Raw genomic sequence first — 230,686 nt, forward strand, 5'->3', positions numbered from 1 at the left:
GTCCGCCGCTCGTCAGCAAAGTAGCAAGCTACTTTCTGTTACCGCTCGACTTGCATGTGTTAGGCCTGCCGCCAGCGTTCAATCTGAGCCATGATCAAACTCTTCAATTAAAAAGTTTTATGTCTTTCGACAGCTCAATGAATTCTTAATTTATTTAATATCTTTCGATATTGAATTGACTGTGCTGAATAACTACCTAAGTAATTATTCTGTTGGTCACTCAGTTTCAATTGAGACTCTAATTTGTTTGCCTCGCTACCGAAGTAGGTTGGCTGTTAGAACTCAATCTGCACGAGTGCCCACACAGATGATTGCTTTATATTGTTAAAGAACGTTGCGATTAAAGCGTTAAACTTTATCTCGCTAGGGCTGCGCATATTACGCTTTCCTATTTTTTTGTCAACACTTAATTTTGTTAAACTTGAAAGTTTTCAGAACTAAGTTTTACTCGACTCACTAAGTGGTTTGCTTGCCTCGCTAAGCGTTGCCTGCTCTGCCGTCTCAGTGGGGTCGCATTATAGGGAGAACAGATTTTTACGCAAGCGTTTTATTGATATAACTTTAAATAAAACACTGTTCGCTCAATATGCAATCAAGACCCCCCGAAATAGTACGATAAACATACTAAAAACATGTCTACAGCTAACATTAATATTTATAAATGCCCTTAAAACGTATAAAGCACCTATATAGGTGCTTTATAATTTCCTGCGGCACTTAGGTATTAATATAAAATACTATAGAGCTTTCTGCGGTATTTAGCTGCTAATGCGTCGCCATCAGGAAGAGAAGCTATAATTGCTAAAAAATTTGGTTTTGCATCATTAAAGTTCAAATCCTTTTTAAGGACAGTAAATAATGTTTCGAGTGCTTCTTCTTTACGACCTGCGTCATTAAGTAAGTTACTCAATTCTATTTTCAGCTCTAAGTCGTTGGGGTATTTCTCAACCTGAGATTGCTTTTCTTTAATCTCTGGTGAGTCGGTTGCCTCTAAAGCAGCTTCGCATTTGGCTTTTATGTTATGAAAGTATGCATCTTGCTCCTGTGCATCAATTGTATCAACCAATGCTTTGGCATCATCTAATTTATGAATTTGAATACATATATCAGCAAGCACCAATTTTATGCGTGCATTCTTATTATCAATTTCATACGCCTGCTTTGCGTAATTAAATGCAGCATTTAGATCTGACTTTAATAAAGCTTGCTTAGCTTGCTCTAATAATAAATCCTGCTGAGCGGGTAGATGCTTACCTAGTGATTCTCTTACTTGGTTTTCGGTTTGCGCTCCCGCTAACAAATCAACAGGTGCAGAGTCTTTTAATAGCACAAGTGTAGGTAATGTTTGTAACCCTACTTGTTGCGCTAACTGAGAGGCCAGTGCTTGCTCTGCATCACAATCAAGGTTTGCTACTACAATATAGTCAGTATATTCACCCGCTAATTTATCCAGTATTGATAATTGGCTAATGCATTCTGGACTCTGCGGAGAGTAGAAGTTTAATAACACCAGCTTTTGCTGTGATGTTTCACCAAGTACTTGCTGTAAGTTTTGTGCGTTGATACTAACTATGTTGCTCATTGAATTTATTGCCATATTCATTTATTTAGGTTTTTATATGGTGGTGAACATAATAATTACAAGTCATATACCTATAAATCACTTGGTATAGATATTAAACAACGAGGGAAACTATGAAATTTACCTATTTAAGTGCAGCACTTTTATTAGCTAGTCCACTGCTATACGCACAACCACTTGATTTAAACTTAACGAAAACGATGCCAGCCATAGAAAAGTTTTACCTCGATTTACATCAATCTCCTGAGCTTTCTTACCATGAAGAAGAAACAGGAAAAAAAATAGCTTCTCAGTTATCTAAGCTTGGTTTTGATGTAACCGATAACGTAGGTGGCTTTGGTGTAGTTGGAATTTATAAAAATGGTAACGGACCTACCATTATGATCCGCACTGATACAGATGGCTTACCTATTGTTGAGCAAACTGGCAAAGCGTATGCGTCTAAAGTAAAAGTTATAGATGAGCACGGTGCTAATGTAGGTGTAATGCATGGCTGTGGTCACGATATACATATGAGCTCATTTATTGGCACTGCCGAGCAACTTATTGCACATAAAAATAAATGGCAGGGCACGCTAATGATGGTTGCTCAACCTGCAGAAGAAGTAGGCGGTGGCGCAAAAGCAATGCTAAATGAAGGCTTATTTAGTAAATACGCGAAACCCGACCACGTTATTGCATTACATGTAAGTGCCAGCGTACCTGCTGGTAAGGTATCAATGAAAAATGAATATACTATGGCAAGTGTTGATTCGGTAGATATTGCTATAAAAGGAAAAGGAGGCCACGGCGCTTACCCGCATACCACTGTTGATCCTGTTGTTATTGCTGCACGCACTGTATTAGCACTTCAAACAATCACGAGCCGTGAGCTTTCTCCACTTGAACCTTCGGTTATAACTGTGGGCTCTATTCATGGTGGCTCAAAACATAATGTAATTTCAGATGAAGTAAAACTACAACTTACTTTAAGAAGTTACAATCCTGACGTACGTACAGCTCAAATAGCAGCAATTAAACGTATAACAGCAGGTATTGCACAAAGCGCAGGGCTTGAAGAGCCACTATATCCTGTTGTTTATGTTCACGAAGATGAGTCAATTCCATCCACTTACAATAACCCAGAGCAAACAAATATAGTTAGAAGTGCTATTGCTGATGCAATTGGCGCAACTAATGTACTTGAAACAAAAGCGGTTATGGCGGGTGAAGATTTTGGATTATACGGCAGAACGGATGAAAGCGTCCCTATTACTCTATTTTGGTTAGGCGGAGTTAACCAACAACAATATGCAAAAGCGATGAAAAATAACGAAACACTCCCTTCATTACATTCAAGTAAATTTGCACCTGATTATAAAGTAGCACTACCTACAGGTATAAAAGCTATGAGTAACGCTGCAGTCGCTTTATTTAATAATTAATAAGCAGTACTAAAGAGCTCAGTTATTAAGTAGTTGCGGAGCTCTTTTTATAATTTGATTTTTTATATGGCGCTTTTTTGCCTTGCTTAGCAAAGCGTTTTTTAGGAGATGTTTTAGGTAGCTTTGAAAATACATGGTTATCGCAATTAGCCGCCTGTTGTACAAAGCTTTCAAGCTCTGCCAGTAATGGCTGTAAAAACTGCTGATAACTCATTGCTTGTTGCGCTATATCCCCTAAGCTCGACTCCCATTTAGCCGTTAAATCGGGACTTGCTAAGCCTTGTGGTAAAACACTAATAAGTGCCAAACCGGTTTCGGTTGCTTTAATTGCTTTACCTTCACGCTTTAAAAAGCGACGTCTAAATAACAATTCAATAATACCTGCGCGAGTAGCCTCAGTACCTAAACCATCGGTCTCTTTTAATACTTTTTTAATTTGTGGATCTTTAACGTAACGGCTAATGCCCGTCATCGCAGCCAACAATGTTGCATCAGTAAAATATAATGGAGGTGTAGTATGCTTTTCAACAACCTCACCTTTAGTGCAATTAAGCGCCATCCCTTTAGCTAAATGAGGTAAAGTTGCTTCATCTTTTAGCTCGCCTTTACCCATTAGTACCTTAAAACCCAAATTTACGTCTTGCTTGGCATTGGCTTTAAATAAACCACCAGCAATTGTTATCTCAGTTTTAGTTTCGTTGTAAATGTAGTCTGGGTAGAACTGAACCAAATAATGCCTACAAATGAGCTGATACACTTTTGCTTCATTAGTGGCTAAGTTTGCAGTTTTTAATTGCTTTGCTGTGGGCACAATTGCATGGTGTGCAGCAACTTTTGAATCATTAAAGCATTTACTGCATTTTTTAGCATCAGCCCCATTCACAAACTCAGTTTTTTGACCGCCATTTGCTGCAATTGCTTTTAAAATGGAAGGCGCATCTAAATGATGTTCTTTAGGTAAATAACGATTATCTGAACGAGGGTAGGTGATTAATTTATGGCGCTCATAAAGTGTTTGGCAAATATCAAGCACCTGCTGAGCAGCCATACCAAATGCCTTTGCAGCATCTATTTGAAGTGAAGATAAATTATAAGGTAAAGGTGCACTTTGTTTTTTTTGTTTTTGTTCAAGTGCTGTTACCTCTCCTTTTTGATTAGTTATACGCGAAGCTACATTTTCGGCGAGTGCTTTATTTAATACCCGCCCTTCTTCATCTTGATAAGGCTCGCAAGCTTTACTCGGCACCCACTTAGCTGTAAATAACTGCTGCTTTGGAGTAACTAAATGCGCCAACACTTCATAAAATGGTTTTGATACAAAATTAGCTATTTCGTTATCGCGGTTAACCACTAAACCTAAAATAGGAGTTTGAACGCGCCCAACTGATAGCACATTACCAAAACCAGCTTTTTGCCCTGCTAAAGTATAGGCCCGAGTAAGGTTCATACCAAAAAGCCAATCCGCTCGTGAACGTGCAAGCGCTGATACACTAAGTGGGATAAATTCGCGATTAGAGCGCATACTACTAAGTGCTTTTTTAACAGCTGCTAAGTTTAAATCGCTTATTAGTAAACGCTGAATACTTTGCTTTTTAGTTTTGCTTATTTTGGCTTGCTCTATTACCTCATCGACCAAAAGTTGACCCTCGCGGTCGGGATCACCAGCATGAACTAACAATGATGCTTGTTTAATTAACTTTTTTAAAATAGTTAATTGCTTGCGAGTTTTCGTTTTAGCCTTTAACTGCCACTGCTCAGGCACAATAGGAAGGTGTTCAAATTGCCATTTTTTGAAGCGCTCATCGTAGTCATCGGGCTCTGCTTGCTCAAGTAAGTGCCCTATACACCACGAGACACAATCACCATTAGCTACTTCTATATACCCATCGTGTTTTTTATGTGGTTTTGGTAAGGCATCAGCAATTGCTCTGCCTAGTGATGGTTTTTCTGCAATGTAGAGTTTCATGGGAGCCGCTCACTAACTGTTTATATAAACAGTAGTTTAGCACAACTATTTTAAGGTGAGGAGTTTTCTCTTTTTGACCTTACACTGCCTTGCTTAGTGAAAAGGATAATTAAAGGTAAATAGCATACAACCACCGTGGCAATATTGATAAATGGCATTAGGGTCTGATAAATAACGGTACTGTAAGCTAAATCCCACAAGTGGCGATCAACTAATCGGAATAGTTGTAATATAGGTGCGCCAATAACAACTAGTTGTCCAATAACACATTGCCATAAATAAACTTTATCCTTTATACCCCAGTAGGCTATAAGTGCCATCCAAATAATATCTGTGAGCGCCCAAACTAAATAACGATAAATATAAATGTCATCAAACGCTCTTAGGCTTGAAGCAGTTAGGTTACCAAAGAGGAAAAAAGCTGCGGTAAGTAGTACAAATCGAAAGGCTAGTCGATCTTTAAATACAAAAAATATAAAAATAGCCGGGCTTAGCATTAAAACCCAGCTTTTACTTAAAATACTGACAATATACAAAAACCATTCAGGCAAAATACTCTGCCCTATTTTGTTTTTGTATCGTCATCAGTACCATCACCATTACCCGGCATGTCGCAATATTTATTGATTATTTTCACAGGCACTCCATTACATATGTTAAGGAAATGTACTGTAAGCTAAAATGATGAAATTGCCAAGATACTTAGGCAATTAAGTACCTTAAATTAAAACAAACATAATGAGATATAACACAAAGCAATAACTTATCGCACATCAATAGGATCAGACTCTTTAGCCTTACCTTGCAAGATTGATATTTCTACTCGACGGTTTCTTCGGCGATCTTCATTTGAATCGTTTGGAACAAGTGGGCGAGTATCGGCACGCCCTACTACCATCATCCGGTTTTTATCAAACCCTTGCACTGTTTGCAGCTCGCTTGCGACTGCTACAGCACGCTTTGACGATAAGTCCCAATTATTAATATATAACTCATTTGAAACCTGAAAATCGTCGGTATGTCCCGAAACAGTAATTTCGCCAGGTACATCTTTTAACAGCACACCAATATCTTGAATGATAGGTTTAAACTTAGGTTGTAAAAATGCACTCCCTGAGGGAAATGAGCCATTTTCACGAATACGAATAATAATTTGCTGCCCTAAAGATTCAAGCTCTATTGCACCATCTATAATTTGCTTTTCGAGTTGTTGCGCTATTTTCTTAACTAACTCATTTGTTTGCTCTTGATCGGCCGCTGAAGTTGCTTGCTCTGACGATTGTTCTTGCGAAGTGCTACGCGACTCCCCTCCGCGTTTATCTCCTCGCTGCTCTTGCCTACCACCGGCTGAGCTTTCATCACCTGCTTGAAACTCAAGCATTTGCTGGGTCATTTCTACAGTTTGTTGTTGAATGGTTTCTATAGGGGTTGGCTCTGGTTTACCTGGGGTAAATTCCATGGCAATAACAGACGTGCCTTTGGGGATATCTTTTACTTCTATTTTATTTTGCACACCAAATGCAAACTTCATCGAGCCTGCTATTTGTTTAAATTTAAGTACATCCATTTCTGAAAACGCAAGCAAGAGTACAAAGAAGCACATTAATAATGACATTAAATCGGCAAAAGTTCCCATCCAAGCAGGTAAACCTGGTGGTGGGCATTTGCACTCTTGATCAGACATGATTACTCCTCGGTATCTACTTTACGTTTAGATTCAGCTAAGTAGTTTTTCAAAATACCTTCAATTACTTTTGGGTTTTGACCATCTTGGATACCTAAAATTGCATCCAAAATTAAACGTTGGTTCATTGCTTCTTCGTCTTTACGTAGTTCGAGTTTTACCTGAATTGGAATTGCTACAACGTTTGCTAAAAACGCACCATATAAAGTAGTTAATAGTGCTACAGCCATTGCGGGTCCAATTGCTTTAGGGTCGTCCATGTTAGATAACATTGCAACCAAGCCAATGAGTGTACCAATCATGCCCATAGCAGGTGCTATATCAGCAAGTGACTTAAATAAACCCGCGCCCATTTCATGACGGGTAGTGGTTAAAGAAATATCTTTTTGAAGTGTTGCACGCACAACATCAGCATCATGCCCATCAACAAGCATATCTACGCCTTTGCGCATAAATGGATTGGGAATTTCGGCTTCTTCAAGGGCTAAAAAACCACCTTTACGTGCTGAATCAGCAAGTTCTACTGCTTTTTCTATTAGCTCTTCAGGGGATTCTATTTTAAACATGAATGCCTTACCAACTACTTTACCTATGCCTAAAAATTGTGACATGGTGAAGTTTGATAAAACAATAAACAGTGAGCCGCCAAAAACAATGACACTTGAAGGAGCATCGGCAAACATAGCCATTTCACCGCTACTACTCATAAACATAGACATGACAATTAAGCCAATTGCGCCTAGGATCCCGATTATGGTTGCTAAATCCACATTTCCTCCAGAGGTTTCATGTTCAGTGCCTTATTATAAACTTTTATTATTATCTGCTTATCGGCAACATACTGAATTGCTTAAGCCATTTTTATAAATAAACATAAAAAGCAGCCTTTAGCACTATTTTAGATCAAGTTATATGTGCAACCTAATTTATTAACCATTAAGAGTGCTATTAAGCCTTTATCAATGCAATTAAATATAATTTAACGCCATAAAGGTAAAAAACCAATATCATCCTTTGACCTAGTTTAGCATTCCCCCTAAAATTGACCCCTAAATTTATTATGTAAGCTGAAATAAAGATGGCGACTAAAAAACCTGAAAACTTAAGTTTCGAACAAGCACTAGAAGAATTATCGACAATTGTTAGTGATATGGAACAAGGTGATTTGTCGCTTGAGCAATCGCTTAAACAATTTGAACGTGGAATTGCATTAGCGAGTGCTTCATCAGGAAAATTACAGCAAGCAGAGCAAAAAGTATCAATTTTGATGGGTAACAGCGAAAAGTCAGCACTTACAAACTTTGATAACGATATGGAATAGTTGTGAGCATTAAAGATTATATTGAATGTGCTCAAAAAGATGTAGTAGCTACTTTACAACAACATTTTGACCAACCTCTCGATACAGAGCAAACAATAAAAAGTGCCACAGAGTATGGGTTATTTAATGGTGGCAAAAGACTACGCCCATTTTTAGTGTACGCCACAGGCGAAATGCTCGGTGCTAAAAAGCAAGATTTGGACATATTGGCAGGCGCTATTGAATGTATTCATAGCTACTCACTTGTTCATGATGATTTACCTGCGATGGATGATGACGATTTACGTCGTGGTCGCCCTACTTGCCATATTGAGTTTGGCGAAGCGCACGCAATTTTAGCTGGTGATGCACTACAAACCCTCGCCTTTGAGTTAATAGCAAGCCATGAATTTACATGCTCTTCGCAAACACAGATAAAAATGATTGCTCAACTAGCTAAAGCATCTGGCCTTGAGGGCATGGTGGGCGGACAATCTTTAGATATTGCAGCAACAGATAAAGCAGTTACCGTTCAAGAGCTTGAACGTATACATAAACTAAAAACGGGTGCGCTCATTAATTGTGCGATTACACTTGGTGCATTGTGTAGCGAAAATGCAGACAAACAAACTTTAGAAAACTTAAGCATTTTTGGGTATGCTATAGGGCTGGCATTTCAAGTACACGACGATATTTTAGATGTTGAAGGCGATACTATTATTTTAGGTAAGCCACAAGGGTCAGATATCGCCGCGAATAAAGCGACATATCCGGCGTTATTAGGTATGCTAGGCGCTAAAGAAAAGGCGCAAAACTTAATACAACAAGCACATGAAGCGCTTGCAAAAATAGATGCCGACACAACACATCTTGCGTCGCTAGCAAATTACCTTATTGAGCGTGACCACTAATAACCGCTTTAGCGTATTGCAATTAGCACTGACATTATTACTCAACATTAATTACTCATAAACGCTTTGTGTTAATTAATGTTAGCGAAGGATATATATAAAACCATGACACTTGATAGTAGCAAGTATCCATTACTTAATTTGGTTGACGAACCAGCACAGCTGCGTGATTTAGCGCAAGATAAACTTCCTGCTTTTAGCAACGAGCTGCGCGATTACTTACTCAACTCAGTATCGCAAAGTAGCGGTCATTTAGCGTCTGGTTTAGGAACAGTTGAGCTAACTGTTGCACTACATTATGTTTATAACACACCAGAAGATCGCGTTGTATGGGATGTAGGACATCAAGCTTACCCACATAAAATATTAACTGGTCGTCGTGATTTAATGCACACCATTCGTCAAAAAGATGGCCTGCACCCTTTCCCGTTTAGAGATGAAAGCGAATACGATACTTTTAGTGTGGGCCATTCAAGTACCTCTATTTCAGCGGCATTAGGTATGTCTATTGCAGCTAAAAAAGAAGGCGCAGGACGTAAAACAGTTGCAGTTATTGGCGATGGTGCTATTACTGCGGGCATGGCCTTTGAAGCTATGAACCACTTAGGTGACGTAAAGTCAGACATGCTTATTATTTTAAATGATAACGAAATGTCGATTTCTGAAAACGTAGGTGCACTTACTAATCACTTTGCACGTATTTTATCAGGTAGCTTTTATACTAATATTCGTGAAGGTAGTAAAAAGTTACTCTCTGGTGTACCGCCAGTCAAAGAGCTTGCCAGCAGAATGGAAGAGCACCTTAAAGGTATGGTTATACCTGGTACTTTTTTTGAAGAATTAGGCCTTAATTACATTGGCCCAATTGATGGGCACGATGTAAACATGCTCGTAGATACGCTTCGTAATATGCGTAATTTAAAAGGCCCGCAATTACTGCATATAAAAACACAAAAAGGTAAAGGTTATAAGCCAGCAGAAGCGGATCCTATTGGCTATCATGGCGTACCAAAGTTCGACCCAAGCACATCATGTTTACCTAAATCTAAACCTGGCGCAGCAACCTTTTCAAAAGTGTTTGGTGATTGGCTGTGCGATATGGCAGAGCAAGACAGTAAGCTGATGGCAATAACACCTGCTATGCGCGAAGGCTCGGGCATGGTGCGCTTTTCAAAAGAGCACCCAGAGCAATACTTTGACGTAGCTATAGCCGAGCAACACGCAGTAACACTTGCCGCCGGCTTAGCCTGTGAAGGTTTAAAGCCTGTTGTTGCTATTTACTCAAGTTTTTTACAGCGTGCATACGATCAGCTCATTCACGATGTAGCCCTACAAAACTTACCGGTGCTATTTGCAATTGACCGTGCAGGCATCGTTGGTGCTGACGGTGAAACCCACCAAGGTGCTTACGACTTAAGCTTTATGCGCTGTATACCTAATATGGTTATTATGGCCCCTAGCGATACTAACGAATGCCGCCAAATGTTGTACACCGGTTATAAAGCAAATTGCCCTGTAGCTGTACGCTACCCTCGCGGAAGTGCCGGTACTGCAGATATTCAAAGCGATATGCAGCTTATCGAAATAGGTAAAGCAGACACAATTAAGCAAGGTGCTAAAATTGCTATTTTGTCATTTGGCACATTGCTTGATAACGCACAACTTGCAGCGAATGAATTAAACGCAACGCTTGTTAACATGCGTTTTATTAAACCGCTTGATACAACGCTTTTAAATGAGCTTGCTCAAAGCCACGATGTAATAGTTACCCTAGAGGATAATGCTATTTATGGTGGTGCAGGCTCCGCAGTTAATGAATACTTGGCAAGTATTAAAGCCCGCATTCACGTACTTAATTTAGGTATTCCTGATGAATTTATTAAGCACGGTACACAAGCGCAAATGCATGATGAAATGGGCTTAGGTGAGCAAGGTATTTTAAGTTCAATTAAGTCGTTTATTGCTTAAGCTATTTACTTAGTTTATTAAAAAGGAGCCTCAAGGCTCCTTTTTTTGTTTTTAATTTTAACTTTTTTGCATCCAGTTTCATTTTATAGCCGTTATTGATATGAGGTTAACATGTAAATAATCGGTTCCGCTTAGTCTATGCCTTATGAGCAAGCGCGTTATTTACCTACATTTGATGGAATATTTAAAAGGTAGAAATGATGAATAAAGCTAATTTAACAACTCATTCAGCACAAAAAAACACACTTAAACACACGCTTAGTTTTTCAGCTTTAACACTTGCAGTATTAATCGGCATTACAGGCTGTAGCTCAGACGATGGTGAAAACGGTGTAGATGGTATTGCAGGCACCGATGGACAAAACGGGTCCGACGGTACAAATGGCAACCCTGGCTTTGCATCAGCCACATTTATTTTGGCAAACAATGGCGAGAGCAATACAGGCACTATCGATGTAATTAACCAAAGCGCCTCTAAACTAAAAACCTTTAATACAACAGCTAACGAAGGCGTTGCATTTGATAGCTTAGGTAATTTATTGCAAGCAAGCGACAGCGAAAATGGCAGTATTAAAACTATATGTCAGCTTGCAAACCGTAGTGACGGCGCAACCTATACAGCTAATACAGATCGCGAAATAACAGGTACTAACACAACATTGGTAAATCCTAAAGGAATAGCTGTAGCACAAAAGAGTGGGCTTGTTTTTATTGCTGACTTTGGCGCTATGCAAGTAACGACTTTTGGCGCTACAGCCGCGGGCGATACAGCCCCTTTAGGCACAACCATTACAGAAGCGGCACCGTGGGATGTTGATTATGATGAATCTAACGACCGCCTTTATGTAGCACTAACAAATGGTGATGTAGCCGTTTACGATAATTTTGTTGGTGGTGAATTTGCCGCAATGCCAAGCCGCACAATTACCCCTAGTAATAATGATGGCACGCAAATTTCTGTAAATATTCACGGCATTGTTTATGACTCAAATACTAATAAACTTGTTTTGTCTGATGTAGGGAGTGCCTCAGACGCAACCGATGGTTCGTTATTTGTAATTAATAATGCTTCAACTGCTGAGGGCTTAGTAAGCGTTGCACGAAGTATTGCCGGTCCAGCAACAATGCTTGGTAACCCAGTTGATATTAGCCTTGAAGGTAGTGACTTACGTGTAGCTGAAAAATCAAATGATGCTGTTCTTGTGTTCAGCAATATATTTTCAGGTGAAAGCGGCGATATCACTCCTGATTTAGTTACCTCAACAATTAAACCTGAGTCAATTACTAAACTGGGTATACAAAATGAGATGGCTGACATTTCAGATAGTGATACCGCTAATATGGCGCTGCTAGGTGTTGCTGTAAGTAGTAATCCGGGCACTGCAGGTGAAACAACTGGGCAAATTAGTCGATTAAGCTCACAACTTAACACAGAAATTGGCAACTATAATGCGAGTCAAACCATCGAGAGTGTAACTTTTGATAAAGCGGGTAATAGTTATACAACGTTCGATAACAGTACAACCTCAATTGGCGGTATTGTTATTTCAAATAAAGTGGCAATAAACAGAGATGGGCAAACTTATAATACGAGCCAAGACAGCATTATTACTGGTTCGAATACAGGCCTTGTATCTCCTAAAGGTCTTGATGTGGCTTCTGATAGCGGTATGATTTTAGTTGCAGAAAATAATGCAGATACTCCAAGTATTTCAATATTTTCAACTTGCACCACAGGGGATGCAAGCCCATTAATGACGCTTACGTTTGCAAATGATGCTCGCCCTTGGGATGTTGATTACGATGTAAACACTGATCGAGTTTTTGTAGCACTAACAAATGGAACCGTTGCTGTATTTGACGAAGTTAAAAGCAAACTAATGGCTGGTAGTACTAATATTGCAGTTGAGGATAGGCTTATAACGCCAGCAAATGCAGGCACAGCACTAGCAGCACCAAGCAACATACACGGCATCGACTACGACTCGCTAAGTAGCTCGCTAATACTCTCTGATGTTGGTAGCGCAGCAGTTGCTGACGATGGCAAAATATACGTATTGAATAACGTAGCAACGGCATCGGGCTTGGTAAACATAAGTACCACTATTAGCGGTCCAAATACCCTACTGGGTAACCCTGTTGATATTATGTATACCGGAACAGATTTATACGTAGCTGAGAAGTCAAATAACGTGGTTATGCGATTTAATAATATTTTAAGCAGTTCAGGCGGTGATATAAGCGCCGATACCAGTACGGCATTTACAGCCCCAGAGTCGGTTGCAATATTACCAGCTTGGCTTAACAAATAGAGTTAACCTTACCATGCCTGACCAATAACCTTGGTCGGGCATTATCGCATCCACACTTTTATATCTGCCAAGCCATTACTTTGTAAAATACCTAATTGCTGATCAACATTAGAGTTTTGTTCAAATTCAAATGCATCTAGTTGCTCATCAAAAGTAATATTAGCCACGCCATCACCACCGCGTTTTTTAACTTGATGAAGCGCTATATCTGCCAAGTTAATAGAGGTTTCCCAGCTAATTACCTGCCCGCCTAATAACGGTAATGGATAAAATGACCAACCAATCGACGCCGTAATGCTCGTTGTTTTACCATTAGGTAATTGAAACGAATTACTGGCTATAAATTTACATAAGTCAGATGCGTAACTGTCTATTTTATTACACTTAAAATCACGTAGTAATAATAAAAACTCATCACCACTCCAACGCGCTACATAATCAGAGCCCTGAGTACGGGCGTTTAACAATGCCGCCATTTGCTGTAAACAACTGTCTCCCGCAATGGGACCATAAGCATCGTTTATACGGCTAAAGTTATCAAAGTTAATAATCACTAACACCAGCGATTTCCCCTGAGCTTGTAGCGATTGCGAGTTGCGCTGAAAGTGCTCTATATCTTTAGGGAGCTGATCGAACAAAAAGCGACGACTACGAAGCCCTGTAAGCTCATCTGAGTGACTAACTAATTTGAGCTGTGAGTTTACTTGCCCAAGTTTATCGTTAGCTTGACGAAGCTCCAATGTACGCTCTGTAATAAGCCCCTCGAGAACTTCTTGCTTTCTGCGCTCTTGCGCTCTAAACACACAAAATACTAAGTAAATTAATAAAACAAAGCCACTGGTAATTAACAGCCTAAAGTAAATGGTTTCATCAAAGCGCTCTGGCACTGTAAAGCCATATTCAGCTTCTTGTGCTTTAGTCCAATCCTCACCTTGGCGTTTAGCTTCTAACTGAAACAAAAACGAGCCAGCCGGTAAGTTTGTATAGATAGCTTCTCGGCGAGTATTTGCATAACGCCAATCACTGTCTAAGCCTGTTAGCTTATATCTAAATTCAATACTATTAGGAGCATAGTAATCAATGGCGGTATAAGTAAGGGTTATATCACGCTCATCTGTTTCAAGTGATGGCTTTTTACCAAGCGCAGCCGTAGTTAAATTACGAAGCGGCGTTGTGATAGTTTCTATTTTGGGTTTTATTGCAAGCAGGCCAAAAAGCTCTACATTTTTAGGTATTTCTACTACACCTTGCAAGCTAGGATACCAAATAGAGCTTCCTGTATCGGCCACCGCATCGTGACCAAGTCCACTACAACACTGATTAGCCTTGCCATCTAATTGGCGATCAAAAGATGAAATAACCTCTTCAACTTTTAAATTTTTAATATCTGTTTTAAATTGATCAACAGGCATTCTATAAACGCCCTTCATTGTACTAACCCAAACATGCTTTAGGGTTTCGTCGTACTCTAAACTAAATATAGACCCATACGGTAAACCATTGGCAGCATCAAGTTGTCTCCATTGGCCCTGCGTACTTCTATAAAAAAGGCCATCGTTTAGCGAGCCAATTAAAATACCTACACCATCAATATGCAGCACGCTGGTTACGTATGCGCTTTCGAGTGTGGTTTGGTCGCCTATTTTTTCGATACCGCGGTCAGTAAAGTAATATGCTCCTTTACTTGTACCAATTACACCAAAATTTGTTTTATCTAATACATAGGTAATAAACTTACTACCTAAGAATGCGTTATAAGCAAAAGGAGTTAAGCCAGCATAATTTAAGCGATACAAACCACGCCCTGTGCCTATCCAAAATCCGCCCTTACTCGAGCGACTAATTGCAAACACCGGATTATCACGAAGCGCACGCCCAGGTACGGTATAAAGAGTATTGTTTTCAAAAACAAATAACCCACGCCCTGTCGCTATGTATAAACGGTCTCCATCAAATTGTAAGTCATGAACGGAAGCGCGCCCGTACTTACTACTTGGTAATAAATTAATAAAACTTTTATCTAAATCAAAATAACCAATGCCACTTTTATTAGCCACCCATAGTTTTCCATCTGGTGCTTGGCTTATAGCCATAACCGATTCGGTCATTTGCGATACCGCAGAATGCCTTTCTACACGCCCTTCATGAGCAAGCCATAAACCTTCACTAAAGCTTGCAAGCCACACGTTATTTTTGTCATCTCTAAATATGTCTGCAAACCATATACTTTGATCAAGCTGACTTGGCTCTACCCATTGCCACTCACCCGTTTTGTCTCTAAATAATAAGCGCCCATAAGTCGAAATCCATAAGCCACCATCGGTATCACTCATAAATTTATAAACGGCAGAGTTATTCGTATTAGGTAATGGAAATGGTCGTAACTCGTCATCTAAATCTAAAAAGTAAGCCCCTAGCTCAGAAGCTAAGTATAAATTTCCATTTAAAAAAGAAAGGTCGTGAACAATCGTTTGTGCTAACCGCTCTGGTAGCGATATTTTCGCAGTAAGTTCTAAGCGTAGTTTAGAAAAATCAGAGGAGCTTTTAGTTAGGCGTAATAAGTGGCGATCATTAACCAGCCAAATACCTTCAGGAGAAAGCGCCATTTTGCTTACAGAGCCAACTATTTGAGTAATTACGGTTGCATTAACAATAGGCAAAGGCCCATTTACTTGAGTACGTAAATCAACTTGCCCTCTATCAACGTAATACAAGCCATTGGCGGCTATCCATATGCTGCCTTTAGAGTCTTCAAGTATGTCTCTTACAGGGCCTTTAATATTAAATTCTTGTGCTGCAAATGTAGCCGGGTTAATAACAACCAAACCACTTTTTGTGCCAATCCACAATAAACCATTCGAATCGACTAAAAGCTTATTAATACCATTGCTAGGTAAAAAAGGACTATTTTGCGTATTGTAGTTTGTAAATGTAGTGCCATCAAATCGACTTAAACCAAACTGAGTGCCTAGCCACATATAGCCTTGTTGATCTTGCACTACACTTTTTAGTGATTGCGAGGGCAACCCATCTTTTATATTCCATTGCTTAACTACATAATCAGTAATTGAGGCCCAACTTGGCATAGCGCACAACATCAGTACACAAACCAGTAAAAATCGCATCATATTGCTGCCACCTAGTTAAACAAATTGAAGATAAAAATTAAAAGGGTAGTAAACCTGCTTTTATTAATGCTTGCAAACATACCAGCGAAAATATACCCGCTAATATATCATCAGCCATAATACCAACACCACCGTGAACGCGTTTGTCTAGCATACGAATTGGGCCCGGTTTGGCTATATCAAAAAAGCGAAACAATAAAAAACCAACTAATAATGTTTGCCAGCTTAACGCGGCCCCAATCATAGTAATGTAATAGCCTGCAACTTCATCCCACACTATTGCAGGGTGGTCGTGTACACCTAAATCATCAACGGTTTTTCCACATGCCCATATACCAAAAATACTAATTACTACTGCAAATACAATTTGTAGCCATAGCGGGAAGTACATGGTTGTAAAAATAAATGGTAATGCTGCAAAAGTACCAAATGTACCAGGTGCAACTGGCGCAAGGCCAGTACCAAAACCCAAACCAAATAATTGATGTGGGCGCTTTAAATTAAACTGTCTTTTGGAAGTCAAACTGGCTCCTTGGCAAAATGCTCAAAGCCTTGTTGCTCAAAATCAAACTTTTCACCATTATGTAAAAGCTCTATTTGGCCATCGCCACTTTTAATTTGCCCAATGCATGTTGCGTCTACACCATATTGGCGTAGCTTCATTTCTAGCATACTTTTATTACTATCGGGTACAGTAAACAATAGTTCGTAATCATCACCGTAATTAAGAATAAACGGTAATTGATGTTTAAACTCAAGACTTGACCGCATTGCATCTGATGTAGGAATGCTTTGTATATTAACCGACGCATTAACTTGAGACATATCGAGAATGTGGCTTAAGTCAGCTAGTAAGCCATCTGACACATCAATAGCTGATGAAGCAAGGCCTCGTAATACTTGTCCAGCTGCAACGCGTGGTGTTGGAAAGTCAAAGCGTTTATTTAAGTACTTTAAATGCTCTGGCTCAATACTTATGCCTTGCTTACGTGATTCAATCGCAAGCCCAGCATCCCCTAATGGGCCAGTTACATAAATCCAATCACCTACTTTTGCGCCACTACGGCGAAGTGCAGTGCCTTCAGGTACTGTCCCTTTTGCACAAATAGTAATAGTTAGCGGCCCTTGCGTGGTGTCGCCTCCTATAATTTGTACATTAAAGTATTCTGCAATTTCGTGCATACCTTCAGTAAACTCTTCAATCCACTTTTGGTCAATACTTGGTAATGTTAACCCAACTGATACCCATGTAGGCTCAGCACCCATTGCTGCTAAATCACTTAAATTAACAGCAAGTGCTCTGTGGCCTAATGCGCGAGGGGAAATATCATCAAAAAAATGTACACCTGCAACGAGGGTGTCTGTTGTAACAGCGAGTTGGCAGTTTTGCGGCACGGTTACTAAAGCGCAGTCGTCGCCAATACCAAGGTTTACGTCACGACGGGTGATCCCGCGACCTTTAAAGTAGCGGTTTATTAATTCAAATTCCTTCATACACAAAAAAGCCGACCTATGCCGGCTCTCCTTTTTAACGTGTACTAACGTACAAAGCGCTACTCATTAAATTGGCGCGCTTTAAGTGCGTTAGTATTACTTGCGTAAATGCTTAACAGCTTTATCAAGTACACCGTTTACAAATTTATGGCTATCTTCTGCGCCAAGCATTTTAGCAAGTTCAATGCCTTCATTGATTGCTACTTTGTAAGGTACATCTTCACGGAATTTAAGCTCATACGCGCTTAAACGTAAGATTGCACGCTCAACCATATCTAAATCATCAAACGGACGTGTTAAATGTGGAGATACAGCTTCGTCTAATTGCTTGTAGTTAACAGCAACGCCGGTAGCTAAATCTTTAAAGTATTCAACATCAATTTTAGTCACGTCGTTTTCGATCAACATTTGTTGTTCGATATCGGCAATTAGATTGCCACTTAATTGCCAAGAATAAACGGCCTGAAGTGCTAAGATACGTGCTTTACGTCTTGCTGCTGGTTTCACAAAAATTCCTTAAACTTAAATTTTATCTAACACATTAACCATTTCAAGCGCGCCTAATGCCGCTTCGCCGCCTTTGTTACCCATTTTGGTACCAGCGCGTTCAATTGCTTGTTCAATGCTTTCTGTAGTTAATACGCCAAATGCAACCGGGATATCATACTCAAGCGATACATTTGCAAGGCCTTTGTTTGATTCGCCAGCAACTAGGTCAAAGTGTGGTGTACCACCTCTGATCACTACGCCTAATGCGATGATTGCATCATACTCTTTTTTTGCTGCAACGCGTTTTGCCGCTAAAGGTAGTTCAACTGCACCAGGTACATAAACAACAGTAATGTCGTCATCAGATACACCACCGGTACGTTTTAACTCATCAACAGCGCCTTCAAGTAGGCTGCTACCAATAAAGTCGTTAAAACGAGAAATAACGATAGCGAATTTTTTGCCTGGAGCGTACTTATTACCTTCAATAATTTTCATTTGATAACCCTAAAAATATGTTCAAGCGGTTGCGATTGCGCAAAAATTGCTGCGCATCATACCATAAAAATAAAAAAATAGACTAGTTTAAAGCAAACCGCTTATTGCGGCTCAACGTAATCAACCACTTCTAAATGAAAGCCCGAAAGTGCATGATACTTTTTAGGGCGGCTCATAAGGCGCATTTGTTTAATACCTAGGTCAGCCAGTATTTGCGAGCCAACACCGACAGTACGCGATGTACCTTTAAATTTACGAGGTGTTACATTTTCACCGGCATCAGCAGCGGCAAATGCTTTTACTGTTGCTTCTAGCTCTTCAGTGCTTTCTTGCTTGCCTAAAATAACCAGAGCACCGTCATTTTTCGCTATGTAAGCCATCGCATCAGAAAGACCCCAACTACGGTCCGCACTTCTGTCTGAAAGTAAAATGTCGTTAAAGGTACTTTGTAAATGCACGCGAACAAGCGTTGGTTCTTGCTCTTTAATTTCGCCTTTTAACAATACGTAATGTAATTGTCCGTCGATAGTGTCTTTGTACGTTACTAAATCAAACTCGCCGTGTTCAGTCGGTAACTTACACTTAGCAACTTGTTCAATTGTGGTTTCGTTTAAATTACGGTATTCGATTAAATCAGCAATAGTGCCAATTTTAATACCGTGCTCTTTAGCAAATATTTCTAAATCTGGGCGGCGCGCCATCGTGCCATCGGCATTAAGTATTTCAACAATAACTGATGATGCTTCAAGCCCTGCTAAACGAGCTAAATCACAGCCAGCTTCGGTATGCCCTGCACGTGTTAAAACGCCACCAGGTTGCGCCATAATAGGAAAAATATGTCCAGGTTGTACGATATCGCTTGGTACAGCCCCCTTTGCAATAGCAGCTTGAACTGTACGCGCTCTATCTGCTGCAGATATGCCCGTTGTTACACCTTTAGATGCTTCAATCGACATAGTAAAGTTAGTAGAAAACGCTGCGCCATTGTTTTTAACCATTAATGGTAAATCAAGTTGCTCACAACGCTCTTGAGTCATGGTTAAACAAATTAGACCACGGCCATGAGTAGCCATGAAGTTAATCGCCTCTGCGCTAATATGCTCAGCAGCTATTATTAAATCGCCTTCGTTTTCTCTATCTTCATCGTCCATTAAAATAACCATTTTTCCGTCTTTAATGTCGTCGATGATTTCTTGTGCGCTGTGTAAATTCATAAATTTGCTCGTGTAAGTTATCAGTGTCGTTATTTAATAAAACCAGCTTTAGCTAGTAAACTCATTGAAATGTCTGAGCCTGTAGGTTGCTCAGCGCCTTTAATTAGACGTTCTAAATAACGTGCAATTTGGTCGACTTCTAAATTAACCTGCGTCCCCACTTTAAAATCAGCGATGGTCGTTTGCTCGCTAGTATGCGGTACTATTGTTAGTTTAAATTTATTACCTTCAACAGCGTTTACTGTCAGACTTATGCCATCAATACATACAGACCCTTTATAAGGGATGTATTTCATTAAATTTTCATTGGTGCTCAACCAGTACTCTGTTGCGCGGGCATTAGGTGTAATGGCAGTAATTGTTGCTATACCATCTACGTGCCCTGACACTAAATGACCACCTAAGCGAGATACTGGCTGCATCGCTTTTTCAAGATTTACAGTTTGCCCTAAAGCATAATGAGCAAAGCCTGTAAGGCTAATTGTTTCGTTGGATAAATCAGCGCTAAAACCATCTATATGTTTATCTACGACAGTTAAACATACACCGTTGGTTGCAATGCTATCGCCAAGTTTTACATCTTTCATATCAAGATCAGCACTTTGAATGCGAATAGCTAAGTCGCCTTGTTTTTTTTGTAGTAAGGCAATTTTGCCTGTGGCTTCAATTATTCCAGTAAACATAGTGCTACTCTTTTTATTAAGTGGTTTTAATGAGTTTTTTTACTGCAGTTATACGTAAGTCGTCGCCAATACGTACACACTCATTAAATGTTAAATCAACTGTATTTTGCATACTCGTCAATTCAGGAAAATTTACTAAACTTTTTGCATCACACCCCATTAATTTTGGTGCTAAGTAAAATACAAATTCATCAATTAAATTAAGTTCAGACATTTTACCAGCAAGTGTAGCACCTGCTTCTAGCCATACATTATTAATCTGTAATTGAGCTAACTGCTGTAAAACCTCAGTTAAATTAACCTTTGCGTTAATCCCACTTACTTCTATATGTCTTACAAAATGCGGCCACTGCTTTGATTTATCAACCTTGGTGGTAAAAATTATTACGTCATTTTCAATACTAAATAAGGCAAGTTCAGGTGTTAATCTATTTTGCGAGTCAATTATAACACGCACAGGTTGGCGAAGCGGTAAATCTGTAGGTAAAGATTGTGGCAATTCGTTTTGGCGTACATTAAGTTTTGCATCATCAACAAGTACGGTATCTGCACCGGTTAAAATTGCGCAGCTTTGAGCGCGATACAGCTGCACATCTTGGCGTGCTACAGAACCTGTGATCCACTTACTTTGGCCATTTTTAAGTGCGGTTTTACCATCAATACTTGCGGCCATTTTACATGTTACGTAAGGCAAGCCTTGCTCCATACGCTTAAAAAAACCTAAATTAAGTGCACGAGCTTGTTGCTCTAACAATCCAAATGCAACTTCAACACCAGCATCGCTAAGTATTTTAAGCCCTTTACCAGCTACTTGCGGGTTGGTATCAACCATTGCAGCTATAACTTTTACTACACCTGCGGCTTTTAAACCTTCAGCGCACGGGGGAGTGCGTCCGTAATGGCTGCACGGTTCAAGCGTGACATAAGCCGTAGCGCCTTTTGCCTTCTCACCAGCCACTGCAAGCGCATTAACCTCAGCGTGTCCCTGCCCTGCAAGCTGATGAAAACCTTCACCAATGATTTGGTTGTTTTTAACTAACACACATCCCACATTAGGATTTGGTGTTGTTGTAAACCGACCTTTTTTGGCAAGTTCTATGGCGCGCGCCATATACATTTCATCTTGTTCGGTAAATGGTATTTGGCTTTGCATTATTACTCCCCTAAACGGGCAATTTCTTCACCAAACTCGCGTATATCTTCGAACGAGCGATACACAGAGGCAAATCTTACATACGCTACTTTATCGAGCTTTTTAAGCGCTTCCATAATGCACTCACCGACTAAGTGGCTTGATATCTCGCGCTCACCAGTAGCACGCAATTGAGATTTAATAATATTAACAACTTCATCGACTTGTTCGGTACTCACTGGGCGCTTTTCAAGGGCGCGGTTAAGGCCATTTAGAAGCTTATCTTCGTTAAATGGTTCTCGGCTGCCGTCTTGTTTTATTACGCGCGGCATAACGAGCTCTGCCCCTTCAAATGTAGTAAAGCGCTCGTGACAATCGTTGCACTCACGACGACGGCGAACTTGGTGGCCTCCACCGACTAGGCGAGAATCAATAACTTTAGTATCTTTTGCGGTACAAAATGGGCAATGCATAACTCGGTACTTCCGTTTTAAAACAAAAAAGGCCGCTATATAGCGGCCTTTTATCTTAGCAAAAAACTAAACAGTTGTGATCTAAATTACTACTGCTTATGCAATTAAGCGTATACAGGTAATTTTGCACAAATTGCTTTTACTTTTTCTTTAACTTGCGCTTGTACAGACTCATCGTTAATGTTGTCTAATACATCACAAATCCAGCCAGCAAGTTCTTTCGACTCAGCTTCTTTAAAGCCACGACGTGTAATTGCAGGTGAACCAATACGCAAACCAGAAGTAACAAACGGTGAGCGAGGATCGTTTGGTACAGAGTTTTTGTTAACTGTAATGTTTGCATTACCAAGCGCTGCGTCGGCATCTTTACCTGTGATATCTTTATCGATTAAATCAAGTAAGAATAAGTGGTTTTCTGTTTTGTCAGATACGATTTTGTAACCACGTTCTTGCATTACAGCAACCATAGCTTGTGCATTTTTAACTACTTGAGCTTGGTATGTTTTAAACTCTGGTTGTAGTGCTTCTTTAAATGCCACTGCTTTTGCAGCAATAATGTGACATAAAGGACCACCTTGGCCACCAGGGAATACAGCGCTATTAAGCTTTTTGTAAATAGCTTCATCACCACATGCAGAAATAATTAAACCACCACGAGGGCCAGCAAGTGTTTTGTGTGTTGTCGTTGTTACAACGTGTGCATGAGGTACTGGGCTTGGGTAAACACCCGCAGCAATTAAGCCTGCAACGTGAGCCATATCAACAAATAAGTAAGCGCCTACTTTATCTGCAATTTCACGGAACTTAGCCCAATCAACAATACCTGAGTACGCTGAGAAACCACCAATAATCATTTTTGGTTTGTGCTCAAGTGCTAGCGCTTCAACTTGTGCGTAATCAATTTCGCCCGTTGCTTCATCTAGACCGTATTGAATTGCATTGTAAAGCTTACCAGAGAAGCTTACGTGTGAACCGTGCGTTAAGTGACCACCATGAGCTAAGCTCATACCTAGTACTGTGTCGCCAGCATCTAATAATGCTAAGAAAACAGCTGCGTTTGCTTGAGAACCAGCATGTGGCTGAACGTTCGCATAGTCAGAACCAAATAACTCGTTTGCACGGTCAATTGCTAGTTGTTCAACAACATCAACGTGCTCACAACCGCCATAGTAACGTTTGCCTGGGTAACCTTCAGCGTATTTGTTTGTAAGCTGTGAACCCTGTGCTTCTAGTACACGTGGGCTACAGTAGTTTTCTGAAGCGATTAATTCGATGTGCTCTTCTTGGCGAGCAGTTTCTTTGTTTATCGCGTCAAATAACTCTGAATCAAAATCCGAAATATTCATGCTACGTTCTAACATTGGGGTCTCCTAGGGCAACGTGTATGGTGTTTTTTTAGAGGCTTTATTGTACGCTTTAAACGACTCTTTGCCTACGCTCTTAAGTTGAGGATATTTAAACAGGGATTGAAACTATTTCACAGGGTTTTTAAGATGATATTTTTTTATAAATGCATTAATAATTTAAATGAATTTTATTTTTTACATTTAATTAGTTAATGATAGCAGCGTGCTAATACCTATTTTAAATAATAAAAAAGCGGCCTAAGCCGCTTAATTTTTCGCTACTGGGTTAACCTAACTTTGCCAGTATTTCAGTGCGTAACGCATCATAATCGGCGTTAATATCGCTTGCTAAGCACGGTTTAGCTAATGCATCGCTTAATGGTTTTGGCATATCAAGTTCAATATTTAAAATCTCTTCTACGCTTTCTTTAAATTTAGCAGGATGTGCTGTTGCTAAAAAGATACCCGCGGCACCAGGTGCTCTATTTTCAACAAGACCTTGGTAAGCAATCGCCGTATGTGGTTCTGCTACATAGCCTGTTTGTTGAATATTTTTCATCACAGTTTGTGTATCTTGCTCGCTTACGCTGCTTGAATAAAAGTTATCGTAGCTAAACCAGTTATTATCTAACATTGTTTGCACGCGCGGCCAGTTATTAGGTTTACTTACATCCATCGCGTTTGAAAGCGACTCAAGCGTTGCGTTTGGCGCCCAGTTTTTATCAAGCATAAAGCGCGGAACTGTATCATTTTGATTAGTTGTAGCACTTAGTTTACCTACTGGCATACCGATTACCGCGCCAATCATGGCGGCACATACATTACCAAAGTTACCGCTAGGTACTGAAATATGCGCTGTTGCACGTTTTTCTTTAGGTAATTGAGCAATGGCTTCAAAGTAATAACACACTTGCGCCACTAGGCGGCTAATGTTGATTGAGTTAGCTGAATTAAGGCCAAGTGTTGATTTAACTTCATCATCTAAAAACGATTTTTTAACGAGTTCTTGGCAGTCATCAAAACTACCTTCCACTGCGTAACAATGAATATTATTACCAAGCGTTGTAAAAAGCTTTTGCTGAGCAAGTGAAATTTTGCCTTTAGGGTATAAAATTACCACATCTATATTTGGCTTATTATAGAAAGCATGTGCTACAGCAGCGCCTGTATCCCCTGATGTTGCGGTCAAAATGGTAACATTTTCACCTTGATTAAACTGCGCTAAACACTCAGCCATGAAGCGTCCGCCAAAGTCTTTAAACGCAAGCGTAGGACCATGAAACAACTCTAAGCAGTATGTATTTTCTTCAACTTCTACTAGCTTAACAGGAAAGTTAAATGCATTTTTAACCATTTGAGCAACCGTATCACTTGGTAACTCGTCACCAATAAGGTGCGATAAAATTTTACCACTGCGAGTAACAAAGTCCATATCAAGTAAGGCGTCTACGTCAGCTATTGGAGCAAGAGATTCAGGAAAAAAAACACCTTGGTTGCGCCCTAAACCTGCTTTTACCGCTTCAACAAACGACACTTTTTGAGAACCATCTTTTAAATTATGTAATTGCATAACTGCCTATCCTATAAAACGTTTAATTGACGCGTGCCGTCGTTATCTAATTTACAAATGTGGCAGAACCCCTGCTCATTTATATAATGTTGCTCTAGCCACTGTGCACATTTCTCAGCAGCTTCTAATGTTTTACACACTGTAAATAGCGTAGGGCCTGCACCTGAAATACTCACAATTTCTGCACCAAGCGCTGGCAAACTTGCTTTAGCTTCGTTAAACCCTGTTATTAATGGTGCACGATACGGCTCAGCTATATCGTCTTGCATAATGCTAAGTGCATCATCAAAACGTTGCGTTAATAATAAACTACTAAAAGCAGATAAACGCTGTGCAAACTCAACACCTGCGTGCATGCTTAGCTCTTTTGGTAATACCGAGCGAGCTTTTGCGGTATTAAGCGAAAAGCCAGGAAACGCAGCAACGTAGTACCAGTTTTCATCAACTGGTAACGCAATTGATTTATCAGGGATTAAATCGCCTGTAAGCTGCAGCCCACCTAAATAACATGGCGTAATATTATCGTAATGACGACCACCACTTACTATTGCTTCAAAGTCAGCCATTAGCTCAATGAGCTCAACTTGGCTTAAATTAGTGTGTGCAAATTTATCTAATGCGGCAAACGTTGCTACTACTGAACACGCGCTAGAGCCTAACCCTGAACCAATTGGTAGGTTCTTTTTAAGCTCTAATTTTACGCTTGGCATATTTGGCGCTACATGCGCTCTAAAATGTACCAAGCATTGATACGCTAAGTTTTCGTTAGGATCACTTGGTAACTTATGAGCATATTCGCCAGAACAAACAAACTCATCACTTGGTGCAGCACTAACAACAGCTACATCACCTAATAAGCTGCCATCAATTGGCGCAAGGGCTGCGCCTAACGCATCAAAGCCTACTGCAAAGTTACCTATAGATGCCGGAGCATATACTTCAATCATAATGAACTCCTAGCGAGATAACGTTTTTAAGATATCAGCAAATACGCCTGCGGCTGTTACTTCAGAGCCTGCGCCGTAACCACGAATCACAAACGGACGTGGTTGGTAATATTGACTTAAAATTGCTAAGGCGTTTTCACCATCACGAATTACATTTAATGCATGTGATGAATCAACAGCTTCAATACCCACTTTACAGTGACCTTCTTTAATTGTGCCTACATAACGAAGAACTTTTCCTTCTGCGGCAGCACTTTGAATACGGTCATTAAATGGCGCATCTAGGCTTGGCAGTTTTGCCATAAATTCATCAACACTGTCGCCTTGTGCAAAACCTTGTGGTAATACCGACTCAACTTCTATATCACTAAGCTCTAGCTTCATACCCGCTTCGCGAGCAATGATCAGTAATTTACGTGCTACATCGGTACCAGATAAATCATCACGAGGATCAGGCTCTGTAAAACCACTTTCTTTAGCTTTAACTGTGGCTTCAGAGAGTGATAAACCATCTTGCAGTGCACCAAACATGTATGAAAGTGAGCCCGATAAAATTCCACTAAACTCAAGCAGCTCATCACCTGCACCAAATAACGATTGTAAGTTATCGATTACCGGTAAGCCTGCGCCTACATTAGTTTCGTATAAAAATTTACGATTATTTTTTTGTGTTGCTGCAATTAAGTCTTGGTAGTACGTGTACGAGCTAGTTGTTGCTTTTTTATTAGCTGCAACTACGTGAAAGCCTGCATTTAAAAAGTCGACGTATTGTGCAGCAAGTGCATCAGACGACGTGCAATCAACTAAAACAGGATTAACTAAATGGTTTTGTTTAACAAATTGCTCTACTAAATTTAAATCAAACGCCTGATCAGATGCTGCTAACTTTTGCTGCCAATCAGCAAACGCTATGCCTTCACTATCTAAATGTAATTGACGAGAATTAGCTACACCATAAAGGTTTAACTTAATATTACGCTTTTCAAGCCATGCTTGTTGGCGCTCTAACTGAGAAATAAGCTCTTGTCCTACTAAGCCGCAACCTAATAAAAACACATCAATTGAAGGCACATGCGTGAAGAAGTTCTCATGACATATTTTCACTGCATCGTTACATAGCTCACCATCGATAACCGCTGAAATAGCACTCTCGGTAGAGTCTTGTGCAATGGCAACAATGTTTACCTGTGCTTGTGAAAGCGAGGCAAAAAACTTAGCAGCTAAGCCACGGTGTGCGCGCATGTTATCACCCACAAGTGTAACAATCGCTAAGTTACGCTGTACTTGTACTGGCTCAATAAGCCCTGCTTGCAACTCAAGTTCAAATGCTGTTTGTAACGCATCAAGTGCCAACGCTAAATCACTTTCGTGAACACAAAAGCTAATGCTAAATTCACATGAAGATTGCGTGATTAATACAATTGATACGTTGTCGTGTGCCAGTGCGTTAAACACTTTAGACGCCATACCCACTTTACCTTTCATACCTGGGCCTGAAACGGTAAGCATGGCTAAGTCTTGTAAACTTGAAAGCGCTTTTACTGGCTCGTCAGATTTATAATCGTTACCAATTAATGAGCCTTGGGCATCTGGGTTATGAGTATTTTTAATTTCACACGGCACACCCGCTTTAGCACACGGCAAAATCGTTTTAGGGTGAAGTACTTTAGCGCCAAAGTAAGAAAGCTCCATCGCTTCTTTATAAGATAAGAAATCTACTTTAGTCGCCTTTTTGATATAACGAGGGTCGGCGCTGTAAACACCGTCTACATCCGTCCAAATTTGACAAATTTCAGCTTCTAAACAGGCAGCTGCAATTGCTGCAGAATAATCAGAACCATTACGACCAAGCGTTGTAAGCTCACCTTGTTCATTACTTGCTGTAAAACCAGGCATAATATAAATAGTGGCTGGGTTTTCTTTAAGTACAGCTTGAAAACGCGCTTTGCTTGTTACTAAATCAGCTTCAGCATCAATGTAGCCACCTGTTGAGGCTATACAGCTTGTTGCTTCTAAATATTTAGCATCGTGCGAGCTTAATAAACTTTGCATAAGCGACACACTCACACGCTCACCAAAACTAATTACAAATGCACGAACCTGATCTGGGCAACACTTTATAAGCGCTACGCCATCTAATTTATTTTTAAGCTCACCTAAGTTTGGCCAATTAGAAACAACCACACCTGTTTTTTCCACATCAGCTTTTAAACCTTCACATCGGCTTACAAGTGCTTGCCATTGCTGTGAAAAATCTAAACCTTGCTCTGCTGCCGCAGCTAACGCAACCAGTGAATCGGTCATCCCGCCTGGCGCTGAAAGTACCAGTAACATTTCATCTTTTAATTGTGCTTTAGCTAACTGAGCTACCTGTTCTAAGCATGCAAAGTCGGCAAGCGAAGAGCCGCCAAATTTTAAAACGCGCATTGTTTATGTTCCTCATCCCATAAAACGAAAAAAGGCCTGTGTTCTAAGTGAACACAGGCCTTTAAATTTGTTGCACCGACCTATGCCACTATCCAGTAAGAATGGTGGTTGTAATAATAATGGTCAGTACGCGATTAATTGTTTTCATAGGCTTAAGACTGCCTTAACAGAGGCTATGCTGTCAACCCTAATTGAAAAGATAAAACAGCCTTTTTTAATATAAAATAACCTAATGAATGCCAAATTTATGCAATATTTCTTTTAATTTAGATTTATTAATGGGTTTTTCAATAAAGTCGATTGCGCCTAGCTGGGCTACTCTTACTTTCATTTTCTCTTGAATATCTGCTGAAATAATCAATACAAAGCACTCTATTTTTTCTGCTTTTATTGTTTCGAGTACCTGCACTCCGTCTAGTTCTGGCATTGTTAAATCTAAACAAATCAAGTCAAAATGTTGCTCTCGCAATAATGCTAAAGCCTGCACACCATTTACTGCTTGTTGAATCTCTGCACTTAGACTGTCATTTAAACAGCGCACAACTTGCCTACGGGCAACTGTTGAATCATCACATACAAGTATTGAAAATTTCATCATGTTTACTACTACACAGCCATCTAAAAGTAATTAAAACCTGCCCTCCATTGCAACAAACGCAGTTTACCACGTTCCTATATACTCAACACATTAATAATTTAATATGGTGATAATTATCGAATAAATCTATTTTCATTAATTACCAGCGTTTAACACTAGGGCGTGTTGAACTTTGTGGATTGAAATTTGTTCAATCTAGGGGCGTTCAAATCGCGGCGCGAGGTTTGTAACCTAGTGGGCTAAGTAAAAACCGAGCAAAGCTTCCGCGTCCTGCTCACGCCCCTTACCTACATCCATGTAGGCAACAAAGAGTTAATCGTCCCTAGAAAGAACCCAAAGGGCAGCGCATGTTTGGTCTTTATGCTGCGTTATCGCCTATTTATGGGGAATAACCACACTGCATAGACTCTGCCTTGCCTAAAAACCAAACATACTGCTGCAAATTCACCCACGAAAGGTCAACACGCCCTAGTAATAAGTTACTGCATAAGCTTAGCTTAAATACATTAATACTTCACTAGAGCCTGTTTATCTTATTAAATTTTAACTTTTTTATTTATTTTTAGGCGTTTATTGACTAACTTTTAAATTACTCTAAAAACGTTATAAAAATAACAAAGGATGAACACGTCACTCATGTTACAAAAAAGCCTTTCTAAGAAGTTGCTGACTAATGTTTTATCAGTCTATTTTTTGCTTACCTTTGTGGTGACTTGTGGCCAAGTACTTGCTGAATACGTCAATACTAAAGACTACATTCGAGATGAACTTAGCACCTTACAAAAAACCTTTAGTCGCAGCTTAACACGTGCCATTTGGGAGCTTAATACAAAGCAAACAATTACTACGGCAGAGGGCTTACTCGCAATTCCAATGATCGAAGGAATTATAGTGCGTGACGACAGTGGCGAAATAATTTCTCAACTGGGTCGCTCTTTAGATATACATAAATTGTATAACCAGCAATTAGTGCAAGAAGAAGTTATTTTAGAAGATACTAAATCTGGCTTATTTGGTTATACCTTCCCGCTTATTTTTGAATTTTCAGGGCGTGCCACTCAAGTTGGCGATGTTACTTTGTTTTCCAGCCGAGAAGTTGTTTTTAGCCGGATTATGGTTTCGATCTACTTTTTGATTGGTAATGCGATGATCAAAACTACATTTTTGATTATTTTATTTTTAATGGCATTTAGAAAACTGTTAACCGATCCTTTAGCTGAACTCACTGAGCAATTAGAAAACATCGAGCTTGATGAATTAGAAGGTCAACACATAGAAATTGAAACAGAAGAGCATAACGAACTTAAAGTTATGGAGCACTCATTCAATAACCTGATAGACAAAGTGGTGCAATACCGAAAAGAGCTAGAGCATACCCAAAAAGAACTTATTATTAGTAACGAAAAGCTCGATCAGCACAATATACAACTAGAACAAGACGTAGCGCGTAAAACATCTAACTTGAGCCAAGCAATGATGGACTTACAGCAGCAAAAATATGAGCTTGAAAAACAAAAAATAGTTCTCACCGAAGAAATTGATTTACGCCGAAGCACAGAGCAAGAACTAATTAGCAAACAAAGCGAATCACAACGTTATATAGATGAGCTAAGCCTAGCTCAAGAGCGTTTAGTTGGCACTGAAAAAATGGCAGCCTTAGGTGGTTTAGTAGCTGGTATAACGCACGATATAAATACGCCCATTGGTATTGGCGTTACTGCAATATCATTTTTACAAGAACGTTTAAATAAACTCGAAAGTGCCTATACCGATAAGAAACTCTCACCAAAAGCGCTTGAGGAGTTTATTAATGAAGCTAAACAAAGTACTAGCCTACTCACTACAAACCTTGATAGAGCATCTGAGCTAATTGCGAGCTTTAAACAAATTGCGGTTGATCAAGCCAGTGAGGCAATAAGAACCATCAACTTTAAAGATTACGTTAACGAAGTAATTCGCTCGCTGCATCCTAAACTTAAAAAAACATCCCACACAATTAACTTACAATGCCCAGATGATTTAGTGCTTAACTTACCTGCAGGTGCTATAAGTCAAATTTTTACCAACCTAATAATGAATTCACTGATTCATGGCTTTGAAGGCAAAGAAAATGGCCTTATGGATATAAAAATAACAAGTGATGAAACTAACTTAACCATTGATTACAAAGATAATGGTAACGGTGTTACTAGCGAGCAATTAACTAAGTTATTTGACCCATTTTTTACGACTAAGCGCGATCAAGGTGGTAGCGGCTTAGGTACGCACATAATGTTTAATTTAGTAAAACAAACATTAAGTGGCTCTATTGATGCCACAAGCGAGCCAGGTAAAGGTCTTCGCTATTACATTCAGTTCCCTAAAAACATGGCTAAACCCCTCTCTATGTTTAACCAAGAGTAACTATGTGCGTTAAATTTAGCCATATTTGCCAGTAACAAATCAGCCATTTCGAGATGTTGTTTTTATTGCTATGATTGAACAAATTTTTCAAATGGATCAATCCCCCTATGTGGTTTAGTAACCTTATTTGTTACCGCTTTAAGCAAGACGTTTCATATACTCAAGAAGATTTTGACAAAGCATTAGAGCAAGACTTATTTCGTCCGTGTACAGGCCAAGAGCTTGCTACATTTGGCTGGACAAAAGCGTTTGGAAAGCATGGCGAAACGTTATCGCATTTTTCTCAAAAAAGTATTTTAGTGTGTGCAAAACGTGAAGAAAAAGTGTTACCTGCGTCGGTTATAAACGAGCTCGTTGCTGAAAAAATTGATCAAATTGAAGCAGAAGAAAATCGTCCTGTTAAAAAGAAAGAAAAAGACGAATTAAAAGAAAACATCCTTCATACACTGCTTCCTCAGGCATTCAAAAAATCGAGCCTACAATTTGCATTCATTGACCAAGAAAATGGTTGGGTTGTAGTAAATAGTGGCAGCTTTAACAAAGCAGAAGAGCTACTCGCCCTACTTCGTAAGTCACTTGGTACATTACCTGTAGTACCTGCATTTGCTAATTATGACCTTGATGTATTTTTAACAGACTGGCTAACTAACTTTAGTACTCCAGAAGGCTTTGCAATAGGCTCAGACGCTGAACTTGAAGAAGCCGATGACAGCGGCGCACAAGTAAAACTTAAAGGTCATGATCTAGCTTGTGATGAAGTTAAGTCACATTTAGAAAGCGGTAAACGTGTAACTAAGCTTGCCCTTGATTGGCAAGAGCGCCTGAAGTTTATGCTACAAAACGATGGCTCTATTAAACGTTTAAGCTACTCAGAAACTTTAAAAGAAGAAAACGCTGATATTCCTAAAGAAGATATGGCCGTTAAACTCGATGCCGACTTTATTTTAGCGTCAGAAGAAATTAAACAATTGCTTGAAGAGCTAACCGCTGGTTTAGGTGATGCAGACGATTTAGGTAAAGCATAACTAAAACGTAAAAAAGCACGATAAAATCGTGCTTTTTTAATACCAATAAAAGATATGTTTAACTAAACATATCTTTTACATCAGCTAGCATATCGTTGTACTCGTCACTTGAAAATAACTGCATCGATGGAATTACGCCCTTATCTATATAAGTTTGTAATGCGGCTGATTTATCAGAAACCTGTAACGTCCCCTCTAAAATAGCGCCTACACGAATAAAATCTACATAACTTACTTGAGACGGTTTATAAGTGGGATCGGCCCAGCTTTGTGCAACATCAACAAACTCCTTCGGAAACTCCCAAGCAGTCATTATAGAAGAGCCAATTTTACCACTCAACTTTTGAATTGCATGAGCTAAAAAGCTTGGGTTAGCAAAAACCTCGGGGTGGCGCTCTGCTTCAGTTAAAATAGGTAACACGCCAATATTATAGACGAGTGCGGCGAGTGTAATTGAATCGCGATTTAACGACGTGTGCTTTTGATTTTGTAAGTAAAATTCCATAAGTGAAATAGAGTGGCTCGCAACCGTTAATGTTTTTTGCCACGCTTTACCCATGTAACCTTTAATTAGCTCATTGTTTGATACAAACAGTTGCTCCATTGCCATTGCGGTTGCAATATTTTTAATTTGGCGCAAGCCAATACGTGTAACTGCTTGCTGTAAATTAGACACTTTTACCGCACGTCCCATAATTGCACTGTTAGCAACTTTTATCATACGGGCTGAAAGCGCAGGGTCTTGAGCAATAACATCCGACATTTGCATCAAGTTTACATCAGGGTTATCCGCCGCTTGGCGAACCTTAATTGCAACCTCAGGTAGCGTTGGCAGCACGAGCGTATCGTTATTTATTCTATCAACTAGAATCGTTAATAAAGCATTTTCTGTAGACATATAGCTTGCCATCCTTTTTGTTTAGCCTGCAAGCAACTGCAAATTCAGACCGTTAATTTTTGTATTAGTAATATAAATTAGTATTGTCTAACTTACCGATAAAGTTAAGGAAATTATAGAAGTTTATTTTAATTTATGACGCTTTAGCGCATGTGCCTGCCTTACAACGCCAAATACTTGCTATTTACCATTTAGTTTTGCTTTAATGCAATCACAATAAGGAAGCATTTGTATACCTTTGACTATTAAGCATAGCTATACAAATTATTAAACTTACTTTTTAATAGGCAAGATAATGATCTTAAATAAAATTAGCCAAGCAATTTTGCTCTCAGGTGTTGTTTTTCTTAGTGCATGCTCTGAGCAAGCGCCGTCTTCTACCGACAACACAGCCGTAGACCTAGCCCAAGAAAGTGGTGCTCAATCAGGTCCTAAGCTTATTAATACCGATAAACAACGTTTAGATATTTACACTGACTTTAGCCTAAAGGCTGATCTTTCGCATTTGAGTGATAACCAAAAAGCGATGGTGTCTAAGCTTATTGATGCATCTAAAATTATGGATGAATTATTTTGGAAACAATCTTTTGGTGAAAATAAAGATGCGTTTTTAGCAAAACTGAGTGATGAAAAAGTACGTAAATTTGCTGATATTAACTACGGTCCTTGGGATCGTTTAAATGGTGACGAAGCATTTTTATCAGGCTATAAAGAAAAAGCCCTCGGAGCACAGTTTTACCCTGCAGATATAACTAAAGAAGAGTTAAACAAAGCTGACGTTGAGGATAAAAAAGGCCTTTACTCAGTAATTAAACGTGACGAGCAAGGCAAGCTTTACAGCGTGCCTTATTCAAAAGAATACGCTGATGAGCTTGCAAAAGCAGCAAACCTATTACGTGAAGCAAGTAAACTTGCAGATGATAAAGAATTTGCTAATTACTTAAATCTACGCGCTGACGCACTGCAAAAAGATGATTTCCAGGTGTCTGACTTTGCGTGGATGGATATGAAAAATAATCCAGTAGATGTGGTTATTGGCCCAATAGAAACATACGAAGATCAATTGTTTGGCTACCGCGCAGCTTATGAGTCTTACGTATTAATTAAAGATTTAAAATGGAGCGAGCGCCTTGCTAAGTTTGCAGCCTTTTTACCTGAGCTTCAAAAAGGCTTACCAGTAGATGCGAAGTACAAACAAGAAGTACCTGGTTCGGATGCCGATTTAAATGCTTACGATGTTGTTTACTACGCAGGCCACTCTAATGCAGGCAGTAAAACCATTGCGATCAATTTACCAAACGATGAGCAAGTTCAGCTTGAAAAAGGCACTCGTCGCCTGCAACTTAAAAACGCAATGCGCGCTAAGTTTGATAAAATTTTAGTGCCAATCTCTGAGCAGCTAATTGTGCCAGAGCAACGCAAACACATTACCTTTAACGCATTTTTTGCCAATACTATGTTCCATGAAGTGGCACATGGTTTAGGTATTAAAAACACGCTTACAGGTAAAGGAACCGTTCGCCAATCATTACAAGAACACGCAAGTGCACTTGAAGAAGGTAAAGCCGATATTTTAGGTTTATACATGGTTGAGCAGTTACTCAAAAAAGGCGAAATTACCGAAGGTACACTAGAGGATTACTACACTACGTTTATGGCTGGTATTTTCCGCTCTGTACGTTTTGGCGCATCAAGTGCACATGGTAAAGCCAATATGATCCGCTTTAATTTCTTTGCACAAGAAGGCGCATTTTCTAAAAATGACGAAGGTTTATACCGCGTAAACATGGAAAAAATGGGCGTAGCAATGGCTAAATTATCTCGCCTAATTTTAACTTTACAAGGTGATGGCGATTACGAAAAAGTAGATCAACTAATCGCAACACATGGCGATATTAAAGAAGAGCTTGCTAAAGACCTAGAAAAGCTAAGCCAAGCTAATATCCCTGTAGATGTAACCTTTAAACAAGGTAAAGACGTGTTAGGCCTTAACTAACCCAACACGTAATACGTTACTAGCGCTGTGGTTTATAACTGCAGCGCTTTTTTTAGCTCTGCAATTTGTGGTTCTGTATATGGCACTGCCGGGTGCTTACCCCAAATTGGCGCAGGCCAAGCAGCATCAGTCGTAAAACGTGCAATATGATGAATATGTAATTGCGGTACCACATTACCTAAAGCTGCTACGTTTAGTTTATCAGGGCTAAACACATCCATTAATAACTTACTTAACTTGGCTGACTCTTTTAAATACACAATTTGATCATCCTCAGATAAATCAATAATTTCTTTTAAGTTTGCTTGCCTAGGTACAAGTACAAACCAAGGGTATTGGCTATCGTTCAGCAGTAGCACCTTACATAACGGCCAGTCGGTAAGTTCTATACAATCGCGCTTAAGCTCAGGGGCAAGTTCAAATTTAGGGTTAGTCATTGTAATGTCCTACTTTATCTTCAATAAATGACACTTTATAGCATTTAGTTGCAGTTGCACACGCTTGGCTTTACCATTCAAAGCAATATTTATAATAAGCTAAGGCAACCTTGTGCTAAAAAAAATAAAACACCTCTCACTGGCACTGCCATTAATGGTTGGCGCCGTTAGTGTTCAAGCAAAACCATTATCTCTAGAACGTATTTTTGACGATCCGAGCCTTTCGGGTAAGTCACCGGTACAACTTAAATTTTCACCTGACGGCAGCCGCGTAACTTACTTACAAGGTAAAAACGATGACTACAACCGTTATGATTTGTGGGAATACAACTTAAAAGACAACACCAATCGTGTACTTGTTGATTCTGCTAAGTTATTTTCAGGCCCAGAAAACCTTTCAGATGAAGAAAAAGCACGCCGCGAACGCCAGCGTATTTTTGGTAAAGGTATTTTAGAATATAAATGGTCTAAAGACGGCAAAGCACTTTTATTTCCACTCAATGGTGACTTGTATTATTACGAGCTCGCTTCAGGTAAAAGTAAAAAACTAACAAACACAGAAACGTTTGAAACCGATGCGCGTTTTTCACCTAAAGGTAATTATGTATCGTTTATTCGTGAGCAAAACCTTTACGCTTTAGAGCTTGATTCTGGAAAAGAAATACAGCTAAGTAAAGACGGTGGCGGCGTTATTAAAAACGGCATGGCCGAGTTTGTAGCGCAAGAAGAAATGAGCCGTATGACGGGTTATTGGTGGTCAGGCGATGAGTCTAAAATAGCTTATACACGTGTTGACGAAACCCCTGTAAAAGAAGCAATTCGTAACGAAATTTACGCAGATGAAGTAAAACTATTTAATCAGCGCTACCCGTTTACAGGAACAGATAACGTTAAGATTCAGCTAGGCGTAGTTAAACTTAACGACCAAAAAGTTGATTGGATTGATTTAGGCGAAGATGAAGACATTTACATTGCCCGCGCTAAATGGCTAAAAGACAGCACTACGCTTTCTTATCAGTGGCAAAACCGCTCTCAGCATAATTTAGAGCTTCGCTTTTATAACAGCGAAACTAGAACACAAAAAGTAGCGCTTAGCGAAAATAGCGACACATGGATAAACCTACACTTTGACCTTGAGTTTTTAAAAGACAAAAAGCATTTTGTATGGGCATCTGAGCGCGATGGTTTTAAACATCTTTACTTATACCGTACTAACGGCCAACTTGTTCGCCAAATTACCTCTGGCGATTGGGCTGTTGATAGCTTAAAAGGTATTGATGAGAAAAAAGGTATTGTGTACTTTGCAGGACGTAAAGATACACCGCTTGAAAGCCATTTATACAGCGCCCCTTTATTTAAAAAAGGCAATGCAAAGCGTATTACCGAAAAAGGTAAGTACCACAGTGTTGTAATGGCAAAAGATAGTAAAACTTTTATCGATAATAGTTCATCTGATAATACGCCAAACTCAGCCGCTCTTCGTAATGTAAACGGCGACTTTATTACCTGGCTTGAAGAAAACAAGCTCGATAGTAACCACCCGCTTACGCCTTACTTAAGTGATTTAACAACACCAGAATACGGCACAATTAAAGCACAAGATGGCCAAGTAATGCATTACCGTTTATTTAAGCCAAGTAATGTAAGTGATGGCAAAAAACACCCTGTTATTGTTAATGTTTACGGTGGGCCGCACGCACAAAGAGTTACCAATAGCTGGCGCAGTAAAAATTTGTATTTTCAATATATGGCGCAACAAGGCTACGTTATTTTTCAGCTTGATAACCGAGGTTCTTACAATCGCGGCAAAAAGTTTGAAGATGCTATTTATAGAAACTTAGGCGTAGTAGAAGTCGCCGACCAAATTAAGGGCGTAGAATTTTTACGCTCCCTTGATTACGTAGATCCACAGCGTATTGGTATTTATGGCCACAGCTACGGCGGCTACATGGCATTAATGACAATGTTTAAAGCGGGCGATTACTTTCAAGCAGGCGTATCGGGAGCACCAGTAACAGATTGGGCATTGTACGATACTCACTACACTGAACGTTATTTAGGTAATCCAAACACGAACGCAAAAGGCTACGAAGATAGCGCTGTATTCCCGTACGCAGATGGCTTAAAAGGCCCATTAATGATTTACCATGGTATGGCCGATGACAACGTGTTATTTACCCACGCCACTAAGTTATTTAAACAACTTCAAGATAACGAAAAACAGTTTGAGATGATGACTTACCCGGGCTCTAAACACAGTCTTCGTGGTAAACAAGTGCAAACGCATTTGCATCAAACCATTACTAATTTCTTTAATCGTCATTTTGATGTTAAATAATTAAACCATTTAAAAATAGACCAAAGGCTGATTGAAATATCAGCCTTTTTTTTGTCTTAATAGGTTATTAAGCCTAGATTAAACGCCCTTTTTAGCTACGCTTATTCTATGCGCTAATGCGCACACTTATTGAGGATAAAAGTATGCCTAATTTACGTAGTTTTAGTATATTCCAGCGTTTTTCACTGTTAATAGCCATTGTTGTATTTGGCCTAATAGTACTGAGTATATCTAGCCTAACTCATCAATATAGCTCACTCAAAAACGAGCAATACCTAAAAACACAAAATGTAGTAGAAACCGCATACAGTGTTATTGAACATTACTATGCACTTGAGAAAAACAACACCCTCACGCAAGAGCAAGCTCAAACCCAAGCTCTTGAGGCTGTAAGAGCCCTACGCTACGACAAAACTAATTATTTTTGGATAAACAACTACCAACCTGCAATGGTAATGCACCCTATAAAACCGGCGCTTGAAGGTAAAGACTTAACCAATAACAAAGACCCCGACGGCAAAGCGCTATTTGTAGAAATGGTTAATATTGTAAAACAAAACCGCGAAGGTTTTATTCCTTACAAATGGCCAAAGCCTGGTAAAGAACAACCTGTAGATAAAATAGCGTTTGTAAAAGGGTTTAATCAGTGGCAGTGGATTATTGGTTCAGGTGTTTACCTTGATTCAATTGACGAAGCATTTAGCGAGCAGCGTAACCTTATACTTTTTAGCGCATTAATAATGATTATTGCAGTTATAATCCTCAGCTACTTTATAGGTAAGAGCATCTTAACCCCTACTCGCCTAGCTGCCGATATGATGAAAGATATTTCCCAAGGCGAAGGTGATTTAACCCGTACGCTAAACGAATCGGGTAATGATGAAATTTCAGAGCTGTCGCGTTCATTTAATTTATTTGTGTTAAAAATAAGAGAGTCGTTGGTTCAAGTATCGCAAAGTGCCGATGATGTAAATAAGCATGCCTATACCGTTGACGACTCTAGCAAAACAAGCCATTCGTTTATCGAGCTACAAAACGACAGCTCCACACAAGTTGCTGCTGCAATGGAGCAAATGACTCACCAAATCCACGACGTAAGTCGTAATGCTGAGGCAGCAGAACAAGCTGCCAATGATGCCGCGTGCAATGCATCAACAGGTAAAAGCGTGGTTGAAAACACCATTACCGCCATAGAAACACTTTCTAGCAATATAGAAACGGTAAGCCAAGTTACTGAAGACTTGGCCAACGAGAGCAATAATATAGGCTCAGTACTTGATGTGATTAGAAGTATATCGGAGCAAACTAATTTACTAGCGCTTAACGCTGCAATAGAAGCAGCTCGAGCCGGTGAGCACGGCAGAGGCTTTGCTGTTGTAGCCGATGAAGTACGCACACTAGCGAGTCGTACAGGGCAAAGTACTGACGAAATTCAAGCTATGATCACTAAATTGCAAGAAGGGGCAAAAGCCGCTGTTGAGGCTGTTAAGTCAAGCCAAGCGCTTTCGGTTTCTACCGTTGAACAGGCTTCATCTGCTAATACATCACTTAGTGAAATTGAAAGGCTTGTGTCAATTATTACTGAAATGAACAGCCAAATAGCGCGAGCCACAGAGCAGCAAACACAAGCTGCCGACGAGGTTAATTTACGTATTAACGAGTTATCTCAATCAACCGAGCAATCACTCAATAATACCAAGCAGCTTACCGATGCTAGCGACAATCTTAAACAAAGTAGCCAAGGGCTTTCGAGTGTGGTTAATCGCTTTAAATTAAAATAACTTAAAAAACAAAAGCCCTGAATTATCAGGGCTTTTTTATTGCACGTAAGTTTTTAGCTCACATACAGTAGCGTGCAAATAAGCTTGTTACTGATGCAGCGGTTGGCTTACCGTGCTGCCAATCGCCACCTTCAACACCGCTACCTGCAATATCCATATGTACATAAGGCAGTGGCTGAGCAGAGTCGTTACCGTGTTTATCAAGCCCGCCAACAACAGCTAAAAATGCCATAGGGAACTGATGGCCACGCGCAGTAACTGCAGAAGCCGCATTATTACTTGATAAAACATCATCAGCTAAAGTGCGCGGTTTTATAAAGTCGTAGTCTTCACGACGAGAACGAGAAACCTCTGCGCCATCAGCCCATAAATCACCCAGTTCAGCAATTTGACGAGATGTATTAGCGCTGCGTGCAGGTCCGTTTTCTACATAGGCTCCGTAAGGGCCCATTGCACGCGCCGCATGCCCCGTTAATGTTGCCACCGTAAATAAGGTTGGGTTAACTTCTGTCTTAGCTAAATCTTTCATTTCGCTAAGTAGGTCACCCATTGCTAAGCGCCCTTCTGCATCGGTGTTACCAATGCGAACACGCACGCCTTCACGGCTAGTAATTATTTCATCTGGTACAAAACAATCTGAGCCAATAGAGTTACGCACAACGGCTAAGTAAGAAATAACTTTAACACCTTTAGGCTGATAATCAGCAACCGCTTTCATAAAGCCTGCAACTGATGCTGCACCGCCTTTATCACGGCTCATACCTGCCATGTAACCGCCTACTTTTAGATCCGCACCGCCTGTGTCGTATACTAAACCTTTACCTACAAACATAAGCGTGCGGGTAACTTCGCCCTCAGGCACGTATTCAAGCTTAACAACGCGAGGGTGGTGGCGCTCTACTGCATACGATGCACGTGCAACCGTACTTAGCATTGGATAGTTTTTATCAATTAAGTCTATGTCGTCAACAACATCAACACTTACGTTTGAGCCTTTAAAAAGCTCCACGCAGTAATCTGCAAAACGAGGAGGCGCCATACGCTCTGGTTCAGTACCACATAAATCACGTGCGGCATATTGCCCTGCTGCAATTGCATTTACAGCCTTAACAGTTTCCTCACTTACGTCAATTAAACCAATTTGAGTAATTGGCTCAATGCCTTCGCCGTGATATTCACGGGCTTCAAGTGGTTGCCATAAAGCTTGGCATGCACCTAAATAAGCAACTTCTAGCGCATTTTGGTAACGTTCATCAATATGCAAGTTTGGTAAGTAAATAGCAGGGCTGACACTCCCCGACGCTTTCGCTTCATTTATAGCTAGTTTAGCTGCATCAAAATAGCGGCGAACATCGTCGTAATCTCGGTTTAGTGGGCCTGTTGGCGCAAGAATAACGCGTGTATTTTCAATAACTAAAAAGGTAACTTGCTTGCCAATACGAGAGTCTACTTTAGCTTGCGCGTTTATAGCATCGCTTAGTGAATTATTGGCTAACTGAGAAAAGTCATCACTAATAATAATAAGTGCATCGTGAGAAGAAGAATCAAGGCTAGCACTTAGTGTAGGTGCAGCGATTGCTTGAGGATATGCCATAAGTAAAGCTCCTGTTATTAAACATAAGGAGGGTATTATCGTCGATATAAAAATACAAAACCAGCCAGCTGCGATAAGCAAATTTTGCTCTGGCAACTTGGTGTTACAGTAAAAAGTACACGCTAATCGAGAATACTCAATTGTAGATTTAAATTAGGCTCATTTTTTACGCCAACTCCAATTCCTAAAAGGCGTACAGGTTGTTGCATGCCTCGTTGATACGCTTTACTAAACAGCTCAGTAAAAATATCTGTATTTAGTTGATGATGTGCCTGATCGGCACTGGTCACCACAAAATTTGCAAACTTAACTTTTACACTAAGCTTATTAATTTTGTTTTGTAGCTGCTGCTTATTAAGACGAGTAGTCAGCTCCTCTAATAGTTTAGGCAGTTGTTCTAAACATTCCTGTAAACTATTTTTATTGTATTCATAAGTGTGCTCCACACTTAATGATTTACGTATTCTCTGTGTAGATACAGTTCCAACATACTCACCTGCGCATTTTTGATAAAGCGATACACCAAAATTACCTACATGTTGCTGCATCCAATTTACGCCTTTTTCGCGTACGTCATTACCTGTATACAGCCCTTTCAAATTAAGCTTTTCTAGAGTCACTTTCCCTACTCCAGGGATTTTACCAAGCGGTAGGTTATTTAAAAACCCATCCACTTCATCAGGTAAAACCACAAATTGGCCATTGGGTTTATTTTCATCACTGGCTATTTTGGCAATAAATTTAATGGGCGCCACACCTGCAGAGGCTGTAAGGCCGGTATCGTTATAAATATCGGCTCTAATTTGCTGGGCAATTAACGTTGCACTGCCTTTACATGCTGTGCTGTTTGTTACATCTAGGTAGGCTTCATCAAGCGAAAGAGGTTCTATTAAATCGGTATAGCGTTTAAATACAGCGCGAATTTGACAAGAAATATCTTTGTAAACAGACATACGCCCAGGCACTATTACTAGGTCTGGACATAACTGTTTAGCGTGGTAGTTAGACATAGCAGAGCGTACGCCGTACTCTCTGGCTATATAGTTTGCTGTAGAAAGCACGCCTCGTCGACTATTGCCGCCAATGGCTAAAGGCACATTGGCAAGCTTTGGGTTATCGCGCATTTCGACCGCTGCGTAAAAGCAGTCCATATCGATATGAATAAACTTTTTCATCACCGCAAACAACTGTTTATTTATACAGCCATTATTATGGAATCACTTTTAATTAGCAAGTCCCATTAATTAAAATGGCTGCTTAAAACGCTTAGGTTTTTTAAAACAATGTAGCCAAAAAACAAACTCAAATAAAAACCCTGCTGCCAGTAGTATAATACCACCAGAAGCATTGCCCATTGCGTAGCAAGCAAAAGACGCTATAAAAACTAAACTGGCTAATGCCCAATTAATTATATTTTGCATGTGTGTTCTCGTGTGTGTTGTGTCTGTGTAATTAAACTGTAGACCTAAAATTTAAATAGGTACAATCATCTTATAAAAAACATAAAATTAATTACCTTGAGCTAAATACACCATATTGATAACCTAACTCATTTAAAACTAAGAGTATAAGTACATGCAAAGGTTCAAAGATAAACACCCTATCCATACTGACATTACAGTAGCTTGGGCTGACATGGATGCACTGCAGCACGTTAACAACGTAGTGTACTTACGTTATTTTGAAATTGCTCGCATCGACTTTTTAAATAAAATAAACCTGTTTGATACAATAAAACCGGGCGGTATTGGTCCGGTAATAAGCGAGAACAATATTCGCTACAAACGCCCTGTTACTTTTCCAGATACTTTAACCGTTGGTATTACTATTTCAGATATAAAAACGGATCGTTTTTTAATGAATTATTCAGTATTTAGTCATGCTCAACAAGCCGTTACAACTACAGGGTCTTCTTTAGTTGTAATGTTCGACTTTAAAACAGGGCAAAAAGCCGCTATTTCAGAGCCATTATTATCGGCCTTAATTAGCCACTCTCAAGATCTTACTTAACCTGAACTTTGGTTAAGAGATTTACTAACGTATTAAATCATAGTGATATTTGAATTATTTCTCTAGCCAGAGATTTTCTGTAAAAATAAGGCGAATTTACGCGTCAATAGCTAGCCTATTGCAAGTAAATTCAACGTAGTTAGCACTGAAAATAGCAGCTAGAGATAGATTTATTATCCAGATTTCAGGTTACTTAATTTAAGGATTTTAAATGCAATACAGTCCGTTAGGCAGCAGCGGCGTTGATGTTTCAAGAGTATGCTTAGGCAGCATGACATGGGGTAAACAAAATACCCAAAGTGATGCTGATGAGCAAATAGCTTACGCACTCGAGCAAGGCGTTAACTTTATTGATACCGCCGAAATGTATGCCGTGCCACCTTCTCCTGAAACTTACGGAAAAACCGAAGAAATTATTGGTGATTGGCCTAGCCGAAATACACAAAAACGTGGCGATATTGTACTTGCGACAAAAATAGCGGGTAATGGGTTATCGTGGGTGCGTGATGGCAGCGATATAACCCGCAGCGCAGTAATAGAAGCCGTTGATAACTCACTTAAACGCCTACAAACCGATTATATAGATTTATACCAATTACATTGGCCTAATCGCTCTACTCCACATTTTGGTAGGCAGTGGCCTGGCAAACTAACCTTTAGCGATGTAAATACTGAGCAACACCAAGCCAGTATGTTGGATATTTTAGAAGGCCTTAACGAGTGTATTAAAGCAGGTAAAATTAAGCATTGTGGTTTGTCAGACGACACACCATGGGGTATTAGCCAGTTTATAAATTTAGCTAAAGAGCATAATTTACCGCGCATGGTGTCTATTCAAAACGAATTTAGCTTAGCGCATGCCAAAGATTGGCCTTATTTAATTGAGCAATGTATACACGAAGATATTGCTTATTTGCCTTGGTCGCCACTTGCGGCAGGCATGTTAACAGGTAAATACTTAAACGGCGCTCGCCCAGAAGGCTCGCGTTGGACTTTCATGCAACGTAATGGCATTTTTAGAGACACAGCCAATGCTCAAAAAGCGACGCAGCAATATGTTGATTTAGCTCATGCTAACAATATAACGCCCGCACAGCTTGCTCTTGCATGGTGTAACCAAGTGGATGGCGTTACCTCATCTATTATTGGCGCTACAAGCATGGCTCAGCTCAAAGAAGATATAGATTCATTTAACATTACACTTAGTAGTGAATTACTTGATGATATAGCGACTATATTTAAAAACTACCCAATGCCTTACTAAAGCACGCTGTTATAAAATAGAAGCGTATTAAAGCAGTATTTTTATACTGCTTTTTTTATAAGAAAATTTGCTGAAAAACTCTCTCTAACTATACTTAGTTCACCGTTAACAAATTAATACTTAATGAGTTATGCTGAAAAAATCGTTTTTATTTATTAGCGTATTTAGCTGTTTGAGTACGTCTACTTGGGCTGAAGAAAATACCCCAATAAAAGAAATTATCTGGCTGCAAAGTTACACGCCACCTTTTCACATAGCTAAAAACGAAGACGCACCTCAAGGCGGAATTTGTGATAATTTAACCGAGCAATTAATTAATGAGATTGATGATGTAAAACACACTCGATTAATTGTTCCTCAGGAGCGAATTAATAAGTACTTAAACGAGGGGCAAAATATTTGTTTTCCGTGTGTTATCCATAAAAAAGTAAATAATCACTTATTTAACTACTCTACACCTACAACGGTTTACCCGCCGTTTAATATTATTACCACTAAGGAGTTAGCACCAGAGCTTAGTAATAAACACGGCTCGCCTATAAAGTTAATAAATCTACTTGCAGATCCGTCTTATGTTTATGGACAGGCAGCCGCAAGAAAGTACACAGATAAAATAAATACTATTATTGAAAATACCACAGCCCATCATAAAGCATCTTTAAGTTGGAGTAGCGAGAACGAAAGCCAAGCGGTTATATCACGCTTGAGCCATGGTTTTTTAGATTACTCTATCGACTACCCATTTATGAGTGATTACTTTGTTAAGCACAGTAAATTTAAAAACATAGTGAGTTTAGCAATAGAAGAAGATAACCGGGAGTATGTATTAGGTGCAGTGGGATGTGCAGCTAACGCACCTAATAATTTTGCAAAACAAGCAATTAGCAAAATAAATAAGGCACTAAAAAACAAAGTCCTCAATAGTGAAAAGTACCAGCAAAGCCAACAGTTTTGGCTTAAACAGAGCTTTCCTGAGTTTAACTCTCACTTTAAGCAACAAGTGCTTCCTATTACTGAGCAACCCACTGCTGAGTTAGCAAGCACTTCTCATTTGAGTAAAGACTAACCGTAAATGTATTACCACGCTTAACCTCCCCTACTCCCGATGGCGTACCGGTCATAATAATATCGCCATCTTCTAGGCTCATAAATTCGCTTATCTCTGTAAGTATTTGCTCTGGCTTGTGCAACATAAAGTGAGTATCACCTTGCTGAGTTACTTTATCGTTAATTTTAAGCTCAAAAGTAAAGTGCTGCGCTGCATCACTAAGATCAACAAAGTCAGTTAAAATTACAGAGCTATCAAATGCTTTTGCACGCTCCCATGGCAGCCCTTTATTTTTTAACTTACTTTGTACTGTACGCTTAGTTAAATCAAGACCTAGCCCTACGCCTGCAATTTTCTTATTTTTAATAACAAAGCAAAGCTCGGTTTCATAATGAAGAGTATCGTTATTATGAGTAGATAAAAGAGTGCCTGTAATTGCACTATTTGGTTTGTTAAACAACACCATTTGATCAGGTGTTTCGTTGTTTAATTCTGCAATGTGTGCGGTATAGTTACGCCCAACACATACCACTTTTGAAGGAGTTAATTGTTCAGATACTAACTTTACTGACTGCATATAATAACATCTCAATTATGAGCTGATTAGTGTTTCTAACAAGCTCAAGTTAATAGGTTTTAGTAAAACGCGATCTATATTTAAATCTTTGATCTGTTTAGGATCTGGCTCTGCACCACTTACAATAACAAGCCTTAACTCAGGATAACGATCATTAATTTGCTGCCCTAAATCAACACCTCGACCATCGGGTAAGTGCATATCAAGCAATACTTTGTTGAATTGTTGGTCATGATTGAGAATTTGCAAACATTGTGCGCAACTTGAGGCAATTACGGTTTCAACCCCTAAGCTTTCTAGTAATAGCTGTGTGATTTGTGCAGCATCATGGTCATCTTCAACAAGTAAAAAGCGCTGTTTTTTTACTGTTAGCACTTTATCTGATGCAATATTTTTAGCCTGTGGCGCACACTCAGGAGCAATTAAATAATCCTGTAAGCATTGATATAACGCGCTGCTATCTACGGGTTTTGGTATTACATCGTTAAAACCAAGCGCCGCAAGTTCTTCATGAATGCCCTTCATAGTAGCCGCTGTAAGCGCAATAATAGGCCCTTTGTAGCCCATTTTTCTAAGTTCGATTGTGGCTTCTTTACCACCCATTATTGGCATATGAATATCAATAAAAATAATATCGTATGGGGCTTTATAGGCCTCAGCTATACGTACTTTTTCAAGCGCTTGCTGGCCATGCTCTGCGTAATCTACACGTGCACCACAGGTGCTTATCATATGACCCACAAGCATGCGTAAATCACGTAAATCATCAACAACTAACACACGGCCTTGTACTTTACAGGGCGCAGATTTACTTTGTAATTGCGGCGCACTAGTAAAGTTAAGTGTTTGGCGCTCTACCTCACTAATATCCCCCGGATAAACCGAAATAGTAAAAGTAGAGCCTTTGCCTATTTCTGAATGTAAATCTATTCGCCCGTGCATTCTGTTTAGTAGTTCAGCACAAATAGCTAAACCTAAACCTGCGCCCCCAACAGAGCGAGATTCAACATCGGCTATTTGTTCAAAAGGTTTAAAAATAAGTTCTTGTTTTTCTGGTGCTATGCCCATGCCTGAGTCTTTAATGCTAAAAAATAGCATTTCAGTATCATCAACCCATTGAGTCCAAGCTTTTACAACAATTTCGCCTTTATCGGTAAATTTAACCGCGTTATTAATTAAGTTAATGAGTATTTGGCGCACACGCGTTGCATCAAGCTTGGCAACTAACGGGAGAGGCTCTTGGGATTCAAAGCGTAAAGTAAGGCCTTTATCAAGCACCGATACCCGCATTAGTGTGTACACATCTGCAAGCATGCTGTCTAAATTTACTTCGCTTAAAGTAAGCTCTAGCTTGTCGGCAGCTATTTTTGATAAATCGAGTACGTCGTTTAATAAACTTAATAAGTGTTTACCATTTCGATAAATAACACCTAATTCGTTTTCGGCTTGGTGGCTAAAGTCACTTTGAAGTAATAGTTCGGTGTAACCTAAAATTGAAGAAAGCGGAGTACGTAATTCATGGCTCAAATGTGCTAAAAATCTATCTTTTGAGCGGTTTTCAGCTTCCGCTTTTAAACGCTCAACTCGCTCACCTTCTACATCTTTACGCGCTAAAGCATAACGTATAGCACGCGCAAATCGACTCGAGCTCATTTCTGTTTTTATTAAGTAGTCAACGGCGCCCGCATCAAGCGCAGCTGAGTCTAACTCATCGTTAGATTGCCCCGTTAACATAATAATAGGGCCGCTAAAGCCGTTGGCTATCGCTTTTTTTAAAACGCTTAGGCCGTTAGATGCACCTAAGCGATAGTCGAGCAAACAAATATCGTGCTCATTTTTACTTAGCTTTTCAATTGCTTGCTCTGGAGAGCTTATCCATTCTACATTAAACGTATGTGAATCTAATTGTTGTAAATAGTCGCAGGTGAGTATGTAATCATCTTCATCGTCTTCTACTAGCAGCAGCTTAGTCACTTTATCTAACATAGAATCTCCCTTTAATCGTTAAATGTTGATGGTAGCTCTACAAACTCTACCCAGTACTTTCCTAATGTTTTCATCAAATCAACTAAGCCATCAAACGTTACAGGCTTAGTAATATAAGATGCAGCACCTAAGTTGTAACCTTTAACCATGTCTTCTTCTTGCTTAGACGTCGTTAAAATTACAACAGGAATGCCTTTTAAGTTAGGGTTAGCTTTGATAGCTTCAAGCGCTTCTCTGCCGTCCATTCTTGGCATATTTAAATCAAGTAAAATTAGCCCCGGACGTGGAGACAATAACTTATCTTCAAACTTACCACGGCGCTCTAAGTACTCTAATAGCTCTACGCCGTCTTCTACAAAATGAAGTTCGTTTAAAACGCGGCTCTCTGCAAGCGCATCTTGTGTTAACAAGCGATCATCTTCATCATCGTCTGCCATTAATATGGTGATTGGTTTTACTTTTGAATACGGCATTTACGCCTCTCCTTGCAAAGTGAAAAGCGATGCTTCCACTGGTAATTTTATAGTAAAGGTTGCACCTTCACCCTCTATGCTTTGAGCGTGTATAACACCACCATGACGCTCAACTATACGCCTACATACCGAAAGCCCTATCCCTGTGCCTTTATACTCAGAGCGCCCATGGAGACGCTGAAATGGTACAAATATTTTATCTGCATATTCTTGCGAGAAGCCTATGCCATTATCTTTAATTGTTACTACCTGCCATTGAGCATCGACATTTAGCTCTTCACTAAACTCATTTACATCTTCATATGTAATATCTATACGAGGTGTTGTGCCTGCCTTTCTAAATTTAACTGCGTTAGAAAGTAAGTTTAAAAACAACTGTTGCATCTGGCTTTTATCGGCCTGAATTACAGGTAGTTTATCAACATTTACTTGCGCGTTACTTTCATTAATCGCAATTTCTAAATCACTTAAAATATCTGCAACCACATCGTTTAAGTCAGTATCGATAAAGTCTTTGCCGCGTGTTGTTACACGAGAAAACTCAAGCAAATCGTTAATAAGGTTAGACATACGCTGTGCTGCATTTTTCATTCGCCCAATGTAGTCTATACCTTTTTCACCTAGCTCATCTTTAAACATAGTTTCTAGGCGGTCACTAAATGCCTGAATTTTACGAAGCGGCTCTTGCAGGTCGTGACTCGCTACAAACGCAAACTCTTCAAGCTCTCGGTTAGAGCGACTTAGCTCGTCAGAATACAAAGTAAGCTCTTGAGTACGCTCTGAGACTTTACTCGCTAAAGTTTCGTTTTGTTTTTCAAGATCGGCGCGATATTGCGCAGCATTTCTTAAATTAAGTCGGGTCATTACAAACATACCAATGATAAGTAAAGCACTGGTAATAGCGGTAATAGCAAACGTAATTTTTGCCTCGTTTTTAATTTTAGCAAGCTTAGAAAAATGGCTAACTTTAAAAAGTAATTCGCGGTCTTGAATATCATTTACTTTAGCGCGAATTTGCTTATACAGTTTACGCCCTTTATGAGTATTTAATACATAAAGTGCACGTCTTTCTTTATCGTTAGTTGCAAGCTTTACGGTTTGTTTTAACTCAGCAATTTTAGCTTCGGTGAGTAATAATAGCTCAGCTATACGCTCAGCTTGACCGTCAATTTCAGAGTGTAATGATTTAACATGATCAGTTTGCGCTTGGAGCTGGTTAACCGCATCATAATAAGGTGCTAAATAATCATCTTCTTCTGTTAATAAGTACCCTCGCTGGCCTGACTCAGCTTGTACAATAGACAAATGCAATTGCTCAATAGCAGTTGTAAGCATATTAGTATTATCTAAGCTTTTTTGCGTTAGAGTTAAACCTTGTATGGTATTAAGTGCTAAAAATGCATTACCAACAATAATACTTAGCACTACAACAATAAACGCTGCCCAGGTTACATTAGCCTTGCCTTGCTGTTTTTGCTTGATCATTTAACGTTAGCTTCCCACATTATAAAACTGGTTAATATTATCATTATTGAGAGTCAGAAATTTTTTGTAAACTGTTACTGCAGTCTTGGCAGTTAGCAATAATTTTATCAAGTGCTTCAAGCGCTTTTTGCTTTGGCATATCGTTTTCAAGCACGAGTTTAATAAGCTCTGCGTTCATTGATATACGGTTAAGCGGTGCTCTTGCATCGTGCACTAATTTGTTTAATGGCTCTGTTTGCTTTTCTGATGTCATGCTTTTCCTTAAACCTACTAACTAAAATTTAGGGTTATTTATATTCTCCAATACCGCCATAGGCGTTTAAACGGTTATAAAGTGTTTTAGTACTTATTCCTAGCATTTGCGCAGCAAGGGTTTTATTACCTTGTACCTTATCAAGCGTTGCATGAATCAGTTCTTTTTCAACCTCTTCAATAGTTTGCCCTGCCGATACTTGCTTATCTTCTGTTTGCGTATTCACGCGTGAAAAAGGCGACTCTAAATTAGCCGGCAAAGTAATCTCGCTTGTTTGCGGATCGCTCATTATAAAAGCGCGGTGTATGGCATGGCGAAGCTCGCGCACATTACCAGGCCACTCATAACTTTGCAGCTCTTTTAACTGCGCAGCAGTCCAGCTAAATGAAGTGCCATTTTCATCATTTAATTGCTCTAAAAAGGCTTTAGCTAAAAGAGGAACGTCTTCTTTGCGCTCTCGCAGTGGCGGAATATCTATAGGGAATACAGCAAGCCTAAAGTAAATATCTTCGCGTATTACATTATTTTGCGCCAAATCAGTAAGTGTACGGTTGGTCGCTGATATAACACGACAATTTGTAGGTATTTCTCGGTTACCGCCTACACGTGTTACTTTTTTAGCCTCAAGTACGCGTAATAAATTAGGCTGCATATCAATAGGCATTTCGGTCACTTCATCTAAAAATAAAGTACCATTGTTTGATTGCTCAAATACGCCTTCTTTGCGTGCAATTGCACCCGTAAATGCGCCTTTTTCATGGCCAAACAGTTCACTACCAATTAGCTCTTTAGAAAGTGCACCACAGTTACTTGCAACTAATGGGCCTTCGCATTGGCTAGCATTATGAATAGCCTGTGCAACCACTTCTTTACCTGCGCCACTTTCGCCCATAAGCATAACGTTAGCATTAGTTTTAGCTACACGTTCAATCATGTTGTAAAGCTGTTGCATTGGCTCAGACTCGCCAATTAAGCCACCAAAGTGACGTGTAATACCACTTTGCTTTGCTTTTTTAGGTGCTTTTTTAGGACCATTTAATACAAGTTCTAAGTCTTCGCGTTGTAATGGTTTTAATAAATGGCCAATATTGGGCTCACACATATCAGCTAAAATACCTTTTACTGATGGGTGCCCAGATATAAGTGTAATTTTTGGATCTTGGCCAATCATTTTTAAATGATCTAGTAAGTGCAAGCCACTGCCATCAGGCAGCATAAAATCAAGTAGTACATGATCAAAGGTATTATTTTCAAACCACTGATGTGCTTCTTTTAAACTCGTTGCAGTATTAATATTGTGGCCGAGGAATTCGACTATGTGGCAAACGACGTCACTAAATTCTATATCGTCATCAACTAAAAGTATGTTCAACATGATAAATCCCTATGCTTTTTTATTATTCTACGCACCCTAACCATTAATTTAAAGGGTAACGCGAATTTGCTTTCATCAAATTTTTAACTTAGTAATTCAACGATTTATTATACCAACTTAACATTTACGCTGGCTGAAAAAAAACGATCACATTTAATTTAAAAAAAACAATTAAAATCGTTTGTATTTATATAATTATAGCAACTGTTATCATTAAGCTCTAAAAAAAGGAGACGAAATGCAGCAATTAAAAACCTTGGTTCATTCTGGTATTAACATTAACCAAGGTACCTCATTTACCCGTTTAACAGCACGTGCCATTGTTATTAAAAATAATAAAATATTACTTATGTATACAGCACGCTATGAAGATTACAGCTTGCCCGGGGGTGGCGTTGATGAAGGTGAAAGTATTGAACAAGGCTTGATAAGAGAGCTTAATGAAGAAACCGGAGCACAAAACATACAGGTTATTAAACCTTTTGGCTTATACGAAGAATATCGCCCTTGGTATAAAGACGACTTTGATATTATTCATATAAAATCGTACTGCTATGTATGCAGTATTGCCGACGAACTTGGTAAAGCCCAACTAGAGCATTATGAGCAACAAAATGGCATGAGCACTAAATGGGTTGATATTAACGAAGCCATTGCCCATAACGAGCGCACACTTGCTAATAGCGAAAAACAAGGACTTTCTATATTAAGAGAAACTTTTTTACTTAAGCGTATAGCTTGCGATCTACTCTAGCTTTTAATCATTATCACCTTGGGTGTTGTAAATTTTGCAGCCCCCAGAATATTTTACTGCATTTATTTTTTTATTTTTGTAGTTAAAGCTTAAGTTAGCACTTAATATTAAAAATAATATCAATATAATCAAATATATATACACTTAACTTTAAAAATATAAAAACTGGCTTTGCCCTTGCACCCTTACAAATAACTAATTTGTAAGGAGATAGAAATGAGTAACACAGTTAAGACGATCAATCCCGCAACTGAGCAAACCATTGAAACCTACACACTGCTTTCTCAAGAAGAGGCAGAGCAGGCAATTGAAAAATCTCACGAAACATATTTAAAATGGCGTTTAACCTCATTTACCGAACGTGCTAAGCATTTAAATAAATTAGCATCACTTTTTGAAGAACAAAAAGAAGCCATTGCTAAACTAATGACCGAAGAAATGGGTAAAGTTTACGAGCAAGGCTTCCAAGAGGTTGAACTGTGTGCTGGCATTTGTCGTTATACAGCAGAGCATGGCCCTCAAGTACTTGCCGACGAAGAGCGTAATATGGACGGCGGCCGTGCAATTATTAGTTATCAACCAACGGGCGTATTATTAGGTATTCAACCTTGGAACTTCCCGCTTTATCAAGTTATTCGTTATAGCGCAGCTAACATTATGGCCGGCAACACGACCGTACTTAAGCATGCGGGTAACGTTTTTGGCATGGCCGAAAAAATCGAAACACTATTTAAACAAGCCGGTTTTCCTGAGCATTGTTTTAGCAATTTACTTATTGATGGTAAAACAGCCAGCTCACTTATTTCGCACAAAGCAATTAGCGGTGTAACCTTTACTGGTAGTGATGGCACCGGTAAAAAAGTAGCCGAAGAAGCCGGTAAACACGTTAAAAAAACAGTACTGGAGCTAGGTAGTAACGATGCTTACTTAGTACTGGATGATGCCGACTTAGAGCTTGCCGTTAAAACCTGTGTAACAGGGCGTATGATCAACAACGGTGAAACCTGTGTATCAGCAAAACGTTTTGTTGTAGTTGAATCACTTTATGATGACTTTAAAGCCCAAATTAAAGAGCAATTTGAAGCGTTAAAAATGGGCGACCCAATGGCTGATGATACAGACCTAGGCCCAATGGCACGTGAAGATTTACGTGACAAAATTCATGACCAAGTAATGCAATCGGTTAAGGCCGGTGCAAATGTAATTACTGGTGGCGAAGTACCTTCGCAAACGGGTTATTACTACCCACCTACTCTGCTAGATAACTTAGCACCAGGCATGCCAGCATACGATGATGAGCTATTTGGCCCAGTTGCCTCGCTTATTAAAGCAAAAGACAACGACGATGCCATGCGTATCGCCAACGACTCTCGCTATGGTTTAGGCGGCGGTATTTTCTCTAAAGATGAGAAAAAAGCCATTGAACTGGCTAAAAAGCACTTTGATACCGGTATGATCAACATTAACGGTTATGGTCTTGCACAGCCAAACCTACCGTTTGGTGGTGTTAAAGAAAGTGGCTACGGCCGAGAACATGGCGGCTTTGGTATGCGCGAGTTTGTAAATATCAAATGTATTATGATTAATAGCTAATATAGCTTTAAATACCAATATATAAAAAACCTAAAAGTGGGTAACCTCTTTTAGGTTTTTTTTGATTAAAATTAGATTACAGCAGAGCTCATCCTTTACTGACCAAACCCCACGAAACTAAATACTAATAGCTGAAAATGTACATTTTTCTTCTTAATCATTATCAACATTAAAAAATAATATAATAAATTCTGAGGCACTAATTGCAGTTAGCTGCATCACCAGCAAAAACATGATACCTATTCCGGCCTGAGGGTCAGGTTCAATGCCAAAAATGAGAACTGGCGCTAAAATAATAGTAAATAATGCAGCTATAATTCTGATAAGAAAGAGTCGTTTATTTTGGTAGTTGTTAGCACTCGCTAAAAAATACAAAACTAAATAAGGCAATAGCATAAACGCAAAGCCAATCTCCGTTGGCATCCAGTACTTAATTGCAACTGCAACTAAAGATAAGGCAGCAAGCGCCTTAACTGGGTAGTACATTTTTTTATAATTCACATGCTTTCCTTTGCACGCAGTGCTTTATTAGCACCAAGTAAAATATTGCCGAACAATATAAAAACTTTAACTATGCAATGCAATCTATTTCACTAGACTTAACCTGACGGGCAATAATGAGCGAGAAACAGACGGTCGATCAAACTCATTTTTGGACATAAATGAGTTAGAGCCGAAGGACGGCTCTGTGCCAGAAGCGGACTGTCGTAACCTTAGACTCTTGTTAGGCATTTAATCAGCTAATGCAATATCAAGTTTCTTTCTCATTTCTGCTAATTGAATACCAGATGCTTCAATCTCTTCATCAGTCCAATTAGTTGGATTTAGCCAATAAACACCTTTAATTTGGCATAGCCTCTGCATTTTTTCATAGCCCGCATCGGCGCATGCAATCGACGCATTATTCCAGAGCTCACTTAATTCATGTTTCGCTTCATCTAAGTTTCTATTCATAACGTCCCGAGAAAAATACCCTTCAGTCCTAGATACAGCTTTATTAAGCTCTTTTAGAGCATTACTCTCAACTTGACTAGCTATATTCCCTTCGTTTTGTAAAACTGATAAAAAAGCGGATAAAGCTCCAATTGCACCTATTATTTCCAAGCCTGTCATGTACATCTCCGATAGTTGTATAAAATAATGCCTAACGCCGCATTAAGCGGACTAAAATCGTGGGTTAAAATGTGTAGCGAAGCGAAACGTAACCCACTGTTTTAGTTGAGTTTAAATTTTTTGTTAGCTCTCTAGCTTACAGTTTACTAATTCATTTGCTTCAATCAGAGTATCTGTAGCAGTTTCGTAATTGAAATCAGGAATTAATATCTCGTCATCACCATGAACGATACCATTTTTCATTTGATTAGCTTCACGTAGCCTATTAAGTAGATCTGGAGTAAAACCTAGCTCACCTCCAAATTCACGAATGTGCATAAATGCACCCCGTTTCGCTTTTTCTGGACCTTTACGCTTTACTACATACTTTCTTAAACTTTTTTCAAATTCAATAAATGTTCGAAGATATTCCATTTCAATATTTTGAGAAACAAATGGCATATCTTGCTCTTTAGCCTCTTTAGTAACTCCAAGCATTTCAAATGCATCGACACTAAATAGGCAACTATAAACAGCTAAACAATTATCTCTCGCCCCCTCTAATACATGGAGTTCAGGAACCATACCATTGCCAGAATGATAAAGTTCATTCCGTAATGTGTGATACCAAAGAAGTTCATTAATAGAAAGGTCTGTTTCTATAGCTTTTTCATTAATATAATCTTCTACAAAACCAATTTTGCTATTAAAACTACGTAGGTGTTTAGTTACATCTTCTCGTTTAATTTCATAATTGTTACGAAGCTTAGGCGGTAATCGAATAAATACATCCACGCACACTTCTGTTGCATTATCAAAGCCAATCAAAGCAATACGACGATCTGTGTCTCCACCGTCATTTAAATGTTCCAACGCATGCTTTATTAGTTCTAATGGACCTTTTGCCCACGGAGATAAACTCATCGAGATTACCTGTGTAAATACAATAGAGAGCTAACAGCTTATTAAACACCATTGTGGTGGTTTATAACACACCAAAACGGCCTATATTACGTATCATGACAATTTCACCAATAATTACCTTTGTAAACAAGTAATTAAAGCAGCTAGAAATTAAGCATGTTATTTTGCCCCAAAACGGCGTTTAATAATATTATTGGACAAAATTAGATTTTTACTTAAAACACAGGAATAAATTTAACTTTTTCAGTGTCCGCTGATCGCTCTTTTGAGGCATTCGCCTCAACACGTTTTGGGGCAAAGAAATGTTTCAGTCCGAACAGGCTGACATAGCACGAAACAGTTTTAATAAGAGATGAGCTGAACTAAAGAGAAAAGATGAACCGAAGAATTAATTTAACTGGTGTAAATTAAAGTACATTGGGTTGAAGGCTGGGTGAACCAGATAACCCCATTGAAACAGCAATAACGGTAGCCTTGACCCAACGCAACACTTTAGTTTTCAGACTATTATTCATAGGCTTATTCCTCTTAGTTGGTGTTTTCAGAACTGTTGTTATATCCTTACGGATGGTTGTTGTTTCAGGAAGATTTGAACTTCCAAGTATACATGCCTCTAACTCTATGCTTATTTGCGATGGTGTTTCTACGCTATAGGCCAAGCAGATGCCGTTACCGCCTTCATGCCAATGTACTCTTAACTAATCGAATGTACCACGGAAGCCTCTGAAAGTGAATGCAATTTAAATGTGTATTCGCTGTGTATTGAACGGTAGCTAGCGAAGTTCATTTCTGATGTTTATTAATAAATCCAAGTAGCCCAAAAAATTTGCCAGAGCCTAACCCTTTCTTTGAGCTAAAACATTTTGGGGCAGAAACGAGTTATACCGGAATGGCTGCAATTGGCACTTTCTTGCCACTCGAAAACATAAAATATTGATTATAATTGGCAAGGTATTTTACTGTGTCGGATGGCGCTTCGCTTATCCGACCTACACTAGCTGATGAAGTTATCAAGTTTGATGAAATATCATGAATTAAACCTGAGCGTTCAAGTTAAAACGTATTCAACTAACAGCTAGCCCTCCTCAAACCTTGGTACTTTTCGTTTATCGGCTTTGCTCATAGCAAGCTCTTGTATCTCTTCTTGCTTAAGCTCGTCTGATTTATCTTCTAATGAATGCTGCTTAGCATTTTCAAACACCAGCTCGGTAAGCAGTGCAAAGTGGTCTGAGCCATATTTAGCAAGGCGCTTAATACGTTTTACTTTAAAGCCTTGGCTGTGAAATAAATGATCCAGCGGCCAGCGCATAAAAAAGTAACTCGCGTGAAAGGTATTATAAAAACCACGGCCTTTGCGTGGGTCTAAAAAACCACTTATTTGCATAAACAAACGGGTGCTACGCGACCATGCCACATCATTTAAATCGCCCGCTACAATTGTTGGTCTGGTTGGATTTTTAAGTGCTTTAGCCACCATTATTAGCTCCGAGTCGCGTGGGCGCGATGAGTCTTCTTCAGTGGGGCTTGGTGGTGCGGGATGAATAAAGTGCCCTTGCATTTGCAGGCCTTCATCGTTTTCAAACAATATATGAATTGAGGGTATATCATCTTCAATTAACTCACATATTTGAGCGTCAAGAATTTTAAATTTACTGTATAAGTGCATGCCATAGCGGTTGTCTTTTGGGCACTCTATAAAGTATGGGTAGTGTTTTTTTAGTACCGATAACTTGTTTTCCCACCAGCTATCGCTTTCAAGTGTTATTAATAAATCAGGCTGATGCTTATCAACAAGTGAAATAAGCTGCTCGCTATTGTGGTTTGACATAAGCACATTAGCCGACATTATTCTTACACTGTGATCTTCACTCACAGAAGCTGTTTTAACTTCTTTTTTAGCAAGCCAAGTATAAGGAAAAATCCACTTCCCTTGTAGTACCATAATAACGAGTGACGTTAAAGCTGTGAGTAAATACCCTGTATTACCGCTTTGCCAAAGTAATAAAAGTGAAGCCACTCCAACAAAGCTAGCTATATAAAAAACTTGTAAACGAACAAAGTCACAGCTACGAACTAAATAATGCTGGCTGTATGACATAGGTAATAAGGTGACTAGTAAAAAAAAGCCTGCAATTATAGCCAATACAATAAGCATTTAAATATCCTTATAAAGTTAACTTAACGACTTAAAATAGAAAGAATTTCTCGAGTATCGTGGACCATATGAATAATCGTACGGTCAATTACTATACTTACTGTACCATTATCTCTAGAGCGTTCAATCACTCTACCTTGCTTATATATATCACGCTCTAAAAAATCACCTCGGTGATAACGTTTACTCAAGCCTGGTGGCGTCCATCCTGCACGTATCAGCTTTATTTCTTCTTTTTTAGAAAGGTGGTTATCGTCATAGTGTTTACTTGAGTAATGCTTATTATGGCCGTGTTTATAAGCATGCTTTTCTTTATGTGGTTTTGCATCAGCGCTCACTGAAAATAAAGCAAATGCGATTAAAGCGGTATAAATAGGTGCTTTCATACATAATCTCTTGTGTAGTTAATACCTAAAGATTAACAAACACGACTGAACATTGTATGAAACAACGAGTTTAAAACTAGCGATGTTTATATTGGGTTTTACAATGGCTGCGCATTATTGAAGGGTCGCGAAGTTTTAAATGTTTTGTAGTACGCCCTACGTGGCGTTTGCGCCACACTTTAAAACTTCCTTTTGAAATATGTTCGCGCATAAATACCACCAGCTGCGGATATTTAAGCCCGTATAACTGCTCTATTGCCTCGTATGGTGTTCTATCTTCCCACGCCATTTCAATAATGCGCGATTGCTGCTCTGCGTTAAACATGTGGCTCTCATAAATTTAATTTATACGCGATATAAAAATACATAGATCAACACAATTTAAAGCAATTAATCTGTATAATAAGCGCTCAGGTTCTATACTTATAAAAATTTTTGGGTTTGTGTTTATGCGCGCTGTATTGGTGTTTTTAGCTTTAACTTTTTCTCAGCTATTATTGGCAACGCCTAATAAAACGCTTCGCTGCGCAACCACGCACTACCCTCCTTTTACAATATATGATGAGCAAACCAATACCTTTTCTGGCCTTGATATAGAGTACTTAAGGTTTATTGAGCGTAATTTAAATTTAAACATTGATGTGATGCATTTACCGTGGGCACGCATTAAAAAAGAAATGACACTCGGGTATTACGATTGCTATTTTTCACTGGCAAATAACAAAGAGCGCACTCAATATTTAGACTTTACCAGTGAGCCACTGCATATCACCCAATTTGGTTTATTTGGTAAAACCAAGGAGCAGTTAAACACAACGGATTTATCAGCTGCGCGTATAGCTATGTTGAGAGGTGTTGCTTTCCCAAACATTATTGCTGCGCATTACAATATTGATGATAGTAATTTAATGCGCTCGCTCTCCACTAAAGCCACTTTTGAGCTACTTGATAAAAACCGCGTTGATTACGCAATAACTAATTATCAGGCCGGATTATGGTATGCAAAAAACCATAAAAACATAACCGCTAGGCAGTTAAATGAGTTTGCTCTTCCTGTTTATATTGCCTTTAAACACGGCGTAATAAACACCAAGTTGGTTGATGAGCAAATAATACGTTTTAAAAATCAAAAACAATAGCCACGATTATATTTACGAGATATCTAATGTTTACAAAATTACCACAGTGGGTTGAATATGGCGCGTTTGCGCTCGCCTTTATTGCTGGCATTGTGAATGCTGTAGGGTTATTAGGATTTGAGCATCAGGCTATTTCTCACCTTTCGGGCAGTGTTACTTTACTTGGTATAAAACTAATGAACAGTACCTCTGCTGCGTTACTACTAATGAGTATAGTTTTAAGCTTTATGCTGGGCTCGGCGCTTTCTGGCTTTTTACTCACTGGTGGCTCGTTAAAGCTTGGCCGACATTACGACACTTTGTTATTTATTGAAGGCCTTTTACTACTTTTAAGTGCTTATTTGCTCGACCAGTCTTATGTTTATGGCATTACACTTGCCAGCGCCGCGTGTGGTTTACAAAATGCATTAGCCACTAATTATAGCGGCGCCGTAGTGCGTACTACTCACTTAACCGGAATTTTTACCGACCTTGGCCTAATGATAGGTAAAGCACTTAAAGGGGAAACCTTTGATAGCCGAAAAGGTGTAATGTTTTTACTTATTATTATTGGTTTTTTATTTGGCGGTATTACTGGGTTTATTTTATTTGAGTATTACTCAATACTCGCTTTAGTGGTGCCTGCACTGGCGTGCTTTGTATTATCGATAACGTATAGGGTTTATAGAGTTCGCACACTTTAACGCAATCGGTTTAAAAATTGTTTAAAACACCTTACCATGGCGTTAATAAAGCGTTACTTACCTTAAAGGAATGTATGAAACCTTATTTTTTGCCGCTATTATTGCCACTAAGCCATGTTGCAATTGCTGATAATCAAAACGATGATGCTATAGAAACGTTAACAACCACCGCCTCGCGTACAGAAGCACTTGCCACACCCCTTCCTCTTACTATTAGCACCTTATCTGAGGCGCAATTAAACAGTATTGCGCCAACTCATGTTGAAGAATCATTACAGCGTATTGCTGGCGCAAATGTACAACGTGGTAACGGGCAAGAGTATTTACCTGCACTTCGCTCGCCTGTGCTTTCGGGCGCGGCAGCATGTGGCGGCATACTCACCCTTGAAGATGGCATACCACTTCGCGCTGCGGGCTTTTGTAATATAAACGAGCTATTTGAAGCGCATAGCGAAATGGCAAAGCGTATTGAAGTATTAAAAGGCCCGGGCTCTGCGCTTTATGGCTCTAATGCCGTGCATGGTGTTATTAATGTAATAACGCCTGACACCACCCAAGGTGGCGGACTGCTAGGGCTTGACTATGGATCATACGGTTATGCTCGTTATAAATTACGCGCAGGGAAAGACTACGGCAACAGTGGGATTGGCATTAACGCAAGTGTGACTGACGATACTGGTTATCGCGACGACGAGAGCGTAAAACAGCAAAAAGTAAATATTCGCCACCGCTTTGAGCGTTCAAACCTATTACTTACCTCTGGCCTTACATACACAGATTTAGATCAGCAAACAGCGGGCTTTATAACGGGTTTTGAAAGCTATAAAAACGAAGACATAGCACAGCAAAACTTTGACCCCGATGCATTTAGAAAAGCCCGCTCATTTAGAGCGTGGAGCAATGCCCAGTGGCAATTAAAAAACGGGAATGTGTTTTCTATTACACCTTATGTGCGCGACCAAAGCATGGACTTTTTTAAGCACTTTTTACCCGGCACCCCACTTGAAACTAATAGCCAAACAGGCTTTGGGGTGCAATCTCTTTATCAGCACAATTTACAAAGTAATATAAAAGTAAACCTAGGGCTTGATGGCGAATATACCCGCAGCGATTTTACACAAAGCCAAAACGAACCAACTCAGGGCTCTGCATTTTTAGTTGCCACAGTACCGCAAGGCAAACACTACGATTACGACGTAAACGCAACACTGTATGCGCCATTTGCATCTATTGATTGGCAATTAAATAAATGGTTTATTAGCGCCGGCCTAAGATATGAGCATATGCAGTACGATTATACTAATAATATGCTTACTGGCCGTACAAAAGATGATGGCAGTGAATGTAGCTTTGGCGGTTGCCGCTATAGCCGCCCAGCTAGTGGTAAAAATAGTTTTAGCAATACATCGCCTAAGCTAGGTGTAAGCTATAAGGTCAATAACAACAATACTGTATATGCTAACTTTTCGCGTGGTTACAGAGCGCCCCAAGCGGCTGAGCTATACCAATTACAACGCGATCAAACCACCGCTAATTTAAACCCAGAAATAGCTAATAATGCCGAGCTTGGTTTAAAAGGATATTACAGCGATGTGAGTTATGCATTGGCTGTGTATGCCATGAGTAAGCACAACACTATTTATCGCGATAGCGACTTTTTTAACGTTAATAATGGCAGCTCTCGCCATCGTGGTATTGAGCTTGAAGTAGACTACGCATTAAGTAAAACACTTAACTTACAATTTGCAGGTACACATGCAAAGCATACGTATACTAATAACCAGTTAGTGAGTGGCTTAAATATTAACGGCAACGAGGTAGATACTGCGCCGCGCAACATTGCTAACCTTGATTTAAATTGGCAAGCCTTTAATAACCTAGCGCTTGCACTGCAATGGCATAGCGTAAGTAGTTACTATACCGACCCAGAAAACCTTCATAGCTACGAGGGCCATGATATTTTAAGCTTACGTGCAAAGTGGCAAGTTACCAATAAGCTAGAAGTGCTTGCCCGTGTAATAAACCTTACCGACGAAGCTTACGCAGAGCGTGCCGATTTCACTAGTTTTACTGGCGACAGGTACTTCCCTGGTAAGCCACGTAACGCAATGCTCTCAGCCACGTATACTTGGTAAAGCACATATTTAGCTTAATTTAAATCGCCCAAGTATTTAGTGGGCGATTTTCCCATTACCTTTTTAAACATAGTTATAAACGCACTCACCGATTCATACCCTAATAACTCCGACACTTGCTGTACGCTTTGCCCATCTGAAAGTGCCTGCAGCGCGGTAATTATATGTAGTTGCGTTCGCCACTTACCAAAGGTCATGCCGGTTTGCTTTTTTATAAGTCGTGCCAACGTACGTTCGGTTAACGCAAATTGCACTGCCCATTGTGCAAGGGTTTTGCGGTTATTGGGATGCTCAATTAACTCCCGGCTCATGGTTTGTATAACTACATGCTTAGAAAGCGCAAAATCAAGCGGCTGCGCTGGCATTTCTATTAATAAATCAAACAATACTTGGGCTAAACGCGCGGTTTTATCTCCTTCGCTATAAGCTTGGTTTTCGCTTGCCAGCTTAAGCATTAAGCTTTTAACGAGGGAAGTAATAGCCAAAGTACAAGTGTGTGTGGGCATGCCTTTTAGGTTGGCATCAATAAATACAAAGCATAAATTGGCGTTATCTGATGCACGATTACTGTGGCACGTATTAGCAGGCACCCAAATAGCGCTGTGAGTTGGCACCATCCACATTTTATTTGCCGCTTCGCAGGTTACATAGCCATCAAGCGCTAATATTAATTGCCCCTTTGGGTGAGTATGTAAAGGGTATTCTTTACTGCCTTGTGCGGTATCTACTTTGGCGATTATGGGCTGCACCATATGCTCATAATTTTGCAGATAGCCCCACCCTTTAGGTTCAAACATAGTTTTGTCTGTTTTTAGCAATTTAATGTCAGTATAGCTAAATTATAATAGTGCCGATTTAATTATACTAGCACCAATAATTAGCTAACTTATTTTTAATAATGACACACACACCTCAAAGCAATACTGGCACGTCGCGCTTTTCGAGCATACTACTGGTAATAGGTATTTTACTTATTGCCGCCAATTTACGTGCACCTTTTACAGGTGTTGCGCCAGTGCTTGATCAAATAATTGCGCACTTTGGTTTAACCGCTTCGCAGGCGGGGTTTATCACCACGTTACCGCTTATTGCATTTGCGATTATATCGCCCATGGCAGCAAGCCTAGCTAAACGCCAAGGGCTTGAGCGCACTTTATTTTTTGCCGTATTTTTAATATTAATGGGTATTGCTGGGCGGGTGTTTAATTCGTCAATAATGTTGTTTGTTGGCACAGCTATTATTGGTGCTGGTATTGCTATAGCTAACGTTTTATTACCGAGTTTAATAAAACGTGACTTTGCCGCAAAAGTCGCCGTTATGACCTCTGCTTATGTACTTACTATGGGCGTTACATCGGGTGGGTTTTCAGCGTTAGTTTACCCGCTTAGCCAATATGAAGGGTTGGGCTGGCAATTTGCTTTAGGCGCAAGTGCGCTTATTACAGTCACCACTTTAATTGTATGGATGGCGCAATTAAATAAACACACAAAACCTACACAAACAGCACATACCTCAACACTTACTAAAAGCATTTGGCGTTATGCTCTTGCATGGCAAATTACACTATTGCTAGGTTTAAATTCGTTTTTAAACTACATCATCATTACGTGGTTGCCGGGCATTTTAACCGAAGCGGGCCAAAGCGCTACGCAAGCAGGCGCCTATCATGGGGCTTTTCAAATTGCGACCGCCATACCTGGGCTTGTACTTATACCGCTACTTGCCAAGCTCAAAGATCAAAGCGCGCTTAGCTTTATACTTGCATCACTTAGTGCAACATGTGCGCTTGGTTTGTTGTATATGCCAAGTTTTGCCTTGGTATGGACACTACTACTTGGTTTTAGTTCTGGAGCGTGTTTTATTTTAGGGCTATCGTTTATTAGCCTACGTACTGATGACTCCACGCAAGCGGCATCGCTTTCGGGTATGTCACAAAGTATTGGTTATTTGCTGGCGGCTATTGGCCCTATGGTTGCAGGGGCATTGCATACTGCAACAGGGAGCTGGAGTGCGCCATTGTGGCTATGTGCTGTTGCGGGCGTGTTATGTGCTATATGCGGATGGTTTAGCGGTAAAAATACCACGCTTAATAACAGTTAATTTTTTACTGCTGTAACTAACTTACTAACTGCTGTAACCATGAAAACAAGCCCGTTGCTGGCTTTTTTACAGGGGTATATTTTTTCTCATAGCGTTTATGAGTAGCTTCGCGCTGTGCGCGGCGCTCTTGTGCTAAATTAGCTTTTGCTGCAAAACGCAGGCGCTGCTCTTGGGTTAGCTCGTCATTAAAGTTAATGGCTGATTTTTTAACTGCTCGGCTGCTTTTAGGTGAACTACACATATTTTCCTCCAAATGACTGACTTATAAATAGACAGTCATTTGGCTAAAAAAATTTCAGAAAACTTACTTTTTAAATTTAAAGTGAGCCTATACACTCAACTTCTACTAAAGAATCAAGGGCTAACGCTTTAACAGCAAAGGCACTACGTGCAGGATACGGCGCACTAAAATATTGCGTATAAATAGCGTTAAACGCTTTAAAGTCGCTTATGTCGGTCAGCATAACCGTGCATTTTACAATATTGCTCATGCTGTAGTTATGCAGCTCTAAAGTGCGCTTAATATTTTCAAGAGTTTGCTTAGCTTCACCTTCAAAACCACCCGCTGCTAACTTACCGGTTGCAGGGTTAATCCCTATTTGTCCCGACATATAAAGCGTATTACCTGCTTTTACTATTTGCGAAAATGGCAAGTTAGGATTCGCTTTGCCTGTATTTAAAAAGTCGACATTACTGGATTTTGCCTGCGCAAAAACGGTAAGTAGTACACTTGCTAATAAGGCTGTTTTTATCAGTGTTTTCATTAATAGCCTACCTGTTTATTGAGGTGTAGTTTCAAAGGCCGGCACTTTGTGTAAATCGTTTAGCCACGCGAGCGTAGATTGTGACCAAATTTGTGCAGACGGTTTAAACTCATCGCGCTGATCAACCGCACCAATACGCAACCCATAAACACGACCTTCTTTTTCTGCATTTGTAGCATAAAGTGTTGTACCACATGTGCCACAAAATCCCTGCGCACGCTTGTTACCACTTTGGGCTGTTTTAACAAACTCTTTTGGCTCGCCTTGGGTAAACACAACCGAGTTTGGCTCTGCAATTATAACGGCTCTAAATGGACCGCTCGACATACGTTGGCAATCGCTGCAATGGCAAATAAGTGCATTATTGTTTTGAGATTCTGCTTGGTATTTAATTTCACCACAATAGCAGCTTCCAGTAATTTTCATTTTACTCTCCTTGAGCATGTTTAAAGGTGTTTAACCTAAATAAGCTAACACAATTTTAGGTAGTTCTTCTGCGTAATGCGCTGCACTTAAAGGGCAAGCAATCGCAGGCGTTAAATCGTGATAAAGCACTTTATCAAGCAATGAGCTAACAATTAAAAATACCGCCGTACTTGCTGCCGCCTCGCTTACTTTAGTATCTGTTTGGGTAATTAATTGCGCTAAACGCTGATAAATAACTCGTCTGTTTATGTGTTTATCGGTGCCTAATAACTCGCTGTGCAAACGCGAATTTAAATGCAGTGTTCTAAATATTCCCTGCTGTGATGATAAAAATACATACGTTTTATGACATAGAGTGTTAACTACATCGTCTAGGTTTTTATAGCTCTGTGTCTCAAGCTCTGTTACCCAGTTATTTAAATCCATACCAAAGTCTTGATACAACATGGGCAGCAGCGACTCTTTATTTTTAAAGCGACGGTAAAACGTACCTACCGACACTTCGGCGTAATCGGCCAACTCTTTTATACTTATGTGCTCAAAAAACTTACTTTTTAAACTATGATGCAACGCTTTTAATAGTTTTTCTTGGGTTTGCTGGCTGCGTTGTTGCTTAGGTGCCAAAAAGGGTTGATCAGACATAAATTTAAACGTGTTAGGTTAAAGTGCACACATAGTGCAGCTTGTTAATATAAACAACAATACCCAGCCAGCAATTACTTTACTCGCTGGATAATTACGACATTATTTGTGGCTATTTAAGTAATCTACCGCTAATTGGCTAAGTGTTTTTGTGCCCACTTTAAACGATGACTCATCAGCGTAAAAATACGGTGAGTGGTTACTTGCTACCGTTTTTAAATCTTGGTTTGCAGGCGTGCCACCTAAAAACACAAATACACTGGGTATTTCTAATGCATAAAACGAAAAGTCTTCTGCGCCAGTAATTTTACCCATTTCTAGCACATTCTGCTTACCCGCTGCTTTTTCAAGGCTAGGTAACATTTGCGCTGTAAGCTCAGGGTTATTAACCGTTACAGGGTAACCTTCGTGAATATGCACATCAGCCGTTGCCCCCGACGATTTAGCTATATACGTAGCGGTTGTTTTAATATTTTCAAAGATTTGCGCGCGATTATCCATATCAAAATTACGAATAGTTCCGACCATTTCAACTTCTTCAGGAATAATATTATTACGTACACCACCGGCAATTTTACCAAACGACACAATAGCGGGCTCTTTGGTTATATTTACTTGGCGGCTCACAATGTGGTTAACGCCCGTTACAATTTGCGCAGCGGCAGCAATAGGGTCAACGCCTGTCCACGGTGCTGAGCCATGCGCTTGGCGACCATGTACGGTTATTTCAAAGCGATCAGCACTGGCCATAAACGGCCCACTTCGATAGCCAATTTTACCTGTATGTAGGCTCGATGTGATGTGTAGACCAAATGCTACGTCAGGTTTATATTTAGTAAAAATACCTTCTTTAAGCATTAACTCTGCACCGCCCTCTTCGCCTAAAGGTGCGCCCTCTTCAGCAGGCTGAAACACAAACATGATGTTGCCATGCAATTCATCTTTCATATTTGCTAATACTTCGGCAGCGCCCATTAACATAGCTACGTGCGTGTCGTGGCCACAAGCGTGCATTATGCCTACATCAACGCCACGGAAATTTGTGGTTTTGGTTGATTTAAATGGCACATCTGTTTTTTCTGTTACCGGTAGTGCATCCATATCGGCGCGTAGCATTACTGTAGGGCCAGGCTTTGCGCCTTTTAAAATACCAACAACACCTGTGTAAGCAATATCGGTTTGTACTTGCATACCTAACGACTTTAAATGTTTAGCCACAATGCCTGCGGTACGCGTTTCGCGGTTACCAAGCTCAGGGTTTTGGTGAAAATCGCGTCGCCATTCAATTACCTGCTGCTCTACATTTTTAACGTGCTGATCAAGGTTTGCCTGTGCGTTAAACGCACCTAGCGCAGCAAAACCTAATGCCACTGAAAGTAGTGATTTTTTCATCCTGTTTTCCTTTATTATTTTAATGAAGCCAACAACCGATTTAGTGTTATCAAAAAGAGCTGTTGAGTTATAGCTTACATCATTTTTAAATACAGTTACTATTTTATGGATCTGACATAACTCTTTTTATGCACGCAATGCAAACTATAAAAGAGCTCTCAGATTCACTTAAATCAAAACACCCAAATTTTAGAAAGAAACCCTAATTAATTTGGTCAGAATTATAAAAAGGTACCTGCACTTGGAATACAAATAATAACGTCACTTTGAATGATGCTCGAACTCACCTACTAAATTTCAGGCATAAAAAACCTCTGCTAAAACTAGCAGAGATTATAAAAAGAGGTACCCGCAGGTGGACTGTAACTGATACTAGCGCCACTTGAGTGGTGCTCGAGTTCGCCCCAACACAAATTTCAGACATAAAAAAACCTCTGCTAAAACTAGCAGAGGTTATAAAAAGAGGTACCCGCAGGTGGACTGTAACTGATACTAGCGTCACTTGAGTGGTGCTCGAGTTCGCCCCAACACAAATTTCAGACATAAAAAAACCTCTGCTAAAACTAGCTGAGGTTATAAAAAGAGGTACCCGCAGGTGGACTGTAACTGATGCTAGCGCCACTTGAGTGGTGCTCGAGTTCGCCCCAACACAAATTTCAGACATAAAAAAACCTCTGCTAAAACTAGCAGAGGTTATAAAAAGTGGTACCAGCGGGCGGACTCGAACCGCCACTCCTTTCGGAAGGGGATTTTGAATCCCCCATGTCTACCAATTTCATCACGCTGGCGTCATTTTTCTTTAACCTTCTAAACACGAGAAGATAAAGAAAAACCACTTTAGAGCTAAGGATTATTTATGTGCCTTCGTCTCTATGCCAAGCATTATACAAACAATAGGGTTAGCGGCAAGCGTTTTATGACATTAGCATGATCAACCGCTTAACATTTAGCCACCTATTAACATTTATAAAAGTAATTATTAGGTTAAATAGTATCGCTAAACTATAGCGCTTAGTATTTGTAAGCTTTTTTGCTAAACTAGCGCGCATATTAATAGTGAGAGTATATTTATGTCGGGTGAGTTTCCACGTGCTGGTTTTTGGCGTCGCTTTGCTTCGTTAGTTTACGATACGTTAGCCATTATTGCGTTTGCTATGTTAACGGTTGTACTCTATTTGTTTGCCGTACAAGGGCTTATTTCTCTCGATGTTATTAGTTTAAATGGCGCTGAAGATGTATCGGCACTTATTCAAGAATCGTTATTATTTTCAAGTATTAGAAGTGCCCTACTTATTATTGTTACCTTAGTATTTTTTGGCTATTTTTGGACTAAAAGCGGTCAAACAATCGGTATGCGTGCATGGCGTTTAAAGGTGCAAACTCTTGAAGGTAACTTAATTAGCTGGCCGCAGGCTATTATTCGCAGTCTTTGTGCATTGCTTGGTTTGGGTAATTTACTGGTATTAGTTGATTTTAAAAACAATAAAGCACTGCAAGATTACCTCTCTAAAACAGAGGTCATAGCGCTTACCAAAGAAGAAAATAAACGCATTTACCGAGAGCTTGATTAGTACTAATTAAAGTAACTAAAAGCAAAAAGGGTGACCATTGGTCACCCTTTTTAATGCATAAATAAACAGCTATACCCGTTTATTCATTAAATACGTAGCAAAACTTATAAATATAACACTTGGCAGTACAGCACCGATAATAGCGGGTATTTGGTAAACCATAACCACAGGGCCAAATATTTCGTTAGTTAAGTGAAATATAATCCCAGTTACTACACCCATAATAATACGTGCGCCCATTGTTACCGTACGCAGCGGGCCAAATATAAACGACAGTGCCACTAACAACATAACCGCAACAGATACTGGCTGCATTATTTTTCGCCATAACGCTAACTCGTATGTACTAGTGTCTTGCTCGTTCTGCTTTAAGTAGCCAAGATATGACCAAAGGCCTGTGAACGAAAGCGACTCAGGTTTTACCGATACCACGCCTAGCTTTTCAGCTGTTAATTGCGATGGATAAAACTCTTCTTTTATTTGTTCACTGCTAATTTCATCATCTGTTATATGTACTTTATTTACATCACGTAATAACCAGCCTTCATCTCGGCTTACGGCCTCACGGGCTTTTGTGATTTGCGTTAAATCTAACGATTTATCAAAGTGATACATGTGCAAACCATTTAATTTTCCGTTTTGATCTACATCTTCAATATTAATAAAGTTGTTGCCATCTTTTGCCCAAACACCTTTTTGAGCATTAAATACATCGCCACCATGTATTGCTTGATTACGCATTTCTTTGGCATGCAGCTGCGCTTCTGGTGCGCCCCACTCGCCTAAAGCCATCATACATACCGCCATAAATACAGCGGTTTTCATTACTGAACCAATAATTTGCAAGCGCGACATTCCCGCTGCTTGCATAACAACTAGCTCACTATTTGAGGCAAGTGCGCCTAAGCCCGTTAAACCACCTATCAGTGCCGCCATAGGGAAAAATATAACTAAATCACCAGGTATAGAGTACAAAGTATAAAGCATCGCAGTCATTAAATCGTAGCTGCCGCGCCCTACCGATTTTAACTGGTCGATAAATTTAATTAAGGTGCTAATACCTACAAGTACCAGCAATGCAAAGCCGGTTGTTTGTAAAACACTACGACCTAAATACCAATCAAGCGTTTTCATCATACGCCTAACTCCCGCTTAGTAATAACAGCTTTAAGCCAAGCACCTAACGGGCGCCCTTTAATAATTAATAAACTGCCAATAAAGAGTGCACTTAAATGTATCCACCACAGGCCTATTGAAGGCGGAATTTTGCCATCTTCTACTGCAAATTTGGCGGCATTAAGTAAAATGAAATACCCTAAGTACAAGCTAATTGCAGGCACTAATTTTGCAAATTTACCTTGGCGAGGATTAACCACACTTAATGGCACAGCCAGTAAAGTAAGCAAAGGAATAGAAAGTGGTATAGCTATACGCCATTGCCACTGAGCAATAGACTCAGAGGTATTTAAAGCAAGTAGCTGATTAGTAGGTACGGCTTCTAATTTACGACGCTGGTGCTCTATTTCTTGTTCACGAATTTGCACACTGTACCCGTCAAATTCGGTTAAATTAAGTGCCGGTGTTTTACCGTCGGTTTCGTAGCGTTTACCATCAGTAAGAACAAGTTGTTGCTCACCACTGATTGACTCCACAACGACACCTTGCTCGGCGTATACTAAGCGAGCTAGGTTGTCTTTTTCGCTATCAGGCAGTTGTGCTACAAACACTTTGTTTAGCTCTTTGCCGCCCTTTTCAATATTATGAATAAACACCACGGCTTTTTCATTGCCGGTTTCTTGAAACCGCCCCGCTCTGAGCGCTGATAATCCGGCATCAGCTTTAGCTTGTTCTTTTAATTGATACTCTTGCTCGCTTGCCCAAGGGGCAATATACATAGTTAATGCAGCCGCCAATATAGCCAAACCAACGCTTGAAATTAGGGTTACTCGTACAACGTACCATTCACTTACGCCACAGGCTTTAAGAACGGTCATTTCGCTATCGGCGTAAATTCGGCTGTAGGCTAAAATAATGCCTAAAAATATACTCAGAGGTAAAATAAGCGAAGCTAGTTGCGGAAGCTTTAGCGCAATCATCGATAAAACTAACTTAGCAGGAATACTTCCTTCAGACGCATCGCCTAAAATGCCAACAAACTTTTGCGACAAAAAAATAGTCATCAAAGTTAAAAATACGGCGACCTGCGATTTTAAAACCTCAGCGGTCAAATAACGGAAAATAAGCAATGCTCGCCCCTGTTAAACATGGAATTTCACTACAATAGTGAGTGTTGAATAGTTAAATAGCTATTTTACCCAGTTAAAATTGGTAAATAGGCTATTATTATAAGCTATCAAAATTAATTATCCTACCTAAGTGCACGATATAATGTTGCATTAGTAGCCCTTAAGCATATAAAGTTCAATTACACAGTAAGAGTCTAGTAAAGTCAGCTAAAATTAAAACTATCTCTACATAAGTTACGTAATTTAGACTAGAAAATAATTTTTTAGCCCCAATTTATAACTTAAATGACTCAAAATCAGGAGTGACAATGGAATTTAACGTAAAAAGTGGTAGCCCAGAAAAACAACGCAGTGCATGTATTGTAGTTGGCGTTTACGAGCCACGTAGGTTATCCCCCATTGGTGAACAACTCGATAAAATCAGTGATGGTTATATCTCAAATTTACTTCGCCGTGGCGACCTAGAAGGTAAGCCGGGGCAAGTTTTATTATTGCATCATGTACCTAATGTATTAAGCGAGCGCGTATTGCTTGTTGGTTGTGGTAAAGAGCGTGAGCTTGATGATAAGCAATATAAGCAAATTATTTCTAAAACAATTAATACCTTAAACGAAACAGGTTCTATGGAAGCTGTGTGCTTTTTAACAGAGCAACACGTTAAAGGTCGCGATACCTACTGGAAAGTACGCCAAGCGGTAGAAACAACACAAGATTGTTTATATACGTTTAACCAGCTGAAAAGTAAAAAAGTAGACCCGCGTCGTCCACTTCGTAAAATGGTATTTAACGTACCTACTCGTCGCGAACTCACTATTGGCGAAAGCGCTATTGAGCACGGTTTAGCTATTGCAGCAGGTAGCAAGCTATGTAAAGACGTAGCGAACATGCCGCCTAACATTTGTAACCCTGCGTATTTAGGTGAACAAGCTCAAGAGCTAGCTACCAATTTTGATAACATCACTGTTGACATTATTGGCGAAGAAAAAATGGCTGAGCTCGGTATGAACTCATACTTAGCTGTTGGCCGTGGTAGTGATAACGAATCTATTATGTCGATTATTAACTACAAAGGCGCAAGCGATGACCAAGCGCCAATTGTACTTGTAGGTAAAGGTTTAACGTTTGACTCAGGCGGTATTTCTATTAAACCTGGCGAGGCCATGGATGAAATGAAATACGACATGGGTGGTGCAGCAGGTGTTATTGGCGCAATGCGCGCACTGGCACAAATGCAGTTACCTATTAACGTAATTGGTGTTTTAGCCGGCTGTGAAAACATGCCTAGTTCTAATGCATATCGCCCAGGTGATATTTTAACAACTATGTCGGGCCAAACTGTTGAAGTACTTAATACCGATGCTGAAGGGCGCTTAGTATTATGTGATGCACTTACTTACGTTGAACGCTTTGACCCAGATACAGTGATTGACGTAGCCACACTAACGGGTGCGTGTATTGTGGCATTAGGTGCTCATGCTACAGGGTTACTTTCAAATCATAACCCGCTAGCGCATGACTTATTAAAAGCCTCTGAGCAAAGTGGCGACCGTGCATGGCAGTTACCACTGTGGGATGACTATCAAGATCAACTAGATAGCCCATTTGCCGACTTTACAAACTTAGGCGGGCGCTCTGCAGGTACAATTACCGCAGCGTGTTTTTTGTCTAAGTTTACTAAAAAGTACAACTGGGCACATTTAGATGTAGCCGGTACTGCATGGCGCAGTGGCGCTAAAAAAGGCGCAACTGGCCGCCCTGTTCCTATGCTTACTCAGTATTTATTAAATAGAGCCGGTGTAAGTGAAGCCGCTCAAGATTAAACATACCGTTTAAAATAGCTCTTTATAAGGCGCCATTTGGCGCCTTATTTATTTGTGTATTAATTGAAGCAAACTCGGTTATATGGCAAAATCTGCCTCTTAATTTAAGTGTATCAACTTGGTATACATTCAATGTCATGGGAAACCCCGATACAATGAACATGAACGCTAAATTTTTCGTTCTAAAGCAACAAGATGAGTCTAAAGCCAAGGCTGATGATCATTTTGCTTTGGCTGCACAAGTTGCGGCCGATCAGTATCGAAATGGGCAGCGTGTATTTATTTGTGTAAACGATAACGAAACGGCCTGTGCCATTGATGAAATAATTTGGGCATTCGACCCAGATAGTTTTGTGCCACATAATTTACAAGGTGAAGGCCCAAAAGGCGGCGCACCTGTAGAAATTGGCATTACGCCACCTGTTGGCAACCGTAAAGTTTTAATTAACTTGGCTACCCAGTTACCGGATTATATTCGTCGATTTAACCAAGTTTTTGATTTTGTCCCCGTAGAACCTGCTGCTAAACAAGCAGCCCGCGAGCGTTTTAAAAAGCTACGCCAACTCGGTGCCAATCTCACCACGCAAGATATAAATAGCTAGCCAATCAGGCAAACTAACCAACTAATTTAAGTACTTATTTAAGGTTCTGTGTAATGGATAAAACCTACAATCCGCAAGATATTGAACAGTCTCTATATCAAGACTGGGAACAAAAAGGCTACTTTAAGCCATCTGGCCAAGGCGTACCGTATTCAATTATGATCCCGCCGCCAAATGTTACTGGTAGCTTGCACATGGGCCACGCCTTCCAAGATACAATAATGGATACCCTAACGCGTTTTAAACGTATGCAAGGTAACAACACATTATGGCAAGTAGGTACTGACCACGCGGGTATTGCAACGCAAATGTTGGTTGAGCGTAAACTACACGCTGAAGAAGGTAAAACACGTCACGATTTAGGCCGCGAAGATTTTATTAATAAAATTTGGGAATGGAAAAACGAATCTGGCGGTACAATTACTAAGCAGCTTCGACGTCTTGGCGCATCGGTTGATTGGGACCGTGAACGTTTTACTATGGACGATGGCCTATCTGAAGCCGTTAAAGAAGTCTTTGTACGTCTTCACAAAGAAAACCTAATTTACCGCGGTAAGCGCCTAGTAAACTGGGATCCAAAATTACACACGGCTATTTCAGACCTTGAAGTTGAAAGCAAAGACAAACAAGGCCACATGTGGAACTTACGTTACCCACTAGCCGATGGCATTAAAACACAAGACGGCAAAGACTACATTGTCGTAGCCACAACACGTCCAGAAACCATGCTAGGTGACTCAGGTGTTGCGGTTAATCCAGATGACGAGCGCTACACAGATTTAATTGGTAAAGAGATTTTATTACCTATCGTAAATCGTCGTATCACCATTGTTGCAGATGAACACGCTGATAAAGACAAAGGCACAGGTTGTGTAAAAATCACCCCAGCTCACGACTTTAACGATAACGAAGTGGGCAAGCGTCATCAAATGCCGATGATCAACATTTTCGATAAAGACGCCGCTATCCTTACTCAAGGTGAAACATACACCTTTGACGGTAAAGAGCTTGAGTTTGACGCGCCAATTCCAGGGCGCTTGCACGGGCTTGATCGCTTTGCTGCACGTAAAGCGATTATCGCAGAATTTGAAGAACTTGGTTTACTTGAAAAAATCGAAGACCATGCGTTAACGGTACCTTACGGTGACCGCTCTGGCGTGGTAATCGAGCCGCTACTTACCGACCAATGGTATGTACGTGTTGCACCACTTGCTGAACCTGCAAAAGACGCAGTTAAAAATGGCGACATTCAATTTGTACCTAAGCAATACGAAAACATGTACTTCTCGTGGATGAACGACGTACAAGATTGGTGTATTTCACGCCAGCTTTGGTGGGGTCACCGTATCCCTGCTTGGTACGACAGCGAAGGCAACGTATTTGTTGGTCGCGATGAAGCAGAAGTACGCCGTGAAAATAATATAGCTGATGATGTTGCGCTAAGCCAAGACGAAGACGTACTTGATACCTGGTTCTCATCTGCACTTTGGACTTTCTCAACGCAAGGCTGGCCTGAAAACACCGATGATTTAAAAACCTTCCACCCATCTGACGTGTTGGTAACAGGTTTTGATATTATCTTTTTCTGGGTTGCGCGCATGATCATGATGACGCTGCACTTTATAAAAGATGAAAATGGCAAACCACAAGTTCCATTTAAAACCGTGTATGTAACGGGCTTAATACGTGACGACAACGGCGATAAAATGTCTAAGTCAAAAGGTAACGTACTTGACCCACTAGATATGATTGACGGCATTGAGCTTGAAGACTTAGTACAAAAGCGTACTGGTAACATGATGCAGCCAAAACTTGCTGCAAAAATCGAAAAAGATACCCGTAAAGTATTTGCAAATGGTATTGAAGCTCACGGTACCGATGCACTTCGCTTTACCCTTGCTGCGATGGCATCTACCGGTCGTGATATTAACTGGGACATGAACCGCCTTGAAGGTTACCGTAACTTCTGTAATAAACTATGGAACGCGAGCCGTTACGTATTAATGAATACAGAAGAGCAAGACTGTGGTTTTGCAAACGATGCACAAAAGGAGTTCTCGTTAGCTGATCGTTGGATTTTAGGCCAATATGAAGCAACAGTTAAAACCTACACTGAGCACCTTGATAACTACCGCTTTGATTTAGCCGCTAATACACTTTACGAATTCACCTGGAACCAGTTCTGTGATTGGTACTTAGAGCTCACTAAACCCGTATTATTTAAAGGCAGTGAAGCACAACAGCGCGGTACACGTAATACACTAATTACCGTGCTTGAAAGCTTACTACGCTTAATGCACCCAATGATGCCATACATCACTGAAACGATTTGGCAACGTGTAGCGCCACTTGCAGGCCTTGAAACTAAAGGCACTAGCATTATGGTACAAGGCTTCCCTGTTTATAATGAAGCAAGCGTTGATGCACAAGCGATGGACGATTTAGAGTGGGTTAAACAATTCATTTTAGCTATTCGTAATATTCGTGGTGAAATGGATATTAGCCCAAGTAAACCGCTTAGCGTATTACTTGCCAACGCATCAAGCGATGATGTACGCCGCATTGAGCAGAACAAATCATTCTTAGCATCACTTGCTAAACTTGAAGAGTTTACAATGCTTGAAAACAAAGACGGGGCACCAGCGTGTGCAACCTCTTATGTTGGCAACCTTGAAATTATGATCCCTATGGCGGGCTTAATTGATGTTGAAGCCGAGCTTGCACGTATTAACAAGCAACTCGAAAAAGCAGAAAAAGGCCTAGCACAAGTGCAAAACAAACTAGCTAACGAAAAGTTTGTAAACAATGCACCTGAAGCCGTACTTGCAAAAGAAAACGCTAAATTAGCTGAATTCACCGATGCTAAAACTAAGCTACTTGAGCAAAAAACTAAAATAGAAAGCTTATAAGCTTTCATAAGAATGCCTATTAACATCATTTAATAGGCATTAAAAAAGCCGCTCACTTTCATAAGTGAGCGGCTTTTTTGTACCTTGCATTTAACTACAAAGCACTTCTATATTAGAACTTGTAGTTGTACTGAGCGCCAAGTAATACCGCATGGCCTTTAGACTCGAAGCCCCATTGGCTGCCTGAGTCATCTGCTTCAGTAAAGGTTTGAGTTTTACCACGAATAATACTCACGCCTAAATCTACATTTGATTGCTTATCGATTGTATAATTACCACCAAACGAGAACCAAAAACGATCTGTATCTGGGATAGAGATCGAAAGGTGTGTTTGCGATACTGGAGACTCATCAAATGCTACACCAGCTCGAAGTAATAAGTCTTCGTTTAGTTGGTAATCAGTACCTACAGAGTATCGGAAAGAATCATCAAACTGCTCTTGCTTTTCAAACGCAACAAACTTATCACCAGTTGGTAGTGTCACTTGTGCTTCTAGTGACTCAAAACTGCTCCAACCTGTCCATAATACACTGTAATGTAAGCCTAACTTGTCATCTAGCTGATGTGAGCCAGAAAACTCAGCAATAGCTGGTAGTGTTAGATCAACAGCACCTGGAAGCTTAGCACCACCAGTACCGCCTACTGGTAATTCGTTTGAGAAATCACCATCAAATGTGATGTCTGTTTCGCTGCGATAGTTAAAACCAAAACGGCTGTTATCATCTAGCTGGTACATTAAACCAACGTTTAAACCAAAACCAGTATCATCACCTTGAAGATTTACTGCATCAGCACCAAAATCAATACCGCTTGCATTAGCACCCACTTTACGAATAACAGTTGCATCAGCATAAATGGCGTTTAAACCAATACCAAAGCTGAATTGCTCAGTTACTTTATAAGCAACGCTTGCATTAAGGTTAACAGTAAAGATTTCTGTTTCGCCAGCAATTTGGCCAGCAACGTATTCATCGTTAAACTCTGTAGATAAACCAAAGTTAGAAAATGCACCAAAACCAATCGATACTTTATCGTTGTAAGGCATAGTAAAGTAAATAGCAGGTACTACAGCACTTGGTGCAATGCTGTCGTCATCTAATGCACTTGGGTCAATACCGTTATTAGTACTTTCGCCTTCAATACTTACATCTGGAATTACGCCAATAGCAGCAACACTTAGCTGCTTGTCTTTAAATAAAGTCATTAGTGCTGGGTTACGTGCAACTACAGACGCATCGTCTGCGATAGATGCTTCACCAGCATATGCACGGCCTAAACCCGATGCATTTTGCTCTGATAATTGAAACGCGGCTGCAAAAGTATCAGCCGAAACAAATGCAAGCGAGGCTGCAATAAGCGTTTTAGAAAATTTCATTGTTGAGTCCTTAACCAAACCTACTGTTTGGGTAGCTATGTGTGTTGTTATTAGGATTTGAAACTTTGCTACACTACCTTAATTTTTTGTAAAAAACCCTATGAATGCGTCAAAAAACAGCAAAAAACATGTTATTTAACGACATTTTAACAACTATTTAAAACTCATCGGATGAGAAATGTGCTATTAGAGCTAAAGCTCTAATAGTAATTAATTATCATTTAGATTGACTTGAAATATAGAGCAAATTACACTCTTTATAAAATCACTAAGGAAGTAATGCTGTGATCATTTCACTTATTATTGCAGGGCTAATATTTTGTGGTGCGAGTGTATTTTGCTTTTACAAAGCAAATTATTGCGCATGCACACAAGCTGGGCAATGTGATAACCCGGTAAATCATTATTGGCTAGGAGCAATGTTAAATGCGTTGGTTTCTTTGGCTCTGTGTTGCATTGCGCTTCATGTAGAGCTGGGCACTTTAATATGGTTAACATTAATGGGAAGTTGCTTTTTAGGGGCGTTTATTTCGGCTAAGCAAAGTAAAAAAAGGCAATGTAGTAAAACTAATTCAGCAAATGCTCTTTTAACAAGCGAGACAAATTAATTTGATAGTCGAGTGGCTTTACACTTGCTAGTATTTTTATGTCGTGGGTGTGCTCACTTAAATCAATGTTTTTTGGCGTTATATGATGGCTATGCTTAGCATTATAAAATAGCTTAATTTTAGGCTTTATAGGATTAAGCTTATTACCTTCAAGTACTAGCGCTAAACGATCGTTAGTCAGCTTAACTATTGTCCCTACGGGGTGCACTCCTAAGCACTTAATAAAGTGCTGTACCAGCTCGGCATCAAACATTTGTTTATTAGCTAACAAGTAACGTAGCGCATTAATCGGCTCATCACCATCTTGATGCGGTCTATCGGCAGTCATTGCATCGTATACATCTACAATTGCCATAATACGTGCTGGTCGGCTTATTTTATCACCTTGTATAGCGCGCGGATAACCAGAGCCATCTAAACGTTCATGGTGATTTACTATCATATCGAGCATAAGCGGCGTAATGCCTTTTTCACCTTTAACTAGACCAAGACCCTGTGCAACATGCTTTTTTATAGCAACAAGCTCGTTATTGGTTACTTTACTTGGTTTTGAAAAAATACCTTGTGGGAGCTTTGCTTGGCCTAAATCATGAAGTAATGCGCCCATAGCCAACTCTTGTACTAAAGGCTCTTTGTAACCAAGGTACTTAGCAAATACTGCAGTAAAAATGGCGCAGTTGATCATGTGTCGCCAGTTATAACTGTGTTTGTCTTTAATGCGGGTAAGAATAGTAATAGCGTTTGCATTACGAAATACCGAGCTCACTATTTCACAGGCTATTTCATCAAGCACTTTTACATTTAAACTAAGCCCTGATGTTAAATCGCCATAAAGCGATTGCAGCTTACGCCCTTGCTGATCGTAATTAACACTCGCTTTTGCAAATTCTTGTTCGAGTGTTATTGCTATAGGTTTTTTTTCAGCTTTTTGTTGGCTATTAAAGGTTTTAGGTCTATTTTGCGGCTTGTATTTAGCGGGAATAGCCGCATCGCCTTTAGTAAAATCAATAAGAAGCTCTAACACCCCCTCAGCGACTAAACGCTGAATAATTGATTTATCTCGCACTAAACCACTGGTCTTAATTTTAATGCTATTAATGCCTTCGTGCTGTTTAGTTACGCTATCGACGTACATACCAGGGGTAAGCTCAGATATAGGCAAAGTAATTAGCATAAAGGCAGGATTTTTTACAGTTTGAGAATATGTACCTTAAATAGCATTAATTAAGCTTAAAAGTCTAGTTTTTGAGTTGCATGCAGTAATAAATAACTACAAAGGATTACTTATGGAAGGTTTTATAAAGTAAGAAGATAAAAACATATATTGCACAAAAGCTTTAATCAAATGGCGCTCTCGGTAGGGATCGAACCTACAACTCAGCCTCCGGAGGGCCACGTGATATCCATTTCACCACGAGAGCACATTTGTGCCGCCACACCAACTCGCGATATCAGTGCTTTAGCATCAGCAATAATAAAGAGATCTTTAAATAAATACCAGTAACATCAGCTTATATGCTTATTAATTAAGCTGTTTTAAATAAAACACTTCACAATGACTTAAAAACACGCTATTTATTCATATTCGGTAAAAAGCAGTAACGCTTTAGCAACATTATTACTATGGTTATTGTGATACGAATTGATTTAATACGAGGGAAATAATTATGAGTTTAATGTCTACAGAGCAAACAGCTGAATTTTTAGGTGTGAAAGTTGAGCGTGTAAAACGTCTTGCTCGCGAGAGTTTACTAATAGCTAAATCAGAAGATGAAAACGGCGAGCCACAATTTGATTCAGCAGAAGTTGCAAAATATAAAGAATTAGCTGAGCGCTTTGGTGGCCTGTAATCGCATTATAAAGTCTTTAAAAGTTTAATTAGTTGCGCGCGTAACCCTACAGATTTTGTATTTATGTCGCGCTGCTCATACCAACCAATACATAACACTAAAAATAACACGCTGTAATAATCAAGTTTCTTTGTCGAGTGATAAAACTCACCTTCTTTTTTTAAGTAGGTTTTATAACTGTTTAATAACGCTTCTCTACTTTGCTCGTTTAAATTAAAGCTAACTGCCAGTGCAGCTAAATCAAAGTAAATATCGTTGGTTTGAGCATATTCAAAATCAATTAAGTACATACCCGAAGTATTCACAATAATATTGTCTTTTACTAAATCATTATGACAAAACCCTTCACTGTAAGGCATTTTGGCAATGCTTTTTAAAGCATGTTCTATTTGTAATTGGTGATGTTTATATATATCGCTTTGCTGATAGTAAAGCAACTCTTGAGCTATGTTCATGGGCGGCGTTTTTACAGGGTAAGCATGCACTTTAGCAAGTTTGCTAATGAGGTTTTGCTGGGTATTATTTTGAGCAATGTCGCCTTCTATATAATTAAAAGCCGCGTAGTTATTTTTTTTATCTGTCCATATCGGTTTTGGGCAAATAAATTGCTTACTTAGTTCTTGCTGCGCCTGTAAGCCGATTGCTGGCCACTGCGTTTTATAACATTTTAATAAATAGGCGCTTTGCTGAGTGCGTATTAAAAAATTATCGTTACTAAAGCCATTAAGCAATCGTTCGGTTGAAACAATGCTTAAAGGCTCCATAAACGCACTACACACTTTTACTAACTGAGTATACTCAATCATTAACTAAAGCTGTGCCAGTGGCTTAGCTTGGCTCTGCTCGTATTCTTCGTACCAGGTTTTAAAGCCCCAAGCAGCCATAATAGTATAAAAAACAAAGAGCGCTAGCGTTGGATAATAGCCTTTTTCGTAATATAGATACATTGAGGCTGCATCTATGACTATCCAATATAACCAATTTTCGAGTACCTTTTTAGCAACTAAGTAAGTGGTCACTACGGCAAAGCAAGTAGTAAAGCTATCTAGGTAGGCAAAATCAGCGTGGGTATAATTTTGCATTACGTAGCCAATAACAATAGCCGTAGCGCTTGTAGTGGCTATAAGTTTAGCGTGACGGTCAATCGACCACGATGTGATACTTAAGCTATTTTTTTTACCTTTACGCCACACAGCCCAACCAAATACAGCCATATACATGTAATAAAAATTAAGCAAGGACTCCATAAGTAGCGCGCCATTCCAGTACATTATGGTATAAATAAGTGTACTTAGAAAAGCGGCAGGCCAGCACCATAAGCTCTCTTTTATTGCGAGCAATAAATAAGCAATAGACAACACTACCGCAATATATTCCCAATGCGACATTGCTGTAAAACCACTTAAGGTTTGCGTTAAAAAGTCCATGTGTGCGGTTACCGTTTTTAATACAAATTAAATAGGAGCGATTACTCTGGAGATAAATCGCCAGATAAAAACTTACATACAAAAATTGCCTTACCAAACTCTTCGTACGAGCGTTTAATTTCGGTATTAAGCACTTGCATAACTAAATCGTAATCACCAAAAATTTGTGTAGAAAGCGTATTAGTGATTACTTTTAAATTGTCGTATTCATTTAAGCGGTCAATAAAGCCTTTAATAAACGGGATGTAATCTTGATGAAGCGGGTATTTACTGATCTCTACTGATAATTTCATTTTAAACTCTACTTTTAATTATTTGATTTCAACAAATCATTCAATGCCGGTTCAATACAGTGTAAAATTACACTAACACTCAATTTAGCTGAGCTTATTATGGCACGCAGAATAACCTATACATTTAAAAACCAACCGCGCGAAATTAACTTCGCAAAAGACAAATACCACGATATGTATCAAGCTATTGCGGCTGCCGAAGGTATCGATTTAACAAACTACTTAAATATGGTGCGCCAAATAGAAATGACCTCTAAAGGGTCATCGGCAGTACGTAATTTTCGCGACCAAGAATTTGCCCGTATGGGCTTTAGCGATATTTACTTTATAAAAGAGTAATTATACCAACTGGTATACGCTAAAAACTAACTATGGCTGATACTCATAACTTACGCGCGGTGTGATATTACACAATAACTCGTAAGGGATAGTATCGGCACATTGTGCTATTTCTTCAACAGGAAGCTCTGGCCCCCACATTGTAACGCTGTCGCCTACTTTTACATTGTGCTCATTTAAGCCAATATCAATACTGATCATATCCATAGAAACACTACCCACTATACCGTAGCGTTGTCCTGCGATCATTACTGGGGTGCCTTCTTTTGCGTGGCGCGGATAACCATCACCATAACCCATTGCCACAACAGCAAGCTTGGTTGGCTTGTCACTTTGCCAGCGTCCACCATACCCAACAGCCTCGTGCGCAGCTACATTACGTACTGCAATCACTTTAGTTGTTAAATGCATAACGGGTTTGAGCTGATGCTGCTGCCCCACTTTGTTAGCCATTGGCGATACACCATAAAGCATAAGCCCAGGGCGCACCCAATCACCATGCCCTGTTGGCCAAGCAATAATTCCCGCCGAATTTGATAAGCAATGCGCTTGGTCAATACCATTTACTAAGTTATCAAATAACGTAATTTGTTGAACCGTTTTTGTATTATCAACATCATCAGCACACGAAAAATGAGTCATTAAATTAATGGTGTTTTTTGCATTCGCTGTTTTTTGCAAGCGATTATAAAATTCTTCAAACTGCTCAGGTGCAATACCTAGTCGGTGCATACCGGTATTTACTTTTAGCCAGCATGTTATTGGCGCATCAAGCTTGGCATTTTCTAGTGCCGCTAATTGGTTAGCATCATGAATAATGGTTTGAAAATTATTCGCGAGTAAAATAGGCAAATCAGCTTTATTAAAAAAGCCCTCTAGTAGCACTATTGGCTTGGTTAACCCGCCTGCACGAAGCGCTAAGGCTTCATCAATACGGGCAACAGCAAAGGCATCAGCGCCATTTAAATGCTGGGCAATGGTTACTAAACCATGCCCATATGCATTGGCTTTTAATACCGCCATAATTTTACTATTAGGCGCAAAACGCTTCACTTGTGCTAGGTTGTGCGCAAGTGCCGTTAAATTTATTTCAGCTGTGGCTAGTCGCATTAATATTCGTCATCTACTGCTGGCCCCGCGTAATTATCAAAGCGAGAAAATTGACCTTGGAATGTTAAGCGTACTTTACCAATTGGACCGTTACGCTGTTTACCTATGATGATTTCGGCGATGCCTTTTTCAGTGCTGTCTTCGTTGTACACTTCATCACGGTATATAAACATGATTAAATCGGCATCTTGCTCTATTGAACCTGATTCACGTAAATCTGAGTTAATTGGGCGTTTATCAGCACGTTGCTCAAGCGTACGGTTTAGCTGCGAAAGCGCAACAACCGGGCATTTAAGCTCTTTTGCAAGAGACTTAAGAGAGCGCGAAATTTCTGCAATTTCAAGTGTTCGGTTATCCGATAAGCTAGGTACACGCATTAACTGCAAGTAATCGACCATGATCATACTAATACCACCATGATCACGCGCTATACGCCTTGCGCGTGAGCGTACATCGGTAGGTGTAAGCCCCGATGCATCATCAACGTACATTTTGCCTTTTTCCATCAACAAACCCATGGTTGATGAAAGTCGCGCCCAATCGTCGTCATCTAGCTGGCCGGTACGTACCTTAGTTTGGTTAATACGACCAAGTGATGCCAACATCCTCATCATAATTTGTTCAGAGGGCATCTCTAATGAGTAAATAAGCACAGGCTTGTCTTGAGTCATAGCCGCGTGCTCTGCAAGGTTCATCGCAAAGGTGGTTTTACCCATCGACGGACGTGCTGCAACAATAATTAAATCAGAAGGTTGTAAGCCTGTGGTCATTTTATCAAGGTCGGCATAACCCGTACTTACGCCGGTAACACCATCTTGTGGTGATTGATAAAGCTCTTCTATTTTATCAACGGTTTTTTCGAGTATGTTGTGTATGCTTTGCGGACCTTCAGTGCTTTTTGAGCGCTGCTCGGCAATTTTAAATACCTTACTCTCGGCAAAATCTAATAAGTCATGGCTGGTGCGCCCTTCGGTATTAAAGCCTGCTTCGGCTATTTCGTTTGCAACACCAATCATTTCACGAACAACGGCTCGCTCGCGCACTATGTTTGCGTAAGCATCGATATTAGCAGCACTTGGGGTGTTTTTAGCTATTTCAGCTAAGTAAGCAAAACCACCAATACCAGCAAGTTGATTATTTTTTTCTAGGCTTTCAGAAATTGTAATTAAATCTATCGGATCGCCAATTTCAGCAAGCGCCGTCATCGCCTCAAAAATTAACTTGTGCGTGCGGGTATAAAAGTCCTGCGATACAACAAGCTCAGCTACGCGGTCAAAAGCTTGATTATCAAGCATTAAGCCACCTAAAACAGATTGTTCAGCTTCTATTGAATGGGGAGGAACTTTAAGGGTATCGACTTGCTTATCTGGTTTGGCCATAACTTCACAGTACTAAAATTGAATGGGCTCTATTCTATCGACTTGGCGGGGCTGTGCAAATAGCAAAGCAGGAAATCTTTTCCTGCTTTTTGTAATCATACACGCTAAATACGCTATTTAGTGCGAAGCGCTATGCGCCCACTTATCGTATCCATTTCAACGTTTGCATTGCCGCCATTTGCGCTAAACTCTAAATCACTCGCAGGACCATATTTGGCTTTGCTTACTTTATCGCGGGTTACTTTATTAATAATTTTACCATTAGCATGAGCTTTAATTTCAAATTTAGCCGATACACTTTGCGGGAAGTAAAACTCACCATCGCCACTAACCGACTCAAAACGTACATCGCCACCTTTTAGCAGCTCTTTAATATGTACTTCGGCTTCGCCATTTACGGTATTTATACGCAAGTTTTTAATACTCGATAATGTAAAATCGATATCGCCGTTAACGTTTTCTAATCGTACATCACTTGCTGTTGAGTTTGATTTAATATCGCCATTTACGGCACTAAAACGCAGCTCGCCACTTGATTGCCTATCGTTAATTTCACCGTTTACGGTTTCAAATTGAATATTACCGTTTAAATTCTCTGCGTTTACATCACCATTTACCGTAGTGAGCTTAATATTGCCAGTAATATCATCAACGGTAATTTCACCATTAACTACATCTACTTCAGCACCGTTTTTAAGGGTTTTAGCAACCACAGATACATTAACACCAGCAAACTCTAAACTACTGCTTTTTGGCATAAATACAGTTAAGTTAGAGCCATCACCATTGTTTCCCCAACCCAAATTGCTTGGCATTTTTACTATAAACTCGGTTTTTTCGCCCATTGTTTTTAGCTCAAAGCCTTGTGCTTTATCATCAAGCTCACCAGATACTTTAAACTCATTTTTATCCCAACCAGTTATCTGTACGTCGCCGCGTTGGTTTTCAATAAAAATAGTACCACCGCTTGGTACTTCTATTTGCTTATCTATTTTGTCACCCGCTAAAACGCTTAGTGGTAATAGGCTTAATCCGAGTAAAATTGCTTTCATGTTATTCCCCTATATTTGCTGCCAACGCGGTGCATGCACCTTGTTTATTAAATCGAGTTGTTGCTGGTAAACTTGCGCCAGCATAGTTAGTAACGCTTGGTTTTGTGGCTCGTTTTCAAGCACTTGTTTAATTGCCTGCTCTGCTTCTTCAAGCTCTTGTAACTGTGCTTGCCAGTTATTGGTAAGTGCATCCTGGTTTTTGTACTGCACTAATAAACTTTGCTTTTGCGCTTTAAAGTAATCGCTCATAGCAACCACTTGGCTTGCCTCGTTATTGTTTATAAACATATTTACAGCAAGCAATGCGGCAACACTGCAAGCAGCAATAGCTGTTAACTTTGGCCATAACGGTGCTTTATTAACTCTCGGTTTTGCCGTTACTATGGCATGCTCTATACCCGCCCAAAGCGCTTTTTTGGGCGCTATGTCTTTATTTAAATTGTTTAAAGACTCGTTTAAGTAGTCATCAAAGTTTTGTTTACTCATACTCGTACCACTCTTGTAATAACTGCCTTGCACGATGATATTGCGATTTACTAGACCCTACAGCCATACCTAATTGCATTGCTATTTCTTCATGGCGATAGCCTTCAATGGCGTATAAAACAAACACCATACGGGCACGCTCTGGTAAGCGAACAATTAATTTATCTAACCCGTTTAAGCCTTTACAGCTTTGTGCGCTTTGCTCATCCATACCGCTTTGTTCAATACTTATTACTTTATTAAGCCAGCTTTTATGTTTGCGTACATAACTAATCGCCACGTTACTTGCCAAACTGTGTAACCAAGTAGAAAACTGAGAGCGCCCATCAAACTGTGCTATTTTGTTCCATACATGCACAAACACCTCTTGGGAGGCGTCTTCAGCGTGCGCTTCGTCGGCCAGTAAGCGCAAACATAAACCGTAAACACGTTTTATGTGCAGCTCATATAACGCTTTGTATGCGCCTTGGTCACCCGATTTAACTCGCTCAATTAATGCAGCTTCGCACATGGGCGCGTTTTCGGGTTTAACGTGTAACATCCGTGATATCGCCTTTTAATTATTTTTATGCTTTTAGTTTATTGATTAGTAAGACGCAAAGACAGACGAAAAAGGTTTAAAAAATAATAAAAATTTTTATTTGGTGAGATTTAGGAGGGTGTTAGAGGAATTTTAGACACAAAAAAGCCGCGCTAAAAGCACGGCTTTTTGGGCTTAATTAAAAATTAAGCTTCAGCAATAACGATTACTTTAATAGTAGCTGTTACGTCTGAGTGTACTGCGATTGCAACGTCAAATTCGCCAGTCTCACGGATAGTACCTAGAGGTAAACGAACTTCTGATTTAGCAACTTCAACACCAACAGCTGAGATAGCGTCAGCGATGTCACGAGTACCGATTGAACCGAATAACTTACCTTCGTCACCAGCTTTAGATACTAAAGTAACTTCTGCTAATGCTTCTAGTTTGTCAGCGCGTGCTTGTGCAGCAACTAACTGTTCAGCGATTTTCGCTTCAAGTTCTGCGCGACGTGCGTCAAAAGTTTCAATGTTAGCTTTAGTCGCAGGAACTGCCTTACCTTGCGGGAAAAGGAAGTTACGTGCGAAACCAGATTTAACTACAACCTGTTCACCTAGGCTACCTAGGTTAGCGATCTTATCTAGTAGAATAACTTGCATGTTTCTACACCTTTTAAAAACTGTTAATCCGCTGCTTACTTATGTAAGTCAGTGTATGGAAGAAGGGCTAAGTAGCGAGCACGCTTAATAGCAGTTGCTAGCTGGCGCTGGTATTTAGCGCTAGTACCTGTAATACGGCTAGGTACGATTTTGCCACTTTCTGTAACATAGTTTCTAAGAGTAGCTAGATCTTTGTAATCGATTTGTTGTACGCCTTCCGCTTTAAAGCGGCAGAACTTACGACGTCTGAAATAACGTGCCATGAGATTAATTCCTCAAATAATTCTTTCTATATGCTGAGCATGCAAAACCAATTGGCTAAGGCCGTTACGACCTTCGTGGCGATTTAAAAAACCACTCACTTGCAATGCCTGCCCAACGTGCAAATGTTGAGTCTGTTGTTGCATTTGCTTACCACTGGCAACAACCTGAAGCCTAACGTAACTATTACGGTTAAGATCTGCTTCGGTTTGCATCGATTTATGTTCTACAACAAAAATACAATGCGGTATGCCTGCAGGGCTTTGGCTAAACTTGGGTGTTTTACAAACAACCCCCGATATAACCAGCTGATTCATATATGGGCTAACCATTATACTAACTGCTGACTACGTGCCATGCTAGGACTCAAAACAATTAAGCAGCTGGTGCTTCTTTCTTCTCTTCTCTTGCAAGAGGAGACGCTTCAGTTACTGCATTTTTAGTACGCATAACTAAGTTACGAAGCACTGCATCGTTGTAGCGGAAAGTAGTTTCTAGCTCGCTGATTACTTCAGTAGGTGCTTCAACGTTCATAAGAACATAATGAGCTTTATGAAGCTTGTTGATTGGGTAAGCCAGTTGACGACGGCCCCAGTCTTCAAGACGGTGAATAGTACCACCAGCTTCAGTGATAGAACCAGTATAACGTTCGATCATACCAGATACTTGCTCACTCTGATCAGGGTGAACCATGAATACGATTTCGTAATGACGCATGGATATTCCTTACGGTTAATAGAGCCTTCTACCGTTTCGGCCGGTCGGTTTAAGGCAAGGAATTAATAGTTTAAAAGCCGAAATGAGCGCGCATTTTACGCTTAGATGGATAATTAAGCAAGCAGGTTTTTTAAGCTTTAATAGATAAGTGTTAAAGCTATCAGCTATCAGCTATCAGCTATCAGCTATCAGCTATCAGCTATCAGCTATCAGCTATCAGCTATCAGAGTGATATTAATATGCGTCCGCTTTATATCAACAAGCAGAATTACAATAAGTGCTTTGGGTTTGTGTGTAGACACAAAGCTTGCTTGCATAAAAAGCGCAGCTTTAAATTACTTAAGCTCTACATTTGCCCCTAAAATATAAACATTTACTCAAACATAAAGTCGTGCAATTATTAAGCAACACATTACTAAATAAGGATATTTATGAAGCTCTTACTATCGCTAGTATTAGTACTTACAGTTAGTACATCTTTTTCGAGCTATGCAAACACCTCTACAACCGACATACCCGTTGGTAAAAAAGTTATTCTACAATCAAAAATACTTAACGAAGACAGGCCTATCAGAATTTTTATACCTGACACTGTAAAAGACGATCAGCCGCTTTATGTTATTTATTTACTTGATGGTGTTGAGCACTTTCATACAGCCTCTGGTGTAGTTAAATCCCTTGTTGATTACGAGCAAATACCTAATGCAATGCTTGTTGGTGTTGATACAACCTACCGCGTTCGTGATTACTTACCTAAAGTACAAGGTGAGCCAAAAACTGAATTTCAAACCTTTGTTAAAAATAAATGGCCTGACGCTGGGCAAACCGATAATTTTTTAAAGTTTGTGTCTGACGAACTCATGCCCTATATAAATAGTAATTACTCAACTAACGGCTACAGCACCTTAATTGGTCATTCTAATGCTGGTACATTGGCGCTTTATACTTTAGTTAATCAACCGGAATTATTTAACAACTACATAGCTATTAGCCCAAATAGTTGGTGGAGTGACGAAGAGTTAAAAAATAATATTATTAAATACACTAAAAACCCTAAAGGCGCTCAATCGTTATTTATTAGTGTAGCAAGTGAAGGGTCACGCTTTTATACGGGTGTATTAAATACGTTAGTAAATTTAGAACAACAAATGCCTACGCAGCTAAAATGGGAGTATAAACATTACCCTACTTTTTCTCATATGGGCACCATACTACCAGCACTTAGCGATAGCCTAATTAATCTATTTGGCGACCTAATATTTAAAGTGACTGACGAGCACGGAAGATTTGCTGATGTATCGCTTATTACCGGTTACTACCAAGCACTGAGTGATAAGTACGGATTTGAGCTTAAAATTCCACAAGATGTGTACGTAGAATTTGCCCATAGCCAGCAAAAATTTGGCAATACTAAAAAAGCGATAACTACGCTTAAACACTTCACTCGCGATTATCCTGATGCTGCTTACTCCCACATGCGATTATCGCAAGGCTACACGGCTGACAAACAATTTAAGGAGGCTGTTACTAGTATGAAACACGCACTAGAACTTGCTAAACAAAACTCGCGAGATCCAATGTTAGTTGATGCGCTCAAAGATATGGTCAATGAAGCACAAAATAATTTGTAGCTGATTTAACACAAAGCGCTTTTTAACTAACGATAATAATTACGCGCTACGCTCGTCGTGTCAGCAAGTTGCACGCCTACAGGTAAAATTAAGCTCAGTGGTAAACTTTACACGTAGACACCAAGCTTGCTCGCGTGAAAAGCGCAGCTTTTAATCTATTTAAAGCCGCTTAAAAACAAAAAACCGATGTTTAAACTAAACATCGGTTTTTCTCTGACTGAAAGCTGACAGCTAAAAACTGACTACTTTACTTTCTCATTGAGTTTCGCTTCGCTCTTCCCAACCTACGTTATTTGCCTATCGCTTCTTTGGCGAACAGGTGTTTTATTGGACCTAGGTTATCAACGAGTGACAGCCCGACTCCACGTATTAGCTTTTTAACTGGGTTTGCACCTTCAAATAACTCTTTGAGCCCTTGCATCAGAGCTATGTGTTTTTGCGCGTCGAGCTTGCGGGTGCGCTCGTAATCACGAAGTGTGCGCGTGCTGGCAAATTCTTTACTATCCCTTGTTAAAAGCTCAATTAAATACGCGGCGTCTTTTAGGCCTAGGTTCATACCCAGACCTGCCAAAGGGTGAATGGTGTGCGCTGCATCACCCATTAATACCACTTTGCCACTTACCCATTGCTGGGCGTAGCGCATTTTAAGTGGAAATGCTGCGCGTTTACTTAGCACTTCACACAGCCCGCATTGGCCATCTATCGCAGCCATTACGGCTTTATTAAAGCTGCTGTCGTCCATTGCTAACAATTCATCACAATGGTTGGGGCTGGTAGACCATACAATAGAGTGGGTGTTGTCATCGCTTAAGGGTAAAAATGCCAGTGGCCCTGTTGGTAAAAACACTTGGCGCGCGGTGTATGCATGTGGCTCATGGGTTTTAACCGTAGCAACTAGCGCGTGGTGGTCGTAATCTTTAAAGCTGAGCGCCATATTAAATTGTTTACGAATAGCCGAATTTGCGCCATCGGCCGCCACCAGCAGCTTAGCAATAATTGGCTCGCCGCTTTTAAGAGTTATAAATACGTCGGACTCACTTTGGTGTATTTGCTGATACTCAGTATCAAACATGAGTGTGGCACTTGGTTGTTGCTCTAGCTCTTTTATAAGTGCAAAACGAATAATATCGTTCTCTACTATATGGCCTAAGTGTTCAAGCTCAAGTTGCTCGTTATTAAAGGCTATTTTACCAAAGCTGTCGGCGTCGCGTACGTCCATATGCGTATAGGCACACGCTCGCTCTGCCATTATGTGTGGCCACACGTTTAATTGTTCAAACAAGGTTTGGCTTGCTATGCTCAGCGCACTGACGCGCAAGGCGTATTCATCAGTTCGGGGCGCTTGTTTTGGCCCGGCATCTAACACCACAACACTTACATTGGCTTTTGCCAGCCCTAAAGCGAGAGTTAAGCCTACGCAGCCACCACCCACTATACAAACCTGTGCTTGCTTCATAAACGCCTACCTTGTTTAACTTGCCCCATTAGCTGCTTTGCCAAGGGTGCTTTTAATGCGGGAAATAAATCCATTGAGAAAAGCCCAATGCTGCGCCCAAGCGCCAATACCCGTGACGAGTTTGAAAAAAGCCTAACCAGTGCATCGGTTAATGTCATTACAGTATTTATATCACTAATGCGCTTTTGTGAATACTCACGGGTAAACGCATAACAGCCTAACTCGTTTTTACTTGTTGCTATTAAATCACTAAGTACCTGTACATCACGCAGGCCTAAATTAAAGCCCTGCCCTGCAATAGGGTGAATAGCATGTGCGGCGTTACCAATTACTACTGTACGATGCGCCGTTAATGATTCTGCTTGCCCATAAACCAGCGGGTAGCTTGTGCGTGTGCCAACTTTTGTAAATTGCCCTGCTCGGTAACCAAATGCACTTTGTAGCGTATTTAAAAAGTCGCTTTCATTTAAAACGGTATGCTGCTCAACTTGCTGTTGCTTCATACACCACACTAATGAGTAACGGTTATTGCTCATTGGTAAAAGCGCCATAGGCCCGTGCTCAGTAAAACGCTCATAAGCATGATTGTTATGCCCGCCTGCTACTTCAATATTTGCAATTATAGCGCCTTGCTCATAGGGCTGAGTGTTAAAGCGTAAACCGAGTAATTTTCGGGTTGGAGATTGTGCACCATCGGCAATAACAAGTAGCTTAGTATTTAATTGCTCGCCGCTTTGTAAAGTAAGCTCGTTACTGTTTAGGCTTTGCTTAATGGTGTGTACGCTGTCGGGGCAATAAAGTGAAATGCTCGCCTGTGTTAATCGCTGATAGAGTGCTCGGCCAAACGGGTTTACCTCAACTACATAACCTAATGAGGGCTTAGCAAATTCGTCGCAATTAATATGTGCTTTACCAAAGTGACCACGATCCGACACGCTTACTTTTTTTATTGCTGCTGTAAACGGTGCATTTTTATCAAACAAATTTAAGCGCTGTAAATACTCAACAGATTGCTGAGCAAGGGCTATGCTTCTGTCATCAAAGCTTGGGTGGTAATCGCCCGTTACTTGGTTTGCTTCTACTACCGCAATAGTGAGTGAAGGATTTGTTTTAGCAATACTTAGCGCGCAGCTTGCACCAGCAAGCCCGCCACCAATAACTACAACATCAAACTGCTTAGCCACTTTACTCTCCAAGCTTATGCGTTTTTAGCGCTTTGCATTAGTATTTCAATATCGTTTATGGTTTTAGGCACACTTAGGGTTAGGTTTTCGTGCCCTGATTCAGTGATCAAAAGGTTATCTTCAATACGAATACCAATGCCTTTATATTGCTGTGGTGCGTTTGAATCTTCACTTATATAAAGCCCGGGCTCTATGGTTAAGACCATGCCTGGCTCAAATGCGCGTTCAACATTATTTTGTTTGTAATCACCTACATCGTGAACATCTAGCCCTAACCAATGACCAAGACCATGCATGTAGTATTCTTTGCACGCTCCTTTTGCCATTAATTCATCAAAGTCGCCGGTTAAAATACCGAGATCGAGTAAACCTTGGGTCATCACTTCCATTGCACGTTTATTAGCGTGCGACATAAACCCGCCGGGTTTAACCTCTTCAAAAGCTACTTCTTGTGCTTTAAGTACAATGTTATAAAGCGCGGCTTGCGGCTCGCTAAATTGTCCATTTACGGGAAAAGTACGCGTAATATCAGCCGCGTAGCCTTGTAGCTCAGAACCAGAGTCAATCAATACTAGGTCGCCATCTTTTAACACATCGCTATTTTGCGTGTAGTGCAAAATATTAGCGTTATCGCCACTGCCAACAATGGTGCCGTAAGCTGGGTACGGCGCACCGTTCATTGCATAATGATGATGCAGCTCTGCTTCTAGCTGAAACTCAGTAGCACCGGGGTGCGAATAGCGCATTGCCCGCATGTGTCCGCGAGCACTTATTTCACAGCCTTCACGCATAATGTTTACTTCTCTTGGCGATTTAAACAAACGCATTTCGTGAATCAGGCCGCGTATTTCTTTTATGGCACTTGGTGCTTTAAAGCCTTTTCGTGAGCCACTTCTAAGCGTACCTAATAACGAAAAAACTTTGGTATCAAATGAAGGATAAGCGCCTTGTGCAAAATAAATTGCATCTTTTTCATTGAGCATAGTTACGAGCTTATCGTTTAACTCACTTAGCGGGTAAGCTTCATCAAACAAGTAGTCACTTTTAGCTTTATCAAAGCCAATTCTGCGGCCATGCCAAATTTCGGCTAGTTTATCTTTATCAAGACAAAAGAGTGTACTAGGTATGTCGCTGTTATTACTAAGCACCAAAACAGCATCGGATTCGTTAAAACCGGTTAAATAAAGAAAGTCGCTATCTTGTCTAAAGGCATATTCAGTGTCGCGGCTGCGGGTAACTTCACTGGCGGCAGGAATAATTGCCACACTGTTTGCATCCATTTGTGCAAGTAAGCGCTCGCGACGTGCTTTAAATTCTGACTTATCTATTTCAACCATTATTTACCAACCCGTTTTGCTGTTTTAAAAGTGAATGTTTAGTGCAGAGTTTTTTTAGTTGTTTGTGTTTTTTGCTCTTTACCTAACTCTGCAAAGCAAAGCAGTGCCGACACACGAACATACTCAATCACTTCATGAAGCGCATTGCTATCTTCTTCGGTTTCTTCGAAGGTGGTATCTAGACGAGTGATCTCGCTAAAATCACTAATAACCTCTTTAACATCTGCCGATAACTTACCGTAATCTTTTTGCTTTAAGCCAAAGCCAAGCATAAAGCCTGCAACCCATGATACGAGGCCATTTGCCTGATCGATGAGTGTTTCGTCGTCACTTGGTAAAAATAAGTCAAACGCAAAGGCTTCATCGTTAAAGCTTGCAACTACTTGCTTATAAATAGTGCCAAAAAATTGCTTTAAATCGTTACTAAACGATTCACCATCGTTAAATACGTCGCTTAATAAGCCTAAGTATTCTTTATCGTCAATACTCAACCCACATGCTAATAAGCCACTAATAACGCCATGTGCTTCTGCAGGTGATACAAAAATTTCGTTTTTTTCTAAAAGCAGCTGGGCTTTTTCGTAATCAGGTAAATCGCTCATGTTTATATCTTCACTTTGCTAGTTAAAGCAATGCTACCACTCGATAAAAAGCAACTCCAATTAATTGTATGATCAAGCTCAAAAAGCATGCGATAAAGTAAATGACGAGTTAAAGCTGGGGGAAAACCAAGCGAACAGTTTAATTTTTTACGTTTAGGGTTTAAGGATTGGATTATGTCTTATATACTTAAATTGTTCCCTGGGGTACCGGAGCTTGGTTAAGTCCCTGAGCCGATAAATTTTATACCAGGATTTCTGTTCGTCTACTATTGTGCAAGCTCGGCATGTACCGAGAAGCCTACGGTAGACCGCAGATTTCCGCCCTGAAACCTTCTGGTTTCAGGACTGAAACCGGGTACCGTATCTTGGGGAACATCTTCTTAGTTTTATAATCCCTCTTATTATTTATTCATCTTCCTTGTTACAACTGTCTAAATTATTCTTATAATTTCAATGGCATTAAATTAGCTATTTATTAAAGCGCCTAGAAAATAATGCAACTATAAAACGAAAAACTATGACATAGAGTTGTTATCGCTAATTACTCCGCGCATTGATCTAGCTTTTGCATCCATAGCGTCGTATATAAATAATTTTTAACGCAATGAGTGCGCTATTTAATACAATAAATTGACCATGCTTTTAATAAAATTGCTATAAACTTTAGCAAAAAAAAGCTGTAAGCAATTTCTCACTTACAGCTTAGTCCTAGAACTCTTTTCAATTTATCTATTTAGTTTTAACTCTGGTTACTTAAACCAACCCTGAAACCGCTCCATCAACATATAGTTTATTGGTACTAGCAATAGAGTAATAAAGGTTGCAAAGATAATCCCAAAACCAAGGCTTACCGCCATTGGAATTAAAAATTGCGCCTGAGTGGCTTTTTCAAATAGTAACGGCATTAAGCCTATAAAGGTGGTTAAACTAGTTAACATTACAGGGCGAAAACGCGCAGCCCCAGCAAGCTTAACAGCATCAATTATACGGCCGCCTTCACTGCGTTTTTTATTTATAAAATCAACCAGAACTAGTGAATCGTTTACCACTACCCCTATAAGTGCCAGCATACCTAGCAAGCTCATAATGGTTAAATCCATTCCCATAATCCAGTGCCCCACTACGGCGCCTATCATGCCAAACGGAATTACGCTCATTACTATAAGTGGCTGCATGTACGATTTAAGCGGGATAGCTAACAGCGCATAAATAATAAAAAATACAAAGATTAGTGCCCAAGCCAATGAACCAAATGACTCTCTTTGCTCTTTAGCTTCACCTTCTAGTTTGTAATCTACTCCAGGGTATTGCTGCATTAAGCCGTCAAGATACTCAGATAGATCAGCCTGCAAAATAGTCATGTTTGTATTACTTTTTTCGATATCGGCGGTCACATTTAAAGTACGGTAACGATCGATTCGATTAATTGTTGAAGGGCTTTGCCCCGCAGTCAGTGTAGCTACATGCGATAGCGGTACAGAACCGCCCGCAGGTGTGTTTATAAGAATGTTTTGTAAATCGGCTACAGAGCGACGCTCGTCAATAGGCAAGCGTACCATTACACGTACATCATCGCGTCCACGTTGAATGCGCTGAACTTGCGAGCCAAAAAATGAGTTACGTACTTGCCCTGCTACATTAACTCTATTTAAACCCAGTGCTAAGCCTTGCTGGGTAAGCTCTATGCGTAACTCTTCTTTACCATCTGACATACTATCGGCAATATCAAATACCGTTGGGTAAGTGGCTAAACGCGTCTTAATATGATCAGCCACGTCTTGTAGAATCGTTAACGAGGTACCGCTTAGTTGTACGTCTATTGGGTCAGAGCTTCTGCCTATTTCAGCTCTAAATGTTAGGCTTTCTGCACCTGGTATCACGCCTATTAAATCGCGCCATTCACTGGCAAGCTCTCGTGAACCTATATCTGACTCACGCTGTTCAGCTGGTGTTATTTCAAAGCGTACAGAGCCTGAGTTAGATACTCCGCCACGGCCACCTGTTGTTGCTAATATATTTAAAATAACGCTTTCACCTGTGTCTGGATCGCGGTATTTATCTTGTAATTGCTGCGCTTTTTGCGACATATCAATTACATATTTATTAGTTACTTCAAAGGGTGTGCCTGTTGGTAGTGTTAAGTTAACGCGCACGGTTTCGCTGGGTATACGCGGGAAAAATACAAACTTAGTCCACCCACTGGTGATCATAGTTAAAATGATAAAAAACACACCTACAAATAAGCTAACCGATGTCACTTTGTGGCGCAGCGCTAAATTTAGTGTGGGTTGGTAGTACTTCAAAATCGCGTTTTCAAATCCATCTGCAAAACGCTGTTGAAGTGCATCTAACTTTGAAGGATTACCTTTTTCATGGCGCAGTTTTATATATTTTAAATGCGCTGGTAATACAAATTTAGATTCGATTAATGAAAACAATAATACCGGAATAACCACAACCGGAATTTGTGCAAACAGTGCTCCTCGGGCGCCTTCAATAAAAGCCAAGGGTAAAAATGCGGCTACGGTAGTTAATACACCAAAAGTAACTGGCGTTGCGACTTCTTGAGTACCTAAAATAGCAGCTTGCTCACCCGATTTAGCCGTTTTTAAATGCGTATAGACGTTTTCGCCAGTTACAATGGCGTCGTCCACCACGATACCCAGTACCAATATAAAACCGAATAAGCTCATAATATTAAGTGTTACGCCAAATATAGGCATGGCTATAAACGCGCCCATAAATGAAACCGGAATACCAATAAACACCCAAAATGCAATTGCAGGGCGTAAAAATAAAGTCAGCAAAGCCAGTACTAAAATACCACCTTGTAGGGCATTGGTGGTTAAGGTTGAAATACGGCTTTTTACAAGCTCCGAGTCATCATCCCAGTAACTAAGTTCGAACCCTTGAGGAAGCGAGCTTTGCTGCTCTTTTATATAGTTTTTAACGTCGTCAGCTACTGTAATAGCACTTTGCGGACCAATACGGTACACGTCGATAAATGCAGCTTGTTTGCCGTTAAAGCGCGTACGTACTGGTGTTTCTTCAAAGTCATCTTTAATTGATGCTATATCGCCTAACCGGATAATTGTGCCATCGGTTTGGTTTTTAACAACAATACTGGCAAATTCATCTTTACGATATGCTTGCCCTTTAGAGCTTATAAGTACGTCCCCACCTTCTGTTTTTAAGTTACCAGCAGAAATATCAGAGCTTGAATTAGCAATCGCGCTCGATATTTCTGCAAGGCTTAAATCGTACTGGCGTAATGTGTCTTGGCTTACTTCTACGGCAATTTCGTAATCGCGTACGCCGCTTAGCTCTACTTGTGTCACATTAGGTAAACGTAGTATTTGGTCGCGAACTGTTTCTGCGTATTCACGTGTTTCTTTTTCGCCGTAATCACTCGATACTGTAACGGCTATTACTTCACGAATTCTCTCAGCTAACGCTACAATTGGCTTTTCGGCATCCGCAGGAAAGGTATTAATTGCATCTACTCGGCTTTTTATATCAGCAAGTAGCTCACGTGGATCGCAGCCGCTTTCTACTTCTATCGTTACAGAGCCAGAGCCCTCTGACGAACGACTGAATATTTGTTTTATACCCTCTAAATCTTGAACGGCTTCTTCTATTCGAATTGTTACGCCTTGTTCCACATCCTCAGGCGTTGAACCACGCAGAGTTACATTTACGCTTATCATGTCGGTTTCGAATGATGGGAATACCTCAAGCGGTATTTTGCTCGATAAACTAAACAGCCCCGACAGCAATAACGTCACTAACAATAAATTGGCAGCAACATGGTTTTTGGTAAACCAAGCTATCATGGTTTATCTCCTTGTTTTGCTGCGCGACGTTTCTTTATTAATTCATCAACGCTAATACCCAACTCTTTTGCTTTTTGCTCAAGCTGCTCACGTGACGGGCGCCCTCCTTTGCCTTGTTTGTTCGCACCTTTTGGTTGCTCAGCATTTTGCTCACCTAAAATACTGACTTGTGTGCCAGAACTGACTTGTCCAAGTGGCGTAATAACCAGTTTATCGTTTGCATTTAAACCCGTTTTTATCATCGCTTGTGTCGCATTTTGCCAAGCAAGTGTAATGTCTTTACGTTTTAGTACACCGCCTTCAACAATATAAACGTACGTGCCTTGGTAAATAGTACTATTAGGAATAATTAACGCATCAGGTACTGTTTTACCTGTGATTTGCGCTTTAATATATTGACCTATTTTTATCGGATATTGGTTGTTGGCTGTGGCTTTATACGGGTCGTTAATTTTTGCAACCACGTAAAGCTGCTGCGCATTTTCATCAATTGCACCTTCAGTACGGGCTAGCTGCCCGTGCCAAATTTGTTCGCCAACTAAGTCAGACGAAAACTCAACTACAGATCCCGCTTGATTTTTAGCGCCATCGCGGTATTGCTCTGGTAAATTTACAAACGGAAGATCTTTATTTTTAATAGGTAGGCGGATCTCGACACTGTCGATTGCATAAATAGTGGCAAGCTGTGTATTGTTACTCACCACTTGCCCTAAATCAACACTGCGGCTAAGTATACGCCCAGCGTAAGGTGCCGTTACTTTTGTACGCTCTAAATCAAGCTTTGCTTTTTCAAGCGCAGCCTGCGCCGATAAAACCTCAGCTTCTGCCGCAGCTAATTGTGGTTCACGCAGTACTAAGCTACTTGCTTGTTTTGAGCCACCAAGACGTTTCCAATCAGTAATAGCTTGTTGACCACGTGCTTTTTCTTCTAACAAACCTTGCTCTGCGGTTAGTAAATTAGCTTGCGCCGATTTAACTTCAGCTTGGTGATCTCTATCATCTAGCTGTAAAAGTACATCGCCTTTTTCAAAAAAACCGCCTTCTCTAAAATCATCGCTTACGTCAATTATTTGCCCCGAAGCCTGGGCTACCAGTAAGCTTTGCGTACGTGGTTTTACAGTGCCGTAGCTATCAATCATTATTTGGTAGCTTTGTGGTTTAAGCTCAAGTGCTGCCACGCTAATTGATGCCTTTGGTGGAGAGCCAAAACGCTTAGCCTCTGGTGGATTACCTTTAATAAACATAACAATTAATAAAGTGGCAACAACGACCACTATTGGAATTATAATTTTTGCTGTTTTAGTTTTCATCATTATTGCTCTTTAGTTCACTTGAGGGCATTACAAAATCACCACCAAGGGCAATGTGTAAGTTAATTCTGTTAGCTATTAATTGATTTTTGATTTCAATTAAAGAACTTTGCGCGTCAAAAGATCTATCTTGTGCATCTAGCACAGTTGTATAAGTCACTAAGCCGCTTTGATACTGCTCAAACGAAAGTTGTTCTGCTGCAAGTGCGTTTTCTTGTGCTTCTAGAGTACTTGTGTACTGCGCTTTGAGAGATTGTTGCTGCGAGATTGCATTTTCAACATCGCCAAAAGCGTCATAAAGCGTTTGTAAATAAAGCTGCTCTTGCTTTTGAGTATTAAGGCGCGCTATTTCTTCGTTCGCTTTTAAACGTCCACCTTCAAAAAGTGGCGCTGAAATACTGCCTAATAACGACCATGCAAGGCTTGAAGGCGAAAATAAATCGCTTACTCTGTCTGTGCTATCACTCAAAGACGCAGTTAAATTTAAACTAGGAAAACGCAGTTTGTGCGCATAAGCTAAAGCTGCGTCGGTAGCTAAAAGTTCATACCAGCTAGCACGTAACGTGGGTTTGCGCTTTATAAGTTCTGATGGTAAACCTAAAGGTATATCGGTATTAATAACGGGTAAGTCACTATTAGCGCTGATAGCACCTTTTGGGTATTCGCCTAGCAGGCGTTCAAGAATACGCGATGAAGCCGATAAATTAGCTTGCTGTGTCGCAATGCGAGTGCGCTCAGTGTTAAGCTCGTTTCGAGCAAGGTACACATCAAGTGCTTCATTAATACCCTGACGATAGCCTGATTCAATTATTTCTAGGCTTTGTTGGGCGTTTTCTTCTCTGCGTTTAAATAGATCTAACAACTGCTGCGCTGAAACGACATCAAACCAACTGATAACAACATCTGCGACTAGTTGCTGTTTGGCTTGCTCAAAGCGTGCTTGTTGAGCTAAATAGTTAAGATTAGCCTCGCGCTTTGCATCAGAGAGCTTGCCCCACACATCCACTTCATAAGTTAAATCTAAGCTTACTGAACTTGCGTTGTTATAACTAACAGGACGATTGTCTTTACTGCGGCTTGTACGGGTAGATAAGTCGAGACTAGGCCAAAGTGCTGCTCCAGATACTATTAGCTGCTGCTTTTGAATTTCAACATCGTAGCTGGTTTGTAAAAGCTGTTGGTTATTTTTAAGTGCTTGTTGTACAAACTTGTTAAGCGTAGGGTTTTGTAATTGAGTGAGCCATTGCTCTTGTACTGCAAGTACTGAGTTTGAGGCTTTTTGTTGCCATTGCTGAGGCACATCATTAGGTTGCTCCATGCGCTGCGACGAGTTTAAATTACTCGTACAGCCGCTAAGCAGCATTACACTAATTGCCAATAGGGTTGGCTTGCATTGCCAAATCATAATTAAACCTGAATTACTGCCATTTATGAATGTAATTCAAGCACTTTGGCAAATTTGGCTCAACTTACTTTACATAACATTACATACGTTGCGATGAATTAACATAATAGGCAGTTATACGGTAAAAGTGAGGGTTTGATCAGGTTTAAATGTTAAAAAAATAAACGTCATAACGCACAACATTTGCTAGGTGGGAAGTTATACACGCTATATTAAAATTAGTGACCTATTATCGCATTAATAAAATAGGTCACTAACAAGGCAGTATTATAGCGAATTGAAAGAAGCTTAAATTTCAGTAACAAAACTCATGTACTGCTTCATATCACCAATAACAGCTTGCTCTAACAGTTTTGCTGTTTCTAGCGCGTACGGCTGATTAAAGTGAATATCCCAAAGAGCCGACTCATTCCGCCAATGTTCATATACAACTAATGTGTCGTTGTTGTTTTCAATGCTATATAAGTCAAACACTAGATTACCAGGCTCTTGGCTACGAGTTTTCTCTACATGCGTTTCAAAACGCTCTATTAACTGCTCTTTAAAACTTGGCTTAATTTTAAATATAAAAAATAAAATAAACACATCGTCTTCTGGGTTTATAGCTTTTGGATTACTTTCGTGAAGTGGTGCGGGAGCTGTGTTTTCAAGAAGCATTACCTCTGGTGCTGATTGGCTAATTTCTGGTAATACTTGTAATAAAGCATGTGTATACCCTTGAGCGCCGTGGTAATCAACTGCATTTTGATCTTCAAAACGCTCATAGGCAAAAAATACACCTGATTCGTTTTTATCTTGATATAAACGCATTTCTAATAGACCAGTTTCGGCTTTAGCGCCTTGCTTATCGTCTTCTAGTAATGCTTTAAACTGCTCAATATTTTGTTCTTTAATATTAAACTTAACAATTTGTGTGATCATAATTAGCCCATACTTATTTTGTTGCCATATCGCCATTTATGAAAATAATCAGCGAGAGTAGATAGGCTAATTGTGCAAAATATGAGACTTTTTAAAAAGAGAGGAACAACCCAATTAATATGGAAGATATTGCCCATAATAATGTTCAATAAACTACAAATACAAAAAAGCCTTGCAATAAGCGAGGCTTTTAAATAAATGGTGCCGAATAACCGAGTCGAACGGATAACTTATACAGACTACTGATTATGAGTCAGTTGCTTTCTTATCAACTGCATATGCTTTAATGCAAACAAAAAAGCCTCGCAATAAGCGAGGCTTTTAAATAAGTGGTGCCGACTAACTAAGTCGAACGGATAACTTATACAGACTATTGATTACGAGTCAGTTGCTTTCTTATCAACTGCATATGCTTTAATGCAAACAAAAAAGCCTCGCAATAAGCGAGGCTTATAAATAAGTGGTGCCGACTAACCGAGTCGAACGGATAACTTATACAGACTACTGATTACGAGTCAGTTGCTTTCTTATCAACTGCATATGCTTTAATGCAAACAAAAAAGCCCCTTAATAAGCGAGGCTTTTAAATAAATGGTGTCGACTAACCGAGTCGAACGGATAACTTATACAGACTACTGATTACAAGTCAGTTGTTTTATTATCAACTGCATATACTTTAATGCAAACAAAAAAGCCCCGCAATAAGCGAGGCTTTTAATAAATGGTGCCGACTAACCGAGTCGAACGGTTGACCTACTGATTACAAGTCAGTTGCTCTACCAGCTGAGCTAAGTCGGCACACAAAACTGTGTGCTAAGGCACGATCAATTTTAAAGATTGAGAACTTTTATAGCACTATTTAAAAACAAAAAACCTTGCTAATAAGCAAGGTTTTCAATAAATGGTGCCTCGACGCGGAATCGAACCACGGACACGAGGATTTTCAATCCTCTGCTCTACCGACTGAGCTATCGAGGCACATAAACTGTGCTAGTTAACGGTTAAAAATAACCGTTAACTTGAATAAATGGTGCCGACTAACCGAGTCGAACGGTTGACCTACTGATTACAAGTCAGTTGCTCTACCAGCTGAGCTAAGTCGGCACACAAAACTGTGTGCTAAGGCACGTTCAATTTTAAAGATTGAGAACTTTGAGTAAATGGTGCCTCGACGCGGAATCGAACCACGGACACGAGGATTTTCAATCCTCTGCTCTACCGACTGAGCTATCGAGGCACATAAACTGTGCTAGTTATCGATTAATAAAATTAACCTTTAACTTAATAAACTGTGCCGACTAACCGAGTCGACGGGTAACTTAAAGAGACTACTGATTACAGTTTTTTTTTCAAGCTACTTTAAATAAATGGTGCCGACTAACCGAGTCGAACGGTTGACCTACTGATTACAAGTCAGTTGCTCTACCAGCTGAGCTAAGTCGGCACACAAAACTGTGTGCAAAGGCACGCGTAACAGTGTTTAAACTCTATTGGTTAAACACCACTACTTTAATAAATGGTGCCTCGACCCGGAATCGAACCAGGGACACGAGGATTTTCAATCCTCTGCTCTACCAACTGAGCTATCGAGGCACTTAAACAGTGCTAATTAAAAATCTTAAAGGATTTTCAATGCAACTCCCACTCAGTTCTAACGACTGAGCTATCTGGGCGTGCGGCGTATTAAACGAGTTTTGCCCTTACAAGTCAACTTTTTTTTTACTCTTTATAACTGTTTGAACGGTTTTCAAGCAACCGAAGGCTTTTTTATAAACTTATGTTTATTTATCCACCAAATAAAGTTCAAAATCTCTTATATAATCAATTAAACCAGACTAAAAACGTAGTGAATTATTTTTTGTAAATGTTACGATTACTATAATAATACGGTAAAGGCTTACCGTAGTTAAATATACCAACTGGGAACATTCAATGCAGAGTAAATTCTCTTCACCGGTAAAAGGCTTACTACCTCTTTTTTTAATCATTAATATTACAGTAACAGCGCTCGCTATTATTGCACATTCATTTTATACACAAACAACAACTGAATCTGCTCAGACAGAGCCATCAATAAATATTACAACTCTTGCTAATAGACTTAATTTACCCATGGTTGATGCACTTACTATGTACGGCCAAGGTAAAGTAAAGCAGTTACTTGATTTAACGTCCCTACTAGATAACGATTTCGAATACACTTTATATCGTTTTAATGCCACCTCAGAAACTCAACTAGTATACAGCAGTAGTCAACCAGCTATAGACTCAATTAAAACCGACCAGCATCTGGTTGAGCAAGGTATTTTACATCATGTATTAACGCTGAATGATCAACCTATTGGCGAGCTTATAATTAAGCAAAAGGTAATGGCGCCACCGCTAAGCGCCCAAGACTCGCAAGTTATTGCCTACATTATTGCTATAGCAAGCGTAGCTGCGCTATTTATACTTACTTTAGCTTTTAATATGTACATTAATACACGTTTACGTGAAAGCACCAACTCGCTTACTCAAGAGTTAAAAGCAATTACAGAGGACGCTAATTACGATAGCAGTGTTAATGAGCAACTAGACATTGGCTTAGGCGAGGTTGCAAAGCACGTTAATTTATTACTGCGTAAAGTTCAATCAGTAATAATTGAAAATGAAGCTGCACAAAAAGAGCTTTATAAACTACAAAATGGACTTGAAGCCGAAGTTCAAAACCGTACTTTAGCCCTTGAACAAGCAACCTTAAAAGCTGAGCGAGCTAGCGAAACTAAAACAACCTTTTTAGCCACAATGAGTCACGAAATAAGAACACCTATGAATGGTGTTATAGGGACTATTGATTTATTACGTCAAACGGAGCTTGATGGTGCACAGCATCGCTTAAGTACGATTATTCGTGAATCGGCATTTTCGCTATTAAGCATTTTGGATGACATATTAGATTTTTCTAAAATTGAGGCTGGAAAACTTAATATAGATCCCACCCCATTTTCTGTAACCGATACTATTGAAGAAGTTGCTAGAGTACTCTCTTCTGTTGCAAAAAAACGAGAGCTTGATTTAGAGCTATCAATAGCGCCTGATATTCCGACAAACCTTACAGGCGACAGCGTACGCGTTCGTCAGGTTCTTTATAACCTATGTAGTAATGCAATTAAATTTACAAGCACCGATGAGAAAACTCAGGGCCATGTAAAAATATCAGTAGAAGTTGCTCATAATACTGCTGATCACTTTACCTTACGCTTTTGCGTAACTGACAATGGTAAAGGGATGACCCAAGCGCAACTACGCGAAATATTTAACCCATTTATACAAGCCGAAAACTCAATTACCCGAGAATATGGTGGTACAGGTTTAGGCCTCTCTATTTGTAAAAGTTTAACCGAGCTAATGCTTGGTACAATTCATGTTACGAGCCATGCAGGCATTGGCAGTGAGTTTACTGTTGAGTTGCCATTTAGCACATCGGGTAAAATTAAATACGCACACAAAGGCGCGCTAGCAGGTAAACAAATTATTGTTGCCAGTAACCACCTTGAACGTGAAAAAGTGATGTATCGTTACTTATCGTTTATGGGCGCTAAAATCACTTATGTTCATAGTGAAGCTGAAATAGAAGAGCACCAATACTCTCAAGATATTATTTGGGTAGCTGACGGTATAGACAACATGGATAAAACTAACGCATTGCTTAGGCGTTTGTTTTATTCATTAGAAGATTATAACCAACAAGTCGTGGTATTAAGTAAGCTTGATGAAGCGGCTATAAATCATAAAAATATTTTTTATATAAATGCCTCACCTTTGTGTAAATCTAATTTTATGCTCTCTATTTTAGTTGCTGCGGGTCTGCACACTCCTAAGCAAATTAAAAAAACCAAGTCACTTAATAACTACTTAAATGTTGAGCAAGCTCGTAAATCTAACAAGTTAATTTTGTTAGTAGAAGACAATCTCTTAAATCAGCAAGTATTAACTGACCAATTACACATACTAGGCTTTGGCGTTGAAATAGCTAACAACGGTGAAGAAGGTCTAGATATGTGGAGAAAAGGTGACTACTCACTTATTTTAACCGACCTACATATGCCTAAAATGTCGGGCTACGATATGGTCGAAAAAATTCGTAACGAAGCTGAGCTATTAGAATCTGTAGATGCACAACCTTATATTATTGCTGTAACCGCAAACGCACTTAAAGGCGAAAAAGAGCGCTGTTTAGCTGTAGGTATTAATGACTTTATTACTAAACCTATAGAACTTAACGCGCTAGAAGATACTTTAAAACGTTGGAGCGATAAGCAGAACCAGAGTCAAAATGTAATTATTCATCAAACAACAGCATTGCCTATTGATATGGAAGCCGTTACTAAATATGTAAATGGCGATAAAGCTAAGCAGATTCGCTTTTTCAAAATGTATTTAGAACAAAGCCAAGGGCTAATTAAAAGTATTAACTCTGGTGTGATGGTTAACGATTTAAGTGAGATCATTGATGGGTGCCATCAATTAAAATCGATTTCTAAAACAATTGGCGCACAAATGGTATCTGAGCTTGCAAGTGCATTTGAAGATAAATGTAAAGAAGATGAGCTAAGCACTGATGAGTTAATAGACTTACGCGATAAGCTTGAAATTGAATATTCTAAAGCAGCTCAATTTTTAAAAGAGCAAGTAAGAACAGCTGAAGATGAGCAAGAGGACGAGCTGACCGATTAACAATAACGCGAGTAAGCTAAGTTGATAATAAAAAAAGGGCTAAATAGCCCTTTTTTTATAACTTTAAATAATAGAGTTACTTTTCAGGCGGTCGGTAGCCTTCAATTTCAACATCTTTATCTTCAAACAAAAAGCCAACCATTTGCTCTTCTAAAAATGTACGGTGCTCTGGGTCCATCATATTTAAGTGTTTTTCATTGATAAGCATTGTTTGCTTATGCTGCCACTGCCCCCAAGCTTCTTTAGAAATATTGTTAAAAATTTTCTCGCCAAGTTCACCTGGGTATAACTGAAAACCAAGCCCTTCGGCTTCTTTTTGTAACTTTTGACAAAATACTGTACGTGCCATAATTGACTCTCTTAAGCGCTAAATGCTAATAGTTTAACCTATTGGGCTAATTTGTTTAACCAACTTTTTAGTTGGTGCAGCTAAGCCAACCTCTACAGATTGGTCAAGCGGATACCACACTAATTGTTTATCGTTTACTACATCTGGAATTTGCTTAACATTAAGTACATGCGGATTAATAGTTAATTCAAAATGCGAAAAAACATGAGTAAAGGGTTCTAGTAAATCGAGATCGCTATTAATGCCTTGCTGAGCTAAAAATAGCTCAAGGTCGCTGAACTCGTTAAATTCAAAAAAGCCAAACAACCCCCCCCAAATCCCACTACTTGGGCGCTTTTCCATTAAGACTTTTTCATCACACTTAATAATTAATTGATGGCAGCTTTTTTTAGGGACTGCTTTTTTAGGTTTAGAGTGCGGAAATTCTTTTACCTTGCCTGCATTAAAAGCACCACAGCCTAAGTTTAACGGGCATGCCCGGCAATCAAAGCGGCTACGAGAGCAAAGGCTTGCACCTAAATCCATCATGGCCTGATTAAATTCGGTCACATTATTTTTAGGTGTAAGCTGATTAGATAAATGCCATAACTGGTTTTCTACTTTTTTAACGCCGTACCAGCCTTCAATCATAAAGTAACGTGCTAATACACGCTTAACATTACCATCTAAAATTGGATGGTGCTGCCCAAGCGAAAGCGACAGCACAGCTCCAGCTGTAGAGCGCCCTATTCCTGGCAAGTCCATTACCTCATCAAGTGTTTGCGGAAACTCACCATGGTACTTATCACGTACTATTTTTGCAGTTTTATGTAGATTACGCGCACGAGCGTAATAACCTAAGCCAGTCCAGTGATGCAGTACTAAATCTTCATCAGCATTAGCTAAAGCAACAATATCAGGAAAGCTTGTCATAAATTTTTCAAAATATGGGATTACAGTAACAACTTGGGTTTGCTGTAACATCACCTCAGACACCCAGACTTTATAAGGGGTTTTACCTAATTGCCACGGCAATGTTTTACGCCCATGGAGGTGATACCAATCAACTACTTGGCTGGCAAACCAATCAGACTGCTTTTTATCTAGATCTAACATATTACGCTTTTACTCATGCTCAATGGCGGCTCAGTCTATTGTAGTTAATAAAAAGATCAAGCTATGTGGGCTGTATAATACGCTAATACTTGTGATTGGCGTCTTGGTCAGGGATAATACGCAACCATTTTTAAACACATTGTTTTTGTCAGGCCAATAATATGAGTGAATCAAGTAACAACAACCTTGAGCAAGCTAAGCAAGAAGGTAAGTACATCCGCACTATTCGTAGTTTTGTAAAACGCGAAGGCCGATTAACCAAAGGTCAGGCCGCTGCGATTGAAAAATGCTGGCCAACCATGGGCCTTGAGCACAAAAATGGCTTACTTGATTTAACCCAAGTGTTTGGTAACAACAACGATGTGGTGCTAGAAATTGGTTTTGGTATGGGCAAGTCACTTGTTGAAATGGCAAAAAGTGCACCGCACCTTAACTTTATTGGTATAGAAGTACACCGTCCGGGCGTTGGCGCATGTTTAATGGATGCCGATGAAGCTGGTGTAACTAATTTACGCGTGTTTGAACACGACGCAGTTGAAGTGCTTGCTGATTGCTTAAGCGATGAGAGCCTTACTACGTTGCAATTATTCTTCCCAGATCCATGGCATAAAAAGCGCCATCATAAACGCCGTATTGTACAAACAGAATTTGCTGAAAAACTACGTTCTAAATTAAAAATAGGCGGTGTTTTTCATATGGCTACTGATTGGGAAAACTACGCAGAACATATGCTAGAAGTAATGCAAGCTGCCCCGGGTTATAAAAACCAATCAGAGACTAACGATTATGTGCCTCGCCCTGACTTACGTCCACTTACTAAGTTTGAGCAACGCGGCCACCGATTAGGTCACGGCGTTTGGGACTTAATGTTTGAACGCACTAAGTAATTACACTTTTATATTAATTTAACACATTGTAAGGCAAAGCCATTTATGAGCGTATTAACCAACCCAAGTTTACTGTTGCTTCGAAATAGTGAAGAGTTAACGGGTAAATCAATCTTGGTGGTCAACTTTGTTCAAGATGGCTTTTTAAATGAACTTAAAGCACTAAACCCGCAAAGTAATATTACAGCGTTTAGCTACAACCATGCCAATGGCGATTTTGCTAAAAACGTTAAAGATGTTGATGTATGTATTAATCACACTATTAATGGCGAAGGTTACGATTTAGTTATTCTTTATTACCCTAAATCTAAGCCCGAACTACTAATGGCGCTAGATAATATTCGTGCGGTAATAACTAAAGACGCTGATTTACTCGTGGTTGGCGAGAACAAAAGTGGTGTTAAATCAATTGAAAAACAATTAACGGGTAAGGCTGGCTTTAGCAATAAAATAGACTCTGCAAAACATTGTGTACTTTATTCTTTTAGCGACATTGAGCTAAATGCACATTTTGATATAAGCACTTATCATAAGCAGTTTACTATTGATGTAGCCAACACTTCCTTTACCGCTATTAGCGTACCAGGCGTGTTTAACCACGGTGGATTAGATGCTGGTACTAAGATGCTACTTGAAAATGCACCAACAGTTAAGCAAGGCAAAGTGCTTGATTTTGGTTGCGGCGCTGGCTTAATTGCCACCTTTTTAGGGTTACAAAACCCAGCACTTGAATTTGTATGTTCAGACGTAAGTGCTCTAGCTACTTACGCTACAGAGCAAACACTAAAACTAAATAATATTAAAGGCGAAGCGGTATTAAGTGATGGCCTTAAAAATATTACTGGTAAGTTTGATTTAATAGTGAGCAACCCACCGTTTCACACAGGGATTGCAACAGATTACACCGTAGCAGAAACATTTTTAGCTAATGCAAAACAGCACTTAACTAAAGCAGGAAAGCTAAATATAGTAGCTAATAGCTTTTTAAAATACCCGCCAATTTTAGAAACTCAGTTTGAAAACTATCAAACAGTATTTAAGAATAATAAATTTGCGGTATATAGCAGCTAGTTTGATTTTACGAAAAGCTTGAGCACTAAAAGTGCTTAAGCTAACTTTCGAATAAATATAAGAATTAATTTAGTTTTTTTCCTTCCTTTTCTGCTGTCTTTGCTAAACTAAAATTCTAAATAATTAATATTGACTCAGGCGATATTGAAATAATGCCTAAAAAAGTTCATCAAAGTAGCATCCGAAAAGCACTAATAAATTTGATTATGCTTATAACAGCTATTTGTCTGTCGTTATCTATTTCGATATCGACATACTTAAGTGTTAAAGAGCAAAAGCAGTTAATTATTAATAAGCTTGTGATCCTTTCGGAAATTGTCGCTTTTGATGCCGGGGATTCAGTAGCCAAAGATGATCGCAAAACAGAAGAAAAACGCCTTAAATCATTCGAAAATATTCCTTTAGTAAAAAATATTCATATTTATTCAATAGAAAAAACTTCTCAAAAACCCGTTTTTTTTATCAGCTTTAATGCAAAAAAAACCCCGCCAGTACCATTAAGAATTGATAGTGTAGATGAGCTAACTACGCCGCGAGTTACCAGCGAGCATATAGAGCTAACACGTCCTATTTATAATAATGAAAAGGTAATCGGCTATGTATATATGCGAGGCAGTTTAGAAAGCCTAGAAGTATATATAGAGCAAAAAATCTTAATTGATGTATTACTCACACTATTGATACTTGTAGTTGTGTACTTTATTGCAGCTAAAATTCAGCGCCGTATTGCCAGCCCGATAGAGCAATTAAGTATGTTATTGCAAGATGTATCAAAAAATCATAATTACGATGCACGCGCTCCTGTTACTGATGTAAAAGAAATTACTGCCCTGTCTAACAGTTTAAATATCATGCTTACACGCACAAAAAAGCAACTTGAGCGCCACGAAAAAGACAAACAAGAAATAAAGCAGCTAAACCAAAGCCTCGAAGAAAAGGTAAATCAAAGAACTATCGCTCTTAGAGAGGCCAATCAAGAGCTACTATCTACCCTTGAGCGAATGCATCAATACCAAACACAGATAGTTGAAAACGAAAAAATGGCCTCGCTAGGGCAAATGGTCGCAGGTGTTGCTCATGAAGTTAATACCCCTATAGGGCTCGGTATAACGGGCTCAACTCTTCTACGTGATAAGCTGGCTGATATTCAACAAAGCTTTAATGACAAAAAGCTGACCTCAAGCCACTTAAAACGCTTTATTGACGAAGGTATTGAAAACTTAGATTTAATTTACCGAAATCTAAACCGTGCAGCCGATCTCATTTCAAACTTTAAAAAAGTTGCAGTTATTCAAGATGATGGGGTTAATACTCACATAAATATACATAAATTAATTAGTGATGTTTTAACATCAATACAATCGGAGTTGCTCCCTAAAAAACCCGTCGTTGTTATCAACTGCCCTACTGATTTAGCTATTCAAAGTAAATCTGAGCCATTACAACAGGTATTTCAACAGTTACTCATGAACTCTGTAATTCATGGCTTTGTAGGGAAAGAAAATAATGAAATTCGCTTTGATGTAGAGCTAGTAGGAAAAAAATTAACTATTGTTTATTCTGATAACGGCCAAGGCGTTGATAAAAACATTAAAAATAGAATATTTGACCCATTTGTTACCTCAAAACGAGGGCAAGGCGCCAGCGGCTTGGGCATGCACCTAGTTTATAACTTAGTTACTCAAGCGCTAGGTGGCAGAATAATGTTTGATATTGAAGAGAAACACGGTACTCGATTTATAATTACGATCCCTTAAACAAAGATCACTTAAAAGTGCATTTATTTAAAATTTATCCTTGAATTAGTATTTAATGACCTCATTTAGAATGCATGTGGTAAACAAGTAACATTATTTAATTACATTAAATAAATATTACCAAGCAAATTATGAACTTTATTGGCTTTGCTGTATCACATACATTGATGAAAGGTTAGAAAATGATATAATTTCGCTTTGAATTAGTCTGATTATTTTAAGTACCTTGTTTGATTGGTGGATGTATCAATTATCAAAGGAAAATGGCTTCGACTTTATGATTCAAATGACTACATCCATGAATATATCAATTAAACAGTAGTTTTTGCACAGCCCTTTTTGTAGACTTTGGATACCCTACTGTTTTATTTTTATCCAATTTGTTTTTTCTTGTTAACAAATGGGTATAATCCTAATCTCTAGTAATCGGTTATAAATTCATCACCGATTTTTTGTAAATAAAATATTCCAAAAGGTTAATTAATAATGCAAACGCCAGTCATTCTAATCGTAGAGGATGAAGACGTAACTCGACTCAACCTCGTTAGTTTATTTGAAGCTGAAGGTTATAAAGTTATTGAAGCCATTGATGGCGATGATATGCATGACAAGCTTACAAATAACGATGATGTTAATCTTGTTGTTATGGATATCAATCTTCCTGGTAAAAACGGTCTTATTTTAGCCCGTGAATTACGCCAAAAGCGCAAAGTAGGCCTTATTTTCTTAACAGGTCGTGATAATGATGTTGATCGTATTTTAGGTCTTGAAATTGGCGCTGATGATTATATCACTAAGCCATTCAACCCACGTGAATTGACTATTAGAGCGCGTAACCTTATTACTCGTACAGCTTTAGGCGGTGAAGAGTCGGCACTAGAAACAAATGGTGTGCTTACTTTTAACGGTTGGGAGCTTGACGAAAATAGCCGTTGCCTTACTTCTCCAAGCGGCGATGCTAAACGTTTACCTAAAGGTGAATACAGAGCACTTCGTTTAATGCTTGATTCTCCTGGTCGTATTTTTAGCCGCGAGCAATTAATTAAGCACATGACAGGACGTGAGCTTCGTGCAAATGACCGTACTGTAGATGTTACAATCCGTCGTATTCGTAAGCACTTTGAAAGCGATAACTCTACTTCAGAGCTTATCAGCACCATTCATGGTGAAGGTTACCGCTTTATTGGTAAAATCGACGCTTAATTAGAGTAAAACTCGTTTACTCTAATTGTTGTAAAAATAAATGAAGGGCTTGTTGTCCTTCATTTATTTTATCTGCTAAAACATCTAACCAATTTTGTAATACCTCATCAGACTCTTCAATCGCACCATATTCCATTACTTTTGCATGTAACTGTACGTCGTTTAAACCTACAGAGCCTGCTGCCCCCTTAAGCTTATGCGCAACCGATTTATACTCTTCTCTGTCATTTGAGTTAAGTGAAGTTAGCATTTCTTGTTGATATTGAGGATTTAGCTTTTCAAATAATTGACTACTGCGCTTAAACACTTCTAAGCCCATTGAGTTAACAAAGTCTTCTATTGTTTCTACATCGAGTAAATGTGCATTAATTTCTTTAAGCGCTTCTTTGCTCACTTTTAATTGTGGCTCAGTACACTTAGCCTGCTTAATATCAAATAAATCTGCGAGCATTTTATCAAGCTTCACTGTATTAATTGGCTTAGCCAACGCACCTTGAATAGAAATTCCTTCAAGCTCTTCTTCAGCGCTACGCACGTTAGCCGTAAGCGCAACTATAGGCAGTTTATCAAAGTGGCTGTCTGATCGTATGTGCTTTGCAACCACATCACCGTTTATATCCGGCAACTGCATATCTAACAGTACTAAATCTAAATCGTCTTCGGTTTCTACAAACGACAGTGCATCTTCGCCGGTTTCAGCCCAAAGCACTTCATGGCCTCGCTGCTCTAACAAGTTAGTTGCTATTTCAGCATTTAGCGGCACATCTTCTACAAGTAATATATATAAGCCCCGTCCCACATAGCTCTGCTCTGTAGGTGCTACACATAAACTAAGTGGAATTTGTACTGTAAAACAGCTGCCTTCGCCTTCGGTACTATTAACTGTAATTGTGCCTTTCATAGCACTCACAAGCGCTTTAGTTACAGCAAGTCCAATGCCAGATCCTATTGCGTTAGTCCCTTTTAAATCTGGTGCTTTGTAGTACATATCAAATATTCGAGCAAGTTGCTCTTGCGGAATACCTTGCCCAGTATCTGATATTTTAATAACTAGCCATGGCCCCTCTTCACGATTTTCACGGCTACACTCTAGGGTCACTCTACCTTGCTGGGTAAACTTAACGGCATTATTAATAAGGTTCCAAACAACTTGGCGTAAACGTGTAGGATCAAGCAATGCATACACGTCTAGCTTGCCATTTCGCTCAATATTAAACTCTAACTCTTTTTGCTCAGCAATTAGACCTGCAAAGTTAACCACATCATTTATAAAGTCTGAAACATTTATTGAATCGGTTGCGATATCAAGCTGATCTCTATCTATTTTATCTAAATCTATAATATCGTTAAAAATATTACCGAGGGTTTCTGCACTCGAAAACACTGTATTACACCAGCTACGCTGTTGTTTGTTCATTTCTGTATCAAGCAACATACGGGTTAAGCCAACAATACCATTAAGTGGCGTGCGTAACTCGTGGCTCAGCGTGGCTATAAACTTACCTTTATCTTTGTAAGCTGTCTCAAGGGCTTGGGCCGCTTCTTTTCGACTAGTTATATCACGTCCAAAACCAAGCAAACCTATGTAGTCGCCCTCATCATTTATAAATGGCAATTTACGTAATTCAAACCAACGTTTTTCACCCTCAACCTCGTACCCTACATCTATAGTTAACGGCTTGTGAGTTTGCTCAACTTGCTCATCGGTAGTTAGTACTTGAGATAAAAAGTGTGTAGGGAATATTTGTTCAGCACTTTTACCAATAATTTCGCTACTTGATTTCCCCATAACCTCTTCAAACATTTTATTACACCCGGCAAACACACCATTATTGTCGCGGTAATAAAATAAATCGGGAGATGAATCAACAATAGAGCGGAGTAACATGCCTTGTTGAGCTAATTCTTGCTGCGTTTTTTTACGCTCTGCGATTTCTCGGCGTAGCTCTTCAATTGCACGGTGCTTGGCATGAAATGCCATTTTACGCTCATCAATCTCAATGTTTAAACGATTGATATTGTCTTTTAAAGTTTGGTTTAAGAGTTTCTCTTGTTTTGTAGCACTATCTAAATAAGCGTAAGAGGCATCTAATTGACGAACAGAATTAAGTAATACAGTAATAATAAGAGGCGAGACAACGGCTGCAAAAAATACTACAGCTAAAATATCAACAATATGCAGCTCACCAATTGCCACGTAATAAAACATGCTCGATAAAATAAGTGATGCAGATAACAATAAAGCATAACAAAAAGCTGCCGTTTTAAACTCACCAAATCGCTTTATTGAGCTAGAAAGAGCCCTAACCCAAGGGCTCAAAGAATAATCAGTCATACGTAATTTTATCTCTTAGCTGTATGCTTAAATATAAAGAAGGCAATGTGTATGTATAAACATGCTATTTTGCCAGATTTTAGCATTTTTATGTTATCTCTACTCATGTTGTGCGATAAAAACAGAAAATTTTCATGTTTGAATTCGCCCACTTCTTAAACTCATCATTTCAGCAATAAATTATTTAGTGTAAAATGCAGCGCTTTATTATGACCAATAACGAGTAGCGTACATGCAAACCAACATGCCCGATATAGCTGATACGGCTCCCGCCTTACAAACAGGTAAGTTAGACTGGGTTGGTATGGGCGAAATAGAACTGCCATTTATTTTTGAATCAAAAGATTTAGCACCCGTTACCGTTAATGCAAAAGCGCGTGCATTTGTTAACTTGCATAAAGAAGATGCTAAAGGCATCCATATGTCGCGCTTATTTTTAGCGCTCGACCTACTTTCTACCGAGCAACAAGTTAACCCGCAAACTATTGCACAGGCACTCGATACATTTATAACAAGCCATGAAGGCTTAAGTGATAAAGCGCAAATAGAGTTTAAGTTTGAATTACCGCTACGTCGTAAATCACTATTAAGCGGCAAAGCCGGTTGGAAAAGCTACCCTATAACGCTTACCAGCACCATTGAAAATAACGTTATTAGCTACGAGTTAACCGTAGATGTAACTTACTCATCTACCTGCCCGTGCTCTGCAGCACTTGCAAGGCAGCTTATTCAAAATGCCTTTAATGAAAAGTTTAACCAAGAGACGCTAAGTCAAAAAGATGTGCACGAATGGCTAGGCACCACGCAAGGTATTGTAGCTACGCCCCACTCACAGCGCTCAATTGCCAATGTAAAAGTTAAACTTGATAGCTCATGCGATGAATTTGACGTTGTTAATTTAATTAATACTTTAGAAGCTGAACTTAAAACACCGGTTCAAGCGGCAGTAAAACGCGAAGATGAGCAAGAATTTGCCCGCCTTAATGGTCAAAACTTAATGTTTTGTGAAGATGCTGCTCGTAAAATTAAAGCGGTTCTTGAAAACGATAACTTTAGTGATTATTGGCTGCAAATAAATCATTACGAATCACTGCATGCACACGACGCTGTGGCTATTGCGGTTAAAGGTGTTAGCGGCGGCTATAAAGCTTAACTTCCTTGAAGTGATAGTTTATAAATTCATACGGTAATTAACTCATAGCACAAAGTTTTTAGGCACGTAAATTGCTTTAGTTGAGCAGTGTCAATTTGTTGTTATGGAGTTACCGTATGGAATTCGCTTTATTATCAATTTTAGTATTAGTGGTTGGGGCCTCAATTGTTGCGTCAAAATTTAATGATGATGGCGGAAACCCGTATCCTTTTACCCGTAAACAAACTGTGTTTACGCAGGTTGAAGGCGCATTTTTAAACCTGTTAGAACGTGCAGTTGGCGATCAATATAAAATAGTCAGCCGTGTTAAATTAATCGACGTGATTGATTGTAAGCAAGGCCTTTCGGCTAAATCTAAACGTGCTGCTTTAGCAAAAGCTAAAAGTAAACAACTCGACTTTGTATTAATCGACAAAGAAAAGTTGACCATTGTTGCCGCTGTTGACTTAGTTAACAACGCCAATAAAGATGGCCACAAAGCCCAACGCGATTGGTTTGTAAATGGCGCTTTAGAATCGGCTGGCATTCCACATATTCGTATGAAGGTTAAATCGGGCTACCGTCCTTCAGAAGTTCGCGATGCAATAATGTTTAAACTAGGAAAACCTGCAGCTGCGCAAACCCAGCGCCCAGTTCGCAACCGCGTACACAAACCTGCTGTGTTATCGCCTTCTCAAGCTAAAGCGCAAACAAACGCCTTAGCCGAAATATAAAATAGAATTAAATACTCTCCTAAAAGTATTTAAAGCGAGCTCATAAACAAGCTCGCTTTTTTGTTTTTTATAGCTAACTTCACGTATAATCAAGTTATTCAAACTCAGGAATTTAACACTATGAATGTTGGTATTATTGGCGCAATGGAGCCAGAAGTTAAAATTTTACGTGAAGCAATGCAAAACCCACAAATTTTAACTAAAGCAGGTTTCACTTTTTATACTGGCGAGTTAGCTGGAAACACAGTAACACTTGTTCAATCTGGTATTGGTAAAGTTGCTTCAACTATTGCTACCACGTTACTGATTGATAACTTTGAACCTGATTGTGTTATTAACACAGGCTCTGCCGGTGGGTTTGATCCATCATTAAGTGTTGGCGATGTAGTGATTTCGTCAGAAGTTCGTCATCACGATGTAGACGTAACCGCATTTGGCTACGAAATTGGTCAAGTTCCACAAATGCCAGCAGGCTTTACAGCACACCCAAAATTAGTAGAAGCAGCAGAGCAAACTATTGCACAAATTAGCGATGTTAAAACGTTAGTAGGCTTAATTTGTACAGGTGATACTTTTATGTGTGATCCTGTTCGTATAGACAAAGCACGCAGCGATTTCCCATCAATGCTTGCTGTTGAAATGGAAGGCGCATCAATTGCTCAAACGTGTTTTACACTTAATACACCGTTTGTTGTTATTCGTTCTATGTCTGACATTGCCGGTAAAGAGTCGCCGCAATCATTTGAAGAATACTTAGAAACTGCTTCAATCAACTCATCTAAAATGGTTGTCGCGCTTTTAGAAAAGCTAACGGCTGTAAGCCTTTAAATGCTTAGCAATATTGTTCAAAATCATTTGGACTTTATTGCCTTTATAATAGCGCTCCTCGCTGAGCGCTTTTTTCCTTTGGTAAGCTGGTACCACCCAAATACTGTATTAACTGCTGTTTTTAATGCTATTGGAAAACGAGTTTATAAACCAAGTGAACCTAAAAGCTACCTTTATTTAGCCTCCACCCTGGCCTGTACACTAGTTTTAAGCGTTATTCTTATTATTATTGTATTACTGCTCGAATTTGCCTTTTACCCTGAGCTTCTTGCTGGCCTCATTTTATATTTGTGCCTTGAAAGCAAAGCGATAGATAAAAAAGCCCTGCGTGTTGCAAAGTTAGTAAAACAAAGCCAAAAATCTACCGCGCGTGAGCTATTAAAGCCGTTGCTTGCCAGAGAGGTTAACAAGCTCTCAGCGCCAGGTATAATTAAAGCCTTAATTGAAAGCTTAATTTTACGAACTGCTCGTAATTACTTTGTGGTTATATTCATATTTTTATTATTTGGGCCCATTGGCGCTTTAGCATATCGGCTCCTCACTTTAATGCAGCAAGCTTGGCGCACCGATATATCACCTAATAGCCACTTTTTAAAACCGCTTAAAATCATTTTGTTCATAATCGAATTTATTCCAATACGCCTACTTGCGTTAACAATTACCGCAAGTAAAGCCAGTAAACAAAGCATGCATTACATAAAGCACTATGGCAGGCATTTTTATCAAACAAATACAGGGTGGATTTTAAGTGCGTGCTCGGCATCTCTTGGCGTGCAACTTGGCGGACCTGCAGTTTACTTTGGTAAGCGCTTTAATAAAATGCGAATTGGTGCTGATAGACTACCTTCACCCGATGATGTGCCCGTAATAATTAATAGATTAAATCAGGCTCGCGTATTTTGGTTTTTAGTCATTATCAGCATCGGAATACTAAAAGAGATTTAGTGCTTTTAGCTGCCAAAATACGAGCACAAAAAAACCAGCCTAAGCTGGTTTTTATCGTTTTAACTGCTGCGCTTACGCTACAGTAATATTCGCAAACTTACGTTTACCTACTTGGTAAATAGCCGTCGTGCCTTTTGCTACTTCAAGTTTAGTATCAGTGATTTTATCTTCACCGTTAAGTTTTACCGCACCTTGCTTAATCATTCGCATTGCTTCAGATGTACTTGCCACTAAGTTTGCTTCTTTAAGCAAGTTAGCAATTAAAATACTGTCTTCTGCAATCGTAATTGTAAGCTCAGGGATTTCATCAGGAAGCGCTTTTTTCTGGAAACGTTTGATAAAATCGTCATGTGCAGCTTGCGCATCTTCTTCACTATGAAAACGAGCTATTAGTTCTTTAGCCAACTCAATTTTAATATCGCGCGGGTTAGTGCCTTGTTCAACACGTTCTTTTTGCGCTGCAATTTGCTCAATTGAAAGACCACTTAGTAAGTCGTAGTAGCGCCACATTAGTACATCGCTAATCGACATTACTTTACCAAACATATCGTTTGGTGCATCAGTAATACCAATGTAGTTACCTAGCGACTTAGACATTTTTTGAACGCCGTCAGTGCCTTCAAGCAATGGCATCATTAATACAGTTTGCGGCTTTTGACCTTCTACTTTTTGCAGCTCACGGCCCATAAGTAGGTTAAAACGCTGATCAGTACCACCAAGCTCTACATCTGACTCAAGTGCAACCGAATCCCAACCTTGTACAAGCGGGTATAAAAACTCATGAATCGCAATAGGCTGACCGCTACCGTAACGCTTTTTAAAGTCGTCACGTTCTAGCATGCGTGCTACCGTTTGGTTAGCAGCAAGCTTAATCATACCTGCAGCACCTAGGTTTTCCATCCACGTAGAATTAAATGCAACCGTTGTTTTAGCCGGATCTAATATTTTAAATACTTGCTCTTTGTATGTTTCAGCATTGGCTAGTACATCTTCGCGAGTAAGTGGCTTACGCGTTACGTTTTTACCTGTTGGGTCACCAATCATGCCCGTAAAGTCACCAATTAAGAAAATTACCTCATGACCTAAGTCCTGAAAGGTCTTCATTTTATTAATTAGTACAGTGTGGCCTAAGTGTAAATCTGGCGCTGTAGGATCGAAGCCTGCTTTTATTTTTAGCTTTTTGCCCGACTTTAGTTTTTCAACTAGTTCGTCTTCAATTAATATTTCTTCTGCACCGCGTTTAATCTCTGCTAGAGCGGTTTGTAAATCCACTTTGTGTTACTCCAAAATTCTGCCGACGAAGGGGCGACTAGTTACTTGCGTAGTCACGGTTTAATAAAGGTTTAAACCGAATATATAGATGTAGCTAACATAACAAATTTCTACCTAATTAAAACAACTTTTTAAGTGATTCATGCAACTAAACAAAATCAATTGAGTCTTACCTAGGTAGAGCGTTAAAAAAGGCTTTCTAAGACCGATTTTAGCGTAATTTAAGGTCAGTTTAAATCTACAAAACACTAGTATTCGTACATTATTAGGTATATCCTGCAATATTATGTATTTATTATCTTGACAGCAGAAAAAGGCACGTTATGGTTCACGTGGTTCGCACGCTCCCCAAAAAACACAAATTGCTTATATTAGGTTTGGTTTCTGCTATTGTTGGCTTAGCCTTTCTTCCTTCTGAAAAAGCCACTGCATCCAAAGACAATAGTGCAAATGCACTAGAGATTGGTAAACGCTACGAGTTACAAGTAAAAGTTGATGGCAACGAAAAATTAACTGAGCTAAATTCAGAGCAAGCAGCAGAAAAGTTACCAGAATACGACTTTGTCGATCATAAAGTTAAAAATGGCGACAATTTAGCAATTATCTTCAAGCGAGCTGGCTTTTCAGCGCAAACGCTTCATAAACTAATTAACACTAATGCAGAAACACGTAAACTAACCAAAATTCACCCCGGTGAAGTACTTAGTTTTGCTACATCTGAAGATGGCTCTTTAGCACAATTGCGTTACGTAATTTCAAAAACCGATACGCTGTTTGTTACATTAAATGACGAAGGTAACTACGATACAGCAATCGACAGCAAAGAAATTGAAACACTTACCAAAACCGCTGGCGGTGAAATATCTAACAATTTTTGGACGTCTGCAATTGCAGCTGGTTTAAGTGAACGCCAAATAATGAACTTTGCGGATATTTTTGGTTGGGATGTCGATTTTGCAAACGACATTCGCAAAAATGATCAGTTTGGTTTAATTTACGAGTCTCACTATGTTGATGGCGAGTTTATTGGTACTGGTAAAATTATTGCCGCTGAATTTATTAACCAAGGTCAGCGCTTTGCAGCTATTCGCCACACCGACGGCAATTTTTATACGCCCGAAGGTCGTAGCATGAAAAAAGCATTTTTACGCGCGCCGGTAAACTTTAAATATATTAGCTCAAGCTTTAACCCTAAGCGTTTACATCCAGTTACCGGGCAAGTAAGAGCTCATCGCGGTATTGACTACGCAGCACGTACAGGCACGCCTGTAGTTGCATCAGGTAACGGTAAAGTAATTAAAGCAGGTTACAGCAAATATAACGGTAATTATGTATTTATCAGCCATGGTACACAGTACGTAACTAAGTACTTACACCTTAACAAAAAACTGGTTAAAACCGGCCAAAAAGTTAAGCAAGGCGATAAAATTGGTACTGTTGGTTCAACAGGTCGCGTAACAGGCGCTCACTTACACTATGAGTTTTTAGTTAACGGTGTTCACCGTAACCCGAAAACCGTTAAGCTTCCGAAGTCAGAGCCACTACCTCGCTCAGAGCTTGCTAAGTTTAAACCTATTGCTGATAACTTTATTGCACAGCTAGAGCGCAATCGCGAACTACAGCTAGCACTTAAGTAACGTTAAGTTATAGATAATAAAAAAGCCTTTGCTGGGTAACCCGCAAAGGCTTTTTTCGTGTTTTTTATTAGTTCATTTATTAGTTCATTTATTAGTTCATTTATTAGTTCATTTATTAGTTCATTAATACATAAATAAGCTGCACTACTATAGACACCATAACAAGCGGCCAAATATATTTGCTGTATTTGGTTGCTCCCTCCAGCCCCATTTTACTTTGATACTTTTCTAGTAACGGAATAAGCACTGCTAGGGCTACAAACAAGCAAATTAAAATAACAAATATGTTCATAGCGATTCCTACGGCAACTCATGACCTTTAGCACTTACGTAAAGTGCATACCAATGTTCGCGGCTTAGCTCTACGTTTACAGCATCACAAGACGCTGCAATTCGCTTAGCGTTAGTTGTGCCAATAATTGGCTGTATAGATGCAGGATGGCGTAACAACCATGCTAGTACGATAGCTTCTGGCGAAGTTTCGTAAAGTGCGGCAAGTTTATTAACTAGTATGCTGGTATTTATATCGGCTTGCGATGCATTTGATAAGTCGCTTCCTGTATATAAACCTTGGCACAAACTACCCCAACTTTGTATTTGAATATCAAAATGGCGGCAATATTCAACACTGCCAGGGGTAAAGTTTAGGTCTTTACCATCAGCATTGCCTGCATAAACACCTTCATCAACAAACTGGTGTTTTTGTAAGCTTGCTTCAATTTGATTAGCCACTATTGGCATATCGAGTGCATGCTGTAAAAAGTTCATCTGATGTTGCTGCATATTCGATACAGCAAAATTACGCACTTTGCCGCTTTCTTGTAAGCAGCTAAATATTTGCGCTATTTCGTCTACTTCCATAAGCGGATCTGGACGGTGTAGCATAAGTACATCGAGGTAATCTGTGTTTAAACGCTTTAGCGAGCCTTCAACTGACTCCTCAATCCATTTTGCTGAGAAGTCATAACGCTTAGGTCCTTGCTCGTCTTCAAAGCGAATACCGCACTTAGATTGAATATACATTTTTTCTCTAAGCTCTGGGCGCTCACTTAATGCTTTACCAAAAACCTGCTCTGCTTTACCAAAGGTATAAATGTCAGCATGGTCAAAAAAGTTAATTCCGCCTTCAAAGGCATTATCTATACATTCATGAGTTTGTTTTAGGTGTGCACTAGTAATTGCATCTTTGTTCCAACCACCGCCTAAACCCATGCAACCAAATACAAGTTTACTAACATGAGGTAAGTGTTTTGCTAAAGGTGTGTGAAGCATGATAACCGTCCTTAAAGTTTAGAAGAGTCATCACTGTAAACAAAAACGCTGTATCTATCTACAAATTAGGCACAAAAAAAGCGCAGTAAACTGCGCCTAATGGTTGGTTTAATTTTAAAACGAGAGCTTAGCCAACAAGTGCTAGCAATATACCAGCAGCTACTGCGCTACCTAAAACACCGGCTACGTTTGGCCCCATTGCGTGCATAAGTAGAAAGTTATGTGGGTTATTTTCAAGCCCTACTTTATTAACTACTCGAGCAGCCATTGGTACAGCCGACACTCCCGCTGCGCCAATTAATGGATTAATAGGGGTTTTAGAAATTTTATTTAAGCCTTTTGCCATAAATACGCCCGAAGCTGTACCAATTGCAAAAGCCAATGCACCAAGTACTAAAATACCAATAGTCTCAACTGTTAAAAACTTATCTGCTGCTAGTTTTGAGCCAACAGCTAAGCCTAAAAATATAGTGGTTATATTGATGATTTCGTTTTGAGCGCTATTACTTAATCTATCTACAACACCCGACTCACGCATTAAGTTACCTAAACAAAACATACCAACAAGCGGTATAGCCGCAGGTAAAAACATCGCAGTTAAGCTAAGCACCATTAGAGGAAATACAATTTTCTCTTTTTTAGATACTTTGCGCAGCTCAGGCATTTTAATTTGACGCTCTTGAGGTGTTGTTAGCGCACGCATAATTGGCGGTTGAATAATTGGTACAAGTGCCATGTAAGAGTATGCCGCTACAGCTATTGCACCAAGTAAATCTGGTGCAAGCTTCGAGGCTAAAAATATTGCTGTAGGGCCATCGGCACCACCAATAATGGCAATAGCTGAGGCATCTTGTAAGGTAAATTCAAAACCAGGCACATAGTTTAATAGTATTGCACCAAACAACGTTGCAAAAATACCAAACTGCGCAGCAGCACCAAGTAATAACATACGCGGATTAGCAATTAGCGCACTAAAGTCTGTTAATGCCCCCACGCCCATAAAGATTAATAACGGGAATATTCCCGTATCAATACCAACGTAATAAACGTAGTAAAGTAAACCACCGGGATCTGACAAACCCGCCACAGGAATATTAGTAAGTATTGCGCCAAAGCCAATAGGCAGTAGTAACAGTGGCTCAAAGTTTTTAGCAATTGCTAAAAACAATAATAAGCACCCTACTGCAATCATTACCAAACCAGGAAACGTAAAGTTAGCAATACCTGTAGCATGCCAAAGGTTTAAAAGTGCTTCCATTTAAACTCTCCCTTAAGCTAACGCTATAATTGCGTCGCCTGTTGTTACCGAGTCACCCTCAGAAACAAGCACTTCAGCTATAGTACCGGTATGCATTGCACGTACTTCGGTTTCCATTTTCATGGCTTCCATAATTACAACTACATCACCTTCGTTAACTACTTGGCCCGCTTTTACTTTTACTTTAAAAATATTACCGGCTAATGGTGCATTCAAAGTTTCGCCAGAAGCAACCGATGCAGACTGAGGTAAATGCTCAGAGTCTTTAAGGGTTACTTCTTTAAGCTCTCCGCCTTGCGCTACAACTACATCATAAACTTTACCATCTACCTTAACGCTGTATTGCTCTGCTTTTACGCTATTTTTACCTGCTGGTTTTGCAGCCGGTTTATTCGCTTCATCGTCAGCACTTGGTACTGCTTCAAACGCATCTGGGTTATTACGGTTTTTAATAAATTTAAGGCCAACTTGTGGGAATAACGCATAAGTTAGTACATCGTCTATTTGATCATCACAAAGCGTTAAGCCTTGCTCTTTTGCCTCTTTAAGTAACTCAGCTTCAAGCGTTGCAAGTTCTGGCTGTATCTTATCAGCAGGACGACATGTAATAACTTCGCTACCATCAAGCACTCGCTCTTGCAGCTCTTTGTTCATAGGTGCTGGCGTTAAGCCATACTCACCTTTTAGTACACCGGCAGTTTCTTTGGTAATTGTTTTGTAACGCTCGCCAGTAAGCACATTAAGTACAGCTTGTGTACCTACAATTTGCGATGTTGGTGTTACAAGTGGAATAAAGCCTAAGTCTTCACGTACACGTGGGATCTCAAGTAACACTTCATTTAGCTTATCGGCAGCGCCTTGCTCTTTAAGTTGGTTTTCCATGTTAGTTAACATGCCACCAGGTACTTGAGCTAATAAGATTCGTCCATCAACCCCTTTAAGGCTACCTTCAAACGCAGCGTATTTTTTACGTACGTCCCTAAAGTAAGCCGCTATCTCTTCAAGCTGATTTAAATCAAGCTCGGTATCGCGAGCAGTTCCTTCAACAATCGCTACAATAGTTTCTGTTGCAGAGTGACCATAAGTCATACTCATAGAAGAAATAGCGGTATCAAGCATATCAATACCTGCATCAATTGCTTTTTGATACGTTGCAGTACTTAGCCCCGTAGTAGCATGACACTGCATAGCAATAGGAACAGACACAGTTTCTTTAAGTGCTTTGATAAGCTCTTCTGCATCGTATGGCTTTAATAAACCCGCCATATCTTTAATACAAATTGAGTGACAACCCATATCTTCAAGCTGTTTTGCAAGAGTGAGCCACATATCAAGCGTATGGACTGGGCTTACTGTATACGAAATAGTACCTTGCGCATGCGCGCCAACTTTAACAGCCGCCTTAATTGCAGTTTCTAGGTTACGTACGTCGTTCATTGCATCAAAAATACGAAATACATCAACACCGTTTTTGTGTGCGCGCTCTACAAACTTTTCAACTACGTCATCAGCATAATGGCGGTAACCTAATAGGTTTTGGCCGCGTAATAGCATTTGCTGTTTAGTGTTTGGCATTGCCTTTTTAAGTGCACGAATACGCTCCCACGGATCTTCACCTAAATAACGAATACATGAATCAAATGTTGCGCCGCCCCATGATTCAATCGACCAATAACCTGCATCATCTAACTTGCTTGCAATAGGAAGCATGTCGTCTAAACGCATACGTGTTGCTAATAAAGACTGGTGAGCGTCGCGTAATACTAATTCTGTTAATTTTAATTTAGCCATGTGTGTGCCCCTTAGTTATTATTTGATTTGTACTGAGCAATGGCAGCACTAATAGCAGCGATGTGCTCACTAGGCACACCTTGAGATTTAAAAGACGGTGATTTAACTGGTGTTGTCACTTCTGGTTCACTAAAACGCGCAACCAAGTTAGACATAAGAACAACCGCACCAATTAATATCGACAAAAATACAAACACCCCAACCATACCGGTTAGCATTAAGCTACCTGCAGTTGTAAGTAGAGCACCTATATCCATTACTCTCCCCCTTAAAACCCACATCGAAATAAAAAATCGATTTATTTAAATAATTATTCACCGGATGATAACAAAACTAATAGCTTTGTCTACACCTTGTAAATTGGTAAAACCAATTAAAATAAAAATAACATATCACCCCCTTGGTTAACATAGCTAAAACAGCCATAAACACCGCTACGTATAGATGATAAAAATAATGGTTATAGGCAAAGGTTATATCCATAACTTTAACAATCCATAAATACCATTAAAAATAGCGCGTTACAGGTATAGTAATGTTAAAGCCAATTGATAAAATGTAAATTGGTCTTACCAAAAAATGTTAAACTTAGCTATCTATATATCTTGTTTACTAAAATTACATAGGTGTGAATAAGTTACATAACAAAGCGTAAAAATTACTAAGCCAATAGTCACCTATAATTATCAAAAAACAATTAAGCAATTGATAAATAACAATAAAATAAGCTGGCATGTAACTGGCATTAGTTATTTCGAACGATTTGATAAACCAAGGAGAAGACAATGTTACGCTGGACAATCACATTTTTAGTTATTGCTTTAATCGCTGCAGTGTTAGGTTTTGGTGGCATCGCAGGTGCCGCAGCTGGTATAGCAAAAATTATATTTTTTATCTTTTTAGTACTTTTAGTGATTTCATTAGTTTCAGGTGCGCTACGTGGCAAATCACCCAGGTAGATAAGGCATACGACTAACAAACACTAAATTAATTAATACTTACAAGGAATTACACTATGAACTCTACAACTTTAAAAGCAGCACTAATCGCAGTATTTGCAGGTTTTTTCATGATGGGTTGTGAAGACAACCACGCAGAAGAGGCTGGTGAGCGCATTGATGAAGCAGTAACTGACGTGCAAAACTCTGTTGAAGATGCATGTGAAAATGTAAAAGAAGGCGTTAACGCAGAAGAAACTAACTGTTAATTCTTCGCCTTTAGAAAAAAGCGGCTTACGAGCCGTTTTTTTGTGCCTGCAATAAAATCCTCACTTTAAAGCTGCTCATTTAGGGGCTTACTGTTAAAATGTCAAAAAATACGCTTTAAGTAAATACAATATGGCATTCACAACTACCTACACGCTTGATAAACCTTATTTTTACGAGTGCTTTGACGAGTCACTTCCTTATAGTAAACGCGCCAAACCCAAGTATTTTTTACTAGTACTACTTATTGCGCTTGGTTTATTTGGGATTTATGGATTGGACGATCATTACCTAGGTACATTTATGATCATGTTAGCCGTGCTGGAATGCGTAGCATTTTACTACCGCCGACCTTGGTGGGTTACTAGGCAAATGTTTAGCAGAGCATCAGGCTCCGAGGTTACGCTCACTTTTGATGATGAAGGGATTAAATCCTCTAATCATTACAAAAGCTACCAACTAGCATGGCAAGATATAACTGAGGTAGTAAATACACCAAACGGTTTGTTAATTAAAAATAAAAGCGGTATGCAATACATCTCAAAACAAATACTAAGCCCAGAAACACTCGATTTTATAAACAAAAAAGCCACTCAGTGAGTGGCTTTTTAACTAGCTGAGTAAATTACTCAACTACGTATACGTGTTGATTAAGCATTGCCCGGATTAGGGTTCGACTTCTCAGCTTGTATGCGCATGTAAATCTCTTCACGGTGCACAGATACGTCTTTAGGTGCATTAACACCAATTCGAACTTGATTTCCTTTAACACCTAGAACGGTAACTGTTACTTCGTCACCAATCATTAGGGTTTCACCTACTCTACGAGTTAGCATTAGCATTCTCTTGCTCCCATGTTCCAATAAAAATTATAAGATTCCGCTTAAACATATTAATGAAAAATCGATTGAAAAGTAAGTAAAAACTCCCAAACTACTCATTTTCCGTTAAAAATGTTTTATGTAATGCACGAACAGCCAACTCTAGGTACTTTTCATCTATTAAAACTGAAATTTTAATCTCTGACGTAGAGACTAAAACCACGTTAATATTTTCCTGCGCTAATGCATCAAAAAATAAACTAGCTACACCAGAATGCGATTTCATACCCATTCCAACAGCAGACACTTTAGCCACTGTGGTTAATCCGCTAATATTATCAGCGCTTAATTGAGCTTGTTGCTCAGTAATTAATTCAAGCGCTTGCAGATAGTCATTCGAGTGCACAGTAAAAGCATAGTCTATTTTTTCAAAGTTATGATTATCTTGATTAATCATATCTATTTCGACGCCATTATCGGCAAAAAGTTTCAAAATTTTTGCAAGGTACTGAGTGCTGCTTGGCATACCTTGTACCTTAATTAAACATTCGTCGCGATTAAACGCAATACCCGAAACAACCTTACTTGGCATATCGCTTTCCTCAAAGCTAATTAATGTGCCTTCATCAGGGTTAAAGCTTGAAAGCACCCTAAGCGGAACATTGTGTTTACCTGCCGCCTCAACAGAGCGAATGTGCAATACTTTAGCGCCTAAACTGGCCATCTCTAGCATTTCAGCAAAGGTTACTTGGCTCATTCGCCGTGCATTAGGTTCAACACGAGGATTTGTAGTATATACGCCATCAACGTCTGTATAGATCTGGCATTCATCGGCTTTTATTGCGCCGGCAATTTCTACTGCTGAGGTATCTGTGCCACCACGGCCAAGCGTTGTAATATTGCCTTCTACATCACGCCCCTGAAAACCCGCAATAATAGCAATGCGGTTATGTTCAAGCTCATGCTTTAAACGCGTAGCAGCAATGTCCTCAATTCGGGCTTTGCCAAACATGTTGTCGGTTTGAATATTAACTTGATCAGCAAGTAGGCTTACGGCCGAATGGCCACGCTTTATAATAGCCATAGCTAGAAGCGATACAGACACCTGCTCTCCGGTGCTAATTAATACATCTAGTTCACGGCTACTCGGGCGAGTATCAATTTGTTTGGCGAGATTAATTAAGCGGTTGGTTTCTCCCGACATAGCCGAGAGCACCACAACCACTTGATGTCCTTGTTGCCTAGTTTTAACAACAAGGTCGGCGACCGCCTCTATTCGCTCTACTGAGCCAACTGAAGTGCCGCCATATTTTTGGACAATAAGTGCCACGTAATCTTAAACTTTCTCGGTTACCCAAGCTGTTACGCTATCAAGCGCTACGTTTAAGTTTTCAGGCTGAGAACCACCCGCTTGAGCCATATCAGGACGGCCGCCGCCTTTACCGCCGACTTGAGAAGCCATGTGGTTTACAAGCTCACCGGCTTTAACTTTACCTGTTAAGTCTTTAGTTACACCGGCAATTAGGCTTACTTTGTCGCCACTGGCAACACCGAGGGCAATAACACCTGAGCCAATCTTGTTTTTAAGGTCGTCAACCATACCGCGAAGCGCTTTAGACTCAGTACCTTCAACGTTTGCAACTAATAGCTTAACGCCATTAATTTCTACTATCGAATCAAGTAAAGACGCACCTGCAGCACTTGCTAGCTTGTCGTTAAGCTGAGCAATTTGCTTTTCAAGGCCTTTAGACTTTTCAAGAAGCGCTGTTACTTTTTCAAGTACTGATGCGCTATCGCCTTTAACAAGCGCTGCAACATCGTTAAGCTGTTGCTCTTGCTCGCTTACATACGCTACGGCATCTGCGCCAGTTACTGCTTCTATACGGCGAACGCCTGCAGCAATACCGCTTTCAGATACAATTTTGAATAAACCAATATCACCAGCTCGCTCAACGTGTGTACCACCACAAAGCTCAATTGAGTAATCACCAATAGTTACTACACGTACTTCGTCGTCGTACTTTTCGCCAAACAACGCCATAGCACCTTTCGCTTTAGCATCATCAATTGCCATAAGTTCAGTGTTAAGTGCAAAGTTACGACGAATTTCGTCATTAACTACACGCTCGATTTCACGTAACTCATCTTTTGTAACAGCTTCAAAGTGCGAGAAATCAAAACGTAAACGGTCAGCTTGAACTAGCGAGCCTTTTTGGCCTACATGTTCACCTAACAACTGACGAAGCGCTTCATGTAAAATATGCGTAGCTGTGTGGTTTTTCTTGATGCTATCACGACGTGCGTCATCAATAGTGGCATCTACTTTATCGTTAACACCAATACGCCCTTGTACTGTACCGTGGTGCGCAAATGCATTACCAAGTTTAGTGGTGTTAGTAACATTAAACTCGCCACCAGCAACGCTAATAGTACCAGTATCGCCAGTTTGACCGCCCGATTCTGCGTAAAACGGTGTGCGGTCTAGTATTACAATGCCTTCTTGGCCATCTTCTAATAACTGAACGGCTTCGCCACCGGCAAAAATTTCTACCACTGTCGCGCTATGGTGCGTGCTGTCGTAGCCCTTAAACTCAGTTAGTTTTTCTGATTTTAATTGCTCGTTGTAATCTGCACCAAATTTACCTGCTTGCTGTGCAGTTTTACGCTGTACAGCCATGCATTCTTCAAAGCCTTTATGATCGATCGTCATTTGGCGTTCACGTGCAACATCGGCGGTTAAATCGGCAGGGAAACCATACGTGTCGTAAAGTTTAAATACTAAATCACCTGGGATCACATCGCCTTTAAGGTCACTTAAGCTTTCTTCTAAAATAGCTAAGCCACGTTCAAGTGTTTTACCAAATTGCTCTTCTTCAATGCGTAATACTTTTTCAATAATTTCTTGCTGCTTAGCAAGCTCTGGGTACGCTTGACCCATTTGCTCAATAAGTGCAGCAACTAATTTAAAGAAAAACGCGCCTTGTGCACCTAACTTATTACCATGGCGAACCGCACGGCGAATAATACGACGAAGTACGTAACCACGGCCTTCGTTAGATGGCATAACACCGTCTGAGATTAAAAACGCACATGAGCGAATATGATCTGCTACTACGCGAAGTGACTTATCGTCCATATCTTGCGCGTTAGTTACGCTTGCAGCTGCTGCAATTAAGCCTTGGAACAAATCGATTTCATAGTTTGAATGCACGCCCTGCAAAATAGCAGAAATACGCTCAAGGCCCATGCCTGTATCAACAGATTGCTTAGGTAATGGCAGCATAGTACCGTCGCTTTGACGGTTGTACTGCATAAATACGAGGTTCCAAATTTCAATAAAGCGGTCGCCGTCTTCCTCTGGAGTGCCTGGAGGTCCACCCCAAATGTGCTCACCGTGATCGTAAAATATTTCAGAACACGGACCACACGGGCCTGTATCACCCATAGACCAAAAGTTGTCTGAGGTAGCAATACGAATAATGCGATCTTCACTTAAGCCAATATCTTTTGACCAGTACTCAAATGCTTCTTCATCGTCGTGATAAATAGTAACAAGTAGTTTTTCTTGAGGTAATTTAACAACCTCAGTTAAAAACTCCCACGCAAACTTAATTGCTTCTTGCTTGAAGTAATCACCAAAGCTGAAGTTACCTAACATTTCAAAAAATGTATGGTGGCGCGCCGTGTAACCAACGTTTTCTAAATCGTTATGTTTACCACCGGCACGTACACAACGCTGCGAGCTTGTCGCACGTGTATATGGGCGTGATTCCGCGCCTAAAAATACATCTTTAAACTGCACCATACCGGCGTTGTTAAATAACAACGTGGCATCGTTACCCGGAATAAGCGAGCTTGAAGGTACAACTTGGTGTTGTTTGCTGGCAAAAAAGTCTAAAAACTGTTGCCTAATTTGTGCGGTAGTCATGTGCTGCATTTGAAAGTCTCACCTGTATTTACTGTGCTTGCATTGCAAAATTAATTTCATCGTAGCTAAACCCTCGATACATTAAGTAGCGCACGCGCTTAGCTTTGTCTTTGTAATCGAGATTTGGCGGTGTATCCGAATATTTTTTGTTGTACGCGTCCTGCGCCAGCTCAAACCAATCTATTTCAAGCTCTTCAACTACTCTTTCAAGTAGCGAACGGTCAATCCCTTTGCCCATGGCTTCGCTTTGAATACGCTTAAGCCCGTGGCATTTAAATATGTGTTTTCTTACAAAGCCTTCACAGTATCGCTGCTCATTAATAAAATTGTGCTCTTCGCACCAATTAAGCAGGTTTTCGATAAACTCGTCTGTGGCTTCTTTTTGCCGTAGTTTTTGCGTTAACTCACGGCGCGAATACTCTTGGCGCCCTAGTAACCAAAGTACATAATTTTTTAGCTTTTGCTTTAACTTATCATCCATTAAGCGTCAAAACGCCCGCTTATTTCACTACTAAGTGGCTTAACGTTGCTATCGTCACTTGGTGGCACAATAGGCATAAAAATAGCCTGATAAGATACAAAAAAGCTAATGTAGCAAATTGGCATTAAAATCAATAGTGGTAAGAACGATAAGAACATAGAAAGCGCCATAAATAATGCGCAAATAACGCCAAAAACGCCAAGTGGCAAAATATTATGGTAAAACACCATTAACGACTTTTTAAGTGCCGTTAAAATACGTGCTTCTTTACTAAAGTAAACAAGCGGTACAGCGTACGCAAATGCCGTTAGGTAAATAAGCATCGCCATAAAAAATAAAATAACGTTAGCGCCAGATATACTCTCAAGCATTTGCTCAAGTGCTACGTTTGGATCAAGCCCTGGCTGGCTCATAACAGCCACTGCATCGGCAAATAAACCATTAGCAAGTAACGCCATTAAAATACCCGCACCCATTTGATAAAGCGCTAAGCGCAGTAACCCTAAACGATTCCCCTTTGCCGAAAACGGTTTGAGTATATCGGCCAGCATAATTTTACCGCCTTGCTGCTTTGTAAGCACCGCCTGATAAAAGCCAGCGGTTAAAAACGGCGTAGCTAGTGCTGCAACAACTTGCAGTACAGGTAAAAATAAAGACAGTAGCCCTACAATGCCAATAAATAAATGCATAAAAATAAAGGTTGCTGGCTGGGTTTTAAAAATAAGCCATCCGGCTTTAAACCACTTTAGGCCTGCATCAGCTTTAAAAATTCGTAATTCTGTAGACATACTTGCTCTTAATTTAAAACGAAACACGCCAAGTATAACTTGGCGTGAGGGGGGATTAATAGACAGAACGCAATTAAATACTTAAGGTTTTTTAATTTTCTTAATGTCTAGCATGTGCGCGCCGTGCTTAATTTTAGTTTCTAGGTACGACTTGTTACCTGCAACACCCGCTTTAATATGTGCGTGAGTACCAATAACTGAATCAACCTCAATACCCGCATCCCTGAGTGCATTAAGCTTTTTAGGGTTATTAGTCATTAATTTAACGTGGCTTAAGTTAAGCGCATTAAGCATTAACACCGCATCCGAAAAATCACGTAAATCGTCGGCAAAACCTAAGTGGTTATTAGCCTCGTAGGTGTTCATACCTTGCGATTGAAGTACATAGGCATCAATTTTATTGTACAAACCAATACCGCGCCCTTCTTGGCGCAAATATAGTAAAACACCGCCTTTTTCGTGCATCATTTCAATACATTCATTTAATTGCTCACCGCAATCACAACGTGACGAATGAAATACATCCCCCGTTAAACACTCAGAGTGCATACGAATAAGTGGCACATTTTGCTCGGTATCGGCGTTGTTAAACACCATAGCAATATGCTCTTGGCCATCTTTTAAGTCAGTAAATGACACTATTTCTGCAGGGATATCACTGTTTTTGCCAACATTAAGCTGGACTCTTGCTCTTACTTGCGCCACGACAAATCCAAATATTTAAATAACTACGACACGATAAGGTGATAATATCACAAACGTTTAAATTTAGATCGTAGTACAACATTGTTTATCGCAATTATATGGCGACGACAGCCGTTGTTTTCAATGATTAACCGCAATTTAAAACGCCCTCAACAAATGAGTTAAGCATTTACGTTCATTTACCCATTTTAATGACAACCATTCTTATTTGGTGTACGTTACTATAAAGTATGAATATTAATAGGGATTATTATGAAGCCACAGCAACTCGCCTTATTTGTTGGTTTAAGTTTATCAGCGCTAAGCGCAACTACTTTAAGCACCCAAGCACTAGCTAGCCAAGCAAACGACCCTCAACGTGTTTTTAGCCAAGCATACAAAAATTACTTAGCTGCCGTTAAAGCAGACGAAAATGTACAACAAGCTGCAGAACTTGCTTACACTTCAGGTAAAGCTGTTTATGGTAAAAACGACGACAACACCGCTAATTTAGCAATTAACTACGCTAAGGCGATTAATGGCTATGGGACAGAGCTAACTGAGCAACGCTTTAATCTCTATAAAGAAGCACATACCATTTTGGCAGGTAATCATGGGGAGCAATCTGTAGAAGTTATTGATGCTTTATTTGGTCAGGCAAACTACGCTCCATCGGCTTATCAAGCAGATAACTATTTAGAACAAATAATTGAAATAGCCGAAACACAGAACAACCCTAAATTTGTAGCCGACATGAAGCTAGAAGCTGCAACGCTGCTTGCTAAAAAGCATAGCCACAAAAAATACCGTGAAGCCAAAAACTACCTAGAAGCCGCCGACGAATACTACCGAGAAAACGTACCTAATGGCTCAGTAGAACAAATTAAGGCCGATTTTCTAATGGCTTCTTTTGCCGAAGGCAGAAAAAGATACAGCCAAGCCATTGAGCGCTTAAACAACATAGTTACCGTGTTTGACGAAAACTTAAGCTTTGATCACAGTGCAGAGCTAACAGCACATTCGCGTCTTGTTAGCCTGTACGAAAAACAGGGCAAAAGCGACGAAGCAACTAAGCATTGCCTAGCTATTGCCCAAATGGTGCCTTGGAAAGAATCGCAACAGCAAACACCGCTCTACCGTGTTCATCCTGAGTACCCTAAAAATAAAGCTAGATTTCGTAGCGATGGTAGCGTTGTTATGGAGTTTGAAGTAGATACTGCAGGCTTTGTTAAAAACCCTAAAGTACTTAGTTCAGAAGGTGGCAGCGCATTTGAAAAGTCAGCTCAAGCTGCCATAGAACAATGGCGTTACGCGCCAAAATTTGAAGATGGCAAACCAGTTAGCGCTGTAACTCAGGTACAACTCGACTTTAAAATTAACCGATAAGCTAAAATATAAAAAAGCGCCATTTGGCGCTTTTTTTAAATTTATAAATTGGTTCTAAATCTTAGCGAGTATTTTATCGCTTGCCGCTTCTATTAAATCAAGTACATTTTCAAAACCATCATCGCCGCCGTAGTATGGGTCGGGTATGGCGCTTTGGCTTTGCTCGCCGTATTCTAAAAACAGCGCCAGCTTGTAATGTAAATGCGCAGGGCATTGCGCTTTTAAATCTGCTAAATTTTGTGTGTCGGCCGCTAAAATTAAATCAAACTCAGTAAAGTCAGTGGTGCGCACTGGGCGCGAAAAAAGTCCTTTAAAGCTATAACCGCGTTTTTCACCCGCAGCCATTGAGCGGCTATCTGGCGTTTTACCTTCGTGATAGCCAATAGTCCCTGCCGAGTCGACTTTTACCTCAACACCTAATTTTTTAGCACGCGCTTTTAACACAGCCTCTGCGGTTGGCGAGCGGCAAATATTACCTAAACACACTATAAGTACTTTTTTCATCAGGGCTTGCTCCTTAAAACTAACTTTAAAACTGCTTTAAAATATTCGCATCATACTCATCAGCATTAAGCGTAACGTTATACTTTGCAGCCACACTATCAAGCTCAGTTTGCTTTATGGCCAAGTCATCCATGGTAATCGTATTATCGTCTAGCTGCCATAAAAGTCGTGAGCCCGCGTAACTATAATGAATCGCTAACAGTGCATCGGCATTGCCCTCGCGCCCTGCTGCTTTTAGTTTTGGCATTTTGCGGGTTATTTTATTCAGTGCTTGTTTTAATTCCCACACATAAACCACTTCAGTCATGAAAGGGTGGCGTCGGTATTTATTTAATAACCAAGCAATAGCTAAGCTTGTTATCACCACCCCAGTTAAGTTCCAATGAAAATGACTGCCACTCTCATCTGGAAACAACGCAATTAACGTTTGCGATATAGCCAAACTACCCAAAGCCAAACCCGCTGCACAACCTGCAATTACGCGATTTAAATGCTTGCGGTAACGTGCTTTATCTATTTGTATGAGTTGCATAACAGCCTAAAAATTTATAAGTAAAAGAATACAAAACGCTATTGTAACTAAACCCCGCAATTTTTATAAAATTATTTAACCCCTTTTTGATTTGCCCCCCGTTATAGCTTTTAAATAACCCAAATAAGTTTACTCGGAGCGGCTTATGCACACACTTGAAGTACCTAATAACTCAGCATTTATTAAAACATCAACCGCCGTAATTGGCGGTGCAGTAATGACCTTTGCGGCTTTTGCGTTTATGCAATATTTAATATCTGGCGAGCAGCGCGCGCTTATTAAACCAGGTGGCGATATTATTGTAGAAATTTTTCAGGCACCAGAGGATAAACAAACAACCACCATAAAAAGAATACCACCACCGCCAATGCCTAAAGTGCCGCCAAAAGCACCACCGCGAGTTTCACCCAGTGCCGATCCAATTATGGCAATAAACACTGCCCCACCATTAATAATGGACAGCTTTGGAGATGATATAAATAGCACCATTAACCGCCCTACCGGGGATGCAACACCCATAGTGCGCATAAACCCTAAATACCCAACTACAGCAGCGCGCGATGGCATTGAAGGTTGGGTGCAACTAAGCTTTAGCATTTCGCCAACGGGGGAGGTAATTGACCCTGTAGTTATTAACGCCGAACCAAAACGCACCTTTGACCGCGAAGCAATAAGAGCCATAAAACGCTGGAAATATCGCCCCAAAGTAATTGAAGGTGTGGCACAATTACAAACTGGTCAAACCGTACAGCTCGATTTTAAATTAGATAACTCTATTTAACGGACTAAACGCCTATGCTACTCAGTATTAAGTCATGGTTATTTGAAACGCCAAGCAAGGACTGCATGGCAAGTTACGCAAAAAGTGGCGACAATCGTTACTTAGAGCAGCTTATTGCCCTCTACAGTAACGACTTACACCACTACCTTGTTACGCAATCTAATACGCATTTAGCATACGATGTAAGCCAACAAACATGGCTAAAGGTAATCGAAAAACGCCATCTTTACCAAGCGCAAACCACGCCAAAAGCGTGGTTATTTAAACTTGCCCGCAACACACTTATAGACGAATACCGCAAACAGCAGCGCTTTGTAGAACTTGACGAAAACACTCATCTACCCGCGCAGCAAAATGAGCAAAGCAATATAAGCTATCAAGCATTCGATAATGCACTTAAACAGCTAAGCTTTGTACAGCGCGAAGCCATTACCTTACAACAAGAAGGCTTTAGCCTTGTCGACATAGCGCTTATAACGCAAAGCAACCATGAGAGCGTAAAAACAAGGCTGCGCTATGCCAAGCAAAACCTTAAACGTTTATTAGGAGCAAACAATGAACAAGCCTGATGAGCAGTTTGACCAAAAGCTCACTCAACACTACAAAGAGCGAAAAGCACGCACTACACTCAGCGCTTCCCAGCAAAAAGCGTTACTTAATAATGCCAGCCATAAAAAGCCCTCAAGGCTTAGTTTTACGCTACAGTTAACCAGCCTTGCTTGCGCACTGGGCGTATTCGCATTTATTGTGTTTGATAGCAGCTATGGCATTAACTACGCACCTAAAACGGTGCTTAACAGCTCATTTAAAACTATAGACATTCACGATTACTCAATTATTAAAACCCACGAAATAAACCCATCGGGCAGTTACACAAGCGCCATTACCGAGCAAAAACATGCACTCGATACTCAGCATGCTAATAGCTTGCGCTTACACCAACAACGCCACATAGAATACGGCACGCTCGTACAGGTAGATAACGACTGGTACATAGCCAGCTGTAATGACGAGGTACTAGTGCAAATTAAGCAGTCACTGCTCAGTGATTTAAAGGAAAGGCACGCAGTGGAAAATAATATAAATACCGGTGATATGCTCGCTATGGCGCATAACGGTAAAGGGCAGATTATTGCACTTAAACATGCGGGTGCTGGAGTTAGGCAGTGTGGGGCTTAGGTGGTAATTAAGTGAGTTACTTTACTTACCACCCAAAATACTTTTTAGTAAAAATTAACTATCACCCATGTAATCAAGTGGTGATGAAAGCTCTATAAAATCACGATATTGCTCTTTAGTAATTTTGTTATGTGCATCTTTTACATAAATATATCTAATCAAAGACTTAGCCACTTCATATTGAGGAGAATCATTGCATTCCCGTAATTCTTTTTCAGCTTGCTCTAATTCAGTTAACTTCCTCCCCTGCGTGTTTCCAAATCCTGCAAAAACAAGTGATGTTTCAACTACAAAAATTTGGCAGAAAAAATACTCTATGTAATGCTTTAATTTAATTACTTTCTTCGTATCTTTGTAGCGGTTAATTATACAGTTCGGCTCCTTACTATATAATTTTGAATCAATAAAAAATATAACATCCCTTTCTAAATCTACGGGTAGTATTTCTTCTGATAAATAATCAGATAACTTTATATTTTGTGTATCGCTTTTCTGAGTTAGTTTTGTTCTCTTAAACCTTCCACTTATTATTTCTTCATATAAAGAATGATCTTTTTCATAGATACAAAACAAAACAGCGAGTACGAGTACATCTACTTTTTTACCACTTGGTAAATTTACAATAATGGCAGTAATGCGTTCAGTAATTTGAATGGCTGTTCTAGGCGGCACTTGGAACGCATCTAAAACAACTGAGATATTAGCTAAAGCGGTTTCCGGTGTTTCTGTGCGGGGGAGTATCTCAATTTTTCTACTTTTTAAATACGCAGATTCAAATTTAGTTGTATCGCTCTGTACTGATAAAAAATCCTTTAAAACAGGTCGCTTTAAGCTATAACGGCTATTAAAAAAACGGCCTAGGTAAATCTTAGCATCAAAGCCTTCACCATAAATTGATTTGATTGTATGTTGGAGTTGTTCTGTATCTGTTGCTACAACAAACACAATACCTTTAACATCAAAAATATGTTTAATCGTCTCTAGCATTTCTACTGCATAACTTGGGCGACAACGGTCTAATTCATCAATAAAAATAAATATGGGTAACGACTTACCTTCCTGCTCTTCAAACTTATTTACCCAATCAGCTAACTTAGCTTTGATTACTTCAACGCTTTTATTTTTAGCTTCATGATCTTTAATTAAGTTTTGTGCAAGCGCCTTTACTGCAGGTGAAAAGTCGCTGCCAGTTAACTTGTTAGAATTTTGCTTTTGATCATCTTCAATTTCTTCATCAGAGAATAGTAATGTGTGTAACTCATCTAAATCTATGCCTGATATTTTTTTAGTTAGGCCTTGTGCAATAGCAGGTGCAACAGCCTTAAACATAGAAACTGCACTCTTAGGAATAGTTATATTAAACTTAGCCTGACGTTGAAGCTGCTTGATGATACCTGCAATTACAGTTAAAAATGGGTCGTCTGAATAGTCTTGCTGCCATGCATCAATATATACAACAGGAAAATCTACTATTAATTCTCGTGACCAGCGCTTAAGAAAATAGGTTTTACCTGCCCCCATTCAGCATTGAGATTTAATACATAGTTTTTCTTTTGCTCATCATCAGGCCTACTCTTGTCAAACCCCTCTTGAGCCAATAATCTTGATAAAAATGTGGCGTAGCGAGCACGATCTAATTTATCGGCAGGAAAATATTCTTCTAATGGTGGCTTAGTTGCTTTACTCCAATTGAATTCTTTCATTTAATTCCCTTTAAATAGTCTTTTTTACATAGTGCAATATAAAACGCTCTATCGCTGAGTTCTCCGAGCTAACGCCCGACGCGCCAGCAAGCTGTACGCCTACAACAAACACTACATATAATTAGCCTTGGGTTTGCTCATTGCATCGGTGATACGTTGGGTTTCGTGTCACTCAACCCAATCTACTTCGCTAATATCTTATAAATCAGCGTTAATGGTTACTGCTTTAAAAGTCGTTGTTCTGGATTGTGTAAGTACTTTAAGCCGATGGTCACTATACGTGTATGTACCATTGTTATAACGCGTAGTTGAACATTACCAATAACCACAATTGACCCTTTACTGATTTCTGCTGAGAGCTTTTGGTTGATCACCTCTTCCAAGCTTATGCCCTCTGGCGCGTCTATTTTCATGTGATATGAGTAAAATATATCGCCTACTAACGTAACCCCTTTCACTTTAAGTTCGTTGCGCGCTAAGTGACTGTCTTGGTGGTTTGTTTTATCGGTTGCTGTAAAAACTAAATCAACAAAAGGTCTGTTAGCGGGTTTTAAAACAACAAATAAATGATCGTTTGGTTTTAACTTAGTAGAGCCGCGTGGCGGTATGATTGAAGGCCCTCGTGTGATCATGGCTACAACTACACTTTCTGGCAGTGCAGCATGTGACAAACTGCGCTCAGAAACGCGAGAAACCTCACTTAACGTATACTCTACAATTTCTATATCAATATCGTTTAAGGCGGTAATTTCGAGCGTTGCAGCTGCTAAATCGGGTGGCGGCTCTATTAAACTTAACTTTTTAGCCATCCAAGGCATAGTTGAGCCTTGCAACGTGGCCGAGATTAACACCACGAAAAAAACCACATTAAAAATAAGCTCCGCCCCTGAAAGGCCAAACAACAGTGGGAATATAGCTAAAATAATCGGCACTGAGCCTCTTAGCCCCACCCAAGATACAAATAAAGTTTCGCGATTTTTAAAGCCAAATAATTTTAAAATTGGCGCTACCGCTAGTGGGCGAGCCACAAAAATAAGTGCCAGTGCAATCAGTAACCCTTCTAGCCATACATCAACGAGTGATGATGGATTAATAAGCAGCCCTAACACAACAAACATGGTTATTTGCCCAAGCCACGCTAAACCATCGTGAAACAGAAAAATACCGCGTTTATATACAAATTTACTGTTACCTAAAATAACGCCGGTTATAAATACAGCTAAAAAGCCACTGCCGCCAAGCGTTGCAGAAAGGCCAAAAGAAAGCAGCCCAAATGCGGTTACCATTACTAAATACAAACCTGATGCATTTAATTTTATTCGATTAATAAACCACACCGACACCTTGCCAATTAAAAACCCACAAACGGCGCCTACGCCCATTTGCTGGGCAAATAACTGCAGTAAACCCAGCCCTATTGGCATGTCGTTAACGAGCATTTCGAGCAAACCAACCGTTAAGAAAATAGCCATTGGGTCGTTCGAGGCACTTTCTATTTCAAGGGTTGATTTAAGCTTTTTATTTAAGTGAATACCGGCGCTACGTAAAAGAGCAAACACGGCTGCGGCATCAGTAGAGCCAACAATAGCCCCAAGTAAAACACCTTGTAATATGGGCAGGTCTAAAATATAAGTGGCCACAAGGCCTGTAATTACAGCGGTAAATAACACCCCGACAGTTGCTAAAGCAGACGCGGGTTTCCACACTTGTTTAATTGAACTGGTGGGTGTTTGTAAGCCCCCATCAAATAGGATAATGGCAAGCGCGAGAGTACCCAAAGCATGTGCAGCCTCTGCGTTATCAAACGATATACCGGCAATACCGTCTTCACCTGCAAGCATGCCCACCAATAAAAATAGCACGAGCACTGGTAAGCCAACGCGAGCAGAGAGCTTGCTCGAGATAACCCCTAGTAAAATTAAAATGGCACTAACAAGAATGATATTATCTATTACAAACATAGTGTGGGTTTACAGCCTTGTATAAGTTAAAAAGTAAGAATTTATAGCTATTAAAAAGCTTAAAGCTCATGCCATACAATAACCTAAAAAATATAAATACGGGTACTTAACCGCATATTTAAAACAAAAAAGCCTGCGATTAAGCAGGCTTTCTTATATTTAGTAGAGTCCTTTCATAAAATATTTAAAACTGTCTTTTCAGCCTTAACTCTATGAGAATCCGTTTTCAATATCCCGAAAAGTCCATTGTCCATTTGGATCAGCTATATCGATTAACTCACACGCTTTTTTATTCCAAGCCGCTAAACACGTAATGTAGTTAGTTAATTGATGATAGGCTCTATCCGGCGCATCAGGACGTATTCTTGACATAGTGAAACCTGAATAAGTAGCGCCACTACCTACCCAACTAACAATAGAGGATACGGCTCCACCTCCAGGAACAACAAAACCAACTGTAGTTGTGACCAGTCCTAATATAGTAGCTGTTTTTTCTACTGCGTTACCTGTTTTCATAATATCACTGCTTATTACAGGGTGTAATAAAGCTAACAAATTAACTGCTTGTGGTTGATTAGAAGCAACGGCAACATCATTGGATGTTTTGGAAGTATTAGTTGGTGCGGCTCTCCCACCACGCATTGCAGGTAGTAAGCTATTAAAAGATTTTTGGCTGTTATTACTAGTGGAAAAAGTTACTGATTGTGTACTCAAGCCTCCGGCTTTAACTCTTTTTTCATCTCGTGGCGTTACAGTTGATTTGTAAGTGCGCTGTAACCTCCTATAAACAGCTGCACTGCATTGAGTCATTTGTATAGCTAATGCTGCTTGCTCTTTAAAGTCTCGACCGATTGCTCGCTCTGATAACTGAGTTAGCTGATTTTTCTTTTTAAGAGCTTGCTGACCAATCATAATATCCATAAAAATGTCCTTATTTATTATTTAATTGGTGAAATCATATCATTTAAAGTTACGTAGAGAAATCCTGACAAGTTATTATTACAATGATTTAAGGTACATAAAAAGCTGCTTCAGAGTATTCGATTTATGCTTCTTTAACAGAGGAATATCTTAAGTATGAACCATGACTATATGTAAAACATAAGCCCTTTACTAAATTTACTTAGTGAATTATTTGAGGCTTAATATTACTAAAATCACTGTGGATTGTAATCTCTACATTATCAGGTTTTATAGCAACATCGCTTAAACCCGTATTAGTGAAATACTCTTCGAAGCCCTGCTGATATTCTGGAAAAATCTGCGTATACGCGGTAATAAAAACACTCAATTTGTTAGCTATAACAGGATACGTTGCAGCAAGCTCTCGTAGCTTTTCAGGCTCTGCAAAAGCAAATTCGGCGTAAGTATTAAAATCATTACCCATAGATGTTTTACCATAATCAGATAAAAAGCCCGCGCTATAATCTGGCGCTAACTCATCTTTTGTAAGTGCCTCAAAGTTTGATTTTGCAGGTTTCCAATCTCTACTTAATAAACTTTGCCATGTCATTACGCTAAATGGTGAGTTATTAAATATGAGTGAACTAAGTTCATGATGTACTCCACGATGCGCATTTTCATAGTTAGCTTTTGTTCCATTCCATTGTGCAACATTAGACAAAGCTATCCATCTAGAACCATAAGTTCCGCCAGCCGCAGCACCTTCAATAGTTATAGAGCCAGCAATATAGATAGTATCAATTACTTCAGAAATAAATCCTTCAGGGTAAACTCTCAAGGCAGACTCAATCCCATCAAGAGTTTCAGGCGCACTATCTAAAGAGGTTATAGTCACTTCAACATTCGCTAAACTTCCCTCTTCTTCGGTAAAATCTTTCGAATAGGATTGCTTTGGATTATCTGTTTTTATATTGAGATGGTATGTTTTTGCTAACCTATTAGCTTGTTCTATTTCACTTTCTATATCTAAGCATCCGTAGATAAATAGTAATAAAGTAAATATAATAAAAGCTTTAATTTTCATGTATAGCCTATCTTAATGTGCATGTTTAAGTGTTGCAGTCGGTACTACTGAAATAGTAAACCTAACAACCGCTGGTAATGATGCTGATATTACGACAGCCCTTGCTGTCCCCCATAAAGCAACACCCCTAGCAGTCATACCCGCAGCCAATGCAAAACTAGCAGGATCATCTGCAACACCTGCACCTAATGTAACGTAATCCTCAACAATAGTCCCTACAACAATTGCAGTTGCCCCAGCAAATAACCCAACGGCCAAAATCTTATCCCAAGGGGTTGAGTTATCCGGTTTCCCTTTCCGAGTACCAATATCACCAGCAGATGTAAATGTCACCTCTAATACAAATGAAACATTTTCAGCAATATAATTAAATTGATTTATTTTTCCTTTTAGTTGCTGAAGTCGCACCTCATATTTCAATTTAGGTATCGGAGAGCTAGATGTCATTTCTATTCCCACTGAGGTGGTTGGCCTATTTGGTGTGGTACTTTTAGATACAATATTAGTTCCAAGAGTTAACTCCTTAGTTTTTTTGTCGAAAGCTAGTTTCGTTTCGCCAATTAACGATCCAAAAGCTTTATTTGCTTGAGAGGAGACAGTTGCTTCTAATTGTTTATCATTCACTACATAATTAACAGGGTATTTATCCACACTAGACAAAGTAATGTTACCCGTCATTTTAACCTCTACGATAGCATTGGGTAAAACGATAGGAGGATGTGTTATATCATCTAGTTTATAGCTAATAGAAATTGGAGATTTTAATGTTCTCAGATTTTCTGAGAGGGATTTCTTAGGCCTTACTTGAGGTTTTCCTATATCTATTTGATTTTTAATAGCTTGGCTAAGCAAGGGTATAAGTATTTTTTGCCCTGGATAAATTAGGTCAGGATTAGTTATAGGCTTATTAGTAATAGCTAAAACTTCTTTTCGGTTATTAAACCTCCACAACCTAGGCCATTCCATTGGAGACCCTAAGTGCTTAGAAGATATATCCCATAATGTATCACCTTTTTTTACAATGTATTCCTTTACCATTTTTATTCCTAATATATTTAAATTCCATTATGGGCATAAATATACGAGGACAATCCCACCTTGTCAATTTAGCTTCGTTCTATTGAAGAGTATTCATTTATAATTTTAATAAACAAAAAAGCCTGCAATTAAGCAGGCTTTTGAGTGTTTGGAATTGTCGTATTCTAAAATGCGTTTACAACACAATTATGCTTGTTACTAAGTACGCTATAAACGTCAATGCGCCGCCGAATAATGCATACGGTAGCTGCGTTTTGACGTGGGTGAGCAAATCACAACCCGAGGCGAGTGCTGATACGGCGCTGGTGTCGGATATAGGCGAGCAGTGATCGCCAAATATGCCGCCACCTAAAATAGCGCCTACTACAAGTGAAGGCGGTAAGCCAAGCTCTTGAATAAGTGGTACGCCAATAGGGATGAGTATGGCAAATGTGCCCCACGATGTACCCGTAGTAAACGACATAACCGCACCCGTTAAAAACAGCACAGGTACAATTAGGTAAATGGGTAAGTAGTCGCCTACTAGCGATGCTACAAATACGCCGGTACCTAGCTCTTTTAAGCTTGCGCCCAGTGTAAGTGAAAGCAATACAATGCTTACCAATGGTAATAGCTCGCCCATGCCTTTAAAGCCGGTGTCTACTAATTGATGGTGGGTAAATTGGCGTGAGCTAATCATTAAAGCATAAGCAACCACAATGGCTAACACGGTTGCATATAAAACAGATTTAGAGCCGCTACCTTCTGCTAATACGCCGTTACCGGTGTAAAACATAAAGCCTACCATGCTCACAATAAGCGTGACTAAAGGCACGAGCATATAACGCGCTTTAGAGCCTTTTACTTCTTCTTTTAGGTCGGTTTTTTGCAGCTCTAGCTTTTGCTCGGCTTCTTTCATTGGGCCGTGTACTTTATCAAACGCGATAGTGTAAAACACAATGACTAAGGTGATAATGGCGTAAAAATTATACCCTACGCTACCCCATAAAATAGAAACTGCCGATTCGCTTAGCTCGTAATTGCCAAGTAAGCCCAGCACAAATGCGCCCCAGCCGTTAAGCAGTATTAAAATACACACCGGCGCACTGGTGCTATCAATAATGTAAGCAAGACGCGCTCGGCTCATTTTAAATTTGTCGAACAGGCCGCGCGATACAATACCTGAGGTTAGTACACTTAGGTTTGACTCTATAAATACTGCGATGCCGGTAAACATGGTTAAAAAGCCTACTTGGCGCTTACTTTTTGCAATGCCTTTGTTCATTAGCATATTAACGGTGGCTGCTACGCCGCCAGATTCGCGAATGTAAGCCAGCAAGGCACCTATCATAATACTAAATATTAAAATGCGGGTGTTACCTGGCGAGCTGGCTACCGATATTATGCGCTCAATGGTATTTAAAAATGTAGCAAATAAGGTATTACCCTCGCCTTGTATTGCGAGTAAAAGTTCTGATGAAGCCACGGCCACCAAAAGTGCCATTATTACTTCTTTGCGCCAAAACACGATGGCGATAGCAATGAGCGGCGGTAATATAGAATACCAAGACATAAGTTAACCTTTATTAATAGCGAAGTGCTTTCGCTTATTCACGTTTAAACGCTTATTTTGCAGGCCGTTTTAAAAATGTGGCCTGAATTTGTAAACCGCTTAGCTTAATGGATTGCCTTAGTTAAGTCACCTGTAAATAAATCACTTAAGGCACTGCACTTAGGCCGTTTTAACCTAAACGATAATTTATTGATTTAGTAGTGCTTCGTAAATAAGCGATACCACCGAGCCATATTGCGCCGTCTCGTATTGTTTGCCCAAAAACTGGTAATGTTTTTGGCTTCCTTTTATTTTTGTGTGGCGCGCATTGGTCAATAAAATAATGGCTAAATCGTACGTTGGGTCAATTACGGTAACTGTGCCCGTCCAACCGGTGTGTCCATACGCTTGTGCACTTGCGTAAGGGCCAAAGTGCCAACGCCTAGCTTGGTTGTTACCTGCAAGCCTAAAACCAAGGCCGTAGGTTTCGTTGTTTAATTGTGGCGTTAAAAACTGCGCTAAGGTTGATGCGCTAAATAACTGGTTATTGCCAAAGCCACCTTGGTTTAATAGCACTTGGCTAAGTACGGCTAAATCGGGCGCATTACTAAATAAACCAGCATGCCCTGCTACGCCATCAAACGAATAAAATGCCCGCTCGTCGTGCACTTCGCCTTGCAAAACATTGGTGCGAATATTATCAAATTCAATTCGCCCATCACGGGTGTTACCGCTAAGCTCGGTAGCTGCAAATTCAGAGCGTATAAAGCCCTTTTTAAGTGGGTTAAATACCGTATTGGTCAGTTTAAGTGGGGCGTAAATGTGCTGCTCGAGGTAGTCATCAAGTGGTTGCCCGGTTATACGCTCAACTAGTACGCCTAAAATCATGTAATCAATATCGGAGTAAACGGCTTGTGCGGGGTATTTATTACTTAGCGGTACTTGCGTCAGTAACAGCTGCTTTGTGGTTTGGCTATTTTGCGAAAAATACGCATCGCCAGTTTTAGCACTTTTACGATGAAAATCAAACACAGGCGGGTAACCCGCAGTATGCGTAAGTAAATTTTTAACTGTGCGCAGCTCGCGCCCATCGCCTTTGTATTCGGGTAAATAACTTTGCACGGGCTTGTTTATATTTAAAAGCCCTTCGCTTACAAGTTTCATTAGGGCAAAGTTAGTGGCAAATATTTTGGTGTTAGAGGCTAAATCAAACAGAGTGTGTGTTTGCATTGGCTCTGGGCGTAGTAGCATTAAATCACTTTGCTGGTACTGTTTGGCATCGCCATAGGCGCTAAGCTTTATGAGTTCGCCACTTTTTACAACGGCTAATACTGCCCCGGGAAAACCAGCTTTTACGTCTTTTTCAATAAGGGCATCGACCTGGCTAAAGTCTATATTGCTTTGCGCAGCGGTATTTAAGGTCGGAAACTCAAAGCGCAAGGTAAGGCTTGCGCCTTTAGGTTTAATATTTTCAACCTTAAACGTATTTACCCCGTTGTGGGTGCGCCTTGCTAGCGAATACTCATATAAAGTATTAGCGGCTAATTGGTTGGTAATATTAAGCTTTTGGTTATTTATAAAAATATCGGCGCTTATCGCATTATTATTTTGAATTAATAACTGCCCTCGCCCTTTATACGCTTTAAATGTGCCACGGTTATTTACGTACTCACGGCTACTTGGGTTAGCCTCAGGAAAAGTGACCACTACTTGTGCATTTGGAAGCGTTACTAATTTACTCTGCTTAAGCTCACTCGCTGCAAAGTCATTAGCCTTGTTGCTACTACACGCGGCTAGTGTAAGGCCCATAAGTGCGACTAAAGCTGCTTTAAAATAAGTGCTTATTTTTGTGTTTATTACTAACGCCATTTATAACCCTTACTTGTATAGTAAATATGGCGCTCGTTGCTTTTTAAATGCCTCAAGCCCTTGCTGCCAACTTTGTTTTATTTGTGCCTCTGATTGCCCTGCTTCAATAGCTAAACGTAGTTTGTTAGTGCCAGCCAATTTATCCATAAAATCAGCGCGTTCAAAAAAGGTAATATTATTTTTAGTTAATTTATTATAAGCCGTAACTAAATAACTTAAATCAAGCCCGCGCGTGTTTGCTGTGCGTAAATCGAGGCCTTTTACAGGGGTATTTTTAAATTTAGGGTTTGCTGCAGCGCCTTTAATAGAGCGCGGTGTAAAACTAAAATCTCCAAGCGCAACGGGCGAGTAGCCAATTACTTGAAACGCAAAGTCGGTGCCTCTGCCAATACTTATTGGCGTTGCCTCAAAAAAGCAAAGCGACGGATAAAGCGCGATTGATTGATCGTTCGGTAAATTAGGGCTGGGTTTTACAGGTAAACTGTAGGATGTTGAGCGCGTGTAATGAGCAACCGGGATCACTGTAAGTTTTAAATCAGCCGCTTTATTGATCCAGCTTTCGCCTTTGATCATTTTTGCAAGCTCGCCTACCGACATGCCATGCAGCACGGGGATTGGGTGCATACCTACAAACGATTTAAACTGGCGTTCAAGTATTGGCCCATCCACATAGGCAATATTGGGGTTTGGCCTATCAAGTACAATAAACTCAATACCTTGCTCGGCTGCGGCTTCCATCATGTAATGCATAGAGCTTATGTAGGTATAAAAGCGCACGCCCACATCTTGTATATCAAAAATAATAACATCTACATTGCTAAGAGCTTCGGCGCTTGGTTTTTTGTTTTTGCCATAAATAGAAATAAGTGGGATACCAGTTTTGCTATCAACTGCATTTTTAACATGGGCACCGGCATCGTGATCGCCTCTAAAGCCATGTTCAGGTGCAAATATTTTGGTTATGTTTATATTTTTAGTGAGTAAGGCATCTACTAAATGCGTGTTAGCGACAAGTGATGTTTGGTTTACTACAAGGCCAATACTTTTATTTTTTAATTGTGGTAAATAATGTGCGAACTGCGCAGCGCCAACAACGGGCGAATTTTGCGCTTCGCTTTGCTTAGCGCTCACATTAAATAAGCTGCTAAATAGTAATACAAAGATGATAAATACGGCTTTAAACATACAGCAAGATCCTTTTAAACAAGGTGTTTAAAATACCACAGCTTAAGTTAAAGAGCAGTGAATGGTTTTGAGTGAGCACATAAGTAATTAGAAGCTGCGCTTCTCACGTGAGCAAGCTCTACGTCTACGGTAATTTAAGTCAGAGTTTAAGGTTTGCCGTAGGCGCTCAGCTTGCTGGCGCGACGAGGATCGCTCGTAAATGGTTTTGGGTAGATACGTAAGTAATTAGAAGCTGCGCTTCTCACGCGAACAAGTTCTGCGTCTACGCTGAAGTTTTTAACAGAAGTGTTTGTTTGGCTTAACTGAAAACTTTCTCAAATTTCAGGCACAAAAAAACCGACTTAGTGTCGGCTTATGTATGAAAGTGGTGGGCGCAGGACGTATCTTCTAAGAGTGAACCTCTGACCGCTTGGTTCGCAGTAAGCTAGTTTATCTATATCTACGCTTTACTTTATTTCAGACACAAAAAAACCGACTTAATGTCGGCTTATGTATGAAAGTGGTGGGCGCAGGAGGATTCGAACCTCCGACCGCCTGGTTCGTAGCCAGGTACTCTATCCAGCTGAGCTATGCGCCCACTTTCATTTTTTACTTGTTTATACTCTAAGCAGAGTTAATAAAAGTGGTGGGCGCAGGAGGATTCGAACCTCCGACCGCCTGGTTCGTAGCCAGGTACTCTATCCAGCTGAGCTATGCGCCCACTTTTATTTTTTGCTTGTTTATACTCTAAGCAGAGTGTGTAAAGAGTGGTGGGCGCAGGAGGATTCGAACCTCCGACCGCCTGGTTCGTAGCCAGGTACTCTATCCAGCTGAGCTATGCGCCCATCTTTACTTTTTACAAGACTCGCCATTAAAAGAAATGGTGGAGAGGGAGGGATTCGAACCCTCGATAGAGCTACAAACTCTATACTCCCTTAGCAGGGGAGCTCCTTCGGCCACTCGGACACCTCTCCGTCTTGTGGGGCGTATAATAAAGATTTCAGAAAATATGTCAAACACTTTTCTGCCAAATATGTCTATATGGTTATAGATTGCACATATGTTTGGTTTTAAAGTGTAATTAGTTTGAAAATTAAGCAGCTTATGTGTTTTTGTCGGCAGGATTAACACCTAGCACAGGCACTAACTCATCTGTTAAATTAGCTAAATACTGTTCTTGGTAACCCAATTGTTGAAATTCAGCTATGCAAGCACGGTAATAAGCTTCTCGCTCTTGCTCTGTGGTGCTCACTTCTGAAAAATCTTCTGTGCGTTTATTTTTCATATTATTACTCTAAGTCCTTTAGATATTTAATATTTAACTAGCAAATACGAAGCCGTATAAATTTTGGGCGTATTCTAGCTAAAAAGCTTACATAAATACAACACATGTTTAAAAAACAACCATAATAAAAAGTTATAACACTACTATTTATAATGCTAACAACTAGTTATAACCATAAAGGTTTTAAGCTGAATTTTATATTAACCAGCATTAATAACTGCATTTAAATTTTATTGTAGTACTAATTAATTAAAAAACAAAAATTCGCTTAATAAAAAGCAAAAAAACACCGCTAGTTAGCGGTGTTTTTTAATTCACGTTGTTTTACCAAAAGCTTAATCAGCTTGTGGGCGCATATGCGGGAATAAAATAACGTCTTTAATTGTTGATGAATCAGTAAATAACATTACTAATCGGTCAATACCAATACCTTCACCAGCGGTAGGCGGTAAGCCGTACTCAAGTGCGCGTATGTAGTCTTCATCGTAATGCATTGCTTCATCATCACCTGCGTCTTTCTCTTCAACTTGACGAGTAAAGCGCTCAGCTTGATCTTGTGCATCGTTAAGCTCCGAGAAACCATTTGCAAGCTCACGTCCGCCAACAAAAAACTCAAAACGGTCGGTAACAAATGGGTTTTCGTCGTTACGACGCGCCAGTGGAGAAACTTCCCACGGGTAACCAGTAATAAATGTAGGTTGGATAAGCATGTGCTCAGCCGTTTCTTCAAATATTTCACATAAAAACTTACCTGGGCCCCAAACGCAGTTTTCAGGAATTTTTACATGTACTTGTTTAGCGTACGCTTTTAATTCGTCAAAGTGGTTTTCTGGATCGTTAAATACCGCAGCATCAAACTCAGGGTTATATTTTAAGATAGCATCAGCCATGCTTAAACGTGTAAACGGTTGGCCAAAGTCGTACTCTACTGAGTCGGTTACTTCGCCGTTTTCGTCTTTTGTTGTATTAATAACAATTGGGCTGCCCAATACGTTAGTTGCAACAGTACGTAGCATGTCTTCGGTGATATTCATCAGGTCAATGTAATCAGCATACGCTTGGTAGAACTCAATCATAGTGAATTCTGGGTTGTGACGCGTTGATAACCCTTCGTTACGGAAGTTACGGTTAATTTCAAATACGCGGTCAAAACCACCTACCACTAAACGCTTAAGGTAAAGCTCAGGCGCTATACGTAAGTACATATCTATATCAAGTGCGTTATGGTGAGTCACAAACGGACGCGCAGATGCACCGCCAGGAATAACCTGTAGCATAGGTGTTTCTACTTCCATAAAGTCGCGCTCGGCTAAAAAGCGACGAATACCTTCAACTACTTGTGAGCGAATACGGAACGTTTCGCGCGTTGCTTCGTTAGTAATTAAATCAACGTAGCGTTGGCGGTACTTAGTTTCTTGATCTGATAAGCCATGAAATTTCTCTGGTAATGGGCGTAGTGACTTAGTAAGTAATTCGTACTCTGTCATTTCTACGTATAAATCGCCTTTACCTGATTTATTAAGTGCGCCTTTAACACCAATAATATCGCCAATATCTAGTTGACCATATTTTGCTTTTAAGTCTTTTTGCACATCTTTAGATGCGTAAGCTTGTACACGGCCTTTCATGTCTTGAATTGCCATAAAAGGACCACGTTTAGCAAGAATACGTCCAGCAATTGATACAACATGCTGAAGCTCTACTAATTCTTCTTTACTCTTATCACCAAACTCAGCCTGTAAATCAGCCGTGTAATGTTCACGACGGAACTGATTAGGATGACCGTTGGCTGGGCAATTTGCGCGAATAGCGTCTAATTTGCCGCGACGCTCAGCGATTAACTTATTTTCGTCTTGGATTTGATCAGTCATTTTTTAGCTCTTTTTTAGCTTGGTGGTTATAGGCCAGATTTTAGGCTGGCTTCAATAAATTTGTCTAGGTTGCCGTCAAGTACCGATTGCGTATTACGGTTTTCAACACCAGTTCGTAAATCTTTAATACGTGCATCATCAAGTACGTAAGAACGAATTTGGCTTCCCCAGCCAATATCCGACTTTGCGTCTTCTTGAGTTTGCTTTTCAGCATTTTGCTGCTGAAGCTCAAGCTCAAATAATTTAGCTTTTAACTGCTTCATTGCTTGGGCTTTATTTTTGTGTTGTGAACGCTCGTTTTGACACTGTACAACCGTGTTGGTAGGTACGTGGGTAATACGTACTGCCGATTCGGTGGTATTTACGTGCTGACCACCCGCGCCCGATGCACGGTAAACGTCTATACGTAAATCTGACGGATTAATATCAATTTCAATGTTGTCATCTACTTCTGGGTATACAAACGCAGAGGCAAACGAGGTATGACGACGGCCACTTGAGTCAAACGGGCTTTTACGTACTAAACGGTGCACACCTGTTTCTGTACGTAGCCAACCGTATGCGTATTCGCCAACAAAGCGCACTGTTGCGCCTTTAATACCTGCTACATCGCCATCGGTAGCCTCTACAAGCTCAACTTTAAAACCTTTGGCTTCGCCCCAGCGTAAATACATACGCAGTAGCATGTTACACCAGTCTTGTGCTTCAGTACCGCCAGAACCCGACTGTAAATCTAGGTAGGCGTCGTTTGAATCGTGAGAACCCGAAAACATACGACGGAACTCTAAACCTTCAAGCTGTTTATTTAAGCCTTCAAGCTCAGTTTGCGCTTCAACAAAGGTTTCTTCGTCTTCAGCCTCTATAGCAAGCTCAAGCAACCCTTCAACGTCGTCGGCGCCAGCCACTAAGTTATCGATTGTTTCAACAACCGCTTCTAGTGCTGATTTTTCTCGGCCAAGTGCTTGTGCACGCTCAGGCTCATTCCATACGGCTGAATCTTCAAGTTCGGCGTTTACTTCTTCTAAGCGTTCTTGTTTAAGAGCGTAGTCAAAGGTACCCCCGAAGCAGTTCAGTACGTTCGCGAATTTCCTTGATTTGATTAATCACAGGATTCACTTCAAACATGTACATTACTCCAAAATGGCTAGATTATTACGCGCTAAAATTAGCTAATTACGCAATAAATTATCGTCAAATGATAAAAACGCCCGATTTTAACAAAAAACCGCGCGCTTTATTAGCATTTTATGCATAGTTGCTGCATATTTTTTAATACACTTTTTCAAGCTCTCTTACTATTAATTGCAAGCTAAACTTACCTCTAAACTCGTTTATGTCGAGCTGATACGCCACTTTAACAAAACGAGCTTCGGTGTCGGGCCATTCTTTTACATCAATACCAAAGGCAATGGCATCAACTAATCGCCCTGATTGATGTTTAAGCACTAATTTTAAATGCTTTTCGCCCACAATACGCTGTTGAATAACTTCAAAGGTATGCTCAAATACCGGCTCTGGAAATTGCTGTCCCCATGGGCCTGATTGCTTTAATAGCTGAGCAAACTCCATCGTAAAGCATTCGTTTGGCAGCTCGCCGTCGGTAAATACAATACAGCGTTTGCTTTCTTCGCTAAGCTGAGCTGTTACTGCTGCATCAAACGCTTTTTTAAAGTCGTTAAAGTTTTGCTCGTTAATACTCAAGCCAGCAGCCATTGCGTGGCCACCAAATTTATTAATTAAATGTGGGTCGGCGGTATTTAGCCCTTCGAGTAGGTCGCGCATGTGCAGCCCTTCAATAGAGCGGCACGAACCTTTTATTTCGCCGTTTTCGCCACCAGCAAAAATAACGGTTGGACGATGATATTTTTCTTTTAAGCGGCCAGCTAAAATACCAATAACACCTTGGTGCCAGTCATCTTGAAACAAACAAATAGCATCGGGAATGTTATCGTCGGTAAAGGCGAGCCTATCAAGTACGGCTTGCGCCTCGGCTTGCATGCCCTGCTCTATTTCGCGCCTAGCATGGTTTAAGCTATCAAGCTCACCAGCAATGCGCCTTGCTTGGTTTATATCGTTACTTAACAAACACGCTATGCCTAAGCTCATATCATCTAATCGACCTGCGGCATTTAAACGCGGCGCTAGCGAAAAACCAAAATCACTGGCGCTTAAGCGCGCTGCATTTCGATTAGCTACTTCAATAAGTGCAGTAATACCCGGGCGAGTATTACCACTTCGTATACGCGCTAAACCTTGATGTACTAAGGTGCGGTTATTTGCATCAAGCGCAACCACATCGGCCACTGTACCCAGTGCAACTATATCTAGGAGGTTAGCTAAATTTGGTGGTGGTTGCTGTTCAAAGTAGCCTTGCTCGCGCATTACGCTTCTAAGGGCAATAAGTAAGTAAAAGGCAACACCAACCCCTGCTATTGATTTAGACGGGAAGTTACACTCGTGCCTATTAGGGTTTACTATTGCATCGGCATTAGGGAGTTGCTCACCTTGTAAGTGGTGATCTGTTACCAACACTTTTATGCCAACCGCTTTTAAAATATCAATACCGGCAATACACGATATGCCGTTATCTACGGTGATCACTAAATCAGGTTTTATTTGTACTATTTGCTCTGCAAGCGCGGGACTTAAACCATAACCTAAGCTAAACCTGTCTGGTATTAGGTAATCTAAATGCTTAAAGCCAAACATCTCAAGGCCTTGCATTAAAGTAGCTGTGCTAGTTGCGCCATCGGCATCAAAATCGCCAACAATTAAAATACGACTTTGCGCGTTTAAAGCATTTACTAACAACTCGCTTGCTTTGTCTATGTCTTTAAATAGTTTGAAGTCGTGAAGTGTAGCTGCACTGTTATTTAGCTCATCAGCATTAATTACATTTCGCGTGGCATATATTTGTTTTATAACGGGGTGTAAGTTGCTCGGTAGGTGTGAGTCGTCAACGTTTTCTCGCGCAATGATCAGTTTTTTCATGCAATTGCTAACTTTTAAATTCAAAATAAAAAGACAAAAAAAGGCCATTACGGCCTTTTAATAAACGTAAACGCCTTATTAAGACGCTTTGTTTGCCTCAAGCGCTGCTTTTAAAGCGGCTGCTGGCTGGTAACCTGGGATCATTGTACCATCTTCTAATACAATCGCTGGCGTACCGCTAATACCAAAGCTTTGGCCTAGTTGGTAATGCTCTGCAACCGGTGCACTACAGCCTGCAACTACTTTAGTGTCTACGCCCGACTTAGCTTCTGTAAGCGCTTCTTGCTGATCGCGTGCACACCAAACATTCATTAAATCAGCATAGCCAGAACCTTGTAAGCCACCACGCGGAAACGCTAAGTAACGCACTGTAATGCCAGCGTCTAGTAAGTCGTCTAATTCGCGGTGTAATTTACGACAGTAACCACAGCTAATATCAGTAAATACGGTAATTTGATGTTGCTCATTTGGCGCTTTATAAACAATCATAGAATCTTCGTATTCTTTAACGCCTTCAACACGTACGCCATTTAGCGCTTGCTCTGTTAAGTTACTACGGTTGTTTAAATCGATTAGCGTACCTTGCATTAAAAACTGGCCGTCTGGGCTTGCGTAAAGTACACCTTTATTAGTAATTAGCTCTTTTAAACCGGCAACTGGGCTTGGGTTAATTTGCTTAACCGTTACACCTAAAGTGGCAAATTTAGTAACAATAGGATCATCAGCACTTGGAGTTACAGCAACGCCATTTGCAAATGCACTAATACTTGTGCACAACATGGCACCTGCTAACATTAATTTTTTCATAACTTCTCTCTATCCTAAAAACACTTATAAACTGACCGGCTTAGTAATAAAAAATTTCAAATTAAGCGCGTGGATGATGCTGCGCGTGTACCGATTTTAACCGTTCATTAGCAACATGGGTATAAATTTGTGTGGTTGATAAGTCGCTGTGTCCTAGCATCATTTGCACCACACGTAAGTCAGCCCCATGGTTTAGTAAATGCGTAGCAAAAGCATGGCGCATCGTATGGGGAGATAATGGAGACTCAACTGATGCCAAAATAGCATAGTGTTTAATTCTATGCCAAAAAGTTTGTCGGGTCATGCCTACTCCACGCTTTGAAGGAAACACAAAGTCGGTCGCGTGTTTGATCATTTGTGCGCGCCCACCTTTTAAAAACTGTTCAAGCCAATACATGGCCTCTTCGCCCAGTGGCACTAAGCGCTCTTTGTTACCCTTACCTTTTACAAACACTACCGACTGGCGCAAATTTATTTGCTCCATACGCAGCCCCACGAGCTCGGTTACACGTAAGCCCGTAGCATAAAGTAGCTCAAGCATCGCTTTATCGCGCAGTCCCATTGGGTCTTCAATATTAGGTGCATTTAATAATGCTTCAACCTCCGCCTCTGAAAGTGTTTTAGGTAACGACTGCCCTGCTTTTGGCTGGGCAATATTAACCATAGGAGAGTCAGCTATTACTTTTTCGCGAACAAAGTACTGATAAAAACGTTTTAACGCACTTATGCTGCGCGCTGTGCTTCGCGGCTTTAAACCTAAATCAACCCGATGCGCTAGGTAACTTTCAACATCTAGGCTGGTTACTGTCATTAAATTTTCGCCTTTTAAAAACTGGCAAAACTTGTCTAAATCGCTGCGGTACGCGCTTAGGGTGTTTTCGCTAACACCTTGTTCTAAATACAAGCTATCTAAAAAGGTTTCTAAAAAGTCGCTATTGCTACTTAGCTCGGTATTTTGTTCAGGTAAATCGTCTGGTAGCGTTGTCACGTTGTGATCTCTTGTTGGTAATACCACGGTAGAAGGTATCAATTAAAAATACCTTACGGTAAACTGCGCCCTATCATAACAGGCAATTACACAGTGATAAATACGATGCAGATTGGTTTATTTTTTGGCTCTACTACGTGCTATACAGAAATGGCAGCAGAAAAAATTCGCGACATTATTGGCGCCGATGTAGTGACCTTACACAACATTAAAGACGAACCACTAAAAAATGCAGAGCAGTACGACTTTATCATCTTTGGTATTTCAACATGGGATTTTGGCGAAATACAAGAAGACTGGGAGTCTAAGTGGGACGACATAAAAGACGTAAACCTAAATGGTAAAACCATTGCTTTATTTGGCATGGGCGACCAGCAAGGTTACGGACAGTGGTTTCAAGACGCCCTTGGTATGCTTCACAATGAAATAAATACCCAGTCGTTTACGCAACTTGGCTTTTGGCCAAACGACGAAAACTACGAGTTTGAAGCTTCAAAAGCACTTACCCCTGATGGTAAATACTTTGTAGGACTCGCGCTTGATGAAGACAGCCAATACGAGCTAAGCGATGAACGCATTGCCAGCTGGGTTGAGCAAGTAATGACCGAGTACAGCGAAACGCTATAACGAGTTTAGCCTAAACCATGTTTAGGCCAACACTTTATAAATAACTTAGTTTTTTAACGCGCTTTTTTTCATCTATTTTTACCTGCCTACGCAACAGCCAATTAGGCGCAAAAGTATTAATAATACATGCTAATACAATTAGCGCAGAGCCTATTACTTGCGACAAGCTTAATGTTGTATCGTAAAATATAAGCTGAAATAGCAACGCAAATAACAAGTTAGAATAAATAAGCGGCGCTAATTGAGAGTTAGAGCTTGCTAAGCGATACGCTTTACCTCTAAAAAACTGCGTTGCAGCGGTCGAAAACCCAATTAACGCAATCATAAGTAATAATCCATAATCACTCATATCTATTGCAAAGCCCTTGTAAAAGCTTGCCTCGGCGCTGGTAAACATTAATACCGGCACCATAAATAAAGAGGCTAAGGTAAAGCTCCAGCCGTTTATTACCATCATAGGGAGATTAATTTTACTTGCTCTAAATAAGGTAATTTGCGAACAGGCATTAAAAATCCCCGCACCTAAACCAATTAATAAGCTCCAGCGCCACTGCATGCCATCGCTATGAATATTTTGAATAATAACGCCTGTAAACATAAGCGCCATTGTAGGCAGCAATAACCAATTTAGTTTTGTTTTAAAAAGTACTCGCTCTATTAGCGGAATAAATAACGGCCCAGTACTAAATAAAATAACGGCCTCCACCAGCGTTAAGGTGTTTAACGCCACTAAAAAGCAGTTTTGGCACAGCACAATAAAAATTGCGCGGGTTGCAAAGGTTTGCCATGCCGACTTATTAGGCAGTTGCCATTTAATACCCGCCGCCAGTGCCAACATAATAATGGCGGGTAAAAGCACCCGTAAAAAAACCACTTCACTGGTACTAAAGTAGTCTGTTAGTAGCTTGGCAATAAAGCTGTTTAACGCCAGAGTAAACGTAGAAAGCAGCATAAATACACTGGCACGGGAATTTAACGCCACTGCGGTTATCCTTTAAATAAAATTAATAAAAACTGATTTAAAAGCTTAATTTTTTTAATCTATTTATTATTTTTTAAAAAATTGGCATGTGCTTTTATAGCGCTAATTTTACGTGTACTTTATAAATATAAAAGCGAATAATACTAAACTAACCTGTAAGTAAAACTTAATAGTAATATGTGATGACTATGATTAAATCGGCGCCTTTAAAATCACTCTATACGTTTATAGCCGTTGCCGAAACTGGCAGTATGGTACTAGCGGCAGAGCAACTAAGCATTAGCCACTCTGCGGTTAGTCAATCAATAAAAGCCCTAGAGTCGCAGCTTAATAATGCGCTATTTAATCGTATTGGTCGGCGTGTTGAGCTAAATACTGTAGGTGAGCGCTATTACAAACGTATTGCCCCAGCCATGGCCGAAATTATAACAGCTAGCCAAGAGGCCAGTAACGCTAATAATGAACATACGCACTTAACGCTTAATATGGTTAACTCGTTGGCGCTACATTGGTGGTTCCCCCGCGTGGCGGACTTTCAGCTTATGGCTCCAAATAGTGATATTCGTATTTCTAACTTGGTGGGTGAATTTGATTTAGAACGTGAAGGGATTGATGCCGCTATTATTCATGGCCAGCCCGATAAATGGCAAAAATACCACTGTGAAAAACTAGCCGACGATCAGTTAATTTTAGTGTGTAACCCACAGCTTTTAGCTGGGTTAAATGAGGATGAGTTAACCCCTCAAAATTTACTTGAGCGTTTTAAAGCAATATACGTTACTAACCCGCGTAGGCAAAACGATTGGCAAACGTGGTGCGAGGCTAATAACTTAGCGCAGCCTAAACAGCATAATAATTTAACATTTAATATTTCGGTGCAGGCAACGCAAGCAGCTATGCGCCAGCTAGGTATTTTAGTAACTCACAAACAATTTGTACGTGACGATATTAAGCACGGTATGCTCACTCAAATAGGCAAAAGTATAGTAAACCCACATCAACAGTTTTATTTTGCAACAAGCCACGCCATGCTTAATCACCCACAAGTAAGTGCATTAAGAGAGTGGCTAAAACGTGAGTTTTTAAAAACCGCCAGCGAATAACGTTACTCTACACGCTCCCAATATTGGTTACGGTAAAAAAAGCCAATATAGCCACGAACTTCTAACGTTTTACCGTCGTTTTGTGGCGTTAGTTGCACTGTGTAGGTTTTGCCATTAGTTGGGTCGAGTATTTCGCCATCTCCCCATACGCCATCATCTTCTGGTTTTACATCAGTAATAATGGTCATACCCAAAATAGGCTGATCTTTTAATGCGCCATCGCACTCTTTACAAATGCCATCTTGCTTAGCAGGGTCTAAAATAGAGTCAACCTTGCCGCTTAGTATATTGTTGTTTTGAGTAATACGTACGTACGATTTAGCTTCGTTTGTATCTTCATCAATGGTTTTCCAGAGCCCTACAGGGCTCATGTTTGCAAGCGCACTTTGGCTTACAAATAAAGCCGCTGCGAGTGTACTTAGCAAAGATAGTTTATTTAATTTTTTCATTATGTTGCCTTAATTTAAAATGGCGAATAAAGCGATAATACCAGCTGATTTATAAACACACTATTAAAGCATCGTACCTAAAAGCAAAAAACCTAACCTAATAATTATTAGCTTAGGTTTTAGGCTATGTAGCGTAAAAATTAAAGTAACGTATTACCTCACTTTAAAAACAACATCCCCTATTTTTAGATTTGAATATTCAGACTCAACTAAAGATAATTCATTACTATCAATCATGTTTTTAAGGTATCTAATTTCTTCAGGATTTTCGACATCCATATACTTCGAGCGCCACTTACCCATATCAAATAACCAAAAATATGCGGCTATATTTTCATTATTTTCGTCAACCACTATAAAATCTAGCACTTTATCTTTATTTAAATCCATACCAATAAAATAATAAGTATGTTCTTTTAAAGAGTTACGCTCGTAAAAATGTTGTTCAGAAAATACTACTTCTATTAAATCTTGAGGTATTAGCGTTTGTGATGGCCAAAATACACTACGCTCAATAAAATCATCTACGGTGTGTTCTAATGTTAAAGCATATTCATTATTAACATACATTCTATCAATAATAGCGTATTGCTCTGGATGACTAGTTTCTATTTTCTGTTTTAATAACTGCATAGCTAAATAACCTTGGCGACCTAAGCTGTACTCAAAATAGTAATAGTCAAATTTTTCTATTGTTACTTTACCTGCATCTAAACGCGCTATTTGGCTATTTGTAGATAAGCTTTGAAAGTTTAATAAAGGAGAGTTAACAGCAAGCATACTCACTAATACCACCCAGCCCATTACAATATTTATTTTACTAAGCGGCTCTAGCCAATTATCTCGTTTTGTTATAATTCCAACAAGGTAGCTAAACGAAAAACACGCCAATAAAAACCAAATTAAAATACCCCAACAACGATCTACTGTTAGCCCATGCTGCTCTACCCGTAAGTAAATTCCATAGGCCGAAATAACACTATAAACGGGAAGTAACGCAACGCTTATAAAAACGAGTCGATGCAAGAGCAAGTGATAAGGGCGAACTGATGAGTCATCTTTATAAACAGTATTAACAAAAAACAACGTGAGTACCTGCAGCCACATTACTAATAAACTGCCACTTCCGGTTTCCCATAATTTATTGAGTCCGGTAAAAGGAAGTGTTGCTAAAAAACCGAGAGAAATAACTGATAAAACAGGAAGTAAAAACTTAATTAAAGTTTGCAGTAAAAAAGCGATATTATCTTCAATGTTCAAAAGCTTTCTAAATATGATACTCGCAAAGGCAAATGCAAGCGTTAAGGTTGGGATCCAAAACCATTCATCTCTTAGTAGCTCAGAGAAAAACTTTATATCTAAAATATCAAATAAAGCCGCACCTAAATTTAGTATTCCCCAAAAAATAAGTACGAACAGCCAACATTCTCCAAAAATTATAAAATTACGCCAAGAGAGCTTAAACAATCGACTATAGCTAACATTTTCTGAGCTACTAAATTGTTGTATGTACATAAGGCCTTTAAAGCCAGCTATTAAACTAGTAAAAATAAAAACTGACATTAAAGTGTTATTACTTACGTACTCTTGAGGTTCTTGCTGAAAGCCTGCATACGCACCCAATAAAGATAACAACAAAGAAAAAGGAAGGATTAAAAGTAACGACGTTTTTATATTATTTTTATTAACGGTCATTAGCATTAATAAAGGAAAGCTCATAGAGAATGTAATAAGTGAGACTAACCATGTAGGGCTTGTTGCTGGCCACACATTATTTTCTAAACTGCTATACAAAAGGGTAAGAGCAATAGCCTGTAATATGGCAAGTGTAATTATAAAGGGTTTAGGTAGCTGACTATCCATATCTGTTCTCAGCGATAAGTTTTAGTCAGTTTGCGTTATTTGTTCCTATTTTACAATTACTTTACATTTTCAAATAAAATGCTTTGCACAACGCTACATAATTAGCTGTGTAGCTATTATCTAAGTTTCTAATGCACAGGATTGAGGATTCGATATCGCTTTTTAGATAGCTAAATGTCATTAAACTGCGACTGATATCTTTATTGGGAGTGGCTTTTACTCGGCAATGTGCATTTAAATACAACCCATTTTGAGTAGCAAGCTTAATAAATAACGCTCCTTCAATGCTGGGAAGTATTAAGCTAAAGCGAGAGCCACTATGGCTGAAACGTTTAAACGTATTTATTAACTCGTCAAAGCTTAATCCATCAGTGTGGCGGGCAGTGTTACGGGCATCGTTTTCACCTTTTAAGCTGTGATTAAAGTAAGGTGGATTAGAAATTACAACATCAAATGGCTTCGTGTATTCAAACGCTTGTATTGTTGTATGCACTACGTTGATATTAGGCCATGGGCTATTAGCACTGTTTTGAAGCGCTTGATTGTAAGCAGCTTCATCAACCTCTACAGCGGTTATTGCAAGATCATTACTTCGCTGCTGGCACATTAACGCTAGCAACCCCGTGCCGGTGCCTATATCGAGTAGTGACTTTGCATCACTTAAATTAGCCCACGCGCCAAGTAAAATGCCATCGGTTGAGACCTTCATTGCACACCTGTCGTGCTCAACCTTAAATTCTTTAAACGTAAACCCTGACATTTTTTCACCTTTTCGTTCACCAACTGGCGTATAGCGCGTATAATTGCAGGTAATTGTCCCTTATTTTAGACACTCTATGCAATTTTCTGAATTTGATCTTGATACCAAGTTACTCGACGCCATTGATAAAATGGGTTACGAAACGCCAACTAGCATTCAACAACAAGCTATTCCTGAGGCACTACAGGGGCGCGATATTTTAGCATCAGCACCTACTGGCACAGGTAAAACAGCGGCATTTTTAATTCCTGCCATTCAATACTTATTGGATTTTCCACGTCGTGAACCTGGTTTTGCCCGCGTATTAATAATGACCCCAACACGTGAGCTGGCGTATCAAATTCATGAACAGTGTGAACTACTTGCTAAACGCACGCACCTAAAAATTGGCGTGGTAACGGGCGGCATTAACTACGGTACTCACAAAGAGATTTTTGAAAAAAATAATGATGTATTAATTGCCACTCCAGGGCGATTAATGGAATACCTAGAAACTGAGAATTTTCATGCTGAACATGTAGAAATGCTTATTATTGATGAAGCAGATCGCATGTTAGACATGGGTTTCAAAAAAGAAATGAGCCGTATTTGTGACGAAGCTAAAAACCGTCGTCAGTGCTTTTTATTCTCGGCAACGCTTGAAGGCGACAGCGTAGAAAGATTTGCAGAAACAACGCTAAACGACCCTGCTCTACTTGAAGCTGAATCGTCACGCAAAGAAAAAGCAAAAATTCACCAGTGGGTTCACCTTGCTGATGATTACCACCATAAACTAGAACTTTTAGTAAACACCCTAAACGGCCCAGACGTAACTAAAGCTATTGTGTTTGTTAAAACGCGTGAGCGCCTTGAAACGCTCATTGGTGAGCTTACTAATAATGGCGTAAAAGCGGCGTGGTTACGCGGTGAAATGCCACAAGATAAGCGCATGAAAGCCATGGAAAACTTTCACAGTGGCCGTACTAAAATACTTATCGCTACTGATGTTGCAGCGCGTGGTATAGACGTATCAGACATCAGCCATGTAATTAACTTTGACCTACCGCGCACCGCAGATGTATACGTACACCGAATTGGTCGTACAGGCCGTGCTGGTAAAAAAGGTGTAGCAATATCGCTTGTTGAAGCACACGACATTGGCATTTTATATAAAGTAGAGCGCTACATTGAGCAAAAACTTAAACGCCGTGTAATTAAAGGTATTGAGCCGCAGCATAAAGAAGCTAAGCCGCCGGCTAAAAAGCGTAAAGATCCGGTAAAAATGAAAGCTAAGAAAAAAGCGAAGGTTAAAAAGAAAAAGTAACCAAACAACATTTTTATATTAAAGCCGGCATTAGCCGGCTTTTTAACAAAAGCCTTATAGGCTCTGCCCTTTGTACCTGTTACAAATGTAACCCGAGCATGTAACTCATACTCAGTAAAATGTAATTATTGCCCACCTGAATTCTCACTTAATAAAATATCCTTATATTTCAATACATTAATTTTGGCACTGAAATTGTAACTGTAAGAATAACTCAGCAAACAATTGCTGCACTATTCACCGTAATGTAAGGATAAAGTTATGAACCGCTTCAAGTTAACTATCGCTTTAGTATCATTTTGTTGTTTATTTTTATTAGCTTGCGCTACAAAGGTAAGTGCAGCAACCAACATGGCCGTAGTAAGCAGTGTAGCCACTCAACCTAACTTGCAGCAATCAATAACGAATACATTACGCACTAACCCTAATTTAGAGCTAAACGATATTCGAGTGCAGGTAAAAAATGGGGAAGTTGATTTATACGGTGAAGCACAAACAGGTTTTCAGCGTGCACTAGCTCAAAAGTTTTTAGAAAATATGGATGGGGTTAAAATCATTCGCAACAAAATTAGCGTTATTTAATACACCTCTTTCTTAACTTATTGCTCAGCGCTGCTTGTTACTCCAACACAAGCGGCGCTTTTTATTTTAATTCTTCTAATTGTTTAGCCACATCACTTATTTTAAAACTATTTTTTTGCGAATAATAACTATCTACAAACACTTCTTCAAAATTGCTCACTGTAGAGCCTTCATTTAGCTCAAAAGGAAAACCCTTAAGTTCCTTTGTTTTTGTGTTGAACTTATAAACAAAATTGTCACCACTTATACCTGCAGAAAAAACATATTGTTCGTTATTTAACCACCCTCCAGTTTGATGAAACAAACCGATATTAAAGCGATTAGTTGTTTGATGAAGTCCAATCTTGATTATATGCCTTTCATTAAATGCAGACTTGGTTATTTCAATAGTTGGTACAAACCAAAAACCTTGGGTGTCCCCTGCAAAAACGGCTAAAAAATCACCACCTGGCGACCAACTAACTAAACTACTTTCAGACTTCATATCCGGACATAAAGAGTTGTCTTCATCGCAAAATTCTAATAACTCTTTTCTTCTCACGTATGCATTTTCATCAGGTAAAGTTAGCTTGGATATAAAATTATTATCGCGATCAAAAAAAGTAATTCCTGCGTTATCATTTTCAACTGTTAATTGATAACTTAAACCATACCGTTTATTAAGCTCTTTAGTATTATCTTGCTGAGTATTATTTAATGAATTGCAGCCTATAATAAAACTTAAAATAAATAAAATGATAGAACAATGAGTTATGCTTTTTTTATTCATGTAAATGCCGAGCCACTTGTGGTAGTGATTTTAATAATCCTGATGAATCTTTTGGTACAATAATAACACCAGATAACCAGTTAAATAAATTCAAAGGTGTTTTTTCGTAAAGGCTAGCACCAATACCATCCCAATGAACTTCATAAACATATCCTTCAGAAAAAAGCCATGTATGCATACCACCATTTGAAACGCCGAATCCAAAAGGAACTTTTCTCATGGTGTTATAGTCAACTATATTAAGTGTTGTTGGGCCTACTTTTAAACCTCTTGATTTATAGATCTTCCACAAACCTTGCTCCTGAGCCGATTCTTTATCAGTTGGGCGATAATTCGTCATAGCATGATGAACAGGGACATTATAGTATTTACCATCCCTTTTAACTTGCTGCAAATATGCCAAAGGGTGTTTATTTTCGCCATCTGCGGGGTGATTAATATCAGCATTAATATAAACGGTTTCCCAACCGAGGTTACTCACTAAATATTGAGCTGTAATAATACCACTGTGTCCCTTTTTCCAAATCGTATTTTTAGCCTCACTATTGCCTACCTCTGCAAACGCAGCAGACATTACATTCAATGCATAAGTGATGCAGTCTGTAGAAGTAAAACCTTTTGAGTCGTAATATTGTTTATTCCTAATATAAAGTTGTGAACCAACTTCTTTAGGATGATGATTATAATATTTAAGTAGGTGTTTTTTTGCGCTTGAAGAAAAGGATCTCATTAAAATAATCCATTATTTTTAAAGTGTTAAATTTAAAGTACGAAAGGTTAAATAACAATCAATATTTTAAGACTACTTAATTAATGGTATATATCAGCGTGCTTTTACTTTGTAAAAACGCGCTGATAGTCAGTAACTATTTCCTAATGCTTTTACCTTGTGGGTTTAAATTATTTACTCACCTTGGCTTGCATCAGTATTATTACCACCCTTTTTATTTGCTGATTGCTGACTTATTTTATCGCTTATCATGGCATCGAGTTTTTCGCCGCCTTTTATACCAAAATCTAAAGTCCGTATTGGGAATGGAATACTAATATCAGCTTCATCAAGTGCTTGTTTAACTGCCACTACGCCCTTGTGGCGTACTGACATAAAGTCTGGCTCGCCAGGATATTTAATCCAAAACCACACCAGTAGATTAATACTACTGTCGCCAAAACCTTCTGCGTATACAGCGGTTTCGTCTTTGCGTATTACAAAGTCAAATTCGTTAATTTTATCAACTATAACCTCTTTGGCTTTTTCAATATCATCGCCATACGAAATGCCGACTGGCACTTCTATGCGCCTAACGCCTAACGTGGTGTAATTTTTTAACACGTTTCTAAATAATACCTTGTTTGGTACTAGGATTAACTGCCCGTAAAAGCTCTCTATTAGCGTGTTACGCAGGTTTATAGAATGTATTGAACCGAATACGTCATCGGTTTCAATTACATCACCCGCTTTAAATGGTTTGCGTATTCCCATAGCAATACCGGCTATTAGGTTTTCGGTCATGTCTTGAAATGCAAAACCAATAGCTAAACCCACAATACCTGCACCGGCAAGTAGTGAAGTAACAGTGCCCTTTAACCCAACAAAGTCGAGCGCTATAAATAAGCCAATACAAAGTACAATAACTTTAAATATAGAAGCCATTAAGTCAGCTATTTGTGTAGAGTCGAGAGAGCGGCGTAATACGTTTTTCATCAACTTACCGGCATAGCGCGCTAATATAGAAAACACGAGTGCGATAACAATAGCGACAATAAAATTAGGAATGTGGCTTATTACTACATCAAACCAGCCACCAAGTTTTTCTTCTATCAGTTTTTCGGCTTCGCCAACGGTTGGCATATTCATCATAGTGCTGTACCTGCTTGTTAGTCGTTAATTAATTTTAGACAATGTTTGCAAGTTTAGCGCCAGCATAAAAAAAACCATGCAATGCATGGCTCTTTTAGTAATTATTAAGCTTAAATAAAACGCGCTAGTTTTGCTCATCGCGCATAAATACCGGCTCAAGATCTTTAGTTGTTGCCTCGGGGCTAAAGTAATAACCCGCAACAGTAAACTCTTTTAATTGGCTTAACTGCGTTATTTGGTTTTCTATAATGTAACGGGCCATCATGCCGCGCGCTTTTTTAGCGTAAAAGCTAATTACTTTATACTGACCATTTTTACAGTCTTTAAAATGTGGCGTAATAATTTGTGCATTTAGCGCTTTTTTATCTACCGCTTTAAAATATTCGTTTGAAGCAAGGTTAACGAGGTATTGTGCGTCTTGCGCTTTTGTTACTTCGTTTAGCTTATTAGCAATAATACTGCCCCAAAATTCATACAAGTTTTTACCACGAGGGTTTTCAAGCTTGGCACCCATTTCTAGGCGGTAAGCTTGCATTAAATCAAGTGGTTTCAATAACCCATATAAACCAGAAAGAATGCGTAAATGGCTTTGAGCATACTCTAGGTTACTCGCGGTAAGTGTGGCGGCATTTAAACCACCGTATACATCGCCGTTAAAGGCAAGTACTGCTTGTTTAGCATTACTTTGTGTAAACGGCTGCGCCCACTCACTAAAGCGTGCTGCGTTAAGCCCAGAGAGCTTATCGCTAATTTTCATTAGGCTGCCAATTTGCGCTGGTGTTAGTTCTCGGCATACTTTCATGAGCTCTTCGCTGTGCTCTAGTAATTCAGGCTGAGTGAACTTGTCTGTTGCGGGTGGCGTGTCGTAATCAAGATTTTTTGCTGGTGAAATAACAGTGATCATAGTTAGCTATTGACTTGTAATTTATTTAATGTCAATTTCAACATTAAATGAAACGAAAAGCACGTTTTGTTTAAATAAATCCTCCCTTAAATAACTCATACATCGCCGTTATTCTATTGATAAGGACATAAGACCTATCAAGCATTGTCACACTGTTGCAGTATGGATTGTATATATTAAGGGTGTTTAGATTTTCTTTTAACTTGCTTGGAATGAGGAAAGCAAATGACTTCAGCTCTACAAAGGCTAAAACAACATTCATCTATCGTAGCCGACACTGGCGATATTGAAGCGATCAAAAAGCATCAACCAGAAGATGCAACCACAAACCCATCGCTTTTATTAAAAGCGAGTGAGATTGAAGCTTATAAGCCTTACCTAGATAAAGCTTGGAGCTACGCAAAAGAAACCGAGCAAGATGCTGCTAAACAACTTGAACTTGCATGTGATTACTTTGCAGTATTGCTTGGTAAAGAAATTAGTGAAATTGTACCGGGTTACATTTCTACAGAAGTAGATGCTCGCCTTTCGTTTAATACCCAAGCTACAATTGATAAAGCCCATACGCTACTTAGCCTTTACGAAAAAGAAGGCGTAAGCAAAGACAAGATTTTAATTAAAGTTGCGTCTACGTGGGAAGGCATTAAAGCCGCTGAGCAGCTAGAAAAAGAAGGGACTAAGTGTAACCTTACTTTATTATTTAGCGATGCCCAAGCACGCGCTTGTGCCGATGCAAACGTATTTTTAATCTCACCATTTGTTGGCCGTATTTTAGATTGGCACGTGGCTAACGGCATGGAAAAACCAACTGATCCGCTACAAGATCCTGGTGTTCAGTCGGTTCGTAGCATTTTTGAATTTTACAAACGTCATGATTATAAAACGGTTGTTATGGGCGCAAGCTTTCGTAACACGGGCGAAATTATTGCCCTTACAGGTTGTGACAAGCTAACTATTAGCCCTAACCTTTTAGAAGACTTAGGTAATTTAGAAGGCGCACAGGAATACCTACTAGAAACAGATATTCCTAAAGAGCCAAAACCTGAGCCGCTTACAGAGGCTCAGTTCCGTTGGTTACATAACCAAGATGCAATGGCGACTGAAAAGCTAGCAGAAGGTATTCGCTCTTTTGCTGATGCACAAGAACAACTAGAAGCACGTTTTAAAGCAATGTAATTGGTTTAAACGTACTTTAAAAAACGTCGCAATTGCGGCGTTTTTTTATGTCTAAAAAACACTAACAATTTGCATAAAGCTTCATCAATCAATCACACTTTCGTAACATTAATGTCACTTTTTTATTCTATTTTAGCTAGGCCTGTGGTATAGGTATTCTTGAGGTCAATAAAATCAATAGGAGAAGTACATGGATAGCCTAAACGATATATTAGAGATATTAGAAGGTCCTAATACAACACGGAAAACCTCTCAAAAAAATAAAAAAAGAAAGTGGCGGGAAATAGAAGCAATAAAAGACAAACACCGCTTACGTAAAGAACTAGAAGAATACGATTACTTAACAGACAGTATTGCGATTGACGAGCTAGACTTTTAATCCTTTACAACCAACTAAACAAAAAGGCTTTCACTATATGAAAGCCTTTTTTAATGCGTTGCTTTTAGTTAGTTAAACCTGCCAATTAATGGGTTTATTACCTAGTGATTGTAATAAGTCATTAGTTTTTGAAAAGTGCTGACAGCCAAAAAAACCTCGATGTGCAGAAAGCGGCGAAGGATGCGGCCCTTTTAAAATATGATGACGTGCACTGTTTATACTTTTACCTTTTTTTTGCGCATGTGCGCCCCATAAAATAAATACTACACCTTCGCAGTGCTCATTAATGTGCGCAATTACGTTATCGGTAAATTGCTCCCATCCTAAATGCTTATGAGAATGCGCTTGCCCTTGCTCAACAGTAAGTACCGTATTAAGCAAAAATACGCCTTGTTCTGCCCAGCTTTGCAGGTAACCGTGTGCTGGAATAGTAAAGCCAGTAATATCGGTGGCTAACTCTTTATACATATTTTTAAGCGACGGTGGCAGTTTTTTAACCTCAGGCAATACCGAAAAACACAAACCATGTGCCTGTCCTTCGCCGTGGTAAGGGTCTTGCCCCAAAATAACCACTCGAATGTTGTTAAGTTCTGTTGCATCAAAAGCACTAAATACTTGCTGCTCTGGCGGATAAACTGCAACGCCTTCTTCTCTGCGCTTAGTGACATAATCTAAGGTTTGCAACATATAGGGCTGCTGTAATTCGCTTTGTAAAAAGCCTGACCAATCGCTCATTGTGTGCTCTTAATTTGTTTGCGTGATACATCTATTTTATCACACATATCAGCAAGCCCATCGAGCATACGCGGCGAAAAACGATGCAATAAATCGGCATTTACACTAATAAAATGATTATTTTTAACCGCAGGTACTTCTGGCCATTTTTGCCAATCGACGACCGGTTGTGGTGTTTTTGATTTTTCATCAGGGGTAATAATAATTTGCGGCTTAGTCACAACAACATTTTCGATACTAATCTGCGGGTAGTCGGTATCGCTTTGTGCAAACACATTCCTTACATGACATGTTTCAATAAGCTGGTTTATCCATGTGTTTTTACTTACCGTCATCATTGGCTCTGGCCATAGTTGATAAAAACCAGTTAATATTTTTTTGCTTTGCTGCTGTTTTTTAATTTTTTTTAGCTTAGTAATAAATGCGTTTGCTACTTGCTCGCTTTGCTCAATACGCCCAGTAAATTTACCAAAAGTAATCAGCTCGTTTGCAACTTCTTCTATTTTTTTGGGATCACTTAAATGTACTTTTATACCAAGGCGTTTAATTTGTTCTAAATCTTCACTTTGATTACCACTTTTCCAACCAATTACTAAATCAGGTTTTAGCGCTAATAATTTTTCAAGGGAAATACCATAGTAACCACCAATGCGCTCAATACTTTTAGCCTCAGCTGGATAATCGGCGTAATCAACAGTACCGACAATATTACTCCCCGCGCCTATAGCAAATAGGTTTTCTACTATATGCGGCGCAAGTGCCACTACACGTATCTTATTAGGATTTGTTACTTCATTTGCAGCTGCATTGCCTAATAAACTGCATAGCCCAAGTCCAACTAAAAGCGCTTTGTACATTAGTAATCAAACCCTTCTAGTGCTTTTATTCCTGAGTCGAACGCATGTTTTACATTACGTACTTCACTTACTGTGTCTGCAAGATCGGTTAAAGTGCGATGCGCTGCACGACCGGTAATAATAACCGACTGCATAGGTGGGCGGTTATTAAGCGCACTGACCACTTCATTTAGGTCAATGTAGCCGTAAGTCACCATGTACGTAAGTTCATCAAGTAATACTAAATCAATACTGCTATCTGCAAGCATACGTTTAGATTCTTGCCATGTTGCTTGCGCAGCAGCAGTGTCGGCCTCTTTGTTTTGCGTATCCCATGTAAACCCTGTATTCATTACTGCAAATTCAACGCCTGCACCTTGCAATAAATTACGCTCGCCACATTCCCACGTACCTTTAATAAACTGACATACAGCGGCTTTTTTACCATGACCAACACAGCGCGCAACCACACCAAAGCCAGAGGTTGATTTACCTTTACCATTTCCTGTAATTACTTGGAATATACCTTTTACGTCTTGCGCGGCAGCAACACGCGCATCTACCTGCTCTTTTACTTTTTGCTGGCGTTGCTGATGCTTATCGTTGCTTTTATCTGTCATTATTGTGCCCTTCATAAATCGATATAATTTGTTGTATGTTTAAGTGTGCCTCGCACATAGTTGCTAAGCGTTCTAATTGCTGTTCGCGGTGCTGGGCAATACTAATTGGCTTTATTGCGGCCTCTGGTTTTACCCAGTTTAAAATTTGCGATGTGGCGCTGGCCTCATCAAATAAACCATGTAAATAAGTGCCTGCTATAGCATTATCATCACTAATAAAGCCATCGTTTACAAACCCATTAGGATGCTCAGTAAAAGTTAAAAATGGCTTATTAAGCGCTGCCCCTATACTAATACCTGCATGTGTTTCGTAGCCACTACACGGTGTTTGTAAATCATTTAACTGCAGTGTTGCTGATAATTTAGAGAGTACTTTTTGCGTACTCAATGTGGTTTCAAAATCGCACAGGGCAAGCCCCGTTATTTGCTTTAACGACGACTCCACTCCATCTGGATCGTTGATTGTATTGCCCAGCATTTGCATCCCTCCACAAATGCCAAGTACTTTGCCACCATAGCGTAAGTGTTGCTTTATTTGTGTATCCCAACCTTCGCTTTTTAAAAAGGCTAAATCCCCGAGCACATTTTTACTACCCGGTACAATGATCAGATCAACTGCTGGGATCGTTTGCGTGTGGCGTACATACGTTATATTAATATTGGGATGCAAACGCAGTGCATCAAAGTCGGTATGGTTACTAATATGAGGCAATAAAAGTACTGCAATATTAATGGTGGCACTCGTCACTTTGTTATCTATCGCAACGGCATCTTCAGCATCAAGGGCTAAATCGTGCAAATACGGAAGTACACCAAGCACTGGCTTATTTGTGTATTGTTCAAGCCAATCAAGCCCGCTTTGCAATAAGCTTATATCGCCCCTAAAGCGATTTATAACAAACCCTTTTACGCGCGCTTGTTCTGATTCGCTTAGTAGCGCTAATGTACCCACTAAGTGTGCAAACACGCCGCCTTTGTCAATATCAGCAATGATAATGACCGGGCAATCTACCGCTTCTGCATAACCCATATTTGCTATGTCGTTTTCACGTAGATTAATTTCAGCCGGGCTACCAGCACCTTCAACCAGTAATAAATCAAAACGTTTAGCTAAACGGTTATGCGAGGTAAGTACTGCATCCATTGCCACTTTTTTATAGTCGTGATATTTACCCGCTTCCATATTACTAATAGCTTTGCCATGAATAATAACTTGTGCGCCAGTGTCGCTATTAGGCTTAAGTAATATGGGGTTAAAGTCTATCTCTGGCTCTACCTTTGCAGCTATTGCTTGAAGAGCCTGGGCACGGCCAATTTCGCCGCCATCTTTAGTTACCGCACTGTTAAGTGCCATATTTTGTGGCTTAAATGGAGCAACATTTACTTCTCGCTTTGCAAACACTCTGCAAAGCGCCGCTACTAACGTGCTTTTACCCGCATCTGATGTAGTGCCTTGAACCATTAGGGTTTTCATTGGGCTACACCTTCGATTTTCTAAAAAACAATAAACTTAAAAAAAACACACTACCTATTGCAGCGGTAATAACACCGACAGGTAGCTCTTGGTTTTTTAATAGTGAGCGTGAAAACACATCAACCCACACCATAAATGTGCCGCCAACTAAGCTAGTCACTAATAGGCCAGCTACACTACCTTGTGATATAAAAAAGCGCACAATATGCGGTACCATCAAACCTACAAAGCCTATACCACCACACATTGCCACCAGCACTGCGGTTATTAACGAACTTAAAACAAGCATTAAAATTCTAAATCGATGTACCCGCACACCCAGCGTTATAGCACTTTCATCGCCCAATAGCATTGCATTAAGCTGCCTTCTGAAGCTCAGCATAAAACCAATGCACACAACAATAACGACTAACGGCAACCAAAGCGTTGCCCATTGCGCACGTGCAAAGCTACCTAACGTCCAAAACAAAATAGCCGCAACAGCCTGAGGATCGCTCCAATAAAGTAATAAGCTAGTAAATGCGCTAAATAAAAACGACAATGCAACACCTGCCAACAACATAGACTCAACTTGAGCACTTTGCTGCCTACCGGCTATAAGTATTAATAAACTCATTGCAGCCAAACTGCCTAAAAGCGCCGCTGTAGATAACATAAAACCAGCGCTAATGCCTGTAAAAGCCATAAGTACTACCACCCCAAACGAAGCCCCCGATGATATACCGAATAAGTATGGATCGGCGAGCGGATTGCGCGTGACGGTTTGCAAAATAAGCCCTGCAATTGCTAATCCTGCGCCTGCCATAAACGCAAGTAACGTACGTGGCATTCTTAGCTCGTAAATAATACGCGTATTAAAAGAGGCTTCATTTGACAGTAAAAAACTATTTAACACATCCTCAAGTGAAGTATCTGCTGCACCAAAACTAAGTGCTGCAAATAAGCTAAATAACGCAGCTGCAATGCTTATAAATAGTGCAAGTGAGTGACGAGTATTAACTGCGCTCATATTATTCATAACCATAAAAGTAAGTGATGTGAGGAATGCTATTTCCCGCTTTAGATAACTGTGGATGGCTATTTACTTGGGCGCATACACCAAAGACTTCAGCTAGCATGTTTTCGGTTAATACCTGTGTTGGCGTACCCGAATGCGTAATTTCGCCGTTTTTAATAACGAGCAGTTCATCACACATTGCAGCAGCTAGGTTTAAATCATGAAACGATGCAAACACAGTTACACCGAGCGATTTAGCCAGCTCCATAACTTGTATTTGGTATTTAACATCTAAATGGCTGGTTGGTTCGTCCATAATTAATAACTGAGGTTGCTGCACAATAGCGCGAGCTATTAAAGCGCGCTGCTTTTCGCCGCCAGAGAGCGATTCAAAACTTTGATTACTGTGTTGATCAAGCCCTACAGTATTGATAGCTTGGATGATATTTTGTTTATCGCTGTTGGTTACTGAACTAAATAACGATTTATGAGGAGTAAGCCCAAGCGCAATAACGTCAAATACACTTAGGTTAAATTGTGAAGGTGTTTCTTGAAGTACCACAGCGACTTGCTTTGCATAATCTTCACTTTTAAGTTGCCAAATATCGTGGTTATTAAAAGTAATCTGCCCTGAGATTGGCCGGTTAAAACGATATAAACAACGTAGCAAACTCGACTTACCCGCCCCATTTGGCCCGATTAGACCCACAAACTTACCTGGCGATATTTGCACATTAATATTATTTAAAATGCTTTTATTGGCAATCCCCCACGAAACATTATTAACGTTAAGTAAAGGCGTGTTTGGCGCTGATTTAGTGTGCAACAGTGAGTCCTTGGTAGGCGTGCACTCACTAACAATACAGCTAACAATACCTAGTGCATTAATAAAAAATGAGTAAACCCGCTCGTTAAAAAAATTTTACCAATCTGCTTAGGTACAGAAGCTATTAAGCGATAAATTTAACTCGCTAAATTGTTCAAATATTTATGCTAATTAGTATTGCTCATTTGTATCTGACTTAAAGCTTTATGCTAATTACAGTTACGGGAATAGTTGAGGGTTTGCACCTCATTCCAAATGAGGGTCTATTATGGGCGGGTAAAGAATTTAAAGCAAAAAAAACCGCGCTCAAAGGAGCGCGGTTAAAAAGGGAGTGTTTTAACTAATTTAGCGAATAGTTAAAACTTGTATTCCATACCTAAGCCTACATAATCTTGGTCAACGTTGTTGTCCATGTCGAAGCTTGAGTAAAAACCAAATACTTTAATGTTTTTATTAAACTTGTGATCAACACCTACAGATACCGCAGTTTTATCATCACTATCGTCAAAGTCCATTGCTTGGTACTGTACTTTGAAGGTGTTTTTACCCATGCTGTAAGCGGCGTTTAGTAAGTAACCGTCAGCTTCTGCACTGCCATCTACTGTTTCTTGCGTTTGGTACATTGCGCCTAGTTTAAAGTTTTCAACTTTACCTTGAATTGACGCACGTACAACATCGTAGCCATTTACTTCGCTATCGGCTGCAATTGACGCATATATAGCGCTATTTTTAAGTGCTACATCGCCATAAGTAACCGCTAATGAATAACCGTTATCTGCATCTACGTCGTCTTCGGCAATAAAAGTAGCAAGTAATTTAAAACCTTCGTATGTTTTAGATGTATAAGTAATTGAATCACCTAAACGGTTTTCACCTTTAAACACGTTTTTAATATCGCCTTCAAGGTCGTTAAATAAATCTAACTTACCTTGAGATTGTTTAAGGGCTGTATCATTACGACCCACAACTACCTGACCATATGCGCCTTTTAAGCCAACATATTGGTTACGAGCAGAAATATTGTCGTCGTTGTCGCCTTTTGAGTCAGCATCAGACACGTCTACTTGAAACTCAAACTTATAAACCGCTTCTAGGCCGTCTGTTATTTTTTCAGAACCTTTAAGACCAAAGCGAGATGCGTTACTTTTAATTTCTGTGAAAGACCCTTCACCATCATCAGACGACTGCACAGTAACATTCGCTTTACCGTAAACATCAACGTCTGCAAGCGCATTAAAAGATAAACCACTTAATAAAGCGACACATAAGCTCGATTTTACAAATTTCATGTTATTTCCTCGATAATCACAAAAGACTAATTTTTAAAACAGCTGCAGTTTGGCATCACTAAATGACAAAAATATTACAAATGAAATATTTTTGTCTTTTAAAGTTAATAAAACTGCATTATTTATGAAATCAAAAGGACATGTTCACTAATCAGACAAATTAGTACCTAATAAAAGCTTTTACTAAGTCAGCTCTACTTTAGGTAATAAATTTATTAAGGTTTCGATTAATTCCTTTTGCTCATTATCTCTATGATAGGCTACAAATATGTCTCTTGAGGTATTTTCTACGTCTTTAACATGAAACAGCTCACCCTTATCAAGATGATCTTGCACAAGCACCTGAGGTATAAAGGCACTGCCACCACATTGCAGTATTAAATCAAGCGCAATACGCCCTGTACTAGTTCTAAAATAAGGGGGCGTTTTACCCGTAAACTGGCGAGCATGCCAAAGTGAAAAAGTAGTGCCCCAGTCAACATAAACATATTGGTTATCAAAAAAGTTTTCGTTTGTTGCGGTGTCAAATGCACTTACTGGAATAATTGGCAGCTCACAAATACGCTCAACCACTAACTCGTCAACCTTTGGCGGATCAAACAAAATAGCCAAATCGAGTGTGCGCTCTAAAAGTAGTCGTGTACTTTCTTGCTGCGCTTTAACTTCTGCTACAAGCGACACCCCAGGCATAGCCGACACTATATTAGTTATACCAAACTGTAAAAATGCATCCCAAATATTAGGTGTACCAGCAAGTGTTACCTGCTTATGCATATTATCAGCAAGCGCCACATCCACTTTTGCGCGCTGCATACCAGTAATTATCATTTTTGCATGGGGTAATAAACGCTCGCCAGGTGCCGTTAACTGAATATTATTTCGTTGGCGTATAAATAAATTAACCCCAAGGCCTTGCTCAAGTTGGCGAATCCTAAAACTAACCGCAGACTGCGTTATGTACAGGTTTTCGGCCGCTTTACCAAAGTGGCGAGTACGCACTACTTCTACAAATGTTTTTAATAAATCTATATCCAATTTTTTATCCTCACGATAAAAATAATTTGTTTAATAAATTACCAAACTTGCATCATACTCCAACTAATTAATAGGGTATGAGGATAAAGTTATGAGCAATAATATTTCACTACTACGCCAAGCATTTGTTAGCCAACGTCAATTTTATGATGATCAAAACTTTCCACGTGGTTTTGGCCGCAGCGGAAACTTCACCTTGTTAGAAGCCAGCATATTAGAACAGCACGGAGTTGTTTTAAAAGGCTTATACTCTAAAACTATAGCGCCACAAAATGAACATCAAGAACAATTTGTAGCGGTGGTTACGGGTTCTTTAGAGCCTACAAACCCAATTGAGCGTGCGTGGGTTAAATACTTAAAGCTAACAACCTGTAAAACTAAATTCCACACATTATTTGGTCGTTCTAAAATGTCAGGGCCAGCACCCATTAGCCAAGAGTATTATTCAGAAGCAGATAGCTTGTAAGCCACTAAGTTATTTGCTTTTTTGCGTTTTAGCAGTTACAACTTGTATTAGCAAATACTTTTGCAAAATATTAAACAAGGTAGCTACGTGACGCGAAAAATACTAATAATTGAAGATACACCTACTATAGCGCGTGTGCAAAAGCACATTGCGCTTAAAGCTGGCTACGATGTTGATATCGCCGAGTCGTTAGCTCAAGCTAAAGAACTATTAAGTTCAAACGCCTACTTTTGCGCTGTCGTAGACTTTATTTTACCTGATGCGCCAACAGGCGAAGCTGTCCCCTGTACTATAGCTGCAGAAATTCCTACCATTGTAATGACTGGTAATATCGATCAGCAAACACGCGACACGGTAGAAAAATACCCAATAATTGATTACATAACCAAAGAAAACAAACAAGCTTATCAATACTTAGAAAAGCAGTTACTGCGCCTACCCCGTAATGAAAACGTAAAAGTACTCGTTGTTGACGACTCAACCTCTACACGTCGCTATATTTGCAGCTTACTTGCACGACACAAATACCAAACAATAGAAGCTAAAGATGGTGTTGAGGCACTTAAAATGCTTGAAGCCTCACCAGATATCACGGTAATAATTACTGACAACGAAATGCCCAATATGAATGGTGACGAATTATGTACACAAATTCGTAGCCTATACAGTAACGATGAAAAAGCGATTATTGGTATTTCTGGGGCCGACTCTTCAGCGCTTTCTAGCTTATTTTTAAAAAATGGCGCTAACGATTACCTGCACAAACCTTTTAATAGCGAAGAATTTTACTGTCGCCTTAGTCAAAACGTAGATATGTTAGAGCAAATTGCCACCATTAAGCGCCAAGCAAATACTGACTACTTAACAAACTTGCCTAACCGCCGCTACTTTTTTGAAGAGGCTGAAAAATCACTAAAGCAAATTAAGCGCACTAACGGCAATGGTGCACTTGCTATGCTTGATATTGACCACTTTAAATCAATTAACGATACCTACGGACACGATGTAGGCGATGAAGTATTAAAAGGGCTCTCTATTTGTTTTAAAAAGTACTTTAAAAAGCATTTAGTGGCGCGCTTGGGTGGTGAAGAGTTTGCGGTTTATTTTATAGATGTAGAAAAACAAGAAGCCCTTAAACGCCTTGAAGGATTTAGGTACTTTATAGAAGCTAATAGCCATGAATTTAGTAGCGCTAAAATCAAATTTACTATTTCAATTGGTTTTGTTAGTGGCCCTGTTTATAAAATTGATGAGTTATTAAAACAGGCCGATTTAAAGCTGTATGACGCTAAAGAAACCGGCCGTAATAAGGTAGTTAGCTAGGATGTAACACCTACACCTCGGCAGCTGTTATTGCCGCCTTTTTACGTTTACGCGACTGATGATACGAGTCCCACGTAAATATCGCTAACGCGCTCCAAATACACGCAAAAGTAATAACTCGCTCGGCATCAAACACTTCATTGTAAAATACCACAGCTAGCATAAACATTAAGCTTGGCCCTATGTATTGGAAAAAGCCCAGTGTTGTGTACTGCAAACGTTTAGCGGCGCCAGTGAAGCAAAGTAGTGGTAAGGTGGTAATAATACCAGCACTAATTAGTAGTATATTGGTATGCCAATCGTTTACAACCAAATCTGAGGTCGGTGTTGGGGCCATGACCCACCAATAAATTAACGCGACAGGCAATAAAATAAGCGCTTCGAGTAAAATACCTGGGAGTACCTCTACAGGTAGCTTTTTGCGTAATAAACCATAAATAGCAAATGAGGTAGCCAGTGAAAACGCCACCACAGGGAACGAGCCAAAGCTAACAAGCTGTAGTACCACACCTGCAAACGCTAAAAATACCGCAAACCCTTGTAGTTTTCGTAACCGCTCGCCTAAAAACAGCATACCTAGCAACACATTAAGTAGTGGGTTTATGTAGTAACCTAAACTGGCATCAAGCATATGGTTGTTATTAACTGCCCAAATAAACAAGCCCCAGTTAAAACCTAATATAGAAGACGTTATGAGCAGCATAAACATAATTTTAGGCTGAACAACAATACGCTTAACCTTATCCCAATACTTAAGCACACTCACTACAAGTACTAAAAATACGACTGACCAAACAACGCGGTGGGTTAAAATTTCAAACGCAGAAACATGCTGAATTTGTTTGAAATAGATAGGAGCCAAGCCCCACATAAAAAAGGCAAGACAAGCAAAAATACCGCCTTTACGCTGCTCATTTTCCATCGACATAAATACAACTTACTCATACTAAAAGGCCGACAGTTTATACCAATTCGCTCTACTAAGTGATTTATTTTGAGGCGAGTAAACCTAAGCACAAGGCAAAGCTTTTTATTTAGCTGTACTTAATTAAGTGCTTTACCCCACTAAATACGTACCTGTACCAAAAGCTATTTGCACTGACTTTTCATTATGTAGCTCCATTCTGCACACACAAACTTTATTACCTGAACGAATGAGTGTGGCACTCGCAATAAAACTCTCCCCTTTCCCTGGGCGTAAATAGTCGGTACGTAAATCAATAGTCCCTAAAGTGGCAAGCTTTTGCTGCACACTTGGCATATCTATATCGGTTAATTTATCTATTACACTGGCTGCTGCAAGCATTCCGCCGACATTATCAAGCACAGCAGAAATAATACCGCCGTGAAGAATTTTTTGAGCAGGGTTACCAATAAACACATCCTGCCAAGGAAAGCTTATTTTAGCTTGCTCTGGGCTTAGCGACTCCACCGATATATTTAAAAACTGGTTAAATGGCATACCATTTACAAACAACGCGCCTACTTGTTCAATTAACATTTCTTTATTCATTATTATTCTCTATGTTTAAATTAACACTGGTACGATGAGTAAAGCATAACTTGAGCAAAACTACGAGGCTCTGATCAAATCATTTACCTTTAAGCTAAAGACATCCTATAAAAAAAACACTAAAATACCCGCCGATGACTACATTAACGCAACCTTCTAGCACTATTGTGCGCAAACCCGAAACTGTCCTCAAACAAGTGTTTGGCTACAGCGAATTTCGCGACGGCCAAAAAGCAGTAATTGATGCAGCTATTAGCGGTAAAGATTCTCTGGTATTGCTGCCTACGGGCGGTGGTAAATCAGTCTGCTACCAAGTTCCGGCTTTAGTACTTGAAGGCGTTACTATTGTTATATCTCCACTTATATCCCTAATGCAAGATCAGGTTACGCAACTACAAGCATTAGGTGTTAAAGCTGCCTATGTAAATAACAGCTTAGGGCGAGAAGAACAGCAGTTAGTCTATCAACAGCTCCACCAGGGATTAATTAAACTATTATATGTTGCCCCTGAAAAAGTATTGCAACGTGACTTTTTAGAGCGTTTATCGCACCTAAATGTAAGCCTCTTTGCCATAGACGAAGCGCACTGCGTATCTCATTGGGGGCACGACTTTAGGCCCCATTACTTTAGATTAAACGAGCTAAAACAACGTTTTTCTCACGTGCCTATGATGGCGCTTACTGCCACGGCCGATAAAGCCACTCGCTTTGATATAGTTGAACAATTAAAACTACAACACCCCTATATTCATACCGGCAGCTTCGACAGACCTAATATTCGTTACACAATAGAAGAAAAATTTAAGCCTATGGCGCAACTACTGCGCTATTTAAAAGAACAAAAAAATCAAAGTGGTATTATTTATTGCACTAGCCGTAAACGTGTAGACGACATTGCCGAAAAACTTGCAGATGCAGGCCTTAATGCAGCCGCTTACCATGCGGGTATGAGTAACGAGCAACGCCAATTTGTACAAACGGGATTTGCCCGTGACGACATTCAAATAGTGGTCGCGACTGTGGCATTTGGTATGGGAATAAATAAACCTAACGTGCGCTTTGTATTGCATTACGATATTCCTAAAAGCATAGAAGCTTATTATCAAGAAACCGGGCGTGCTGGTCGTGACGGCTTAGCCGCAGAAGCCATAATGTATTTTGATCCGGCTGATATTGGCCGCGTTAGGCGCTTTTTTGAAGATATAGATGATGAGCAACGCCGCCGCGTAGAAGAACAACGCTTTAACGCCATGGCAAGTTTTGCAGAGGCACAAACCTGCAGACGTCAAATCCTCCTTAATTACTTTAGTGAATACAAACGCGAACAATGCGGTAACTGCGATATTTGCATAAATCCGCCAAAAAGTTTTGATGGTACTTTAGTTGCCCAACAAGCGCTTTCGTGTGTATACAGAGCTGGGCAGCGTTTTGGTTTAGGTTATATTGTTGAGTTATTACGCGGGGCTAATACAAGCCGCATACGCGATAACAACCACCATGAACTAAGTACTTACGGCATAGGTAAAGATAAGAGCAGTGAATTTTGGCTTAGTATTTTGCGCCAACTTATTCATCAGGGCTTACTAAGCCAAGATATAACGCAAGGTGCGTCACTGCGTTTAACCGAGGCAGCACGAGCAATTTTAAAAAGTGAATACGCTTTGCAATTGGCAGAGCCTCGCTTACAAGCTAAACACGTATACCAAGACAAACTTGCCCAATTTAATTACGATAAAAAACTATTTGCCCGCTTACGTGCTCTGCGTAAAGAACTCGCTGATGCCGACGACGTACCGCCTTATGTTGTATTTAACGATAAAACGTTAGCCGAAATGGCGCAGTTAATGCCTACAAACGACAGCGAATTTTTAAAAGTGTCGGGAGTGGGCTTTACCAAACTAAACAAATATGGCGGCGAATTTTTAACTGCAATTCGCAATTACCTAGCGACCAATTAAGAACCCTATGACCCAAATAGAATACGACCACGCCCATAAATGCATTGTAGTTAGCCCTGTAGAGCCACCACACGATGAAGACTTTGAGCTGTGGAGCACTTTATTTTTACATTCAGATGAAATAACAATTAACGAATACTCTGGTGGCGCAGATCGTCATCAGCTGCGTTTTAGCTACCAACAACATACCTTTAATTTAAACTTTGAACACTATAGCGAAAGTATTTGGATTAACGGTGAAGGCCTAGAGGCCGAGCACTTATTAGCAGCCCTTGCCTTTTATTTAAGCTAAAACTGCACTCATTAACAAAGGTGCATAGCGGTAACAATTAATTAGTTTCAAAATCCATACCTTTTACTTACATTGTAATAACAATGATGTAAGCTGATATTATGATCGGCAGTTGCTACTAAGTAGTAAAGAGGTTTAATGGTGAATAAGAAATGGATTGCACAATGTTGTATTGGCTTAAGTGTTTTAAGCTTTTTCGTGCCTAGCGTTATTGCTCAGCAAGCGCCTGATAAAACCGACACTTGCCCACTCACTCAAGCCCATTTAGAAAAAAATAAAAACCTGCGCCGAGAAATAGAGGACAAAACCACACTGGTTAATAGCCGAAGTGATGCGCAAATAGCCTCTATTAAACTTACCCAGCTCAATGTATTTAATACAGAGCTTGAAGAAGAAAATAACGCACTTTTTCGCTTTGCTAACCGCGCCCATATTCAAACCGAGCCAGATGTTATCAGTAATATTTTACTGTTTAAGCAAGGTGATAAATACAACGCTAAAAAGCTGGCTGAGTCAGAGCGATTATTACGCCGTCAAAATTATTTATATGATGCGCAAATAAGCGCCACAGAAAACTGCAACGGCAACGTAGATGTAACCGTAGTAACCCGCGATTTATGGACTTTATTACCTGAAATCAGCTTTAGCCGTAGCGGTGGCGAAAATAAATCGAGTATTGGCTTTCGAGAGTCTAATTTATTTGGTTGGGGGAAACGTTTATCGTTTGCACGTACAACCGACAGCGATCGCAATGGTTACTTGTTTGTGTATGACGATCCTAATATTTTTTCAACTCGCTACCGCGGCCGCTTAGAATATGCCGACAACAGCGATGGTAAACGCCACTTATTAGAGCTTACCTACCCGTTTTATGCCATAGATACACCTTATAGTTATGGTATTAAAATTTTTTCTGAGCAAAGAGAAGAATCGCTGTATCGCCGTGGTGATGAATACAGTGAGTTTGATCAAACGACAGATCTATTTAGTGCTTTTTTAGGCCATTCAAAAGCACTCAGTGATAGTTGGACGCAGCGCCTAACGCTTGGCTACGTAAACCAAGAAGACAGCTTTGAAGAGATTGACACTACCTTTGCCCCGCTTGCTCAAAACCGAAAGCTGAGTTATCCATATGTTAGCGGGCACTGGTTTGAAGACAGCTACATAAAAGTGCGTAACTTTGACAGTATTTCTCGCACTGAAGATCTTAATTTAGGCTGGAACATAAAAGCACTATTAGGCTATTCAGACGAGTCATTAAGTAACGACGACACCCGTGCCATTTACTCTTTTAAAGCTAAAAAAGCACATTTCACTACCGACAGAACACTATGGCGTTTTAGCACTGAGCTTGATGGCTATTGGAATAAAGAACAAAAACAGCTAGAAAACTTTTTAGCCACCAGCCAAATACAATACTACTTAAACACCAGTGTTGATCAGTCTTGGTATATTAAAGCTCGCGCGCAGTACGCTAAAAATTTAACCGCTGATAAACAGCTTACATTAGGCGGCGAAACAGGTTTGCGCGGCTACCCGATGGATTACCAACATGGCGATCGTAGCTTTTTAGTTAGTTTAGAAAAGCGCTATTACTGGGAGTATGATTTACTGCAACTATTTAAAGTGGGTGCGGCAGGTTTTTTAGATGTTGGCCGCGCTTGGTTTAATAATGAAGATAACGGCGAGAACGACCATGTTTTAAAAAATATCGGTATTGGGCTGCGCTTAGCGCCAAGCAGAGCAAACTCTGGCACCATGATCCATATTGATATTGCAGCGCCTCTTGATAGCTACGACGATGTTGATTCGGTGCAGTGGTTAGTTAGCGTCAAAAACACCTTTTAAATAGCGAGTAGCATACGAAAGCGCTAAACTAGCACTTTAAACTCGCTTAAAAATAGTACGGGATCACACTTTGGAATTGTTCGAGCTTTTAGCGCTAATGGGTACGCAATATAAATTAATTGTCACCCTTATTGCCATTTTACTTTTTCCTCTTTTATTAAAAATAACTAAAAAGCTGCTCGAAAAAGCCATAAAAGGCAAAGTAGATATTCATCGTAAATTTAGAGCTGAGCTGTTATTAAAAATAATACTCGCGTTTGTAGTACTTTGCTTAGTGCTCATATTTTGGGGTATAGAGCTGCGCGGATTATTAGTTTTAGGCTCATCTTTGTTTGCTATGTTAGGGGTCGCTTTATTTGCAGCTTGGTCGTTACTAAGTAACCTTACCGCCTTTTTATTAATGTTTATTCAAAACGACTTCCATGTTGGCTACTGGGTACGTATTGTTGATGGCGCAAACCATATAGAAGGACGTATTGTTGAATTAGGCTTAATGAACGTCGTGCTTGAGCATGTAGATGGGCACAGAGTTGTATACCCAAATAACCTCTTTGTTACTCGCCCTGTAATGGTATTAAAAAAAGAGCCTAAGCCCACTAAAGCGCCGGTAATTAAGCGTATTGTAGGCCCTAAAAAGACATAGTTTAAAAAGTCATATTCACAAAAAATCCGCAGTAGGTAAATTACCTACTGCGGATTTTTAATACTTAGCTAACCACAATTAAGACTAGTTATTTAGCTCAGCTGTTTTTAGTTCATCATCTAAATCATTTATTTCGTCAATAAAGTGCTCTAGTTGCTGCTCTACTAAGCTGTTGTCATTTGCAAAATAAGCAAGGTGGAATACCGCATCCCCTTCGTTTACTAATGGCATAGTTTGCTGACCAATTACAATACCGCCTTTAGGCGCTAAAAGCTCAAGCTCAGAGTCACCTAAAGGGCTACTTATATACGCCAGCACTTGGCCTTTTTCTACATGCTCACCAAGCGATACTTGCGCACGTACAATGCCATCCACTTCAGCACGTATCCAACTTGTAGAGCCTGCAATAATAGGATCGGGAAGTTTTTTAGGACGTTTGCCACGGATCATTTTTAAATGACGCATCACATAATCCACCCCCTGCACACCTGCTGCTATGGCAATAGGATCAAAGCGTAGTGCTTCACCGGCTTCGTAAGTAATAACGGGTATACCTAAGTTAGCGGCTTCACTTCTTAATGAGCCATTACGAAGGGATGCATTTATAACCGCTGGTGTGCCAAATGCTTTAGCCATATCCGCTGTTGCTTCATCTTCTAAATTAGCGCGTATTTGCGGTAAGTTAGTACGATGAATGGCACCCGTATGTAAATCAATAATGTGAGTACAATGTACCGCCACCTGTTTAAAAAACATATGTGCCATACGCCCAGCTAGCGATCCGCGCTCAGAGCCCGGAAAACTGCGGTTCATATCACGTCTATCGGGTAAATAACGCGATTTATGAATAAAGCCAAACACATTAACAATAGGCACAGCAATTATGGTTCCGCGCAGTTGGTTTGCATCTATTTTAGAGAGCAGCTGACGCACAACTTCTACACCATTTAGCTCATCACCATGAATAGCTGCACATACCATAAGCACAGGGCCTTCCATCACACCGTTAACCACCTCAATAGGAATATTGAGCGGTGAATGGGTGTAGAGTTTTGCAGCCTCTAAGGCAAGGGTTTTACGCTCACCTACGCCTACGCTTTCACCTAATAAGGTAAAAGCACGGTTAATTTTAACCTTTGCCACGAGTTGCTGTTCCTTTAATAGCAGCATTTTTCTCGATGAAGTCGATTACCATGCCCGCAATATCTTTACCTGTTGCTACTTCAATACCCTCAAGGCCTGGTGAAGAGTTAACTTCCATTACCAGTGGTCCACGAGATGAGCGAAGTAAATCAACACCCGCTACATTTAAGCCCATTGCTTTTGCTGCAGCTACAGCCGTTTTACGCTCCTCTGGTGTAATGCGTACAAGTGTAGCGCTACCACCACGGTGAAGGTTTGAACGGAACTCCCCCTCTTGAGCTTGGCGCTTCATGGCTGCTATTACTTTATCACCTAATACAAAACAGCGAATGTCGGCACCGCCGGCTTCTTTAATATATTCTTGAACCATAATATTGGCTTTTAAGCCCATAAACGCTTCAATAACACTTTCAGCCGCTTTACGCGTTTCGGCAAGTACAACACCAATACCTTGTGTGCCTTCAAGTAACTTAATTACTACTGGTGCGCCGCCTACCATTTCAAGTAAGTCTTTAACGTCATCGGGTTTGCTTGCAAAACCGGTTACCGGCATACCTACGCCTTTACGCGAAAGTAACTGTAGCGAACGTAATTTATCGCGAGAACGTGAAATAGCCACCGATTCGTTAACAGGGTAAACACCCATCATTTCAAACTGACGTAATACAGAACAGCCATAAAATGTAACTGATGCACCAATACGCGGGACGATTGCGTCAAATTCTTTTAAGTTTTCACCGCGGTAGTGAATTTCTGGCTGCTCTGAGTTTATATTCATGTAACAACGAAGTGCATCAATCACTTTAACTTCGTGACCACGCGCTTCCGCCGCCTCAATTAAGCGGCGAGTTGAATATAAATTTCTGTTGCGAGATAAAATACCAATTTTCATAGTTAAAACCTTAACTATCTAATAAATGAGATAAAGCCGGATCAACGACTATACGATTTTCCATGGCTGTACGCCCTAGTAACATTCTAAACTTCATTGTTGCTCTACTCGTTAAAGTGACTTCTATTGGCCAGCTGTGCTGCCCTGCATGCAATGTTGTTTCTATAAAGTACCGTAACTCTTTTTGCCCACTAGAGCTGGTTACGGCCTTAATTTTTTTAACCTTTGCTTTGCAAGTAATGCGTGTTTGCTCATCGTCTTGCAAAGGCTGGGCTATAAATTTTACCCACTTTTCACCGTCTTCTTCGTACTCTTCAATGTTAATTGCATGAATACATGAAGTGCGGGCGCCAGTATCAACTTTTGCTTTAATCTTCTCGATGCCAAGCTCGGGTAAACTTAACCACTCACGCCAACCAACTGTGATCTTTGCTGTCATAAATGTGCCCTTAATAAAAAAGTGACTTATACGCTACGGGTGAAAAAACACCAACGAAATAAATTTATCTAGTCGATGAGTAAATTAAATTGATCTTTTTAGGTAACTCATCACACAATGCGCGCCTTGCTGATTAGTGCTATTAGCCGTTTTATTCAGCACAGAGGCTCTGCATATGTTTTTACAAAATAAACTTAACTTATTAAAAATAAAGGTAAGTTTGTAAGCGACTAAGTAGATACACTATAGTTAACAGTATTAAAAATATACTATTTTGAGAATTAATTATGATTAATGGTTTACTACATGCCCTTGTGCTTGATGAACAAGGCGGCGCACGCCCAATAGAAAGCACGAGTGAGTTAAATAACTGGCAACCAGGCCAAGGTAAACTTTGGGTTCATATGGACTATAGCCAAAGCGAAGCTGTACAGTGGCTAAAATCACAATCTCATTTAACCGATTACGAACTCGATTCTTTAATTGCAGATGAAACTCGCCCACGAATTACTGCTACAACAAATGGCCATATGCTATTTTTACGCGGTGTAAATTTAAACCCTGCGCAAAGCCCAGAGGACATGGTTTCAATTCGCTTATTCATTAGCGAAAATATCCTAATTACCACACGCAAACGTCGTTTGCTGTCTGTACAAGATATTATTGCCTCATTAAAAGCAAATAGCGGCCCTTGTAATATTTCAGAACTTGTATGCTCTATAACGCAAAAATTAACATCGCGCATGCAAAGCGTTATTGATTCACTCGATGAAACACTAGACGAGTTTGAAGAAGAAATTGACGAGCCAAGCAAAAAGTTTGATAACCAAGGTTTATCGCAATTACGCCGTCAAACTATTGCTCTAAAGCGTTATTTAAAACCGCAAAAAGAAGCACTTAGCTCAATGGTAAATAACCACTACCCGTGGCTATTAGATGACGATAAAGCAAAGCTAAACGAAACCACTAACTTACTTATTCGCTATTTAGAAGAGCTAGACAGTTCAATAGAACGTGCACAAATCATTCAACAAACCATTACCAACCAAGTGTCTGAACAATTAAATCAGCGCATGTATGTAATGTCGGTTGTGGCTGCATTATTTTTACCACTAGGCTTTTTAACTGGCCTGTTAGGTGTAAATGTAGGCGGTATACCAGGTACCGAAAACCCCTATGCATTTAGTGCATTTGTTATATTTTTGATTGTGCTTACAGGTGGTATTGGCGTTTACTTTAAAAATAAAAATTGGTTATAAATTACAGACACTTAAATATAGCCACTCAATTGAGTGGCCATAATTAAGCGGCTACTTAGTTTGTCTGACGGGTATAACTAACATTCGTCATTGTTACTTTAGACTCTGTAATCCCTAAATCTTCAAAGCACTCTTTGAAAGAATCCGAATTACCAGATTCCCCGCACTCATCTAATGTATTAGGGTCTTGTGATTGCAGGTAATTACCAAATTTAAAGTATGATTCTGAGTCATCTTCTACAGGTATACCAAATGAGCGACCTAGTGCGCTAACATCAACATCGCCATAGTTATTTTCAACACGAAGAGTAAACGAGCCACCACTAGTGATAGTACCAAGGGCAAATTTTTCTTCATTACCGCTGGTGTTACGCAGACGAACATAAACGTCAAAAACGCCATTTCCAGCTACGCTGTCATCAAACCCAGATTCATCGGTATCTGAAACATACACTTTAGAGATTGTTCCAGTATCGCTAGCATGATGCTGCGAAATAATTGTTTTTCCGCCATCAGACATTTCAACTTTGACAGTGGCTTCAAAAACTTCATAGGTCTCAGTCATTGCAACGCGTGCACTTTCTTTAACTTTATATTCATGACGCCAGCCATTTCCATTTGGAGTAATATGGCGAGCCTCCAAAGGAACAAACTCTAGAGTTTCACTATTTACTAATGGGTTAGGGTTATCCCCTTCGAGATCAAAAATACTGCCATCAGTAATATTACTTGCTATACCGGTACCGCTGCCATTATCCGTCCCGCCACCAGTGTCAGTGCCACCACCGTTATCAGTACTACCTTGCACTAAAGAAAATGAATCAAATCGAACATCATCAGAACTATTATTATGCTTAGCAAATACTTGAAGCGCACTTTTACTTGCTGTAGTAAAAGTTTTAGTTACTTTGGTCCAAGAAGACGTATCAAATTTAGTATTTTTAAATAAGCCATCTAAATCATTGATACCAATTTGACCATTACCCAGCACATACGCACTCAATGTGTACTCTGTATTTGGCTCAACATCCACAGTTTGATAAACACGGGCCGGGCTACCTTGAATTTTTAAAGACTTTGAACCTTGGTATGCATCTGAAGATAGCGCAGCAGGCTCTGTTTCATTCCAATTACTCCAGCCATCTTCAAAACCTGAATTTTCAATCGTTGCAGCGTGCGCAAAAGAAGTGCTTGCAGCAACTGCAGAGCAAATAAGTAACTTTTTAAATTTAACCATTATTTTTATTCCTTTAAATCTGAATAATAGACAACCTTACAGCTTAGCTTGGCGATAAATACCAAACTTAGATCGCACAATGTAAACAGACCTTTAAATTCAACAAAATTGGTAATAACAAAGTGAAGTATAAAAAATAAAAAAACACAAATTGGTATTACCAAAAATCCACCTAATCGGCAAAACAAGGCTATATTTTTTGTTACCAATATGTCAACAAGTTAATTGTTACTTAAAAAACTATAGAACCATTGAAGAAATAGAATTAAAAAACAAAAAATCAATTAAAAAACAATCACATATAATAACAATGATTTCTATTTATACTTTGTAATAATTTTGAAATTTAAGAAAATAGTAGTACCTCAAACAAAAAGCCTTATTACCAATATTAAGCGTGCAACTTAATACTTTATGAATAAACACAATTATTTGCTGATAAAATTGTTATCAAGACAAGCTGGTCATACCAATATAAATTAATGCAAGAGTAGTTATAAAGATAAACTTGAATGACTAAAATTTAAAAATATACACTTATATAATTTAAAAATTCAAAATATTAGATCAAATAAATAATTCAAAAGTAAATTTTATATAAGAGGTTAACTTTTCAAATTAATAGGCTCTATTGAAATTAAAACGCTAAACAGGCGCTTTTTTTGACTGCTAAACCCGACTCTAGATTCAACAAGTTTTTATCATATTAGATCAACACTCCCTGATTTAAGACACAAAAAAAGCGAGTATTTTTACAATACTCGCTTTTTAATTAATAGATCTAAACTTTAGTTAGCTGTATCACTCTTGAAAGTAAGTGCCCCAACCGTCGTACTCAACGTCGCACTCAACAGCAAGTGCTGCTAGTTTATCAACGTCTTCCATAATTACGTCTACGTCTAGCTCAGCTTCTACTACTATGTCGAAGCTCCATATTTTGCTGCCGTCTTCAAGCTCAAGCTCTGCTGGCTCTTCAACATCGTAACCTAGTTTAAAAGCAGCCAATGCAGCTTGCTCTAGCTTAGGGAAGTCTTCACACACAAAATGGTGCTCTACTTCATAAAGTATTTCAGGATCTGATCCATCTTCAAGTAATGAACTTACGATGTCTTCACTTATTTCGCGCCAGTTTTCCATTATTTATCTCTCACTTGAGCATCTAATTCAGTTATTTTAGCAGCCATAATGCTATGCACGCTTTTAGCGTGCTCACGCGCGCTAATATTTTTATCAAGCGATACGGGCGCTAACATTTCAATGTAAATTGTACCATTATCCCATCGATTTAGCTTAATGGTTTTGTGTGTTGTGTTCATACATACCGGAATAACGGGTACTTCTGCGCTCATTGCGGTGTGAAATGCCCCCGTTTTAAATGGTAGTAGCCCTCTTCCGTAACTTCTCGTCCCTTCGGGAAACATCCACACAGATAAGCCATTACTTTTAATTTTTTCGGCTGCTTTAGAAATGGTCCCTGCCGCTTTCGAGCGATTCGATCTATCAATTAAAATATTACCCGACAACCAATAAAGCTGACCAAAAAATGGGATCCACTTTAAGCTTTTTTTACCTAGGCTGACGCAATTTTTTGGCACCATGGCAGGAATCGTAAATAAGTCATAGTTGTTTTGGTGATTTGCTAAGTATACAGCGGGGCCTGCTTTTACCGCCTCTGGATGGCGTGTAAGCACAAGTTTTACACCCAACATTTTTGCCATTGAGCCAAACCAAGTGGCTATAACATGTACATTATTAGCGTGAAATGGTCTTACAATCGAAAGTAATAAACCAAAAACACAGCTTAATAATATAAACAGCAGCATAATAAAAATACGTATAACAGCTAACAAACTATCTCTCCAAAATGTGTGTGCAGTGCGCCAAATGCTGCGCACATTTTAGTATTATAACGCTATTTTGTTACACACACGAGACATAGCGTACACTTGTGCGCTGAAATTACGTGCACAAACAAAAACGGCCTGCAAATGCAGGCCGTTTGGTAGATTAATGTTTGTTACTATTCAATGACTGTCTCACCGGCCTCATCAGCAGGAGTAAACTCAACAACGGCTTCATCAACTCGTTGCAAACCACGCGGAAGTTTATTACCTCTACGGCCTCGCTCGCCATGATAATGCTCTAAATCAGTTGGCTTAAGTGTTAGCTTACGCTTACCAGCATGAAGCGTTACACTGCTCCCTTGTGGCACAACAGCCAGTACTTTTACAAACTCTTCTCGTGCTTGTACCTTTGCTCCAGGTATAGAAATAATCTTATTCCCTTTACCCTTACCAAGTTTTGGTAAATCACGTAGTGGGAATAAAAGCATGCGTCCTTCGTTAGAAATAGCCATACAATAATCACTAGCTACATCGTTAACCCTAATTGGCGAAAGCAATATGCCACCTTTAGGAACACTGACCAGCGCTTTACCGTTTTTGTTTTTACTCACTAAATCTTTAAAGTCGGTTATAAAGCCATAACCCGCATCCGATGCCATGAGTAATACTTGGTTGTCATCAGCCATTACCACGTGCTCAAAATTAGCCCCTGTGGTTAGGTTAAATCGGCCTGTCATCGGTTCGCCTTGGCTTCGGGCTGAAGGCAGACTATGTGCATCCGTTGCAAAGGCACGCCCTGCTGAATCTAAAAATACAGCGGGTTGATTACTCTTACCCCGAGCAGAGGCTCTGTAATTATCACCTGAGCGATAATTGAGCCCTTCTACATCTAGGTCATGACCTTTACCAACGCGTGCCCACCCTTTATCAGAGAGCACAACCGTCACTGACTCTGATGGGATTAAATCTTTTTCGTTAAGCGCTTTAGCTTCTGAGCGCTCAATAACCGGCGATCGGCGATCGTCACCATACATTTCGGCAGCTTCTTGAATCTCTTTTTTAAGAAGCGTTGACATACGACGGTCTGAACCCAGTGTTAGCTCTAGTTTGTCACGTTCTTTAGCTAACTCGTCTTGCTCACCACGAATTTTAAACTCTTCTAGTTTTGCTAAGTGACGAAGTTTTAATTCTAAAATTGCTTCTGCTTGAATATCAGTTAAATCAAAGCGCTCCATAAGCACAGGTTTTGGTTTGTCTTCGGTACGGATGATTTCGATTACTTCATCAATATTTAAAAATGCGGCGAGTAAACCTTCTAAAATATGTAATCGAGCCAATACTTTATCTAAACGATACTGTAAACGCCTGCGAACTGTTTCACGTCTAAACGTAAGCCACTCAGATAAAATGCTGCGTAAGTCTTTTACTTGCGGGCGACCATCTAGGCCTAACATGTTTAAATTTACGCGGTAATTTTTTTCAAGATCGGTAGTAGCAAACAAGTGCGCCATCAATGGCTCAGCTTTAATGCGGTTAGAACGCGGAATAATTACAATACGCGTTGGATTTTCATGATCTGACTCATCACGTAAATCAGCAATCATAGGCAGCTTTTTAGCGTTCATTTGCGCTGCTATTTGCTCAAGTACTTTACCACCCGAACATTGATGCGGAAGTGCTGTAATTACAATGTCGCCATGCTCTTCGGTATAAACCGCACGCATTTTGATAGAGCCTCGACCCGTTTTATATATTTTATGAATATCGGCTTTTGGGGTAATTATTTCAGCATCAGTTGGGTAATCTGGCGCATGTACTAACTCAAGAATTTCCTCAAGTTCAGTTTTTGGCTTATCAAGTAATAAGCAACACGCACTGGCTAATTCACGCACGTTATGTGGCGGAATATCAGTTGCCATACCTACGGCAATACCCGTTACGCCGTTTAGTAAAATATGCGGTAAACGCGATGGCAATACTAAAGGCTCGTTCATGGTGCCATCAAAGTTTGGCGTCCAATCAACGGTGCCTTGCCCAAGCTCTTTTAGTAATACTTCAGAAAACTTAGATAAACGTGCTTCGGTATAACGCATTGCCGCAAACGATTTAGGATCATCTGCCGCACCCCAGTTACCTTGACCGTCAACCAGCGGATAACGATAAGAAAACGGCTGCGCCATGAGTACCATCGCTTCGTAACACGCACTATCGCCGTGTGGATGGTATTTACCTAGTACGTCACCCACGGTACGAGCCGATTTTTTATATTTAGCAGCAGCCGATAATCCCAGCTCGCTCATAGCATAAATAATACGACGCTGAACCGGTTTTAAACCATCACCAACATGTGGCAATGCTCGGTCCATAATTACGTACATGGAGTAGTTTAAATAGGCGTCTTCGGTAAAGCGCCCCATTGTTTGTTGCTCAATTCCTTGCATTAGCAAGGTATCTGTATCACTCATTAAAGCTTACCTAGTTTTTCTTATAGCTTACACGGTAGATCACATTGGCGTAATCATCGCTTACCAACAGACTGCCGTCACCTAATTCTGCAAATGCAACAGGGCGTCCAAATGTGGCTTCGTCTTTCATAAAGCCTGTAATAAACGGCGTATATTTTGTGACTCGACCTTGCTCAATGGTAGCTAACGCTACTTTATAACCTGATTTTTTAGAACGGTTCCACGAACCATGCTCTGCAACAAATAACTGCTGCTTATAATTCGCGGGAAATTGTTTACCGTTATAAAAATGAATGCCTAAAGGTGCAACATGTGCAGCAAGCGCAAGTGCCGGAGAGGTATAATCTGCAATGTTTTTACCTTTACCAAACTCAGGGTCAATAATTGCGCCGGCGTGAACATAAGGAAAACCAAAGTGCTCACCTTCTTTACTTACACGGTTTATTTCATCTGGTGGGATGTCATCGCCCATCATGTCGCGACCATTATCACTAAACCACAAAGCCTGTGTGCTTGGGTGAAAATCAAAACCAACGGTATTTCGCACGCCCTGCGCAATTGTTTTAATTTGCTTGGTTTCTACATTAAGTGAAAAAATACGACCGTAGCGCTCGTCTTCGGCGCAAATATTACACGGCACACCTACAGGAATAAGTAATTCGCCTGTTGGTGTAAAACGTAAAAACTTCCAGCCGTGGTGGCGCTCTGATGGTAATGCGTTGTAGATCACATCAAATTTAGGATCTTTTAATTGAGTGTCTATATTTTTAAAGCGAATAATACGATGCACTTCGCCTACGTATAAATCGCCATCTTTAATAGCCAGCCCTGAGGGCATATTTAAACCCTCAGCAATAACAATTTTTTTATCCGCTACGCCATCACTATTATGATCGATAAGCGCATATACATTACCTGCTTTACGCGAGCCTGCGTAAACAATGCCTTTTTTTGATACCGCAATTTGGCGAGCATTTTCAACATCATCTGCAAATAAGCTTACTTCAAACCCTGGTGCAACGGTGAGTTTATCAAGTATGTTTTTCGCCATTGCAGGGGCGCTTGTTATCCCCAATAACAGCAAACTTCCTAGTAATTTATTCATTTGCTTCTCCTAGTGTTATACAAAGCACTTTATACCTGTGCTTTGTTACCATGATCTTCTAACCATTGACGACGATCTGGCGATCGTTTTTTAGCAAGTAGCATATCCATCATTTCCATGGTTTGCTCTTCTTCATCTAAAGTTAGCTGTACTAAACGGCGCGTATTTGGATCCATCGTCGTTTCACGAAGTTGCAGTGGGTTCATTTCACCCAATCCTTTAAATCGCTGTACATTTACTTTGCCGCGTTTTTTCTCGGCTTCTATGCGTGCCAAAATACCGGTTTTTTCATCTTCATCGAGGGCGTAATATACTTCTTTGCCAATATCGATTCTAAATAGCGGCGGCATAGCAACATACACATGCCCTGTTTTAACCAGCTGTGGAAAATGGCGAACAAATAAAGCGCATAGCAATGTCGCAATGTGTAATCCATCCGAGTCAGCATCGGCTAGTATACAAATTTTGTTGTAGCGAAGCCCTGATAAGTCGCTTGAATCTGGGTCTATGCCTAGTGCTACTGAAATATCGTGCACTTCTTGAGACGCAAGAATTTGCCCAGACTCAACTTCCCACGTATTTAAAATTTTACCACGCAGCGGCATAATGGCCTGAAACTCACGATCGCGAGCTTGCTTTGCAGAACCACCTGCAGAGTCACCCTCTACTAAAAACAGCTCTGTTCTGTCGTTATCTGCAGCGCTACAATCGGTTAATTTCCCAGGTAAAGCGGGGCCTGCAGTAACACGCTTACGAACAACTTTTTTAGCCGCACGTAATCTGCGCTGTGCATTAGAAATACATAATTCAGATAATAGCTCTGCGGTGTCAGTATGCTCGTTTAACCACAAGCTAAACGAATCTTTTACTACACCCGACACAAACGCTGCACATGAGCGCGATGAAAGCTTTTCTTTAGTTTGGCCTGCAAATTGTGGGTCTTGCATTTTTACCGATAAAACATAACTACAGCGCTCCCAAATATCATCTGGGGTAAGTTTTACGCCTCGCGGTAATAAGTTTCTAAATTCACAAAACTCACGCATGGCTTCCAGCAAGCCTTGGCGTAAACCATTTACATGTGTACCACCTTGCGCGGTAGGAATTAAGTTTACGTAACTCTCGGCAATCGACTCGCCACCTTCAGGAAGCCAAACAACAGCCCAATCCGCGCCTTCAATAGAACTTGAAAACTCACCGACAAATGGGTCTTGTGGTAATATTTCGTAGCCTTTAACAGCTTCTATTAAGTAATCTTTTAAACCGGTTTCGTAGTACCACTCTTGGCTTTCTTTGGTTTGTTTGTTTGTAAACTTAATACGCAGGCCTGGGCACAAAACCGCTTTGGCTTTTAATAAGTGATTAAGCTTTGAAATAGAAAAGTTTGCTGAGTCAAAATAGCTGGCATCGGGCCAAAAACGAACGGTAGTACCTGTATTGCGTTTACCAACAGTACCAATTACGTTGAGGTTTTCTACTTTGTCGCCATTTTCAAACGCCATTTTATATTGCTGAGCGTCACGCCTTACAATGACTTCAACACGGGTAGAAAGCGCATTTACAACAGAAATACCTACCCCGTGTAAACCACCTGAAAATTGATAGTTTTTATTTGAAAACTTACCACCAGCGTGCAGTTTAGTAAAAATAAGCTCAACCCCAGGAATACCTTCTTCTGGGTGAATATCAATAGGCATACCACGGCCATCATCACTTACTTCAAGTGAGTTATCTTCATGTAAAATCACGTCAATTTTAGTGGCATGGCCAGCCATGGCTTCATCGACACTGTTATCGATGACCTCTTGGCCTAAATGATTTGGGCGTACGGTGTCGGTGTACATCCCTGGGCGTCTTTTTACCGGGTCTAATCCATTGAGGACTTCAATGGCTTCGGCGTTATAGTTTTGCTCGCTCATAGTTTTTATCTTTATATCCGCTAAGGCTTTAATTTGTTTTACTAGTTTTATTTTTATATGCGCTAAGTTAACTAGTTTTACGTGATTTTTAGAAAATCTACAATACTTGCAAAGGTGCGTTCAAACTCAACGTAGCTATGATCGCCACCAAATTCTATCCATTGCTTGCATTGCGAATAATATTTTACTGCGTGTTGATAGTTCAACACTTCATCGCCTGTTTGCTGTAACAAATACAGTAGTTCAGGGTGCGTTAGCTTATCTACAGTCAGTAGTTTTAGCGCCTCTATATGGCTGTTATTTAGCTCATAATGATAATCTTGATACGGATTATAGTTAGGCCCAAGTAACGACTGCAATAAATTATAGGGTGCGACCGCGGGATTAATAACCACTGCAGGAATTTGATAACGCTGCGATAAATACGTGGCAAAAAAACCACCTAACGAGCTACCTAATAAAACGGTATTAGGCGTTAGTAATTGCTCAAGCTCAATGATGGCTTGTAAGGGCTCGTGGTTTAAGCACGGTACACAATAATCAACGTCATAGTTTGCCATAAGCTCGCCAAACCTCACAGCTTTATATGATTTTTGTGAGCTATTAAAACCATGAATATAGATTACTCGCTTAGCCATACCACGTCCGTTTTAACATTTAACTCACCTTTAACGCTGCTAATGTTTAACATTCTGTATGCGGGCCCTGTATTTTTTTGCTGCCAATTTACTGTGTTTTTTACAAACTGCACAGAGCTTGCTGGCGTTGCATATACCGCTAATTCTCTAAAACTTTGCGTATACTCGTTGTGTACATGGCCATGAAAAAGAGCAGCGACGTTATTACTATTAACTAAAATATTTAATAGCTGGGGGCCATTTTCTAACATGTGTTTATCAAGGTAGCCATTAATAGGTAACGGATTATGATGGCAAAACATGACATTGCTTTTACTAGAGCTCACTAAACATTGTGTTATTTCATCTAAATGATTACTTGTAATCCAACCAGCAGGCGTTGGACCTTTAGAGTTTATAAGTAATAAATCAAACCCATTGGCTGTAATGCGTTTAGCTGCATTTATTTGAGCGCCACTAATACGATTTAGCATTCCCAACTCGTCATGATTACCCGGTACCCAAAATACTGGGCAAGTAAGCACGCTTTGATTTATAAGATTGCTAAATAATAAGTACGATTCAAAGCTATGATCTTGTGTTAAATCGCCCCCAAAAATAACACAGTCGGGCTTTTGCTTTGCTATGTGCGTTAGTGACTTTTCAAAGTGTTTGGCTGTATTTACATTAAAATACTCACCACTTTTATCTGCAAATAGGTGACTGTCGGTAATATGAGCTATGTTTAAAGATGATTTATCAAAACTATATGCCTCATCAAACCAAGCCATTATTTACATCCCAGTTTAAAGTTGCTTGCCCGCGTTCAACACAGGCTACTAACCAGTCATATAAAAACGCATTAAGCTGATATTTTTCATCTTTTTGATGCATTTTAGGGTTAGGGTAACCGTAAGAAGGTTTTATACGCTGATGGTAATCGTGATGAATAATTTCAGCCACTTTAGCATCCTGATACAACCTTAGCGTTAAATAAAGTGGAGCAATGCCTTTAACCATCCCTGTTAGCTGCTTGATTGAAATATCCATAGTGTACTTTGCGCTATCGTCTACTTTAATAGCAAACTCGCTGTTACCTAATTTAATTTCGCGGGTGCTTCCAATATCCCGCTCGCTTGGTAACAACTTTAATAGTCGCAGGTAGTTATGCTCGCAAAGTGTTAAATACTTTGGGAGGCTTTGAATATATCGCTTTGTTGCTAATAGTGCTGTCAAAGTACCGCCATTATGTTGTTAACCCTATATCAGGTTAAATTAAAGTTATGCCCACTTTTTGGCCATTTTATCGCGATTAAGCGCAAGCCACTGCATACATATAACTGTTGCAGCATTGTCCATCTCACCATTATTGAGGCGCGTAAGCGCATCATCAACACTTAAAACGTGAGTTTTGATATCTTCGCCTTCGCTTTCAAGGCCATAGACACCTGTTTGCACTTGGCTTAAATCGGCACGTGCTAAATACAAATGTAAGCGCTCTGTAGTACCACCTGGGCTAGATAAGTACGACAACATAAACTCAAGTTCGTTTAACTCAAGCCCCGCTTCTTCAAATGCTTCTTTTTTTACTACCGACTCGTAATCCGTGCTGCCATCGGTCATGCCAGCTATACATTCTAGCAGCCACGGTGAGTGTTTGCTCTTAATTGCACCTATACGTATTTGCTCAATTAAAAGCACAGTATCTGATACCGGATCGTACGGAAGTACTGCAATGGCATCGCCACGTTCTAATATTTCGCGGCTAATAACGTTAGATGTTCCACCTGCAAATAGCGCATGCTCAAATTGGTATAAATCGACCTGAAAAAAACCCTTATAAAGGCTTTTAACTGGCTTAACACTAACGTCTTTATGAGTGAATTTTACCAAGTTTTTACTCGTCATGCTTTTACTTCCTGCTTATCTAAACGGTTAAAATGCGTTAATATATTCTGTTACACTTGAACATACTGTTTTACTAATTTTTTTTTTAGTTATGAAGTAAAACAGGTTAACATGCTTTTAGTACAAAAATTGTCTAAGGACTGAACCTAACATGAAAAAGAACATCCTTGCGGCGCTGGTTAGTTTATCATGCGCATTAGGCGCTACAGCAGCCAACGCGGAAGATTTACTACAAGTTTTTGAGATTGCTACAGCAAACGATCCTACCGTTTTAAAAGCAAAAGCCCAAGCCGATGCGCAATCTTATCAAAGCGACTTGGCAATGAGTGCACTGCTACCTCAAATTGGTTTAACTGCGAGCTATACAAAAAGTGACTCAACGTCTTTTCAAAGTATTGGCGACTTATCTAATCAAGTTAAAGTTGAGTCTGAAACAGATGATTTCAGCCGAGGCGTTAGCTTAAGCCAAACTCTGTTTGATTTAGGTGCATGGAACACGTTAGACATTGCAGATAAACAAGCACTTCAAGCAAATGGTCAGTACGATGCAGCTAAGCAAAACTTAATTGTACGCGTTGCTGAAGGCTATTTTAACGTATTAAGCGCAATTGATAACCTTGAATTTGTTCAAGCAGAAAAACGCGCCATTGAACGTCAGCTTGAACAGACCAAGCAACGTTACGCGGTAGGTTTAACAGCAATTACCGATGTACACGAAGCGCAAGCACAGTTTGATAACTCAGTAGCGCAAGAGATCATTGCAAGTAATGCTGTAGAGACCGCACGTGAAGAGCTTCGTGAAATCACTGGTAAATACCATGCTAAGTTAGATTTTTTAAACACTGAAACGTTTTCAACGACTAAGCCAGCTAAACAATCTAGTGATTTTGTAAAAATAGCTGAAGAAAATAATATTAACTTACAAGTGGCTAAAGTCACAGTTGATATAGCAAAAGATCAAATTGTACTTGCTAAAGCGGGTCATTATCCAAAGTTAACACTTAGTGCAAGCTACGGTGATTCACTCACTGATACTGAAGTAAATGGGGCTAACTTTGACGAGCAACCTCGATCAGATTCAAGCTCTGTAGCACTTAACTTTAGCGTGCCTTTATATTCAGGTGGCGCAACGGTTGCAGCAACTAAACAAGCCCGTGCTTTTTATGTAGGTGCAAGCCAAGATTACGAAACAAACTACCGTGCAGTTACACGTACTGTCATTACTTCTTACAACCAAGTTGTTTCAGATATTGCAACATACAAAGCACTTGAACAAGCTGTTGTATCGGCACAAAGTGCACTTAAAGCAACTGAAGCTGGTTTTGAAGTAGGTACTCGTACTATTGTTGACGTACTTGTTAGCACACAAAACTTATACGATGCTAAACGTAACCTAGCTGATGTGCGTTACCGCTACGTACTTTCTACTCTGCGTTTAAAACAAGCAGCAGGTACGCTTACAAGTGAAGATTTAGTCGCCATAAACCAAGGTTTAAAATCGGTTTAATTTAGTACTTAATCTTACTTAATTCGTTACAAAGCCAGCACCTGCTGGCTTTTTGTATTTTATTACGCTTAGCGTTAAACTAGCGTTTTTATTTTTAGAGATTTTTTTGTGGTCACCTCATCTCCTTTTAAAATATCATTTTTAGGCCCTCGCTATTGGCTAACATGGATAGGCGTTTTATTTTTATACGTGATCTCTTGGTTACCACAAAAACTTCAACTCGGATTAGGTAAATTACTAGGGCGCTTAGTCCATAAATTTATGAAGCGTCGCCGCCATATAGCGGAGGTAAACATTAAGCTTTGCTTTCCTGATATGAGTGAAGCCGAACAAAAAAAATTAGTGTTAAAAAATATGGAAAACACCGGTATCGCCATGGTAGAAACAGGCATGGCATGGTGGTGGCCGCAGTGGCGTGTAAAAAATGTCTATGGCTCAATTAAAGGGCTTGAACATTTTGAGCGCGTACAAGCTTCTGGCAAAGGTGTTTTATTGCTTGTTCCTCACTTTTTACACCTTGAAATGACCAGTCGCGTGATGGGGTTAAAGTGCCAAGGGCTTGGCTTTTATCGCCCGCATAACAACCCTCTAATGGAATATTTTACAACTAATGGCCGTCTTCGCTCTAACGAATACCTGATTGGCCGAAAAGACGTTAAAGGCTTGTTGAAATCTTTAAAAAACAAAAAAGTATGTTATTACTTACCAGATCAAGACTACGGCCGTAACCGCTGCGAGTTTGTGCCTTTTTACGCCGTACCCGACACAGCAACCACTACCGGGACGCTGATGTTTGCTGGTAGCAAAAATTGCGAAACAATGAGCTTAATAAGCCACAGAGATGATAATGGAAAATACCATTTAGAGATTATTCCTGAGCTTGAAAACTTCCCAAGCGGTGATGATAAAGCTGATGTAACACGCGTTAACCAGCGCGTAGAGCAAGCTATTAATACTGCACCAGCTCAGTACATGTGGCTTCATCGACGTTTTAAAACAAGGCCTGATAAAAATACCCCTTCATTTTATAAAAAGTAGTGGTATAACAATATAGGTAACCTGAACTTTGAAAAGTAAGCCTCTACATTAGAGCGTGATAAAGTCATAAATAAAGTGAGTAGTTATAATGTGGTTTTGGATCAAACATTTATCATTTGCTGTGGTACTAGCTGCACTTGCGGGGTATTTTTTACTCGGCGATGGCCCGGTACTTGATATAAAACAATCTAAAAATGCTGCTGCCGAAGGGTTATCTCGCTTTTATTCATCTATTCGCAATCAAGTAAAAAGTAATAAAGAGCGTGATCAGTTTGTTTTACAGCTTAAAACCCCTCAACAAAGCCTTGATAGAGTACTTGCTGAGCGTGCACGTATTGTTGATCCTATGCCGGCTAGTTGGTCTGGAAAGGTTGAACCAAGGCGTTTTGAAAATGGCTCAACACTTAAAGATGTACTTAAAGAATATGCAAAAACTGAAGGGGTTGAACTGTATTGGTACTTAAGTAAAGATTACGTGGTAAAGGATCACTTTAGGGTAGATAGTAACTTCACATCGGCGCTGTACCAAGTAGGCAGAGCAATTAATGATGATTTTGAATACGAGGTTTATACTTACTTTTGCTACAAGCAAAGAGCTGCGGTTATTACCGAGCTCCCTTCTGAATTTGTCCGAAGTAACTGCTTAAAACTAAAAGTTTAACTGCCTGTATTATAAAACTTTAGCAATTCACTTTAACCTAGCTCAAATACGCTATTCCAAATTTGCGTAATATTAATAATATCTTGCTCAAACTGCTCCCTCAAAACTAAACGCCCCTGCTGATCTAAACTCAACACATGGTAGCGTGAGCGATAATCAATATAGGCTTGAATTAGCTGCTGCTTTTGCTCTTTGCTAATACAGCCAAGCTTAGCGGCATCACTTAAAATTCTAACGTTGTCTGAGTAAACTGTTAGATTCTCAAATTCATTAGCGTGTTTAAGTACTAAATATTGGGTTATAAACTCAATATCTGCCATACCACCAACATCTTGTTTTAAATCAAACTGCTGTGTGTTTCCTTTCGCTAAGTGTTCACGCATTTTTTCGCGCATTTTAATTACATCAGCTTTAAGTATGTCGGCATCTCGTGGTTGGCATAATATTTCTTTACGTATTTGTGCAAAACGTTCAACTAACTCATCTTGACCTAATATTAGCCGAGCGCGGACGAGTGCTTGATGCTCCCACGTCCATGCTTGCGTTTGCTGATAATGATTAAAGCTTTCTAAATTAATAGCTAATAAACCAGATGCGCCCTCTGGGCGTAGGCGCGTATCTAGCTCATATAAAATACCCGATGCAGTACGAGTATTAAATAAATGCATTAGGCGCTGTGCGAGCTTTAAATAAAATTGGCGAGAGTCTATTGGCTTATCGCCATTCGTTTGGCTTGAGCCGTCATGGTTGTGTACAAACACCAAATCAAGGTCTGAGTCATATCCAACTTCAAAACCGCCTGTTTTTCCGTAGGCTATAACAGCAAAGCCTTTATGCTCGTCATCAGTACCGGGGGGCATACCAAAGCGCCTAACAGTATTGTGCCACGCAATATTTACTGATTGATCGACGATCGCCTCAGCAAGTGCTGTAAGGTGATCGCTAACCTTCATCACATCAATAACGCCGGTTGCATCGGCAGCTGCAATACGTAGCTGATGAGTTTGCTTAAACTGCCTAAGCGATTCCATTTGTAGCTCTAGGTCGTCATGCTCAATACGTAAAAAATATTGTCTTATCTCGTCTTTATATGCACTCAGAGGCGTTGGTTTATAAAGTACTGCGGGATCGATTAATTCATCTAGCAAAATAGGATATCGAGAAATATGCTCACCTATCCATTTACTATGGCAGCACAATAATACCAGTTGCTTTAACGCGCCTTGGTTTTCGTAAAGCAGTTCTAGGTAGGCTGTACGCGATATTATTTTATTTAATATTTGGCAAACCATTGTAAATGCAGCTGCGCTGGCATTAAAATCATTGAGTTGATTTAGCAGTACAGGCATCAACTTATCAAGAATTTCGCGACCTCGATTACCAATATTTACTTTTGAAAGTCTTAATTTAAAGTCATTCAGGGGCGTTTGCCACTCTTCTCTTTCGTCTTTTAAAAAGCTCACATCACCATGATCCCACGCACTAATAAAAGCGCCTTCACAGGTATCTAGTGGTACGGTTTCCTCGCCAATTACTAGCGAAAATTCGCTATTAACTTGCTTCATAACTTTTTCAATCGTGCTTAATGTAGCGCTGAAGTTTTCTTGTTCTAATAATAAATTTAAGCGCTGCTGATTTAGCTCATCATCTGGTAAGGTTTGTGTTTGTTGGTCGTCAAATATTTGCAGGTACTGCTCAACTTTACGTAAATAAAGGTAATTGCTTTTAAGCTCTAAAGCTTCTTGCTCGTCAATAACTTGGCTAAGTGATAGCTCATTTAATGCTTTGAGTAGAGATTGCGTTTGTAAATTAGCTTCTCGCCCACCTCTAACCATTTGCAGTGCTTGCACAATAAATTCAACTTCTCGAATACCGCCGGCACCTAGTTTAATATTATTAGTAAGGCCTTTACGGCGTACCTCTTGAGCAATCATTAACTTCATTTTACGCAGTGATTCGATCACCGAAAAATCAATATAGCGACGATAAACAAACGGCTTTAACAGCTTAATAAACTCATCCCAGTATTTATTAGGTGTGCCAATTAAGCGCCCTTTTAACATGGCGTAGCGTTCCCAATCGCGCCCTTGCTCTTGGTAGTAATCCTCAATAGCGTTAAAGCTCATAACTAAAGGGCCGCTTTCACCAAATGGACGTAATCGCATATCAACTCTAAATACTTGCCCATCACCTGTTACTTGGTTAAGCGCTGCAATAAGCTTTTGCGCCACTTTTGTATAAAACACTTGAGCTTCTAGGCTTCGTCGTCCGCCTTGTGTTTTTGTACTGCGAGGGTAAGCAAAAATTAAATCTATATCTGATGAGTAATTTAGCTCTTTACCACCAAGCTTTCCCATTCCTAATACCATTAATGGCATTGAATAGTTTTGCTCATCAAGGGGTTCGCCATTTACTTTTGCAACCTGTGCATGCGCCCATTGGTTAGCACTATTTATTAGCATATCGGCCAATTGGCTAATGTAGTTTATGCTATCTGCAATTGGGTTTGCGCAACAAAGATCGAGGTATGCAACTTTAAGCCAGTACTTTTCGCGGTACTTTCGTAAAATTTGATTGCACTTTGCTTCATCTATATTAGTAAGCTCTAGGCCATCAAAGGGAGATGTGACATGTCTATTTTGTATTTCGTCTTTGCACAAAAGCCAATCTTTTAAATCGGGCTGAGACTCTAAAGAGCGCCAAGCAAAGTCGCTCAATGCGAGTAATCGTACAACTTCACTTTCATCGCTTTGCTGCGGATATAGCTGTTCGAAGCGCTCTAAGCCAAGTTTTTGTAATTGAATAGGAAGTTGCTTTAGATTACTCATCGATCCTCTCTTTTATATCATCAATAACCGTACTAGAATGACTAAAACCTAGAAAGGTTAACTTAATTAGGATCACCATGTCATATTTGTCTTTATCTAACACTAGTTTTATTGCGATTGCCATTAGTTTTGCGGTTATTTGCATAACTATTTTTGGTTTACGAACGGTAACTCAACTTAAGGCAAAACAAGCGCTTAAAGAAGAGTTAGCACAGCACGATAACTTTGCCATGGGAATTAGTTTTGCATCAGAAATATCAGTAGTTATAGCAACTATGGCCTTTTTATTTGACGAAATAAGCGTAAGTACCGCACAGTCAAACCCATTAAAAGTAGTTATTTTAATTGTTTTATTATTTACATTTATTAAGGTTGGTCATTTAATCCACAGAAAATGGATATTGCACAGATTCAATGAAGAAGCAGCTATATTAAAACAAAATGTATGCGCCGCTTTAGTTGATTCAGGCATGTTAATAGCTAACTGCATTATTGCGCTTGGCTTATATACATGGACTCACACTCAAGGGTTTAGTAACTTACTCATTGCTTTTGTTAGCTTTTTCACTCTACAAGGGATGTTTGCCCTTGATAGCAAAATACGTGAGCGTCGCTTTGCTAAAGCTAACCAAGGTGCCTCATTACAAAGTAACTTTAATCTAGAAAACACCTCAATAGGTATAAGATACGCTGGTAAATCAATTGGTTTAGCACTTGCAGTTTATGCTGGTTTATCAAGCGCAGCATTTCAAAATGGCAAAATGGTAGAAAATATATTTACACTGGTAATGCATTGCGGTGTAATGTGGTTGTTACTTTATTGTTTAACTTATGTAATAAAAGTTATATCTTTACCAAATATTGATACCGCTCTTGAAGTTGATCACCAAGATAACATTGGGATTGCATGTATAGAGTTTGCTGTTTTTTGTGCTATAGGCTATTTACTTATAAGCATGTTTTCTATTTAACGCCCTCCTTTACTAGCACTTATGCATTTAAGTAAAGGTGGTAATCACTTTGCTTAAATGCAACGAGGCCCCTGCCAGTGCAAGTAACAAACTATTTGCTAATCGACATAGATAACGAATTTAGTCGTGCGTTTGCACAGTACAACAAAAACAATAATAAAAGCACCACACCTTGTGAACTTATAGCTGTGGGCAGTAATACACGCCAGCTAGTAAAAATGATGTTTGATGAGCAAATTAAAGATTATTGTTATTGCGACCTTGAAAACGAGATAAGCGTTGCTGAACTTAGCCATTATTTAGCGGATCATCACAGTATTCATGGCGTTCTTTTTAATAGCGCCGATTACTTACTGGCAAGTGATCAACAGCGCTCAATTTATAATTCATTAAACGAAAACCGATTTTTAATAAATCTCGATGATACAGAATACACATTGAGCCGAATTACCGATGACACGCTAACCGAGCCTTTAATTGCAGATCACGATATAGCTCACAGTACACAAGAGCTTATCTGCCAAGCTGAACTACATAATAAAAATAAATAATTGCACCTAGCTTCGTGCTTACTTACCATAGCGGTATATATTTTTCGCTAATAAGTAAGCAACACACCATGCGAGTTCCTCATATTTATCAGGCATCGGATATTGCCTTAAACACCCCTGTAACTTTAGATGATGACGCTGCTGGGCACATTGGCCGTGTACTGCGTATGAAAGTAGGCGAGCATGTATCTATTTTTAATGGAGAAGGTGGCGAGTACCTTAGTGAAATAATTGAGGTAACTAAAAAAACAGTGATTGTAATGCCACTTGAGCTAAATCCTCATGACGTAGAATCACCTCTTAAAATTCATTTAGGGCAATGTGTATCCCGTGGCGATAAGATGGATTTTACCATTCAAAAATCTGTAGAGCTTGGCATAACTGAAATCACCCCCCTTTTTAGCCAACGCTGCGGCGTTAAACTCAGTGGCGATCGCTTAGAGAAAAAACATCAGCAATGGCAAAAAATTGCAATTGCTGCAGCCGAACAATCTGGGCGTAACTTTGTACCAGTTGTTCACCCTCCCGTTGATTTAAAACAGTGGCTAGATCAGCAAACGCAGGCAATAAAACTGACTTTGCACCCTCGTGCTGAGCACAGTATTAAAACCATTACAGTACCTAAAGATGGTGTGCGCTTTTTAGTAGGCCCAGAAGGCGGTTTTACCGATGAAGAAATGGCGCAAACTAAACAACATGATTTTGTAGATATTCGCTTAGGCCCGCGTGTTTTACGAACGGAAACCGCCGCTTTAACGGTCTTAAGTGCATTACAGTTACAATTTGGCGATTTAGCTAATTGAAATAACTAAAAGTACCCTCATATAAACATTAATATTTATAGTAAGGCACAGCGCATGGCAATTAAGTTAGGTATTATTTCAGATCCTATTAGCGGATTTAACATTAAAAAAGACACCGGTTTTGCAATGATGATGCAAGCGCAAGAGCGCGGCTACGAAATTTACTACATGGAGATGGATGACCTAGCTCTTCGTAAAGGTAAATCGTATGCAACGGCGTCTAAAGCTCAAGTATTTAACAACACCGAAAAATGGTATGAGCTAGAAGAAAAAGCCACTATTGCTCTTGCTGACCTAGACGTTATTTTAATGCGTAAAGATCCACCATTCGATACTGAATACATTTACGCAACCTATATACTTGAACGTGCAGAGCAAGAAGGCACGCTTATCATTAATAAGCCACAAAGTCTTCGTGATGCTAACGAAAAGCTATTTACAGCTTGGTTTAGCGAACATACGCCAGACACGCTAGTAACACGTAGTCAAAAGCAAATTCGTGAGTTTTTAGCCGAGCATAAAGACATTATTTTAAAGCCGCTTGATGGTATGGGTGGCGCATCAATTTTTCGTATCAAAGAAGACGATGCAAACATTGGTGTAATTTGCGAAACGCTAACCGAACACGGCAGCCGCTTTGCGATGGTGCAAAATTATGTGCCAGAGATCAAACAAGGCGACAAGCGCGTATTGGTTGTTGATGGCGAGGTCATTCCGTATTGTTTAGCGCGTATTCCTCAAAATGGCGAAACACGCGGTAACTTAGCAGCTGGCGGTAGAGGTGAAGCTCGCCCTCTTAGCGAGTCCGATTTAAAAATAGCACAAGCTATAGCGCCAACGCTTAAAGAAAAAGGCTTAGTATTTGTAGGCTTAGATATTATTGGCGATAAATTAACTGAAATAAATGTAACAGCACCAACATGTGTACGTGAAATTGAAGCCGCGTATGATATTTCTATCACCGGTATTTTGTTTGATGCCATTGAGCGTAAACTTACAAAATAAATACCATTTAAAAGCGTATTAATTTAATAATTTCATACAATTAATGCGCTTTTTATGTTCAATTTATAGAACTATGCCATACTAAAAGTTCAACTAATATCCATTAACTAAAGGGCGAAATCTATGCAATCATTAGAAAATCATTTTTTAATCGCTATGCCGTCGATGCAAGACCCTTTTTTTAAACGTGCCGTTACGTATATTTGCGAGCACAATGAAGATGGGGCTATGGGCTTGGTAATAAACCAACCTATTAATGTTACTGTTGGTGAGCTTTTAGATAAAATAGAAATTGATAACGACAAAACGCAAAATGCAGCTCAAGTAAGTGTGTTTGCGGGTGGGCCGGTTAAAACCGACCGAGGTTTTGTTTTGCACTCTCCAAAACCTGGATATTCTGCGAGTCAAAAGCTTAGCAGCGATATCATGATCACCACATCTAAAGATGTTCTGGCAAGTTTAACCACCGTTCACGCACCTGATCAATTCATTATTACGCTGGGTTATTCGGGCTGGGAGCAAGGACAACTTGAGCAAGAGCTTTTGGATAACAGTTGGTTGATCATTAAAGCAGATCCAAAGATCATTTTTGATACACCTGTTGAAAAGCGCTGGGAAAAAGCAGTGTCTATGTTGGGCTTTGATATTAGCCAACTTAGCCCAGAAGCAGGCCACGCATAAAACCACCTTATTTCCATGAGTTAATTATTAATAACTTAGCTCATGGAATTAGGGTTTTTTGAGCTTTTAGATTTAAATATTTTTAAGCTTCGAGAAGCACATATTTGGCATTTACTCTACGTTATTACCCATTTATGATGAGCAACCTCACTACATAGGCTGTACCTTACCTAAATACCAAATATTTACTAAAAATTTAACCTTGTAAGACACACAGGCCAAAATAAAACCTAAAACAGGAAACACATGACAAAAAAAACGCTTAAACCGCAAGGTGAACGCACTGTAATGGGCTTTGACTTTGGCACTAAAAGTATTGGGATAGCTATTGGTCAAGAGCTTACAGGCAGCGCATCAAGCCTTAAAGCTGTAAAAGCACAAGACGGTATTCCTAATTGGGACCATATCGCTGTACAAGTTAAAGAGTGGCAACCAGATTTAATGGTGGTAGGTTTACCTCTTAATATGGATGGCACCTCTCAAGAGGTAACATTTAAAGCTAAGAAGTTTGCTAATAGACTGCATAACCATTATGGCATTCCTGTGCAAACACAAGATGAGCGCTTAACAACAGCCGATGCAAAAGCGCGCTTGTTTGAACACGGCGGCTATAAAAACTTAGGCAAAGGTAATGTAGATAATATGTCTGCGGTTATTATTTTAGAAAGCTTTTTTGAAGCCAGCTACGGCGAATAAGAACGATTTTATACCAATTCACTTAATTAAGTATTTGCGTGGATTAATAAGCAAATAAAAAGCGCCAATTGGCGCTTTTTTTGTAACTATTAGTCATTAGCTTTTATCTTTTTCATCAAGGCCATCAATAGTAACGCCTTGCAAAAAGCCTGCGCCTTGCTGCTCGTTATTACGTAGCTTAATCATTAAGCGTAGATCATTTGGCGAATCAGCATGATGTAGTGCATCGGCGTAATTAATACGCTGCTGCCTATAAAGCTCAAATAAAGCTTGGTCGAAGGTTTGCATGCCCATTTCTTTAGATTTAGCCATTGCCTCTTTAATGCCGCCAATGTCGCCGCTTTTGATTAACTCGGCCACCATAGGTGAATTAAGTAAAATCTCTATAGCGGCAACGCGACTTTCACCATCTGAGGTAGGTACAAGCTGCTGAGCAACTATAGCGCGTAAATTAAGTGCTAAGTCGTACTTAAGCTTGTCGTGTTTTTCTTTTGGTACTAAATGCATAATACGGTCAATCGCTTGGTTTGCATTGTTAGCGTGCAATGTAGCAACACATAAATGACCGGTTTCAGCAAAACTAAGCGCATACTCCATGGTTTCTTGCGAACGTATTTCACCAATTAATATTACATCGGGAGCTTGTCGCAACGAGCTTTTAAGCGCCGATTCAAAACTTTCGGTATCAAGCCCTACTTCACGCTGAGTTATTATGCTCTTACGATGCTCATGTACAAATTCAATCGGATCTTCAATCGTGAGTATATGACCGCGTTGGTTACGGTTTCTATAGCCAATAAGTGCAGCTAATGATGTTGATTTACCAGTACCTGTACCACCAACAAATAGCACTAAGCCACGCTTCGACATAATTACATCAGTTAGTGTAGAAGGTAGTCCAAGCTCACTAACGTCAGGTATTTGCGTCACAATACGACGAATAACCATACCAGCTCTATCACGCTGCCAAAAAGCAGATATACGAAAACGCCCTTCGTCTGTTGCTATCGCAAAGTTACACTCTTTGGTGGTATGAAACTCATTTTTTTGCTTTTCGCTCATTGCTGACTCAACAAGCTCTAAAGCTTGTTCGTCGGTAAGTTTATCGTCACTTAGTGCGATTAACTCACCATTAATTTTGGCGCTAACGGGCAATTGACTCGATACAAATAAATCAGAGCCTTTTTTCTCAATCATAATGAGTAAAAAGTGGTTTAAAGATAAATTCATGATGATTCCTTAACCGCCAAACTGTGTTTTATCTTGCGCTTTTTCTTGCGCGGCTTTATTTGTAACCAGCCCGTGGTTTACTAAATTTGTTAAACATTGATCCATTGTTTGCATACCGTGCGATGCACCTGTTTGAATTGATGAATACATTTGCGCAATTTTATCTTCACGGATTAAGTTACGAATTGCGGGTACACCAATCATAATTTCGTGAGCGGCTATTCGCCCGCCACCAATTTTTTTAAGTAACGTTTGCGAAATTACCGCACGTAATGACTCAGAGAGCATTGAGCGTACCATCGCCTTTTCTTCACCTGGGAACACATCAATAATACGGTCAATAGTTTTTGGCGCTGAGGTTGTATGAAGCGTGCCAAACACTAAGTGGCCAGTTTCGGCAGCAGTCATTGCTAAGCGGATTGTTTCTAAATCACGAAGCTCACCAACCAAAATTACATCAGGGTCTTCACGCAGTGCACTTCTAAGGGCATTTGAAAAGCTATGAGTATCGCGGTGCACTTCACGTTGATTAATAAGGCTTAGTTTATTGTCGTGAACAAATTCGATAGGGTCTTCTATAGTCAGAATATGGTGATGCTTGTTTTGATTTATGTAATCGACCATAGCTGCAAGCGTTGTTGATTTACCTGAACCCGTAGGCCCTGTAACCAGTACAAGCCCTCGAGGAGTATCTGAAATTGTTTTAAAGATATCAGGAGCGCCTAAATCATCAAGTGTTAGCACCTCACTTGGGATGGTACGAAACACTGCTGCAGGTCCGCGATTAGAGTTAAATGCGTTCACACGAAAGCGTGCAAGGTTAGGTACTTCAAACGAAAAATCCACTTCAAGATTTTGTTCGTAGTCCTTACGCTGATTATCGTTCATAATGTCGTAAACCAGACTGTTTACGTCTTTGTCTTCAAGTGCTGGTATATTAATACGGCGAACATCACCATCTACGCGTATCATAGGTGAAACACCCGACGATAAATGTAAATCGGATGCTTTGTGTTGCACACTAAACGCCAATAATTCGGTAATATCCATTTATGACTCCACAACTAACTGATAAATATATGGTTACAATAGCAGAACGACTCACATCCGCCTACGCTAGAATTGCAAATGCGGCAAAAAATGCACAACGAAATAGCAGCGAAATAACTTTACTCGCTGTTTCAAAAACAAAACCTAGTACAGATATAGCTGCAGCTTACGAGCATGGCCAACGCCAATTTGGCGAGTCTTATGTTCAAGAGGCTGTAGATAAAATAGCTCAATTAAGTGCATTAAGCGACATCACGTGGCACTTTATTGGCCCTATTCAATCAAATAAAAGCGCGCTTGTTGCACAGCATTTTGACTGGGTGCAAAGTGTTGATCGCATAAAAATAGCAAAACGACTAAACACACAACGCCTTGCTGATTTCCCCCCTTTAAATGTGCTTATTCAAGTAAATATAAGTACAGAAGAGGCTAAGTCGGGCTGTAGCGTTGATCAAATACCTGAACTTGCAGAATTTATTAGCCAGTGTGAGCAGTTAACTTTGCGTGGTTTAATGGCAATTCCGGCTAAAAGTGACGATCCTGCTGAGCAAATTCAATCTTTTGAGCAATTACAAACTTGCTTTGATAAACTAAAGGCCCAATATCCTCATATAGATACGTTGTCGATGGGTATGAGTGGAGATGTTGAAGCTGCCATAAGTGCAGGTTCAACCATGGTGAGGATCGGCACAGATATTTTTGGAACTCGAACTTAAAAGGTGATAACAGACATATGTCAGATAAAACAATCGCATTTATAGGCACAGGTAACATGAGCTATGCCATTATTGGTGGCATGGTAAAAAACGGTTTTAACGCAAACAACATCATTGCTACAAACCGCAACCAAGAAAAGCTTGCAAAGGTAGCAGACGATTTCAAGGTGAAAACCACCAGTGACAATAACGAAGCCCTACGCGATGCTGATGTCATTGTATTATCTGTTAAGCCTCAAATGATGGGCGATTTATGTAAATCGTTTCAAGAATCAGGCGTAGACTTTAGTGATAAATTATTTATATCGGTTGCCGCAGGTTTAACCGTTAAGCGTTTACGTGAAATGCTAGGCCAAGACGTTAAAATGGTACGTTGTATGCCAAATACCCCATCGCTGCTTGGCCGTGGTGTATCGGGTTTATTTGGTGCAAACGAAACAGCCGATGAACACGAGTTTGTACAACAAGTATTTGAATGTACTGGTATTGCAGTATGGGTTGAGCAAGAGTCGCAAATTAACGATATTATTGCTGTGACAGGCTCATCTCCTGCTTACTTTTTCTTATTTATGGAAGCCATTGAAGAAAAAGCTAAAGCACTTGGCTTTAACGATGAAGATGCCCGTCGCTTAGTACAACAAACAGCGCTTGGCGCTGCAGAAATGGCACTTAGCCAACCAGATATTACTATTTCGCAATTGCGCTCAAATGTAACATCTAAAGGCGGTACTACACATGCCGCAGTTGAGCATTTAAAAGGCGAAGGCTTAACACAAACTGTTAGCGACGCGATGGATGCATGTATTGCCCGCGCAGAGCAAATGGAAAAAGAACTTTAAAATTACTTTTTATTGAAGGTTACATTATGAATGCCATGCAATTTTTGATCAGTACCCTGTTTGATTTATTTTTAATGGTGGTGCTACTGCGTTTTTGGCTACAGTGGGCAAAAGCCGACTTTTACAACCCGATGAGCCAATTTGTAGTTAAAGCAACGTCGTTTGCCGTTAAACCGCTACGTAAAATTATACCTGGATTTGGCGGGCTCGATTTAGCGTCATTGTTGCTGGCATACCTTGTAGCCGTAGCTAAAATTAGTACCCTAATGCTTGTTATTTATGGAGCATGGGCACCGCAGCCGGTGTTTATCCAAGCATTAATAACTGTATTAAAAGAAGGTTTAAACTTAGTATTTTGGGTGTTAATTATCCGCGCTATTTTAAGCTGGGTAAGCCAAGGCTATAACCCTATTGAAGCGGTTTTTCATCAACTTACTGAGCCAATGCTTAAACCCATTCGTAAAATTCTTCCGCCAATGGGTGGTTTAGATTTATCAGTATTAGTACTTATTATTGGTATTCAGTTTTTACAAATGCTGTTTATGGACTTTTTAGCGTAAGCACTCAATTTTAAGTAAAGAGGCCTTATGGCCTCTTTTTTATATAGGACACCATAATGAATCGTTTAATTAAGTTTTGTTTTATTGCTTGTTTAGCCTTCGTATTTAATGCACAAAGTGAAGAAATGCAAGGTGCTCAGTACAAAGAGCTTGGCCCTTGGCAAGTACATTACATTGCCTTTCCTTCTACGTTTATTCAGCCCAAAATAGCTACAGCGTACAACCTTGAGCGCAGTGGCTACAAAGGGGTTGTAAACATTTCTATATTAAAAAATGATGCCGATAAAACAGCACAAACAGCCACGTTAACTGGCACAGCCAAAAACTTACTGGGTAATAAACAAACCTTAACTTTTAAAGAAGTAAAAGAAGGTGACTCAATTTATTATCTTGCTCAAGTAAATTACACCAACGAAGAAATTTTACGCTTTGAAATTGAAATACAACAAAGTAACCAGTTTCAAAAATTACAATTTCAGCAAAAATTTTACGTAGATTAACAACATGACCAAAAATTTAGTACTTGCTACAGGTAACCCTGGCAAAGTAAATGAGCTGGCAAATATGCTAAGCCCACTTAATATTAACGTTGTGCCACAAAGTGACTTTAACGTAAGTGAAGTAGCCGAAACCGGCACCACCTTTGTAGAAAACGCCATTATAAAAGCCCGCCATGCGGCAAAAATTACAGGTATGCCAGCCATAGCTGATGATTCAGGCCTAGAAGTAGATGGCTTAAATGGCGCGCCGGGCGTTTACTCTGCTCGCTTTGCAGGTGAGAGCGCGAGCGATCAAGACAACATAGATAAACTACTTAATGACTTAGGTAGCAATCCAAACCGTAAAGCCCGCTTTTGGTGTGTACTGGTATTAATGCGCCACGCAGATGACTCGACCCCACTTATTTGCAGCGCAAGCTGGGAAGGCGAAATTACACAAACTCAAAATGGCGAAGGTGGTTTTGGTTACGACCCAGTATTTTTTGTTGCTGAGCAAAACTGTACCAGTGCAGAGCTCACCAAAGAGCAAAAAAATGCAGTGAGCCATCGTGGCCAAGCACTTAAAAAATTACTACTAGAGCTTCAAAACAAAGGCGGCCTGTGAACCTTCCACCACTTAGCTTATATGTGCACGTACCTTGGTGCGTGCAAAAATGCCCTTACTGCGACTTTAATAGCCATGGGCAAAAAGGCGACATACCTGAAGCTGAATACATTCAACATTTAATAGACGATTTAAAAGCTGATTTACATTTAGTGCAAGGGCGTAAAATACACAGTATTTTTATTGGTGGTGGCACGCCAAGCTTATTAACCGGCGGTGCTTACATTCGTTTACTTAAAGAAGTTGATAGCCTAATTGGCCTTAGCGATAACTGCGAAATAACCCTTGAGGCAAACCCCGGCACTGTAGAGACGAATCGCTTTAAAGAGTATGTAAAAGCCGGTATTAACCGTATTTCTATTGGTGTACAAAGCATGCAAAACGACAAGCTAAAAGCGCTTGGCCGTATTCATGGTGCCGATGAAGCAAACTATGCCGCTGAGCAAGCTAAACACGCTGGGCTAAATAGCTTCAATCTTGATTTAATGCATGGTTTACCGGGGCAAAGTCTGGAAGATGCACTGAGTGATTTAAAACACATTATTGCTTTAAATCCGCCGCATATATCGTGGTACCAACTCACTATTGAGCCAAATACACAGTTTGCTTCAAAACCACCTACTCTGCCGCAAGATGAAACCCTATGGGACATTCAAGAGCAAGGCCAAGCGTTACTTGCTCAAGCTGGTTACATTCAATACGAAATATCAGGATATGCAAAGCCCGGTTATCAATGCCAACATAACTTGAATTATTGGCGTTTTGGCGATTATCTCGGTATTGGTTGTGGTGCTCATGGTAAAGTTACTGATGCAAAAACGGGTGTAATAACACGCACCGAAAAGGTTAAACACCCTCGCGGTTATATGGATTTAATTAAGCCATATATGTACAAACGTTGGGAAGTAGAGCAAGACGATTTAGCCTTTGAGTTTTTTATGAATCGTTTTCGCTTAGTCGAGCCTTGCCCAATTGAAGATTTCAGTTCGTTGACTAGTCAGCCGCTACAAAGCCAGCAAGCGGCTTTAACAAAAGCTATAAACGCAGGATTGTTAATACAAGAAAACGGCCACTGGCAAGTAAGCGTTAAAGGTCATCGTTTTTTAAATGACCTGCTAGAATTGTTCGTGTAGTGGTTTTAACCACGCGCGATAAACATAAAAATACAAGCAAATAAATATAATACACCCTAATGGGTTTCTAACAACAAAGGGAAAACAATGCGTAAACTTACCTTTATTGCAGCTGCTGTGAGCGTTGCACTTATTGCTGGTTGCCAGCAAACAACTCAACAGGCCGCACCGGTTGCAAAAGCACAAAATGTTCAATCACAACAAAGTGAAATAGACAAAGCCAATGCGTTTTTTGAAGATACCTTTAACCGCGACGTAATGAGCAGCCCTGTGTACCAAACTTACATGGGCATTAAAAAAGATTACGACAAATGGGATGACGGCAGCGAAGAGCAAAAATTAAAAGATTTAGCACAAACTAAAGCTGATTTAGTTGAGCTAAAAGCAATTAACCGCGACCTACTTGATGATGCAACAAAAGTAAGTTACGACTTAAAAAAACAAGACTTAGAAAGCTCAATTGCTGATTTTAAATGGCGTTACCATAACTACCCAGTTAACCAAATGTTTGGTACTCACTCTATGGTGCCTGCATTTTTAATTAACCAACATTCAATTAGTAACGTTAAAGAAGCAAAAGACTACATTGCACGTTTAAACGGTGTACCTACAGTATTTGATCAACTAATTACTGATTTAGAAACGCGTGCTGATAAAGGTATTATTGCCCCTAAATTTGTGTTCCCACATGTTATTGATTCAAGCAAAAACATCATCCATGGTGCGCCGTTTGAAAAAGGTGAAGACTCTACGCTTTTAGCCGACTTTAAACGTAAAGTAAGCGCGCTTGAAGTTAGCCAAGATGAAAAAGATGCCTTAATTAGCGATGCAACTGATGCACTAAAATCAGCAGTTAAGCCTTCTTACTCTAAGCTAATTAATTACCTAGCACAGCTAGAGAAACGCGCTGATAACCGTGATGGCGCGTGGAAATTGCCAGATGGTGAAGCGTTTTATAACAACGCCCTTAAACGCACTACAACAACCGATTTAACGGCTAAAGAGATTCATGCCATTGGTCTTGCTGAAGTTGAGCGTATTCATGACGAAATGCGTGAAATTAAAGATAAAGTGGGCTTTAAAGGTGATTTAAAAGCGTTTATGCAGTTTATGAAAACTGATAAACAATTTTATTATGCCAATGACGCACAAGGTAAACAGCGTTATTTAGATGAGGCAACTGGCCTAATTGATACCATGAAAACCCGTTTAGACGAGCTGTTTATTGTTAAGCCAAAAGCAGACCTTAAAGTTAAAGCCGTTGAAGCATTTCGTGAAAAAGCAGCAGGTAAAGCATTTTACCAACAACCTGCGCCAGATGGCTCACGCCCTGGTATTTACTACGCGAACCTTTACGACATGGAAGCGATGCCAACGTATCAAATGGAAGCATTAGCGTACCATGAGGGTATTCCGGGTCACCACATGCAAATTGCTATCTCGCAAGAGCTTGAAGGTGCACCTAAGTTCCGTAAGTTTGGCGGCTATACGGCATACATTGAAGGTTGGGGCTTATACTCAGAGTTCATTCCTAAAGAAATGGGTATGTACTCAGACCCTTACTCAGATTTTGGTCGCCTTTCAATGGAATTATGGCGCGCATGTCGCCTAGTGGTTGATACCGGTATTCACGCAATGAAGTGGACTCGCCAAGAGGGTATTGATTACTACGTAAATAACACGCCTAATGCAACATCAGACGGTGTTAAAATGGTTGAGCGTCACATTGTAATGCCATCGCAAGCAACAGCTTACAAAGTAGGTATGCTTAAGATTTTAGAACTGCGTGAAGATGCTAAAAAGCAACTTGGTGATAAGTTTGATATTCGCCAGTTCCACGATGTAGTACTTAAAAATGGACCTGTACCACTTAACGTACTAGAGAACTTTGTGAACGAATGGGTAGCAAGCAAAAAAGCTTAAAACCAATTGAAAGCAACTGTTTAAATATGAAAGGTCGCTTATGCGACCTTTTTTGTCTTATAGTAATAAAACGTTGAGAGGTAGAGTGATAGAATGGATTTAAGCATACAGTTACTTAATGCGCGAATTGCTAAGCATCAGCTAGATGAACTTGATAGCGACTTTAAACAGTTAAGTCCTGCCCAGCAAACATTACAGCTTAATCACCTTTGTGAAACCGCTTTGCGTATGGATATTAAATACGACTTTATGCAAAACATGGCTACACGTATTTTAACCACCAACACACCACCAGCGCCTTTTATAAACCAATTAACGACTACTGATGCATTAACGTTTTTTACACCGGCATTAAAAGAGAACAAAGGCTTTTTAGCACAAGATACCCAAGGTAATAATGTGCTACATAATGTATTTAAGCACGCCCATGCTCAAAAGCTGGCTTTTAACTACGTGCGCTCTTTAGTGTTATTTGAATCTAACGATGATTTAGTCAAAGCCCTTGCACAAACCAATGCACGCGGCCTCACGCCCGTTGCTTGTTATATTGCATATGCAAATAAACCTAACACCCCAGTTAAGCATGAATTTTCAGCGCTGCTAGCCCTTATGGAAATAGAACAAAAACAAAACCCATTGGCTAAGCAACAACTGGCAAGCATATTAAAAGGGGCAAACATCAACGAAACCAGCATTTTACTCAGTGCAGCTTACCTGCAGCGTTCAACCGCGCAAATTGCACATTTAATCAAAGCAATTTAGTCACTTAAGTAATATTCTACGCTTGTTACTACTCTCACCTTTTTAATATGAGGTGTGTTTGAGTCACGGTTAGTAATACTAAATTGGCCTTGTCGCGCCGTTTTAATTTTACCAAGTTTTGAATTTGAGTCTTTAGCAAACTTATTCGCCACTTCTCGGGCTTTCTCTGTGGCCTCTTGCACCATGGCAGGTTTTATATCGTTAAGAGTAGTAAATATATACTCCACCTTGGTTTCGTAACTGTCTTGTACGACTGCAATATTTTGCTTTGCTAATTGACTTACTTTACTCAGTGCATTTTGTACTTTATCGGGAGCACTTGAATACACAATAATATTAGAGCGTACTAAATACCTAAATTTTTGATTTTCGTTAGCGTATTCGCGGGCTTGCTTATCAATAATTGACTGACTCCCTGTGCTTATTTCGTCATCATCAAAGCCATGTAGCTTTAAAAAAGCGATAACCGCATCATTTTTTTGCTCAACCCTACTAACTAACTTTTCGAGATTGTTGTCGGCATCACTAAACTGCAAAGGCCAAATTACGGTATCTGCGCTTACTTCTCGCTCAGCTAATCCTTTAACTTGTACGCTGCGTTCCATCGCTTTTACGTCAAGTGCTGTTCCTTTTAAAATAAAACCAAAGCTAACTAAGCCTATACTTAAACAAATTGCTGCTATAACAATATAAAAACCGGGTGTTTTGTTCACGTTCACCTCCTTGATTGATATCAATAATAAGCACCTAGACGCTCGAAATAACACACTAAACAGGGTACATTGTGAGTATAAATAACGCAAAATATAATCAGCCAAGGATCCGCTATGAGCCTAAAACGTATTAGCCAGTTTTTTAACCCCTCGTCGGTGGCGGTTATTGGCGCCTCAAACGTGTCAACTCGTGCAGGCTTTGTAGTAATGCGCAATTTGTTACGGGGTGGCTTTAATGGGCCAATAATGCCAGTTACGCCAAGCCATACAGCGGTACATGGTGTACTTGCCTACCCAAGCATAGCTGAATTGCCTAAAGTACCTGATCTTGCTGTTATTTGTACCAACAAAAACACTCTACTAAGTATCATTGAACAGTTAGGTAAGCTTGGTTGTAAAAGCGCCATAGTCATTGCCGATGGCCTTTCAAATGAGCTAAAAGCAGCATTAAAAGAATCAGCCCAAGCACACAACGTTACGCTGCTTGGACCAAACTGTTTAGGCTTACTTATCCCCCATATTGGCTTAAACGCAAGTTTTTCTCACACTGTTGCAAGCCCGGGTAAACTTGCTTTTGTATCGCAATCAGCTGCAGTGTGTTCGACCATTTTAGATTGGGCAAAAAACAAAGAAATCGGCTTTTCGTATTTTGTCTCGGTGGGTGATTGCCTAGATATAGACTTTGATGAACTGCTCGACTTTTTAGGCCGCGACGCTAAAACCAAAGCCATTTTATTGTACATAGATAATATTGAAGATATTCGCGGGTTTATATCTGCAGCGAGAGCTGCTGCTTTTAGTAAACCCGTTATTGCTATAAAAACCGGAAAAACCAGTGCCGGAGCACTCGCCGCTGAAATTCACACCGGTGGTAAGCAAAGTTCAGATGCTGTTTACGATGCACTATTTCAGCGTGCGGGTATGCTTCGCGTAAAAGATTTACGTGAGCTATTTGCCGCTACACAAACGCTTGCTATGCACCCAAAATTATTAAAAGTAGAGCAACTTACAATTTTAACCAATGGTGGCGGCCCAGGCGTTATGGCAGTTGATGAGCTTATATTAAACTCTGGCAAGTTAACCCAATTAAGCGATGAAACCCGCGCAGCACTCAATAAAGTGATCCCACAATCAGACACCACATCAAACCCTGTTGATATATTTGGTGACTCAGCTCCGGCTCGTTACAAGCAAGCTCTTGATATTTTATTGCGCGCAAAAGAAGTTAAAAATTTATTGATAATTCACACTCCATCAGCACTGGCACCGAGTGAAGATTACGCCGATATAATAGTGCAAACTCTACAAACGATTCCTAAAATGGCGCGCCCTTATGTGATCACTAATTTTATGGGAGAAGATGCCTCCTACGCCGCTAGAAAGGTATGCTCTAATAGCGCTATACCAACTTACCGCACACCTGAAGGTGCTGTAGGTGCATTTATGCATTTAGTTAGCTATCGCCGAAATCAAAAACACTTAACGCAAACGCCAGAGTCGAACACAGATGATGCAAAAATAAATAAAGTAGCAGCTAAAACACTCATTACTGAGTTTTTAACAGATGATCAAAGCTATTTACCGACCCATCAAGCCAGCCAAGTATTGAGCCACTATGGTGTTGAATGTATTCAAACAGAGGTCGCTTACACCCCTACAGAAGCAAGAGAGCAAGCCATTGAACTTGGCTTTCCTGTGGCACTAAAACTAATTAGCCCAAGTATTGCTTCAAAATCGGAAGTGGGTGGTGTAGTCCTTAACCTTAACGATGCAAATGAAGTGGAGCAAACCGCGTTTGCAATGCTAATCCGTATTAAAAATACGTACCCAGATGCGGTGATTGAAGGGTTTTCGCTGCAAAAAATGGCGCCACGCGCAGGCGCAAATGAGCTTAGAATAGCCATTAAAACAGAGCCTAATTTTGGGCCCGTTATTTTACTTGGCGAAGCCGGGAACGGCCTGGAGTACGCACAAGCTGCTGTTGCACTTCCACCACTTAACATGAACCTAGCTAAATATTTAATTGCAGCAGCACATGATAAAGGGGTACTAAAAGAACGTATATTGCCCGAAAAAGTCGATAAATATCGACTTTGCGCCCTACTCACTCGTATTTCGCAATTAGTGATAGATCAGCCTGATATTAGCTCTATGGAGTTAAATCCAATACTTGCCAGTAACGGGCAGTTTTTAGTACTTGATGCCACTATGACGCTTAATAAATACCAAGCGCAAAGCAATCGTAAGCGCTTATCTATTCGCCCTTACCCTATTGAGCTTGTCGAAGTGGTGACTCTTAAAAACAACACCCAAGCAACTCTCAGGCCTATAAAACCAGAAGATGAAAAAGCCCACCAAGAGTTTGATCAATCTTTAAATAAGGAAGATCGTTACAAACGATTTTTTGGTGAACTTCCTCAGTTTAATCACGATCAGCTCGCTAAAATGACCCAAATTGATTACGACCGTGAAATGGCATTTATTGTTTGCCAGCGCTTTGAAGGCAAAACCCGTACGCTTGGTGTAGCAAGAGTTATTATGGACCCTGATAATTTACATGCTGAATTTGCAACTGTAGTGCGCTCTGATTATCAAGGTTTAGGCCTTGGCACCATTCTTATGACAGCGGCAATTAATCATTGTAAGCGCCAAGGCGTTGAGACAGTAGAGGGGATCACATTGCCTGAAAACACAGGCATGATTGAGCTAGCGCGCAAGCTGGGCTTTAAAATAAGCCGCGACTTTGAAGAAGGCAGTATTAACATGGTGCTTAAACTTAACTAATGAATAGTCCGCAAACCTTAAGACAAAAAATGGCCTGCCTATTTGAGGGGACGGGGCAATATCACCGTGCAGGGCACCTATTAGACATTACCCTCATTAGCTTAATAATGATTAATGTTATAGCCATCGTTATTGAATCAATTCCGAACGTAGCGCTTAAATATTATGATGAATTTTTAATTTTAGAAATTGTCTCAGTGGCTATTTTTGCTATTGAATATATAGCAAGGCTATGGGCATGTGTAGATAAAACAAAGTATGCTGCCATTAATGGCACTAATACAAAACGCAGGCTAAGTTATTTTTTATCTCCCCTGGCGCTAATTGATCTGATTGCTATTTTGCCTAGCTTACTGATGTTTTTATTTCCGCTCGATTTACGTTTTTTACGCGTACTTAGGCTACTAAGAGTGTTTAAGCTTACTCGCTACTCTCGTGCTATGCAGCTGCTGTTACAAGCGTTTATAGATGAAGGCAGTTCATTACTTGCAGCATTTTTTATTATGGCGGTTGTGCTTATCTTAGCCTCTTGCGGTATTTATTTAATTGAGCATGATATTCAACCCGATAAATTTGGATCTATTCCCGCGGCTATGTGGTGGGCAATGGCTACACTTACCACTGTAGGCTATGGCGATGTAGTCCCTATAACCTCATTGGGTAAATTTTTTGGCGGGGTGATCACATTACTTAGCATGGGAATGGTAGCTATCCCAACAGGTTTACTCGCATCTAGTTTTTCAGAGCAAATACGTAAACGACGCCAGTTTTTTGAAGACGCAGTCCATGAACAAATTCATGATGGCACGCTCAACAAAGCGCAACACGCTCACTTAGAAGAGCTACGCTATAAGTTGGGATTAAGTAAGCTTGAGGCAAATAAGGCCATAAAAACACAACTAAATGAGCGCAATAGCCATATTTATTGTCGTCACTGCGGCAAGCGCCCTTAAATTAAGGGCACTTTGTTTAAGATACTATTGTTGATTAAATATATCGCTCCAGTCGCGATTAATAAGCCCTAACACTTCTTTGTTAGGCACAGGCTTCGAAAATAAATAACCTTGAAAATGCTTACATCCTCTGGCCTTTAAAAAGCGAAGTTGATGTAAGCTTTCTACACCCTCTGCTACACACTCTTTTCCTAAGCTATGCGCCAGCGCAAGGGTTGACTGAATAATTGCCTCATCATCAGAATCAACTCCTATATCTTCTACAAAGCTTCTATCAATTTTTAATACATCAATAGGAAAACGTTTTAAATAAGTGAGTGAGGCATACCCTGTTCCAAAGTCATCCATGTAAAGCCTGCAACCTAGCTTTTTGAGTTGTTCCATGCTTTGTAGAGCTTGATGCGAGTCGCGCATAAGTACAGACTCGGTTATTTCAAAAACAATGGCTTCTGATGATACCTGAGCATGATTAAGTGCATTTCTGATCTCAGGAACTAAATCTTCAAATTCAAAATCGAGCGCCGATAAATTAATAGAAAGGTACAAATGAGGAGAGGCCTTTCGCCATTCTTTTAACTCTTGCAATGCACGAGTAAAAGTTTGCAGCATAATTTTTGTAATTAAACCGATCCCTTCTGCCGCAACCGAAAACTCTTGAGTTTGTACTAGTTTGTTTTCAGGCCAACGGAGAAGTACTTCAAAGCCCTCTGTTTTTTGGCTTTTAGCATTAATAATAGGTTGGTAATAGTTACAAAATTCTTCTTCTTGATATGCTTTAGTTAACTGTGACTCAAGATGCAGCGCTTTTTGAACATGCTGATTCATCTCCTGCTTATAAAACTGATAGCGCCCTTCTAAAGAGTCTTTAGCATGATACAGCGCTATGCTTGCAGCTTTTAAAAGCGCCGGCCCCTGCTGGGCATCATCAGGAGATATAGCAACGCCAATACTTAAGTTAACATTAACTACCTGATCGTTAATTGAAATATTTTGTTTTACGCAGTCCATCAATTTAGTGCACATAATAAGCACTTCTTCGATTTGATGAATATCCTCTACCAGCACTACAAATTCATCGCCACCAAAGCGAGCAACACTGTCTGATGGGCGTAGAGCACTCTTTAAGCGCTCAGCCACTTCTTTTATAAGCTCATCGGCTGCTTCATGCCCTAATGAGTCATTAAAGTATTTAAAACGTTTTATATTAATATGTAATAAAGCCGCTTTACACTTATGCAGCTCAGCTTGCTCTAATGCATGCTCAACCCTATCGTTAAATAAGGTTCTATTAGGTAAGCCCGTAAGTCCATCGTAGTTAGCGAGTAAATGCAGTTCATTTTCGGCTGATTTTTGCGCATTAATATCAGTTAAAATAATTACATAGCTATTAAGGCGCTGTTCGCTATCGGCTACAGCACTTATTTTTACTAGTACATGGCGTGATTCGCCACTTGCTAAAACAACACTGTCTTCACACGAAAAGTGCTCACCTACCGATAGTTTTTGCATTATGCGTAAATAGTCAAAGCGGTTACTACGTGATATTCCTAAATTTAGTGCTCGGCTTGATAAAGACTCAGCAGAAAAATTAAAGGCCGTTTGCAGTGACTTATTTGAAGCACGAATATTTAAATTTTTATCCAGAATAAACACCCAATCTCGTGTTTGCTCAAACGCTGCGGTAAACAACAAAGCGTGTTCTTCAAACACCATTTCACGGGTCATATTGGTATACGTGCCCGCCACTTTTAACGGCGTTTTATCATCCCATTCAACTACTTTGCCAAAGTCTTTGTACCAGCGCCAATAGCCTTTAGCATGGCGTAAACGGTAAGTGCAGTTAAAGTAACCTTTTTCGGTTGATAAAAACTCAAGCCATTCTAAGCGAAATAGCTGCTTATCTTGCGGGTGTATTTTAGATAAATACTCATCTAGGCTAACGGTTTCATTTTCGTAACCCAGCTCGCTTACTAAGCGCGGCTGATAAATACTTGGACTACTTGACTCCCAATCCCAAACACCGGATTCACTGCCTTCAAGCGCAAGCTTTAAGCGGGCTTCGCTTTCTTTACTTTCTTTGTTTGCAGCTAATAAAATTCGCTGCACTTTATTACGACGCATAACCCACACGGCAACTATGCCAATAAATAACATGGCATAAAGCACCATAAAATAGGGTGCTCGCCAAAGTGGATACTTTACTTTTATTTTTAAAATAGCGGGTGATGTATATTCACCGGTAAATGGATCTTTTGCCCATACTTTTAATTGATAATTCCCCGGATTTAATTTTGGAAACAACACTCGATTATTATTACGCGTATATGTTTTTTGACCGTTATCGAGTTGGTATTCATAAATAATTCGTTCTTGGTTACTAAATGCCATTGCCGAGAACGCAACTTCAAGCCCTATATCATCATGATTGAGAACAATTTCATTAAGTGGTTGTTTTAAATCAAGCGATAAGTCTCGCGACATTAAATCAACCCGGGTAATGTTTACATGATCAATAAGCGACTGATAACTTTGATTTTCCATTGGGTGAAAGTAGGTAAACCCTTTTAAGCTGCCATATGCAATACGGCCATCTTTAAGCTCAGCCATAGCATTACTGTTGAATTCAGCTGAGAGCAACCCTTCAGATGTACTAAACTGTTGAAAATGAAGTGTTTCAGGATTTAGACGCCAAATGCCTTTATGGCTACTCATCCAAATCATGCCATCGTCATCAAGCACCATATCGTAAAGCAGTGTACCTAATTTATTTTTTTCTAAATCAATGGTATGCACTAGCTGATAAGTTGATGCATCAAGCCCAATTAAGCCAAAGTTAGACAATGATATCCATAAAATATTGTTATTATCAATTAAGTAAGAAAGCACACTAATAGCAACATTTTCATGCTGTTTTGGTACTTTATAAATCATTTTAAGTGTTAAATTGTTTGGGTTTACTTGGTATAAAATGCCTGCATTAAAAAACAGTGGCGAGTCAGGTTTATTGCTTAAGGCAGGTAAAAAGCCATGTGCTAAAAAAGGCTCAAACTGCGCAAGCTGCCCACCTAAGCGAGTAACAATTTGCGTATCTATATTGTAAATAAATACCCCATGATCTGAATGTACAAAGTATAAGTCGCCATTTGGCATTAAAGTAACACCATGCACCCGGCCAGTAATAAACGCTTGGTTAGCAGAGTTGTGGGTTTTAGGCTGAGTAACTTGATGTGTTACTGGGTCAAAAATAAATAACCCACGGTTTGTATAAAGCCATAAATTATCTTTATACGGTGTTATTTCATATACAGTAAACTCGGTGGTGAGTAAGTCTACTTTGTAATCTTTTAAATAGGCTTTACCAATATTGGTTTTTAAATCAACCTCGGTTATGCCGTTATGAGTAGCAAGCCAAAGCTTGCCTTTATATTCTGTAATTCCCCAAATAGAGTGATGCGATAATCCATCGCCACCAAGCAAACTGCCATCAACATTATTAAAGTGATAACTATCGTGTGATAAATAAAAGGCACCATCTGTTTTAGTAGCAACCCATGTACCGCCCGATTTATCTTTTGCCATATCAATAATACTGGTATCTGCAAGGGTGTATTTGCTTTGTGTAATACGGGTATTTTTAACCATTTCGCCGGAGGTTAAATCAAACTTAAACAAACCTTTATCGGTAGCTAAATCTAATTTTCCGTGCTCGTTAGTAATCGCCCAAACATTTAAATCAGTAAGTAGTACTTTATTTTTAAACGGTAAGTCAGGGCGTTCAAACATTTTTGATAAG

At 39.8% G+C, this 230,686-nt stretch carries 210 protein-coding genes, 12 tRNA genes, 1 rRNA gene and 1 other RNA gene (2 of these 224 running past the window's edge); 77 read left to right on the plus strand and 147 right to left on the minus strand.

Annotated elements, in window-relative coordinates; all coding sequences use genetic code 11:
* Both ALFOR1_RS12995 and ALFOR1_RS13000 read right to left on the minus strand, forming a co-directional pair.
* Positions 1-110: ribosomal RNA gene (locus ALFOR1_RS12995) — 16S ribosomal RNA — on the minus strand (it extends 1,426 nt beyond the left edge of the window).
* A 614-nt stretch (positions 111-724) separates the two neighbouring features.
* Positions 725-1,582: a tetratricopeptide repeat protein gene (locus ALFOR1_RS13000; protein WP_104643206.1), complete on the minus strand. Its 858-nt coding sequence runs from the start codon at positions 1,580-1,582 to the stop codon at positions 725-727.
* Between the two features lie 113 nt (positions 1,583-1,695).
* Between ALFOR1_RS13000 and ALFOR1_RS13005 the strand changes: the two genes are divergently transcribed.
* Positions 1,696-3,006, plus strand: coding sequence for a M20 metallopeptidase family protein (locus ALFOR1_RS13005; RefSeq protein ID WP_104643207.1), 1,311 nt, complete (start codon positions 1,696-1,698; stop codon positions 3,004-3,006).
* A gap of 25 nt (positions 3,007-3,031) precedes the next feature.
* Here the strand turns inward: ALFOR1_RS13005 and ALFOR1_RS13010 are convergent, their stop codons facing one another.
* The 4 genes from ALFOR1_RS13010 to pomA form a co-directional block, all read right to left on the minus strand.
* Positions 3,032-4,972, minus strand: a complete 1,941-nt coding sequence (locus tag ALFOR1_RS13010; protein ID WP_104643208.1) for a DNA topoisomerase III — start codon at positions 4,970-4,972, stop codon at positions 3,032-3,034.
* A gap of 50 nt (positions 4,973-5,022) precedes the next feature.
* Positions 5,023-5,523 (minus strand): hypothetical protein, encoded by a 501-nt coding sequence (locus tag ALFOR1_RS13015; protein WP_058548000.1) that lies wholly within the window; start codon positions 5,521-5,523, stop codon positions 5,023-5,025.
* Positions 5,524-5,735: 212 nt separating this feature from the next.
* A complete protein-coding gene (locus tag ALFOR1_RS13020) occupies positions 5,736-6,656 on the minus strand; it encodes a flagellar motor protein MotB (protein ID WP_002961733.1) in 921 nt (306 codons plus the stop codon).
* A 2-nt stretch (positions 6,657-6,658) separates the two neighbouring features.
* The gene (gene pomA, locus ALFOR1_RS13025) at positions 6,659-7,426 is read right to left on the minus strand and encodes a flagellar motor protein PomA (protein WP_058548001.1); all 768 of its coding nucleotides are present in this window, start codon (positions 7,424-7,426) and stop codon (positions 6,659-6,661) included.
* A gap of 308 nt (positions 7,427-7,734) precedes the next feature.
* Here pomA and ALFOR1_RS13030 point away from each other — a divergent pair, with 308 nt between their 5' ends.
* The 4 genes from ALFOR1_RS13030 to ALFOR1_RS13045 all read left to right on the plus strand — a co-directional run bounded on the left by ALFOR1_RS13030 (position 7,735) and on the right by ALFOR1_RS13045 (position 13,147).
* The gene (locus tag ALFOR1_RS13030) at positions 7,735-7,977 is read left to right on the plus strand and encodes an exodeoxyribonuclease VII small subunit (protein ID WP_058548002.1); all 243 of its coding nucleotides are present in this window, start codon (positions 7,735-7,737) and stop codon (positions 7,975-7,977) included.
* Positions 7,978-7,979: 2 nt separating this feature from the next.
* Complete coding sequence (ispA, locus tag ALFOR1_RS13035; protein ID WP_058548003.1) at positions 7,980-8,867, plus strand: (2E,6E)-farnesyl diphosphate synthase; 888 nt, start codon at positions 7,980-7,982, stop codon at positions 8,865-8,867.
* A 105-nt stretch (positions 8,868-8,972) separates the two neighbouring features.
* On the plus strand, positions 8,973-10,835 hold the full coding sequence (dxs, locus tag ALFOR1_RS13040; protein WP_104643209.1) for a 1-deoxy-D-xylulose-5-phosphate synthase: 1,863 nt from the start codon (positions 8,973-8,975) through the stop codon (positions 10,833-10,835).
* Positions 10,836-11,035: 200 nt separating this feature from the next.
* A complete protein-coding gene (locus ALFOR1_RS13045) occupies positions 11,036-13,147 on the plus strand; it encodes a hypothetical protein (protein WP_104643210.1) in 2,112 nt (703 codons plus the stop codon).
* A 41-nt stretch (positions 13,148-13,188) separates the two neighbouring features.
* Here the strand turns inward: ALFOR1_RS13045 and ALFOR1_RS13050 are convergent, their stop codons facing one another.
* The 14 genes from ALFOR1_RS13050 to ALFOR1_RS13115 all read right to left on the minus strand — a co-directional run bounded on the left by ALFOR1_RS13050 (position 13,189) and on the right by ALFOR1_RS13115 (position 29,146).
* Entirely contained in the window at positions 13,189-16,275 is a 3,087-nt protein-coding gene (locus ALFOR1_RS13050) for a ligand-binding sensor domain-containing diguanylate cyclase (RefSeq protein WP_104643211.1), read from the minus strand.
* A 37-nt stretch (positions 16,276-16,312) separates the two neighbouring features.
* On the minus strand, positions 16,313-16,798 hold the full coding sequence (locus ALFOR1_RS13055; protein WP_104643212.1) for a phosphatidylglycerophosphatase A family protein: 486 nt from the start codon (positions 16,796-16,798) through the stop codon (positions 16,313-16,315).
* Complete coding sequence (gene thiL / locus ALFOR1_RS13060; protein WP_058548008.1) at positions 16,795-17,769, minus strand: thiamine-phosphate kinase; 975 nt, start codon at positions 17,767-17,769, stop codon at positions 16,795-16,797. The genes ALFOR1_RS13055 and thiL overlap by 4 nt, the downstream gene beginning before the upstream one ends.
* A gap of 96 nt (positions 17,770-17,865) precedes the next feature.
* Positions 17,866-18,276 (minus strand): transcription antitermination factor NusB, encoded by a 411-nt coding sequence (gene nusB, locus ALFOR1_RS13065; protein WP_104643213.1) that lies wholly within the window; start codon positions 18,274-18,276, stop codon positions 17,866-17,868.
* A 15-nt stretch (positions 18,277-18,291) separates the two neighbouring features.
* Positions 18,292-18,756 carry a 6,7-dimethyl-8-ribityllumazine synthase gene (gene ribH / locus ALFOR1_RS13070; RefSeq protein WP_058548010.1) on the minus strand — a complete coding sequence of 155 codons (465 nt, stop codon included), beginning with the start codon at positions 18,754-18,756 and terminating at the stop codon, positions 18,292-18,294.
* 101 nt (positions 18,757-18,857) lie between these two features.
* Positions 18,858-19,970 (minus strand): bifunctional 3,4-dihydroxy-2-butanone-4-phosphate synthase/GTP cyclohydrolase II, encoded by a 1,113-nt coding sequence (ribBA, locus tag ALFOR1_RS13075; protein WP_058548011.1) that lies wholly within the window; start codon positions 19,968-19,970, stop codon positions 18,858-18,860.
* Between the two features lie 29 nt (positions 19,971-19,999).
* Positions 20,000-20,653 carry a riboflavin synthase gene (locus ALFOR1_RS13080; protein ID WP_058548012.1) on the minus strand — a complete coding sequence of 218 codons (654 nt, stop codon included), beginning with the start codon at positions 20,651-20,653 and terminating at the stop codon, positions 20,000-20,002.
* A 16-nt stretch (positions 20,654-20,669) separates the two neighbouring features.
* Positions 20,670-21,806, minus strand: coding sequence for a bifunctional diaminohydroxyphosphoribosylaminopyrimidine deaminase/5-amino-6-(5-phosphoribosylamino)uracil reductase RibD (gene ribD / locus ALFOR1_RS13085; RefSeq protein WP_104643214.1), 1,137 nt, complete (start codon positions 21,804-21,806; stop codon positions 20,670-20,672).
* Between the two features lie 2 nt (positions 21,807-21,808).
* Complete coding sequence (gene nrdR, locus ALFOR1_RS13090; RefSeq protein ID WP_002961761.1) at positions 21,809-22,258, minus strand: transcriptional regulator NrdR; 450 nt, start codon at positions 22,256-22,258, stop codon at positions 21,809-21,811.
* Between the two features lie 104 nt (positions 22,259-22,362).
* Positions 22,363-23,619, minus strand: coding sequence for a serine hydroxymethyltransferase (gene glyA / locus ALFOR1_RS13095; RefSeq protein ID WP_104643215.1), 1,257 nt, complete (start codon positions 23,617-23,619; stop codon positions 22,363-22,365).
* A gap of 271 nt (positions 23,620-23,890) precedes the next feature.
* Positions 23,891-25,174, minus strand: a complete 1,284-nt coding sequence (gene thrC, locus ALFOR1_RS13100) for a threonine synthase (RefSeq protein WP_104643216.1) — start codon at positions 25,172-25,174, stop codon at positions 23,891-23,893.
* Between the two features lie 11 nt (positions 25,175-25,185).
* Positions 25,186-26,121: a homoserine kinase gene (thrB, locus tag ALFOR1_RS13105; RefSeq protein ID WP_104643217.1), complete on the minus strand. Its 936-nt coding sequence runs from the start codon at positions 26,119-26,121 to the stop codon at positions 25,186-25,188.
* A gap of 9 nt (positions 26,122-26,130) precedes the next feature.
* Positions 26,131-28,548, minus strand: a complete 2,418-nt coding sequence (thrA, locus tag ALFOR1_RS13110) for a bifunctional aspartate kinase/homoserine dehydrogenase I (protein ID WP_104643218.1) — start codon at positions 28,546-28,548, stop codon at positions 26,131-26,133.
* A gap of 229 nt (positions 28,549-28,777) precedes the next feature.
* Complete coding sequence (locus tag ALFOR1_RS13115) at positions 28,778-29,146, minus strand: response regulator (protein ID WP_104643219.1); 369 nt, start codon at positions 29,144-29,146, stop codon at positions 28,778-28,780.
* A 636-nt stretch (positions 29,147-29,782) separates the two neighbouring features.
* On the opposite strand from ALFOR1_RS13115, the gene ALFOR1_RS13120 reads away from it, so the two are divergent.
* Together ALFOR1_RS13120 and rdgC are read left to right on the plus strand one after the other, a co-directional pair.
* Complete coding sequence (locus ALFOR1_RS13120; RefSeq protein ID WP_058548019.1) at positions 29,783-31,549, plus strand: sensor histidine kinase; 1,767 nt, start codon at positions 29,783-29,785, stop codon at positions 31,547-31,549.
* A gap of 107 nt (positions 31,550-31,656) precedes the next feature.
* The gene (gene rdgC, locus ALFOR1_RS13125; protein WP_058548020.1) at positions 31,657-32,574 is read left to right on the plus strand and encodes a recombination-associated protein RdgC; all 918 of its coding nucleotides are present in this window, start codon (positions 31,657-31,659) and stop codon (positions 32,572-32,574) included.
* Between the two features lie 58 nt (positions 32,575-32,632).
* Here the strand turns inward: rdgC and ALFOR1_RS13130 are convergent, their stop codons facing one another.
* Positions 32,633-33,472 (minus strand): HDOD domain-containing protein, encoded by an 840-nt coding sequence (locus tag ALFOR1_RS13130; protein WP_058548021.1) that lies wholly within the window; start codon positions 33,470-33,472, stop codon positions 32,633-32,635.
* A gap of 295 nt (positions 33,473-33,767) precedes the next feature.
* Between ALFOR1_RS13130 and ALFOR1_RS13135 the strand changes: the two genes are divergently transcribed.
* Complete coding sequence (locus ALFOR1_RS13135; RefSeq protein ID WP_104643220.1) at positions 33,768-35,468, plus strand: dipeptidyl-peptidase 3 family protein; 1,701 nt, start codon at positions 33,768-33,770, stop codon at positions 35,466-35,468.
* 32 nt (positions 35,469-35,500) lie between these two features.
* Here ALFOR1_RS13135 and ALFOR1_RS13140 read toward each other — a convergent pair whose 3' ends face one another.
* A complete protein-coding gene (locus tag ALFOR1_RS13140) occupies positions 35,501-35,905 on the minus strand; it encodes an HIT domain-containing protein (protein WP_104643221.1) in 405 nt (134 codons plus the stop codon).
* A 112-nt stretch (positions 35,906-36,017) separates the two neighbouring features.
* Here ALFOR1_RS13140 and ALFOR1_RS13145 point away from each other — a divergent pair, with 112 nt between their 5' ends.
* The gene (locus tag ALFOR1_RS13145) at positions 36,018-38,243 is read left to right on the plus strand and encodes a S9 family peptidase (RefSeq protein ID WP_104643222.1); all 2,226 of its coding nucleotides are present in this window, start codon (positions 36,018-36,020) and stop codon (positions 38,241-38,243) included.
* Positions 38,244-38,386: 143 nt separating this feature from the next.
* The gene (locus ALFOR1_RS13150) at positions 38,387-40,024 is read left to right on the plus strand and encodes a methyl-accepting chemotaxis protein (protein WP_104643223.1); all 1,638 of its coding nucleotides are present in this window, start codon (positions 38,387-38,389) and stop codon (positions 40,022-40,024) included.
* 58 nt (positions 40,025-40,082) lie between these two features.
* Here the strand turns inward: ALFOR1_RS13150 and ALFOR1_RS13155 are convergent, their stop codons facing one another.
* The 3 genes from ALFOR1_RS13155 to ALFOR1_RS13165 all read right to left on the minus strand — a co-directional run bounded on the left by ALFOR1_RS13155 (position 40,083) and on the right by ALFOR1_RS13165 (position 43,039).
* Entirely contained in the window at positions 40,083-41,618 is a 1,536-nt protein-coding gene (locus ALFOR1_RS13155) for a M17 family metallopeptidase (protein ID WP_104643224.1), read from the minus strand.
* A gap of 122 nt (positions 41,619-41,740) precedes the next feature.
* On the minus strand, positions 41,741-42,793 hold the full coding sequence (gene dinB, locus ALFOR1_RS13160; RefSeq protein WP_104643225.1) for a DNA polymerase IV: 1,053 nt from the start codon (positions 42,791-42,793) through the stop codon (positions 41,741-41,743).
* A gap of 69 nt (positions 42,794-42,862) precedes the next feature.
* Complete coding sequence (locus ALFOR1_RS13165) at positions 42,863-43,039, minus strand: hypothetical protein (protein WP_165491323.1); 177 nt, start codon at positions 43,037-43,039, stop codon at positions 42,863-42,865.
* A 154-nt stretch (positions 43,040-43,193) separates the two neighbouring features.
* Here ALFOR1_RS13165 and ALFOR1_RS13170 point away from each other — a divergent pair, with 154 nt between their 5' ends.
* The 3 genes from ALFOR1_RS13170 to ALFOR1_RS13180 all read left to right on the plus strand — a co-directional run bounded on the left by ALFOR1_RS13170 (position 43,194) and on the right by ALFOR1_RS13180 (position 45,958).
* Positions 43,194-43,628 carry an acyl-CoA thioesterase gene (locus tag ALFOR1_RS13170; protein ID WP_104643226.1) on the plus strand — a complete coding sequence of 145 codons (435 nt, stop codon included), beginning with the start codon at positions 43,194-43,196 and terminating at the stop codon, positions 43,626-43,628.
* A 211-nt stretch (positions 43,629-43,839) separates the two neighbouring features.
* Complete coding sequence (locus tag ALFOR1_RS13175; RefSeq protein ID WP_104643227.1) at positions 43,840-44,892, plus strand: aldo/keto reductase; 1,053 nt, start codon at positions 43,840-43,842, stop codon at positions 44,890-44,892.
* Positions 44,893-45,022: 130 nt separating this feature from the next.
* Positions 45,023-45,958, plus strand: a complete 936-nt coding sequence (locus tag ALFOR1_RS13180; protein WP_227006909.1) for an ABC transporter substrate-binding protein — start codon at positions 45,023-45,025, stop codon at positions 45,956-45,958.
* Here ALFOR1_RS13180 and ALFOR1_RS13185 read toward each other — a convergent pair.
* From ALFOR1_RS13185 to ALFOR1_RS13210, 6 genes are read right to left on the minus strand one after another with little or no spacing between them, the layout of a single operon-like run.
* Positions 45,903-46,517, minus strand: coding sequence for a fumarylacetoacetate hydrolase family protein (locus tag ALFOR1_RS13185; RefSeq protein ID WP_104643228.1), 615 nt, complete (start codon positions 46,515-46,517; stop codon positions 45,903-45,905). The two genes, ALFOR1_RS13180 and ALFOR1_RS13185, sit on opposite strands and share 56 nt — an antisense overlap.
* Positions 46,518-46,532: 15 nt before the next feature.
* Complete coding sequence (locus tag ALFOR1_RS13190; protein ID WP_104643229.1) at positions 46,533-48,503, minus strand: ATP-binding response regulator; 1,971 nt, start codon at positions 48,501-48,503, stop codon at positions 46,533-46,535.
* A gap of 11 nt (positions 48,504-48,514) precedes the next feature.
* Positions 48,515-48,976, minus strand: coding sequence for a response regulator (locus ALFOR1_RS13195; protein ID WP_058548033.1), 462 nt, complete (start codon positions 48,974-48,976; stop codon positions 48,515-48,517).
* A complete protein-coding gene (locus ALFOR1_RS13200; RefSeq protein ID WP_104643230.1) occupies positions 48,977-50,461 on the minus strand; it encodes a sensor histidine kinase in 1,485 nt (494 codons plus the stop codon).
* Positions 50,462-50,504: 43 nt separating this feature from the next.
* Positions 50,505-50,714: a histidine kinase gene (locus tag ALFOR1_RS13205; RefSeq protein WP_058548035.1), complete on the minus strand. Its 210-nt coding sequence runs from the start codon at positions 50,712-50,714 to the stop codon at positions 50,505-50,507.
* Positions 50,715-50,748: 34 nt separating this feature from the next.
* Positions 50,749-52,089 carry a sigma-54-dependent transcriptional regulator gene (locus ALFOR1_RS13210; protein ID WP_104643231.1) on the minus strand — a complete coding sequence of 447 codons (1,341 nt, stop codon included), beginning with the start codon at positions 52,087-52,089 and terminating at the stop codon, positions 50,749-50,751.
* A gap of 238 nt (positions 52,090-52,327) precedes the next feature.
* On the opposite strand from ALFOR1_RS13210, the gene ALFOR1_RS13215 reads away from it, so the two are divergent.
* On the plus strand, positions 52,328-52,843 hold the full coding sequence (locus ALFOR1_RS13215; RefSeq protein ID WP_104643232.1) for an NUDIX hydrolase: 516 nt from the start codon (positions 52,328-52,330) through the stop codon (positions 52,841-52,843).
* Between the two features lie 216 nt (positions 52,844-53,059).
* The gene (locus ALFOR1_RS13220) at positions 53,060-54,436 is read left to right on the plus strand and encodes an NAD-dependent succinate-semialdehyde dehydrogenase (RefSeq protein WP_104643233.1); all 1,377 of its coding nucleotides are present in this window, start codon (positions 53,060-53,062) and stop codon (positions 54,434-54,436) included.
* Positions 54,437-54,589: 153 nt separating this feature from the next.
* Here ALFOR1_RS13220 and ALFOR1_RS13225 read toward each other — a convergent pair whose 3' ends face one another.
* The 6 genes from ALFOR1_RS13225 to ALFOR1_RS13250 all read right to left on the minus strand — a co-directional run bounded on the left by ALFOR1_RS13225 (position 54,590) and on the right by ALFOR1_RS13250 (position 59,318).
* On the minus strand, positions 54,590-54,937 hold the full coding sequence (locus ALFOR1_RS13225; protein ID WP_104643234.1) for a hypothetical protein: 348 nt from the start codon (positions 54,935-54,937) through the stop codon (positions 54,590-54,592).
* Positions 54,938-55,168: 231 nt separating this feature from the next.
* Positions 55,169-55,549: a hypothetical protein gene (locus ALFOR1_RS13230; RefSeq protein ID WP_104643235.1), complete on the minus strand. Its 381-nt coding sequence runs from the start codon at positions 55,547-55,549 to the stop codon at positions 55,169-55,171.
* A gap of 123 nt (positions 55,550-55,672) precedes the next feature.
* Positions 55,673-56,452 (minus strand): hypothetical protein, encoded by a 780-nt coding sequence (locus tag ALFOR1_RS13235; protein ID WP_104643236.1) that lies wholly within the window; start codon positions 56,450-56,452, stop codon positions 55,673-55,675.
* Between the two features lie 1,075 nt (positions 56,453-57,527).
* Positions 57,528-58,607: an endonuclease/exonuclease/phosphatase family protein gene (locus tag ALFOR1_RS13240; protein ID WP_104643237.1), complete on the minus strand. Its 1,080-nt coding sequence runs from the start codon at positions 58,605-58,607 to the stop codon at positions 57,528-57,530.
* A gap of 23 nt (positions 58,608-58,630) precedes the next feature.
* On the minus strand, positions 58,631-58,993 hold the full coding sequence (locus ALFOR1_RS13245) for a hypothetical protein (RefSeq protein WP_104643238.1): 363 nt from the start codon (positions 58,991-58,993) through the stop codon (positions 58,631-58,633).
* Positions 58,994-59,069: 76 nt separating this feature from the next.
* Positions 59,070-59,318 (minus strand): TIGR03643 family protein, encoded by a 249-nt coding sequence (locus ALFOR1_RS13250; protein WP_104643239.1) that lies wholly within the window; start codon positions 59,316-59,318, stop codon positions 59,070-59,072.
* A 124-nt stretch (positions 59,319-59,442) separates the two neighbouring features.
* Between ALFOR1_RS13250 and ALFOR1_RS13255 the strand changes: the two genes are divergently transcribed.
* The 3 genes from ALFOR1_RS13255 (at position 59,443) to ALFOR1_RS13265 (ending at position 62,950) form a co-directional block, all read left to right on the plus strand.
* Positions 59,443-60,132: a substrate-binding periplasmic protein gene (locus tag ALFOR1_RS13255; RefSeq protein WP_104643240.1), complete on the plus strand. Its 690-nt coding sequence runs from the start codon at positions 59,443-59,445 to the stop codon at positions 60,130-60,132.
* Positions 60,133-60,158: 26 nt separating this feature from the next.
* Entirely contained in the window at positions 60,159-60,815 is a 657-nt protein-coding gene (locus ALFOR1_RS13260) for a YoaK family protein (protein WP_058548049.1), read from the plus strand.
* A 74-nt stretch (positions 60,816-60,889) separates the two neighbouring features.
* Entirely contained in the window at positions 60,890-62,950 is a 2,061-nt protein-coding gene (locus ALFOR1_RS13265; RefSeq protein ID WP_104643241.1) for a TonB-dependent receptor, read from the plus strand.
* 14 nt (positions 62,951-62,964) lie between these two features.
* On the opposite strand, the gene ALFOR1_RS13270 is transcribed toward ALFOR1_RS13265, so the two are convergent.
* Positions 62,965-63,747, minus strand: coding sequence for an AraC family transcriptional regulator (locus tag ALFOR1_RS13270; RefSeq protein ID WP_058548051.1), 783 nt, complete (start codon positions 63,745-63,747; stop codon positions 62,965-62,967).
* A gap of 101 nt (positions 63,748-63,848) precedes the next feature.
* Between ALFOR1_RS13270 and ALFOR1_RS13275 the strand changes: the two genes are divergently transcribed.
* Positions 63,849-65,051, plus strand: coding sequence for an MFS transporter (locus ALFOR1_RS13275; protein WP_104643242.1), 1,203 nt, complete (start codon positions 63,849-63,851; stop codon positions 65,049-65,051).
* A gap of 16 nt (positions 65,052-65,067) precedes the next feature.
* On the opposite strand, the gene ALFOR1_RS13280 is transcribed toward ALFOR1_RS13275, so the two are convergent.
* The 6 genes from ALFOR1_RS13280 to ALFOR1_RS13305 all read right to left on the minus strand — a co-directional run bounded on the left by ALFOR1_RS13280 (position 65,068) and on the right by ALFOR1_RS13305 (position 69,063).
* On the minus strand, positions 65,068-65,292 hold the full coding sequence (locus tag ALFOR1_RS13280) for a hypothetical protein (RefSeq protein WP_058548053.1): 225 nt from the start codon (positions 65,290-65,292) through the stop codon (positions 65,068-65,070).
* Positions 65,293-65,368: 76 nt separating this feature from the next.
* Complete coding sequence (locus ALFOR1_RS13285) at positions 65,369-65,815, minus strand: RidA family protein (protein WP_104643243.1); 447 nt, start codon at positions 65,813-65,815, stop codon at positions 65,369-65,371.
* A gap of 15 nt (positions 65,816-65,830) precedes the next feature.
* Positions 65,831-66,241, minus strand: coding sequence for a GFA family protein (locus ALFOR1_RS13290; RefSeq protein ID WP_058548055.1), 411 nt, complete (start codon positions 66,239-66,241; stop codon positions 65,831-65,833).
* A 30-nt stretch (positions 66,242-66,271) separates the two neighbouring features.
* Positions 66,272-66,883, minus strand: coding sequence for a TetR/AcrR family transcriptional regulator (locus tag ALFOR1_RS13295; protein ID WP_104643244.1), 612 nt, complete (start codon positions 66,881-66,883; stop codon positions 66,272-66,274).
* Positions 66,884-66,985: 102 nt separating this feature from the next.
* Entirely contained in the window at positions 66,986-68,275 is a 1,290-nt protein-coding gene (locus ALFOR1_RS13300) for a M20 family metallopeptidase (RefSeq protein WP_104643245.1), read from the minus strand.
* Between the two features lie 703 nt (positions 68,276-68,978).
* Positions 68,979-69,063 (minus strand) — tRNA-Leu (locus ALFOR1_RS13305).
* A 282-nt stretch (positions 69,064-69,345) separates the two neighbouring features.
* Between ALFOR1_RS13305 and ALFOR1_RS13310 the strand changes: the two genes are divergently transcribed.
* Positions 69,346-69,846 carry an RDD family protein gene (locus ALFOR1_RS13310; protein ID WP_058548058.1) on the plus strand — a complete coding sequence of 167 codons (501 nt, stop codon included), beginning with the start codon at positions 69,346-69,348 and terminating at the stop codon, positions 69,844-69,846.
* Between the two features lie 69 nt (positions 69,847-69,915).
* Here ALFOR1_RS13310 and lptG read toward each other — a convergent pair whose 3' ends face one another.
* Positions 69,916-70,983 (minus strand): LPS export ABC transporter permease LptG, encoded by a 1,068-nt coding sequence (gene lptG / locus ALFOR1_RS13315; protein ID WP_058548059.1) that lies wholly within the window; start codon positions 70,981-70,983, stop codon positions 69,916-69,918.
* Positions 70,980-72,092 carry an LPS export ABC transporter permease LptF gene (gene lptF / locus ALFOR1_RS13320; protein ID WP_058548060.1) on the minus strand — a complete coding sequence of 371 codons (1,113 nt, stop codon included), beginning with the start codon at positions 72,090-72,092 and terminating at the stop codon, positions 70,980-70,982. Before lptF ends, lptG begins: the two co-directional genes overlap by 4 nt.
* Before the next feature lie 308 nt (positions 72,093-72,400).
* Between lptF and pepA the strand changes: the two genes are divergently transcribed.
* The 3 genes from pepA (at position 72,401) to ALFOR1_RS13335 (ending at position 77,423) form a co-directional block, all read left to right on the plus strand.
* Complete coding sequence (gene pepA / locus ALFOR1_RS13325) at positions 72,401-73,912, plus strand: leucyl aminopeptidase (protein WP_058548061.1); 1,512 nt, start codon at positions 72,401-72,403, stop codon at positions 73,910-73,912.
* 155 nt (positions 73,913-74,067) lie between these two features.
* Positions 74,068-74,514, plus strand: a complete 447-nt coding sequence (locus tag ALFOR1_RS13330) for a DNA polymerase III subunit chi (RefSeq protein WP_104643670.1) — start codon at positions 74,068-74,070, stop codon at positions 74,512-74,514.
* Positions 74,515-74,567: 53 nt separating this feature from the next.
* The gene (locus tag ALFOR1_RS13335; protein ID WP_104643246.1) at positions 74,568-77,423 is read left to right on the plus strand and encodes a valine--tRNA ligase; all 2,856 of its coding nucleotides are present in this window, start codon (positions 74,568-74,570) and stop codon (positions 77,421-77,423) included.
* A 112-nt stretch (positions 77,424-77,535) separates the two neighbouring features.
* Here ALFOR1_RS13335 and ALFOR1_RS13340 read toward each other — a convergent pair whose 3' ends face one another.
* Positions 77,536-78,798 (minus strand): outer membrane protein transport protein, encoded by a 1,263-nt coding sequence (locus ALFOR1_RS13340; protein WP_104643247.1) that lies wholly within the window; start codon positions 78,796-78,798, stop codon positions 77,536-77,538.
* 284 nt (positions 78,799-79,082) lie between these two features.
* Between ALFOR1_RS13340 and ALFOR1_RS20530 the strand changes: the two genes are divergently transcribed.
* Positions 79,083-79,406 carry a hypothetical protein gene (locus tag ALFOR1_RS20530; RefSeq protein WP_058548064.1) on the plus strand — a complete coding sequence of 108 codons (324 nt, stop codon included), beginning with the start codon at positions 79,083-79,085 and terminating at the stop codon, positions 79,404-79,406.
* Here the strand turns inward: ALFOR1_RS20530 and ALFOR1_RS13345 are convergent.
* Together ALFOR1_RS13345 and ALFOR1_RS13350 are read right to left on the minus strand one after the other, a co-directional pair.
* Positions 79,366-80,580, minus strand: coding sequence for an HD-GYP domain-containing protein (locus tag ALFOR1_RS13345; protein ID WP_104643248.1), 1,215 nt, complete (start codon positions 80,578-80,580; stop codon positions 79,366-79,368). The genes ALFOR1_RS20530 and ALFOR1_RS13345 overlap by 41 nt on opposite strands.
* A 172-nt stretch (positions 80,581-80,752) precedes the next feature.
* Positions 80,753-80,827: transfer RNA gene (locus tag ALFOR1_RS13350), tRNA-Arg, on the minus strand.
* Positions 80,828-81,073: 246 nt separating this feature from the next.
* Between ALFOR1_RS13350 and ALFOR1_RS13355 the strand changes: the two genes are divergently transcribed.
* Complete coding sequence (locus ALFOR1_RS13355) at positions 81,074-81,256, plus strand: hypothetical protein (protein WP_058548066.1); 183 nt, start codon at positions 81,074-81,076, stop codon at positions 81,254-81,256.
* A 5-nt stretch (positions 81,257-81,261) separates the two neighbouring features.
* Here the strand turns inward: ALFOR1_RS13355 and ALFOR1_RS13360 are convergent, their stop codons facing one another.
* Genes ALFOR1_RS13360 through ALFOR1_RS13370 form a run of 3 tightly spaced genes read right to left on the minus strand, consistent with a single transcriptional unit; the run spans position 81,262 to position 82,976 of the window.
* A complete protein-coding gene (locus ALFOR1_RS13360; RefSeq protein ID WP_104643249.1) occupies positions 81,262-82,062 on the minus strand; it encodes a phosphotransferase in 801 nt (266 codons plus the stop codon).
* Between the two features lie 3 nt (positions 82,063-82,065).
* A complete protein-coding gene (gene pnuC / locus ALFOR1_RS13365) occupies positions 82,066-82,683 on the minus strand; it encodes a nicotinamide riboside transporter PnuC (RefSeq protein ID WP_058548068.1) in 618 nt (205 codons plus the stop codon).
* Positions 82,684-82,724: 41 nt separating this feature from the next.
* Positions 82,725-82,976: a hypothetical protein gene (locus ALFOR1_RS13370; protein WP_004588464.1), complete on the minus strand. Its 252-nt coding sequence runs from the start codon at positions 82,974-82,976 to the stop codon at positions 82,725-82,727.
* A gap of 99 nt (positions 82,977-83,075) precedes the next feature.
* On the opposite strand from ALFOR1_RS13370, the gene ALFOR1_RS13375 reads away from it, so the two are divergent.
* Positions 83,076-83,315 carry a DUF2960 domain-containing protein gene (locus tag ALFOR1_RS13375; RefSeq protein WP_004588463.1) on the plus strand — a complete coding sequence of 80 codons (240 nt, stop codon included), beginning with the start codon at positions 83,076-83,078 and terminating at the stop codon, positions 83,313-83,315.
* A 30-nt stretch (positions 83,316-83,345) separates the two neighbouring features.
* On the opposite strand, the gene alr is transcribed toward ALFOR1_RS13375, so the two are convergent.
* The 9 genes from alr to rpsF all read right to left on the minus strand — a co-directional run bounded on the left by alr (position 83,346) and on the right by rpsF (position 89,499).
* Positions 83,346-84,425: an alanine racemase gene (gene alr, locus ALFOR1_RS13380; RefSeq protein WP_104643250.1), complete on the minus strand. Its 1,080-nt coding sequence runs from the start codon at positions 84,423-84,425 to the stop codon at positions 83,346-83,348.
* Positions 84,425-85,804, minus strand: a complete 1,380-nt coding sequence (gene dnaB / locus ALFOR1_RS13385) for a replicative DNA helicase (protein WP_058548071.1) — start codon at positions 85,802-85,804, stop codon at positions 84,425-84,427. The genes alr and dnaB overlap by 1 nt, the downstream gene beginning before the upstream one ends.
* A 113-nt stretch (positions 85,805-85,917) precedes the next feature.
* Positions 85,918-86,856 carry a DUF4097 family beta strand repeat-containing protein gene (locus ALFOR1_RS13390; protein WP_104643251.1) on the minus strand — a complete coding sequence of 313 codons (939 nt, stop codon included), beginning with the start codon at positions 86,854-86,856 and terminating at the stop codon, positions 85,918-85,920.
* Between the two features lie 9 nt (positions 86,857-86,865).
* Complete coding sequence (locus ALFOR1_RS13395) at positions 86,866-87,342, minus strand: hypothetical protein (protein ID WP_104643252.1); 477 nt, start codon at positions 87,340-87,342, stop codon at positions 86,866-86,868.
* On the minus strand, positions 87,335-87,883 hold the full coding sequence (locus ALFOR1_RS13400) for an RNA polymerase sigma factor (RefSeq protein WP_104643253.1): 549 nt from the start codon (positions 87,881-87,883) through the stop codon (positions 87,335-87,337). Before ALFOR1_RS13400 ends, ALFOR1_RS13395 begins: the two co-directional genes overlap by 8 nt.
* 185 nt (positions 87,884-88,068) lie before the next feature.
* Positions 88,069-88,521: a 50S ribosomal protein L9 gene (gene rplI, locus ALFOR1_RS13405; protein ID WP_058548074.1), complete on the minus strand. Its 453-nt coding sequence runs from the start codon at positions 88,519-88,521 to the stop codon at positions 88,069-88,071.
* A gap of 35 nt (positions 88,522-88,556) precedes the next feature.
* Positions 88,557-88,784, minus strand: a complete 228-nt coding sequence (gene rpsR / locus ALFOR1_RS13410; protein ID WP_002962753.1) for a 30S ribosomal protein S18 — start codon at positions 88,782-88,784, stop codon at positions 88,557-88,559.
* 12 nt (positions 88,785-88,796) lie between these two features.
* Entirely contained in the window at positions 88,797-89,114 is a 318-nt protein-coding gene (gene priB / locus ALFOR1_RS13415) for a primosomal replication protein N (RefSeq protein ID WP_004588456.1), read from the minus strand.
* A gap of 43 nt (positions 89,115-89,157) precedes the next feature.
* Positions 89,158-89,499: a 30S ribosomal protein S6 gene (rpsF, locus tag ALFOR1_RS13420; protein WP_004588455.1), complete on the minus strand. Its 342-nt coding sequence runs from the start codon at positions 89,497-89,499 to the stop codon at positions 89,158-89,160.
* Positions 89,500-89,930: 431 nt separating this feature from the next.
* Between rpsF and ALFOR1_RS13425 the strand changes: the two genes are divergently transcribed.
* On the plus strand, positions 89,931-91,130 hold the full coding sequence (locus tag ALFOR1_RS13425) for an alpha/beta hydrolase-fold protein (protein ID WP_058548076.1): 1,200 nt from the start codon (positions 89,931-89,933) through the stop codon (positions 91,128-91,130).
* Between the two features lie 289 nt (positions 91,131-91,419).
* Here ALFOR1_RS13425 and ALFOR1_RS13430 read toward each other — a convergent pair whose 3' ends face one another.
* The 4 genes from ALFOR1_RS13430 to ALFOR1_RS13445 are packed head-to-tail and all read right to left on the minus strand — an operon-like array spanning position 91,420 to position 95,709.
* Positions 91,420-92,586: an FAD-dependent oxidoreductase gene (locus ALFOR1_RS13430; protein ID WP_104643254.1), complete on the minus strand. Its 1,167-nt coding sequence runs from the start codon at positions 92,584-92,586 to the stop codon at positions 91,420-91,422.
* Positions 92,583-93,770, minus strand: a complete 1,188-nt coding sequence (gene ubiH, locus ALFOR1_RS13435) for a 2-octaprenyl-6-methoxyphenyl hydroxylase (protein ID WP_104643671.1) — start codon at positions 93,768-93,770, stop codon at positions 92,583-92,585. Before ubiH ends, ALFOR1_RS13430 begins: the two co-directional genes overlap by 4 nt.
* 14 nt (positions 93,771-93,784) lie before the next feature.
* Positions 93,785-95,107 carry a Xaa-Pro aminopeptidase gene (pepP, locus tag ALFOR1_RS13440; protein WP_104643255.1) on the minus strand — a complete coding sequence of 441 codons (1,323 nt, stop codon included), beginning with the start codon at positions 95,105-95,107 and terminating at the stop codon, positions 93,785-93,787.
* Between the two features lie 38 nt (positions 95,108-95,145).
* Positions 95,146-95,709: a UPF0149 family protein gene (locus ALFOR1_RS13445; RefSeq protein WP_058548079.1), complete on the minus strand. Its 564-nt coding sequence runs from the start codon at positions 95,707-95,709 to the stop codon at positions 95,146-95,148.
* 193 nt (positions 95,710-95,902) lie between these two features.
* Here ALFOR1_RS13445 and ssrS point away from each other — a divergent pair.
* Positions 95,903-96,085: non-coding RNA, 6S RNA (ssrS, locus tag ALFOR1_RS13450), on the plus strand.
* 373 nt (positions 96,086-96,458) lie between these two features.
* Here the strand turns inward: ssrS and ALFOR1_RS13455 are convergent.
* From ALFOR1_RS13455 to ALFOR1_RS13500, 10 genes are all read right to left on the minus strand, one after another.
* The gene (locus ALFOR1_RS13455) at positions 96,459-99,542 is read right to left on the minus strand and encodes an efflux RND transporter permease subunit (RefSeq protein WP_104643256.1); all 3,084 of its coding nucleotides are present in this window, start codon (positions 99,540-99,542) and stop codon (positions 96,459-96,461) included.
* Positions 99,539-100,852 (minus strand): efflux RND transporter periplasmic adaptor subunit, encoded by a 1,314-nt coding sequence (locus ALFOR1_RS13460; protein WP_104643257.1) that lies wholly within the window; start codon positions 100,850-100,852, stop codon positions 99,539-99,541. Before ALFOR1_RS13460 ends, ALFOR1_RS13455 begins: the two co-directional genes overlap by 4 nt.
* Positions 100,842-102,257: an efflux transporter outer membrane subunit gene (locus tag ALFOR1_RS13465; protein WP_104643258.1), complete on the minus strand. Its 1,416-nt coding sequence runs from the start codon at positions 102,255-102,257 to the stop codon at positions 100,842-100,844. Before ALFOR1_RS13465 ends, ALFOR1_RS13460 begins: the two co-directional genes overlap by 11 nt.
* A gap of 288 nt (positions 102,258-102,545) precedes the next feature.
* Positions 102,546-103,178 (minus strand): putative quinol monooxygenase, encoded by a 633-nt coding sequence (locus ALFOR1_RS13470; protein WP_104643260.1) that lies wholly within the window; start codon positions 103,176-103,178, stop codon positions 102,546-102,548.
* A gap of 722 nt (positions 103,179-103,900) precedes the next feature.
* Positions 103,901-103,976: transfer RNA gene (locus ALFOR1_RS13475), tRNA-Thr, on the minus strand.
* A 104-nt stretch (positions 103,977-104,080) separates the two neighbouring features.
* Positions 104,081-104,156: transfer RNA gene (locus ALFOR1_RS13480), tRNA-Phe, on the minus strand.
* A gap of 50 nt (positions 104,157-104,206) precedes the next feature.
* A tRNA-Thr gene (locus ALFOR1_RS13485) sits at positions 104,207-104,282 on the minus strand.
* Positions 104,283-104,339: 57 nt separating this feature from the next.
* Positions 104,340-104,415, minus strand: a tRNA-Phe gene (locus ALFOR1_RS13490).
* Between the two features lie 131 nt (positions 104,416-104,546).
* A tRNA-Thr gene (locus ALFOR1_RS13495) sits at positions 104,547-104,622 on the minus strand.
* Positions 104,623-104,695: 73 nt separating this feature from the next.
* Positions 104,696-104,771 (minus strand) — tRNA-Phe (locus ALFOR1_RS13500).
* Between the two features lie 339 nt (positions 104,772-105,110).
* Here ALFOR1_RS13500 and ALFOR1_RS13505 point away from each other — a divergent pair.
* Positions 105,111-107,894, plus strand: coding sequence for a hybrid sensor histidine kinase/response regulator (locus ALFOR1_RS13505; protein ID WP_104643261.1), 2,784 nt, complete (start codon positions 105,111-105,113; stop codon positions 107,892-107,894).
* Between the two features lie 76 nt (positions 107,895-107,970).
* On the opposite strand, the gene ALFOR1_RS13510 is transcribed toward ALFOR1_RS13505, so the two are convergent.
* Positions 107,971-108,243, minus strand: a complete 273-nt coding sequence (locus ALFOR1_RS13510; RefSeq protein ID WP_004587535.1) for an oxidative damage protection protein — start codon at positions 108,241-108,243, stop codon at positions 107,971-107,973.
* 33 nt (positions 108,244-108,276) lie between these two features.
* Positions 108,277-109,338: an A/G-specific adenine glycosylase gene (gene mutY / locus ALFOR1_RS13515; protein WP_104643262.1), complete on the minus strand. Its 1,062-nt coding sequence runs from the start codon at positions 109,336-109,338 to the stop codon at positions 108,277-108,279.
* 161 nt (positions 109,339-109,499) lie between these two features.
* On the opposite strand from mutY, the gene trmB reads away from it, so the two are divergent.
* From trmB to arcA, 4 genes are all read left to right on the plus strand, one after another.
* On the plus strand, positions 109,500-110,225 hold the full coding sequence (gene trmB / locus ALFOR1_RS13520; RefSeq protein ID WP_058549548.1) for a tRNA (guanosine(46)-N7)-methyltransferase TrmB: 726 nt from the start codon (positions 109,500-109,502) through the stop codon (positions 110,223-110,225).
* A 45-nt stretch (positions 110,226-110,270) separates the two neighbouring features.
* The gene (locus tag ALFOR1_RS13525) at positions 110,271-111,296 is read left to right on the plus strand and encodes a methyltransferase (protein ID WP_104643263.1); all 1,026 of its coding nucleotides are present in this window, start codon (positions 110,271-110,273) and stop codon (positions 111,294-111,296) included.
* A gap of 152 nt (positions 111,297-111,448) precedes the next feature.
* On the plus strand, positions 111,449-113,053 hold the full coding sequence (locus ALFOR1_RS13530; protein ID WP_104643264.1) for a sensor histidine kinase: 1,605 nt from the start codon (positions 111,449-111,451) through the stop codon (positions 113,051-113,053).
* 486 nt (positions 113,054-113,539) lie between these two features.
* Positions 113,540-114,256 (plus strand): two-component system response regulator ArcA, encoded by a 717-nt coding sequence (gene arcA / locus ALFOR1_RS13535; RefSeq protein WP_058549545.1) that lies wholly within the window; start codon positions 113,540-113,542, stop codon positions 114,254-114,256.
* A 16-nt stretch (positions 114,257-114,272) separates the two neighbouring features.
* Here arcA and arcB read toward each other — a convergent pair whose 3' ends face one another.
* Positions 114,273-116,591 carry an aerobic respiration two-component sensor histidine kinase ArcB gene (arcB, locus tag ALFOR1_RS13540; RefSeq protein ID WP_104643265.1) on the minus strand — a complete coding sequence of 773 codons (2,319 nt, stop codon included), beginning with the start codon at positions 116,589-116,591 and terminating at the stop codon, positions 114,273-114,275.
* Positions 116,592-116,823: 232 nt separating this feature from the next.
* On the opposite strand from arcB, the gene folE2 reads away from it, so the two are divergent.
* From folE2 to ALFOR1_RS13560, 4 genes are all read left to right on the plus strand, one after another.
* Positions 116,824-117,744 carry a GTP cyclohydrolase FolE2 gene (gene folE2 / locus ALFOR1_RS13545; protein WP_058549543.1) on the plus strand — a complete coding sequence of 307 codons (921 nt, stop codon included), beginning with the start codon at positions 116,824-116,826 and terminating at the stop codon, positions 117,742-117,744.
* 116 nt (positions 117,745-117,860) lie between these two features.
* On the plus strand, positions 117,861-118,457 hold the full coding sequence (locus tag ALFOR1_RS13550; protein ID WP_104643266.1) for a DUF2726 domain-containing protein: 597 nt from the start codon (positions 117,861-117,863) through the stop codon (positions 118,455-118,457).
* A 120-nt stretch (positions 118,458-118,577) separates the two neighbouring features.
* Positions 118,578-119,285, plus strand: a complete 708-nt coding sequence (gene mtnN, locus ALFOR1_RS13555) for a 5'-methylthioadenosine/S-adenosylhomocysteine nucleosidase (RefSeq protein WP_104643267.1) — start codon at positions 118,578-118,580, stop codon at positions 119,283-119,285.
* Positions 119,286-120,230: a cobalamin biosynthesis protein CobD/CbiB gene (locus tag ALFOR1_RS13560; RefSeq protein ID WP_104643268.1), complete on the plus strand. Its 945-nt coding sequence runs from the start codon at positions 119,286-119,288 to the stop codon at positions 120,228-120,230.
* 72 nt (positions 120,231-120,302) lie between these two features.
* Here the strand turns inward: ALFOR1_RS13560 and tyrS are convergent, their stop codons facing one another.
* The gene (gene tyrS, locus ALFOR1_RS13565) at positions 120,303-121,502 is read right to left on the minus strand and encodes a tyrosine--tRNA ligase (protein WP_058549539.1); all 1,200 of its coding nucleotides are present in this window, start codon (positions 121,500-121,502) and stop codon (positions 120,303-120,305) included.
* Positions 121,503-121,825: 323 nt separating this feature from the next.
* On the opposite strand from tyrS, the gene ALFOR1_RS13570 reads away from it, so the two are divergent.
* The gene (locus ALFOR1_RS13570; protein WP_058549538.1) at positions 121,826-123,139 is read left to right on the plus strand and encodes a peptidoglycan DD-metalloendopeptidase family protein; all 1,314 of its coding nucleotides are present in this window, start codon (positions 121,826-121,828) and stop codon (positions 123,137-123,139) included.
* Positions 123,140-123,254: 115 nt separating this feature from the next.
* Here ALFOR1_RS13570 and ALFOR1_RS13575 read toward each other — a convergent pair whose 3' ends face one another.
* From ALFOR1_RS13575 to ALFOR1_RS13595, 5 genes are all read right to left on the minus strand, one after another.
* Positions 123,255-123,431 (minus strand): hypothetical protein, encoded by a 177-nt coding sequence (locus ALFOR1_RS13575; protein ID WP_165491324.1) that lies wholly within the window; start codon positions 123,429-123,431, stop codon positions 123,255-123,257.
* 8 nt (positions 123,432-123,439) lie between these two features.
* Entirely contained in the window at positions 123,440-124,411 is a 972-nt protein-coding gene (locus tag ALFOR1_RS13580; protein WP_058549537.1) for an aldo/keto reductase, read from the minus strand.
* 127 nt (positions 124,412-124,538) lie between these two features.
* Positions 124,539-125,669, minus strand: a complete 1,131-nt coding sequence (locus tag ALFOR1_RS13585) for a sodium ion-translocating decarboxylase subunit beta (RefSeq protein ID WP_104643269.1) — start codon at positions 125,667-125,669, stop codon at positions 124,539-124,541.
* Positions 125,670-125,681: 12 nt separating this feature from the next.
* A complete protein-coding gene (oadA, locus tag ALFOR1_RS13590; RefSeq protein WP_058549535.1) occupies positions 125,682-127,460 on the minus strand; it encodes a sodium-extruding oxaloacetate decarboxylase subunit alpha in 1,779 nt (592 codons plus the stop codon).
* Positions 127,461-127,471: 11 nt separating this feature from the next.
* Positions 127,472-127,717 carry an OadG family protein gene (locus tag ALFOR1_RS13595; protein ID WP_104643270.1) on the minus strand — a complete coding sequence of 82 codons (246 nt, stop codon included), beginning with the start codon at positions 127,715-127,717 and terminating at the stop codon, positions 127,472-127,474.
* 528 nt (positions 127,718-128,245) lie between these two features.
* Here ALFOR1_RS13595 and ALFOR1_RS13600 point away from each other — a divergent pair.
* The 3 genes from ALFOR1_RS13600 (at position 128,246) to ALFOR1_RS13610 (ending at position 129,265) form a co-directional block, all read left to right on the plus strand.
* Positions 128,246-128,419: a DUF1328 domain-containing protein gene (locus ALFOR1_RS13600; RefSeq protein WP_002961939.1), complete on the plus strand. Its 174-nt coding sequence runs from the start codon at positions 128,246-128,248 to the stop codon at positions 128,417-128,419.
* 56 nt (positions 128,420-128,475) lie between these two features.
* Positions 128,476-128,667: a hypothetical protein gene (locus ALFOR1_RS13605; protein WP_004587517.1), complete on the plus strand. Its 192-nt coding sequence runs from the start codon at positions 128,476-128,478 to the stop codon at positions 128,665-128,667.
* Between the two features lie 130 nt (positions 128,668-128,797).
* On the plus strand, positions 128,798-129,265 hold the full coding sequence (locus tag ALFOR1_RS13610) for a YcxB family protein (RefSeq protein ID WP_058549533.1): 468 nt from the start codon (positions 128,798-128,800) through the stop codon (positions 129,263-129,265).
* Positions 129,266-129,315: 50 nt separating this feature from the next.
* Here the strand turns inward: ALFOR1_RS13610 and csrA are convergent, their stop codons facing one another.
* From csrA to ALFOR1_RS13640, 6 genes are all read right to left on the minus strand, one after another.
* Entirely contained in the window at positions 129,316-129,507 is a 192-nt protein-coding gene (gene csrA / locus ALFOR1_RS13615) for a carbon storage regulator CsrA (RefSeq protein ID WP_104643271.1), read from the minus strand.
* A 91-nt stretch (positions 129,508-129,598) separates the two neighbouring features.
* A complete protein-coding gene (locus tag ALFOR1_RS13620) occupies positions 129,599-130,816 on the minus strand; it encodes an aspartate kinase (protein WP_104643272.1) in 1,218 nt (405 codons plus the stop codon).
* A gap of 6 nt (positions 130,817-130,822) precedes the next feature.
* The gene (alaS, locus tag ALFOR1_RS13625) at positions 130,823-133,423 is read right to left on the minus strand and encodes an alanine--tRNA ligase (RefSeq protein ID WP_104643273.1); all 2,601 of its coding nucleotides are present in this window, start codon (positions 133,421-133,423) and stop codon (positions 130,823-130,825) included.
* 19 nt (positions 133,424-133,442) lie between these two features.
* Positions 133,443-133,895 carry a regulatory protein RecX gene (locus ALFOR1_RS13630; protein ID WP_104643274.1) on the minus strand — a complete coding sequence of 151 codons (453 nt, stop codon included), beginning with the start codon at positions 133,893-133,895 and terminating at the stop codon, positions 133,443-133,445.
* Positions 133,895-134,683: a BPSS1780 family membrane protein gene (locus tag ALFOR1_RS13635; protein ID WP_104643275.1), complete on the minus strand. Its 789-nt coding sequence runs from the start codon at positions 134,681-134,683 to the stop codon at positions 133,895-133,897. Before ALFOR1_RS13635 ends, ALFOR1_RS13630 begins: the two co-directional genes overlap by 1 nt.
* Before the next feature lie 81 nt (positions 134,684-134,764).
* Entirely contained in the window at positions 134,765-135,388 is a 624-nt protein-coding gene (locus ALFOR1_RS13640; protein WP_104643276.1) for a GTP cyclohydrolase II, read from the minus strand.
* A gap of 252 nt (positions 135,389-135,640) precedes the next feature.
* Here ALFOR1_RS13640 and ALFOR1_RS13645 point away from each other — a divergent pair, with 252 nt between their 5' ends.
* Entirely contained in the window at positions 135,641-136,753 is a 1,113-nt protein-coding gene (locus ALFOR1_RS13645) for an energy transducer TonB (protein WP_104643277.1), read from the plus strand.
* A gap of 54 nt (positions 136,754-136,807) precedes the next feature.
* Here the strand turns inward: ALFOR1_RS13645 and ALFOR1_RS13650 are convergent, their stop codons facing one another.
* Together ALFOR1_RS13650 and ALFOR1_RS13655 are read right to left on the minus strand one after the other, a co-directional pair.
* Entirely contained in the window at positions 136,808-137,257 is a 450-nt protein-coding gene (locus ALFOR1_RS13650) for a low molecular weight protein-tyrosine-phosphatase (RefSeq protein WP_104643278.1), read from the minus strand.
* A gap of 25 nt (positions 137,258-137,282) precedes the next feature.
* Entirely contained in the window at positions 137,283-137,789 is a 507-nt protein-coding gene (locus tag ALFOR1_RS13655; protein WP_104643279.1) for a DUF3087 domain-containing protein, read from the minus strand.
* Positions 137,790-137,934: 145 nt separating this feature from the next.
* Between ALFOR1_RS13655 and ALFOR1_RS13660 the strand changes: the two genes are divergently transcribed.
* Genes ALFOR1_RS13660 through ALFOR1_RS13670 form a run of 3 tightly spaced genes read left to right on the plus strand, consistent with a single transcriptional unit; the run spans position 137,935 to position 139,749 of the window.
* Positions 137,935-138,570 carry an energy transducer TonB gene (locus tag ALFOR1_RS13660; protein ID WP_104643280.1) on the plus strand — a complete coding sequence of 212 codons (636 nt, stop codon included), beginning with the start codon at positions 137,935-137,937 and terminating at the stop codon, positions 138,568-138,570.
* Positions 138,571-138,584: 14 nt separating this feature from the next.
* On the plus strand, positions 138,585-139,139 hold the full coding sequence (locus ALFOR1_RS13665) for a sigma-70 family RNA polymerase sigma factor (RefSeq protein WP_104643281.1): 555 nt from the start codon (positions 138,585-138,587) through the stop codon (positions 139,137-139,139).
* A complete protein-coding gene (locus tag ALFOR1_RS13670) occupies positions 139,126-139,749 on the plus strand; it encodes a hypothetical protein (protein ID WP_104643282.1) in 624 nt (207 codons plus the stop codon). Before ALFOR1_RS13665 ends, ALFOR1_RS13670 begins: the two co-directional genes overlap by 14 nt.
* Before the next feature lie 54 nt (positions 139,750-139,803).
* On the opposite strand, the gene ALFOR1_RS13675 is transcribed toward ALFOR1_RS13670, so the two are convergent.
* The 19 genes from ALFOR1_RS13675 to xerD form a co-directional block, all read right to left on the minus strand.
* On the minus strand, positions 139,804-141,270 hold the full coding sequence (locus ALFOR1_RS13675) for a KAP family P-loop NTPase fold protein (protein ID WP_232007038.1): 1,467 nt from the start codon (positions 141,268-141,270) through the stop codon (positions 139,804-139,806).
* Entirely contained in the window at positions 141,222-141,452 is a 231-nt protein-coding gene (locus ALFOR1_RS20535; protein WP_232007039.1) for a hypothetical protein, read from the minus strand. The genes ALFOR1_RS13675 and ALFOR1_RS20535 overlap by 49 nt, the downstream gene beginning before the upstream one ends.
* Positions 141,453-141,670: 218 nt before the next feature.
* Entirely contained in the window at positions 141,671-143,413 is a 1,743-nt protein-coding gene (locus ALFOR1_RS13680; RefSeq protein ID WP_104643283.1) for a potassium/proton antiporter, read from the minus strand.
* A gap of 210 nt (positions 143,414-143,623) precedes the next feature.
* Complete coding sequence (locus ALFOR1_RS13685; protein WP_104643284.1) at positions 143,624-144,334, minus strand: hypothetical protein; 711 nt, start codon at positions 144,332-144,334, stop codon at positions 143,624-143,626.
* Positions 144,335-144,536: 202 nt separating this feature from the next.
* Positions 144,537-145,400, minus strand: a complete 864-nt coding sequence (locus ALFOR1_RS13690) for a hypothetical protein (protein ID WP_227006893.1) — start codon at positions 145,398-145,400, stop codon at positions 144,537-144,539.
* A gap of 12 nt (positions 145,401-145,412) precedes the next feature.
* Entirely contained in the window at positions 145,413-146,438 is a 1,026-nt protein-coding gene (locus ALFOR1_RS13695; protein ID WP_104643285.1) for a LysM peptidoglycan-binding domain-containing protein, read from the minus strand.
* Positions 146,439-146,613: 175 nt separating this feature from the next.
* Positions 146,614-147,990, minus strand: a complete 1,377-nt coding sequence (locus tag ALFOR1_RS13700; protein WP_058549519.1) for a Na+/H+ antiporter NhaC family protein — start codon at positions 147,988-147,990, stop codon at positions 146,614-146,616.
* 186 nt (positions 147,991-148,176) lie between these two features.
* Positions 148,177-149,838 carry a penicillin binding protein PBP4B gene (gene pbp4b / locus ALFOR1_RS13705; RefSeq protein WP_104643286.1) on the minus strand — a complete coding sequence of 554 codons (1,662 nt, stop codon included), beginning with the start codon at positions 149,836-149,838 and terminating at the stop codon, positions 148,177-148,179.
* Between the two features lie 9 nt (positions 149,839-149,847).
* Positions 149,848-151,023 (minus strand): exo-beta-N-acetylmuramidase NamZ family protein, encoded by a 1,176-nt coding sequence (locus ALFOR1_RS13710; protein WP_104643287.1) that lies wholly within the window; start codon positions 151,021-151,023, stop codon positions 149,848-149,850.
* A 500-nt stretch (positions 151,024-151,523) separates the two neighbouring features.
* Positions 151,524-151,600 (minus strand) — tRNA-Arg (locus ALFOR1_RS13715).
* Positions 151,601-151,646: 46 nt separating this feature from the next.
* Positions 151,647-151,723: transfer RNA gene (locus ALFOR1_RS13720), tRNA-Arg, on the minus strand.
* A gap of 47 nt (positions 151,724-151,770) precedes the next feature.
* Positions 151,771-151,847: transfer RNA gene (locus ALFOR1_RS13725), tRNA-Arg, on the minus strand.
* Between the two features lie 36 nt (positions 151,848-151,883).
* Positions 151,884-151,976 (minus strand) — tRNA-Ser (locus tag ALFOR1_RS13730).
* A 128-nt stretch (positions 151,977-152,104) separates the two neighbouring features.
* Positions 152,105-152,287 carry a hypothetical protein gene (locus ALFOR1_RS13735; protein WP_058549517.1) on the minus strand — a complete coding sequence of 61 codons (183 nt, stop codon included), beginning with the start codon at positions 152,285-152,287 and terminating at the stop codon, positions 152,105-152,107.
* Positions 152,288-152,622: 335 nt separating this feature from the next.
* Positions 152,623-154,158 carry a lysine--tRNA ligase gene (gene lysS, locus ALFOR1_RS13740; protein ID WP_058549516.1) on the minus strand — a complete coding sequence of 512 codons (1,536 nt, stop codon included), beginning with the start codon at positions 154,156-154,158 and terminating at the stop codon, positions 152,623-152,625.
* 26 nt (positions 154,159-154,184) lie between these two features.
* A protein-coding gene (prfB, locus tag ALFOR1_RS13745) for a peptide chain release factor 2 (RefSeq protein WP_104643288.1) occupies positions 154,185-155,283 on the minus strand; the annotation gives its coding sequence in 2 pieces (ribosomal slippage) (positions 154,185-155,207 and positions 155,209-155,283; 1,098 coding nt in all).
* Positions 155,284-155,427: 144 nt separating this feature from the next.
* Positions 155,428-157,149 carry a single-stranded-DNA-specific exonuclease RecJ gene (gene recJ, locus ALFOR1_RS13750; protein WP_104643289.1) on the minus strand — a complete coding sequence of 574 codons (1,722 nt, stop codon included), beginning with the start codon at positions 157,147-157,149 and terminating at the stop codon, positions 155,428-155,430.
* A 78-nt stretch (positions 157,150-157,227) separates the two neighbouring features.
* The gene (gene dsbC / locus ALFOR1_RS13755) at positions 157,228-157,956 is read right to left on the minus strand and encodes a bifunctional protein-disulfide isomerase/oxidoreductase DsbC (protein WP_058549513.1); all 729 of its coding nucleotides are present in this window, start codon (positions 157,954-157,956) and stop codon (positions 157,228-157,230) included.
* A 61-nt stretch (positions 157,957-158,017) separates the two neighbouring features.
* Complete coding sequence (xerD, locus tag ALFOR1_RS13760) at positions 158,018-158,944, minus strand: site-specific tyrosine recombinase XerD (RefSeq protein WP_058549562.1); 927 nt, start codon at positions 158,942-158,944, stop codon at positions 158,018-158,020.
* A gap of 105 nt (positions 158,945-159,049) precedes the next feature.
* Here xerD and fldB point away from each other — a divergent pair, with 105 nt between their 5' ends.
* A complete protein-coding gene (gene fldB / locus ALFOR1_RS13765; protein WP_058549512.1) occupies positions 159,050-159,571 on the plus strand; it encodes a flavodoxin FldB in 522 nt (173 codons plus the stop codon).
* A gap of 34 nt (positions 159,572-159,605) precedes the next feature.
* Here the strand turns inward: fldB and ALFOR1_RS13770 are convergent, their stop codons facing one another.
* Complete coding sequence (locus tag ALFOR1_RS13770) at positions 159,606-160,553, minus strand: DMT family transporter (protein ID WP_104643290.1); 948 nt, start codon at positions 160,551-160,553, stop codon at positions 159,606-159,608.
* 182 nt (positions 160,554-160,735) lie between these two features.
* Between ALFOR1_RS13770 and ALFOR1_RS13775 the strand changes: the two genes are divergently transcribed.
* The gene (locus ALFOR1_RS13775; protein WP_227006894.1) at positions 160,736-161,656 is read left to right on the plus strand and encodes a LysR substrate-binding domain-containing protein; all 921 of its coding nucleotides are present in this window, start codon (positions 160,736-160,738) and stop codon (positions 161,654-161,656) included.
* Between the two features lie 2 nt (positions 161,657-161,658).
* Here the strand turns inward: ALFOR1_RS13775 and ALFOR1_RS13780 are convergent, their stop codons facing one another.
* The 3 genes from ALFOR1_RS13780 to ALFOR1_RS13790 all read right to left on the minus strand — a co-directional run bounded on the left by ALFOR1_RS13780 (position 161,659) and on the right by ALFOR1_RS13790 (position 164,728).
* Positions 161,659-162,105, minus strand: coding sequence for a DUF2147 domain-containing protein (locus ALFOR1_RS13780; protein WP_104643291.1), 447 nt, complete (start codon positions 162,103-162,105; stop codon positions 161,659-161,661).
* 153 nt (positions 162,106-162,258) lie between these two features.
* The gene (locus tag ALFOR1_RS13785) at positions 162,259-163,968 is read right to left on the minus strand and encodes a DUF4153 domain-containing protein (protein WP_058549510.1); all 1,710 of its coding nucleotides are present in this window, start codon (positions 163,966-163,968) and stop codon (positions 162,259-162,261) included.
* Between the two features lie 61 nt (positions 163,969-164,029).
* Positions 164,030-164,728 carry a tRNA1(Val) (adenine(37)-N6)-methyltransferase gene (locus tag ALFOR1_RS13790; RefSeq protein ID WP_104643292.1) on the minus strand — a complete coding sequence of 233 codons (699 nt, stop codon included), beginning with the start codon at positions 164,726-164,728 and terminating at the stop codon, positions 164,030-164,032.
* Between the two features lie 76 nt (positions 164,729-164,804).
* Here ALFOR1_RS13790 and srmB point away from each other — a divergent pair, with 76 nt between their 5' ends.
* A complete protein-coding gene (gene srmB / locus ALFOR1_RS13795; protein WP_058549508.1) occupies positions 164,805-166,031 on the plus strand; it encodes an ATP-dependent RNA helicase SrmB in 1,227 nt (408 codons plus the stop codon).
* 261 nt (positions 166,032-166,292) lie between these two features.
* Complete coding sequence (locus ALFOR1_RS13800; protein WP_058549507.1) at positions 166,293-166,613, plus strand: BON domain-containing protein; 321 nt, start codon at positions 166,293-166,295, stop codon at positions 166,611-166,613.
* Positions 166,614-166,674: 61 nt separating this feature from the next.
* On the opposite strand, the gene ALFOR1_RS13805 is transcribed toward ALFOR1_RS13800, so the two are convergent.
* From ALFOR1_RS13805 to yaaA, 4 genes are all read right to left on the minus strand, one after another.
* Positions 166,675-167,382, minus strand: a complete 708-nt coding sequence (locus ALFOR1_RS13805; RefSeq protein WP_104643293.1) for a hypothetical protein — start codon at positions 167,380-167,382, stop codon at positions 166,675-166,677.
* The gene (locus tag ALFOR1_RS13810) at positions 167,375-168,112 is read right to left on the minus strand and encodes a hypothetical protein (protein ID WP_104643294.1); all 738 of its coding nucleotides are present in this window, start codon (positions 168,110-168,112) and stop codon (positions 167,375-167,377) included. The genes ALFOR1_RS13805 and ALFOR1_RS13810 overlap by 8 nt, the downstream gene beginning before the upstream one ends.
* Positions 168,113-168,286: 174 nt before the next feature.
* Complete coding sequence (locus ALFOR1_RS13815; protein ID WP_104643295.1) at positions 168,287-169,243, minus strand: mechanosensitive ion channel family protein; 957 nt, start codon at positions 169,241-169,243, stop codon at positions 168,287-168,289.
* Between the two features lie 124 nt (positions 169,244-169,367).
* Positions 169,368-170,147 (minus strand): peroxide stress protein YaaA, encoded by a 780-nt coding sequence (gene yaaA, locus ALFOR1_RS13820; RefSeq protein ID WP_104643296.1) that lies wholly within the window; start codon positions 170,145-170,147, stop codon positions 169,368-169,370.
* A 225-nt stretch (positions 170,148-170,372) separates the two neighbouring features.
* Between yaaA and tal the strand changes: the two genes are divergently transcribed.
* Positions 170,373-171,323: a transaldolase gene (gene tal / locus ALFOR1_RS13825; protein ID WP_058549502.1), complete on the plus strand. Its 951-nt coding sequence runs from the start codon at positions 170,373-170,375 to the stop codon at positions 171,321-171,323.
* Positions 171,324-171,513: 190 nt separating this feature from the next.
* Entirely contained in the window at positions 171,514-171,702 is a 189-nt protein-coding gene (locus tag ALFOR1_RS13830) for a DUF3545 family protein (protein WP_058549501.1), read from the plus strand.
* A 72-nt stretch (positions 171,703-171,774) separates the two neighbouring features.
* Here ALFOR1_RS13830 and ung read toward each other — a convergent pair whose 3' ends face one another.
* From ung to ALFOR1_RS13870, 8 genes are all read right to left on the minus strand, one after another.
* The gene (gene ung, locus ALFOR1_RS13835) at positions 171,775-172,437 is read right to left on the minus strand and encodes a uracil-DNA glycosylase (RefSeq protein ID WP_104643297.1); all 663 of its coding nucleotides are present in this window, start codon (positions 172,435-172,437) and stop codon (positions 171,775-171,777) included.
* Positions 172,434-173,294: a cobalamin-binding protein gene (locus ALFOR1_RS13840; RefSeq protein WP_104643298.1), complete on the minus strand. Its 861-nt coding sequence runs from the start codon at positions 173,292-173,294 to the stop codon at positions 172,434-172,436. The genes ung and ALFOR1_RS13840 overlap by 4 nt, the downstream gene beginning before the upstream one ends.
* Entirely contained in the window at positions 173,294-173,893 is a 600-nt protein-coding gene (cobO, locus tag ALFOR1_RS13845) for a cob(I)yrinic acid a,c-diamide adenosyltransferase (protein WP_058549498.1), read from the minus strand. Before cobO ends, ALFOR1_RS13840 begins: the two co-directional genes overlap by 1 nt.
* Positions 173,883-175,367, minus strand: coding sequence for a cobyric acid synthase (locus ALFOR1_RS13850; RefSeq protein ID WP_104643299.1), 1,485 nt, complete (start codon positions 175,365-175,367; stop codon positions 173,883-173,885). The genes cobO and ALFOR1_RS13850 overlap by 11 nt, the downstream gene beginning before the upstream one ends.
* 4 nt (positions 175,368-175,371) lie before the next feature.
* On the minus strand, positions 175,372-176,376 hold the full coding sequence (locus ALFOR1_RS13855; RefSeq protein WP_104643674.1) for a FecCD family ABC transporter permease: 1,005 nt from the start codon (positions 176,374-176,376) through the stop codon (positions 175,372-175,374).
* Position 176,377: 1 nt separating this feature from the next.
* Positions 176,378-177,190, minus strand: a complete 813-nt coding sequence (locus ALFOR1_RS13860) for an ABC transporter ATP-binding protein (protein ID WP_104643300.1) — start codon at positions 177,188-177,190, stop codon at positions 176,378-176,380.
* A 356-nt stretch (positions 177,191-177,546) separates the two neighbouring features.
* Positions 177,547-178,479 carry a porin gene (locus ALFOR1_RS13865; protein WP_058549495.1) on the minus strand — a complete coding sequence of 311 codons (933 nt, stop codon included), beginning with the start codon at positions 178,477-178,479 and terminating at the stop codon, positions 177,547-177,549.
* A gap of 183 nt (positions 178,480-178,662) precedes the next feature.
* Positions 178,663-179,514, minus strand: a complete 852-nt coding sequence (locus ALFOR1_RS13870; RefSeq protein ID WP_058549494.1) for a LysR family transcriptional regulator — start codon at positions 179,512-179,514, stop codon at positions 178,663-178,665.
* Between the two features lie 91 nt (positions 179,515-179,605).
* Here ALFOR1_RS13870 and ALFOR1_RS13875 point away from each other — a divergent pair, with 91 nt between their 5' ends.
* Both ALFOR1_RS13875 and ALFOR1_RS13880 read left to right on the plus strand, forming a co-directional pair.
* Positions 179,606-179,980, plus strand: a complete 375-nt coding sequence (locus ALFOR1_RS13875) for a DUF413 domain-containing protein (protein WP_104643301.1) — start codon at positions 179,606-179,608, stop codon at positions 179,978-179,980.
* Positions 179,981-180,067: 87 nt separating this feature from the next.
* On the plus strand, positions 180,068-181,303 hold the full coding sequence (locus ALFOR1_RS13880) for a response regulator (protein ID WP_104643675.1): 1,236 nt from the start codon (positions 180,068-180,070) through the stop codon (positions 181,301-181,303).
* A 10-nt stretch (positions 181,304-181,313) separates the two neighbouring features.
* Here the strand turns inward: ALFOR1_RS13880 and rarD are convergent, their stop codons facing one another.
* Positions 181,314-182,231, minus strand: coding sequence for an EamA family transporter RarD (gene rarD / locus ALFOR1_RS13885; protein ID WP_104643302.1), 918 nt, complete (start codon positions 182,229-182,231; stop codon positions 181,314-181,316).
* 129 nt (positions 182,232-182,360) lie between these two features.
* Positions 182,361-182,816, minus strand: coding sequence for a thioesterase family protein (locus ALFOR1_RS13890; protein WP_173827057.1), 456 nt, complete (start codon positions 182,814-182,816; stop codon positions 182,361-182,363).
* Positions 182,817-182,950: 134 nt separating this feature from the next.
* Between ALFOR1_RS13890 and recQ the strand changes: the two genes are divergently transcribed.
* The 4 genes from recQ to ALFOR1_RS13910 all read left to right on the plus strand — a co-directional run bounded on the left by recQ (position 182,951) and on the right by ALFOR1_RS13910 (position 187,557).
* Positions 182,951-184,774, plus strand: coding sequence for a DNA helicase RecQ (gene recQ, locus ALFOR1_RS13895; RefSeq protein ID WP_058549491.1), 1,824 nt, complete (start codon positions 182,951-182,953; stop codon positions 184,772-184,774).
* A 7-nt stretch (positions 184,775-184,781) separates the two neighbouring features.
* Complete coding sequence (locus tag ALFOR1_RS13900; protein WP_058549490.1) at positions 184,782-185,066, plus strand: DUF3630 family protein; 285 nt, start codon at positions 184,782-184,784, stop codon at positions 185,064-185,066.
* Between the two features lie 138 nt (positions 185,067-185,204).
* A complete protein-coding gene (locus tag ALFOR1_RS13905) occupies positions 185,205-186,914 on the plus strand; it encodes a ShlB/FhaC/HecB family hemolysin secretion/activation protein (protein WP_104643303.1) in 1,710 nt (569 codons plus the stop codon).
* Between the two features lie 70 nt (positions 186,915-186,984).
* The gene (locus tag ALFOR1_RS13910; protein WP_104643304.1) at positions 186,985-187,557 is read left to right on the plus strand and encodes a mechanosensitive ion channel domain-containing protein; all 573 of its coding nucleotides are present in this window, start codon (positions 186,985-186,987) and stop codon (positions 187,555-187,557) included.
* 84 nt (positions 187,558-187,641) lie between these two features.
* On the opposite strand, the gene ALFOR1_RS13915 is transcribed toward ALFOR1_RS13910, so the two are convergent.
* The 3 genes from ALFOR1_RS13915 to ALFOR1_RS13925 are packed head-to-tail and all read right to left on the minus strand — an operon-like array spanning position 187,642 to position 190,031.
* On the minus strand, positions 187,642-188,700 hold the full coding sequence (locus tag ALFOR1_RS13915; RefSeq protein ID WP_104643305.1) for a succinylglutamate desuccinylase/aspartoacylase family protein: 1,059 nt from the start codon (positions 188,698-188,700) through the stop codon (positions 187,642-187,644).
* Complete coding sequence (gene rimK, locus ALFOR1_RS13920; protein WP_058549486.1) at positions 188,687-189,592, minus strand: 30S ribosomal protein S6--L-glutamate ligase; 906 nt, start codon at positions 189,590-189,592, stop codon at positions 188,687-188,689. The genes ALFOR1_RS13915 and rimK overlap by 14 nt, the downstream gene beginning before the upstream one ends.
* Positions 189,593-189,602: 10 nt before the next feature.
* On the minus strand, positions 189,603-190,031 hold the full coding sequence (locus tag ALFOR1_RS13925) for an ATP-dependent zinc protease family protein (RefSeq protein ID WP_058549485.1): 429 nt from the start codon (positions 190,029-190,031) through the stop codon (positions 189,603-189,605).
* Between the two features lie 287 nt (positions 190,032-190,318).
* Between ALFOR1_RS13925 and ALFOR1_RS13930 the strand changes: the two genes are divergently transcribed.
* A complete protein-coding gene (locus ALFOR1_RS13930) occupies positions 190,319-191,290 on the plus strand; it encodes a zinc transporter ZntB (RefSeq protein ID WP_058549484.1) in 972 nt (323 codons plus the stop codon).
* 55 nt (positions 191,291-191,345) lie between these two features.
* Here ALFOR1_RS13930 and ALFOR1_RS13935 read toward each other — a convergent pair whose 3' ends face one another.
* From ALFOR1_RS13935 to ALFOR1_RS13980, 10 genes are all read right to left on the minus strand, one after another.
* Positions 191,346-192,527, minus strand: coding sequence for a polysaccharide lyase family 7 protein (locus tag ALFOR1_RS13935; protein ID WP_058549483.1), 1,182 nt, complete (start codon positions 192,525-192,527; stop codon positions 191,346-191,348).
* An 801-nt stretch (positions 192,528-193,328) separates the two neighbouring features.
* Positions 193,329-193,664 carry a ribonuclease E inhibitor RraB gene (gene rraB, locus ALFOR1_RS13940; protein WP_006793171.1) on the minus strand — a complete coding sequence of 112 codons (336 nt, stop codon included), beginning with the start codon at positions 193,662-193,664 and terminating at the stop codon, positions 193,329-193,331.
* Entirely contained in the window at positions 193,664-194,377 is a 714-nt protein-coding gene (locus ALFOR1_RS13945) for a 1-acylglycerol-3-phosphate O-acyltransferase (protein WP_104643676.1), read from the minus strand. Before ALFOR1_RS13945 ends, rraB begins: the two co-directional genes overlap by 1 nt.
* A 170-nt stretch (positions 194,378-194,547) precedes the next feature.
* Positions 194,548-196,836 carry a DNA topoisomerase IV subunit A gene (parC, locus tag ALFOR1_RS13950; protein ID WP_058549482.1) on the minus strand — a complete coding sequence of 763 codons (2,289 nt, stop codon included), beginning with the start codon at positions 196,834-196,836 and terminating at the stop codon, positions 194,548-194,550.
* A gap of 10 nt (positions 196,837-196,846) precedes the next feature.
* Positions 196,847-197,941, minus strand: coding sequence for a PQQ-dependent sugar dehydrogenase (locus ALFOR1_RS13955; RefSeq protein WP_104643306.1), 1,095 nt, complete (start codon positions 197,939-197,941; stop codon positions 196,847-196,849).
* 29 nt (positions 197,942-197,970) lie between these two features.
* Positions 197,971-199,860 carry a DNA topoisomerase IV subunit B gene (parE, locus tag ALFOR1_RS13960; RefSeq protein WP_058549480.1) on the minus strand — a complete coding sequence of 630 codons (1,890 nt, stop codon included), beginning with the start codon at positions 199,858-199,860 and terminating at the stop codon, positions 197,971-197,973.
* A 77-nt stretch (positions 199,861-199,937) separates the two neighbouring features.
* Positions 199,938-200,498: a YqiA/YcfP family alpha/beta fold hydrolase gene (locus tag ALFOR1_RS13965; protein ID WP_104643307.1), complete on the minus strand. Its 561-nt coding sequence runs from the start codon at positions 200,496-200,498 to the stop codon at positions 199,938-199,940.
* Positions 200,483-201,268, minus strand: coding sequence for a metallophosphoesterase (locus tag ALFOR1_RS13970; protein WP_104643308.1), 786 nt, complete (start codon positions 201,266-201,268; stop codon positions 200,483-200,485). The genes ALFOR1_RS13965 and ALFOR1_RS13970 overlap by 16 nt, the downstream gene beginning before the upstream one ends.
* The gene (locus ALFOR1_RS13975; RefSeq protein WP_104643309.1) at positions 201,255-201,713 is read right to left on the minus strand and encodes a DUF1249 domain-containing protein; all 459 of its coding nucleotides are present in this window, start codon (positions 201,711-201,713) and stop codon (positions 201,255-201,257) included. The genes ALFOR1_RS13970 and ALFOR1_RS13975 overlap by 14 nt, the downstream gene beginning before the upstream one ends.
* A 45-nt stretch (positions 201,714-201,758) precedes the next feature.
* A complete protein-coding gene (locus ALFOR1_RS13980) occupies positions 201,759-202,385 on the minus strand; it encodes an NUDIX domain-containing protein (RefSeq protein WP_058549476.1) in 627 nt (208 codons plus the stop codon).
* 151 nt (positions 202,386-202,536) lie between these two features.
* On the opposite strand from ALFOR1_RS13980, the gene tolC reads away from it, so the two are divergent.
* From tolC to ALFOR1_RS13995, 3 genes are all read left to right on the plus strand, one after another.
* Complete coding sequence (tolC, locus tag ALFOR1_RS13985; protein ID WP_104643310.1) at positions 202,537-203,892, plus strand: outer membrane channel protein TolC; 1,356 nt, start codon at positions 202,537-202,539, stop codon at positions 203,890-203,892.
* Positions 203,893-204,000: 108 nt separating this feature from the next.
* Positions 204,001-204,930 carry an LpxL/LpxP family Kdo(2)-lipid IV(A) lauroyl/palmitoleoyl acyltransferase gene (gene lpxL / locus ALFOR1_RS13990; protein WP_058549474.1) on the plus strand — a complete coding sequence of 310 codons (930 nt, stop codon included), beginning with the start codon at positions 204,001-204,003 and terminating at the stop codon, positions 204,928-204,930.
* A gap of 88 nt (positions 204,931-205,018) precedes the next feature.
* On the plus strand, positions 205,019-205,591 hold the full coding sequence (locus ALFOR1_RS13995) for a toxin co-regulated pilus biosynthesis Q family protein (protein ID WP_104643311.1): 573 nt from the start codon (positions 205,019-205,021) through the stop codon (positions 205,589-205,591).
* A gap of 32 nt (positions 205,592-205,623) precedes the next feature.
* Here the strand turns inward: ALFOR1_RS13995 and glnE are convergent, their stop codons facing one another.
* Positions 205,624-208,419, minus strand: a complete 2,796-nt coding sequence (glnE, locus tag ALFOR1_RS14000) for a bifunctional [glutamate--ammonia ligase]-adenylyl-L-tyrosine phosphorylase/[glutamate--ammonia-ligase] adenylyltransferase (RefSeq protein ID WP_104643312.1) — start codon at positions 208,417-208,419, stop codon at positions 205,624-205,626.
* A 77-nt stretch (positions 208,420-208,496) separates the two neighbouring features.
* On the opposite strand from glnE, the gene ALFOR1_RS14005 reads away from it, so the two are divergent.
* The 6 genes from ALFOR1_RS14005 (at position 208,497) to ruvX (ending at position 213,126) form a co-directional block, all read left to right on the plus strand.
* Positions 208,497-209,390: a DUF350 domain-containing protein gene (locus ALFOR1_RS14005; protein ID WP_058549471.1), complete on the plus strand. Its 894-nt coding sequence runs from the start codon at positions 208,497-208,499 to the stop codon at positions 209,388-209,390.
* Between the two features lie 71 nt (positions 209,391-209,461).
* Complete coding sequence (locus ALFOR1_RS14010; protein ID WP_058549470.1) at positions 209,462-209,941, plus strand: hypothetical protein; 480 nt, start codon at positions 209,462-209,464, stop codon at positions 209,939-209,941.
* A 68-nt stretch (positions 209,942-210,009) separates the two neighbouring features.
* Positions 210,010-210,744 (plus strand): 16S rRNA (uracil(1498)-N(3))-methyltransferase, encoded by a 735-nt coding sequence (rsmE, locus tag ALFOR1_RS14015; protein WP_104643313.1) that lies wholly within the window; start codon positions 210,010-210,012, stop codon positions 210,742-210,744.
* A 54-nt stretch (positions 210,745-210,798) separates the two neighbouring features.
* Positions 210,799-211,749, plus strand: coding sequence for a glutathione synthase (gshB, locus tag ALFOR1_RS14020; RefSeq protein WP_104643314.1), 951 nt, complete (start codon positions 210,799-210,801; stop codon positions 211,747-211,749).
* A 123-nt stretch (positions 211,750-211,872) separates the two neighbouring features.
* Positions 211,873-212,430 carry a YqgE/AlgH family protein gene (locus ALFOR1_RS14025; protein ID WP_058549467.1) on the plus strand — a complete coding sequence of 186 codons (558 nt, stop codon included), beginning with the start codon at positions 211,873-211,875 and terminating at the stop codon, positions 212,428-212,430.
* A gap of 246 nt (positions 212,431-212,676) precedes the next feature.
* The gene (ruvX, locus tag ALFOR1_RS14030; protein ID WP_058549466.1) at positions 212,677-213,126 is read left to right on the plus strand and encodes a Holliday junction resolvase RuvX; all 450 of its coding nucleotides are present in this window, start codon (positions 212,677-212,679) and stop codon (positions 213,124-213,126) included.
* Positions 213,127-213,222: 96 nt separating this feature from the next.
* Here ruvX and ALFOR1_RS14035 read toward each other — a convergent pair whose 3' ends face one another.
* Complete coding sequence (locus tag ALFOR1_RS14035; RefSeq protein WP_104643315.1) at positions 213,223-214,356, minus strand: PilT/PilU family type 4a pilus ATPase; 1,134 nt, start codon at positions 214,354-214,356, stop codon at positions 213,223-213,225.
* A gap of 9 nt (positions 214,357-214,365) precedes the next feature.
* Positions 214,366-215,406, minus strand: a complete 1,041-nt coding sequence (locus ALFOR1_RS14040; RefSeq protein WP_058549464.1) for a type IV pilus twitching motility protein PilT — start codon at positions 215,404-215,406, stop codon at positions 214,366-214,368.
* A gap of 2 nt (positions 215,407-215,408) precedes the next feature.
* Between ALFOR1_RS14040 and ALFOR1_RS14045 the strand changes: the two genes are divergently transcribed.
* The 8 genes from ALFOR1_RS14045 (at position 215,409) to ALFOR1_RS14080 (ending at position 222,443) form a co-directional block, all read left to right on the plus strand.
* Positions 215,409-216,122, plus strand: coding sequence for a YggS family pyridoxal phosphate-dependent enzyme (locus ALFOR1_RS14045; protein ID WP_104643316.1), 714 nt, complete (start codon positions 215,409-215,411; stop codon positions 216,120-216,122).
* A gap of 17 nt (positions 216,123-216,139) precedes the next feature.
* The gene (gene proC, locus ALFOR1_RS14050) at positions 216,140-216,961 is read left to right on the plus strand and encodes a pyrroline-5-carboxylate reductase (RefSeq protein ID WP_104643317.1); all 822 of its coding nucleotides are present in this window, start codon (positions 216,140-216,142) and stop codon (positions 216,959-216,961) included.
* Between the two features lie 26 nt (positions 216,962-216,987).
* The gene (locus ALFOR1_RS14055; protein WP_104643318.1) at positions 216,988-217,521 is read left to right on the plus strand and encodes a YggT family protein; all 534 of its coding nucleotides are present in this window, start codon (positions 216,988-216,990) and stop codon (positions 217,519-217,521) included.
* 56 nt (positions 217,522-217,577) lie between these two features.
* Complete coding sequence (locus tag ALFOR1_RS14060; RefSeq protein WP_104643319.1) at positions 217,578-218,021, plus strand: DUF4426 domain-containing protein; 444 nt, start codon at positions 217,578-217,580, stop codon at positions 218,019-218,021.
* A gap of 4 nt (positions 218,022-218,025) precedes the next feature.
* Complete coding sequence (locus tag ALFOR1_RS14065) at positions 218,026-218,625, plus strand: XTP/dITP diphosphatase (RefSeq protein ID WP_104643320.1); 600 nt, start codon at positions 218,026-218,028, stop codon at positions 218,623-218,625.
* On the plus strand, positions 218,622-219,758 hold the full coding sequence (gene hemW, locus ALFOR1_RS14070; protein WP_104643321.1) for a radical SAM family heme chaperone HemW: 1,137 nt from the start codon (positions 218,622-218,624) through the stop codon (positions 219,756-219,758). Before ALFOR1_RS14065 ends, hemW begins: the two co-directional genes overlap by 4 nt.
* Before the next feature lie 87 nt (positions 219,759-219,845).
* The gene (locus ALFOR1_RS14075; RefSeq protein WP_104643322.1) at positions 219,846-221,681 is read left to right on the plus strand and encodes a DUF885 domain-containing protein; all 1,836 of its coding nucleotides are present in this window, start codon (positions 219,846-219,848) and stop codon (positions 221,679-221,681) included.
* Positions 221,682-221,774: 93 nt separating this feature from the next.
* Positions 221,775-222,443: a hypothetical protein gene (locus tag ALFOR1_RS14080; RefSeq protein ID WP_104643323.1), complete on the plus strand. Its 669-nt coding sequence runs from the start codon at positions 221,775-221,777 to the stop codon at positions 222,441-222,443.
* Here the strand turns inward: ALFOR1_RS14080 and ALFOR1_RS14085 are convergent.
* Positions 222,440-223,156 carry an SIMPL domain-containing protein gene (locus tag ALFOR1_RS14085; protein ID WP_058549455.1) on the minus strand — a complete coding sequence of 239 codons (717 nt, stop codon included), beginning with the start codon at positions 223,154-223,156 and terminating at the stop codon, positions 222,440-222,442. The two genes, ALFOR1_RS14080 and ALFOR1_RS14085, sit on opposite strands and share 4 nt — an antisense overlap.
* Positions 223,157-223,270: 114 nt before the next feature.
* On the opposite strand from ALFOR1_RS14085, the gene ALFOR1_RS14090 reads away from it, so the two are divergent.
* Together ALFOR1_RS14090 and ALFOR1_RS14095 are read left to right on the plus strand one after the other, a co-directional pair.
* A complete protein-coding gene (locus ALFOR1_RS14090) occupies positions 223,271-225,940 on the plus strand; it encodes a bifunctional acetate--CoA ligase family protein/GNAT family N-acetyltransferase (RefSeq protein ID WP_104643324.1) in 2,670 nt (889 codons plus the stop codon).
* Positions 225,940-226,893 carry an ion transporter gene (locus ALFOR1_RS14095; protein ID WP_104643325.1) on the plus strand — a complete coding sequence of 318 codons (954 nt, stop codon included), beginning with the start codon at positions 225,940-225,942 and terminating at the stop codon, positions 226,891-226,893. The genes ALFOR1_RS14090 and ALFOR1_RS14095 overlap by 1 nt, the downstream gene beginning before the upstream one ends.
* A 24-nt stretch (positions 226,894-226,917) precedes the next feature.
* Here ALFOR1_RS14095 and ALFOR1_RS14100 read toward each other — a convergent pair whose 3' ends face one another.
* Positions 226,918-230,686 carry the 3' portion of an EAL domain-containing protein gene (locus ALFOR1_RS14100; RefSeq protein WP_104643326.1) on the minus strand. It continues 740 nt past the right edge of the window, so 3,769 of the gene's 4,509 nt are visible here — the last part of the coding sequence; the start codon falls outside the window, past its right edge; the stop codon is at positions 226,918-226,920.

Origin of the sequence: Pseudoalteromonas carrageenovora IAM 12662 (assembly GCF_900239935.1) — a bacterium.
Taxonomy (GTDB): Bacteria; Pseudomonadota; Gammaproteobacteria; order Enterobacterales; family Alteromonadaceae; genus Pseudoalteromonas; species Pseudoalteromonas carrageenovora.

Excerpts from the sequence above, each read along its gene's own strand:
- ALFOR1_RS13000 (WP_104643206.1), bottom strand. The coding sequence starts at position 1,582 with ATGAGCAACATAGTTAGTATCAACGCACAAAACTTACAGCAAGTACTT.
- ALFOR1_RS13005 (WP_104643207.1), top strand. The coding sequence starts at position 1,696 with ATGAAATTTACCTATTTAAGTGCAGCACTTTTATTAGCTAGTCCACTG.
- ALFOR1_RS13010 (WP_104643208.1), bottom strand. The coding sequence starts at position 4,972 with ATGAAACTCTACATTGCAGAAAAACCATCACTAGGCAGAGCAATTGCT.
- ALFOR1_RS13020 (WP_002961733.1), bottom strand. The coding sequence starts at position 6,656 with ATGTCTGATCAAGAGTGCAAATGCCCACCACCAGGTTTACCTGCTTGG.
- ALFOR1_RS13030 (WP_058548002.1), top strand. The coding sequence starts at position 7,735 with ATGGCGACTAAAAAACCTGAAAACTTAAGTTTCGAACAAGCACTAGAA.
- dxs (WP_104643209.1), top strand. The coding sequence starts at position 8,973 with ATGACACTTGATAGTAGCAAGTATCCATTACTTAATTTGGTTGACGAA.
- ALFOR1_RS13045 (WP_104643210.1), top strand. The coding sequence starts at position 11,036 with ATGAATAAAGCTAATTTAACAACTCATTCAGCACAAAAAAACACACTT.
- ALFOR1_RS13050 (WP_104643211.1), bottom strand. The coding sequence starts at position 16,275 with ATGATGCGATTTTTACTGGTTTGTGTACTGATGTTGTGCGCTATGCCA.
- thiL (WP_058548008.1), bottom strand. The coding sequence starts at position 17,769 with ATGAAGGAATTTGAATTAATAAACCGCTACTTTAAAGGTCGCGGGATC.
- ribH (WP_058548010.1), bottom strand. The coding sequence starts at position 18,756 with ATGAAAATTATTGAAGGTAATAAGTACGCTCCAGGCAAAAAATTCGCT.
- ribBA (WP_058548011.1), bottom strand. The coding sequence starts at position 19,970 with ATGAATTTACACAGCGCACAAGAAATCATCGACGACATTAAAGACGGA.
- ALFOR1_RS13080 (WP_058548012.1), bottom strand. The coding sequence starts at position 20,653 with ATGTTTACTGGAATAATTGAAGCCACAGGCAAAATTGCCTTACTACAA.
- ribD (WP_104643214.1), bottom strand. The coding sequence starts at position 21,806 with ATGCAAAGCCAAATACCATTTACCGAACAAGATGAAATGTATATGGCG.
- nrdR (WP_002961761.1), bottom strand. The coding sequence starts at position 22,258 with ATGCATTGCCCATTTTGTACCGCAAAAGATACTAAAGTTATTGATTCT.
- glyA (WP_104643215.1), bottom strand. The coding sequence starts at position 23,619 with ATGTTAGAACGTAGCATGAATATTTCGGATTTTGATTCAGAGTTATTT.
- thrC (WP_104643216.1), bottom strand. The coding sequence starts at position 25,174 with ATGCAATTACATAATTTAAAAGATGGTTCTCAAAAAGTGTCGTTTGTT.
- thrB (WP_104643217.1), bottom strand. The coding sequence starts at position 26,121 with ATGATTGAAGTATATGCTCCGGCATCTATAGGTAACTTTGCAGTAGGC.
- thrA (WP_104643218.1), bottom strand. The coding sequence starts at position 28,548 with ATGCGCGTTTTAAAATTTGGCGGCTCTTCGCTTGCCGACTTTGCATGC.
- ALFOR1_RS13115 (WP_104643219.1), bottom strand. The coding sequence starts at position 29,146 with ATGATGAAATTTTCAATACTTGTATGTGATGATTCAACAGTTGCCCGT.
- ALFOR1_RS13120 (WP_058548019.1), top strand. The coding sequence starts at position 29,783 with ATGTTACAAAAAAGCCTTTCTAAGAAGTTGCTGACTAATGTTTTATCA.
- rdgC (WP_058548020.1), top strand. The coding sequence starts at position 31,657 with ATGTGGTTTAGTAACCTTATTTGTTACCGCTTTAAGCAAGACGTTTCA.
- ALFOR1_RS13130 (WP_058548021.1), bottom strand. The coding sequence starts at position 33,472 with ATGTCTACAGAAAATGCTTTATTAACGATTCTAGTTGATAGAATAAAT.
- ALFOR1_RS13135 (WP_104643220.1), top strand. The coding sequence starts at position 33,768 with ATGATCTTAAATAAAATTAGCCAAGCAATTTTGCTCTCAGGTGTTGTT.
- ALFOR1_RS13140 (WP_104643221.1), bottom strand. The coding sequence starts at position 35,905 with ATGACTAACCCTAAATTTGAACTTGCCCCTGAGCTTAAGCGCGATTGT.
- ALFOR1_RS13150 (WP_104643223.1), top strand. The coding sequence starts at position 38,387 with ATGCCTAATTTACGTAGTTTTAGTATATTCCAGCGTTTTTCACTGTTA.
- ALFOR1_RS13155 (WP_104643224.1), bottom strand. The coding sequence starts at position 41,618 with ATGGCATATCCTCAAGCAATCGCTGCACCTACACTAAGTGCTAGCCTT.
- dinB (WP_104643225.1), bottom strand. The coding sequence starts at position 42,793 with ATGAAAAAGTTTATTCATATCGATATGGACTGCTTTTACGCAGCGGTC.
- ALFOR1_RS13165 (WP_165491323.1), bottom strand. The coding sequence starts at position 43,039 with ATGCAAAATATAATTAATTGGGCATTAGCCAGTTTAGTTTTTATAGCG.
- ALFOR1_RS13170 (WP_104643226.1), top strand. The coding sequence starts at position 43,194 with ATGCAAAGGTTCAAAGATAAACACCCTATCCATACTGACATTACAGTA.
- ALFOR1_RS13175 (WP_104643227.1), top strand. The coding sequence starts at position 43,840 with ATGCAATACAGTCCGTTAGGCAGCAGCGGCGTTGATGTTTCAAGAGTA.
- ALFOR1_RS13180 (WP_227006909.1), top strand. The coding sequence starts at position 45,023 with ATGCTGAAAAAATCGTTTTTATTTATTAGCGTATTTAGCTGTTTGAGT.
- ALFOR1_RS13185 (WP_104643228.1), bottom strand. The coding sequence starts at position 46,517 with ATGCAGTCAGTAAAGTTAGTATCTGAACAATTAACTCCTTCAAAAGTG.
- ALFOR1_RS13190 (WP_104643229.1), bottom strand. The coding sequence starts at position 48,503 with ATGTTAGATAAAGTGACTAAGCTGCTGCTAGTAGAAGACGATGAAGAT.
- ALFOR1_RS13195 (WP_058548033.1), bottom strand. The coding sequence starts at position 48,976 with ATGCCGTATTCAAAAGTAAAACCAATCACCATATTAATGGCAGACGAT.
- ALFOR1_RS13200 (WP_104643230.1), bottom strand. The coding sequence starts at position 50,461 with ATGATCAAGCAAAAACAGCAAGGCAAGGCTAATGTAACCTGGGCAGCG.
- ALFOR1_RS13205 (WP_058548035.1), bottom strand. The coding sequence starts at position 50,714 with ATGACATCAGAAAAGCAAACAGAGCCATTAAACAAATTAGTGCACGAT.
- ALFOR1_RS13210 (WP_104643231.1), bottom strand. The coding sequence starts at position 52,089 with ATGTTGAACATACTTTTAGTTGATGACGATATAGAATTTAGTGACGTC.
- ALFOR1_RS13215 (WP_104643232.1), top strand. The coding sequence starts at position 52,328 with ATGCAGCAATTAAAAACCTTGGTTCATTCTGGTATTAACATTAACCAA.
- ALFOR1_RS13220 (WP_104643233.1), top strand. The coding sequence starts at position 53,060 with ATGAGTAACACAGTTAAGACGATCAATCCCGCAACTGAGCAAACCATT.
- ALFOR1_RS13230 (WP_104643235.1), bottom strand. The coding sequence starts at position 55,549 with ATGACAGGCTTGGAAATAATAGGTGCAATTGGAGCTTTATCCGCTTTT.
- ALFOR1_RS13235 (WP_104643236.1), bottom strand. The coding sequence starts at position 56,452 with ATGAGTTTATCTCCGTGGGCAAAAGGTCCATTAGAACTAATAAAGCAT.
- ALFOR1_RS13240 (WP_104643237.1), bottom strand. The coding sequence starts at position 58,607 with ATGCTTATTGTATTGGCTATAATTGCAGGCTTTTTTTTACTAGTCACC.
- ALFOR1_RS13245 (WP_104643238.1), bottom strand. The coding sequence starts at position 58,993 with ATGAAAGCACCTATTTATACCGCTTTAATCGCATTTGCTTTATTTTCA.
- ALFOR1_RS13250 (WP_104643239.1), bottom strand. The coding sequence starts at position 59,318 with ATGTTTAACGCAGAGCAGCAATCGCGCATTATTGAAATGGCGTGGGAA.
- ALFOR1_RS13255 (WP_104643240.1), top strand. The coding sequence starts at position 59,443 with ATGCGCGCTGTATTGGTGTTTTTAGCTTTAACTTTTTCTCAGCTATTA.
- ALFOR1_RS13260 (WP_058548049.1), top strand. The coding sequence starts at position 60,159 with ATGTTTACAAAATTACCACAGTGGGTTGAATATGGCGCGTTTGCGCTC.
- ALFOR1_RS13265 (WP_104643241.1), top strand. The coding sequence starts at position 60,890 with ATGAAACCTTATTTTTTGCCGCTATTATTGCCACTAAGCCATGTTGCA.
- ALFOR1_RS13270 (WP_058548051.1), bottom strand. The coding sequence starts at position 63,747 with ATGTTTGAACCTAAAGGGTGGGGCTATCTGCAAAATTATGAGCATATG.
- ALFOR1_RS13275 (WP_104643242.1), top strand. The coding sequence starts at position 63,849 with ATGACACACACACCTCAAAGCAATACTGGCACGTCGCGCTTTTCGAGC.
- ALFOR1_RS13280 (WP_058548053.1), bottom strand. The coding sequence starts at position 65,292 with ATGTGTAGTTCACCTAAAAGCAGCCGAGCAGTTAAAAAATCAGCCATT.
- ALFOR1_RS13285 (WP_104643243.1), bottom strand. The coding sequence starts at position 65,815 with ATGAAAACACTGATAAAAACAGCCTTATTAGCAAGTGTACTACTTACC.
- ALFOR1_RS13290 (WP_058548055.1), bottom strand. The coding sequence starts at position 66,241 with ATGAAAATTACTGGAAGCTGCTATTGTGGTGAAATTAAATACCAAGCA.
- ALFOR1_RS13295 (WP_104643244.1), bottom strand. The coding sequence starts at position 66,883 with ATGTCTGATCAACCCTTTTTGGCACCTAAGCAACAACGCAGCCAGCAA.
- ALFOR1_RS13300 (WP_104643245.1), bottom strand. The coding sequence starts at position 68,275 with ATGAAAAAATCACTACTTTCAGTGGCATTAGGTTTTGCTGCGCTAGGT.
- ALFOR1_RS13310 (WP_058548058.1), top strand. The coding sequence starts at position 69,346 with ATGTCGGGTGAGTTTCCACGTGCTGGTTTTTGGCGTCGCTTTGCTTCG.
- lptG (WP_058548059.1), bottom strand. The coding sequence starts at position 70,983 with ATGATGAAAACGCTTGATTGGTATTTAGGTCGTAGTGTTTTACAAACA.
- pepA (WP_058548061.1), top strand. The coding sequence starts at position 72,401 with ATGGAATTTAACGTAAAAAGTGGTAGCCCAGAAAAACAACGCAGTGCA.
- ALFOR1_RS13330 (WP_104643670.1), top strand. The coding sequence starts at position 74,068 with ATGAACATGAACGCTAAATTTTTCGTTCTAAAGCAACAAGATGAGTCT.
- ALFOR1_RS13335 (WP_104643246.1), top strand. The coding sequence starts at position 74,568 with ATGGATAAAACCTACAATCCGCAAGATATTGAACAGTCTCTATATCAA.
- ALFOR1_RS13340 (WP_104643247.1), bottom strand. The coding sequence starts at position 78,798 with ATGAAATTTTCTAAAACGCTTATTGCAGCCTCGCTTGCATTTGTTTCG.
- ALFOR1_RS13345 (WP_104643248.1), bottom strand. The coding sequence starts at position 80,580 with ATGCTAATTACTTTGCCTATATCTGAGCTTACCCCTGGTATGTACGTC.
- ALFOR1_RS13355 (WP_058548066.1), top strand. The coding sequence starts at position 81,074 with ATGAGTTTAATGTCTACAGAGCAAACAGCTGAATTTTTAGGTGTGAAA.
- ALFOR1_RS13360 (WP_104643249.1), bottom strand. The coding sequence starts at position 82,062 with ATGATTGAGTATACTCAGTTAGTAAAAGTGTGTAGTGCGTTTATGGAG.
- pnuC (WP_058548068.1), bottom strand. The coding sequence starts at position 82,683 with ATGGACTTTTTAACGCAAACCTTAAGTGGTTTTACAGCAATGTCGCAT.
- ALFOR1_RS13370 (WP_004588464.1), bottom strand. The coding sequence starts at position 82,976 with ATGAAATTATCAGTAGAGATCAGTAAATACCCGCTTCATCAAGATTAC.
- ALFOR1_RS13375 (WP_004588463.1), top strand. The coding sequence starts at position 83,076 with ATGGCACGCAGAATAACCTATACATTTAAAAACCAACCGCGCGAAATT.
- alr (WP_104643250.1), bottom strand. The coding sequence starts at position 84,425 with ATGCGACTAGCCACAGCTGAAATAAATTTAACGGCACTTGCGCACAAC.
- dnaB (WP_058548071.1), bottom strand. The coding sequence starts at position 85,804 with ATGGCCAAACCAGATAAGCAAGTCGATACCCTTAAAGTTCCTCCCCAT.
- ALFOR1_RS13390 (WP_104643251.1), bottom strand. The coding sequence starts at position 86,856 with ATGAAAGCAATTTTACTCGGATTAAGCCTATTACCACTAAGCGTTTTA.
- ALFOR1_RS13395 (WP_104643252.1), bottom strand. The coding sequence starts at position 87,342 with ATGAGTAAACAAAACTTTGATGACTACTTAAACGAGTCTTTAAACAAT.
- ALFOR1_RS13400 (WP_104643253.1), bottom strand. The coding sequence starts at position 87,883 with ATGTTACACGTTAAACCCGAAAACGCGCCCATGTGCGAAGCTGCATTA.
- rplI (WP_058548074.1), bottom strand. The coding sequence starts at position 88,521 with ATGCAAGTTATTCTACTAGATAAGATCGCTAACCTAGGTAGCCTAGGT.
- rpsR (WP_002962753.1), bottom strand. The coding sequence starts at position 88,784 with ATGGCACGTTATTTCAGACGTCGTAAGTTCTGCCGCTTTAAAGCGGAA.
- priB (WP_004588456.1), bottom strand. The coding sequence starts at position 89,114 with ATGGTTAGCCCATATATGAATCAGCTGGTTATATCGGGGGTTGTTTGT.
- rpsF (WP_004588455.1), bottom strand. The coding sequence starts at position 89,499 with ATGCGTCATTACGAAATCGTATTCATGGTTCACCCTGATCAGAGTGAG.
- ALFOR1_RS13425 (WP_058548076.1), top strand. The coding sequence starts at position 89,931 with ATGAAGCTCTTACTATCGCTAGTATTAGTACTTACAGTTAGTACATCT.
- ALFOR1_RS13430 (WP_104643254.1), bottom strand. The coding sequence starts at position 92,586 with ATGAAGCAAGCACAGGTTTGTATAGTGGGTGGTGGCTGCGTAGGCTTA.
- pepP (WP_104643255.1), bottom strand. The coding sequence starts at position 95,107 with ATGGTTGAAATAGATAAGTCAGAATTTAAAGCACGTCGCGAGCGCTTA.
- ALFOR1_RS13445 (WP_058548079.1), bottom strand. The coding sequence starts at position 95,709 with ATGAGCGATTTACCTGATTACGAAAAAGCCCAGCTGCTTTTAGAAAAA.
- ALFOR1_RS13455 (WP_104643256.1), bottom strand. The coding sequence starts at position 99,542 with ATGATAGCTTGGTTTACCAAAAACCATGTTGCTGCCAATTTATTGTTA.
- ALFOR1_RS13460 (WP_104643257.1), bottom strand. The coding sequence starts at position 100,852 with ATGAAAACTAAAACAGCAAAAATTATAATTCCAATAGTGGTCGTTGTT.
- ALFOR1_RS13465 (WP_104643258.1), bottom strand. The coding sequence starts at position 102,257 with ATGATTTGGCAATGCAAGCCAACCCTATTGGCAATTAGTGTAATGCTG.
- ALFOR1_RS13470 (WP_104643260.1), bottom strand. The coding sequence starts at position 103,178 with ATGATCACACAAATTGTTAAGTTTAATATTAAAGAACAAAATATTGAG.
- ALFOR1_RS13505 (WP_104643261.1), top strand. The coding sequence starts at position 105,111 with ATGCAGAGTAAATTCTCTTCACCGGTAAAAGGCTTACTACCTCTTTTT.
- ALFOR1_RS13510 (WP_004587535.1), bottom strand. The coding sequence starts at position 108,243 with ATGGCACGTACAGTATTTTGTCAAAAGTTACAAAAAGAAGCCGAAGGG.
- mutY (WP_104643262.1), bottom strand. The coding sequence starts at position 109,338 with ATGTTAGATCTAGATAAAAAGCAGTCTGATTGGTTTGCCAGCCAAGTA.
- trmB (WP_058549548.1), top strand. The coding sequence starts at position 109,500 with ATGAGTGAATCAAGTAACAACAACCTTGAGCAAGCTAAGCAAGAAGGT.
- ALFOR1_RS13525 (WP_104643263.1), top strand. The coding sequence starts at position 110,271 with ATGAGCGTATTAACCAACCCAAGTTTACTGTTGCTTCGAAATAGTGAA.
- ALFOR1_RS13530 (WP_104643264.1), top strand. The coding sequence starts at position 111,449 with ATGCCTAAAAAAGTTCATCAAAGTAGCATCCGAAAAGCACTAATAAAT.
- arcA (WP_058549545.1), top strand. The coding sequence starts at position 113,540 with ATGCAAACGCCAGTCATTCTAATCGTAGAGGATGAAGACGTAACTCGA.
- arcB (WP_104643265.1), bottom strand. The coding sequence starts at position 116,591 with ATGACTGATTATTCTTTGAGCCCTTGGGTTAGGGCTCTTTCTAGCTCA.
- folE2 (WP_058549543.1), top strand. The coding sequence starts at position 116,824 with ATGCAAACCAACATGCCCGATATAGCTGATACGGCTCCCGCCTTACAA.
- ALFOR1_RS13550 (WP_104643266.1), top strand. The coding sequence starts at position 117,861 with ATGGAATTCGCTTTATTATCAATTTTAGTATTAGTGGTTGGGGCCTCA.
- mtnN (WP_104643267.1), top strand. The coding sequence starts at position 118,578 with ATGAATGTTGGTATTATTGGCGCAATGGAGCCAGAAGTTAAAATTTTA.
- ALFOR1_RS13560 (WP_104643268.1), top strand. The coding sequence starts at position 119,286 with ATGCTTAGCAATATTGTTCAAAATCATTTGGACTTTATTGCCTTTATA.
- ALFOR1_RS13570 (WP_058549538.1), top strand. The coding sequence starts at position 121,826 with ATGGTTCACGTGGTTCGCACGCTCCCCAAAAAACACAAATTGCTTATA.
- ALFOR1_RS13575 (WP_165491324.1), bottom strand. The coding sequence starts at position 123,431 with ATGAACATATTTGTTATTTTAATTTGCTTGTTTGTAGCCCTAGCAGTG.
- ALFOR1_RS13580 (WP_058549537.1), bottom strand. The coding sequence starts at position 124,411 with ATGCTTCACACACCTTTAGCAAAACACTTACCTCATGTTAGTAAACTT.
- ALFOR1_RS13585 (WP_104643269.1), bottom strand. The coding sequence starts at position 125,669 with ATGGAAGCACTTTTAAACCTTTGGCATGCTACAGGTATTGCTAACTTT.
- oadA (WP_058549535.1), bottom strand. The coding sequence starts at position 127,460 with ATGGCTAAATTAAAATTAACAGAATTAGTATTACGCGACGCTCACCAG.
- ALFOR1_RS13595 (WP_104643270.1), bottom strand. The coding sequence starts at position 127,717 with ATGGATATAGGTGCTCTACTTACAACTGCAGGTAGCTTAATGCTAACC.
- ALFOR1_RS13600 (WP_002961939.1), top strand. The coding sequence starts at position 128,246 with ATGTTACGCTGGACAATCACATTTTTAGTTATTGCTTTAATCGCTGCA.
- ALFOR1_RS13605 (WP_004587517.1), top strand. The coding sequence starts at position 128,476 with ATGAACTCTACAACTTTAAAAGCAGCACTAATCGCAGTATTTGCAGGT.
- ALFOR1_RS13610 (WP_058549533.1), top strand. The coding sequence starts at position 128,798 with ATGGCATTCACAACTACCTACACGCTTGATAAACCTTATTTTTACGAG.
- csrA (WP_104643271.1), bottom strand. The coding sequence starts at position 129,507 with ATGCTAATGCTAACTCGTAGAGTAGGTGAAACCCTAATGATTGGTGAC.
- alaS (WP_104643273.1), bottom strand. The coding sequence starts at position 133,423 with ATGCAGCACATGACTACCGCACAAATTAGGCAACAGTTTTTAGACTTT.
- ALFOR1_RS13630 (WP_104643274.1), bottom strand. The coding sequence starts at position 133,895 with ATGGATGATAAGTTAAAGCAAAAGCTAAAAAATTATGTACTTTGGTTA.
- ALFOR1_RS13635 (WP_104643275.1), bottom strand. The coding sequence starts at position 134,683 with ATGTCTACAGAATTACGAATTTTTAAAGCTGATGCAGGCCTAAAGTGG.
- ALFOR1_RS13645 (WP_104643277.1), top strand. The coding sequence starts at position 135,641 with ATGAAGCCACAGCAACTCGCCTTATTTGTTGGTTTAAGTTTATCAGCG.
- ALFOR1_RS13650 (WP_104643278.1), bottom strand. The coding sequence starts at position 137,257 with ATGAAAAAAGTACTTATAGTGTGTTTAGGTAATATTTGCCGCTCGCCA.
- ALFOR1_RS13655 (WP_104643279.1), bottom strand. The coding sequence starts at position 137,789 with ATGCAACTCATACAAATAGATAAAGCACGTTACCGCAAGCATTTAAAT.
- ALFOR1_RS13660 (WP_104643280.1), top strand. The coding sequence starts at position 137,935 with ATGCACACACTTGAAGTACCTAATAACTCAGCATTTATTAAAACATCA.
- ALFOR1_RS13665 (WP_104643281.1), top strand. The coding sequence starts at position 138,585 with ATGCTACTCAGTATTAAGTCATGGTTATTTGAAACGCCAAGCAAGGAC.
- ALFOR1_RS13670 (WP_104643282.1), top strand. The coding sequence starts at position 139,126 with ATGAACAAGCCTGATGAGCAGTTTGACCAAAAGCTCACTCAACACTAC.
- ALFOR1_RS13675 (WP_232007038.1), bottom strand. The coding sequence starts at position 141,270 with ATGGGGGCAGGTAAAACCTATTTTCTTAAGCGCTGGTCACGAGAATTA.
- ALFOR1_RS20535 (WP_232007039.1), bottom strand. The coding sequence starts at position 141,452 with ATGAAAGAATTCAATTGGAGTAAAGCAACTAAGCCACCATTAGAAGAA.
- ALFOR1_RS13680 (WP_104643283.1), bottom strand. The coding sequence starts at position 143,413 with ATGTTTGTAATAGATAATATCATTCTTGTTAGTGCCATTTTAATTTTA.
- ALFOR1_RS13685 (WP_104643284.1), bottom strand. The coding sequence starts at position 144,334 with ATGGATATTATGATTGGTCAGCAAGCTCTTAAAAAGAAAAATCAGCTA.
- ALFOR1_RS13690 (WP_227006893.1), bottom strand. The coding sequence starts at position 145,400 with ATGAAAATTAAAGCTTTTATTATATTTACTTTATTACTATTTATCTAC.
- ALFOR1_RS13695 (WP_104643285.1), bottom strand. The coding sequence starts at position 146,438 with ATGGTAAAGGAATACATTGTAAAAAAAGGTGATACATTATGGGATATA.
- ALFOR1_RS13700 (WP_058549519.1), bottom strand. The coding sequence starts at position 147,990 with ATGTCTTGGTATTCTATATTACCGCCGCTCATTGCTATCGCCATCGTG.
- pbp4b (WP_104643286.1), bottom strand. The coding sequence starts at position 149,838 with ATGGCGTTAGTAATAAACACAAAAATAAGCACTTATTTTAAAGCAGCT.
- ALFOR1_RS13710 (WP_104643287.1), bottom strand. The coding sequence starts at position 151,023 with ATGTTTAAAGCCGTATTTATCATCTTTGTATTACTATTTAGCAGCTTA.
- ALFOR1_RS13735 (WP_058549517.1), bottom strand. The coding sequence starts at position 152,287 with ATGAAAAATAAACGCACAGAAGATTTTTCAGAAGTGAGCACCACAGAG.
- lysS (WP_058549516.1), bottom strand. The coding sequence starts at position 154,158 with ATGACTGATCAAATCCAAGACGAAAATAAGTTAATCGCTGAGCGTCGC.
- recJ (WP_104643289.1), bottom strand. The coding sequence starts at position 157,149 with ATGAAAAAACTGATCATTGCGCGAGAAAACGTTGACGACTCACACCTA.
- dsbC (WP_058549513.1), bottom strand. The coding sequence starts at position 157,956 with ATGAAAAAATTAATGTTAGCAGGTGCCATGTTGTGCACAAGTATTAGT.
- fldB (WP_058549512.1), top strand. The coding sequence starts at position 159,050 with ATGCAGATTGGTTTATTTTTTGGCTCTACTACGTGCTATACAGAAATG.
- ALFOR1_RS13775 (WP_227006894.1), top strand. The coding sequence starts at position 160,736 with ATGACTATGATTAAATCGGCGCCTTTAAAATCACTCTATACGTTTATA.
- ALFOR1_RS13780 (WP_104643291.1), bottom strand. The coding sequence starts at position 162,105 with ATGAAAAAATTAAATAAACTATCTTTGCTAAGTACACTCGCAGCGGCT.
- ALFOR1_RS13785 (WP_058549510.1), bottom strand. The coding sequence starts at position 163,968 with ATGGATAGTCAGCTACCTAAACCCTTTATAATTACACTTGCCATATTA.
- ALFOR1_RS13790 (WP_104643292.1), bottom strand. The coding sequence starts at position 164,728 with ATGTCAGGGTTTACGTTTAAAGAATTTAAGGTTGAGCACGACAGGTGT.
- srmB (WP_058549508.1), top strand. The coding sequence starts at position 164,805 with ATGCAATTTTCTGAATTTGATCTTGATACCAAGTTACTCGACGCCATT.
- ALFOR1_RS13800 (WP_058549507.1), top strand. The coding sequence starts at position 166,293 with ATGAACCGCTTCAAGTTAACTATCGCTTTAGTATCATTTTGTTGTTTA.
- ALFOR1_RS13805 (WP_104643293.1), bottom strand. The coding sequence starts at position 167,382 with ATGAATAAAAAAAGCATAACTCATTGTTCTATCATTTTATTTATTTTA.
- ALFOR1_RS13810 (WP_104643294.1), bottom strand. The coding sequence starts at position 168,112 with ATGAGATCCTTTTCTTCAAGCGCAAAAAAACACCTACTTAAATATTAT.
- ALFOR1_RS13815 (WP_104643295.1), bottom strand. The coding sequence starts at position 169,243 with ATGATGAATATGCCAACCGTTGGCGAAGCCGAAAAACTGATAGAAGAA.
- yaaA (WP_104643296.1), bottom strand. The coding sequence starts at position 170,147 with ATGATCACTGTTATTTCACCAGCAAAAAATCTTGATTACGACACGCCA.
- tal (WP_058549502.1), top strand. The coding sequence starts at position 170,373 with ATGACTTCAGCTCTACAAAGGCTAAAACAACATTCATCTATCGTAGCC.
- ALFOR1_RS13830 (WP_058549501.1), top strand. The coding sequence starts at position 171,514 with ATGGATAGCCTAAACGATATATTAGAGATATTAGAAGGTCCTAATACA.
- ung (WP_104643297.1), bottom strand. The coding sequence starts at position 172,437 with ATGAGCGATTGGTCAGGCTTTTTACAAAGCGAATTACAGCAGCCCTAT.
- ALFOR1_RS13840 (WP_104643298.1), bottom strand. The coding sequence starts at position 173,294 with ATGTACAAAGCGCTTTTAGTTGGACTTGGGCTATGCAGTTTATTAGGC.
- cobO (WP_058549498.1), bottom strand. The coding sequence starts at position 173,893 with ATGACAGATAAAAGCAACGATAAGCATCAGCAACGCCAGCAAAAAGTA.
- ALFOR1_RS13850 (WP_104643299.1), bottom strand. The coding sequence starts at position 175,367 with ATGAAAACCCTAATGGTTCAAGGCACTACATCAGATGCGGGTAAAAGC.
- ALFOR1_RS13855 (WP_104643674.1), bottom strand. The coding sequence starts at position 176,376 with ATGAGCGCAGTTAATACTCGTCACTCACTTGCACTATTTATAAGCATT.
- ALFOR1_RS13865 (WP_058549495.1), bottom strand. The coding sequence starts at position 178,479 with ATGAAATTTGTAAAATCGAGCTTATGTGTCGCTTTATTAAGTGGTTTA.
- ALFOR1_RS13875 (WP_104643301.1), top strand. The coding sequence starts at position 179,606 with ATGAGCAATAATATTTCACTACTACGCCAAGCATTTGTTAGCCAACGT.
- rarD (WP_104643302.1), bottom strand. The coding sequence starts at position 182,231 with ATGTCGATGGAAAATGAGCAGCGTAAAGGCGGTATTTTTGCTTGTCTT.
- ALFOR1_RS13890 (WP_173827057.1), bottom strand. The coding sequence starts at position 182,816 with ATGAATAAAGAAATGTTAATTGAACAAGTAGGCGCGTTGTTTGTAAAT.
- recQ (WP_058549491.1), top strand. The coding sequence starts at position 182,951 with ATGACTACATTAACGCAACCTTCTAGCACTATTGTGCGCAAACCCGAA.
- ALFOR1_RS13900 (WP_058549490.1), top strand. The coding sequence starts at position 184,782 with ATGACCCAAATAGAATACGACCACGCCCATAAATGCATTGTAGTTAGC.
- ALFOR1_RS13905 (WP_104643303.1), top strand. The coding sequence starts at position 185,205 with ATGGTGAATAAGAAATGGATTGCACAATGTTGTATTGGCTTAAGTGTT.
- rimK (WP_058549486.1), bottom strand. The coding sequence starts at position 189,592 with ATGAAAATTGGTATTTTATCTCGCAACAGAAATTTATATTCAACTCGC.
- ALFOR1_RS13925 (WP_058549485.1), bottom strand. The coding sequence starts at position 190,031 with ATGACAGCAAAGATCACAGTTGGTTGGCGTGAGTGGTTAAGTTTACCC.
- ALFOR1_RS13930 (WP_058549484.1), top strand. The coding sequence starts at position 190,319 with ATGATTAATGGTTTACTACATGCCCTTGTGCTTGATGAACAAGGCGGC.
- ALFOR1_RS13935 (WP_058549483.1), bottom strand. The coding sequence starts at position 192,527 with ATGGTTAAATTTAAAAAGTTACTTATTTGCTCTGCAGTTGCTGCAAGC.
- rraB (WP_006793171.1), bottom strand. The coding sequence starts at position 193,664 with ATGGAAAACTGGCGCGAAATAAGTGAAGACATCGTAAGTTCATTACTT.
- parC (WP_058549482.1), bottom strand. The coding sequence starts at position 196,836 with ATGAGTGATACAGATACCTTGCTAATGCAAGGAATTGAGCAACAAACA.
- ALFOR1_RS13955 (WP_104643306.1), bottom strand. The coding sequence starts at position 197,941 with ATGAATAAATTACTAGGAAGTTTGCTGTTATTGGGGATAACAAGCGCC.
- parE (WP_058549480.1), bottom strand. The coding sequence starts at position 199,860 with ATGAGCGAGCAAAACTATAACGCCGAAGCCATTGAAGTCCTCAATGGA.
- ALFOR1_RS13965 (WP_104643307.1), bottom strand. The coding sequence starts at position 200,498 with ATGGCTAAGCGAGTAATCTATATTCATGGTTTTAATAGCTCACAAAAA.
- ALFOR1_RS13970 (WP_104643308.1), bottom strand. The coding sequence starts at position 201,268 with ATGGCTTGGTTTGATGAGGCATATAGTTTTGATAAATCATCTTTAAAC.
- ALFOR1_RS13980 (WP_058549476.1), bottom strand. The coding sequence starts at position 202,385 with ATGACGAGTAAAAACTTGGTAAAATTCACTCATAAAGACGTTAGTGTT.
- tolC (WP_104643310.1), top strand. The coding sequence starts at position 202,537 with ATGAAAAAGAACATCCTTGCGGCGCTGGTTAGTTTATCATGCGCATTA.
- ALFOR1_RS13995 (WP_104643311.1), top strand. The coding sequence starts at position 205,019 with ATGTGGTTTTGGATCAAACATTTATCATTTGCTGTGGTACTAGCTGCA.
- glnE (WP_104643312.1), bottom strand. The coding sequence starts at position 208,419 with ATGAGTAATCTAAAGCAACTTCCTATTCAATTACAAAAACTTGGCTTA.
- ALFOR1_RS14005 (WP_058549471.1), top strand. The coding sequence starts at position 208,497 with ATGTCATATTTGTCTTTATCTAACACTAGTTTTATTGCGATTGCCATT.
- rsmE (WP_104643313.1), top strand. The coding sequence starts at position 210,010 with ATGCGAGTTCCTCATATTTATCAGGCATCGGATATTGCCTTAAACACC.
- gshB (WP_104643314.1), top strand. The coding sequence starts at position 210,799 with ATGGCAATTAAGTTAGGTATTATTTCAGATCCTATTAGCGGATTTAAC.
- ALFOR1_RS14025 (WP_058549467.1), top strand. The coding sequence starts at position 211,873 with ATGCAATCATTAGAAAATCATTTTTTAATCGCTATGCCGTCGATGCAA.
- ruvX (WP_058549466.1), top strand. The coding sequence starts at position 212,677 with ATGACAAAAAAAACGCTTAAACCGCAAGGTGAACGCACTGTAATGGGC.
- ALFOR1_RS14035 (WP_104643315.1), bottom strand. The coding sequence starts at position 214,356 with ATGAATTTATCTTTAAACCACTTTTTACTCATTATGATTGAGAAAAAA.
- ALFOR1_RS14040 (WP_058549464.1), bottom strand. The coding sequence starts at position 215,406 with ATGGATATTACCGAATTATTGGCGTTTAGTGTGCAACACAAAGCATCC.
- ALFOR1_RS14045 (WP_104643316.1), top strand. The coding sequence starts at position 215,409 with ATGACTCCACAACTAACTGATAAATATATGGTTACAATAGCAGAACGA.
- proC (WP_104643317.1), top strand. The coding sequence starts at position 216,140 with ATGTCAGATAAAACAATCGCATTTATAGGCACAGGTAACATGAGCTAT.
- ALFOR1_RS14055 (WP_104643318.1), top strand. The coding sequence starts at position 216,988 with ATGAATGCCATGCAATTTTTGATCAGTACCCTGTTTGATTTATTTTTA.
- ALFOR1_RS14060 (WP_104643319.1), top strand. The coding sequence starts at position 217,578 with ATGAATCGTTTAATTAAGTTTTGTTTTATTGCTTGTTTAGCCTTCGTA.
- ALFOR1_RS14065 (WP_104643320.1), top strand. The coding sequence starts at position 218,026 with ATGACCAAAAATTTAGTACTTGCTACAGGTAACCCTGGCAAAGTAAAT.
- ALFOR1_RS14075 (WP_104643322.1), top strand. The coding sequence starts at position 219,846 with ATGCGTAAACTTACCTTTATTGCAGCTGCTGTGAGCGTTGCACTTATT.
- ALFOR1_RS14080 (WP_104643323.1), top strand. The coding sequence starts at position 221,775 with ATGGATTTAAGCATACAGTTACTTAATGCGCGAATTGCTAAGCATCAG.
- ALFOR1_RS14090 (WP_104643324.1), top strand. The coding sequence starts at position 223,271 with ATGAGCCTAAAACGTATTAGCCAGTTTTTTAACCCCTCGTCGGTGGCG.
- ALFOR1_RS14095 (WP_104643325.1), top strand. The coding sequence starts at position 225,940 with ATGAATAGTCCGCAAACCTTAAGACAAAAAATGGCCTGCCTATTTGAG.